Annotated in this window: 209 protein-coding genes, 4 tRNA genes and 1 pseudogene (1 of these 214 running past the window's edge); 131 read left to right on the top strand and 83 right to left on the bottom strand. The window is 57.7% G+C overall.

What is annotated here, in order from left to right; translation table 11 throughout:
• Positions 1–1,027: the 3' portion of a Si-specific NAD(P)(+) transhydrogenase gene (gene sthA, locus M504_RS10595; protein ID WP_047491017.1), read on the top strand. The gene continues 386 nt to the left of window position 1, outside the view; 1,027 of the gene's 1,413 nt are visible here — the last part of the coding sequence; the start codon falls outside the window, past its left edge; it ends in the stop codon at positions 1,025–1,027.
• A gap of 64 nt (positions 1,028–1,091) precedes the next feature.
• On the opposite strand, the gene M504_RS10590 is transcribed toward sthA, so the two are convergent.
• The 3 genes from M504_RS10590 to M504_RS10580 all read right to left on the bottom strand — a co-directional run bounded on the left by M504_RS10590 (position 1,092) and on the right by M504_RS10580 (position 6,629).
• Positions 1,092–2,573, bottom strand: a complete 1,482-nt coding sequence (locus M504_RS10590; RefSeq protein WP_047491014.1) for a hypothetical protein — start codon at positions 2,571–2,573, stop codon at positions 1,092–1,094.
• A 1-nt stretch (position 2,574) separates the two neighbouring features.
• Positions 2,575–3,783 (bottom strand): hypothetical protein, encoded by a 1,209-nt coding sequence (locus tag M504_RS10585; RefSeq protein WP_047491013.1) that lies wholly within the window; start codon positions 3,781–3,783, stop codon positions 2,575–2,577.
• A gap of 122 nt (positions 3,784–3,905) precedes the next feature.
• The gene (locus tag M504_RS10580; RefSeq protein ID WP_047491011.1) at positions 3,906–6,629 is read right to left on the bottom strand and encodes a pitrilysin family protein; all 2,724 of its coding nucleotides are present in this window, start codon (positions 6,627–6,629) and stop codon (positions 3,906–3,908) included.
• 77 nt (positions 6,630–6,706) lie between these two features.
• Between M504_RS10580 and rlmN the strand changes: the two genes are divergently transcribed.
• Positions 6,707–7,876 carry a 23S rRNA (adenine(2503)-C(2))-methyltransferase RlmN gene (gene rlmN, locus M504_RS10575; protein WP_047491008.1) on the top strand — a complete coding sequence of 390 codons (1,170 nt, stop codon included), beginning with the start codon at positions 6,707–6,709 and terminating at the stop codon, positions 7,874–7,876.
• On the opposite strand, the gene M504_RS10570 is transcribed toward rlmN, so the two are convergent.
• Positions 7,873–10,806 (bottom strand): FAD-binding and (Fe-S)-binding domain-containing protein, encoded by a 2,934-nt coding sequence (locus tag M504_RS10570; protein ID WP_047491006.1) that lies wholly within the window; start codon positions 10,804–10,806, stop codon positions 7,873–7,875. The genes rlmN and M504_RS10570 overlap by 4 nt on opposite strands.
• A 122-nt stretch (positions 10,807–10,928) precedes the next feature.
• On the opposite strand from M504_RS10570, the gene M504_RS10565 reads away from it, so the two are divergent.
• The 5 genes from M504_RS10565 to garD are packed head-to-tail and all read left to right on the top strand — an operon-like array spanning position 10,929 to position 17,669.
• Entirely contained in the window at positions 10,929–12,263 is a 1,335-nt protein-coding gene (locus M504_RS10565; protein WP_047491003.1) for an MFS transporter, read from the top strand.
• Positions 12,260–13,597, top strand: coding sequence for a glucarate dehydratase (gene gudD / locus M504_RS10560; RefSeq protein ID WP_047491000.1), 1,338 nt, complete (start codon positions 12,260–12,262; stop codon positions 13,595–13,597). Before M504_RS10565 ends, gudD begins: the two co-directional genes overlap by 4 nt.
• Before the next feature lie 27 nt (positions 13,598–13,624).
• Entirely contained in the window at positions 13,625–14,536 is a 912-nt protein-coding gene (gene kdgD, locus M504_RS10555; protein ID WP_047490998.1) for a 5-dehydro-4-deoxyglucarate dehydratase, read from the top strand.
• A gap of 20 nt (positions 14,537–14,556) precedes the next feature.
• Positions 14,557–16,137 carry an aldehyde dehydrogenase (NADP(+)) gene (locus tag M504_RS10550; RefSeq protein ID WP_047490995.1) on the top strand — a complete coding sequence of 527 codons (1,581 nt, stop codon included), beginning with the start codon at positions 14,557–14,559 and terminating at the stop codon, positions 16,135–16,137.
• Positions 16,134–17,669: a galactarate dehydratase gene (gene garD / locus M504_RS10545; RefSeq protein ID WP_047490992.1), complete on the top strand. Its 1,536-nt coding sequence runs from the start codon at positions 16,134–16,136 to the stop codon at positions 17,667–17,669. The genes M504_RS10550 and garD overlap by 4 nt, the downstream gene beginning before the upstream one ends.
• A 67-nt stretch (positions 17,670–17,736) precedes the next feature.
• On the opposite strand, the gene M504_RS10540 is transcribed toward garD, so the two are convergent.
• On the bottom strand, positions 17,737–18,432 hold the full coding sequence (locus M504_RS10540; RefSeq protein WP_047494443.1) for a hypothetical protein: 696 nt from the start codon (positions 18,430–18,432) through the stop codon (positions 17,737–17,739).
• A 111-nt stretch (positions 18,433–18,543) separates the two neighbouring features.
• Here M504_RS10540 and M504_RS10535 point away from each other — a divergent pair, with 111 nt between their 5' ends.
• From M504_RS10535 to mnmG, 4 genes are all read left to right on the top strand, one after another.
• Positions 18,544–20,742, top strand: coding sequence for a prolyl oligopeptidase family serine peptidase (locus M504_RS10535; RefSeq protein WP_052200618.1), 2,199 nt, complete (start codon positions 18,544–18,546; stop codon positions 20,740–20,742).
• Between the two features lie 249 nt (positions 20,743–20,991).
• A complete protein-coding gene (locus M504_RS10530) occupies positions 20,992–21,975 on the top strand; it encodes a VTT domain-containing protein (RefSeq protein ID WP_047490989.1) in 984 nt (327 codons plus the stop codon).
• Between the two features lie 131 nt (positions 21,976–22,106).
• On the top strand, positions 22,107–23,324 hold the full coding sequence (locus tag M504_RS10525; RefSeq protein WP_047490986.1) for a hypothetical protein: 1,218 nt from the start codon (positions 22,107–22,109) through the stop codon (positions 23,322–23,324).
• Between the two features lie 36 nt (positions 23,325–23,360).
• The gene (gene mnmG / locus M504_RS10520) at positions 23,361–25,328 is read left to right on the top strand and encodes a tRNA uridine-5-carboxymethylaminomethyl(34) synthesis enzyme MnmG (protein WP_047490983.1); all 1,968 of its coding nucleotides are present in this window, start codon (positions 23,361–23,363) and stop codon (positions 25,326–25,328) included.
• Between the two features lie 18 nt (positions 25,329–25,346).
• Here the strand turns inward: mnmG and mltG are convergent, their stop codons facing one another.
• Positions 25,347–26,342: an endolytic transglycosylase MltG gene (gene mltG / locus M504_RS10515; RefSeq protein WP_047490979.1), complete on the bottom strand. Its 996-nt coding sequence runs from the start codon at positions 26,340–26,342 to the stop codon at positions 25,347–25,349.
• 772 nt (positions 26,343–27,114) lie between these two features.
• Here mltG and M504_RS21295 point away from each other — a divergent pair.
• The 22 genes from M504_RS21295 (at position 27,115) to M504_RS10405 (ending at position 47,867) form a co-directional block, all read left to right on the top strand.
• A complete protein-coding gene (locus M504_RS21295; RefSeq protein ID WP_052200617.1) occupies positions 27,115–27,753 on the top strand; it encodes a sigma factor-like helix-turn-helix DNA-binding protein in 639 nt (212 codons plus the stop codon).
• A 351-nt stretch (positions 27,754–28,104) separates the two neighbouring features.
• Positions 28,105–28,290 (top strand): hypothetical protein, encoded by a 186-nt coding sequence (locus M504_RS22070; RefSeq protein ID WP_156993682.1) that lies wholly within the window; start codon positions 28,105–28,107, stop codon positions 28,288–28,290.
• 17 nt (positions 28,291–28,307) lie between these two features.
• The gene (locus M504_RS10500; protein ID WP_047490973.1) at positions 28,308–31,568 is read left to right on the top strand and encodes a hypothetical protein; all 3,261 of its coding nucleotides are present in this window, start codon (positions 28,308–28,310) and stop codon (positions 31,566–31,568) included.
• Complete coding sequence (locus tag M504_RS10495; RefSeq protein ID WP_047490970.1) at positions 31,561–32,607, top strand: hypothetical protein; 1,047 nt, start codon at positions 31,561–31,563, stop codon at positions 32,605–32,607. The genes M504_RS10500 and M504_RS10495 overlap by 8 nt, the downstream gene beginning before the upstream one ends.
• Before the next feature lie 21 nt (positions 32,608–32,628).
• Positions 32,629–34,065, top strand: coding sequence for a terminase (locus M504_RS10490; protein ID WP_047490967.1), 1,437 nt, complete (start codon positions 32,629–32,631; stop codon positions 34,063–34,065).
• A 43-nt stretch (positions 34,066–34,108) separates the two neighbouring features.
• Positions 34,109–34,966, top strand: a complete 858-nt coding sequence (locus tag M504_RS10485) for a HipA family kinase (protein ID WP_369792908.1) — start codon at positions 34,109–34,111, stop codon at positions 34,964–34,966.
• 20 nt (positions 34,967–34,986) lie between these two features.
• Positions 34,987–35,814, top strand: coding sequence for a DUF3037 domain-containing protein (locus M504_RS10480; protein WP_047490962.1), 828 nt, complete (start codon positions 34,987–34,989; stop codon positions 35,812–35,814).
• Complete coding sequence (locus M504_RS10475; protein WP_047490959.1) at positions 35,811–36,122, top strand: hypothetical protein; 312 nt, start codon at positions 35,811–35,813, stop codon at positions 36,120–36,122. Before M504_RS10480 ends, M504_RS10475 begins: the two co-directional genes overlap by 4 nt.
• Positions 36,123–36,197: 75 nt before the next feature.
• On the top strand, positions 36,198–37,418 hold the full coding sequence (locus M504_RS10470; protein ID WP_047490956.1) for a phage portal protein: 1,221 nt from the start codon (positions 36,198–36,200) through the stop codon (positions 37,416–37,418).
• A 48-nt stretch (positions 37,419–37,466) separates the two neighbouring features.
• Positions 37,467–38,078, top strand: a complete 612-nt coding sequence (locus M504_RS10465) for a hypothetical protein (protein WP_232296242.1) — start codon at positions 37,467–37,469, stop codon at positions 38,076–38,078.
• A gap of 11 nt (positions 38,079–38,089) precedes the next feature.
• Positions 38,090–38,398, top strand: coding sequence for a hypothetical protein (locus tag M504_RS10460; RefSeq protein ID WP_052200615.1), 309 nt, complete (start codon positions 38,090–38,092; stop codon positions 38,396–38,398).
• Positions 38,399–38,544: 146 nt separating this feature from the next.
• Positions 38,545–39,516 carry a hypothetical protein gene (locus M504_RS10455; protein WP_047490950.1) on the top strand — a complete coding sequence of 324 codons (972 nt, stop codon included), beginning with the start codon at positions 38,545–38,547 and terminating at the stop codon, positions 39,514–39,516.
• Between the two features lie 112 nt (positions 39,517–39,628).
• Positions 39,629–40,234: a hypothetical protein gene (locus tag M504_RS10450; RefSeq protein WP_047490945.1), complete on the top strand. Its 606-nt coding sequence runs from the start codon at positions 39,629–39,631 to the stop codon at positions 40,232–40,234.
• 20 nt (positions 40,235–40,254) lie between these two features.
• The gene (locus tag M504_RS10445; RefSeq protein WP_156993680.1) at positions 40,255–40,638 is read left to right on the top strand and encodes a hypothetical protein; all 384 of its coding nucleotides are present in this window, start codon (positions 40,255–40,257) and stop codon (positions 40,636–40,638) included.
• A 2-nt stretch (positions 40,639–40,640) separates the two neighbouring features.
• The gene (locus M504_RS10440; protein WP_047490940.1) at positions 40,641–41,129 is read left to right on the top strand and encodes a hypothetical protein; all 489 of its coding nucleotides are present in this window, start codon (positions 40,641–40,643) and stop codon (positions 41,127–41,129) included.
• On the top strand, positions 41,126–42,094 hold the full coding sequence (locus M504_RS10435) for a hypothetical protein (RefSeq protein WP_232296241.1): 969 nt from the start codon (positions 41,126–41,128) through the stop codon (positions 42,092–42,094). Before M504_RS10440 ends, M504_RS10435 begins: the two co-directional genes overlap by 4 nt.
• Positions 42,095–42,103: 9 nt before the next feature.
• Entirely contained in the window at positions 42,104–44,206 is a 2,103-nt protein-coding gene (locus tag M504_RS10430) for a hypothetical protein (RefSeq protein WP_047490937.1), read from the top strand.
• A 41-nt stretch (positions 44,207–44,247) separates the two neighbouring features.
• Positions 44,248–44,463 carry a hypothetical protein gene (locus tag M504_RS10425; protein WP_047490933.1) on the top strand — a complete coding sequence of 72 codons (216 nt, stop codon included), beginning with the start codon at positions 44,248–44,250 and terminating at the stop codon, positions 44,461–44,463.
• A gap of 71 nt (positions 44,464–44,534) precedes the next feature.
• Positions 44,535–44,789, top strand: a complete 255-nt coding sequence (locus M504_RS10420; RefSeq protein WP_047490930.1) for a hypothetical protein — start codon at positions 44,535–44,537, stop codon at positions 44,787–44,789.
• A 58-nt stretch (positions 44,790–44,847) separates the two neighbouring features.
• On the top strand, positions 44,848–45,351 hold the full coding sequence (purE, locus tag M504_RS10415) for a 5-(carboxyamino)imidazole ribonucleotide mutase (RefSeq protein ID WP_047490927.1): 504 nt from the start codon (positions 44,848–44,850) through the stop codon (positions 45,349–45,351).
• A complete protein-coding gene (gene purK, locus M504_RS10410) occupies positions 45,348–46,544 on the top strand; it encodes a 5-(carboxyamino)imidazole ribonucleotide synthase (protein WP_052200614.1) in 1,197 nt (398 codons plus the stop codon). The genes purE and purK overlap by 4 nt, the downstream gene beginning before the upstream one ends.
• A gap of 6 nt (positions 46,545–46,550) precedes the next feature.
• Positions 46,551–47,867, top strand: a complete 1,317-nt coding sequence (locus tag M504_RS10405; RefSeq protein WP_047490924.1) for an Hsp70 family protein — start codon at positions 46,551–46,553, stop codon at positions 47,865–47,867.
• A gap of 47 nt (positions 47,868–47,914) precedes the next feature.
• Here M504_RS10405 and M504_RS22305 read toward each other — a convergent pair whose 3' ends face one another.
• From M504_RS22305 to lipB, 3 genes are all read right to left on the bottom strand, one after another.
• Positions 47,915–48,160 carry a hypothetical protein gene (locus M504_RS22305; RefSeq protein WP_047490921.1) on the bottom strand — a complete coding sequence of 82 codons (246 nt, stop codon included), beginning with the start codon at positions 48,158–48,160 and terminating at the stop codon, positions 47,915–47,917.
• 157 nt (positions 48,161–48,317) lie between these two features.
• Entirely contained in the window at positions 48,318–50,198 is a 1,881-nt protein-coding gene (gene sucB / locus M504_RS10395; protein WP_047490918.1) for a 2-oxoglutarate dehydrogenase, E2 component, dihydrolipoamide succinyltransferase, read from the bottom strand.
• A 101-nt stretch (positions 50,199–50,299) separates the two neighbouring features.
• A complete protein-coding gene (lipB, locus tag M504_RS10390; protein WP_047490915.1) occupies positions 50,300–51,049 on the bottom strand; it encodes a lipoyl(octanoyl) transferase LipB in 750 nt (249 codons plus the stop codon).
• A 55-nt stretch (positions 51,050–51,104) separates the two neighbouring features.
• Here lipB and M504_RS21290 point away from each other — a divergent pair, with 55 nt between their 5' ends.
• The gene (locus M504_RS21290) at positions 51,105–52,046 is read left to right on the top strand and encodes a DUF1684 domain-containing protein (RefSeq protein WP_198137571.1); all 942 of its coding nucleotides are present in this window, start codon (positions 51,105–51,107) and stop codon (positions 52,044–52,046) included.
• 61 nt (positions 52,047–52,107) lie between these two features.
• Here the strand turns inward: M504_RS21290 and lpdA are convergent, their stop codons facing one another.
• A complete protein-coding gene (lpdA, locus tag M504_RS10380) occupies positions 52,108–53,526 on the bottom strand; it encodes a dihydrolipoyl dehydrogenase (RefSeq protein WP_047490912.1) in 1,419 nt (472 codons plus the stop codon).
• Between the two features lie 282 nt (positions 53,527–53,808).
• On the opposite strand from lpdA, the gene M504_RS10375 reads away from it, so the two are divergent.
• Positions 53,809–54,978 (top strand): carboxypeptidase-like regulatory domain-containing protein, encoded by a 1,170-nt coding sequence (locus tag M504_RS10375; RefSeq protein WP_198137570.1) that lies wholly within the window; start codon positions 53,809–53,811, stop codon positions 54,976–54,978.
• Positions 54,979–55,004: 26 nt separating this feature from the next.
• On the opposite strand, the gene M504_RS10370 is transcribed toward M504_RS10375, so the two are convergent.
• The 3 genes and pseudogenes from M504_RS10370 to M504_RS21795 form a co-directional block, all read right to left on the bottom strand.
• Positions 55,005–56,750, bottom strand: a complete 1,746-nt coding sequence (locus tag M504_RS10370) for a lytic transglycosylase domain-containing protein (protein ID WP_232296240.1) — start codon at positions 56,748–56,750, stop codon at positions 55,005–55,007.
• Positions 56,751–57,068: 318 nt separating this feature from the next.
• Positions 57,069–57,479, bottom strand: a complete 411-nt coding sequence (locus M504_RS10365) for a hypothetical protein (protein ID WP_047490907.1) — start codon at positions 57,477–57,479, stop codon at positions 57,069–57,071.
• Between the two features lie 30 nt (positions 57,480–57,509).
• Positions 57,510–57,698, bottom strand: a pseudogene (locus tag M504_RS21795) (hypothetical protein); the annotation flags it as partial.
• Positions 57,699–57,786: 88 nt separating this feature from the next.
• Here M504_RS21795 and M504_RS10360 point away from each other — a divergent pair.
• Both M504_RS10360 and M504_RS22065 read left to right on the top strand, forming a co-directional pair.
• A complete protein-coding gene (locus tag M504_RS10360) occupies positions 57,787–59,139 on the top strand; it encodes a DNA polymerase domain-containing protein (protein WP_047490903.1) in 1,353 nt (450 codons plus the stop codon).
• A complete protein-coding gene (locus M504_RS22065) occupies positions 59,136–59,303 on the top strand; it encodes a hypothetical protein (RefSeq protein WP_156993678.1) in 168 nt (55 codons plus the stop codon). The genes M504_RS10360 and M504_RS22065 overlap by 4 nt, the downstream gene beginning before the upstream one ends.
• Here M504_RS22065 and M504_RS10355 read toward each other — a convergent pair whose 3' ends face one another.
• Together M504_RS10355 and M504_RS10350 are read right to left on the bottom strand one after the other, a co-directional pair.
• Positions 59,304–60,386: an ATP-dependent DNA ligase gene (locus M504_RS10355; protein ID WP_047490900.1), complete on the bottom strand. Its 1,083-nt coding sequence runs from the start codon at positions 60,384–60,386 to the stop codon at positions 59,304–59,306.
• Between the two features lie 3 nt (positions 60,387–60,389).
• Positions 60,390–60,998, bottom strand: coding sequence for an HD domain-containing protein (locus M504_RS10350; protein WP_047490896.1), 609 nt, complete (start codon positions 60,996–60,998; stop codon positions 60,390–60,392).
• A gap of 91 nt (positions 60,999–61,089) precedes the next feature.
• Here M504_RS10350 and M504_RS10345 point away from each other — a divergent pair, with 91 nt between their 5' ends.
• The gene (locus tag M504_RS10345; RefSeq protein ID WP_047490893.1) at positions 61,090–62,817 is read left to right on the top strand and encodes a glycosyltransferase family 39 protein; all 1,728 of its coding nucleotides are present in this window, start codon (positions 61,090–61,092) and stop codon (positions 62,815–62,817) included.
• A gap of 9 nt (positions 62,818–62,826) precedes the next feature.
• Here M504_RS10345 and M504_RS10340 read toward each other — a convergent pair whose 3' ends face one another.
• The 9 genes from M504_RS10340 to M504_RS10300 form a co-directional block, all read right to left on the bottom strand.
• Positions 62,827–63,453, bottom strand: a complete 627-nt coding sequence (locus tag M504_RS10340) for an NTP transferase domain-containing protein (protein WP_052200611.1) — start codon at positions 63,451–63,453, stop codon at positions 62,827–62,829.
• Positions 63,450–64,031: a hypothetical protein gene (locus tag M504_RS10335; RefSeq protein WP_052200610.1), complete on the bottom strand. Its 582-nt coding sequence runs from the start codon at positions 64,029–64,031 to the stop codon at positions 63,450–63,452. Before M504_RS10335 ends, M504_RS10340 begins: the two co-directional genes overlap by 4 nt.
• Positions 64,032–64,062: 31 nt before the next feature.
• On the bottom strand, positions 64,063–65,532 hold the full coding sequence (locus M504_RS10330; protein ID WP_047490891.1) for a glycoside hydrolase family 125 protein: 1,470 nt from the start codon (positions 65,530–65,532) through the stop codon (positions 64,063–64,065).
• A gap of 35 nt (positions 65,533–65,567) precedes the next feature.
• A complete protein-coding gene (locus tag M504_RS10325; protein WP_047490888.1) occupies positions 65,568–67,112 on the bottom strand; it encodes a hypothetical protein in 1,545 nt (514 codons plus the stop codon).
• Between the two features lie 47 nt (positions 67,113–67,159).
• A complete protein-coding gene (locus M504_RS10320; RefSeq protein WP_047490885.1) occupies positions 67,160–67,537 on the bottom strand; it encodes a hypothetical protein in 378 nt (125 codons plus the stop codon).
• 113 nt (positions 67,538–67,650) lie between these two features.
• A complete protein-coding gene (locus M504_RS10315) occupies positions 67,651–68,772 on the bottom strand; it encodes a tetratricopeptide repeat protein (RefSeq protein ID WP_047490882.1) in 1,122 nt (373 codons plus the stop codon).
• 89 nt (positions 68,773–68,861) lie between these two features.
• Positions 68,862–69,566, bottom strand: a complete 705-nt coding sequence (gene queC / locus M504_RS10310) for a 7-cyano-7-deazaguanine synthase QueC (protein WP_047490877.1) — start codon at positions 69,564–69,566, stop codon at positions 68,862–68,864.
• 273 nt (positions 69,567–69,839) lie between these two features.
• Entirely contained in the window at positions 69,840–70,127 is a 288-nt protein-coding gene (locus M504_RS10305; RefSeq protein ID WP_047490874.1) for a putative signal transducing protein, read from the bottom strand.
• 402 nt (positions 70,128–70,529) lie between these two features.
• Positions 70,530–71,969: a carboxylesterase/lipase family protein gene (locus tag M504_RS10300; RefSeq protein ID WP_198137568.1), complete on the bottom strand. Its 1,440-nt coding sequence runs from the start codon at positions 71,967–71,969 to the stop codon at positions 70,530–70,532.
• A 184-nt stretch (positions 71,970–72,153) separates the two neighbouring features.
• Between M504_RS10300 and M504_RS10295 the strand changes: the two genes are divergently transcribed.
• Positions 72,154–72,843: an epimerase gene (locus M504_RS10295; RefSeq protein WP_047490871.1), complete on the top strand. Its 690-nt coding sequence runs from the start codon at positions 72,154–72,156 to the stop codon at positions 72,841–72,843.
• A 6-nt stretch (positions 72,844–72,849) separates the two neighbouring features.
• Here the strand turns inward: M504_RS10295 and M504_RS10290 are convergent, their stop codons facing one another.
• From M504_RS10290 to M504_RS10255, 8 genes are all read right to left on the bottom strand, one after another.
• Positions 72,850–73,893 (bottom strand): purine nucleoside permease, encoded by a 1,044-nt coding sequence (locus M504_RS10290; protein ID WP_047490868.1) that lies wholly within the window; start codon positions 73,891–73,893, stop codon positions 72,850–72,852.
• A gap of 20 nt (positions 73,894–73,913) precedes the next feature.
• The gene (locus M504_RS10285) at positions 73,914–74,615 is read right to left on the bottom strand and encodes a Crp/Fnr family transcriptional regulator (protein WP_047490865.1); all 702 of its coding nucleotides are present in this window, start codon (positions 74,613–74,615) and stop codon (positions 73,914–73,916) included.
• A 166-nt stretch (positions 74,616–74,781) separates the two neighbouring features.
• Positions 74,782–75,480: a Crp/Fnr family transcriptional regulator gene (locus M504_RS10280; RefSeq protein ID WP_047490862.1), complete on the bottom strand. Its 699-nt coding sequence runs from the start codon at positions 75,478–75,480 to the stop codon at positions 74,782–74,784.
• A gap of 67 nt (positions 75,481–75,547) precedes the next feature.
• Positions 75,548–76,249 (bottom strand): radical SAM protein, encoded by a 702-nt coding sequence (locus tag M504_RS10275; protein WP_047490859.1) that lies wholly within the window; start codon positions 76,247–76,249, stop codon positions 75,548–75,550.
• A 6-nt stretch (positions 76,250–76,255) separates the two neighbouring features.
• Complete coding sequence (queD, locus tag M504_RS10270) at positions 76,256–76,633, bottom strand: 6-carboxytetrahydropterin synthase QueD (protein WP_047490856.1); 378 nt, start codon at positions 76,631–76,633, stop codon at positions 76,256–76,258.
• A gap of 71 nt (positions 76,634–76,704) precedes the next feature.
• On the bottom strand, positions 76,705–77,001 hold the full coding sequence (locus M504_RS10265; RefSeq protein ID WP_198137567.1) for a hypothetical protein: 297 nt from the start codon (positions 76,999–77,001) through the stop codon (positions 76,705–76,707).
• A gap of 15 nt (positions 77,002–77,016) precedes the next feature.
• Positions 77,017–77,568, bottom strand: a complete 552-nt coding sequence (locus M504_RS10260; protein WP_047490852.1) for a DUF6580 family putative transport protein — start codon at positions 77,566–77,568, stop codon at positions 77,017–77,019.
• Positions 77,569–77,601: 33 nt separating this feature from the next.
• Positions 77,602–78,687, bottom strand: a complete 1,086-nt coding sequence (locus M504_RS10255; RefSeq protein ID WP_255347723.1) for a metal-dependent hydrolase — start codon at positions 78,685–78,687, stop codon at positions 77,602–77,604.
• A gap of 39 nt (positions 78,688–78,726) precedes the next feature.
• Here M504_RS10255 and M504_RS22300 point away from each other — a divergent pair, with 39 nt between their 5' ends.
• The 3 genes from M504_RS22300 (at position 78,727) to M504_RS22060 (ending at position 81,584) form a co-directional block, all read left to right on the top strand.
• Positions 78,727–79,179: a hypothetical protein gene (locus tag M504_RS22300; protein WP_047490849.1), complete on the top strand. Its 453-nt coding sequence runs from the start codon at positions 78,727–78,729 to the stop codon at positions 79,177–79,179.
• 21 nt (positions 79,180–79,200) lie between these two features.
• A complete protein-coding gene (ligA, locus tag M504_RS10245; protein ID WP_047490847.1) occupies positions 79,201–81,309 on the top strand; it encodes an NAD-dependent DNA ligase LigA in 2,109 nt (702 codons plus the stop codon).
• A 116-nt stretch (positions 81,310–81,425) separates the two neighbouring features.
• Positions 81,426–81,584 carry a hypothetical protein gene (locus M504_RS22060; protein WP_156993676.1) on the top strand — a complete coding sequence of 53 codons (159 nt, stop codon included), beginning with the start codon at positions 81,426–81,428 and terminating at the stop codon, positions 81,582–81,584.
• 70 nt (positions 81,585–81,654) lie between these two features.
• Here M504_RS22060 and M504_RS21285 read toward each other — a convergent pair whose 3' ends face one another.
• Entirely contained in the window at positions 81,655–82,275 is a 621-nt protein-coding gene (locus M504_RS21285) for a TetR/AcrR family transcriptional regulator (RefSeq protein ID WP_052200607.1), read from the bottom strand.
• A gap of 222 nt (positions 82,276–82,497) precedes the next feature.
• Here M504_RS21285 and M504_RS10235 point away from each other — a divergent pair, with 222 nt between their 5' ends.
• Positions 82,498–84,225 (top strand): DHA2 family efflux MFS transporter permease subunit, encoded by a 1,728-nt coding sequence (locus tag M504_RS10235; RefSeq protein WP_052200606.1) that lies wholly within the window; start codon positions 82,498–82,500, stop codon positions 84,223–84,225.
• Between the two features lie 41 nt (positions 84,226–84,266).
• On the opposite strand, the gene M504_RS10230 is transcribed toward M504_RS10235, so the two are convergent.
• A complete protein-coding gene (locus M504_RS10230) occupies positions 84,267–85,172 on the bottom strand; it encodes a transglutaminase family protein (RefSeq protein ID WP_052200605.1) in 906 nt (301 codons plus the stop codon).
• A 259-nt stretch (positions 85,173–85,431) separates the two neighbouring features.
• Between M504_RS10230 and M504_RS10225 the strand changes: the two genes are divergently transcribed.
• The 3 genes from M504_RS10225 (at position 85,432) to M504_RS10215 (ending at position 88,446) form a co-directional block, all read left to right on the top strand.
• Positions 85,432–86,610 carry a hypothetical protein gene (locus M504_RS10225; protein ID WP_047490844.1) on the top strand — a complete coding sequence of 393 codons (1,179 nt, stop codon included), beginning with the start codon at positions 85,432–85,434 and terminating at the stop codon, positions 86,608–86,610.
• A 116-nt stretch (positions 86,611–86,726) separates the two neighbouring features.
• Positions 86,727–87,527 (top strand): SGNH/GDSL hydrolase family protein, encoded by an 801-nt coding sequence (locus M504_RS10220; protein WP_047490841.1) that lies wholly within the window; start codon positions 86,727–86,729, stop codon positions 87,525–87,527.
• Between the two features lie 73 nt (positions 87,528–87,600).
• Positions 87,601–88,446 carry a sugar phosphate isomerase/epimerase family protein gene (locus M504_RS10215; protein WP_047490838.1) on the top strand — a complete coding sequence of 282 codons (846 nt, stop codon included), beginning with the start codon at positions 87,601–87,603 and terminating at the stop codon, positions 88,444–88,446.
• A gap of 79 nt (positions 88,447–88,525) precedes the next feature.
• On the opposite strand, the gene M504_RS10210 is transcribed toward M504_RS10215, so the two are convergent.
• Positions 88,526–89,398, bottom strand: a complete 873-nt coding sequence (locus tag M504_RS10210) for an SDR family oxidoreductase (RefSeq protein ID WP_047490836.1) — start codon at positions 89,396–89,398, stop codon at positions 88,526–88,528.
• 96 nt (positions 89,399–89,494) lie between these two features.
• Between M504_RS10210 and M504_RS10205 the strand changes: the two genes are divergently transcribed.
• The 5 genes from M504_RS10205 (at position 89,495) to M504_RS10185 (ending at position 94,119) form a co-directional block, all read left to right on the top strand.
• Positions 89,495–89,893: a helix-turn-helix domain-containing protein gene (locus tag M504_RS10205; protein ID WP_047490833.1), complete on the top strand. Its 399-nt coding sequence runs from the start codon at positions 89,495–89,497 to the stop codon at positions 89,891–89,893.
• Between the two features lie 367 nt (positions 89,894–90,260).
• Positions 90,261–91,610 (top strand): asparagine--tRNA ligase, encoded by a 1,350-nt coding sequence (asnS, locus tag M504_RS10200; protein WP_047490830.1) that lies wholly within the window; start codon positions 90,261–90,263, stop codon positions 91,608–91,610.
• A gap of 139 nt (positions 91,611–91,749) precedes the next feature.
• Positions 91,750–92,544 (top strand): hypothetical protein, encoded by a 795-nt coding sequence (locus M504_RS10195; RefSeq protein WP_052200604.1) that lies wholly within the window; start codon positions 91,750–91,752, stop codon positions 92,542–92,544.
• Between the two features lie 88 nt (positions 92,545–92,632).
• Positions 92,633–93,784: a D-alanine--D-alanine ligase family protein gene (locus M504_RS10190; RefSeq protein ID WP_047490827.1), complete on the top strand. Its 1,152-nt coding sequence runs from the start codon at positions 92,633–92,635 to the stop codon at positions 93,782–93,784.
• Positions 93,785–93,789: 5 nt separating this feature from the next.
• A complete protein-coding gene (locus M504_RS10185) occupies positions 93,790–94,119 on the top strand; it encodes a cupin domain-containing protein (protein WP_052200603.1) in 330 nt (109 codons plus the stop codon).
• A 59-nt stretch (positions 94,120–94,178) separates the two neighbouring features.
• Here M504_RS10185 and M504_RS10180 read toward each other — a convergent pair whose 3' ends face one another.
• The 3 genes from M504_RS10180 to xth all read right to left on the bottom strand — a co-directional run bounded on the left by M504_RS10180 (position 94,179) and on the right by xth (position 97,633).
• A complete protein-coding gene (locus M504_RS10180) occupies positions 94,179–95,213 on the bottom strand; it encodes a PmoA family protein (protein ID WP_047490823.1) in 1,035 nt (344 codons plus the stop codon).
• Entirely contained in the window at positions 95,206–96,567 is a 1,362-nt protein-coding gene (locus M504_RS10175) for a Gfo/Idh/MocA family protein (RefSeq protein ID WP_232296239.1), read from the bottom strand. The genes M504_RS10180 and M504_RS10175 overlap by 8 nt, the downstream gene beginning before the upstream one ends.
• Positions 96,568–96,853: 286 nt before the next feature.
• Positions 96,854–97,633 (bottom strand): exodeoxyribonuclease III, encoded by a 780-nt coding sequence (gene xth / locus M504_RS10170; RefSeq protein WP_047490821.1) that lies wholly within the window; start codon positions 97,631–97,633, stop codon positions 96,854–96,856.
• A 199-nt stretch (positions 97,634–97,832) separates the two neighbouring features.
• Here xth and M504_RS10165 point away from each other — a divergent pair, with 199 nt between their 5' ends.
• Positions 97,833–99,458 (top strand): EAL domain-containing protein, encoded by a 1,626-nt coding sequence (locus tag M504_RS10165; protein WP_047490818.1) that lies wholly within the window; start codon positions 97,833–97,835, stop codon positions 99,456–99,458.
• Here the strand turns inward: M504_RS10165 and M504_RS10160 are convergent.
• On the bottom strand, positions 99,455–99,781 hold the full coding sequence (locus M504_RS10160; RefSeq protein WP_047494388.1) for a TfoX/Sxy family protein: 327 nt from the start codon (positions 99,779–99,781) through the stop codon (positions 99,455–99,457). The genes M504_RS10165 and M504_RS10160 overlap by 4 nt on opposite strands.
• A gap of 75 nt (positions 99,782–99,856) precedes the next feature.
• Here M504_RS10160 and lysC point away from each other — a divergent pair, with 75 nt between their 5' ends.
• A complete protein-coding gene (gene lysC / locus M504_RS10155; RefSeq protein WP_369792896.1) occupies positions 99,857–101,302 on the top strand; it encodes a lysine-sensitive aspartokinase 3 in 1,446 nt (481 codons plus the stop codon).
• 281 nt (positions 101,303–101,583) lie between these two features.
• Positions 101,584–103,254 (top strand): M28 family peptidase, encoded by a 1,671-nt coding sequence (locus M504_RS10150; protein WP_047490815.1) that lies wholly within the window; start codon positions 101,584–101,586, stop codon positions 103,252–103,254.
• 67 nt (positions 103,255–103,321) lie between these two features.
• Here M504_RS10150 and M504_RS10145 read toward each other — a convergent pair whose 3' ends face one another.
• Positions 103,322–104,272 carry an aldo/keto reductase gene (locus tag M504_RS10145; RefSeq protein WP_047490812.1) on the bottom strand — a complete coding sequence of 317 codons (951 nt, stop codon included), beginning with the start codon at positions 104,270–104,272 and terminating at the stop codon, positions 103,322–103,324.
• Positions 104,273–104,418: 146 nt separating this feature from the next.
• Between M504_RS10145 and M504_RS10140 the strand changes: the two genes are divergently transcribed.
• Positions 104,419–105,723: an acetamidase/formamidase family protein gene (locus tag M504_RS10140; protein WP_047490809.1), complete on the top strand. Its 1,305-nt coding sequence runs from the start codon at positions 104,419–104,421 to the stop codon at positions 105,721–105,723.
• A 16-nt stretch (positions 105,724–105,739) separates the two neighbouring features.
• Here the strand turns inward: M504_RS10140 and trmFO are convergent, their stop codons facing one another.
• Positions 105,740–107,077, bottom strand: a complete 1,338-nt coding sequence (gene trmFO, locus M504_RS10135) for a methylenetetrahydrofolate--tRNA-(uracil(54)-C(5))-methyltransferase (FADH(2)-oxidizing) TrmFO (RefSeq protein ID WP_047494382.1) — start codon at positions 107,075–107,077, stop codon at positions 105,740–105,742.
• A 97-nt stretch (positions 107,078–107,174) separates the two neighbouring features.
• On the opposite strand from trmFO, the gene M504_RS21790 reads away from it, so the two are divergent.
• A complete protein-coding gene (locus M504_RS21790; RefSeq protein WP_083346597.1) occupies positions 107,175–107,375 on the top strand; it encodes a hypothetical protein in 201 nt (66 codons plus the stop codon).
• Here the strand turns inward: M504_RS21790 and M504_RS10130 are convergent.
• Entirely contained in the window at positions 107,369–107,863 is a 495-nt protein-coding gene (locus tag M504_RS10130; protein WP_047490806.1) for a GNAT family N-acetyltransferase, read from the bottom strand. The two genes, M504_RS21790 and M504_RS10130, sit on opposite strands and share 7 nt — an antisense overlap.
• 39 nt (positions 107,864–107,902) lie before the next feature.
• Entirely contained in the window at positions 107,903–108,724 is an 822-nt protein-coding gene (locus M504_RS10125; protein WP_232296238.1) for a hypothetical protein, read from the bottom strand.
• Positions 108,725–108,786: 62 nt separating this feature from the next.
• Between M504_RS10125 and M504_RS10120 the strand changes: the two genes are divergently transcribed.
• The 9 genes from M504_RS10120 to M504_RS10080 all read left to right on the top strand — a co-directional run bounded on the left by M504_RS10120 (position 108,787) and on the right by M504_RS10080 (position 117,947).
• Positions 108,787–110,067 (top strand): glycosyltransferase N-terminal domain-containing protein, encoded by a 1,281-nt coding sequence (locus M504_RS10120; protein ID WP_047494377.1) that lies wholly within the window; start codon positions 108,787–108,789, stop codon positions 110,065–110,067.
• Positions 110,064–111,071, top strand: coding sequence for a tetraacyldisaccharide 4'-kinase (gene lpxK / locus M504_RS10115; protein ID WP_052200601.1), 1,008 nt, complete (start codon positions 110,064–110,066; stop codon positions 111,069–111,071). Before M504_RS10120 ends, lpxK begins: the two co-directional genes overlap by 4 nt.
• Before the next feature lie 86 nt (positions 111,072–111,157).
• Positions 111,158–112,207: a glycosyltransferase family 9 protein gene (locus tag M504_RS10110; RefSeq protein WP_084214410.1), complete on the top strand. Its 1,050-nt coding sequence runs from the start codon at positions 111,158–111,160 to the stop codon at positions 112,205–112,207.
• A 40-nt stretch (positions 112,208–112,247) separates the two neighbouring features.
• Positions 112,248–112,829: an isoprenylcysteine carboxylmethyltransferase family protein gene (locus M504_RS10105; RefSeq protein WP_232296237.1), complete on the top strand. Its 582-nt coding sequence runs from the start codon at positions 112,248–112,250 to the stop codon at positions 112,827–112,829.
• 61 nt (positions 112,830–112,890) lie between these two features.
• Positions 112,891–113,718, top strand: a complete 828-nt coding sequence (locus M504_RS10100) for a DUF3108 domain-containing protein (RefSeq protein WP_047490801.1) — start codon at positions 112,891–112,893, stop codon at positions 113,716–113,718.
• A 69-nt stretch (positions 113,719–113,787) separates the two neighbouring features.
• Entirely contained in the window at positions 113,788–114,132 is a 345-nt protein-coding gene (locus tag M504_RS10095) for a histidine triad nucleotide-binding protein (protein WP_047490798.1), read from the top strand.
• Positions 114,133–114,205: 73 nt separating this feature from the next.
• Positions 114,206–116,584 carry an OPT family oligopeptide transporter gene (locus M504_RS10090; RefSeq protein ID WP_047490796.1) on the top strand — a complete coding sequence of 793 codons (2,379 nt, stop codon included), beginning with the start codon at positions 114,206–114,208 and terminating at the stop codon, positions 116,582–116,584.
• 8 nt (positions 116,585–116,592) lie between these two features.
• Positions 116,593–117,111, top strand: coding sequence for a DUF2059 domain-containing protein (locus M504_RS10085; protein ID WP_047490793.1), 519 nt, complete (start codon positions 116,593–116,595; stop codon positions 117,109–117,111).
• A gap of 92 nt (positions 117,112–117,203) precedes the next feature.
• Positions 117,204–117,947 carry a hypothetical protein gene (locus M504_RS10080; protein WP_156993674.1) on the top strand — a complete coding sequence of 248 codons (744 nt, stop codon included), beginning with the start codon at positions 117,204–117,206 and terminating at the stop codon, positions 117,945–117,947.
• Positions 117,948–117,955: 8 nt separating this feature from the next.
• On the opposite strand, the gene M504_RS22055 is transcribed toward M504_RS10080, so the two are convergent.
• Entirely contained in the window at positions 117,956–118,123 is a 168-nt protein-coding gene (locus tag M504_RS22055) for a hypothetical protein (protein WP_156993672.1), read from the bottom strand.
• A 92-nt stretch (positions 118,124–118,215) separates the two neighbouring features.
• Between M504_RS22055 and M504_RS10075 the strand changes: the two genes are divergently transcribed.
• The gene (locus M504_RS10075; RefSeq protein WP_232296236.1) at positions 118,216–119,607 is read left to right on the top strand and encodes an NAD(P)/FAD-dependent oxidoreductase; all 1,392 of its coding nucleotides are present in this window, start codon (positions 118,216–118,218) and stop codon (positions 119,605–119,607) included.
• Between the two features lies 1 nt (position 119,608).
• Here M504_RS10075 and M504_RS10070 read toward each other — a convergent pair whose 3' ends face one another.
• The 3 genes from M504_RS10070 to M504_RS10060 are packed head-to-tail and all read right to left on the bottom strand — an operon-like array spanning position 119,609 to position 122,444.
• On the bottom strand, positions 119,609–120,325 hold the full coding sequence (locus M504_RS10070; protein WP_047490783.1) for a DNA-3-methyladenine glycosylase: 717 nt from the start codon (positions 120,323–120,325) through the stop codon (positions 119,609–119,611).
• 36 nt (positions 120,326–120,361) lie between these two features.
• The gene (locus M504_RS10065; RefSeq protein WP_052200600.1) at positions 120,362–121,147 is read right to left on the bottom strand and encodes a sulfite exporter TauE/SafE family protein; all 786 of its coding nucleotides are present in this window, start codon (positions 121,145–121,147) and stop codon (positions 120,362–120,364) included.
• 43 nt (positions 121,148–121,190) lie between these two features.
• A complete protein-coding gene (locus tag M504_RS10060; RefSeq protein ID WP_047490780.1) occupies positions 121,191–122,444 on the bottom strand; it encodes a glycoside hydrolase family 28 protein in 1,254 nt (417 codons plus the stop codon).
• Positions 122,445–122,681: 237 nt separating this feature from the next.
• On the opposite strand from M504_RS10060, the gene M504_RS10055 reads away from it, so the two are divergent.
• A complete protein-coding gene (locus tag M504_RS10055) occupies positions 122,682–124,400 on the top strand; it encodes a DUF885 family protein (protein WP_052200599.1) in 1,719 nt (572 codons plus the stop codon).
• On the opposite strand, the gene M504_RS10050 is transcribed toward M504_RS10055, so the two are convergent.
• Together M504_RS10050 and M504_RS10045 are read right to left on the bottom strand one after the other, a co-directional pair.
• The gene (locus M504_RS10050; RefSeq protein ID WP_047490776.1) at positions 124,401–125,168 is read right to left on the bottom strand and encodes a TIGR03435 family protein; all 768 of its coding nucleotides are present in this window, start codon (positions 125,166–125,168) and stop codon (positions 124,401–124,403) included.
• A 160-nt stretch (positions 125,169–125,328) separates the two neighbouring features.
• A complete protein-coding gene (locus tag M504_RS10045) occupies positions 125,329–125,778 on the bottom strand; it encodes a DUF2251 domain-containing protein (RefSeq protein ID WP_047490772.1) in 450 nt (149 codons plus the stop codon).
• A 105-nt stretch (positions 125,779–125,883) separates the two neighbouring features.
• Between M504_RS10045 and M504_RS10040 the strand changes: the two genes are divergently transcribed.
• On the top strand, positions 125,884–127,086 hold the full coding sequence (locus M504_RS10040; RefSeq protein WP_047490770.1) for a hypothetical protein: 1,203 nt from the start codon (positions 125,884–125,886) through the stop codon (positions 127,084–127,086).
• Here the strand turns inward: M504_RS10040 and M504_RS10035 are convergent.
• From M504_RS10035 to M504_RS10025, 3 genes are all read right to left on the bottom strand, one after another.
• Entirely contained in the window at positions 127,083–128,399 is a 1,317-nt protein-coding gene (locus tag M504_RS10035) for a hypothetical protein (protein WP_047490767.1), read from the bottom strand. The two genes, M504_RS10040 and M504_RS10035, sit on opposite strands and share 4 nt — an antisense overlap.
• Positions 128,400–128,483: 84 nt before the next feature.
• Complete coding sequence (gene fabF, locus M504_RS10030) at positions 128,484–129,749, bottom strand: beta-ketoacyl-ACP synthase II (protein WP_084214254.1); 1,266 nt, start codon at positions 129,747–129,749, stop codon at positions 128,484–128,486.
• Between the two features lie 2 nt (positions 129,750–129,751).
• Complete coding sequence (locus tag M504_RS10025) at positions 129,752–129,994, bottom strand: acyl carrier protein (RefSeq protein WP_047490765.1); 243 nt, start codon at positions 129,992–129,994, stop codon at positions 129,752–129,754.
• A gap of 318 nt (positions 129,995–130,312) precedes the next feature.
• On the opposite strand from M504_RS10025, the gene M504_RS21280 reads away from it, so the two are divergent.
• Positions 130,313–131,614 (top strand): GGDEF domain-containing protein, encoded by a 1,302-nt coding sequence (locus tag M504_RS21280; protein ID WP_198137566.1) that lies wholly within the window; start codon positions 130,313–130,315, stop codon positions 131,612–131,614.
• Here the strand turns inward: M504_RS21280 and M504_RS10015 are convergent.
• The 3 genes from M504_RS10015 to M504_RS10005 form a co-directional block, all read right to left on the bottom strand.
• Positions 131,611–133,209, bottom strand: coding sequence for a DNA recombination protein RmuC (locus M504_RS10015; RefSeq protein ID WP_047490763.1), 1,599 nt, complete (start codon positions 133,207–133,209; stop codon positions 131,611–131,613). The two genes, M504_RS21280 and M504_RS10015, sit on opposite strands and share 4 nt — an antisense overlap.
• Before the next feature lie 80 nt (positions 133,210–133,289).
• Entirely contained in the window at positions 133,290–134,033 is a 744-nt protein-coding gene (locus M504_RS10010) for a DUF1080 domain-containing protein (RefSeq protein ID WP_047490761.1), read from the bottom strand.
• 22 nt (positions 134,034–134,055) lie between these two features.
• Complete coding sequence (locus M504_RS10005; protein ID WP_232296235.1) at positions 134,056–135,465, bottom strand: multicopper oxidase family protein; 1,410 nt, start codon at positions 135,463–135,465, stop codon at positions 134,056–134,058.
• Positions 135,466–135,665: 200 nt separating this feature from the next.
• Here M504_RS10005 and M504_RS10000 point away from each other — a divergent pair, with 200 nt between their 5' ends.
• Genes M504_RS10000 through M504_RS09965 form a run of 8 tightly spaced genes read left to right on the top strand, consistent with a single transcriptional unit; the run spans position 135,666 to position 149,742 of the window.
• A complete protein-coding gene (locus M504_RS10000) occupies positions 135,666–136,469 on the top strand; it encodes a DUF4159 domain-containing protein (protein ID WP_047494357.1) in 804 nt (267 codons plus the stop codon).
• Between the two features lie 15 nt (positions 136,470–136,484).
• The gene (locus M504_RS09995) at positions 136,485–138,779 is read left to right on the top strand and encodes a glutamine amidotransferase (protein ID WP_047490756.1); all 2,295 of its coding nucleotides are present in this window, start codon (positions 136,485–136,487) and stop codon (positions 138,777–138,779) included.
• Positions 138,776–139,699, top strand: coding sequence for a hypothetical protein (locus M504_RS09990; protein WP_047490754.1), 924 nt, complete (start codon positions 138,776–138,778; stop codon positions 139,697–139,699). The genes M504_RS09995 and M504_RS09990 overlap by 4 nt, the downstream gene beginning before the upstream one ends.
• Positions 139,696–141,870: a tetratricopeptide repeat protein gene (locus M504_RS09985; RefSeq protein WP_047490751.1), complete on the top strand. Its 2,175-nt coding sequence runs from the start codon at positions 139,696–139,698 to the stop codon at positions 141,868–141,870. Before M504_RS09990 ends, M504_RS09985 begins: the two co-directional genes overlap by 4 nt.
• A 17-nt stretch (positions 141,871–141,887) precedes the next feature.
• On the top strand, positions 141,888–142,910 hold the full coding sequence (locus M504_RS09980) for a MoxR family ATPase (protein ID WP_047490748.1): 1,023 nt from the start codon (positions 141,888–141,890) through the stop codon (positions 142,908–142,910).
• A gap of 3 nt (positions 142,911–142,913) precedes the next feature.
• Positions 142,914–143,804, top strand: a complete 891-nt coding sequence (locus M504_RS09975; RefSeq protein WP_047490746.1) for a DUF58 domain-containing protein — start codon at positions 142,914–142,916, stop codon at positions 143,802–143,804.
• Positions 143,805–143,842: 38 nt separating this feature from the next.
• A complete protein-coding gene (locus M504_RS09970) occupies positions 143,843–145,873 on the top strand; it encodes a BatA and WFA domain-containing protein (RefSeq protein ID WP_047490743.1) in 2,031 nt (676 codons plus the stop codon).
• A complete protein-coding gene (locus tag M504_RS09965; RefSeq protein WP_047490740.1) occupies positions 145,870–149,742 on the top strand; it encodes a DUF4175 family protein in 3,873 nt (1,290 codons plus the stop codon). The genes M504_RS09970 and M504_RS09965 overlap by 4 nt, the downstream gene beginning before the upstream one ends.
• Before the next feature lie 8 nt (positions 149,743–149,750).
• Here the strand turns inward: M504_RS09965 and folP are convergent, their stop codons facing one another.
• Positions 149,751–150,668 carry a dihydropteroate synthase gene (gene folP / locus M504_RS09960; protein WP_232296234.1) on the bottom strand — a complete coding sequence of 306 codons (918 nt, stop codon included), beginning with the start codon at positions 150,666–150,668 and terminating at the stop codon, positions 149,751–149,753.
• 61 nt (positions 150,669–150,729) lie between these two features.
• On the opposite strand from folP, the gene dacB reads away from it, so the two are divergent.
• On the top strand, positions 150,730–152,355 hold the full coding sequence (dacB, locus tag M504_RS09955; protein ID WP_047490737.1) for a D-alanyl-D-alanine carboxypeptidase/D-alanyl-D-alanine-endopeptidase: 1,626 nt from the start codon (positions 150,730–150,732) through the stop codon (positions 152,353–152,355).
• 35 nt (positions 152,356–152,390) lie between these two features.
• Positions 152,391–153,083, top strand: a complete 693-nt coding sequence (locus M504_RS09950) for an SGNH/GDSL hydrolase family protein (RefSeq protein WP_052200597.1) — start codon at positions 152,391–152,393, stop codon at positions 153,081–153,083.
• Positions 153,084–153,089: 6 nt separating this feature from the next.
• Here M504_RS09950 and M504_RS09945 read toward each other — a convergent pair whose 3' ends face one another.
• Complete coding sequence (locus tag M504_RS09945; RefSeq protein ID WP_047490733.1) at positions 153,090–153,647, bottom strand: HdeD family acid-resistance protein; 558 nt, start codon at positions 153,645–153,647, stop codon at positions 153,090–153,092.
• 76 nt (positions 153,648–153,723) lie between these two features.
• On the opposite strand from M504_RS09945, the gene M504_RS09940 reads away from it, so the two are divergent.
• The 7 genes from M504_RS09940 (at position 153,724) to M504_RS09915 (ending at position 160,173) form a co-directional block, all read left to right on the top strand.
• On the top strand, positions 153,724–154,350 hold the full coding sequence (locus tag M504_RS09940) for an HD domain-containing protein (RefSeq protein ID WP_047490730.1): 627 nt from the start codon (positions 153,724–153,726) through the stop codon (positions 154,348–154,350).
• Positions 154,351–154,508: 158 nt separating this feature from the next.
• Positions 154,509–156,449 carry a DUF5715 family protein gene (locus M504_RS09935; RefSeq protein ID WP_047490727.1) on the top strand — a complete coding sequence of 647 codons (1,941 nt, stop codon included), beginning with the start codon at positions 154,509–154,511 and terminating at the stop codon, positions 156,447–156,449.
• Between the two features lie 3 nt (positions 156,450–156,452).
• Complete coding sequence (locus M504_RS22520) at positions 156,453–156,965, top strand: acyltransferase (protein WP_232296233.1); 513 nt, start codon at positions 156,453–156,455, stop codon at positions 156,963–156,965.
• A 36-nt stretch (positions 156,966–157,001) separates the two neighbouring features.
• Positions 157,002–157,655, top strand: a complete 654-nt coding sequence (locus tag M504_RS22515; RefSeq protein WP_232296232.1) for an acyltransferase family protein — start codon at positions 157,002–157,004, stop codon at positions 157,653–157,655.
• Positions 157,656–157,696: 41 nt separating this feature from the next.
• Positions 157,697–158,467: a YIP1 family protein gene (locus tag M504_RS09925; protein WP_047490722.1), complete on the top strand. Its 771-nt coding sequence runs from the start codon at positions 157,697–157,699 to the stop codon at positions 158,465–158,467.
• A gap of 57 nt (positions 158,468–158,524) precedes the next feature.
• The gene (locus M504_RS09920; protein WP_047490719.1) at positions 158,525–159,586 is read left to right on the top strand and encodes a YheT family hydrolase; all 1,062 of its coding nucleotides are present in this window, start codon (positions 158,525–158,527) and stop codon (positions 159,584–159,586) included.
• A complete protein-coding gene (locus M504_RS09915) occupies positions 159,580–160,173 on the top strand; it encodes a hypothetical protein (protein WP_047490715.1) in 594 nt (197 codons plus the stop codon). Before M504_RS09920 ends, M504_RS09915 begins: the two co-directional genes overlap by 7 nt.
• Before the next feature lie 4 nt (positions 160,174–160,177).
• Here M504_RS09915 and M504_RS09910 read toward each other — a convergent pair whose 3' ends face one another.
• On the bottom strand, positions 160,178–160,507 hold the full coding sequence (locus M504_RS09910; RefSeq protein WP_047490712.1) for a CsbD family protein: 330 nt from the start codon (positions 160,505–160,507) through the stop codon (positions 160,178–160,180).
• 83 nt (positions 160,508–160,590) lie between these two features.
• Here M504_RS09910 and M504_RS09905 point away from each other — a divergent pair, with 83 nt between their 5' ends.
• From M504_RS09905 to M504_RS09830, 16 genes are all read left to right on the top strand, one after another.
• On the top strand, positions 160,591–161,619 hold the full coding sequence (locus M504_RS09905; protein ID WP_047490708.1) for a 4-(cytidine 5'-diphospho)-2-C-methyl-D-erythritol kinase: 1,029 nt from the start codon (positions 160,591–160,593) through the stop codon (positions 161,617–161,619).
• Positions 161,620–161,729: 110 nt separating this feature from the next.
• A tRNA-Gln gene (locus M504_RS09900) sits at positions 161,730–161,803 on the top strand.
• Between the two features lie 105 nt (positions 161,804–161,908).
• Positions 161,909–162,994 carry a ribose-phosphate pyrophosphokinase gene (locus M504_RS09895; RefSeq protein ID WP_047490704.1) on the top strand — a complete coding sequence of 362 codons (1,086 nt, stop codon included), beginning with the start codon at positions 161,909–161,911 and terminating at the stop codon, positions 162,992–162,994.
• Positions 162,995–163,111: 117 nt separating this feature from the next.
• Positions 163,112–163,762 carry a 50S ribosomal protein L25 gene (locus M504_RS09890; protein WP_047490700.1) on the top strand — a complete coding sequence of 217 codons (651 nt, stop codon included), beginning with the start codon at positions 163,112–163,114 and terminating at the stop codon, positions 163,760–163,762.
• Between the two features lie 64 nt (positions 163,763–163,826).
• A complete protein-coding gene (gene pth / locus M504_RS09885; RefSeq protein WP_047490697.1) occupies positions 163,827–164,426 on the top strand; it encodes an aminoacyl-tRNA hydrolase in 600 nt (199 codons plus the stop codon).
• 90 nt (positions 164,427–164,516) lie between these two features.
• Positions 164,517–164,990, top strand: a complete 474-nt coding sequence (rpsF, locus tag M504_RS09880; RefSeq protein ID WP_047490695.1) for a 30S ribosomal protein S6 — start codon at positions 164,517–164,519, stop codon at positions 164,988–164,990.
• A gap of 146 nt (positions 164,991–165,136) precedes the next feature.
• On the top strand, positions 165,137–165,454 hold the full coding sequence (gene rpsR, locus M504_RS09875) for a 30S ribosomal protein S18 (RefSeq protein ID WP_047494348.1): 318 nt from the start codon (positions 165,137–165,139) through the stop codon (positions 165,452–165,454).
• 78 nt (positions 165,455–165,532) lie between these two features.
• Positions 165,533–166,036: a 50S ribosomal protein L9 gene (rplI, locus tag M504_RS09870; RefSeq protein WP_047490692.1), complete on the top strand. Its 504-nt coding sequence runs from the start codon at positions 165,533–165,535 to the stop codon at positions 166,034–166,036.
• Between the two features lie 119 nt (positions 166,037–166,155).
• Positions 166,156–166,878 carry a class I SAM-dependent methyltransferase gene (locus M504_RS09865; RefSeq protein WP_047494346.1) on the top strand — a complete coding sequence of 241 codons (723 nt, stop codon included), beginning with the start codon at positions 166,156–166,158 and terminating at the stop codon, positions 166,876–166,878.
• Positions 166,879–167,051: 173 nt separating this feature from the next.
• On the top strand, positions 167,052–168,299 hold the full coding sequence (locus tag M504_RS09860) for an MFS transporter (protein WP_047490689.1): 1,248 nt from the start codon (positions 167,052–167,054) through the stop codon (positions 168,297–168,299).
• A 27-nt stretch (positions 168,300–168,326) separates the two neighbouring features.
• Positions 168,327–169,502 carry a Gfo/Idh/MocA family protein gene (locus M504_RS09855; RefSeq protein ID WP_047490685.1) on the top strand — a complete coding sequence of 392 codons (1,176 nt, stop codon included), beginning with the start codon at positions 168,327–168,329 and terminating at the stop codon, positions 169,500–169,502.
• A gap of 3 nt (positions 169,503–169,505) precedes the next feature.
• Positions 169,506–170,318 carry a sugar phosphate isomerase/epimerase gene (locus M504_RS09850; RefSeq protein WP_047490684.1) on the top strand — a complete coding sequence of 271 codons (813 nt, stop codon included), beginning with the start codon at positions 169,506–169,508 and terminating at the stop codon, positions 170,316–170,318.
• Positions 170,319–170,334: 16 nt separating this feature from the next.
• Entirely contained in the window at positions 170,335–171,711 is a 1,377-nt protein-coding gene (locus M504_RS09845; protein ID WP_047490682.1) for a glycoside hydrolase family 88 protein, read from the top strand.
• A 3-nt stretch (positions 171,712–171,714) separates the two neighbouring features.
• Positions 171,715–172,515 (top strand): 3-ketoacyl-ACP reductase, encoded by an 801-nt coding sequence (locus tag M504_RS09840; RefSeq protein ID WP_047490678.1) that lies wholly within the window; start codon positions 171,715–171,717, stop codon positions 172,513–172,515.
• A 65-nt stretch (positions 172,516–172,580) separates the two neighbouring features.
• Positions 172,581–173,354, top strand: coding sequence for an ABC transporter ATP-binding protein (locus tag M504_RS09835; RefSeq protein WP_047490675.1), 774 nt, complete (start codon positions 172,581–172,583; stop codon positions 173,352–173,354).
• Positions 173,342–174,952 carry a hypothetical protein gene (locus tag M504_RS09830; RefSeq protein ID WP_047490672.1) on the top strand — a complete coding sequence of 537 codons (1,611 nt, stop codon included), beginning with the start codon at positions 173,342–173,344 and terminating at the stop codon, positions 174,950–174,952. Before M504_RS09835 ends, M504_RS09830 begins: the two co-directional genes overlap by 13 nt.
• Positions 174,953–174,970: 18 nt before the next feature.
• Here M504_RS09830 and M504_RS09825 read toward each other — a convergent pair whose 3' ends face one another.
• The gene (locus tag M504_RS09825) at positions 174,971–177,094 is read right to left on the bottom strand and encodes a prolyl oligopeptidase family protein (protein WP_047490668.1); all 2,124 of its coding nucleotides are present in this window, start codon (positions 177,092–177,094) and stop codon (positions 174,971–174,973) included.
• A gap of 65 nt (positions 177,095–177,159) precedes the next feature.
• On the opposite strand from M504_RS09825, the gene M504_RS09820 reads away from it, so the two are divergent.
• Together M504_RS09820 and M504_RS09815 are read left to right on the top strand one after the other, a co-directional pair.
• Positions 177,160–178,170, top strand: coding sequence for a VWA domain-containing protein (locus M504_RS09820; protein WP_047490665.1), 1,011 nt, complete (start codon positions 177,160–177,162; stop codon positions 178,168–178,170).
• 100 nt (positions 178,171–178,270) lie between these two features.
• Complete coding sequence (locus M504_RS09815) at positions 178,271–178,957, top strand: Ig-like domain-containing protein (protein WP_047490663.1); 687 nt, start codon at positions 178,271–178,273, stop codon at positions 178,955–178,957.
• A gap of 5 nt (positions 178,958–178,962) precedes the next feature.
• On the opposite strand, the gene M504_RS09810 is transcribed toward M504_RS09815, so the two are convergent.
• Positions 178,963–179,256, bottom strand: coding sequence for a hypothetical protein (locus tag M504_RS09810; protein ID WP_047490659.1), 294 nt, complete (start codon positions 179,254–179,256; stop codon positions 178,963–178,965).
• Positions 179,257–179,488: 232 nt separating this feature from the next.
• Between M504_RS09810 and M504_RS09805 the strand changes: the two genes are divergently transcribed.
• Positions 179,489–179,845: a glycine zipper domain-containing protein gene (locus tag M504_RS09805; protein WP_047490656.1), complete on the top strand. Its 357-nt coding sequence runs from the start codon at positions 179,489–179,491 to the stop codon at positions 179,843–179,845.
• 80 nt (positions 179,846–179,925) lie between these two features.
• Entirely contained in the window at positions 179,926–181,005 is a 1,080-nt protein-coding gene (locus tag M504_RS09800; RefSeq protein ID WP_156993670.1) for a DUF3298 domain-containing protein, read from the top strand.
• 67 nt (positions 181,006–181,072) lie between these two features.
• Here M504_RS09800 and M504_RS09795 read toward each other — a convergent pair whose 3' ends face one another.
• Positions 181,073–181,744 carry a DUF882 domain-containing protein gene (locus M504_RS09795; protein ID WP_052200595.1) on the bottom strand — a complete coding sequence of 224 codons (672 nt, stop codon included), beginning with the start codon at positions 181,742–181,744 and terminating at the stop codon, positions 181,073–181,075.
• Between the two features lie 217 nt (positions 181,745–181,961).
• On the opposite strand from M504_RS09795, the gene M504_RS09790 reads away from it, so the two are divergent.
• The 4 genes from M504_RS09790 to M504_RS09775 all read left to right on the top strand — a co-directional run bounded on the left by M504_RS09790 (position 181,962) and on the right by M504_RS09775 (position 184,806).
• Entirely contained in the window at positions 181,962–183,002 is a 1,041-nt protein-coding gene (locus M504_RS09790; protein ID WP_047490649.1) for a Gfo/Idh/MocA family protein, read from the top strand.
• 233 nt (positions 183,003–183,235) lie between these two features.
• Entirely contained in the window at positions 183,236–183,436 is a 201-nt protein-coding gene (locus tag M504_RS09785) for a cold-shock protein (protein ID WP_047490646.1), read from the top strand.
• A gap of 217 nt (positions 183,437–183,653) precedes the next feature.
• Positions 183,654–184,139, top strand: coding sequence for a hypothetical protein (locus M504_RS09780; protein ID WP_047490643.1), 486 nt, complete (start codon positions 183,654–183,656; stop codon positions 184,137–184,139).
• Between the two features lie 112 nt (positions 184,140–184,251).
• The gene (locus M504_RS09775) at positions 184,252–184,806 is read left to right on the top strand and encodes a glutathione peroxidase (RefSeq protein ID WP_047494341.1); all 555 of its coding nucleotides are present in this window, start codon (positions 184,252–184,254) and stop codon (positions 184,804–184,806) included.
• Between the two features lie 4 nt (positions 184,807–184,810).
• On the opposite strand, the gene M504_RS09770 is transcribed toward M504_RS09775, so the two are convergent.
• The 6 genes from M504_RS09770 to M504_RS21275 all read right to left on the bottom strand — a co-directional run bounded on the left by M504_RS09770 (position 184,811) and on the right by M504_RS21275 (position 191,027).
• A complete protein-coding gene (locus tag M504_RS09770; RefSeq protein ID WP_052200594.1) occupies positions 184,811–185,146 on the bottom strand; it encodes a hypothetical protein in 336 nt (111 codons plus the stop codon).
• A complete protein-coding gene (locus M504_RS09765; protein ID WP_232296231.1) occupies positions 185,143–185,712 on the bottom strand; it encodes a hypothetical protein in 570 nt (189 codons plus the stop codon). Before M504_RS09765 ends, M504_RS09770 begins: the two co-directional genes overlap by 4 nt.
• Before the next feature lie 163 nt (positions 185,713–185,875).
• Complete coding sequence (locus tag M504_RS09760) at positions 185,876–187,156, bottom strand: hypothetical protein (RefSeq protein ID WP_156993668.1); 1,281 nt, start codon at positions 187,154–187,156, stop codon at positions 185,876–185,878.
• A gap of 418 nt (positions 187,157–187,574) precedes the next feature.
• A tRNA-Pro gene (locus M504_RS09755) sits at positions 187,575–187,651 on the bottom strand.
• Between the two features lie 109 nt (positions 187,652–187,760).
• The gene (locus tag M504_RS09750) at positions 187,761–190,340 is read right to left on the bottom strand and encodes an ATP-binding protein (RefSeq protein ID WP_232296230.1); all 2,580 of its coding nucleotides are present in this window, start codon (positions 190,338–190,340) and stop codon (positions 187,761–187,763) included.
• A 111-nt stretch (positions 190,341–190,451) separates the two neighbouring features.
• A complete protein-coding gene (locus M504_RS21275) occupies positions 190,452–191,027 on the bottom strand; it encodes a biliverdin-producing heme oxygenase (RefSeq protein ID WP_052200592.1) in 576 nt (191 codons plus the stop codon).
• Positions 191,028–191,299: 272 nt separating this feature from the next.
• On the opposite strand from M504_RS21275, the gene M504_RS09740 reads away from it, so the two are divergent.
• From M504_RS09740 to M504_RS09730, 3 genes are read left to right on the top strand one after another with little or no spacing between them, the layout of a single operon-like run.
• Positions 191,300–191,890, top strand: coding sequence for an RNA polymerase sigma factor (locus tag M504_RS09740; RefSeq protein WP_047490635.1), 591 nt, complete (start codon positions 191,300–191,302; stop codon positions 191,888–191,890).
• A complete protein-coding gene (locus tag M504_RS09735) occupies positions 191,887–192,390 on the top strand; it encodes a hypothetical protein (protein WP_047490632.1) in 504 nt (167 codons plus the stop codon). Before M504_RS09740 ends, M504_RS09735 begins: the two co-directional genes overlap by 4 nt.
• A 24-nt stretch (positions 192,391–192,414) precedes the next feature.
• Complete coding sequence (locus M504_RS09730) at positions 192,415–192,960, top strand: hypothetical protein (protein WP_047490629.1); 546 nt, start codon at positions 192,415–192,417, stop codon at positions 192,958–192,960.
• A gap of 69 nt (positions 192,961–193,029) precedes the next feature.
• Here M504_RS09730 and M504_RS09725 read toward each other — a convergent pair whose 3' ends face one another.
• The gene (locus tag M504_RS09725) at positions 193,030–194,739 is read right to left on the bottom strand and encodes a murein L,D-transpeptidase (RefSeq protein WP_052200591.1); all 1,710 of its coding nucleotides are present in this window, start codon (positions 194,737–194,739) and stop codon (positions 193,030–193,032) included.
• A 74-nt stretch (positions 194,740–194,813) separates the two neighbouring features.
• Between M504_RS09725 and M504_RS09720 the strand changes: the two genes are divergently transcribed.
• Positions 194,814–195,074 carry a hypothetical protein gene (locus M504_RS09720; protein ID WP_156993666.1) on the top strand — a complete coding sequence of 87 codons (261 nt, stop codon included), beginning with the start codon at positions 194,814–194,816 and terminating at the stop codon, positions 195,072–195,074.
• On the opposite strand, the gene M504_RS09715 is transcribed toward M504_RS09720, so the two are convergent.
• Together M504_RS09715 and M504_RS09710 are read right to left on the bottom strand one after the other, a co-directional pair.
• The gene (locus M504_RS09715) at positions 195,071–195,793 is read right to left on the bottom strand and encodes a DUF72 domain-containing protein (protein ID WP_047490621.1); all 723 of its coding nucleotides are present in this window, start codon (positions 195,791–195,793) and stop codon (positions 195,071–195,073) included. The two genes, M504_RS09720 and M504_RS09715, sit on opposite strands and share 4 nt — an antisense overlap.
• A gap of 65 nt (positions 195,794–195,858) precedes the next feature.
• Positions 195,859–195,934 (bottom strand) — tRNA-His (locus tag M504_RS09710).
• A 56-nt stretch (positions 195,935–195,990) separates the two neighbouring features.
• Between M504_RS09710 and M504_RS09705 the strand changes: the two genes are divergently transcribed.
• The 6 genes from M504_RS09705 (at position 195,991) to M504_RS09680 (ending at position 201,287) form a co-directional block, all read left to right on the top strand.
• On the top strand, positions 195,991–197,214 hold the full coding sequence (locus M504_RS09705; RefSeq protein ID WP_052200590.1) for an acyltransferase family protein: 1,224 nt from the start codon (positions 195,991–195,993) through the stop codon (positions 197,212–197,214).
• A 40-nt stretch (positions 197,215–197,254) separates the two neighbouring features.
• Positions 197,255–197,836: a DUF4112 domain-containing protein gene (locus tag M504_RS09700; RefSeq protein ID WP_047490618.1), complete on the top strand. Its 582-nt coding sequence runs from the start codon at positions 197,255–197,257 to the stop codon at positions 197,834–197,836.
• A gap of 36 nt (positions 197,837–197,872) precedes the next feature.
• Positions 197,873–197,949, top strand: a tRNA-Pro gene (locus tag M504_RS09695).
• A 119-nt stretch (positions 197,950–198,068) separates the two neighbouring features.
• Positions 198,069–198,497, top strand: a complete 429-nt coding sequence (locus M504_RS09690; protein WP_047490616.1) for a hypothetical protein — start codon at positions 198,069–198,071, stop codon at positions 198,495–198,497.
• A 162-nt stretch (positions 198,498–198,659) separates the two neighbouring features.
• Entirely contained in the window at positions 198,660–200,792 is a 2,133-nt protein-coding gene (locus M504_RS09685) for a right-handed parallel beta-helix repeat-containing protein (protein ID WP_047490613.1), read from the top strand.
• A gap of 87 nt (positions 200,793–200,879) precedes the next feature.
• A complete protein-coding gene (locus tag M504_RS09680) occupies positions 200,880–201,287 on the top strand; it encodes a DUF4440 domain-containing protein (RefSeq protein ID WP_052200589.1) in 408 nt (135 codons plus the stop codon).
• Positions 201,288–201,329: 42 nt separating this feature from the next.
• On the opposite strand, the gene M504_RS09675 is transcribed toward M504_RS09680, so the two are convergent.
• A complete protein-coding gene (locus M504_RS09675) occupies positions 201,330–202,286 on the bottom strand; it encodes a YafY family protein (RefSeq protein ID WP_047490610.1) in 957 nt (318 codons plus the stop codon).
• A gap of 90 nt (positions 202,287–202,376) precedes the next feature.
• Between M504_RS09675 and M504_RS09670 the strand changes: the two genes are divergently transcribed.
• Positions 202,377–202,856 carry a DinB family protein gene (locus tag M504_RS09670; RefSeq protein WP_047490607.1) on the top strand — a complete coding sequence of 160 codons (480 nt, stop codon included), beginning with the start codon at positions 202,377–202,379 and terminating at the stop codon, positions 202,854–202,856.
• A gap of 85 nt (positions 202,857–202,941) precedes the next feature.
• Here the strand turns inward: M504_RS09670 and M504_RS09665 are convergent, their stop codons facing one another.
• Entirely contained in the window at positions 202,942–203,952 is a 1,011-nt protein-coding gene (locus M504_RS09665) for a hypothetical protein (protein WP_052200835.1), read from the bottom strand.
• Positions 203,953–204,282: 330 nt separating this feature from the next.
• A complete protein-coding gene (locus M504_RS09660; protein ID WP_047490604.1) occupies positions 204,283–204,489 on the bottom strand; it encodes a hypothetical protein in 207 nt (68 codons plus the stop codon).
• Between the two features lie 214 nt (positions 204,490–204,703).
• Here M504_RS09660 and M504_RS09655 point away from each other — a divergent pair, with 214 nt between their 5' ends.
• Genes M504_RS09655 through M504_RS09645 form a run of 3 tightly spaced genes read left to right on the top strand, consistent with a single transcriptional unit; the run spans position 204,704 to position 206,681 of the window.
• Positions 204,704–205,912, top strand: a complete 1,209-nt coding sequence (locus tag M504_RS09655; RefSeq protein ID WP_047494314.1) for an alpha/beta hydrolase family protein — start codon at positions 204,704–204,706, stop codon at positions 205,910–205,912.
• Positions 205,909–206,253: a cytochrome c gene (locus tag M504_RS09650; protein WP_232296229.1), complete on the top strand. Its 345-nt coding sequence runs from the start codon at positions 205,909–205,911 to the stop codon at positions 206,251–206,253. The genes M504_RS09655 and M504_RS09650 overlap by 4 nt, the downstream gene beginning before the upstream one ends.
• Positions 206,254–206,267: 14 nt before the next feature.
• The gene (locus M504_RS09645; protein ID WP_047490602.1) at positions 206,268–206,681 is read left to right on the top strand and encodes a hypothetical protein; all 414 of its coding nucleotides are present in this window, start codon (positions 206,268–206,270) and stop codon (positions 206,679–206,681) included.
• Positions 206,682–206,757: 76 nt separating this feature from the next.
• On the opposite strand, the gene M504_RS09640 is transcribed toward M504_RS09645, so the two are convergent.
• The 3 genes from M504_RS09640 to M504_RS09630 all read right to left on the bottom strand — a co-directional run bounded on the left by M504_RS09640 (position 206,758) and on the right by M504_RS09630 (position 210,770).
• Complete coding sequence (locus M504_RS09640; protein ID WP_156993664.1) at positions 206,758–208,173, bottom strand: hypothetical protein; 1,416 nt, start codon at positions 208,171–208,173, stop codon at positions 206,758–206,760.
• 166 nt (positions 208,174–208,339) lie between these two features.
• Positions 208,340–209,860 (bottom strand): carboxylesterase/lipase family protein, encoded by a 1,521-nt coding sequence (locus tag M504_RS09635; protein WP_047490598.1) that lies wholly within the window; start codon positions 209,858–209,860, stop codon positions 208,340–208,342.
• Between the two features lie 133 nt (positions 209,861–209,993).
• Positions 209,994–210,770 carry a tetratricopeptide repeat protein gene (locus M504_RS09630; RefSeq protein WP_052200586.1) on the bottom strand — a complete coding sequence of 259 codons (777 nt, stop codon included), beginning with the start codon at positions 210,768–210,770 and terminating at the stop codon, positions 209,994–209,996.
• A 180-nt stretch (positions 210,771–210,950) separates the two neighbouring features.
• On the opposite strand from M504_RS09630, the gene M504_RS09625 reads away from it, so the two are divergent.
• Positions 210,951–211,607 (top strand): YdeI family protein, encoded by a 657-nt coding sequence (locus M504_RS09625; RefSeq protein WP_198137565.1) that lies wholly within the window; start codon positions 210,951–210,953, stop codon positions 211,605–211,607.
• Between the two features lie 75 nt (positions 211,608–211,682).
• Here M504_RS09625 and M504_RS09620 read toward each other — a convergent pair whose 3' ends face one another.
• The 5 genes from M504_RS09620 to M504_RS09600 all read right to left on the bottom strand — a co-directional run bounded on the left by M504_RS09620 (position 211,683) and on the right by M504_RS09600 (position 216,024).
• Positions 211,683–212,039, bottom strand: coding sequence for a hypothetical protein (locus M504_RS09620; RefSeq protein ID WP_047490595.1), 357 nt, complete (start codon positions 212,037–212,039; stop codon positions 211,683–211,685).
• A gap of 103 nt (positions 212,040–212,142) precedes the next feature.
• Complete coding sequence (locus M504_RS09615; protein ID WP_047490592.1) at positions 212,143–214,215, bottom strand: M13 family metallopeptidase; 2,073 nt, start codon at positions 214,213–214,215, stop codon at positions 212,143–212,145.
• 158 nt (positions 214,216–214,373) lie between these two features.
• The gene (locus M504_RS09610; RefSeq protein WP_047490588.1) at positions 214,374–214,928 is read right to left on the bottom strand and encodes a zinc ribbon domain-containing protein; all 555 of its coding nucleotides are present in this window, start codon (positions 214,926–214,928) and stop codon (positions 214,374–214,376) included.
• Between the two features lie 5 nt (positions 214,929–214,933).
• Positions 214,934–215,308 carry a hypothetical protein gene (locus M504_RS09605; RefSeq protein ID WP_052200584.1) on the bottom strand — a complete coding sequence of 125 codons (375 nt, stop codon included), beginning with the start codon at positions 215,306–215,308 and terminating at the stop codon, positions 214,934–214,936.
• Positions 215,309–215,310: 2 nt separating this feature from the next.
• Positions 215,311–216,024 (bottom strand): RNA polymerase sigma factor, encoded by a 714-nt coding sequence (locus tag M504_RS09600; protein ID WP_047490585.1) that lies wholly within the window; start codon positions 216,022–216,024, stop codon positions 215,311–215,313.
• Positions 216,025–216,151: 127 nt separating this feature from the next.
• Between M504_RS09600 and rlmB the strand changes: the two genes are divergently transcribed.
• The 3 genes from rlmB to M504_RS09580 all read left to right on the top strand — a co-directional run bounded on the left by rlmB (position 216,152) and on the right by M504_RS09580 (position 220,286).
• On the top strand, positions 216,152–216,943 hold the full coding sequence (rlmB, locus tag M504_RS09595) for a 23S rRNA (guanosine(2251)-2'-O)-methyltransferase RlmB (RefSeq protein ID WP_047490581.1): 792 nt from the start codon (positions 216,152–216,154) through the stop codon (positions 216,941–216,943).
• Between the two features lie 23 nt (positions 216,944–216,966).
• The gene (locus M504_RS09590; RefSeq protein WP_047490579.1) at positions 216,967–219,225 is read left to right on the top strand and encodes a hypothetical protein; all 2,259 of its coding nucleotides are present in this window, start codon (positions 216,967–216,969) and stop codon (positions 219,223–219,225) included.
• A gap of 443 nt (positions 219,226–219,668) precedes the next feature.
• A complete protein-coding gene (locus tag M504_RS09580; RefSeq protein ID WP_047490572.1) occupies positions 219,669–220,286 on the top strand; it encodes a trimeric intracellular cation channel family protein in 618 nt (205 codons plus the stop codon).
• Between the two features lie 4 nt (positions 220,287–220,290).
• On the opposite strand, the gene M504_RS09575 is transcribed toward M504_RS09580, so the two are convergent.
• A complete protein-coding gene (locus M504_RS09575; protein WP_047490569.1) occupies positions 220,291–221,169 on the bottom strand; it encodes a hypothetical protein in 879 nt (292 codons plus the stop codon).
• 335 nt (positions 221,170–221,504) lie between these two features.
• Between M504_RS09575 and M504_RS09570 the strand changes: the two genes are divergently transcribed.
• From M504_RS09570 to M504_RS09560, 3 genes are all read left to right on the top strand, one after another.
• Positions 221,505–222,575: a bifunctional heptose 7-phosphate kinase/heptose 1-phosphate adenyltransferase gene (locus M504_RS09570; RefSeq protein ID WP_156993662.1), complete on the top strand. Its 1,071-nt coding sequence runs from the start codon at positions 221,505–221,507 to the stop codon at positions 222,573–222,575.
• A 179-nt stretch (positions 222,576–222,754) separates the two neighbouring features.
• Positions 222,755–226,210 carry a TonB-dependent receptor gene (locus tag M504_RS09565; RefSeq protein ID WP_047490566.1) on the top strand — a complete coding sequence of 1,152 codons (3,456 nt, stop codon included), beginning with the start codon at positions 222,755–222,757 and terminating at the stop codon, positions 226,208–226,210.
• 186 nt (positions 226,211–226,396) lie between these two features.
• Positions 226,397–229,789: a glycoside hydrolase family 38 C-terminal domain-containing protein gene (locus tag M504_RS09560; RefSeq protein ID WP_052200582.1), complete on the top strand. Its 3,393-nt coding sequence runs from the start codon at positions 226,397–226,399 to the stop codon at positions 229,787–229,789.
• Between the two features lie 62 nt (positions 229,790–229,851).
• Here M504_RS09560 and M504_RS09555 read toward each other — a convergent pair whose 3' ends face one another.
• Positions 229,852–230,685, bottom strand: a complete 834-nt coding sequence (locus M504_RS09555) for an HpcH/HpaI aldolase/citrate lyase family protein (protein ID WP_052200581.1) — start codon at positions 230,683–230,685, stop codon at positions 229,852–229,854.
• Between the last annotated feature and the right edge of the window lies 1 nt (position 230,686).

Below are 230,686 nucleotides of genomic sequence, written 5' to 3'. Positions count from 1 at the left end.
CCGCGTGACCAATAGCCGCGGATCGAACGTCTACGAGGCGAAGAACATCATCATCGCCACCGGCACCAAGCCGGCCAGCAGCGACAAGGTGCCGATTAACGGCAACACCATCATCAACAGCGACCTGGTGCTGGACCTGAAACAGCTTCCCAAGACCATGATTGTGGTGGGCGGCGGCGTCATTGGTGTGGAATACACCTGCATGTTCGCTGCGCTGGGTGTGCGCGTCACGCTGATTGAGCGTCGTCCGCGCCTGCTGGAATTCGCCGATCAGGAAATTGTGGAAGCCCTTAGCTACCACCTGCGCGACAGTCGCGTGACCATGCGCCTGAACGAAGAGGTGGAGTCCGTCGAAGAGAACGAAGACGGCACGGTGACTGCGAACCTGGAATCGAAGAAGAAGGTGCAGGGCGATGCGCTGCTGTACGCCGTTGGCCGTCAGGGCAACGTGGACGAGTTGATGCTGCAGAACATTGGCGTGGACTCCGACGAACGTGGCCGTATCCCCGTGGACAAGGATTACCGCACGAAGTGCCCCACCGTATTTGCCGTGGGCGACGTGATCGGGTTCCCGTCACTGGCCTCGGTATCGATGGAGCAGGGCCGCATCGCAGGCGCTCGCGCCTTTGGTGACGAAACGATCCTCTCCAACCCCAGCTTCTACCCGTACGGCATCTGGACCATTCCTGAGATCAGCTTCCTCGGTAAGACCGAAGAGCAACTCACCGAAGAGGATGTGCCTTACGAAGTGGGTGTGGCGTACTACCGTGAGATCGCGCGTGGACAGATTCGCGGCGATACCACCGGACGTCTGAAGCTCATCTTCCATCGTGAGAACAAGTCGATCCTCGGCGTGCACATCATTGGCGAAGGTGCCAGCGAACTGCTGCACATTGGGCAGGCTGTGATGGCGCTGGGCGGCAACGTCGATTACTTCGTGGAGACGGTCTTCAACTATCCGACTCTGGCCGAGTGCTACAAGGTGGCAGCGTTCAATGGCCTCAACCGCCTGCGTCGCGGCGACTAGTTCGGTTTCGCAAGATACAGAAAGGGCATGGCTTGCGCCATGCCCTTTGCTTTGCTGGTGAGATTTACTGAACGTCGGCGTCGAATACGCCGGTTTCCACCGTGCTGCCATGCTTCATCTGGACGAAGATGCGATAGCGTCCGGGCTTCGGGAAGCCGTAGGGGAATTCAACGGTAGGGGCGATGTGCGTTTCCGGCATATTCATGCCGGGCATGCCTGCCATGGAATCCATGTTCTGCATGGCCATGTCGCTTTCGCCGTTGGCAATCTCCATGGACTGCATCGGTGCGGAACCTTCAGGATGCGTATGCGCGAAGGTGGAGAAGTCGTCACTCACGAAGGCAGCGTGACCAGCCATGCCGAGGTAAGGGACCACGTCTGTGGCAGGTTTGCCGCTGGCATCCTGCAAATGGAAACGGAAGGTAGTTCCTTCGCCGGACTTCAGCGAGGCGGGCTTGTCCCAGACCATGGTGTAACCGTCCGGTAGGTGGAATTGTGAACCGAGTTCGCCTGCGGATACTGGAGCAGGTGCCGCAGAGGCGTCTTCCGTGGCAAGTGCGCCGCCGTGAAAATCAGTCGGAATATCCAGCGTCGAAGTGAGCGTTTCAGGCAATCCGCTGCGGTGGACAATGTCCGCGAACAGGCGATAGTGCCCTGCGGGCATGGCTGGCAAAGCCATCTTCAGTTCACCGTCTCCTGCGGGGGCCGGATGCAGGTGAAAGACGGCATCCATGCCGGGCTCGCGGATGGCGTACAGATGCATCAGGTGGCCGTGGTCTGGTACCAGGTCGGAATTTTTGCGGTGCCAGCGGCGATCGTCCGCCGCATCCGTTCCGATGGCCAGAGCAAGATTGTCACCCTGAAGCGTGGGCGTCAGCGAAAGCGGATGGTAGACGGCCTCCGCGTAATCCGCAGCTTCCACGTTCCACCATCTCGCTCCAAGCCACACGGCGATGATCGCTATGGCAAGCGTCGCGCCACCGCCAATCCATGCGCGGCGGTTGTTGCTGGTGGATGGCTTCTCTCCCGGCGTCAGGCGCGATTCGCGGGCAGCCGCAGCAACGATGGCTGCGACACCGATCACCAGCAGAAATCCCAGAGCGCCGAGCACAATTCCAATGGAGCGGTTCATGCGCAGCATTTGCAGAGCCACGGCGGGAACAGGAACACTGGCACCACCGGAGCCAGCGTGGCCATCCGCCTGAAGCGACACCTTCCACGAGCCGGGAGCCATGAGCCAGACGGAGCCGGTGAAGAACTTCGCGTCAGCACCGGAGACCTTCAATGAGTCGGGCGTCGGTGGATGCTTGCTGGCGTCGCCGGTCATGGGAATGGGGGTTACGCGGAGCGTGTCGGGTACGGCATCGCCGGACACACGCACCTCCACCACGGCTACGCCGGGGATGACGTCAGGTGGACGCACCGTTACGTAAAGCTTGTACGGACCGGCCTGCACGTGCTCGAAGACATCCTTAGAGCCAACGTGTGCGCGTGCAGGCAGGACGAAGCCTACGCAAAAGAGAAGAAGCAGAATGATACGACGCATTTTAACGACGCACTCCACGCATCCACTTGCCGAAAGCAAGACCGCACCACGCGGAAAGCGAAGCGTAGATCGATGCCTTCAGAAGACCCATCCAAAGCGTGACGCCGCTGTCCGGCGAGAAGAACTGACGCCGGACGTCAAAGCTATTTGGGTTCTGGAAGAAGCTGAAATAGGTGGTGCCGAAGAAACGGTTGGCGGCGGCAGGTGTCATAAGGAAATTCGTGAAAGGCCACTCCACAGCGACGAGCACGGCGATGAAGAGGAAGCCCGAGGCAAGCGCAACCTGCCAACGCCTCCACGATTGCGTGCGCTGCCACAGCAGATCCAGCGCAAATGCCGGAATCAGGATCAGCACAGGAAACTTCGTGGGAACCAGGTGCGTGACGGGGAAGTAGACAGGCCCGAGCTTGGGTTCCGCCTTCACCAGCGGGAAGATCAGGATTTCTGCGATCAGCAGGACCGTGTAGATGCTGGCTGCGGTCGTGGCTGCCCACTTGAAGCGCGATGCCTGCGAAACCATGGCCAGCGCAACCGGCACAGCGATGGCCAGGGCGAGGTAAGCGAGTACCCGGTGCATCGCCACTTCTGTGGTGTATTCCTGCAGAAAGAACATTTGCCCGCAGATGGTGAGTCCGCCCACGTACAGCAGGAGTCGCTGAAGCGGCGCGAAGTTCTCCGACCCCTCGTCCGCGGCGCGGTTCATAGTGGCCAGGATGAGGAAGAAGACGCCCAGGGATACTGCGCGCATGCCCAGAATCAGCAGCGTGTGCGGTGGCGAGATGATCTTCACATCCAGGCCGTAGGCGTCGTGCCACCAGTTATCGAACGGCGCGGACGTGATCATAGCCACGCCGCCCCACGCCGCCACAAACACGCCCAGCGGCGCACGCAGTCCGAAGACACTGACGGAGGAAGCAGCAAGTTCCGATTCACGACGGAAGGTGCACTGGTAGACCAGGTACAGTCCCACCACCGCTGCGATCACGCCGCAGAGTTGGATCATCAGGTGGGCGGGCGTCCAGAAGGTGTCGCGGCCAATGGAGCGGTGCCACGAGACATCCCACTGGCCACCAATGAACGCGGAGGTGACCCCGGCGACGCATGTCCAGATGTACCAGGGAACAGTGGCGGACTCTGTGGCGCGCACCGCGGTGTGAATCTCCGTTTCCGGAAGACCAATGAGAGAAGAGGGATGTGCGGCTGAGGACATGGTTCTGTTGCCTTCGCAGGAATGTTGATTCAGCCTATAGCGACGCAATCAAACATGGAAAGCTGAAAAGCGAAGGAGGAAGCGGCAATTGCACGGTCCCATGTGCAATTGCCGCCATCGGCTTACTGCGGTGCCGGTCCGCGTACCACCTGCACCAGGTCTTCCACACGCAGATTTCTTGCGAAGGACGCCTGTACTTCTTCTGCGCTCAGGCCCAGGTAGGTCTTTGCGGCGTTGTCACTTTCGTTCAACGGTAGCCCCATTTGCGCACGTGCCAGGAGGGCACCCGCAACCGCGGCCTGACTGGATTCGCTGAGCTGAAGCTGACGCAGAATCAGGCTCTTGGCCAACGTCAGTTCACCGGGCGTAACAGGCGTGGTCTTCATCGACTGCAGATCGCGTTCCACCAGTGCGCGGGCCTTGGAGACATTCACCGGCTCACTGCCGTAGTCCACGGTGTATGTGGCGCGTGTCCGCGTAGCGCGAAGGTTCACGTCTACCGTGTAGACATAGCCTGCCACTTGGCGAAGGTCGTGATACAGACGGCTGGCGTAGAAACCTCCACCCAACACGTACGTGCCAAGCTGCATGGGATAGTAATCCGGGCTGAAGCGGTTCATCTGCAACGTGTGCGACAGCGTGACAGAATCCTGCACGGCTTCAGGGTCACCCACGATTGCGGCCGTTGGCTTGTTCGGCGGTACGGGAGGCAGGTCCACCTGTGGCTTGGGCCCGGTTGCCGTCCATGCGCCAAAGGCCTTCTCGACCTGCGCGCGAGCCTCTGCAGGTGTAATGTCACCCACCACGACGATGGTCGTCAGGTCAGGCCGCATGGTGGACTTCATGTAGCTCTTCACGTCGTCCAGCTTCAGTGCGGTGATGGTCTGCGGCGTCTGTTGGCGGAGCGAAGGATCGTTCTTCGGCAGCAGAGCTTCGCTAAGTGCGCGACGCGTGCGATAGCCGGGCGACGTCAGATTGCCGGCGGTCAACTCTGCCGTCTGCTTCTGCACCACGGGGAAGGCTTCGGCGGGCAATGCGGGATGAAGCTGGTTATCCGCCAGCAGTTCCACGCCACGGGCGAAGTTCTCTTTTAGCACCTTCAGCCCGAAGCTGAAGCCAGCATCTTCCGTTGCGCCAATGTCGTCCAGTTCTTTCTGGAACGCGATGCGATCCAGCGACGTGGTGCCGTAGCCGTAGAGCTCTTCCAGAACGTCGGCGACGCCTTCCTTACCCTTCGGCGTGTCCAGATCCTCATTGTGCTGCACAGAGCCGGTGAGCGTTACGGTGGGGCTGGTGTGATCGGTGCGGACGATCAGGCGCACGCCATTCGGCAGCTTCTCATCGCTGGGCAACGTCATGGGATGCGGCAGGCGAAGTTCTGCCAGCGGCTTTGCCGCCCATTCAGGCAGCGCCACTTCCTTGGTAGGAGTTGAGGTCAGTTTCTCGCCACCACCAAAGCCCTTGCCTTCCGTGGGCGCGCCGCTGGCAACGGGTTTCAGCGTTGCCGTCATGGTGTTCACATGAAGCAGATACTGCTTTGCCACGCGGTTCACATCGGCTACGGTTACGCGCTTAATGGCTTCCGTCGCCTCTGCCGGGGAGTTCTTGCGATCCGCACCCAGAGCCTGCGACCACTGCTGTGCCAGTCCCGGGATCGAGTTTGCGCCGAAAGCATCTTCCGTAATTTCGCTGCGTTTTGCAGCATCTACCAGGTCAGCGGGAACGCCATCCTGTGCGTAGCGGTTCAGGATCGTGCGCATCTCGTCCAGCGCGGGTTTTGCATCGGCTTCGCTGGCTACCGCCACCATGCCAAAACCGAGGCTGGCCTTGGGATAGCTGCCTGCCATGCCGAACTGCGTACCCAGGGCCTTGCCTGCGGGCACCATCGCGTACAAATCACCACGCTGGCTGCTAAGAACGTCAGCCAGCACCTGCGCCGCAGCGTAATCCTTGCTCTCAGTACCGGGTAGGCGATAGCCAATGACCGCCAGCGTGTAAGGGAGATTGCTGTCCAGCGTAAAGGTCTCCGTCTTCACGGGGCTTAACGTAAATGCGGCTTCTTTCGGCACTTCGCGACGCTTTACCGGACCGAAGAATTCGCGGACTTGCGTCATGGTCTGTGCGGGATCGACGTCGCCGACAATGACCAGCACGGCATTCGACGGTGCGTACCACTTGTCATAAAACGCACGTAGATCGGCACCGGTCGTCTTTTCAAAGCTTTCCTTGGTGCCCAGAGCATCATGCGCGTAGGGCGTTCCGGCGAACATGCCTTCATTCAACCGCGAGATCAGCTTGTACGTGGGCGAGGAAAGGTCGCGCTGCACTTCCTGTGTAATCGCGCCGCGTTCCTGCTCCCATTCATGATCCGCGTTGTCGATACCAACCATGCAGGCGGCTTCAGCACGCAGTGCTACTTCCACGTCAGTCGACGGAACGGTGGCGTAAAACTGGGTGACATTGCCCTGCGTGTCGGCGTTGTTGTCGCCACCCAGGCGCGCGTAGATGGCCGCAGTCTGGTCGGCTGTCATGCCGGTGCAGCCGCGAAACGCCATGTGTTCCAGCGCATGTGCGGTGCCGGGGAAGCCGACGGGCGTCTGGTTGCCACCGGCAAGGATGTTCAGCTCCACCGTGGCCACGGGCGCCAGCCGGTTCCTCACAATCACCACGCGCAGGCCGTTGGGCAGTGTTTCACGCGTCACATTAGGGCCGTCTGCCAGCGTTTTCGTGGAGGCGCGCTTGGCAACGGCGGGCTTCTTCTGCGCGATGGTAAACAGCGGAGAAGAAACGGCAACGGACAGAACGGCGGCTAGAACGAGCGGCGTGCGTGCTTTCAAAACGAACATGTACCTCGCTGCTTTAGACTCTACCGCTCCGAACGGGTCAACCGGCGCACTGTGCAAAGGATTTATCCTAGAAGACGATGTCTGCGCTCTTTGGTAAATCGCTTCCGGAATTGACCGAACTGGCCGCCACGCTGGGCCAGAAGCCCTACCGTGCGCGGCAGATCTTCGATGCGCTGTACAAACAGCGTGTGACGGACTTTGACGCCATCACGCCACTTTCGCAGGAATTGCGCGCCTCGCTGGCCGCGGAACACACAGTGGGCATGCCCGAGATTGTGCAGACTGCGGTTTCCGTGGACGGCACCGAGCGCTACCTGATGCGCATGGAAGACGGCGAAACGGTGGAAACCGTCTGGATGCCGGATGGCGATGGCGTGGAGAATACTGACGACTCCGAAGAGGCCGCCGACAATCGCGCCGACGCGAAATTTCTAGATAAGCGGAATTGGGGCGCACTCGCTCCGCTGGGATATCGACGTTCCACCATCTGCATTTCGTCGCAGGTAGGCTGCGCGGTGAACTGCCAATTCTGTCTGACGGCAAAGCTTGGCATCAAGCGCGATCTGACGGCAGGCGAAATTGCGGGGCAGGTGGCGGCGGTGCTCAACCGTCACAAAATTCAGATGGGCAAGGACCGTATCAACCTTGTCTTCATGGGCATGGGCGAGCCCTTCCTGAACTACGACAACTTCATGAAGTCTGTTCTGCTGCTCGTAGAGGGCATCGGCATTCCTGCGTCGCGTATGACGGTGAGCACCAGCGGCATTGAACCGGCCATTCGCCGCTTTGCGCAGGAGACGGTTCGGCCCAATCTGGCACTGTCCTTAAACGGATCAAACGACACGGTGCGTGAACAGGTAATGCCCATCACGCGCAAATGGAACATTGAAAAGCTGCTGGACGCGGTGAATACCATCCCGTTGAGCAAGCGCGACTGGGTCACGTTCGAATACGTCATGCTGGGCGGCATCAACGATCAGCTTTCAAACGCGCATGAAGTTCTTGCGTTGCTGAAAGGCATGCACGCGAAGGTAAACCTGATCGTGTGGAATCCAGGGCCGGACATGCCGTATACGCAACCCACCCCAGAAGACGTGGATGTGTTTCAGCAGACGCTGATCCAGAACGGCTTGCCCTGCTACATCCGCCGTCCACGTGGTCGCGACATCTACGCAGCCTGCGGCCAGTTGAAGCGCACTGTAGAACCAGAGAAGCCTGCGGATGCGCTGGTACAACTCAGCGCTTAGTTTCCTCCACAGCGACCAGCAAGAACCTCCGATAGATGCACAGCGCGGCGAGGGCCATTCTGCGCAACTTGTTCGCGGCAGCTGAAGCCGTTGCTGACGATGATGTCCTGTTCCGATGCGGCGCGTACCGCGGGCATCAGCACTCGTTCGGCGAGTGTCTGCGAGACTTCATACTTATCCTTCTCAAACCCAAATGGACCGGCCATGCCACAGCAGCCGGAGTCAAGCAGTTCTATCCGTGCTCCCGTTGCCTGAAGCAAGGCCATGTCGTCCTTCATGGTGAGCTGTGTCTTCTGGTGGCAGTGGCCATGCACAACGATACGGCGGTCTGGCATCTGCGGTGGCTGCCATTGTTTGCGTGCGAGTGCCTCGCTTAGCAGAATGGTTTGCTTTGCTAACTTCTTTGCACGTTCGTCATTCGGATAGAAGTTCAGCAGTTCGTCGCGAAAGACGGTGGCGCAGCTTGGTTCCAGCATGATGACGGGGATTCCAGCATCGATCTCATGGGCAAAGGTATCCAGCACGCGGCGGAGGTACTTCTTGGCTTCATCCAGAAAGCCGAAGTCGTATAGCGGGCGTCCACAGCAGATGTGGCGTTTCTGCGTGGTGATGGTGTAACCGGCATCGTTCAACAGATCGGCAGCGGCGTGTAACGCGGATGGATGGAAGTAGTTGTTCCACGTGTCGGCCCACAGAATCGCGTCGGTTTGCTGTGGCTTCCATGCGTGTGTGCGATTGAAGTCGTCGCGGAAGTTGCTCTTTGCGAACTGCGGAAGTTCACGTTGCGGTGCTATGTGAAGCACCCGCTTTGCAACCGATGCCAATGGCGCAATCTTCATCGGCAGATTCGCCAGTGTGGGTGCAATCGATGCGAGCGATGCCCACTTATCCATGTATCCGAAGCCATAGTGCGCCAGCGGATGATGCTTGCCTTCGTAGTAGTGCGCCAGGAACTCTGACTTCCACGTGGCCATGTCCACGTTCACAGGGCATTCTGTCTTGCATGCTTTGCAGGACAGGCAGAGGTCCAGCGCATCGTGAATCTCTTCGCTCTTCCAGCCCTCGCTGATGGTATTGCCGTGCAGCATCTCCCACAGCAGGTGGGCGCGGCCACGCGTGGAATGCTTCTCCTCGTGCGTGGCCATATAGCTGGGGCACATGGTGCCGTGATCGTGCCGCCGGCATGCACCCACACCAACGCAACGTTCCGTGGCTCCTGCAAAGCCTTCGTCATTCGGATAGGTGAACCATGTCTTTGTTGCAGCGGCTTCGTAGCCGGGGCCAATGCGCAGATTGTCGATGGCGTCATAGACCGCAACAGGATCAATGAGCTTGCCCGGATTCATGTGATTGGTGGGATCCCACAATCGCTTGAATTCGCGGAAAGCTTGCATCAATTCGTCGCCAAACATCTTTGGCAGCAGGCATGCGCGCGATTGCCCATCGCCGTGTTCTCCGGAGAATGAGCCGCCGTACTTCAACACAATGTCTGCAGCACGATCAATAAAGGATCGATACTTCTCCGCGCCTTCGTGCGTGCGCAGATCGAACGAGATACGAAGATGCACGCATCCCTGGCCGAAGTGGCCATACATGGGTGTGCGGTAGTCATATTCGTGCAGCAAGTGGAAGAGATCGCGCAGGTAGTTGCCAAGATGTTCTGGCGGAACGGCGGAGTCTTCCCATCCTTCCCATCCACTCTTTTCACCGGGAACAAATACACTGGCACCAAGGCCCGATTCACGCACCTTCCACACGCGCGCGGCTTCGCTTTCACTGTAGCGGCCAATGGTGGGCTTTACAGGAAACGTCTGCACATCTTCCAGGAAGCGCTCCACGATGGCGTCAACTTCTGCGTCGTCGTTGGTGCCGAATTCGCAGAGCAGGAAGCCGCGTCCTTCGGGTAGAAGCTTCACGTCATCCACCGCGAGATTCTTCCGCAGCATGAAGTCGACCAGCAGGCCATCAAAGCCCTCCAGGCCGATGGGATTGTGTTTCAGCACGTTCGGGACGTGATCGGCCGCAATGTACGGATCAGGAAATCCAAGTGCGACGAGACGACGCTTCTGCGGGCTTTGTTTCAGTTCGCACTTCGCGCCCAAAATTGTGACGCAAGTGCCCTCAGTGCCTACGAGTGCGCGCGCTACGTTGAAGCCATTTTCCGTTAGTAGCTGATCCAGGTTGTAGCCGGAGACGCGGCGCGGAATATCCGGGAAGCGTTCGCGCACCAGATTGCTGTACATGTCGCGAAGGCGCTTCAATCCTGCGTAAATCTCGCCCTTGCGGCCACCTGCAGCAATGATCTGTTCCAATTCTTCTTCGCTGGTGCGGCCAACGGTCATGCGCGTCCCGTCGTAAAGAAGAATGTCTAGCTCTTCGATGTTGTCGACGGTTTTGCCACCCATCAGCGCATGCACTCCGCAAGAGTTGTTGCCGATCATGCCCCCTAACGTGCAGCGCGAATGTGTTGCAGGATCAGGTGCGAAGGTGAGCTCGTGTTTTTCGGCTTCGTCGCGCAGTGCATCCAGCACAATGCCGGGTTGTACCTGTGCCATGCGGCCATCCGGATCGAGCGAGACGATGTGGTTCAGGTACTTGGAAAAATCCATCACCACGGCCACGTTGCAACACTGGCCTGCAAGACTGGTGCCACCGCCGCGTGACAGCACCGGCGCGCCAAAGGTTCGGCAAGCAGCAACGGTTGCAACCACATCGTCGATGGTCTTAGGAATGACGAGGCCGATGGGCACCTGGCGATAGTTCGAAGCATCGGTAGCGTAGAGTGCTCGCGAGGCGTCGTCGAATCGCACCTCACCTTGAACCGTGGCGCGCAGGCGTTGTTCCAGGCGCGCGGCATCAGAAAACCGCTCGTGGGGATGAGGGTCGGAGAGCGTTTGCTGAAGGATGGGAAATGGCGAGGTGGTGCTCATGACGTCGGCGGCGAACTCCCTGCTGCCATCCTACCGCTCCCACCGTGCATGGCCAATTGTCCGTGCCACCCGCTATAGTTCTGGTGCCTGCACGCAGTCCACCCGGAGGAACTCCAGCCAGCATGATCACATCGCGACAGACGCGGATCCGTTACCTGATTGTGTTGATGCTCTTCCTCGCCAGTTCGTTTAGTTATGGCGATCGCGTGGTGTTGTCGATTGTCGGCGTGGCATTGAGTAAGGACCTGCATCTGAATGCGCTGAAGCTTGGCTATCTCTTGTCTGCGTTCAGTTGGGCGTATGTGGTGATGCAGTTGCCCGCAGGCAGCCTGCTGGATCGCTACGGGTCGAAGCGCGTGTACGGCTACAGCATCGTGGGCTGGTCCATCTGTGCGCTCGCGGCGGGCTTTGTGGGATATCTGCCCGTTGCGATGGCGTTTGGAGCATTGTTCTTTCTTCGATTGCTATCGGGGGCTGTGCAGTCGCCCATCTTTCCGGGTAACGGACGTATCGTGGCTGCCTGGTTTCCCGCTGCGGAACGCGGTCGTGCTTCGGCAATCTTTAATTCTTCCCAGTACTTTGCACTGGTGTTCTTCGGTCCTCTGATGGGCTGGCTAGTGACCAAGCGCAACTGGGAGGCGTGCTTCTGGCTCGGCGGTGTAATGAGTCTGCTGCTGAGTGCGCTGTGGTTTCGCGCGGTCTACAGCGTGAAAGAGCATCCGCGCATCAGCCAGGCTGAGATTGAGCACATTGAGGTTGGTGGCGGTCTTGCTTCCATGGATTCCGGTACGGCAAAGCGTGCGTCCACGCTGACGTGGTCTGGCGTGAAGCTCTTGCTTAGCAACCGCATGCTCGTAGGCATTTACATAGGCCAGTACTGCATTACGGCGCTAACGTGGTTCTTCCTCACATGGTTCCCCATCTACCTGAGCCAGGCACGGCACATGTCCATGCAAAAGGTTGGCTTTCTCGCAGCACTGCCGGCGTTGTGTGGCGTGGTGGGCGGTATTCTTGGCGGCGTGGTTAGCGACATTTTGTTGCGCAAAACGAAGAGTGCAACTATTGCACGCAAGACGCCGATTGTGGCGGGCATGCTGTGTTCGCTGACGATGATCGGTTGCAATTACACGGATAGCAGCACTGTGGTGGTGGCGCTGATGGCGCTTGCATTCTTTGGCAAGGGCTTCGGTGCGCTGGGCTGGACGGTGATTTCAGACGTCTCGCCAAAGAACATGATTGGATTGAATGGTGGACTGTTCAATCTGATTGGCAATACCGCGGGCATCACGACGCCGATCATTATTGGTTACATCCGCGAAAAGACTGGATCGTTTGAGATGGCGCTGGTGTATGTGGGTTTCATGGCGCTGACAGCCATCATTAGTTATCTGCTGATTGTGGGTGAGATTCGCCGCGTGGAGTTTACGCCGGAGCAGTTGCAGGGGAGAGCGGGATGAGTGAATTGAAAGGCGCGCCGGTAATCACGGAGATGCGCGTTGTCCCTGTGGCGGGGCAGGATAGCATGTTGCTGAATTTAAGCGGCGCGCACGCTCCGTTCTTCACGCGCAATCTGGTGCTGCTGACGGATAGCGCGGGCAACACAGGTGTTGGCGAAGTGCCTGGCGGCGAGTCGATTCGTGAAGTGCTGGAGCAGTCGCGCGAAATTGTTGTTGGCAGCAGCATTGCGGCGTATCGCACCACGCTGCAACGCGTGCATACAGCTTTCGCAGATCGCGATTCAGGCGGACGCGGATTGCAGACATTCGATCTGCGTGTGGCGATCCATGCGGTCACAGCGCTGGAAGCGGCGCTGTTGGACCTGATGGGTAAGTTTGTAAACCTTCCTGTGGCGGACTTGCTGGGTGAAGGCAGGCAGCGTTCGCAGGTGGAGGTACTGGGATACCTGTTCTATATCGGCGATCGTGCGAAGACCGATCTTCCTTATCGCAATGAAGATCAGGCTGAAGAAGAATGGTTTCGCCTCCGCAATGAAGAAGCGTTGACACCCGAAAGTATCGTGCGCTTGGCTGAGGCCACATATGCGCGTTATGGCTTTCGCGATTTCAAACTGAAGGGCGGCGTGCTTGCGGGCGACGATGAAATAGAAGCAGTCACCGCGTTATCAGAACGCTTCCCAGAAGCACGCATCACGCTGGACCCGAATGGTGCGTGGTCACTGAAAGAAGCGGTGCGGCTGTGTGGTGGCAAGCATGATGTACTCGCGTATGCAGAAGACCCGTGCGGTGCGGAAGATGGTTTCAGTGGCCGCGAGATCATGGCTGAGTTCCGTAAGGAAACCGGCTTGCCCACAGCCACGAACATGATTGCAACCGACTGGCGACAGCTTCAGCACGCATTGCAATTGCATTCTGTGGACATTCCACTTGCTGATCCGCACTTCTGGACGATGGAAGGCTCTGTGCGTGTGGCGCAGACGTGCCAGATGCACGGGCTCACATGGGGTTCACACTCGAATAATCATTTTGATGTTTCGTTGGCCATGTTTACGCACGTCGCCGCGGCTGCGCCAGGAGACACTACAGCTATTGATACACACTGGATCTGGCAGGACGGGCAACGTCTGACAAAAGAGCCGTTGCGAATTCAGGATGGTTTGCTCACTGTGCCGGACAAGCCGGGGCTGGGCGTGGAAGTGGATATGGAGCAAGTGGAACAGGCTCATGCCGTGTATAACAGCTTGCCTGCAGGTGCTCGCAACGATGCGGCGGCGATGCAGTACCTGATCCCGAATTGGAAGTTTGACCCGAAGAAGGCGTGCCTTGTTCGTTGATGTTTCAACGTTATAGTGAGAATCGAAATGACCATGGATCCCAAAGCACTTGCGCAGAGGGTTGGCTCCGGCCTTCTCTCTTTTCCTGTAACGCACTTCACTGCAGATGGTGACTTCAACGAAGATTCGTACCGCAAGCATCTTGCGTGGTTGGGCGAGACGCCATTGGCTGCGTTGTTTGCGGCAGGTGGAACGGGCGAGTATTTCTCGTTGACTCTGGACGAGTACAGCCGCGTTGTGAGCGCTGCAGTCAGTGAAGTCGCAGGTCGCATGCCGATTCTGAGCGGCTGCGGCTACGGCACGCGCACAGCGATTGAGTATGCAAAGGCCGCGGAGAAAGCGGGCGCGCAGGGATTGCTACTGTTTCCTCCGTATCTTGTGAATGCGGATCAGGATGGATTGTTTCGCCACGTGAAGGCGGTGTGCGACTCCACATCGCTGGGTGTAATTGTTTACAACCGCGACAATGCAATCGCCACGGATGTAACGCTGGCGCGGATGTGCGATGCGTGCCCGAATCTGGTTGGGTTTAAGGATGGCGTGGGCGATCTTGAGTTGATGATGAAGATCTATCTGCGTATGGGCGATCGGCTTACGTACATTGGCGGCTTGCCCACGGCAGAAACGTTTGCATTGAGCTATCTGGAGATGGGCGTAACAACGTATTCATCGGCCATCTTTAACTTCCTGCCCAAGTGGGCCACAGCGTTCTATGCTGCGGTGCGTCGGCGCGACCATGCGCATGTTGCGAAGGAGATGCGCGAGTTCGTTGTGCCGTACCTTGCCATTCGTGATCGTCGCAAAGGCTACGCGGTGTCTATTGTGAAGGCGGGTGTGCGTTTGAAGGGACATGATTGTGGCCCGGTGCGTACGCCGCTGAGTGATCTGACAGAAGAAGAGATGGCAATGCTGGCGAAGCTGCTGGAAGGCCGTTCGTAACGTTGGTGCAGGAGAGAGATATGGCGATCACGGGATCCATACTGATTGGCAATGAAGAAATCGTCGGCACCGCGGGAACGCAGCGTGCGGTGAATCCAGCAACAAACGCAGAGCTGGACCCTGTGTTTGGTGGCGGAACGCTGGAAGATGTCGATCGCGCCTGCTCGCTTGCTGCGCAGGATTTCGATGCGTTCCGGAGCGCGCCGCTCGAAACGCGTGCTCTTTTGCTGGAGACCATCGCCGACAACCTGATGGCGCTTGGTGATGAGCTGATCGAACGCGCAATGGCAGAGAGTGGGTTGCCTCGCCCACGGCTGGAAGGCGAACGCGGACGCACGTGCGGACAGCTTCGTCTGTTCGCTTCATTGGTGCGTGAGGGGCGTTTCCTGAATGTCACGGTTGATACGGCGCTCCCCGATCGCAAGCCATTGCCGCGTTCCGATCTGCGCTCTCGCAAGATTCCGGTAGGTCCGGTCGCAGTGTTTGGCGCGAGTAATTTCCCGCTCGCATTCTCCGTAGCGGGTGGCGATACGGCTGCGGCGTTGGCTGCGGGATGTCCTGTAATTGCGAAGTCGCATCCATCACACTTAGGTACGTCGGAACTCGCGGGACGTGCAATTCAGTCGGCTGTGACTTCGCTGGGATTGCCAGCAGGTGTGTTCTCGTTGCTTGTCGGCGTGGGCAATGAAGTGGGTGCGGCATTGGTGCAGCATCCTGCGGTGCAGTCGGTTGCTTTCACCGGATCACGCAGAGGCGGGCAGGCGTTGATGGCGCTTGCTGCCGCGCGTCCACAGCCGGTTCCGGTGTTCGCAGAGATGAGCAGCATCAACCCTCTGTTTCTTTTGCCTGCTGCACTGGAGATACGCGGTGCTGCAATTGCTGCGGGGCTGGTGTCATCTGCAACGTTGGGCGTTGGACAATTCTGCACCAAGCCTGGCTTGATCTTCGGCATCGCTGGGCCTGCGTTTGATGCGTTCAAGGTCGCGGCGACGGATTGGATCTCTGCGGCTGCTTCCGCAACCATGCTGAACAGCGGCATTCAACAGGCGTTTGCACATGGCGTAGGTGCACTTGGCAAAGCGAATGGTGTGAAGAAGCTGGGCGAAGGTACAGAGGCGACTCATCCCACAGCGGCGCAGCCTGCTTTGTTCGCCACGACGGCTGCAGAGTTTGCGGCGAATCCGAAGTTGTCAGAAGAAGTATTCGGGCCTGCCGCTCTCGTCATTGAATGCCGCAATGCGGACGAAATGGTTAAGCTGGCGAACCAGTTTGAAGGACAGCTCACGGCGACGATGCACCTGGAAGCCGAAGACCATGCGCTGGCTGCGCAGTTGCTGCCGGTGTTGGAACGCAAAGCGGGACGCATCGTTATCAATGGCTTCCCCACGGGCGTTGAGGTGAGTTACGCCATGGTGCATGGTGGCCCGTTTCCATCGACATCAGACGCGCGTGCCACCAGCGTCGGAGCGATGGCGATTGAGCGCTTTCTGCGGCCTGTCTGCTATCAGGATTTTCCGGCAGAGTTGTTGCCGGCGGAGTTGCAGGATGAGCATCTTTCGGAACATGCGCGCCTTGTCGATGGAAAGTTGTACACCGCATGAAACCGTTACGCATACAGCTTCAGCCGGAAGACAACGTAGCCATCGTGGTGAACGAAGGCGGCTTGCCTGCAGGCACAGTCTTTGACGATGGATTGATGCTGGTGGAGCATGTGCCGGAGGCGCACAAGGTTGCACTTGTGAATCTGCCGAAGGGCTCGCCGGTGACGCGCTATGGTGTCACCATCGGCACCACGAATGCGGATGTGCCGCGCGGTGCGTGGGTGCATGAGGGATTGATGGAAGAACCTGCCGCGCCTTCGTTGCACGATGCTCCGTTTGGTGGCGCGCCGATTCCGGATATGTCTCCGCTGGAAGGCATTACGTTTCAGGGCTATCGCAATGCCGATGGCACGGTGGGAACACGAAACATTCTTGCCATCAGCACCACGGTGCAGTGTGTTTCGGCCACGGTGGACTATGCGGTAAAACGCATCAAGCAGGACCTGCTGCCGAAGTATCCCAATGTGGACGACGTCATTGCCATCACTCATAACTATGGTTGCGGCATTGCGTTTTACGCACCGGGTTCTGAGATTCCTATTCGCACGTTGCGGAACCTTGCGTTGAATCCGAATCTTGGTGGCGCGCCGATGGTGGTTAGCCTTGGCTGCGAGAAGATGCAGCCTTCGTCCATGCTGCCTGCGTCGACGTTGCCTGTGCTGCAACAAGCGCCCTATGTTGTGACATTGCAGGATGAAGAACATCACGGATTCATGGAGATTGTCGCTGCCATTCTGGAGATGGCAGAGAAGCGTTTGGAAGAGCTGAATCGGCGCACACGTGTGACGTGCCCTGCAAGCGATCTTGTCGTGGGTATGCAGTGTGGCGGAAGCGATGCGTTCAGCGGAGTCACGGCGAATCCTGCAGTGGGTTACGCCAGCGATCTGCTGGTGCGTGCGGGCGCTACGGTGATGTTCAGTGAAGTCACTGAAGTGCGCGATGGCATCCACATGCTGACAGCACGCGCGGCGAACGACGATGTAGCGCGTGCATTAGTTCGCGAGATGCAGTGGTACGACGATTATCTTGCGCATGGCGGCATGGATCGTAGCGCGAATCCAACTCCCGGAAACAAGGCGGGTGGGTTGAACAACATTGTGGAGAAGGCGATGGGTTCCATTGCCAAGAGTGGGCGTTCGCAGATTCATGGTGTGCTTGGGCCAGGGGAGCGTGCATCGACAAAAGGATTGCTCTTTGCCGCAACGCCTGCGAGTGATTTTGTGTGCGGCACGCTGCAGCTTGCTGCTGGGATGAACATGCACGTGTTCACCACTGGTCGTGGCACGCCCTATGGTTTGGCGATGGCGCCGGTGATCAAATTGAGCACACGGACGCCGCTGGCGCGGCGTTGGCATGACCTGATTGATATCGACGCGGGCACGATTGCCACGGGTGAAGAGACGATTGCGCAGGTGGGCGAGCGCATCTTCCAGATGATCCTGGATACGGCGAGCGGGAAACATACAACGTGGGCGGACCATTACGGTTTGCACAATGAGTTCGCTTTGTTTAATCCCGCACCCATCACTTAGAGAGATCGCTTTCGAGCAATGAAAAAGGGCGCAGCCTTGGCTGCGCCCTTTCCTTATGACTAGATCGTTACTTCGAAACCTTGAAGTCCTTCACGGTTACGTCGGTATTGTGTGCCATGCGGATGCCAGCGAAGCCGTCAGTCGACTTCAGCTTGCCATCGCCTACGACCTCTGACTTGTTGTAGGTGGCGACGGTTGCGCCATTGATCATGCAGGAAACGGAGTCGCCCTTCACCTGCATGGCGATCATCTGGGTTACCGGCTCGCCGGGGCCTGCAGCCTTATGCACGGCATCGTTTGCTGTGGGGCGGCGTCCACCCAGTTGGAAGGCATCGGGCGAGAATCCGCGCACGATGAAGGTGCCGTTGCCATATGCGGCGCAATACAGGCCGTTGCCGCCTTCACCTGCGATAGCGATGCCGTAGGGATGCGGATGGTCGTTGCGGTTCATGTACTGCGCTTCCGTGAACGTTGCGGAAACGGTGTAGTCACCTTTGAGGGCCTTCTTGCTGTCCCAGTAGGTGAGCGCGGGGCCGGTCATAATGTGGAAGCCACCGGCTTCGGCCTTGAAGCTGGAGTCCTTTTCGCTTTGGCCCTGCTTGATGGCGCCAGCGTCCACGGTTGCCTTCCATCCGGAAACGAAGACGCCGCCGTCCTTGATGGGAGTCGCTTTTTCTTCGTGCTGCATAGCGCCCGCGGGAGCCTGTGCGTAAAGCATCACGGGGGCGAGTGCTAGGAGGGTGCTACAGAGTACCTTATGCATGACGTGTGTATCCTGTGCCGCTGAGATGGTGGCGGAGGGGCCGCCGACGTTCGGCACTCATTCTACTGCGGTTCGTGTGCATGCTGCGCAAAATCCGCTGGAAATCGCGTTATGCTCACAGCACCGACCATGCGAATTCTCCCCGCCGTAGTTGCGTTGTGTGTCTCCGTCTCTGTTGCTATCGCGCAGAAGCCGTTCAGCGTGGCGGATGCGCTGTCTGCTCCGTTTATGAATCAACTGACTGCTGCGCCGTCGAAAAGCCGCGTGGCGTGGTTTGTCGATGACGAGGGGAAGCGCAACGTGTGGGCTGCGTCGCCCTCAGAGAAGGCACGTTCGCTGACCCATTACACGCAGGATGATGGACAAGATATTGACGACATCATTTGGTCGCCGGACGGTGAGCGCGTGGCTTACACGCATGGCACCGGTCCGGACGGCAGTGAGCATCCGGTGGCGGCGAATCCGGCGCATCTGCAGGAGGACGTGCAACAGCGGGTGGATATTGCTACGTGGGATGGTGCTGTGCGCGTTGTGGGCGCGGGGCATAAGCCTGTGTTTTCTGTGGATGGCAGGCGGATGTTTTATCTGCATGAAGGAAAGATTTATGCCGCAGATGTTACGGATGCCGCAAAGCAGCCGGAGCAGCTTGTGATTGCGGAGGGTCATGCGTCGCAACTTCGGCCTTCTCTGGATGGCGCGAAGCTGGCGTTTGTTTCAGAGCGCGGCGACCACAGTTTCATCGGCGTGTTTACGTTTGCAACGAAGACGTTGGAGTATGTCGATCCAGGCACCGGAAAAGATCATGATCCGGTGTGGTCCGCAGATTCGCGGCGGATCGCGTTCATCCGTGAGTCGCCTGTGTTGACGGAACTTGATCTGCGCTGGATGCGAAGTGTGCCGGTGCCGTGGTCGATCCGGATGGCGGATGTTGCGAGCGGTGAAGGCAGGCAGATTTGGCAGGCGGACAAGGGTACGGGTTCGCTGTTTCACGAGATGGTGGCGACGAACCAGTTGCTGGGCATGAAGGATGGCCGGATTGTTTTTGCGTGGGAGAAGACGGGATGGCTACACCTTTACTCACTGCTGCCTGGGGAGAAGCAGGCAAAGGAACTGACACCCGGTGAGTTTGAGATCGATGACGTTGTCACGGATGGCGAACGGATCGTTTACAGCAGTAATCAAGTAGCAGAAAAGTCCGACGACATCGACCGAAAACACATCTGGTCTGTGGAACAGAATCGCCCTGCTCCTGAGCCAGCCACATGGGGGACGGGACTGGAGACGAATCCGACAATCCTTGCGAACGGGCAGATGGCTGCGATGCAGGCAAACTGGCGTGTGTCATTCGCGCCTGTCCTCCTCATGCCACGCCCTTTTCAAAAAGGACCTCTGTTCCACACTTGTGCGATCAATGGACTTCAACGTGACATCAATCGATGTGAAGCAGGAGCAGGGTTAACCCCACTCGTGCCCTACCACGCGAGCCCTGCTCATTTGCAACGATCCACGGTATTTGTTGAACCGAAGATGGTCGTGTTTCCTGCAAGTGATGGGCTTTCGATTCATGGACAGTGGTTTTTGCCCACGAACGCGAAGCCGGGCGACAAGCTACCGACGATTGTTTTCTTTCATGGTGGATCGCGGAGGCAGATGCTGCTGGGTTACAACGCCATGCAGTATTACGCGCAGGCTTATGAACTGAATCAATACTTCGTGTCGCGTGGGTATGCGGTGTTGAGTGTGAACTATCGCAGTGGCACTGGCTATGGCATGGAGTTTCGGCAGGCTAAGGATTATGGCGTCTTCGGCGGCTCGGAGTATCGCGATATTGAAGGTGCGGTGAAGTGGTTGAAGGCGCAGCCGAATGTGGATGCGAAACGCATCGGCGCATGGGGCGGCAGTTATGGCGGGTACATGACGGCTCTTGCACTTGCGCGTGATTCTGCGGATTTTGTAGCCGGTGTCGATCTGCATGGTGTCCATGACTGGTCGTTTGAGATGGATTCGTGGAAGCAGACCAGCGATCCGAATTACGATGCGGCGGCGCGGGCGAAGATTGCGTTTGCTGCTTCGCCCATGGCAGATGTGGCGAAGTGGAAGTCGCCCGTGTTGTTGATGCAGGGCGATGACGATCGCAATGTGTTGTTCGGGCAGACAGTGCGGCTGGCCGCGGCTTTGCGTGCCGAAGGCGTTGATGTAGAAGAGAAGATCTTTCCGGATGAGGTACACGATTTTCTGCTGCACCGGAACTGGGTGGCGGCGTATCAGGCTGCGGCTGATTTCTTTGACCGGAAGTTGAAGGGGAAGTAGCGAAACACGCCTTCCTTTGCAAGTCTTGGGAAAGAAAGCGATTTCGTTTCGAGCGAAGCTCTGGCGACGGGTGTTTCCGGTTACGCGGTCCCTCCGCATGGCCTGTTTTCCCACTTTGGAACGACGTGTTGATGAGGTGATTGTTTCTCAAGCCGGGCTTGGCTGCGTCAAACTCTCCAGCTGATTCTTTCCCGATCCCTGCATCCAAGCAAAGGCACATTGCAAGATTTCCCGGAGGCAGGGCAGTAGATGAGTTTGGCGGCGTGGATTGCGGCGCACGGATACGTGACGGTGCTGGGGCTGCTGATGCTGTCCTCTTTGGGATTGCCGCTACCGGCGGGGCTCGCGCTGATTCTGGCCGGTGCTTCCGCGCATGGTGGGTTGTTGCGCGCTGGGGTACTGATCCCACTGGCGATACTCGCTGACAATCTTGGCGCAAGCATTCTTTACACCGGCGGCCGGCTGACGGGGTGGTGGCTGTTGGGGCGGCTGTGTCGGCTGACGATGGACCCAGAAAACTGCATCTTCCGGTCCGCGGATTTCTTTTATGAACGCGGGCCCCGGGTGCTGTTGATTGCGCGGTTTTTGCCCGGATTGAATAGCATGGCGCCGCCGCTTGCAGGCAGTTTGAACATGCGTTTTTGGAAGTTCTGGCAGTTGGACGTGTTGGGCGCGGCACTGCATGTGTGTGTGTGGACGGGGGTTGGATATTTCGCCAGCCGCTACATCAAAGTGGTGACGAATGCCCTAGCTGTGGTGGGCCATGTTGCCGTCGGCTTTGTGTTGTTGATCTTGGCAGGTTATGCAGCGCTTTGGGTCTTTGTTTCGTTGCGCGACCGCCGCTACCGTAATGTGCATCGTATCTCTGCGGATGAGGTGGTGCGGCGGCTGGAAAATCCTGATCCGTGCCATCCGATTGTGATTGCGGATGTGCGTTCCCACGGTTATTACGACCCCGGGATGCTGCGGATCAAGAACAGCATTCGGGTGGAACCGAATCGGCTGGGGGTGGAGCTGGACGCTTTGCGCGAGACGCTGGCGCCGGAATGCGATATCTACGTGTACTGTTCGTGTGTGCGGGATGCCACAAGCATTCGGATTGCATACGCAATGGAATCGCGTGGCACAAAGGTACACGTAATTGAAGGTGGGCTGCGCGCGTGGCTGAAGGCTGGCTGGCCGACAGAGTTAGTGCCTGCCGGAGAGCTCCGGCATTTGCCCCGCTTCGATTAGAGCGCGTGCATATCGTCCATGCAGCGTGCTAGTTTGTCTCCACGGTCATGCTGCGATGGATTGCCAGAACGGCGGCGGTATGCGCTGCGGGATTCCTGTCAGCCCAGATTTGCTGTGCTCAAACTGCAAAAATGGACGATGACAAATCCACATTGCATGTCTATGTGAACCTGGTGCAGATTCCTGTGCTGATTCTGAACGGTTCGCTGCACCAGATTCCACGTATTCCAGACGGCAGTTTCCGAGTCACCATTGACGGGCTTGGGCAGATACATCCTGCACGGATTCGCCTGGAGGGGGAAGACCCTATCAACCTCACGCTGCTTGTGGACCGCGGCAGCGTGAAAGATGACCCACTGTGGAATGACCTTCCGAAATCGGTAGAGCCGTTGATCGAGTCGTTGCGCCCGCGTGACCATATCTCCTTTCTGGCGATGGACGGATGCACGGCGCGGCGATACGGACCGGACATGGCGCCGTTTGATGCAGACTGGATACGCCAGACGGCGAAGACGGTCACGGACATGGTGCCGTTTAGCGGAAAGAAGCAGACCTGTCCGAGGCCGCTTACCTACTGGGAGATGGTGACCTATGCGGCCAAGAAGCTTTCGCAATTTCCGGGAAGAAAGATTCTGGTGACGCTTGGCCCGGGCGCCAAGCTGGATCAGCGACTGGCGCAGGACATCCATGGGCTGCTTACACAAAACAGCATTACGATGTTTCCCATCGTCCACTCTTCCGCGATGACCATCAACATTCCTTATAGCGTGGGACGGCAAGGCCGTGGACAGACCCAGATTGTGCCGTCGATGAATCCGGGTGTCGATACAGACGCAGTGCAGGCGATGACGACGCAGGCTGAATTAAGTGGTGGCATCCTGCTGGGAACTTCAACCCAAGGGTTCGGGAAGTCTTTGGCGCAGCCAGTGGATTTTGCGCGCGGCCGGTACATCATCGAATTTCCGCGGCCGGACAAGCTGCCACCCGGGATTCATTACATCCAGGTGGAGGACGGGCATCCGCGCGATCTCATTCGGATTGCGGGAATTTCCGTCCCGATTGCAGCGCCGAATGAAATGCAGGATCCCACTGTGGAGCATGGCACGCTGATGGCAACGAAAGAGGCTGCCGCGGATAGCGGTGCGGCTTCGCATGGGTCGGCACAGGATTTTGACGAGGAGAAGCCGCCGACGGCTGCGACACCGCCAGCACCCGTGGCCCCGGCTGCTTTGCCAGCGCCTGCCGCTGCTCCGCCAAGTACTGGTCCAGATGTAGCGAGGCCGGTCGCGCCGAAATCTCCACAGCCGGATCCCACAGATATTACAGGCGATCTGCAGGCCCCGCGGTAATGCGCGAAACCCTCGTAGAATAAGGGTGTGGGCGTGATGGGACAGTTCGATGTGCTGGTGGTGGGTGCTGGGCATGCCGGTTGTGAGGCTGCTGCTGCCTCGGCACGCATGGGCCTGAGCACCGCGCTGTTCACGTTGAGCGTGGAGATGGTTGCGCAGATGAGCTGCAACCCCGCGATCGGCGGCATTGCAAAGGGACATCTTGTACGCGAAGTGGATGCGCTCGGTGGCGTGATGGGCGAAGTGGCTGACGCCTGTGGCATTCAGTTCCGTCTGTTGAACACATCGCGCGGCCCTGCTGTGTGGTCGCCGCGTGCGCAGTGCGATAAGGCGATGTATCGCGTGAAGATGCGCGAGGTGCTGGCGCGTGTGCCGAATCTTTCCGTGGTGGAAGCGGAAGTTGTTGACGTGGTTCTGGAGGACGGTGGCGAATCAGCGCCGCGGCGCTGTGTTGGATTGAAGCTGCGCGATGGGTCTGAGGTCCGAGCTAAGGCTGTTGTTATTACTACTGGTACGTTCCTTAACGGCCTGATTCATTGCGGTGAAGAACGCACCAGCGCGGGACGTACTCCAACAGAAGCTGCGAGTGTTTTTCTTGGCGAGAACCTGAAGAAGCTGGGGTTGCGTGGATGCCGTTTGAAGACAGGAACGCCGCCTCGGCTGGATGGCCGCACCATTGACTGGTCGAAGTTTGAAGAGCAGCCGGGCGATGACGATCCCACGCCGTTTTCGTTCCGCTCGAAGCAGGTTCCGCAGTTGCGGCAGGTGTCCTGCCACATTGCTTACACCACGCCTGCGTTGTTGCAGTTGATTCGCGATAACGTGCATCGGTCAGCGATGTACTCGGGACGGATTGAAGGCATTGGACCGCGCTACTGTCCTTCCATTGAAGACAAGATTGTTCGCTTTCCGGATAAGGAGCAGCATCAGTTCTTCCTGGAGCCGGAAGGACTGAACACCGATGAGGTGTACATCAACGGCATGAGCACGTCGCTGCCCCGCGATGTGCAGTTGCAGATGGTGCGTTCGATTCCGGGTCTTGAGAATGTGACGATGCTGCGACCGGGTTATGCGATTGAGTATGACTCGATTGATCCCACGGAGCTGGATCGTGCGTTGAAGGTGAAGTCGATTGATGGGCTTTATCTTGCTGGGCAGATCAATGGCACCAGCGGCTATGAAGAGGCTGCGTGTCAGGGTTTGATGGCGGGTATTAATGCGGCGCTTGCAGTGAAGGATGAACCTGCGTTCACGCTGGATCGCACAGAGGGTTACACCGGCATTCTGGTTGACGACCTGATCAGCAAGGGAACGAATGAGCCTTACCGCATGTTCACCTCGCGGGCGGAGTTTCGTTTGCATTTGCGCATTGATAATGCTGATCGTCGTCTGACTCCGCATGGGCGTCGGCTTGGATTGATTGAGGATGACGCGTGGGCGGATTATGAAGCGCGTCAGGCTCGCATGGCTGCGATGACGGTTTTGTTGGAGACGCAGCGCGTTAGCGAATCAGCGAGTCAGCCGGTTAGCTTGATGCTGACTGAGTTGGTGGATGGTTCTGAGGTTGTGTCCACTGCTTCGGTCCGGGGTCAGACTTACGCTCAGTTGTTGAAGCGGCCTGAAGTCCGTGTGGAGATGCTGGTTCCGTTTCTGCGCGAGGAGATCGAGAAGATTGCTGACTTGCGCGAGTATGCGGATGAGGCGATGACTTCGCGTGTGCGTAATGAACTTCGTGCAGTAGAGACGGAGATCAAGTTTGCGGGCTATCTGGAGCAGCAGCGGCGGTCGATTGAAAAGCTGAAGAAGGCCGAGGGGCACGTGATCCCGGCTTCGTTTGTGTATCGCGGTATCAGTGGGCTTTCGCGCGAGATGCAGGAGAAGCTGGAGCGTGTGCGTCCGCAGACGATTGGGCAGGCGAGCCGCATTCCCGGCGTTACGCCTGCAGCGGTTACGCTGATCCACCTGTTGATTGAGGTGGAAGGGCGGAAGACTGCTAAGGTCTAGCAGCCCTATCCCTACAACTTATTGTTGGCCTTTGCGGTAGTCGGCTACGTTGGCGTTGTGTTCGCTGATGTTGCTGGAGAAGCGAGTGTGGCCAGTGTTGTCCGCTACGAAGTAGAGGGCTTCGGTGTCGACCGGATGCAATGCGGCTTTAAGCGCTGCGGCTCCTGGTGAGCAGATCGGCGCGGGCGGCAGGCCTGGGTGTTTGTAGGTGTTGTATGGGGAGTCGCGGTCGAGGTCACTGCGATGAATGACGCCAGTCCAATGTCCTGCGAGTATCGCGGCGTAGATAACCGTTGGATCTGTCTGCAATGGCATGTTGCGGTTTAGACGATTGATGAAGACGCCTGCCGCTTGCGTGCGTTCGTCGTCGAAGTGAACTTCTTTTTCTACAAGTGATGCGAGCGTTACGGTCTGTGCGAGCGAGGTGCAGAGGCCGGCGCATGCCTGTGGCTGTTGAAGATCGAGCAGCGCTGTTTCTTTACGGAAACGGCGGACCATCGTGTCGAGCATGGTGCGCATCGTGGTGTGTCGGCTGAAGCGATAGGTATCAGGGTAGAGAAAACCTTCGAGCGTCTGCGCGTTCGGTGACAGATCAGCGATGAGGTCTGTGTTCTTTTGCGTGGCTTCCAGGAAAGCGGCGTGGGTGCCGAGACCTGCAGCTTCAATGGCTGTGGCGATGTCGTAGACGTTGAAGCCTTCAGGGATGGTGACGGCGCGTGTGTAGACGTCTCCGCGTGCGATGCGCTGATAGACCGTGAGTGCGGAGGCGGGATCGGCGAAGCGGTATTCGCCTGCTTTGAGGTTGCCACCTTTCCAAACACGAAGAATCAGGAAGGCATAACGCGTACGGATGACGTGCGCGTCCTGAAGCTTTTGCGCCATGGCTTGCGTGCCGGTGCCGACGGGAAGATCGACGAAGGTTTCCTGCGACGGCGTAATCGGCGCGTAGACAAGGTAAGCGGCACCGCCTAAGGCGATGAGGACGAGCAGGAGAAGGAAGCCAAGGAACTTCACGTGGTTAGGTTCGCAGTTTGATGACGGCGGAGCAAGTGGCTATGTAACGTCTTTGCCATACTTCGTTGCTTGAATCCATTGTGAGTTGGTTCGATATGTTGCTTCCGTTTCAGATGGTTGGGAGTTGTAAGTCCTTCGAGCAGATACCAGATTGGGAAATCCACTGATTTACGAAAGAAAAAGCTTGCCAACGTCTTGAGCTGGGGCGAATATAAGGCGAAGAAAAAGTCGTTAGGATAGTGGGTATACCCCTGCCACTTCTTTCAATACAGACTTACGACTTTCGATTTTTTCTCTATTGAATTCGCGTTGACTTGGTTTTTTGCGAGAACTTACTTTCTCAAAACCAACATGACGCCATGAGACGCCGCACACGATGTGCGGAGAACCTGCGGGTTTCGCGCGGGCATAAGCCCCCTTATGCCTTCTCCCGGGAGACGCGAAATCTGTATGACGACAACCCGTTGCGAAGGTGGCCGACTGGCCGGAGAGCCAGCCACATTCGCGGCACAACAGACCGGAGATCGACCTTGGAGAAACGAGGCGGGTACCGGTGATGAAGGTGAGACAGAAGCATGAATTACTTGCGCAGGGACTTGAAGGTGTGTGAGGGGTGCGGAGGACTTTGGGTCCGCACTGGAGTGGCTGCAGGCGTCTACTGCCGGCATTGCACCCCCCGAATGGCCGAACTTCCAGCGCGGCGAAAGCTGCGTCCGGGACGGCCGTGCCGGGCCTCGCGAATGGTGCAGACAAACAAACAAGGGGGTGCAGCATGAAGCTTCTGCAGATGCCAAGCAAGAGGCAGTCGATGGGTGTTGGCGCGGACGAACAGCAGAACGTTCTCACGCATGTTTGGGCGACGGACGGGGCTCTTGCGCATGCGGTGGCTCCGGCTCCAGTGGCGCAGCAGACGGAGGAGGAGCGCGCAGCTCCTGTGTTCCGCAAACTGTTGGCACCGGGCACGGCTTTCTACCGGTCGTACACCGAGGCGATGCTTCGACGCTACGGTGTGCTGTCGATGGAGAGCGGGCGTGTGCCTTCGTTGCTGGGTCGCGAGATGTTTCGTGGCAAGGTGACGAGCTATCGGGTGCATGCGTTCGACGACGTGGTGATCTTTGTCCATGACGTGGATCGCTGCATTGCAGAGCTGGAGCCGGAACAGCAGCGGTTGATCCTTCGAATCGGCGTGCAGGAGTACACGTTGGAAGAAGCGGCGTCGATGTTCCGTTTGAGTCTTCGTTCGGTGCAGCGGCGTTACTTCCAGGCGCTGGATGAACTGACCTCAATCTTCCTGCGGAAAAAGCTGTTGGAAAGAATTGCCTCTGATCCTTGTCAAGAGGGCGAGGCTACGGTGAAGCTGGTAAGTCACTCTCCTGACGAGAGTTGCGAGCCAAAATTTGTTGGCATGTAATTTCCGTGCCAATTGTTATTCTGAATAGGCGAGAAAGAAAGCGGGGGCCGAGCCACTGCGAGACACTCGTCAAAATCTGGCGGTAATGGACACGGAGAACGCTTGCGTTCTCCGTGTTTTGTTTTGTGGTGGCTCCCCGATGTTGGTGAGAGCGTGGCGAAGGTAAAGAGAGCAAACGGCAAGAGTGTGCGACCGGTGTGCAGTCGTGTCCGCAGAAAAACAGAAGCAGCCGAGTCGGACTCTGTGACGTCGGTGAAGGAAATCGTTGCAGTGCGGCGAGCGCCGAGACCAAGTGGTTGTCAAAAATTTGTTCGGCGCGAGATAGCGGATGCGCTTCCACAGATTTGCACGATGCTGCTGACACGGACGATTCAAGATGGCGATCTGGCGTCGTTGAAGCTGCTGATGCAGATGGCCCTGGAGACGGGTGGGGCGGAACAGTCCGGGAGTAAGCGGACGACAGGGTTTGCGCGAAAGATGTTGGCGGGCTTCCGAGCGTGGGAGGCCCGCGAGACGGAATTGAAGCGGGATTGTTGAGGAGACTAAGAGTGAGAATGCGCGAGAGATCAAGCGGAAGCCTGTGGCGGGCCGGATGGCCGCCTACGTGGGTACTGCTGTGGCTGGTGTTGGCGCTGGGAGTTGAGCATCGAGCGTTGGCGCAGGTGGCTACGACGACGGTGAGCGACACGGTGTATCAGGCAGATGGAACTCCGGCTTCGGGAACGGTGCTGGTGAGTTGGCCCGCGTTCACAACTGCCTCAGGGCAGAGTGTGCCGAAGGGAAGCACGTCCGTGACGTTGAGTGCGGGTGGTGTGTTGACTGTGTCGCTGGCACCGAACGTATCGGCGACTCCGGCAGGCACCTATTACACCGTGGTGTATCACCTGAACGATGGCTCGACGAGCCGTGAGTACTGGGTGGTGCCGGTGAATAGTTCGCCGGTTAAGTTGACTGCTGTGCGCAACACAGTGCTGCCGACCAGCGTGGCGATGCAGACGGTGTCAAGGCAATATGTGGACCAGGCGATTGCGCGTGCAGCGCTTACTGGCGCTGTGCCAGAGGATGCTTCGCCCTACGTCCAGAAGACCGGCGATACGATGACCGGTGCTTTGGTGCTGCCGGGCGATCCGACTTCAGGATTGCAGGCCGCGACGAAGAGTTATGTGGACGCGACAACAACTGGCCTGCAGGCGGGGATGGCACAGAAAGTGTCGCTTATACCGCAGGCGACGCAGACGGTGACACAGCCTGCGGGAACCCAACTGCGAGTGAATCTGCTCAATGGAAGCGTCTATGCGAAGTCGTACCAGACGCAGGGTGCTTCTGATGGTATTGCAAACGCGTTTGCAAGCAGCGATTGCTCAACATCATGCACCGTGGTGGCTGATCCGTCGTATAGCGGCACTGAGCCAGCGACGGTGACACGTGACGGCGGTCGCGTCATCGATCAACGTTTGAATAACAACGACGAGTACACACTGAATGCCCGCGGTGGCTATGGACATAGCCTGAACACCACGTGGACGATGGGCGCGTCTGCTCGAAAGGTAAACGGTTTCAACCTGGCGAATCAGTTCGCTCTTTCGATCACGGCGAATGCTCTCGCCGGTGGCAACAATACCTTTCTGCAAGGTTCTACCGTTACGCCGTATTTCAAGACGACATACGGTGCGGTGAGCATCCAGGGAAGGAACAATACGCAGGGGCAGCATGTGCTGGAGAGCCGCGAACAACGCTGCTACGGCGTGGGCGACTGCCTTATGGGTTCACAGTATCTCTACAACTCCGGTGGCGTTCGTGATGATGGTGATGAAGGATCGCATCCTTACGACGTCCAGATTTCGGAAGACACGAGCGTGTTTACAGGCACGTGTGCCACTGGATGCACAAGCGGTTCGACGCAGTTGACGACAACGGCTACTACGGGCGGCGGGACACAGGGTGACGGACGATATCTGATTGATAAGGCGCCATCGAAGACACTGTCTGCAGGACTGATTGTGGGACAGGGTTCGAATACCGTACATTCCTCAGTGCAGTTCAGTGGGACATCGTTTGCACTGAGCACCTTCTTCACGACAGCATCGGCGGCGCTTTCGCAGAGCAATAACATGGCTCCTGGGACGGTGACGCTTCCTATCGTTACGAGCGGTGTGAGCACAGGATATTCGACCAACACTGCAAATGCGCCTGCGGGGTCAGGCATTGCCTGCGTTGTGGATCCTCTTGGGACGGCAAGTGCCGACGGCTTTGAGATGGCGCCGTATACGGTGATGGATGGTAGCCACATCCAGCTCACGCTGAATAAGCCGAAGTTTGCCGGAGCGACGATTGCAATCGGTGGCCTTTGTGGTTACGGCATCGAGCAGACTGCAGATACGGCGGGCACGATACGACAGTTGTTCCCGGTGATTGGTTCGATCACACCGACGATGCTTCTCTATTCGTCGCTTGCGACCCCCAACCTGGGCAAGCAACAGGGGCCAAGCGCTTTTGCAAATATCACTTCGACAATCACATCGTTGCAGAGAAGTGGCAATGTCGTGACCGCGACCATTGCATCGGCTTTTCCCGCTGACTTGAACAGTCTGAAGCTCACCATTGCGGGCGCGACCGATGCGAGTTTCAATGGCACGTTTGCGATTACGTCGACAGCAGCGAATCAGTTTACTTATGCACAGACGGGACCCAACGCGACGAGTTCCGGAGGTACTGCGAGCTACCAGAATGGTGGCTATGTTCTTTATCCGATGGCGGAAGTGCTGAGCGTGATGAACGCGTCGACGAACACGGTGGATGGGACGTTTGTTCTTGCACCGAATACGGTAGCGTGGGCGGCGGGCGATCCCGTGGAGCAACCGCACTTTTTCCAGTTGCGTGAGAATAGCGACGTCTCTTTCGTCACACAGTACATGCCGCGTGGCATGTTGGAACAGCACGCTGGTATTCAGTTCGATGGAGTCGTGGGCGCGGGTGTTACCGGATGGATGGTAAATAACAGTGCGAATGCAAACCAGTACTACGGCAGTGGAGGAACACACATACCTCCGCAGGCTGCGTTGCAGGTGAAAGGCGTTTGGACTGATGCATTAGACATGCAGGCGGGCGAGACATCCGCTATTCATGTGCGTTGCAATTCGCATGGATGTGCGAACTGGAACTCCACCTTTAGTTTGCTGAACCTGCAGAGCAGCGCTGGTGCGGATACGGTGAACTATTCACCGTCGACTTCGACGCTAACGTTCTCGATGCGTGGGACACCGTATGTCATCTCCCCGACGGGTCTGACTGCAGGAACGATTAACGCGACGACACTGAATGTTTCGCGCATCAATGGCATGCAAACAGCGACCGCTTCTGATGTGGGTGGCGTGACCTTGGGACCAATGGCCTCCAGCTCGGTGCTGGCGAATGTGGCGACGAGTGGTAGCGCAAGTGATTTGACGAGTGGAACGCTGGATCCTGCACGTTTGCCGGCAAATGCGGGTATTTGTGCGAGCAACGTGTCCTATAGTGCAAATCCGACCTTCGCTGTGACTTGCGCTAATGCAACGTTTCACATGCCGTTGACAGGAAACGTGACGAACGAGACGTTCACTGGTTTAACGGCGGGGCAACGCATAACGCTGATCTTCCAAGTGGGTAGTACCCCGGGATATACGGTGGCGTGGTCATCGCAAGTGCATGGAGGGTTTGTGACCAACGGCACGAGCGGCGCAGCAGGTTATACCCAGGCAGGTAAGTATCTTGTGCAACAACTGGTAGTGGATACCGATGGGGTCACGCTTTTGAATCCTGGAGCGATTAATGAGTAAACGAAATATCGATACACGCAACACGGTGAGAGGGGCAGCCAAATGGCTGCCTCTTTTATTTGCGGGACTGTTCGCCGCCGGAGTCCATGGACAGACAACTGGTGTGGCGCCGCTGATGAGTGGCGATTGCAGCGTAGCAAGCAATGGTGTGGCGACCTGCACCAAGACCAATGGAGTCGCGTTTGCTGCTTCTGCTACGACTGACACTACCAATGCTGCAAACATCTCGAGTGGGACATTGCCAGCAGCACGCATGTCCGCAATTACAGGAGATGTGACGAAGGCGGCAGGCGTTGCAACTTCCACTGTCACGGGAGTGAATGGAGCAAGTGTTCCGACGACCGCTGGAATCGCTGCGACGAATGCGTTGGGCCAGATTGTGGCGGCGACAGCGACGCAGGGACGTGCGCTGGTTTGCTCGGGCACCCAATCTCAGTACTACTATTGCGATCCTTCCACGGGCGCGTGGTCTGCGGTGGCTTCCGTTCCTGCGGTAAGTTCTGCCGTGGCGATTACAGGGGGTTCGATCAACGGAACGTCGATTGGTGCTACGGCGCAAAGCACCGGATCGTTCACAACAATCCAGGCATCTGGCAAGGCCGGTTTGAGTGGGGGATCCGTGTTGTGCGCAGGATTGCAGCTCGGAGCGTCTGTGACCTGTCCGACGACCTTTCAGTTTCTTGCGTCTGCTGCTGGCGGTGGACAGATTGGGTGGGAGACATCGGGTGGCGCAGCGAATGCCAAATTGTGGGATGCGCTCGCAGGCACCAACACGCTGATGTTCCGCATGGTGAACGATGCGAACAGTAGTGCGAATTCGTGGCTGACCGTTACACGTAACGGCATTGCGCCTGTTTCAGCGATGTTTAACGAAGTCGTGAACAGCAGTGCAACGTCGGGCGGATTCAACGCACCTCTGTACACGCCGGCGTCGTCCAGTGCGACTTGTACAACGGGCACCGTGGCGTGGGACGCGAGCTATCTGTATGTGTGCCGCGCGGCGAATACGTGGTCGCGCGCTGCATTGAGCGCTTTCTGAGTCGGTTCCGGAGATCGAAGCATGGATCAGTGGAGTGAATTTGCTTCGTTGCTGCAACAGCCAAAGGGCACGCTCTTCCTTGCAGAGCACATGCTGTGCGTGCGGGATCGTTCTGGTCTGCTGAAACCACTACGAGCCAATGTTGCGCAACGTAGATATGAAGCGCGGCGTGATGCGGAAAACATTGTGCTGAAGGCGCGGCAGATGGGGATGAGTACCTGGATCGCAGGACGGTTTCTGCTGAAAACGTTGTTCATTCCGGGGACAACGACGTTGATGGTGGCGAATACGCAGGAGAGTGCGGAAGCCCTCTTTGCGATGGTGCAGCGGATGTGGGAGAACCTGCCCACTCCGTTGCAGTCGGGTATTGGAAAACGTGGTCGTGCGAATGCGCGACAGATGACGTTCCCCGCGATGGATTCTGAGTTTCGTGTGGCGAGTGCAGGGGAGCCGAATGCGGGACGCGGGTTGAGTGTGACCAATCTGCACTGTAGCGAGATGGCGCGATGGCAGGGCGATTCGTCGGAAACATTGGCGGGGCTGCGTGCGGCGTTGGCGCCGGGCGGTGAGCTGGTGTTAGAGAGTACTCCGAATGGTGCGTATGGCTGCTTCTATGAGCAGTGGCAGCAGGCGGAGACGAGCGGGATGGTGCGGCACTTCTTTCCGTGGTGGTATGAGCCGGCGTATGTGGGTGCGCGGGTTGCGGACTTCACGGAGGAGGAAGAGGTGCTGGTGCAGCGCGAAGGGCTCACGGCGGAGCAGGTTGGGTTTCGCCGTGAGCTCGCGCGTCGATTTGGTGCGATGCGTGTGCAGGAGTTCGCAGAGGACGCTGTTAGCTGCTTCCGCGAGAGTGGTGATTGCTTCTTCGATCGGGATGCATTGGCTGCTTGCGCGAAGGATATGAATGCGCCGATGGATGTGCGCCGCAACGGAGCACTGCAGGTATGGCTGCCTGCGGTGCCTGGTCGCAGGTATATTGCTGCGGTGGATGTCGCAGGCGGTGGCAGTGGAGGCGACTATAGCGCAGTGCAGGTAGTGGATATTGCCACAGGAATGCAGTGCGCGGAGTTGCAGATGAAGATGTCTCCGCGTGATCTGGCCAAGGCGGCAGCGGAGATTGCGCATGAGTATAACGGCGCGATGCTCGTAGTGGAACGGAACAATCATGGGGCTGCGGTGCTGGCTTATCTGGAGCAGGAACGTGGCGCGAATGTGTTTGTGGATCGCGATGGGTTGCCGGGGTGGTTGACGGATGTTGCTTCGCGACCGCGGATGTTGAGCGCGTTGGCGGTGTTGTTGTCTTCTTCTCGGTCGTTGTTCCAAGGTGAGCGGCTGTTGGCGGAGATGCGGAGCTTTGTTGTGGATGAACGCGGGCGGCCTGCGGCTGCGGTCGGCTGTCATGATGACCTGGTGATGAGTATGGCAATTGCGCAGGCTGTACGCGCGAGGATAGCTTAGGCGTTGGCTCTAGTATGCTTCCGGTTGAGGTGATTCGTTGGCGGTGCAGGCAGTACAGGCGATTCGCAGGATGCGAGGCGGTGCGCAGAGCCAGTTGATGCTGGGTGCAGACGGCAACCTGTGGGTGGTGAAGTTTCGCAATAATCCGCAGGGCGAGCGCGTGTTGGCGAATGAGTTGATTGCGACGCGCATGGCTGAGGCGGTCGGATTGACGGTCCCTCTGTCAGACGCGGTGGATGTGAGTGGATGGCTGATTCGGAACTCGCCCGAGATGTGGGTGGATGCTGGCCGCGGTGAGCGTACGGCATGTTCGGAGGGGTTGGCGTTCGGTTCGCAGTTTGTGGGTGGATTGATGCCGGGGCAGGTGGTGGACTACCTGCCGGAAGAGTTATTGCCGGAACTTCGGAATCTTTCCGAGTTCGCGGGGATGCTGTGCATTGATAAATGGACTGGCAATAGCAACGGGCGTCAGGCGGTATTTACGCGGAAGCCTAGAGAGCGAAAGTATCGCGCGGTGTTTATTGACCAGGGGTATTGCTTCCATGCGACGGAGTGGAAATTTCCTGACTCGCCGTTGCGCGGTGTGTACATGCGTAACTGTGTGTATGAGTGGGTGACAGGTTGGGATAGTTTTGAGCCCTGGATCACGCGTGTGGAAGAGATGCAGGCGGAGACGCTGTGGGCCATTGCAGAGGTGGTGCCACCGGAGTGGTACGGCGATCCATCAGAGTTGGAATCGCTGATGGAGGCCATGCTGAAGCGACGTTCGCGTGTGCGGGAGTTGATTACCTCGTTTCGTGAGAGCTCGCGAAATCCTTTCCCGAATTGGGGAAAGGTAGGAAGAATTGTGGTGCCGGGGGCTTTTGCGGAAGTTGAAGCGGCGTCTAAGTTTGTTATGTAAGAGTACGGTAAGGAGAGCGGTTGCCTGAACGGATACAGTGCGAGTTCTTTCTGCTGCGGTATGTGCCGGATGCGGTGAAGAACGAGTTCGTGAACATTGGTGTAATGCTGCGCGAGGCGGGTCGCATCGAGACGACACGGGTGCGATTTACGCGCGACTGGAGCCGTGTTCGCTGCATGGATCCGGATGCGGATACCGCTTTGCTGGAAGCGATGGAAGGCGAGATTGCGGGCCGCGTTCGTGATGGTGGGTATGCGTCGAAGCCTGCGATGCAGTTGTTGGAGGAGTCGCTTTCAACCTCAGTGCAGATTACGGAAGTGCGTGGTGCGCTGGCCGAAAGTATGCCCGCTGAGTTGGAACAGCTGATGCGGCTGTATGTGGAGCCGATGCGCGAGAAGGTCTCGCGGAAGAAGAGTGGGCGTGCGTCGATTGCGGCTTCGATGCGAAGTGAGTTTGAGCGTGCGGGTGCCTGGGATTTGATGCGTAAGAGAATTGCTGCTTCGCAGTACACGCGCGCGGGTGATCCGTTGAAGTTGGATTGTGGCTATCGTTCGGCTGCACTGGTGAGGATGTTCCAGGCGGTGTCGTTGGAAGGCGATTTGGAAGCCGCGAAAGTGCTGGCATTTTCTGTGGATCGTTTGCGGGTTGGAGTGCGCAAGGTGGAAGCTGCGGAGCTTGATCTTGCGGCGATCGTGGAGCCTTTGAAGTTGGTTGCGGGTGATGGTGGTGAGGCAGAGGATCGGTATCGCTTTGGCGTGGAGACTATGGAAGAGCAAGGGCTTCGCGTACTGACGGTGAATGATCTTTCGCGTGTTGCGGAGACAGCACGTCGGGAGTTGCTGGTGTGATCAGCCTCAAGAGACTTTTCGGAAGGTTCGATAAGCGTAAGCCCATCGACTTCGCGGTCGACACACATACAGAGATAGACCGACCGGCGATTGATGCGTTTTTGACGAAGACACTCCCCGAGGAGGAACACGAGTTTATTGAGAGCTACTGGATATCAGACGAAGCTTCAATCCTCGATTGCTCAATGGCTGATCCTGAGGTGCTGATCGAAAACATCAACAATGTGTATGGCATCCGGCTTAGTCTCCAGGAACTTAAGATGTCGTTGCATGTGCTTGTGGATCACGTGAAGGTGTTGAGCCAGTAGCTAGAAATAGAAGATTTATACGAGGGCGCGGCCATTTGGCTGCGCCTTTTTGTTTTGGGTGACGAGGAGGTGGGCGTGGGAGTTGTGGAGCGGGTGCGTGGGGCGATGCGTGGTTGGAAGGGTGATGTGGATGCGACAGGCGAGGGCCAGCGTAAGACTCAGATGTTGCCAGCGGTGCTGAGTCCGTGGCGGCCAGGTGCAAGTGTGAATGCGTTGCCGAAACCTACGCCTGCAAATCTGCGTCGGTTTGCTGAGATGCCGATGGCGCGGCGCGCGATCAATGTGGTGAAGGATCGCATTGCGAGCATGGATTGGCAGGTGAGAGCGAAGTCGGATGCGGTTGTGAGTGAGGAGCTACAGCAGCGATTGCAGGCCCTTCGCAATGTGTTTGCTGCGCCGAATCCGCATGATAGTTTTCGTACGCTGTTGGAGCCGCTACTGGAAGATGTGATCGTTGGTGGCTTTGGTGCTGCCGAGATTGAGACTACCGGCGATGCGGATTCTCCCGTGCGGTTGTGGTCAGTGGATGGCGCGACGATTGCCATGGATGGTTCGTGGAATGGGGATGCGGAACAGCCGCGCTATTTGCAGACTGTGATTGGTGCGGCGAAGAGTGTTCCGTTGCTGGATCGCGAATTGATGTACGTGCGGTTGAATGCGCGATCGTACACGCCTTTCGGTCTTGGAAGACTGGAAGTTGCGTTCGAGACGATCAATCACTTCCTCTCTGCGCATCGCTATGCGGCGAAGCTGGCGAGCAATGGTGTGGCGCAGTATGCATTGTGGTTGGACGAGGTGACGCCGCAGCAGCAGGAACGATTGACGCGTTGGTGGCAGGACGAAGTGGAGGGTTCGGCGCAGGTGCCGATTCTTTCTACTAAGACAAAGCCTGAGGTGTTGCGGTTCGCAGGTGGAACGGATGCGGATTTGCGATTGCAGTGGCAGGAATTTCTGCTTCGCGTGATGGCGAATGCGTTTGATCTGCCTCCGATGTTGCTGGGTTTAGAGCATGATGTGAATCGCTCGACTGCTGGCGAGTTGGCAGAGCAGGCGTTTCAGAGTGCCATTGTGCCGGTTGCAAAGTTGGTTGCGGAGCATCTGACGCGCGACGTGATTGCGAAGGCACTGGGATGGACGGATGTTGAGTTTGTCTTTAATGACTTGCTTTCACGAGATTCGGCGGATGAGGCAGACCTGCAGATCAAGCTGTTGAACGCTGGTGTGCTTTCCGTGGGCGAAGTACGGGCGCTGCGTGGATTGCCGATGTTGGAAGCAGCGAGCCAGCAGGTCAGCTAGTGAGCCTGGTTGTTGAGGTTATGTGAGTGGTTGCTGAAAGGAGGGAAGGTGCAGCTTCAGGGAATGGCTGTGGAGTTTCCGGCGGTAATGGGGCATCCGAACCGTGTGCCGTTTGAAGGTGTGCTAACGCGGGTGGACGCGCCGAGTGATAAGGCTCCGAGCGGTGCGCGTGGGCATCGTGTGGTGTTAACGCGCGATGCTGCGGAGGCGGCATTGCCAAGTCTGTTGGGGATGGCGGTGGATTTCAAGGCGGGTTGGGATGGACATGATGCGAAACAGAAGTGCGGCATCATCACGTCGGCCGTAATTGAAGGTGATGCCGTGCGTGTGAGCGGATATCTGTTTGCGCGTGATTTTGCCGAGATGATGCAGGAGATGCACGCGCATGGTGATGATGCGCTGGGCATGAGTTACGAATTGGCCGACGCGCATGTGGAAGATATGCGTGCGGAGACGTGGCGATTGACGAAAGCCACGTTTACGGGCGCGGCGATTCTGCTGCGGACGAAGGCAGCTTATCGCAATACCAGCTTTCGCGTGGTCCGAGAGAAGATGGCGGCGTGTTCGGCGAGGACGGGAGCACGTAAGAGTGTTCGCCGTGCGCCTGCGATGGAGCCGATGCCGGTGCGGCGTTGTGCTGTGAAGGAAGGAACTCGATGAGGGAGAGTGAAATGGAAGAGGCAAACTTGGCGATTGAGCAAGTTGGCGAGTCAGCAAGTCAGCCGGATGTGATTGAGGCTACTGCGGAGGAGTCGCAGGAGGTAGCGATTGCGGAGTTGGATCGACGCATTCGTGAGCTGGAGTCTGCGATGGGGGAGATGCACAGTGTGAAGGCTTCTGCTGCGACGGGCCGTAAGACTTCGGCTTCGATGATGGCGAAAGGTGCAGATAGTCCAGATATGGATGCGGCGTTTCGTTCGCTCAGTGTGGAACAGCGCATTGCGGTGAAGAGCGGCCTGATTAGGGCTGGCTTGCTTTAGAACGGCCACTTTGATTGTGGACGAGTTGCATCGTCTTGTTATGTGAGGGAGCGCTGAATACGCTTCGCTCGATGATGGCGATGTCCGATGTATCTAAATGCGCGTGGCGATTCGAGCCACGCGCTTTGCTTTTGGAAAGGGAAAAGATGATCGCACAGTTTAAGGACATTCATGCAGCAGCGGATTTTATCGGACCTGGTGCTGTTGAAGTTCCACACTATCAGCAGGAGATTACCGATATTGTTCGCCGTCGCGGCGTGTTCGGCCAGCGCATGAAGCAGGTGCCTGCGACGGGCCATCCTTCGCGTTTCTTTGAGGAAACGGGTATCCCCTCTCCTTCGGCTGCGGCGGGGTTCGTTGATCCGCGCAACATTGTGGCACCGGTGGTTTCGCCCACGCGTGTGGAGCGCAGTGTTCCTCTGAAGGCTCTGGTGGCACAGCTGAATTACAACCTGTTTGATATGGAGATTGGCCAGCAGCAGAGCCAGTTTGCGTATCTGCAGGCGAAGGATCTGGCGGACACTGTTGAGGGCGTGATACGCACGCATGATGTTGCGCTGTGGAATGGTGCTGATACCAGTCTGAGTACTCCGACCAGCACGCAGTATTACGGTGCTGCTGCGCAGATTGTTGCGGGCGGTAATACTACGACGATTGGCACGACGGCCTCGATCGTGGATGGTTTGAAGTCGACCGTCGCCCAGATGGTTGCGAACAGCAACTATGCCGTGCGTCCCACGGCGATCTATGCCAATCCTGTTCTGCTGGACCTGATTGATCGCGAGATGAAGAGCGAGTTCAACGTTGTGCTGAACACGAAGGAGATCTCTGCAGGTGTGACGGTGAAGACGCTGTCGACGCAGGCGGGTGAGATTCCGCTGATTCCGGAGTGGACGCTGGGTTATACCGGCACACCTGGTTCGGGTTCGGCAGTGCTGCCGGCATACATCGTGACGGAAGATCTAATTGAGTATCACTGGTTGACCGATCCGAATCCGCGTGTGTTCCAGCTTGGCACGCCGGGTTCGTTGGCTTCGCAGTATGTCGTTGTGAAGTTTGGCGGCGTGGTGGTGAAGGGCGCGAGCTATGCGCATTACCAGGTGTTGGTGGATCGCTAGGAAGCGCCTGAGTCTTGCTCAGGATGATGGCGATCGGTTCGAGGGCGGGATGGTCGATGACCATCCCGCCCTTTTGTTCTCGATGTTTTGAATGTGGAAAGGACAGAGACAGATGCAGTATCTGAGCGCAGCTGAGTATGTGACGTTTGGGCTGGGAGAGGATACCGCGGATGAGCTGGTGGTGGCCGCGTCGGCGATGATCGATGCGTTCTGTCGCCGGACCTCACTTGCGGTGATGCAGTATGTGGAGCGCATGCGGTTGCGCCGAGGGTGCGAGGCGCAGTTGAGCTTCTTGCCGATTGCACCATTGAATGGTGCTGCGAGCGCACTGGTGAGTGTGCGTGTTCGGTTGGGGCGTGCGGTTGCAGGTGTTCCGATGGCTGAAGCGCTGTGTGCCTTTGGTCTTGCGGGGCAATGGGTGGATGTGGATGTAAGCACTGTCACTGTAAGTGAGGATGGTGTATTCACACTGCTGCCTCATCTGCTGGGTGTGCCTTATTTAGAAGCTGAAGTGACTTATACGTCTGGCTATGTTGATGTGCCGGTGCCGGTGAAGATTGCGTGTGCGCAGATTGTGAAGAATGCGCAAGCAATGCCTGCTCTGAATGTGAAACGTCAGGCTCTGGATGGCATGCAGATGGAGTATTTCCAGGGCGCGTTGCTGGACGCAGAGGTGCAGCGGCTGCTGCAGCCGTACGTTGCCGAGAGAGTAGGGTAGCCGCGATGCAGGGAATGTATGTGGCAGAGCGCAGAGCTGTGTGCGCGATGGTGCAGTTTGTTGGTGGTGATACAGCGCGATTGGAGATGCCGGCTCCGCCTGTTGCAGGCGATGACGGTGAGCAGCTTGGATTGCGCGCTCCAGAGTTCATGGCGAAGTCGTTAGCGCCTGTTGCGGTCCGCAATACAAAGAATGCCACGGAAGTGCTGGTGGCTGCGGATGTGCTGGAGGATCGGCTGGGTGTACGTGGATATGGCGCCGTCGCGGCTGCGATGACAGCGGTGTATGGCGTGGTGATTGGTGATGTGCGTTATCGCATGACAGCGACGGAGTGTGTAAAGGCTAAGAGCGAGGCTTGCCTATATCGATTGCTGCTGACTGCGAATGGTACGGAGGTGGTGTAGCGATGCAGAGTGTGAAGGATACGTTTCTGTTGGCGTTGCGCGATCGTCTTGCTGTAGTGAATGCCGCGAGGATTGTGAGCATTCGCGGTGCGATGCGGCCCGCGGTGATTGCGGATGATGTGGAGCTTGTGCCAGCGCAAAGCGATCCGATGGATTGTTTTGTGCTGCAGTGGTTGGATGAGGTAGTTGATCTCAGCGAGCCGTTGCCTCTCCATGCATTGCAGTGCGAGGTGCGTTATGCAACGCGTGGCACACAGGAGTTGGCGGGCATGGATCGCGGACGTGTGCTGGCTGCTCTGGATGCGGAGTTCTCGCAGATGTTGCAGCCACGGTCTACGGTGTTGCAGGACTTTTCTGGAAGCTCCGTTGTGACGTGTACGACGCGTGTCTGGTGGTCAGAGATGGAGTCGTCGCCGGCTGCGGTGGATGGTGATACGTTGCAGCGCGTGGCGAAGTTGACTGTGTTTGCGTTGGAGGAGACAGAGCAATGAATTCGACGAGTGTGTTGGAGGCGGGTTCTCTGTTTGCCGGAGATATTCGTGCGTACTTTGCGCCTGTAGATCGGGCGACGGGTACTCCGATGGCGTTTGACGCGGCTTCCATGGGGCGATTCAACCTGGATACGCCTCCTGCGGGATGGATCGACGCAGGTGTTGTCTCCGGCGTGAAGCGTGACACGGGCGAGAGTTGGAAGGCTGTTTGGAGTGGTGCGCCTGCGATGGTGAAGTCGCAAGGGCGATCGAAGGTAGAAGAGGTCGTTGAGGTGTTGCTGCCTGGATGGACGCGGTTGGCAGTGGCGTTATCGGCAGGCACGCAGGCGATGAACCTGCTGAAAACTACAGTGGGTGCTGGTGCGAATCCCTCAGGTGGCGCGGGTGCCGGGGCAGACGTTGTTGGCAGTGGGTCGACGGCTACTGTCTTGCGACTTGGTTCGACGACGGCGGTGCAGCCTGGGGATGTTGTTGTGGTGGACGTCGATTATGCCGGTGCGACGGGATATGTGGGGAGCGGCGTTGCGGGCGCTTATGTTGCGACTGTTCCGGAGATACCGGATGTGGATTTTATCCGCCGAGTGAGCTTCAACGTCGCGCGTGTGCTGAGTGTGGACGCAGGTGTGGTCACACTGGCTTCGGCGCTGCCTGATGGAGTACCCGATCCAGGCACGAAGGTTTCTATTGTTGTGGGATTTGTCGATCGCAACGGCGGTAGTTTCGCGCAGGAATGGTCGGCGCTGTTTGTTGTGGATGGATTTCAAGGCGATCGTTTGATTCTGCATTATCCGAGGTTGCAACCCGCTGGTGAAGGCGCTGCGGAAAATGCGTTGGAGATTGCGAAGGGCGTTGCGCGATGGCGACCCGTGGCACGTATGCGTGCGTTGCCGGTGGTCGATGCAGTGGATGGTGTGGGCGCGGTTAGTTTTCGAAGTTATCTACCTGCGGCGATGCGACGCGTGTAAAGGAGAGGCATGATTCTGCGGATTGATAACAACGATGGTGCGGGTGAAGTGGATTACACACCGGCGGTGCGTACAGATATGCCGTTGGAAATTACTCGAAATCGCGGGAAATGGACGGTGTGTTCGGCCGGGTTGGATTTGGCGGGGAGTGGCCTGGTGATGCCGCAGAGTCGCTCGCAGATGCGAGTTCTCGATTCTTCAGGGGCCGTGTTATTTCATGGAATTTTGGAAGCCACATCGAGAGCATCTTGCGCGATGGCAGGAACGAACGGTTCTGATGATTGCGTGGTGCTTCGGGCAGTGGAGATGGCGTGGCTCACACAGGGTTCCCCTTCTGATGCGTTGCAGCCTGCAACGTCGATGCAACACGCAATGGCCCTGCACGACGTGACATTGAAGATGGACGCGACGTCTTCCTTATTCTCAGACCTGGCGCAGGACGTGATGGTGAGCGGTGAGTATGAACCGACGCAGTATGTCACCGAGCTGTTTCGCGGTGATGGTGCGACAGCTAGTTTCGCTCTGCAACACGCGCCGTTCCGCGAGAGTGGGAACGACACACTGCTGGATGATGCATTCGATGGTAGCGTGTTCGATTCGAATGTCTGGTCGCGGGTGGATGTGGCGAGCTATCTGTCTCTGGGCAGTGGCGGTCTTCGCATGAACGGTGGGACAGGGGCGGACGGAGCTACGCTGCTAAGCAGTAAAACCCCGGTTGAGCTTGGGGGCGGTCTCGTTGCAGAGGCAAGCGATGTAATGCTGACGGCTGGCAGCGATGGTGTTTTGCTGGGCTTCTATGACGGCACGACAACGCGCAACCATTGCACCGCCGGTGTGCGGGTGCGTGGGACGGCGGGTTCGCATTCACTGGTTGCGATTGTGAATGGTGTGGAGCAGACGTCGAGTTATGACTTTGCGAATGGTCATCGTTATGTTCTGCGTGTGCGTTTGCATTGTGCGGAGATGCAAAGGATTCGTAGCCGTTACGGCGTGTTGGTGGATGGTGTCCTGCAGCAGTTTGGTGGCGATTCGGTGGGCGCGCCGATGCATGTAGTGATTGAAGTTGCTGACCTGGGATTGGCTTCGAGCACGCTGCCGACCGTTTTGTATGACGGGGCCATGGCGATTTCGCCGTATCAGTGTGTCTTTGCGCCGGTGAACAGTGTTGCGTTGAACGGCAGTGTAGGGCGTGTGACGTTAACGCGCACTGGATCATGCCTTGTGGTGTCGACGGCGGCGGATGGAACGCAGCGGACGCGCAGGCAGGGTGTTTCCACGAGCGGAGCTGACTATGTTGTGGGTGCTGCGGGTGTGGTGACTTTTGCTGCGGGACTTCTGCCACAACCGGGCGAGTTGGTGACGGTGCGTTATCGTCGCCGTGGTCGCGCTGTTGCGAGAGTGATCGATGACACGGCGGAGTTCGTGAGAGAGTCGCTTGGCTTGCCGGGTATGCCTGCGTGGTCAGGCGAAGTTCGATCACCATTGGCGCGTAGTTCGGCGGATTGCGAATCTGCGGCGAAGGCACTCCTGGCGCTTTCCGCTGGATCTGCAACGGGGATTTCGGGATCGGTGACCTGGTTGCGGAATGCCGCATTGGCTGCGGATGTGGCGCCGGGCGACACGTTGCTGATTGCAAGTGATGAAGGCACACAGACACTGCCTGTGCAGAGTGTGCGCATGGTGGATGGCAACTGCGATCCAGAGCAGGTGACGTATACGGCTGCATTTCGACAGGGGCGCGATGTGAGTTTGGATTTCCATGTGGGAGACGGACTTGCTGCGGATGTTCCGGGGAATGTGGCTGTGGTGAGAGATGTTGCGTTGCCTGTGAGCCTCGCTGGTCTGCAGGTGACAGCGGCAACCACCGCTGCGTTGCAAGTGGATAGCGGCGTGGATGCTCCGGATGGTTGTGGCTTTGAGGTGCGGCGGAGTGATGCGAACTTTGGTTTGACGACGACGTCGGACCTTGTGTTGCGCAGTGCGGCGCGCGGTTTTTCGATTCCGCGTGCGGCTTTTGCCGAGCGCTTTTTTGTACGGATGTATGACAACTCGGTGCCTGCGAAATACTCCGCTGTATCGAGTGTTGTGTTGACGAGCCTGCCGGTGAGTTAGGCGATGTGCCGGATATTCCGCGTGGGCGAAGGAGGATTGCAATGACGGACTTTGAAGCGCAGGTCCTGGGTGATCTTAGCGCGCTGAAAAGCCAGATGCATGCGCTGCTAGGTGTGGGGCAGCCGGGACGGCTGAGCTTACTGGAGGAGCGTGTGGAGCGGCATGAACGAACAGTGCAACGGATGAAGGGTGTGGGCGGCGCGCTAAGTGTGTTGATGACGCTGTTTCACGTGGCACTGGATGTGATGCGACGTTAGTTGGCAACAACCAGGTTTGGATGACAAGGGCTGCTCCGGATGGGGCGGCTCATATTTTTTAGGAGAAGAGGATGAATTTCTTGAAATTGTTTCTGCGCGGGATTGCTGTGCTGCCGAGTCTGATTCAGGGCATTGAGTCGGTCTATGGGGCGAAGACTGGTGATGAGAAGAAGAGTGCCGCGTTGGAGATTGTGAGTGCCGCGGTGAAGATGACGGATGCCGTTGCGAACAAGACGATTGTCAATGCGGATGGCTTTTCCAGTGGTCTAGGACTGGTGATTGACGGTGTTGTGGCGTGCCTGAATGCGAGCATCTGGGCTAAGTAACGCATGATCCAGCAAACTCATCGCCGCCACCAGTAGTGTCGCCAATATAATCAATGGTATGGCTGATAGTCCGCTGATTGGCGTGGTGATGGGATCGAAGAGCGACTACGCGTGCATGGGCGCGGCGGTCCGCATTCTGAAGGAATTTGGTGTGGCGCACGAGGCGCGTGTGGTTTCCGCGCATCGTACGCCGGACCTGCTGTTTGAGTATGCAGAGCAGGCCCGGCCTCGTGGTCTGCGGGCGATCATTGCTGGTGCGGGCGGAGCAGCGCATTTGCCTGGCATGTTGGCGGCGAAGACGATCGTGCCGGTGTTTGGTGTGCCGGTGAATGCGACGTCATTGAATGGTATGGATTCGCTGCTGTCGATTGTGCAGATGCCGAAGGGCATTCCTGTTGGGACACTGGCGATTGGTGAAGCGGGTGCGGTGAATGCCGCGCTGTTAGCGATTGCAGTGCTGGCTACGACGGATGCTGCGCTGGGTGATCGGTTGGAGAAATGGCGCAAGGAGCGCGAGACAGTTGTTCGCGCAGAGACGCTGGAAGATGGAGCGACTGCATGAACACTACTCCTGCTGACCTGTTGGAAAAGCTACGCGGACCGGTTTTGCCGGGAGCGACGATTGGCATCTTTGGTGGCGGCCAGCTTGGCCGCATGATGGGCATCGCAGCGCGTTCGATGGGCTATAAGGTTCACGTGCTGGATCCTGATCCCGCTTGCCCGGCGGGCTATATCGCTGACAAGGTGATTGAGGCTTCGTGGAATGATCGCTGGGCTGCTGCGAATCTTGCTCGTGAATCTTCGACGGTAACGTTGGAGATTGAGCAAGTTTCGATTACGAGTCTGGACGAGGCTTCGCGATGGGCGCCGATGCGGCCCGGAGCGGCGATGATGGCAGTGATTCAGGATCGCGTGGAGCAGAAGGACTGGCTGCAGAAACATGGTTTCCCTGTGGGGCCGTATCGTTCGGTGCGTTCGCCTGAGCAGTTGGCCGAGGCAGTGAAGGCACTGAATGGGCCAGTGTTTGTGAAGTCTGCTCGTGGTGGTTATGACGGCCGCGGACAGGCGAAACTGGGATTTGGCGGCGCTGCTGTGGATGATGCTGCACTGCGTCAGGCCTGGGAAGGTGTTGGCGGCACAGATTGCGTTGCGGAGCGTGCGCTTGATCTGGCGAAAGAGATTAGCGTGATGGTGGCCCGTGCTCCGAATGGTGAGGTGAAGGTCTATCCTGCGGCGGAGAATTTCCATGAGAACCAGATTCTTATCTGGAGCGTGATTCCGGCGAGCATTTCTGATGAGTTGATGACGAAGGCGCAGGCGGTGGCGAGCGAGATTGCCGATACGTTTGGGCTGGAAGGTCTGCTTGCGGTGGAGATGTTCCTGACCACCGATGGTCAGTTGTTGGTGAATGAACTGGCACCGCGTCCGCACAACAGCTATCACGGCAGCGAACGCGCATGCACGACGGGACAGTTTGAACAGGCCATTCGAACTGCGTGTAACCTGCCGCTCGGCGATGTGTCGTTGGTGCAGCCTACGGCGATTGCGAATCTGCTGGGCGATGTTTGGCTGGACGATGAGGGCAAGGAAAAGCAGCCCGCGTTTGATAAAGCCCTGGCTGTTCCCGGTGTGCGGCTGACTCTGTATGAGAAGTTGAAGCCGCGCAAGGGGCGCAAGATGGGGCATCTAAGCGCGGTGGGCGAGACTGCGGACGAGGCCCGCGAGCGTGTGCTGGCGGCAAAGGCTGCGTTGTAACGAATCGTGGCTTCAGTGAATACATCGCCCGTTGTGGGCATTGATTTTGGCACGACGAATAGTTCGGTAGCGCTAGCGTTGCCGGATGGTTTGGTGCGTTTTGTCGAGTTTCCGTTTGCTGGTGCGCTGACGAGGTCTTCGCGATCGGTGCTGTATCTGCAGAAGAAGATGGGTGCTCCGCGAGCTGCTTCTGTTTGGAGTGGGCCAGAGGCGATTGAGCGTTATCTTGCTACCGACAATTTTGAGGATGAGGTTCATGGGCGGCTGATTCAGTCGTTGAAGAGCTACCTGGCTGCGCGATCGTTCAACGGAACGGAGATCTTTGGGCGGCATTATCGCGTAGAAGATTTAGTTGCGAAGATGGTGGGAGATCTACGTCTTCGTGCGAGTGCCGCGCTTGGATTCGATGTGACGCGGGCGGTTGTTGGACGGCCAGTTGCATTTGTTAACGCAGATAACGAGAGCGATAACGAGTTTGCCGAACAACGGCTACGGGCTTCCTTCTTGCAAGCCGGGTTTACCGATGTGCGATTTGCAATGGAGCCGATCGCTGCGGCGCATACATACGCGGAAGGTATCCAGCGGGAAGAAACTGTCCTGATTGGCGACTTTGGCGGTGGTACTACGGACTTCTCGTTGTTGCGTGTTTCGCCTACTGAACGCACAGTACTTGGCACGACTGGTGTGGGTCTTGCGGGCGATGCGTTTGATGCAAAGATCGTGCATTATCTTGTTTCACCCGCGCTGGGTTCAGACTCGATGGCGCGGTCGTTGAACAAGGTGTTGCCTGCATTGCCAGCGTGGGTTTATGCGAATTTGGAACGCTGGCATACGCTGTCGTTTCTACGGACGCGTCAGGTGATGGAGTTGCTGCGCACCACGCGGAAGCGCGCGCTGGAACCGGAAAAGATCGACGCGTTGATTGCCGTGGTGGAGCATGATCTCGGCTATCGCCTGCATCAGGCTGTGCAGCGCGTGAAGATTGATTTGTCTTCACACGACACGACAGAGTTTGTTTTGGAGACAGACGCAGTCTCACTGCGCGAGTCGGTTACCCGCGCAGCATTCGAAGGATGGATTGCTCCTGAGTTGGAGCGGATGGAACGTTCGCTGGACGATGTTTTGCAGAAGACTGGTATTGCGGCTGCGCAGGTGGATCGCGTCTTTCTTACGGGCGGAACTTCGCTGGTGCCAGCGGTGCGGAGGGTGTTTGCTTCGCGATTTGGTGAAGAGCGGGTGGTGAGCGGCGAGGCGTTTACGTCTGTAGCGCAGGGCTTGGCGCTGATGGCGGCGAATGAACAGGCCACGCAGGAAAGGCTGTAAACCCAGGCGTTCGCAGCTTTCCTCGCAGCGGTTGAAGTAAGCGAAGTCTATTCCTGTTCCGCGCCGTCTACTTCGTCTTCATCTTCGTCATCTTCCTCGTCTTCGTCTGCCTCAGCCTCTTCTTCGTCTTCCAGCTCGTCCTCGTCATCCTCTTCGTCGTCTTCGACTTCTTCTTCGTCTTCCAACTCGTCCTCGTCATCTTCGCTGGCGAACGCGAGAGAGTTGTCGATTTCATCCTGCAGGCTTCCCATTGGGAAAAACTCAGTTGTGTTCTGCATTTCCTCTGTCATCATGGCAAATCTCTCTTTCGGGTTGAAACTGAAGGTTTGATGCGGTGCAGCGCTTACAGTGTGGAGGAGAGCGGTTATTTCTCGATGAATGCGGGGTAGGAAAGAGAAACGGCTGCCACGTTAAGTGTGGCAGCCGTTGTGTTTGTCGTGAAGATCAGGGTTAGCCGATGTCTTCGGACCAGTTCTCCAGAAAGTTCTTGAAGTCGGTCATGAACTTGCCCGCATCTGCGCCGTCAACGATGCGGTGATCGAAGCCGAGCGTGAAGCGCTGGACGCTGCGGACGGCGATGACGTCGCCGCCATCCTTGTCCTGGACCACGAGTGCTTCCTTGTTCAGACCGCCGATGCCGAGGATGGCCACCTGCGGCTGATTGATGATGGGCGTGCCGAACTGTTCGCCGAAGATGCCGGAGTTGGTGACGGTGAAGGTGCCGCCTGCCACTTCGTCCGGAGCCAGTTTCTTGTTGCGGGCGCGATCAGCGATGTCGACGATGCCGCGTGCGATGCCCAGGAAGTTCTTCTCTTCAAGCTGCTTGATGACAGGGACGATCAGGCCCCAATCGAGCGCGACGGCAATACCGATGTTGATGTTCTTGTTGTACTTGATGGCGTCGCCCTGGACGGCAGCGTTCAGGATGGGGTGCTTGCGCAGAGCTTCCGTAACGGCGCGGGTGATGAAGGGCATGAAGGTGAGCTTCACGCCGTTGCGCTGTTCGTACTTGTTCTTTTCTTTTTCGCGCAGCTTCACGATGCGTGTCATGTCCACCTTGAAGACGGTGTGGACGTGCGGCGAAGTGGCCTTGGATTCCACCATGCGCTTGGCGATGATGGAACGCATCTTGGACATGGGGACCAGATCGCCCGGCATGGGAGCGGGCGGTGCAGCGGGAGCTGCGGCCTTCGCCGGTGCAGCGACAGGTGCCGGGGCTGCAGCGGGCTTTGCGCCACCCTGGATGTAGCCGACGATGTCGTTCTTGGTGATGCGGCCCGCGGAACCCGAGCCGGCGATACCGGTTGCGGCGAGGTCGATGTTGTTGTCCTTCGCAATCTTGCGGACAAGCGGCGAGGAGCGTGGTGTTTCACCCGAGGTTGCAACTGCGGCTGGAGCGGCAGCGGGAGCAGGTGCAGCCGCAGGAGTTGCGGCCGGTTCTGCAGCAGCTGGAGCCGATGCGCCTGCCGCGCCGCCGATGAGGGCGACGACGGTGTTGATGGCAACCGTTGTTCCTTCCGCAGCCTTGATCTCAGTGAGAACGCCAGCGGCGGGCGATGGGATTTCCGCGTCGACCTTGTCGGTGGAGATTTCAAAGATCGGCTCATCGCGCTCGATCTTGTCGCCGACCTTCTTCAGCCACTTGGTGATGGTGCCCTCGGTGATGGATTCACCCATCTGCGGCATCAGGACTTCGGTAGCTGCACCAGCGGGCGCTGCGGCTGGAGCCGATGCAGTGGGTGCCGCTGCGGGAGCGGCTGAGCCTCCGCCGATGACGGCAACTACCGTGTTGATACCGACTGTGGTGCCTTCTGCGGATTTGATCTCAGTCAGGACGCCATCAGCGGGCGACGGGATCTCTGCGTCGACCTTATCGGTGGAGATTTCGAAGATGGGCTCGTCACGCTTGACGGTATCGCCGACCTTCTTCAGCCACTTGGTGATGGTGCCTTCGGTGATTGACTCGCCCATCTGCGGCATCAGAACGTCCGTGCTCGCACCGGTCGTTGCGGCAGGCGCAGCAGCGGCTGCTGGCTTGGGCGCTTCGGCTGCAGGAGCAGGTGTGGCAGCAGGTGCCGGAGCGGCGGCGGAACCTTCCGCGTCCAGAATCGCCACGATCGTGTTGATAGCGACGGTATCGCCTTCCTTCACCTTGATTTCTTTCAGCACACCGGCTGCGGGCGAGGGGATTTCCGCGTCGACTTTGTCCGTCGAAATCTCAAAAAGAGGTTCGTCGCGCGCGACCGTGTCGCCCGGTTGCTTCAGCCACTTGGTAAGGGTGCCTTCGGTGATGGACTCGCCCATCTGGGGCATGACGACTTCGGTTGCCATGAGATTCCTTTGTAAAAGTGATCGTTATGGCCACTGATGGGCCTTTATTCCAGACCAGAAGATTATAGAGCGACAGCAAGGGGCCGCGCATGTTTGAGCGGTTATCGCACGTTTGGTTCGAGTATCGGTTGTTGGAATAATGACTCGAGTGATTCGACTGCGAGCATCTGCCGTTCGAAGACGGTGCCAAAGTTACGGGAGACCATGTTGCGCGCGTTCTCCATCGTGGGCGCGAGCAAGGCCGGATCGTCCACTTCGTTTTCGAGTGAGGTGGGCATGCGGTCGGTGATGCCGCAGGGGACAATCCACTGGAAGTCGCGCAGGTCTGTCGTGACGTTGAGGGCGAAGCCGTGCGAGGTGACTCCCTGCGAGACGTGAACGCCGATGGCTGCGAGTTTGCCTTCGAGCACAGAGCCTCCGCCTACTGTCCATACGCCAGTGCGACCCTTGATGCGTTGTGCTTGTACGCCGAAGTTGCGGCAGGTGCGGATGAGCACTTCTTCGAGTAAGCGGACGAAGTCGACCGGGCCGAGGTGCGGGCCTTTCTTACCGGGAAGGTCGCCGCGGAGATCAACGATGGGATAGCCGACGAGTTGACCGGGACCGTGATACGTCACGTCGCCGCCTCGGTTGATCTCGTGGATTTCTACGCCTTTGTTCTTCAGAACTTCGTCGGACGCAAGGATGTTTTCGCGATGGGCGTTGCGGCCGAGAGTGAGGACGGGCGGGTGCTCCAGCAGAAGAAGCGTATCTGCGATGCTGCCTGCCTTGCGCGCGGCTACGAGCTCCAGTTGCACGCGCAGGCCTTCTTCGTATGAAACACGGCCGAGTTGAACCAGATGGACAATCACAACGTAGATACCAGTACAGCCTGATACATTTTCTCAAACTATGGGGTCTGAAGCGATGGAAGACGCTCTTCGACGGTATGCCGCGAATTGTTTCCTTATCTCAATGGCGCTGTTTGCTGTGGGGTGCCGTCACGATGGGCTTGCTCCGTACAGTGAAGCCGATGAGGTTCGGATTCGCGCGGATGAAAGTAAGAATCTGGCGGACCCGCGCGGCGATCTTGCCTTTATGCGGAACATTGAGATTACTGGCAATACTGTCATCGGAGACTCTGAGAGCAAGGGGATTGCGCTGGATCACTGGCAAGGCAAACCATTCAGCATAGATCGCAAAGGTGCCCAAGTCGTTGCAGTCAGTAGTGGGTCAGAGACCTTGCAGGACGGCAAACCAATCTCGGTCGGGCAGACGCTGCCGGATTCGGGTGCAACCTGGATCACAAATGGAAGTTTGAGTCTTCATCTATTGAAAAACGGCGAGCGCGTGCGTTTCCAGGCGTTTGATGGCAAGTCGCAGCCGCTCCAAGCGATTCATGCGCCCAACTTCTATGCGCCAACTGCGGCGTACCGGATATCTGCGGACTGGGTTCCTGCTGTACGAGAGATGCAGTATCACCGCACAAACGGAGGTAGTGATATTCCGGCGCATATGGACGGCTATGTGCAGTTCTCGTTAGATGGCAAACCGTTTCGTCTGTATGGCGAAACGCTGCCTGCTGACGGCAAAGATCCAGCTATGCTTTTCATCGTCTTTCGCGATCAGACATCCACCACCGAGACATATCCCGCCAGCCGGTTCTTGTACGTGCGCGATGGTTCACTGGAGTTTCCGAAGGGCTATAAATTTGATTCCGCGAAGCCAACGAAGCTGATGCTGGATTTCAATCAAGCGGTGAATCCGGTCTGCGCTTATAACCCCAACACGCATTGTCCGATTGCACCGCCGGAGAATCGTCTGCCTGTGGCGATTCCTGCGGGTGAGAAGCGCTACAGCGCCGAATAGAAATAGTGAAACCCGCACCATTGCGATGCGGGCTTCACTGTTTCTGTCGATGCGTTATGCGTTATGCGTTTAGCGACATGCCGTACACAGCCGAGTAGCCGTCGAGCAGGCTCTCGCTCAGCGTGGGATGCGCGTGGACGGTGTACATCAGTTCTTCCACTGTCATCTCAGCGTCCATGGCAACGACTGCTTCCGCGATGAGTTCCGTGGCGAAGGGGCCGATGATGTGTACGCCGAGGATTTCGCCGTACTTGGCATCCGCGACGACCTTCACGAAACCGTCATGAGCGTTGAGGATTGTAGCCTTGGAGTTGCCCGCGAGCGGGAACTTGCCTACCTTCACTTCGTGTCCAGCGGCCTTGGCGGCTGCTTCCGTCAGGCCAACGCTGCCAATCTGCGGTTCGCAGTAAGTGCAGCCGGGGATGCGCAGACGGTTGACCGGACGGGCATACTTGCCAGCGATGTGTGCTGCGGCAACTGCGCCACTCATGCTACCGGAGTGGGCCAGCAGAGGCAGACCTGAGACGATGTCGCCGATCGCGTAGATGCCCGGTTCAGCGGTCTGCTGATACTGGTCAACCTTGATGGCGGTGCGGTCCAGTTCGACTTTCGTCGATTCCAGGTTCAGAGCGGCGGTACGAGGTGCGCGTCCAATGGCGACGAGAACCTTTTCGGCTTCCTTGATGTTGTCCTTGCCGTCGCTGGTGGTGAAGTGGACCTTCACGCCGGTTTTGGTCTCTTCAATTTTGTTAACCTTCGCGGATACGTGGCAGTCCATGCCGCGCTTCTTGTACTGGCGCAGAAACTCCTTCGAGATATCGGCATCTTCCACGGGAACCAGGCGTTCCGCCATTTCGATGATGGTCACTTCTGAGTTGAAGCTCTTGAAGACCGAAGCGAACTCAACGCCTACAGCGCCTGAGCCGATGACGACGAGCGACTTCGGCAGCTTGTCGAGCGAGAGGATTTCGATGTTCGTCAGAATCTTGTCGCTGGCGGTATAGCCGGGGATCATGCGAGCGTCGCTGCCGGTGGCCAGAACGATCTTCTTCGTCTGTACCTGCTGCTTCTTACCTTCAAACTCCACATCAACGGTGTGCACGCCGTTCTTCGCTGGGCCGGTCAGTTTGCCGGTGCCGCGGACGAGCGTGACCTTGTTCTTCTTGACCAGGTACTGCAGGCCACCCACATGCTTGTCGATAATGGCCTGCTTGCGCTTCAGCACCTGCGGCCAGTTCACGGTGCCATTGCCAATGCCGTCGATGCCGTACACGGTGGCTTCGTTGGCGTGGTCGAAGATTTCTGCGGAATGCAACATTGCCTTTGTTGGGACACAGCCCACGTGGAGGCAAGTACCGCCCAGCTTGTCGCTTAGCTCAATCAGAGCAACTTTCAATCCATACTGTGCCGCGCGAAATGCGCACGAATAACCTGCAGGGCCGCCGCCGATCACGGCCACATCAAAGATGGTCTCTGCCACGAATCTTTCTCCAGATCGCAGACCCGATGCCACGAGTTCTCCCGGGTGGCCCGGCTGCCGCGTAGACCTTGGTCCACGCCCTGATATTAGAGTACGCCTTCCCCTTTTTGACTCGTTCGACACCGAAACCTCTGTTCCTGCGCCTTATTTGAACGTTGGTAGTGCCCAAACAAATCTCTGGTGAAAACTTGGATGATGTGACGTCAAAAAACGCCAAAATACGACGCAGTACGTCAAAATAAAGGAGCGGTCTATCTGAATCGGCCCAGCGGGAGAAGTAGTTTGCAGACAAAGATGCGGCACATTAACGCAGTGAAGAAGCAGTCGAAACTGGCTGCGTACCGTACGCTTCGAATGCTGATTCTGTTGGCTTTGGTTCCCACTGGAACGGCCGTCTTGCAGGTACACGCACAGACGCAAATCGCCGGAGCCGTCGTTAAGGGGCTGCCTGATGCGCCTGCACCACAGAACGCCTCGAGAGCTGACCAAAGCCGCCGGCCGGCTCCCGTACCTCTTGCACAAGGCAATGCGACCCTTGCCGGGACGGTTACGGATAGCGATATGGCTGGAATCCCGGGTGCTACGGTCGAACTACTGGGAGAGGGAGGCGAGCTCTACAAGAGTGGGACGACGGATGAAGGTGGCGTTTTCCAGTTTCACGGCATCCCAGGAGGAAACTATCGACTTTTCGTGGAACGAAAGGGCTTCTCCCAGACTGTTACCGAGCGCCTCACCGTGGCGGAGGGGGAGGCTCTGGAGGCTCCGCCGGTCCGGCTGACAGTGGCATCCGACGCAACCGAGATTACTGTGCGGCCGACAGAAGTTATTGCCGAAGAACAGATCCGCGCGCAGGAACAACAGCGCGTGTTCGGTCTTTTTCCTAACTTCTACGTCAGTTTTGTGTGGGATGCGGCGCCCATGAACGCAAAGCAGAAGTACAAGCTGGCGTTGCATAAGATGTTCGATCCCATGACTTTTGTCGAAGTCAGCATTGCCGCGGGGATTCAGCAGGCGGCAGATACCCACTCCGATTTTGGTCAAGGCGCAGAGGGATACGCCAAACGCTGGGGAGCGCAGTTTGCAAACGGGCGTACCGGCGAATTGTTAGGCCGGGCGGTTTTTGCCTCAATGTTTCGTCAGGATCCCCGCTATTTCTATCAGGGTTCCGGATCAACACGGTCGCGCGCATTTCATGCGATAGGCTCTGCGTTCATTGCGAGAAGCGACAAAGGCACGACGATGCCGAACTACGCCTATCTGCTGGGCAATCTCAGTTCGGGCGCTCTATCGAACCTGTACTATCCCGCGAACGATCGGGGAGCTGGCCTGATCTTCCAGAATGCTGCCATCGGCATTGGTGGACGTGCGATGCAGAACTTGATCCGGGAATTTGTCACCAAACAACTTACATCGCACGTGCCGGGCAACGGCAAGCCTGAGGGAACTCCGTAAACGACACGGATTCCTAACTGTGGCGTTTATTTCGTTTTCTTGCGGCTGCTTGTCTTCTTCGCTGTTGAATGGGATGCCGTAGATTTTCCCTTTGCAGGCGCGGCTTTTGCCTTATGTCCGCGAGCGCCCGGCGCCAGGCGCACAGGCTCTGCCACATAAATCTTGCGCCCCACAGGCAATGTGCTGGAACCCAGGTGATTCCACTGGCGGAGATTTTCCGTTGTCACGTTGAACCGATCGGCCACGGTCACCAGCGTGTCTCCGCGGCGCGTGGTGTACTGCAGCGGATGCAGATTGCTGGAGGTGGCGGAGACCACAGGAATCACCAGATCATCGCCTTCTTCCACAGCGGAGTTCGCTGGTAGGTCGTTCGCTGCCAGAATGTCCGCGCCGTTCACCTTGTAAAGCTGCGCTACCTTGTCCAGCGACTCCCCGGCGACGACTTCGTGGAAGCGCCACGAGGTACGTTTTTCCACGGGAATGGCGGCGATGCGCTCGTTGAAGTTGTCCTTTGCACCCTTCGGAATGTGCAGGTCAAACGGAATCCCGTCGGGAGTGCTCAGCCGCAGTAGCGCAGGGTTCAGGCCAACTAGGTCTGTCATGCTGGCACCGGTGATATCAGCCGCCAGGTGCAGATCCATGGCGTAATCCACGGTGACTGTGTCGTAGAGGACCGGAGCCGCCGGATGCAGATCGGTCAGGCCATACTTCTCCGGGTTCTTCGCCATCAGGATTGCCGCCAGAATCTGCGGAACGTAGTTTTTCGTCTCGCGCGGCATGGCGTTGCGGCGATAGAGCTCCCAGTAGTCGGCATAGCCGGTGCGTTGCACGGCGCGTTGCATGTTGCCTGGGCCCCAGTCGTACCCGCCCATGGCCAGATACCAGTCGCCAAACTGATCGTAGAGACCCTTCATGTACTTGGCGTATGCGCGCGTGCTCTTTTCCGGATCAAAACGCTCGTCGAAGTAGCCGTTGCGCTCCAGGCCGTAAGCGCCTTTGAAGGGCATGAACTGCCACATGCCGCCCGCTCCGCTGGAAGCATTCATGGCCTGCGGCTGGAAGCCGGATTCCGCGACGGCCAGATAGATCATGTCCTGCGGGACGCCCTGTTCGCGCAGCACTCCCTGCATCATGTCCTTGTACTTGCCCAGGCGCTCCAGCGAGGCGCGCATATGAGCCGTGAAAGAGCGGGAATTGGCAAAGGCGTTGATGTAGCCCGCGACTTCGGGATTGATGACCAGCGGCAAATCCGATGTCGTGTTCAGCGTGCTTTTCAGGCTGGCGGTTTGTTCCGGTGTGGCGTCTGAGAAGGTCAGGTCGTTGGCGGCTTCCAACGGAGTCTCTTCCTGCTTGGGTGAGAAGCCGTTGCCTTGCTTCAACGCGTCCATTTCCAGGGAGTTGACCGCGTCTACTGTGCGCTCAAATTCGTCGCTCAGCGTGGAGTCAGATTTGATATCAAGGCCGCTGGTCAACATCAGGTCGACGGCGTGATCGAAATCACTACGTGCCCCGTCCAGATTGCCCGCACGATAGTTCTGCACACCGCTGCGATACGAGCGATCTACCTGCTGGATAAGGCTTGCGATGCGAGGATTCGTCTGCTCGGCCGTTTGCGCATTGTTGCCTCCCACAGTTTTTGGAAGCGCCGGCGCGGTGGAGTTCGCGGGAGGTTTTGCCGCTGTCTGCTGTTGCGGACATCCCAGCAGGAATACGGTGCATGCCGAAGCCGCTATGGCCACGAGGGGTCGGATTCGGGACGAAAGCTGGATCATCGGCACTCCCGCCATTGTATCGGCGGCTACAGGATTGGCGCATCTTCGGTCTTTCACAGAATGTGGTGCCCCGAAGGTGTTAGCAGTTGATTACGGATGGTGTATCGCGGTAGGCTTTTGTGCGATTCCGCATCGTGTGAATCCGACGCGATGCTGTTGGCTGTTCTGGCGTACAGCCAGGCAGATGACTTTAAAGGGGTGGATGGCTCCTATGGATGCTTTGCTTCTGCTTTTCTCAGGTGTTGCAGTTACGGTGATCCTTCCTTGTCTCATCGCCAGTGTGTTGCGCGATGCAGCCAAGCGAGGCGCTCACTCCGTCTAATCGACGTTTTTCTGCAACTTAATTTCGTGGTCGGTGCCACACTGCCTCCAGAGCATTCTGAAGGTTTCGATGGGATGCACCAGTAGCCAGAACCAGTGACACCGTCCGCATAACGCGTAGACGGCGGCCGGAAGATAGCTGAAAAACAGCGCACAGACTGCCCACACTACGGCTGCCATCCCAACTCGGATGGGCGGCCCCAGGAACGGGATGATGTAGTAGGTTCTTTTCCATGCAAGCCACAGCAGAATGGGCGGAAGCACCTGCCCTGGGATCACAAGCAGAGTTAGCAGCCACAACTTCGCAATGGACAGCTTCCCGCTGCTGCGCAGGACAGACGGAGTCAACAGAATCGCTGCCATCGCCGCCGCACAAACTGTTGTCGCGATGCACCACGCCAGTATCATCGGCCGCTCCGTTCGGTGGTGAACCTCGTTCTACTCCGGTTGCAAGATGAGTAACGCGCCGCCACCTGCAGCAAGATGCAGCGATCCGTTATTGCCGTTGCCAACCCGCAGATCCTTCGGTGTGTTGCCGTCGGTATATGCCTGCACATTTTTCGCGTTAAGCGCAGACATATCCAGTGTTACGTCGCGTGCTGTGTCGTCGTTCATTACACCTAGGTACCAAGTTTTACCAGTTGTGTCGGAATCTTATGCCAACCAAACCCCATTGTGCCCCCTGCGCATCCCATGAATCACAAGAGGAATACACATGGCTAAGTCGGAAGAGGAGTGGATTGAGGTCGCGGGCCGAAGTGTACGCATCTCCAATCCGCAGAAGCCATACTTCACAAGCGGTGTGCAGCTTTCCAAGATTGATATTGTCCGCTACTACCTGAGCGTCGCAGATGGTGCGCTGAACGGTATCCGCAACCGCCCTATTGTGCTGAAGCGGTTTGTGGATGGTGCGGAGAAGGAGCCCTTCTATCAGAAGCGTGCGCCGTCGGATACACCGGATTGGTTGCGCACGGTGACTCTCAGTTTTCCTTCCGGTCGCACAGCAGAGGAAGTAGTGGTGGACGATGCTGCGGGCCTTGCATGGATCGTCAACCTTGGGTGCATTGAGCTGCATCCCCACGCCGTGACTGCGGACGATCTGGATCATCCCAATGAACTCCGCATTGATCTCGATCCGCAGCCCGGCGTCGTGTGGAATGATGTGTGTTCCGTTGCCATGCAGGTGAAATCGCTTCTGGATGAAACAGGTTTGGTGGGATGGCCCAAGACCAGCGGCTCACGTGGCATTCATATCAACGTGCGCATCCACCCGCAATGGAGCTTTACAGATGTTCGTTGTGCTGCGCCTGCACTGGCTCGCGAGGTGGAACGGCGACATCCCATGGCCAGCAGCAAATGGTGGAAGGAAGAGCGCCACGGTGTGTTCCTGGACTACAACCAGAACGCGAAGGATCGCACTACATGCAGTGCGTACAGCGTGCGTCCGCTGCCCGATGCGCGTGTGAGCACGCCGCTTGCATGGGATGAGGTCATGCAATGTGACCCGGCAAAGTTCACTGTGTTGACGGTGCCTGAGCGCTTCGCGAAAATCGGCGATCTGCAGGCGGCAATGGATCAAAATGCGGGTTCACTAAATGCCTTGCTTGAGATGGCTTCGCGCGATGAAGCGAACGGTATCGGTGACGCACCTTGGCCTCCGCACTTTAAGAAGCAGTGGAATGAAGGCAAGCGGGTTCAACCATCCAAAGCGAAGAAGCCTGACACAAAAGAAGGAGAAGATGTTGACCCTGCCGCGTCTGCAAAGAAGCCACGTGCCACGGGACGAAGAAAGTCGACCATGCCGCTGCTGGTGATTGCGCAGTCGACGGATAAAGCAGCAGCACAGGCTGGGCTGGATCGTTGGAAACAAAAATACCCGGAAGCCGCGAAGCATCTGGCGGAGGACGACGTACTTGTCGACCGCATGCGCGGATCAGCTTACGTCTGGTATCGCATTCGGGTGAATCTGCGAAACGTGCCAGAGGAGATGCGGCCAACGCAGGAAGCGCCCGACCCCGATGACGATCCAACGCGCGAGTGGCGTACAGAAGCGGAGGGTAAGCAATGAAGCCGATTGCCGTCCTGTCAGCGTTGTTCCTCGGATGTATGTCGCTTACGGGCTGTGTTGTTGTGGGCTATTCCACACGCACGGGTTTCTTTTTCTGGCAGCGGGGTGCCCTCATTACGCTGGTGGTAGTGCTTGTGCTTTGGATCCTGCTTCGCAACCGTTGATCACGTGCGTTCGGGAAAGATCTGCATGAGCTCGGCCGGTGGTACCGTTTCGAGTTGTGCGTAGGTGCAGTCCTTCGGCGCCTTGTCTGGCCGCCATCTGCGAAAGTGTGCAAGATGGCGAAAGCGATCCCCCTGCATATGTTCGTACGCGACTTCTACTACCAACTCAGTTCGTAGCGGCACCCACGAAAGATCTTTGCCGCCACTCCATCGCGATTGTCCACCGGGCATGCGGCCACCCGCTTGCGCTGCGGCATCGGCCCAGTTTTTCCAGGGATGATGAGCTAACGCATCCTCACGATACGGTGCGAGGAACTCTGTCAGCTCCTTACGCTTGGTCGCAGTGAAGCTTGCACATACACCCACGTGTTGCAGCGCCACCGCATCGTCATACAGACCCAGCAACAGCGATCCAACAGCTACGTTCTCTCCATCTTTATGCCATCGGAAACCTGCTACGACGCAATCGCAATCGCGTTCATGCTTCACCTTGAGCATGGTGCGCTTGTCTGGCGTGTACGCGCCTTCCAGTGGTTTCGCAATGACTCCATCCAGCCCGGCACCTTCAAAGCGGGTGAACCAGTCTTCTGCTATTGAACGATCCTGTGTGGCGGGTGTCAGGTGGATCGGAGGCTTAGCATCCGCAAGCACTTGCTCCAGCCTCGCGCGCCGCTCCCGAAATGGAACATCGTGGAGTTGGTGATCTCCATTCTGGAGTATGTCAAAGAAAACGATGGACGCAGGTGTCTGCTGGGCGAGCATCTTCACCCGCGACGCGGCAGGGTGAATGCGCAGTGATAACAGATCGAAGTCCAGACCATGTTTTATTGCGATGACGACTTCGCCATCCAGAACGCATTGCTGCGGCAACTGTTGCAAGAGCGGTTCGCGAAGTTCCGGGAAGTAGCGATCAAGTGGCTTGCCATCTCTGCTCTGAATCAACAGTTCGTCGCCATCGCGAAAGACTAGCGCCCGAAATCCATCCCACTTCGGTTCAAAGCTCCAGTGCTGAGTATCCTCAGGAATGGAGTCCACGCGTTTGGCCAACATGGGAAGAACGGGCGCTTGTGCAAGCAGGCTCATGCCTTAGTTGGATGCAGTTACGCCCTCCAGCGCAAGCTCGGCCGCGTTTGCCTGCATCGCGCGCAGGCAGTTTTCAATGTGCTCCTCCATCGGAATGCCAAGTAGCACTGCACCTTCGACAATGTCTTCGCGATTCACCCCACGCGCAAAGGCCTTGTCCTTCATTTTTTTCTTCACGCTGGCCACTTCCACATCGTGAATACTCTTCGTGGGTTTCACCAGGGCGCAGGCGGTAAGAAATCCAGCCAGCTCGTCACAGGCAAAGAGTGCGCGGTCAAGATGGCTTGCACGCGCGGCGCCCGTATAAGAGGCGTGTGCCAGGATGGCATGCCGGATCTCTTCAGGCCATCCCTGCTCGGTTAGCACCCGATTGCCCACGAAAGGATGCTCCTCCAACGATGGATGACGGTCGTAATCAAAATCATGCAGCAGGGCGGCCATACTGTATTTCGCAATAAATTCTGTGGCGGTTTCGCCATTCAGTCCCAACCGTTTCGCCTCGCGTTCTCCATAGCTACGGGTACATATTTCCACTGCAAGTGCGTGTTTGATCAGGCTGGGTGAGGTCGTCCATTCATTCAGCAATTCCCAGGCGCGTTCGCGTGTGTACATGCGGCTGAGTCTAACGCACTCGCCATTGTCACGAGGGTTTGGTAACGTCACCCACAGGATGTCTGTGCACTCCGCTAGAACAGAAAATGGATTGGAACGATGGGACGGGCTGTTTTGCGCCCTGCTCTGGCTGATTGCCGCGCTGTTAACGCGGCCCTTTGTTGAGTCCGGCCTTATTGACGACTTTTCGTATGTGAAGTCCGCGTTCGTCTTCGCAGATACGCATCGGCTTGCCTACAATGGATGGGCCACGGCTACGATCGGCTGGCAGATTGCATGGGGTGGCATCTTTGCGCATCTCTTTGGCCACACGTACACTGCTGTGCGCCTCGCCAATTTTGTGACATCGTTCGCAACGGTGTGGATTGCGCAAGCTGCCCTTCGCCGCAGCGGACTCTCGCGGCGCAACGCCGCAATCGGAGCACTCGCGCTGGCCCTGTGCCCGCTGTTTCTTCCCATGTCCGTGTCATTCATGTCGGACATCAGCGGCCTGTTCAGCATTTTGGTTTGCTACTACTGCTGCTTGCGTGCCCTGCAATCGGACGAAGACAGGCATGTGTTGGGCTGGCTGATTGCAGCGAGCCTGTTGAGCATCGTCGGGTCTACGGCGCGACAGATTGCATGGATGTCGCCTCTAGTCATGGCGCCTTCCGCAGCGTGGCTGCTGCGTCGCAAGCGAGGTGTTGTTCCCACCGCTGTTGCTCTTTGGCTGCTCTCCGCAGCCGTCATGCTCGGCAGCATGCGATGGTTTGCCCACCAGCCTCTTTCCGTTCCGGAAGGAATCATTCAGGGCGCTGTCAGCGGCAAATCATTCCGTGAGCTCTTGGGCAACATGACGGCGGCGATTTTCTGTCTGTTATTCATGCTCGTTCCATTGCTCGCAGCATGGACCGCGAAGCGATTACGTGCAGCGCAGGTCGCCATCGTTGCGGTCTGTACGGTAGTAGTGACACTTGTTGTTCGCTTCCTTGCTGCGCATGCCGTGGAGGGGGGCTGGGCACCGTGGACAGGAGACATTCTCGACAAGATTGGGATGCTCGGCTATCGCAATGCATGGACTCTCGGCATCGAGCCATCGCCACTTGCGCCATGGGGACGCGTACTCCTATCGTTCACCGTTGTTGCGTTTGCACTGTGGTTTGCGTTTGCTGTGGCGAGCAACAGGCCTAAGGAGCCGAAACAGAATGAAGTCATTGCATGGCATCCGCTTCTCATTCTGATCGTGCCATTCCTTGCGACTTATTTCGTGCTTCTGTGTCCGCGCGCCATGTGGGGCATTGTCATTGATCGTTACCTGTTGCCGCCCATCGCGTTTGGAATCCTGTTTCTATTGCGCCTAACGCAGGAGCGCATTGGACCTCGTCTTCCTGCAATCAGTTATGTTCTGCTCGGCCTGTTTGCATTCTTTGCGATTACAGGAACACACGATTGGATCGCCATGCATCGTGCACGTGTGGAGGTGGTGCAGCGATTGCAGTCGCAGGGCGTTGATCGTTTGCAGATTGAAGCGGGCTATCAGATGGACGGCATGGCGCAGATCGATCGCGCAGGTGCGGTGATTGATCCGCGTGTGCATTACCCCGCGGAGGTCGATACTCGCCCGTGGTCGTTGCCCGATCTGCCGCACGGATGCCGCGAAATTCTGAATCCGCATACACCTGCATTGCACCCGCATTATTTCTTGTCTGCAAGCGAAACGGAGGGATCACTCACGCCGGGTGAGCCCGCATGCCTTGTGCTTTCTGATGAACAGCCACAGGACTATACAGCCTGGTTACCGCCGTTCCAGCGCAGAATATATATTCTGCAAAGACCATAGATCGCTGGATTACTCCAGCGACATGATTGTGCTGGGAACGTGTGAGTGGTCTGCTTCCATTGCCTGCAGACGTTCAAGATCTGCTGGTGTATCCACGTCGAATTCACCACCACGCAGCGGGACGGTTAAAACGGCGTCATCCTGCAATAACTCGCGCGCTCCCGTGTCGCCAGTCAGTTCCTGCAATGCGTGAAAGCTGAACTCGGGGAAGAGCGCAGGAATGCCACGTCGTTCGTAATAATGTGAAGCGACCACGTGTTCGCGATGTGAAGCTTCCATCAACCGTCGCAGATGTTCTGCGGTTACCGTCACCTGGTCGCAGGTCAGCACCAGCAGATCGTCCGCGTCCACACGTTCCGCTGCAGCGGCACCCAGCGCAATGGAAGTGGACATACCGCGTTTCCACGCCTTGTTAATCAGAATGCGTGGCTCATAAGGATTGCTCTGCAACCCTTCCAGAAACGCCTCATAACCCGCGCCGAGCACGACGAAGACAGGCGAGGCGCCCGCTTCATGCGCCATGCGAATCGCGCGGTCCATCAGGCATTCGCCTTGATACTGCACAAGCTGCTTCGGTTGTCCCAATCGTTCGGATGCGCCTGCCGCCAGCACCAGCGCTGCAACTCTCCGGCTCATCGCGCCTCCGTGTGCAGTGTGTCGTCTGTCATGTCACGTTCCGAAATTGCTGGTTCCATGTGCTCCACAAATATGCGTCCCTGTGTAAGTACGTGCAGCGTGCCATGAGCAGAACTCCGTGCGACACGACGCATGGGCACAATGTCCTCTGTCTCTAACAGTTCGCTGGCGAACAGTACGTCTCCGCGTGCATCCATGACAAATCGCAGCAGGGCAACGCCCGTGTCAGGAAGGGCGGTGACCACCGAACGCGCTTCGCCTTGTAGCGTTGCTTTGAAGGCTTCGATTAAAGCCGCAGCCTCGGGCGTTTCAGAAGACTCTTTCAAGAGATATGCTTCTGTGCCTTCGGCAGCGCTGACGATATGCATCTGCGCATCCGCATTCGCAAATAAATCAGCGCGTTGCAGCAATTCTGCTTCGACCAATGCAGAGCCCGCTCTTCGGCCATCTTCCACGGTGTAAACACGCGCCCCTGCAGCATGAGACGAACTACCGCGCATCTCCACGAGCGTGAAGAGAACGCCACGCGGCGTGTGTCCATGCAGATGGGCAATGTCGCGGCGCTCTTTCAGGTTCATACCAAAGTGTATGCTGCGGCCACACAGCTTCTCAAGCGGCTGTGGTCTTTTGGGCGAAGCTTTGCCGTAGAAGCGCAGGCCGTTCCGTATGAATCTTCAACACTAATTCACCGAACAGTGTGTTCGCCCATGCAAACCACGGTCGCGTGAACTTGGCGGGATCATCCTTGTGAAACGCCTCGTGCATGAAGTTGGTGCCGGCAGTGCTGTTGCGCAGCATCTTCAGGCAGCTGAGGATTTCCGCATCCTCTGTGCTCGTCAATGCACGCATCGTGATGCTCATGGGCCAGATGTAATCCATGCCCACATGCGGTCCACCGACGCCTTCTGCAGCAGATCCCTTGAAGAAATAGGGATTACTGTTGCTCAGCGAAAAAGCCCGCGTGTTGCGATACTCCGGCTGCTTCACCGAAATGCCGGTCAGGTACGCAATGCTCAGCAGCCCAGGTGCATTGGCATCATCCATCCAGTTCACGTTGCCAAATCCATCCACTTCATAGGCATACATCTCACCAAAGCGAGCATGCTTCAATTGCCCATACGCCTTCGTTGCGACGGCAACTTCACCTGATAGCGAGGCAGCATCGTTTGCAAGTTGTGTATTGCCAATTGCCTTTGCGATCTCTGCCAGCATGTTCAACGCGGTCACCGCAAACAGATTTGCAGGAACAAAGAGCGGATAGGTGCACGCGTCGTCTGAGGGCCGGAAGATGGAGTGCAACATGCCATTCGGCTTCGTCGGTGCGCCATAGCCGCTCAGGATCACGGAGTCCGTCGGATTTTCTGCACGACGTTGAAAGTGATACGGTCCACGATCATGCAGGCGTTGCTGCTCGCGGAAAGTCTTCACCACAAGCTGCATCGCTGCAATCCATTCGGTATCGAATGCTGCTGTGCTGCCTGTGGACTTCCAATACCCATGTGCCAGGCGGATGGGGTAGCACAACGAATCCACTTCCCACTTACGTTCGCCCACGCCGGGCTTATGATCGGTTGCATCTTGCACGGCCCAATCCAGCGGCTTATCCGTCGGATTGCGACGAAACGCATTCGCGTATGGATCGAGCAAGATGCACATCGCATGGCGATGGATCAGGCCTTCAATAACCGTCGCCAGCTTCGCATCGCTCTTTGCAAACTGCAGATACGGATGCATCTGTGCGGAAGAATCGCGCAGCCACAGCGCGTCAATGTCGCCAGTGATCACGAATGTATCCGGCTTGCCGTCGCGTGTGCCGGGAAACACTGTAGTGTCCAGGGTATTGGGAAGGCAGTTCGCAAAGATGGTGCGTAACTGCGGATCGGCGATACCGCGGCTTACGGATACGATCGCATCTTCCACGGCCTGCGAACGAAACAGCCGTTCACTCTCTGCAGGGCGCTGAGTCAGATCGCGCTTCGTGTACTGCGCAAGGAGATCTGTCTTTGCAATAAAAGGTGCTCCTGCGGCAAGCGTGGCGGAATTACGTAGAAAGCTGCGGCGATCGACATGCGAAACCATGCAGTCAGCTTACCTGCTTCCCTCAACGCTTGGCATCAATGCAGCACGATCAATGTCGCCATGTGCGGCGGCAGGGTAAACACCTGGCCTTCTGTTGTTCTTCGGCTGCTGGTCTCGCTTACTACGGTATTCACATGCGCCTCGTGCGCATCCAGCGCGGGCGCAACGAGTATCTGAATCGTGTCGAAGTAGGGCGCGGTAATGCGAACCGGTGTCGCGGCTTCCTTGTTCAGAATGGCTACGATCGTCTTGCCATCCGTGCGTTTGCCGGCGTACGCGGTGATATTTATTTTGCCTGCATCTAGCGTTACCGGCAGCATGGTGACGCCTTGAAATGCGGCGGCAAACTTCATACCGTATCCCACGGGCTCCAGCAGGAACTTGTTGCTCAGCTTGCCATCCACACCTGCGCCAGCCAGCGTGCCTTCGTTGGCGATGGGAGTATAGAAAGGCTTGGGGTGAGGCACCGTGGAATCTTTCATGAGCGCCTCGCCGTGAAACACTCCGCCGACACTGACTGCCTGCGCATGGCCAGAACCACCGTGCAGATTGACACCGCAATAACCCGCCTGCATCAGTAGGAAGAGGTACTCGGCACCCCAGAGCGCCGCGGCGAACACATCACTTACGCCGGGCTTGCCGCCGCGATAGACTGTGTTGCCTTCGGTCATTCGGTACGTCACAGACGCGCCGATCTTCGTGGCTGCTGCCTTTGCTGCTGTAGCATCTTCAGCGACCTTCGCATCGGGCTTCAGCAGATTCTCTATCGTTGCGTCCGGGTTCGATGGCGGCCCGCTCCAGTAGTAGTGGTGGCTGAGCGTTACTACGTTGGGCTTGTCTTCGATAGCTCCCCAACGATCGGCGATCTGCGCCAGCCATGTCATGTCCGCAGCCACATCCGGCATACCGAACTTCGCCTCGGGCAGAGCCTTCTGCACAGCACGAGCAATCTTCAGCCACTCGTCCAGGTATGCACCGACATTCCACGTTTGCGGATCACGTAGATGTCCTTTGAACTGGTCGACCTCGTTGCCAAGCTGGAAGTATTGCAAACGCGGTCCGAGACGCTTCATCACATACGTTGCTTCGGCCACATCCGCTTCGGACGTTCCATAGCCAAGGTTCAGGCCGTAGATGCAGTTCCAGCCAGTGGCCTTCAGGAAACCATCCAGGTTGTCGACGGCCTTGGGTGTAATCGCGAACACGGTTGCTGTTGAAGGTTCGCTTTCCGCCTTCCAAGGCGATTCCGATCGTGCAGGTGCGGTTGCGCTGTCCGTCGCTTTCCACCAGCTGAACTCGCTTGTATTGCCACCAAGCCGAAGCACTCCCTTACTGGCGAGATTGCGGAATTGCTGTACCAGGCTGATGTTCTCAGGCGAGAAGAACGATGGATCCTCCAACTGCATGCTCTCGTACGAGAGGCCGATGAAGTCTGAGGGAACCTTCGCGCCAACTTCGGTGCCAACCCTCAGTGTCGCGGTTGGGATCGCATCTGGAGTTTGTGCGCGCAGGAGTGTCGGCAGAAAAGCAGCAGTCGCGGAGCCAGTCAGAACAAAGTCACGCCGGGAAAACAAACGCATGCCGACAGCCTACCAAGTTGGTCACGCAGTGAGGAATGCCGGTGATATCAGTTGCGCGCTGCGGCTCTATGCTCACAGAGACGGCCAAAGAAAAATGCGACTGGCGCCATCACCAACAGCGCTACCATCTGCGCGTAGTGGTGTTGTCCGGGGGTATGGGTTTCGGCGAACAGCGCCGCCAACGCCATGAATCCTGCCGCACCCTCTGCCGACCCGCGTGAGGTTTCCGGGGAGATGCGTGCTGCTACCCATCCGCCCAGTAATCCGAAGACTGCTGCGACAACAGACGTGAGGGTGATGAAGCTGGCCGGCGCACCGTCCCACGGCGTGTCGTGATGTGTGATCTGGAAGAACCAGGCAAGGTAAAGCGCAAGTGCCAGAAAGGCACCTGCGAAAGCGGCGAAGGTGGCGCGGAACAAGCGCATGATAGTCGCTTAGATTATCGCAGCCTCGAGAACGATGCCGCGATAACTAACCTTATCCCGCAAAAGAAAACGGCCCCGGATGTACCGAGGCCGCTTCCTGCTTGTTCTGGCAGTTACTTCTTCTTGCCCTTGTTGGCCTTGAAGTCCGCGACCTGCTTCTGGTCGAAAGCGGCGACAATGCCCTGCACGTCGGCGGCGTGGGGACCGCTTGGAGCCAGTTCCAGATACTTCAGGTAAGCATCCAGGCAGCCGTCCGGAGCTTCCATCTTCTGCGTCTTCGCGTTCAGCGTTGCCTTGTCGATCAGGCTCTGACCCTTGATGTAGTAGGCCTCAGCCTTGGTCGGGTCAGCAGCGATTGCCTTGTCGGCAGCCTGTGCGGACTGTTCGTGGTTGCCACTGTTGTAGAGCACGGCGGCTTCGTTGTAGTAGTACACGCCAGCCTTGGCCGGTTCAGCAGCAGCAGCCTTGTCGTAGGCGGCAAGTGCGTCGTTCGGCTTCTTGGCGCCAACCAGGGCCTGGCCCAGGTTGTTGTAGGCGCTGCCGGAAATGGATGGGTTCGGCTTCTTGGATGCCGCGTTGGTGTCTGCTGCTTTCTGCAGGCTGGTTGCGGCATCGTCGAACTTCTTGGCACCGAGCTGAGCATTGCCAAGTTCCAGCCACAGGATGGCTTCGTCCGGTTTCTGCTGGGTGGCCTGGGTCATCTTGGCGATGGCGTCGTCGTACTTGCCAGCCTTCTCGTCGTCACGCGCGCCAGTCAGCAGGGTGTTCAGGTTGGCGACGGTCTTGTTGGCAGCAACGGTTGCGGCGTTGGCCTTCTTGAACTCCTCGAGCTGCTTCTTCTGCTCCGGCGTCATGGCCTTCAGGAACTCTTCGCGGGTCATGTCGTCGTTCTGTGCGGTGTCCTGGCCGGCCTTGATCTCCACGTCGGCGATGTAGTCCACCGTGGCGCCCTTCACGATGTAGAAGAGGACGTACTTGCCCGGCTTGATGCCCGAGCCCTTGTAGTCGCCGTTCGCATCGAGGGGGAAGCTGTACTCGTACTTGCGGGTCTTGTCGTCGGTGCTGGTGCGGTCGGTCGTCAGCTTCACGTCACCAGTGTTCTGGGCCGAGCCTGCGGCGTTCTGCACGTGGCCGTGGATGCTACCGGGCTGGTCCTGGGGCTGCTGAGCGAATGCCAGGCTTGCCGGCGAAAGAACCGCTACCATCGCGGCTACGGAAAGAATGCGAGACTTCATGGTCGTCCTGCTCCTTGCTTGTCACCGGCGGTTAGACCGGTATCTCTGAATGCAAACGTAAATGGGTTGCCGAAGTTGCGAATCACTGCCTAGCGCTTGGATGCGTAGGGAATCGGGTCTGTGCTGCCAGCCTCCTGAAAAGCCCGCAGCCGTAGAACGCAGCTTTCACACACTCCGCAGGCAAACTCCTCGCCTGAGTAGCACGACCAACTTACATGTAACGGAGCACCCAATTCAACACCCAGACGCACGATCTCGCGCTTGCGGAGTTGGATGAGTGGTGTTTCAACCCGAATATCGCCCACAGCAGTGCCTTGGCGGATTAATTCGTTGAAGGCGTCATAATACGCCGGGCGGCAGTCGGGGTATCCGGAGCTGTCCTGTTCGACCGCTCCGATGAAGATGGTCTTCGCTCCGATGACCTCTGCCCAGCTCACGGCGGCGGAGAGGAAGTGGGCGTTGCGGAAGGGAACGTAGGTGACGGGAACGGCGTCGCCGATCTTGCCTTCGTCTTCCGGAGCGTCCGGAACGGCGATAGAAGTATCCGTCAGCGCCGATCCGCCGATCTGGCGAAAGAGGTCCATGCGTAACTGGAGGAACTGTTTGAATCCAAGTGCTTCTGCTACGCCTTGCGCGCTCTTTAACTCGCGGGTTTCGGTCCGCTGGCCGTAGGAGAAGTGCAGGGCGTAGGCGTCGTAGTCGCGTGCCGCCAGCGCAGCGCATACGGTGGAATCCATGCCGCCGCTCAGGCAAACCACTGCTTTCTGGCGTGTTTCGTTGCTCATGGATTTCATTCTAAGTTGCTTGTATGAACGCCTATCCAGGCAGGGGTACCCCCTCCCCCTGTTTTTCTAAAATCGTCTTTCTACTGAGTTTACGGCCTAGGTATCGCTAAAATCGTCTGCCCATTGGGGTTAGGGGCAAAATCCTCTTTCTAAACGAGTTAGGGCCGCGCGACGGCGGCCGCTTTCTCTTCTATTTTTATTTTAGAGGTTTGACGGAAATACCATGCCAACGATATTTGCTTTTGTTTGTTACAGATGCCTTGTTCAGGGGCTTGACAGGTTTTAGAGGTCGTCGCCGTTGTCGGCGAGGGAGGCACCCTTTGCGGTTTCGCCCACGGCCACTCCGTCTTCTACGAAAACCGGGACGTTGTTCAGAAGTTCGCGGGCGGTTTCGGCGTCTTCCGCGCGTACCTGGAGGCGGGCGCCGCTCACGGGGAGCAGGATGTTGGCTTCTTCACCGCTGAGGAAGGAGTCGATGCCGGCTCCGTCGAGTACGCTTTGCGCTACGGATGCTTCGCCTACTTCGGAGTAGCTGGCCACGGTTACAAAATCTTCGTTCTGCTCTGCCATTGGTCTTTGACCTTTCTTCTATATGGGATAGGACGCTGTTCGGGGTTGCAGAGATGGATCGGTTCCGTTGGGCATCGTAGTGGTGCGAGAAGAATGCAGGTCTTTCGACTTCGCTCAGGATGACGGTCTTCGACCGTATGAGCTTCGCTGATGACGGCGTTTCGTCGTAGGATCGCGGGTTGCGCTGGAGAGCTATAGAGCTATAGAGCGGGCCTTTGGCCCTTTTGTTCTTGATTTGCGGTCGTACCTAGGCCTTCGGCCTAGGCTAATATCTCGTCGGGCCTTTGGCCCTTGCTGTAGTTTGCGATGAGCTGCATTAACGGCATTCGCAAATCTGGTTCTTGATCTCAGGCCTTTGCTGCAGTTTCTGCTGAAGGCTTACTGCTTGAGCGGGGTTAGTGCTCAGTGCTTAAGCAGGATGCTTTTCCAGAGGGCGGCTCGGGCTGCGTCTAGTTGTGATTGGGGTTTTGGTGCGGTGTCGATGACGTAGAAGGGGCCGCCGCCGTGCTGTGCGGCAACCCATGTGGATGAGGGTTTGCCGGTGGAGGCGAATTTCAGCCATTCGCCGCCTGCGATTTTGCTTACGGCGTAGTCGGCGTCTTCGTAGTCGCGGTCTTTTACCTGATCGAGTGTTTCGAAGAAGTATGGGACTTCTGCTGTGTGGTGTGCTCCGAACTCGGGATGCGCCTTCCACGGTGGTGTTCGTGCGAACCAGTAGAGGTAGACGGAGGATTGGCGGCGGCGCTGGTAGGCGTCTGCGTAGAGCGTGGCGATGGCGATGTTTCGGTCGCGACCTGCCTGCATCTGGCTCTTGGATGCCTGTGCGTCGTCATCGGCGGGATAGAGCTTGAGGAAGCGTTCGGCGTTGTCGCCGTACTTCTTTGCGACGTCGGCACGGAAGGCTTCAGCGGAGAGCTTTGTTGTGGGGAAGCCTTCGTCTTTTACCCAGCCGATCATCACGGGAACGTCGCTGCCTACGGGGTGTGTGAGGTCGTCGCCGGGCTGTTCTGTGAGCCAGTAGCCATCGACGACAGGACGCTTGGGTGGTGCGTCGGTTGCGTTGAGCAGTGTCTCTGCGGGGACCGCGCGCAGAGCGTCCAGCGTGCCGCCGTACTTGGCGGTGAAGGCATCGCCGAGCTTCGCTGCTTCGTCGAGCGAGCTAACGGTTGTGGCGGGCCACAGCATCGGATCACTGTTGAGGATGGCGCGTTGGAACAGGCCCTTTGCTTTCGGTGATGCGAGTAGTGCCGCGACAGATTCCGCGCCTGCGCTCTGGCCTGCGACTGTTACTCGTTGCGGGTCGCCACCGAAGGCTGCGATGTTTTTCTTTACCCAGTCGAGTGCCGCGATCTGATCGGCGAGAGCGTAGTTGCCTGCGCTGTCGTGTCCGCTGTCAGTGCGTAGAGCGGAGCTGGCGAAGTAACCGAAGATGCCAAGGCGGAAGTTCACCGTGACGACGATGAGGCCGCTCTTGGAGAGTTGTGTGCCGTCATAGCTGGAGATGCCGCCGCTGCCTTCCACGAAGCCGCCACCGTGCAGATAGACGAGCACAGGTCGATGGCCGCTGAACGAACCGGCGGTCCATACGTTGAGCGTGAGGCAGTCTTCGCTGATATCGTTCTGCACCATGAAGGCTTCGGTCCAGGGCAGATGGCTGCGCGAAAGTTTCTGCATGCAGGCTGGGCCGATCTTGTCGGCCGCCAGAGCTGAGGTGCTGCGCTTTACCGACTCCGGAGCCTTCCAACGCAGGGGGCCGAGAGGCGGCGCGGCATAGGGCACACCGAGGAATGCGCGTACGTTGCCTTCGGATTTACCGATGAGGTCGCCGCTTTCCGTGGACACGGTTTTTTGCGCGAAGACGAAGGGGCTGATTGAGAGAGCAAGGGCCGCAGCCGCGATCTTCCGAGTTGAACTGCAGGTTAGCCAGCGCATAGGCGCGATGATAGAACGCCGGGGAAGTCTGCGCCAATCGCCATGTTGCTGAATTTGGGGAATCTTCACTGGATTTCTCGGCATCGCATTTCATATGCGAGTAATTGTGTTCGGCGGCAGCGGCATGGTGGGGCAGGGCGTGTTGCGCGAATGCCTTGTGGATCCGGGTGTTTCTGAGGTGTTGTCGGTGAGCCGACGTGCGCTGGATGCATCTGTGGATAGCGCTGTGGATCGCAAGAGTCCGAAGTTGCGCGAGCTGGTTTGTCCGAAGGAGTTTGCTTCGCTTGATTTCACTTCGTTAGCCGAAGCGCTGACGGGCTACGACGCTTGTTTCTTTCCGCTGGGCGTGTCGTCGGTGGGCATGAAGGAAGAGGAATACACGCGCATTACACGCGACCTGACGTTGGCGGTGGCCAATGTGCTGGTGGTGCGCAATTCTTCGATGGTGTTTGTGTATGTGTCCGGCGAAGGCACGGACGCGAACAGCAAGACGATGTGGGCGCATGTGAAGGGTGGCGTGGAGAATGCGCTGTTTGCCATGCCGTTTCGTGCGGCGTATGCGTTTCGTCCGGGGCTGATCCTGGCCAGGAATGGCATTCGATCGAAGGTTGCGATTTACAACTTCTTCTATCGCGCGCTGTATCCGTTGGTGTGGTTGTTAGGTAAGTTTCCTAAGTTGTCTACGGATACGGAGACGGTGGGACGCGCGATGTTGCGTGCAGCAAGAGAAACGCCGCAGCAACGCGTTTGGAATACTGCGGCGATTAATTTTCTTGGGCGCTAGCCGTGATTACGGCTTGGACTGCGGCATGCGCTCGCGAAGTGTGGGCCAGTTGGTGACGATGTTGCGCACGACGACGTCGCCTACGCGGTATGCAGAGTCGAGCGATGGCAGGAAGGCCGAGTACTTGGTGATCTTGGTTTCGGCCAATGATTCCGCGGCGGTGATGCCTTCGCGCTGCTGATCATAGTTGCTGGCGGTGCGGAGGACGAGGACGCGCTTTGAGTCGACTTTGCCTGCGCGATCAAGCCATGTGAGTGATTGCAGGGTGCCGGTGTCTTCCATGCCGCAGATGGCGTAGGTGCCGTGGCCGTCGGTCTGGTAGCTGACCCAATCGCGCGCCCATTGGTTAAGTAACTTACCGTGCCAGAAGGTGCTGGCACTGAGGTTGTCGCCGCGCAGGACGAAGGGTGGCTTCTTCGCTGCGGCGTCTGCGAAGCTTTGGCGGCGCTCGCGGATCTCTGCGTTGTCAGGCAGTTTGACGTCGCGCGTGAGACCGTATGCCCAGTCGACGAGGCCGGTGTTCAGGTGGAAGACGATGCCGTTCTCGTCGGTGCGCGGCTTCTCGTAGGGTGTGGATTTACGCAGAGGGACGTAGCCGGTGGGCCAGTCTTTGGGAACTTCGCGGACGTCGATTTCGTGGGCGATGTCACCGTCGACGATCCAGTCAGACCATACGGCGGATGCGAGCGAACCCTGTTTGGGATCGATGCCGCCGATGCCTGCGATGACCCAGTAGGCGTGTGTAAGATCGAAGCGCGGATCGGTGCCGAGCGCCATGATGGTGGCCGATGCGCGTGCGGTGCCGACGCCGGTGACGATGCCGAGTACGCCGTCGTCGTTCATGAGCGCGTCGTGATACGCGGCGGGCATGGCGTAGCGATGGGTGAGGTGTTCGCCTTCGACCCAGTGTTGGAATTCGCCGGGAGTGTCGCCGGTGTCGTTGCCGACCTCAAACATGGTGACGACTACGACTTTAACGGGAATCCTTGCCTGTGCGGCTGCAACACCGCTGAAGAGCGATGCCGCGAGAAGTGCATGAATAGCGCGCATACCTGATGGTAGCGCGAATGCTATGCGCGTTCGCGGTGCAGGCCCTGCAGCAGGCGCCGGGTCACGCTGTAGCAGTCGCATGCGATGGATGCGAGTGCGCTGCGATTGGCGATTTGCACCATGCCACGGCGATATTTCAGGAGACCGTTGCGCTGCATTTCACCAGCGACAAGGGCGACGGTGGTGCGGCGCGTTCCGAGCAGTTGGGAGAGCGATTCCTGCGTGAGGGAGAGGGTGTCGCTGCCGGTGCAGTCTGCGGCGGTGAGTATCCAGCGTGCGAGGCGTTCGGTGCTTTGGTGCAGCTTGTTGCAGGCGGCCAACTGCGATGTGAGGAGCGTTTCCATCTGCACGTATTCGAGGATGCGTGTGCGGAACTCTTCGGATTCGGTGAAGAGCTTGCGGGCATCGGCTATTGCGACGCGCAGAGCGTGCCCCTGGATCTGCATAAAACATTGCGCTACAGCGGCCTGTGGTCCAAGCAGGTATACAGCGCCGGTGACGCCATCGGGGCCCGCTACTCCGACTTCTGCGGTGCTGCCGTCGGCGACGGAGACGACCGTGGTGGCGACTCCGGAGGTGAGGAAATACACGCCGGATGGCGCTTCTCCCGGAGTGAAGAGAATGCTTCCCCGGGGGAGTTCCACGGGGCGCGTCATGGATGAGAGTGTACGTTGCAACTCAGGCGAAAAAGTATCCAGCAGACGGTTGGTGCGCGGGGGCATGGTGCAGGTTCCTTACTGTCCTGCAATCGGGGCGTTGGCCCTCGGGAAAAGGACACGAAAACGCTCACGTCACAGTGACGGGTCTGCACGCGACTGTAACCGTGATGCGGTGGTGGACTCTGCCTTGTATCCGACACACCCTTATCGGTTTGTGTTCGAAGCAGTATCAGGCGTGATACAGGTGAGCCATGCCTTTACGCGCAACTTCATAACATTCGCATGCTGTATCCATGAGACCGGAGCGATCGAGGATTGTCACATTGCCTCTGACATATTCGATCAGGCCCTTGCGTTTGAGGCAGCTGGCAACGGTTGCGACGGTGGTGCGCTGTGTTCCGAGCATCTCGGCGAGGAACTCCTGCGTGAGATAGAGATTATTGCTTTCGGCGCGGTCGGCGCACATTAAAAGCCATCGCGCGAGGCGGGATTCGGCGTCGTGCAGCAGACCGCAGGCGCTGGTCTGCAATGAGACATTCCACGCCATCTGCGCCCATGCCAGGACGTAGCAGCGAAACTCAGTGGATTGTGCGAACCATCTTTCCGCTTCGCGGCGTGGGACGCGCAGAGCGCCTCCTCCGATCTGTATGACCGTTGCGGCGGAGCAACATTGCGGACCCAGTAGCGAAAGCGAACCGGCCATGCCGTCCCTGCCGCACATGGCGACCTCGGCGGTTCTGCCGTCCTGCATGGAGATGACCATGGAACACAAGCCACTGTTGATGAAGTAGACGTAGGGCTGCAGTTCTTCAACTGAGGCGATGTGTTGGGACTGCACCAGCGAGACATGTTCTCCCGCCTTCATAATGGACGCACGTAATGCGGGTGAGAACGCATTGAGCATGTGGTTTCCAATGGAGGATGGCATGAGCGCACCTTTCCAATCCCATCTGAACCTTGAGTGCAATCACCGACAAATGGTTATCCGGGTGTCGCTAAACTCCCTTTTTTTGCGGTTCCCACACGAATTTATGCACCTGCAGGGAGAGGCGCGCGGGGAGGAGGTCGTCGAGCATCCACTGCACCAGGTCGCGTGCGTCCAATTCCATGTTGTCTGCGGTGCGTAGCGGGGAAGGGTGCTGGATAAATGCCGGTGAAAGCAGGATATGGCCCAGCGTTCCGTCTGCGATTTTTGCTGCGAGATGTTCGCGGATGAAGTCGCGTGCAAATTCGTAGTCGCGGCGGTCGCGGAGGACGAACTTTACTTCGTCGCGAGCGGTGAGCGTGTTGAGGTTGCTCATGCGGAATGAGCCGAAGGCGCTGCCGCTGCCGGGGCATTTCACATCGACGATTTTATGTACTGCCGTAGGGACTTCTTCCAACGGGCGTTCGCCGCTGGTTTCGATCATCAGCGTGTATTTCGTTTTTTCGTCATTCAGCAGTCGCTGCATCAGCGGCAGAAGATCTTTTGCGTGCAGCATGGGCTCACCGCCGGTGAACTCAACCAGCGGGCACGCGAGTGCTTCAATCTGCGCGACAACTTCATCTTCAGTGAACGGCTTGCCACCGGTGAAGGTGTATTCGCTGTCGCACCAGGCGCAGCGCAGGTTGCATCCGGCAAAGCGCACGAAGATGCATGGCACGCCGGTGAACGACGATTCGCCCTGAACGGATTTGTAAAGCTCGATGAGGCGCACTGGTCGTTACTCCGCGTACGTGGCCTGCGATGTGTTCGTTTCGAAGATGGTGCTGCTCTTCACGCGCACGCGGCCCTTGGTTACATCAGAGAGGCGTGTGTTCGTCTCGTCGAAGAAGTATTTGGCCAGGTTTTCTGCAGAGGGATTCACAGTGGTGAACGGCTCCAGATCGTTAATCATCTGGTGGTCCAGGTAGTTCACCACGGGCTTCAGAATGTCCTTCAGGATTTTGAAGTCCAGCAGCAATCCGTTCGGTTCCAGCTCTTCACCGGCAAGCGTCACCAGCACGCGATAGTTGTGGCCGTGCGGGTTCTCGCACTTGCCGTGATAGTCGCGCAGGTAGTGTCCGGATGAGAAGTGAGATTCGACGGTTACTTCGTACATAGCAGTTCCTTCAAGAGATGCACCGCGGTGGTGTGCAGGTGCAGGATTCCGTTTCGTTTGTTGCAGCGGCTTTAGCCGCGGCGCTTGCGCTCGTTCTTTCCGCTATCGCGCTGGCGCAGATGTTCACGATGGATGTTTGCCTGTCCGCCGGGCGTGCGACGTTCCGCCTGCTCGAACATGCCCTGCAAGACTCCTAACAGAGCTACGAACAGGCCCAGCAGCAGCAGAACAATGCCGATGGTGCGCCACAGGCTGCTATCGGATGGAGCACCCACCTCATGCGTGATGCCGGTGAACCCAAGCACATAACAGAGCAAGGAGAACACAATAAGTGTTGCCGCCAGAATGTACAGATTGCGGCTCAGCATAACAACGACCCCTGTTTACGCCGCATTCTTGCGGAAGGACGTGCCAGCCAATCCCGGAATGCTTTCGGTGGTGGGCAGCAGGAAGAACAGGCCCGAGAACAGCAGCGTGGAGATCAAGTCGTTCTGGTAGAACGGCACCGCTGCTGTGTAGCAGGTGATGAGACCTTCCAAAGTATGCGGATACATGCCGCTGCGCAGGAAGACCACATAATTGCTCAACAGGAAAAAGCTTGTGGCAGATGCCAGCGCGGCCATGCCCACGCCAAGCCACGAGTGCTTACGATGCAGCGTTACGGAAGCTGCAAGGATCACAGCGGCATACCAGAGCCATGTGACGATGTAGCCGCTGAGATGGAAGGCGTAGCCGTACCCAAATACAGTAAGCCACCAGTCCGTGGCTGCAAGGGCCACTACAGCTAAGGCTGCGTGCCAACGCTTTCCGCTGGCCAGGCATGCGCCGAAGAACAACAGCGACGCGCCCACGGTGGTCACATTGCCGCCAGTGACGTGCAGCAACCGCGGCAGCACACGACTCAGGATAGCGATCAGGAGCACCAGGTAGGCCATGTCTCTATTCTCCCACAGTGGCGATGGCGCGATCTACGGAAGTTTCTGTTCGGTTCGGCCCAGAAATACACGCTGGACGTGCTGCGTGGCATCGACCCAGGCTTCCGCGCCCAGTGGGGCGGTGCTGCCGCTCATGCCCAGTACCGGGTAGCCAAAACGCAGATCGGTGAACCCCACCACGTGCCAGGTACGTTCCTGCGGATCGAGATCCATCTCAGGATGCACCTGCTCTGCGGTGCCGCGATCTTCGACCATGGGGAAACGTGCCCAGTCGAGATACACGCGGCCCAGCCAGCTTTGCTTTGCGGCTGCAACGGCTGGCGTTACGGGCGGTTTGGATAGCGCGTGCATGGTGTCGGTGTCATAGGTGTTGGTGCGATTGTCGAAACGGCCCATCTCCATTGCGGATGCGGTTTCGGCCACCACGAACCAACGGAAGGGATTGATAGGGTATGGGTTCACGCCGATGCGCCGCACCGGCCCGCTGCGGTAGTCCTGGTGGCGCGCCTGCGTTTTGGCATCGCTGTGTTGCATGTAGCGGTAGCCCCAGAGCGCAGCCATGAGGATGAGCGCCGTTGCGGCCAACCCTCGGCCTGCGGAACGCGGTTTGTTTGCGCCGATCTCACCATTGATTAAGGAGAGGAGCAGTGGCAGGATCAACGCCCCGCCGAGGAACAGGAGCAGCAGCGGTTCGACGATGAAGATGAGGTCGCCGTAATACCAGCGCGGATTCCACGGTGCGAAGGGACGTATGCCGTAGTTGTTGGTCCAGTCGAGAAGCAGATGACTGAGCAGGGCCAGGAGGCATAGGCCGAACAGCAATGGCCAGTTCGTGGGGACATCGTTGGCATGGCGTTGCGGGCGCTGCTTCTGCATTCGATGGACGAAGTAAAAAGCAGCAGTGATGACTGCGGCTTGCAGAGGCAGTGACCAGAGCGCGTGTGTCCATCCGCGATGGTGCTGGAAGTAAGTGAGTGGGCCGCCGAGGCGATAGACGTAGTCGGCATCCGGTATCTCTGCGGCGATGACGCAGGCGACGGTTGCGTAGCGGACCTTTGCAGGTAAACCCAGCGCACGCGAGAGGCATGCGCCCGTCAGCATGTGGGTAACGGGCTCCATTGAGCGCAAGGATACACGTTGCCGCGAGATAATGGCTGCATGGCCAGCAGCTTGCCGGTAATCGATACGCAGAATGATTTGCATTTGTTGGTGCAGGCATTTGAGGCGGGAAGTCTGCCGAAGCCTGCGTGGACGCATGCCGCGCATGTGGCTGTGGGCGCGAATTACGTTTGTTTGCACGGTGAACAGATTGCGCTGGAGACGATGCGTCGGCGTGTTCGCGCTTACAACGAGTCGGTTGGTACTGTGAACTCCGATACGAGCGGATACCACGAGACGCTGACGCGTTTCTGGATTGCGGTGCTGGCACGACTGCATGACGAGGAGCAGGCAGCGTCGCATCTGATGTTTGTGCAGCGAGCTGTGACTCTGTATGGCGGCAGGCGAGATCTGCATCAACGGTTTTATAACTTTGACGTGGTGAAGAACGCCGAAGCGCGGCAGGCATGGGTGGCACCAGATCATTGGCCCGACTGCGGCATCATTTCTTAGTCAGAATTTTTCAAGGCATCCATGAGCGAACAAACGACAGTAAAAGAAATTGACGCGCTGCGACGTGAGATTGAACACCACGAACACCTGTACTACGTGATGGACGCGCCGGAGATCACGGATGCGCAGTATGACCGGTTGATCAATCGGTTGAAGGCGTTGGAGACGGAGCATCCGGAGTTGATTACGCCGGACAGTCCTACGCAGCGTGTTGGTGGCAAGCCGAAGGAAGGCTTTGTGAAGGTCGCGCATTCGCGACCCATGTTGTCGCTGGATAACGCATACAACGAGGCCGAACTGCGCGCGTGGGCGGATCGTGTTGTGGCTTCGATTCATCGCAACGAGACGTTGGAATACGTTTGCGAATACAAGCTGGATGGTTTGTCGCTGGCGATGCACTACGAAGGTGCGGAGCATGGTGCGGCGCATCTTTCGCGCGGGCTTACGCGTGGTGATGGGACCGTGGGAGAAGACGTCACAAGCAATGTAAGGACGATTCGCAGTGTGCCCTTGTCTGTGAGCGCGGACAAGTTGAAGAAGGCGCATATGCCGCAGACGTTTGAAGTGCGTGGCGAAGTGGTGATGCCGCAGGCCGCGTTCATCAAAATGAATGAGGAACGCGAGCGTGCGGGGCAGGCGCCTGCTGCGAATCCTCGCAATGCGGCCGCGGGAACGATTCGTACTGTTGAGCCGAGCATCGTCGCGCAGCGTCGGTTGGATTACTACGCTTACTTTCTGCTGGTGAATGGTGAGTTCCTGTTGCCAACGCAGAGTGAGACGCTGGAGGCGTTGCGTACTGCGGGATTCAAGACGAATCCGTATGCGCGCACGGTGGCCACGATTGATGATGTGTTGGCGTTCATTGCAGAAGCTGAGACTCGGCGCGACAACCTTGGTTATGAGATTGACGGCATTGTGATCAAGGTGAACTCCATAGCGCAGCAGAAGCGTCTTGGGTTCACAGGCAAGGCACCGCGATGGGCTATTGCGTACAAGTTTCCTGCGCGTGGTGCGGTGACGAAGCTGTTGGGTGTGAAGTTCCAGGTGGGACGCACAGGTAAGTTGACACCGGTTGCAGTGCTTGCACCTGTTGGGATCGGTGGTATTACCGTTGCTCGAGCTACGCTGCATAACCCGGATGAGATTGCGCGGCTGGGCGTGAAGATTGGGGATTCTGTTGCCGTGGAGCGTGGCGGCGATGTGATCCCGAAGATCACCGAAGTGGTACATGATGCGCAGCATCCGCGCGGTGATGTGGAGATTGTCTTTCCTTCGCGTTGTCCGCGTTGCGATCAGCCGGTGCTGCGTGAAGAGGGCGAGGTGGACTATCGCTGCGTGAACGCGAGTTGTCCTGCGCGGCTGCACGAGGAGTTGGTTCACTTTGCTTCGCGCGGTGTGATGAATATTGAAGGCCTGGGCGATGTGATGGTGGGGCAGTTGCTTGGTCACTCGTTGGTGGAGGCGGCAGAGGACGTTGCTGAAAGCATTTCTGCTTCTGCTGAAGAAGAAGAGCCTACTCGTGCTGCGTTGGTGCATACGGTTGCGGATCTGTATCGCTTGAAAGCGGAAGACTTGCTGACGCTGGAGCGCGTTGGGCAGAAGACCGCGGATGCGTTGATTGAGCAGATTGATCGTTCGCGCAAGGCGCCGCTTTATCGCGTGTTGTTGGGGCTGGGCATACGGCATGTGGGCGAGCGCACGGCGCAGGATCTGGCGAATACGTTCGGCAGTATGGATGCGATCATGCAGGCTTCCGTGGATGAGTTGAAGGCTGCGGAGGGGATTGGGCCGGTGGTTGCGCAGACGATCTACGACTTCTTCCAGGTGAAGAAGAATCGCGATCTGGTGGAGGATCTGCGTGGGCAGGGATTGCAGTTTACTGCTGAAAAGAAAGTGGTTGGCACTGCGCTGGCGGGAATGACGTTTGTTTTGACGGGCACTTTGCCTACGTTGACGCGTGATGATGCCAAGCAACGGATTGAGGCTGCGGGTGGGAAGGTGTCTGGAAGTGTCTCGAAGAAAACGAGTTATGTGGTGGCCGGCGAAGAGGCGGGAAGTAAGTTGGAGAAAGCACGGGAGTTAGGTCTTGCTGTGCTGGATGAGGCGGGATTGCTGCAGCTTTTGGGCTAAATTGGGCAGTTTTGGAACCGTAAAAGGCACTTTTTGCTCGGTTTGGGGAGATTTTGGGAATGGTTCCGGAGGCATCTTACTTCTAGTCTGCTTATGAAGACGGAAGGAGGAAGACGATGAATCTTTTCAAATGGATGCTGGCCACGGTTCTTGTTCTGGATGCGGCGCTTGTGATGACGGCGCGTGTGGTTCCCACGACTTCTCCGGTGCAGAGTGTTGGCATGGCTACCGATCAGGAATCGAACCTTGCCGTGAGTAGCGCTTCGCTTCGTTAAGTTTCTTCAGTAAATCTCCAAGACGAACGGCCCGCTTTGCGCGGGCCGTTTTGTTTGTATCTATGTCGAGCTATGCGAAGTAGCGCATGACGGTGTCGACGATGATGGCGGTGTCGCGGGAGATGTCGCGTTCGCAGAGATTGAGGATGCGGCGTTCGTTGGAGCCTCGGATGGCGTCCATTACGAGCCAGCCGATGGCGCTGAGATCGCGCGGCGGAAGGTCGCCTGCATCGACTGCCTGCTGAAGGATGTCGACGAAGCTGCGTTGTGCGGAGCGAAGGAGCGTTGCGGTCTGTTTGCGGTGCCGGGTTTCGCGGCCGACGGTGAGGATCATATGGTACATGTCGCCGCGGGAGCACCAGAAATCGAGGCGTGTGTGGATCCAGGCTTCGACGCGACTGCGTGTGTCTTTCGCGGCTGCGACGCGCTCGTCGGAAAGCTCGGAGAGGCTGTCGATGGCGTGCTGCAAGGCAGCGTCGTAGATGGCGTCTTTCGAATCGAAGTAGAGGTAGAGCGTCCCCTTGGCGATGTGGGCCTGGGTGGCGACGTCTTCCGTGCGCGAGTGATGGAAGCCTTTGCGGGCAAAGACTTTGAGCGCGGCCTCGATGATTTCGCTGCGGCGCAGGTCGGTGAGGACCTGTTTGCGCGAGGCGAGGCGGGTGGATTTTTTCGTCGATTCTGAGACGGCCATTCCTGCCCCAAACTAACACGGTTGTTGGGGCTTAGATTCTTTGTTTGGTGACGATCTTCGATCGTAGGAGCTTCGCTGGGTACGCATTTCGTGCGTATGAGCTTCGCTGATGACCTTTGATCGTAAGGGATTCGCTTGTAAGGGCTTGCACGTTTTCACGAGTTCGTTGCATCCGATGAACCTTTTGCGGTCTCTAATGACCGGAGAGTCATTGCACTGACTATGCAGTCATTACAGGATGAAGAAAACGCTTTGCCGCCTGCGGAAGAGTCGCACGGGGCGTCATCGTTGCATCATGCGGAAGAGGTGATGGACCGCGCTGAGACGGCGCTTGCTCCCTCTGCTGCAGAGTTTGAACCGGGAGTGCCGCTGGCGCGTGCGCCCGAACCGCGGGTGTTTAATCCGTGGATTATTGCGCTGGTGGTGACGATGGGCACGTTCATGGAGGTACTGGATACCTCGATTGCGAACGTGGCGTTGCCACATATTGCGGGCAGCCTTTCTGCTTCGCAGGATGAGAGCACTTGGGTGCTGACCAGCTACCTGGTTGCGAATGCGATCATTCTGCCGATCAGCGGATGGATTTCAAGTGTTCTTGGTCGGCGCAATTTTTATCTTGGATCGGTAATTCTCTTCACTATCTTTTCTGCGGCGTGCGGCATTGCTCCGACGCTTGGCGCGCTGGTGGTGTTCCGCGTATTGCAGGGATTGTCGGGCGGTGGTTTGCAACCGAGTGTGCAGGCGATTCTCGCGGATGCGTTTCCTGGTGAGAAGCGCGGCATGGCTATGGCTGTGTATACCGTGGCGATCCTATGTGCGCCGGTGCTTGGGCCAACGCTGGGCGGATGGATTACGGATAACTATTCTTGGCGCTGGATCTTCTACATCAACATTCCTGTGGGTATTTTGTGTGCGTTCTTCACGCGCATGGTGTTGCATGATCCGCCGCACCTGACGAAGGCTCGCGAAGCTCGCAAGGGTAAGCCAATACAGATCGATGGCACGGGTCTGGCGCTGGTGAGCATTGGTCTTGCGGCGACGGAGATTGTGCTGGATCGCGGACAAGAGCTGGACTGGTTTGGTAACAGCTTCATCCTGTGGAGCACGATCGTCGCCGTGGTGGCAGTGGTGGGCGCCATCGTCTGGGAACTGCATGTGAAGAACCCGGTGGTGAATCTGCGGTTGTTGAAGGAACGCAACTTCCTGTTCTGCTGCGTGATTGTGCTGGGCATGTACACGGCGCTGTATGCGACGACGTTTCTACTGCCGCAGTTCATGCAGGAGTTGATGGGCTATGACGCAACGACTGCGGGTATTGCTGTGTCGCCTGCCGGTTTGGTGACGATGCTGGAAGTTCCACTGGTGGGTTGGTTGCTAAGCAAAGGCACGGATGCGCGACGGTTGATTGCGTGCGGCATTATCACCATGACTGCGGGAACTTACTGGCTGTCGCTGGGCAATCTGAATGCGGCGGAGAGCAATTTCATCTGGCCGCGTGTGTTGCAGGTGATGGGGCTGGGTATGACGACGGTGCCGTTGTCGACGATCATGTTCCGCTTTCTGCCTGCGGATCAGAGCAGCAATGCCGCGGGCATTTATGCGCTGGTGCGTAATGAGGGTGGATCGATCGGTATTGCGCTGTCGAGTACGTTTCTGCAACGCATGACGCAGGCGCACCAGACGTACTTGAGTGCGGACATTACTTCGTCTTCGCCGGGTGTGATGCAGCAGATCAAGTCTGCGGGCGCTGCGATTGGCGGCGCTGCGATGGATAAGACGTATGACGGTATGGCGTTGCTGTACCACCAGGTGCAGCAGCAGGCGCTGTTACTGGCGTATATGGATCAGTACCGTTTGTTCGCTTATATTCTGGCGTGTTTGTTGCCCATGGTGCTGTTGTTAAAGCGGCCGCCGAAGGTGGTTGGGAAGATTACGCTGGACGCGCACTAGCGAGACGGTTTGGATGGCGCCATGCCGATCCGTGCCCGCACTCACTGCGGAGCGATTGGAGAGGTGGCATTTGCATCCGCGCCGGTTGGCAGAGGCACAGGACGTCCATCAGAATCGACCTCGTTCGATTCAACATGGAAGTGAGTCAATTCCGCTAAGCCGAAGCTCGTGGTGATAGCCACGTCCGCAGCGTCCCTGCCGAAAGCCATCGGGATGCGGCCGAGCCGAGGCGTGTGGTGCCGTGCGTCCATGTTCCACCACTGGCCATCGAGCCAAACCTGATACCACGCCGAAAAATCGCCGGGGCCGGCATAGGGGACGCGAATATCTCCCAGATAACCCGTGACATAGCGGGCTGGAATGTTTAGCGCTCGAGTGAGCGTGATCGCAAGATGTTGAAAATCGCGACAGACCCCAACGCGCTCCGTGAACACGTCCATCGCTGTTTTGGTCGATCGCGCCGCGTTGTAGTTGAAAGTGACCTTGCTATGTACCCAGTCGCGGATTGTGGCTGCGCGCTCCCAACCGGGCCTGGTGCTACCAAAAAGTTCGGCGGCAATGGCGCCGAATTCGTCGACCTGACAATAGCGGCTGGCGAGCAGGAACTGCAGCGCTTCGTCGGGAAGGTCTTCGATGGGTGTCTGGCCAAGTCCCTCTCCCTGCGGATCAGGTGTGTCTGAGAGTTCCATTAGATGGGACCCGGAAAGACGGACTGCTCCTTCTGGAGCGACGAAACGTGAACAGCGATTTCCGAAACTGTCAATGTACGGTGATACCTGCAGCGGGATTGGTTCCAGCCGTTCATCCGCTGCAACAATGTGTTCGACCCTGAGGGTGTCAGCGGATAGAAGTTTGCTCTCCACGGAAGGGTGGACGTGTAATACGGCAACGACCGGGGTCTGTCTTGGAATGTGAAACTGGATATCAAATTCGGACTTGATCTTCATATGGATTCTTCGGGGAAGGGACGGTCTCCCTCGCCTCTCAAGAGATTTCATCGGCGCACATCAGCGGTGGTTTGATGCGCTGTTGGACGATCGCGGTTTCCCTTTGAGGAGATCGCCCTCAGTCCGTCGCGCCGCGGTGTAGGTGGTTGGAAAAATTACGCTGGACGCGCATTTAAGGTTAAGGCTGATGGACTTTGCCCGCGCGAGGTGTTATCACTTGCGGTATTCGGGCTTAGAACACCATTACGGAGTCACCGCTATGCCTCTCCTGGTTGAAAAGCGGGAAGATTGGCAATCCATCGCCGCCATCGGCGGACCGGTCGTTGATCCCATGATTCTTCGCTGCGGAGAGGTCTTTCTTCGCGGCTCCGCCAATACTTACGATCAGAACTCCGCCTGGGACCTACTCACCAAGAACATCCATGCGCTGGGTACGTTCTTTGATCGCCTGATCCTTGAAAACCAGATTCCTGTTTTCGATTACTCCACTACGTTCGACGTGGACATGCCGTTTGAGAGACGCACACTTGCTGCGATCAATGAGAACGAGGAAGTGTTGGTGAACGTCAACGTGGGCCATGACGCCTACATGGACGTGAAGAATGCAGCGCTCGCGGAACTGACCACGTTCTATAAGGGCGGGGTGGCCGGAGTGAGCGGAGAGCAGGCTCATGAGGTTTTAACGGATCTGGCTTCCATTGTGGGCGAACTCACCACTTCGGGTTACGCCTGGTATCCCAACTTGGGCGACCTCCACTTTGAAAACCCCGATGAGCAGCGGCTGGCTGCATACATTCTGGGAGGATTGATCTTCGGAGGCTATGCGCAATTGGCTGGTACTGACCACCTGATGCAGCCCAAGCGTTCGCGCCTGTTCCTGGCGCTCACGCTCAAGCAAGACACGGCGCGCGGCGCTGAAGACTACTTGTTCACCAAACTTGGTGAGCTCACAGGCAGACCTGCCGCGGAGATTCCGTACACGCCCACATTCTTTCCACTGCTGCTGAGCGAAAGCAATAATCCTGCCGAGCTGTTGACGAACGCGATGAAGTATCGCAAGAGCCCCGAGGTCAGCGATTATCGTGCGTGGCTCGGCGAGGCGCTGGAAGACTTCAAGCGCAACGGACGTATCGCTACGGAACGCACTCGCGAAGTGGAGCGTATCGCAGCTGCGATCCAAGGTAAACTCGCAGGCATTCCTTTTCCGAAGGTCGAAATCAAAACTACAGTGGCTGATGTCGTTGGACTGAAACTGCCAGGAGTGGGCATCGATCTTACCGAGCCCGCGAAGGCCGCATGGGGCTGGATGATCTCCCAACTGCCGGGCAAGCGGCATCGCAAACTGCTCACACGCGCAATCATTGCGGACCGCGAATACATCGATCTGAGCATACGCATCTCCACGGTGTGGAGCGGGGGCGGCGTTCCCGCACGTTAAATTTCGCCATAAACGGCTTCCATCACCGCAATTTCACTGTGCCTGATTTCTGATGGATTGCGCTGGCGTGGTTCGGCTTCGTACACTGGCCTGCACACAGGAGAAGCACGCGAATCATGTCGTTCATGCGCAATGTTGCACTCGTTACCGCGACCACTTTGGTGGTTAGTACGGCTTTGCTGGCTCAGGTTGCGGCTGCACCTGCCGAGGCTCCGAAGCCGATTGATGCGGTGTTGGTGAAGGATCCTTCGACGCTGACGCCGAATGAGATTCTGGGCCTGCAGAAGAAGCTGGCGGACTATGCGAACCTGGCTCGCTATGCGAGTGCGAATGCCGCGTTGCCGCCTGCGCCGAAGGATCGCGTGGTGTTTTTTGGCGACAGCATTACCGATGCTTGGGGCAACGGCGCTCTTAATAAGCCGACGTTCTTTCCGGGCAAGCCGTATCTGGACCGCGGTATCAGTGGGCAGACGACGCCGCAGATGCTGGTGCGTTTTCAGCAGGATGTGGTCGCTCTGAAGCCTGCAGCGGTGTTGATCCTGGCGGGAACGAATGACATTGCAGGCAATACGGGCATTGAGTCGCTGGAGCACATTCAGGACAATTTCCGTTCGATGGCGGCGATTGCGGATGCGAACCACATCAAGCTGATCCTGGCGAGCGTGCTGCCGGTGGACGATTACCCGTGGCGTCGGGGTTTGCAGCCGGCGGACAAAATCCGCACGATGAATACGTGGATGCAGCAGTTCTGTAAGGACCACGGGTACACGTATCTGGACTACTACTCGGCGCTTACGTCGCCGACGGGTGGCATGAAGCCCGATTTGGCGAAGGATGGTGTGCACCCCACGCCGGCGGGATATGCGATTATGCAGCCGCTGGCGCAGGCGGCCATCGACAAGACGATCGGCAAGTAAATCGAACAAGGTGAGGCGGGGGAACCTTCAATGGTTCCCCCGTATGCTTTGCGGCCTGCTATGGTCAGGGGTGATGAAGCGGTCAATTAGTACGCATGTTTTTCTGCAACAACGGCTGCACGCTGGCCTGCTGGATGCAATGGTGGCGGCGGGTGCGCAGTCGATTGAGCTGTTTGCTGCTCGGCACCATTTTGATTACACCGATCGCGCGGAAGTGAAGGAACTGGCGAAGTGGTTCCGCAGCAATGACTGCCGCGCGACGCTGCACCAGCCCATCTTTGAGTCGCGAGCTTCCGACTGGAGCCGCCATGTTCCAGCGACCATCAACCTGATTGATGTGGAGAAGTCACGCCGCATTGATGCGATGGATGAGGTGAAGCGCGCTCTGGAAGCAGCGGAGCAGATCGATATCGACAGCATTGTGCTGCACCTGGGCACGGCGAATGATACGTGGAGCGAGCGCTCGCTGGATTTGTCGATGACGGCGGTGGAACACATTAAGGCATTTGCACATCCGCTGGGAGTGAAGACGCTGGTGGAGACGTTGCACAACGATGTGACCACCCCGGAACACCTGAAGGAGATGCTGCGCATTGCGCATCTGGATACCGTGCACGTGTGCCTGGATATTGGGCATGTGAATCTGCACGACATGGGCGGCGTGGAGAGTGCGTTTGCCGTGTTGGGCGATCGGATTCGTGAACTGCATCTGCATGACAACCAAGGTGAGAAGGATGAGCACCTGTGGCCGGGCGAGGGCACCGTGGACTGGGATGCTGTGCGCAAGGGCGTTGCAGGGTTGAAGCATGAGCCGGTGGGGACGCTGGAGATTGCGTACGAGCCGGAGATCGATGCGAAGGCGATGAGCGCGAAGGCTGCAAAGGCGTTTGCGATGTTGGAAGAGCCTGTCCGCAATTAAAAGTTCTTGGAAAAAGTAAAAGGCCAGCAGATGCCGGCCTTTTACTTTCTTTTTTTCATTTTGAACGCTACCCGCTGGCTTAGTGGGTGCTGTTGGCGACAGGTGCTTTTAGTGCAGCGGCGATCGTGTCCGCGAGTGGCTCTGTGGGGCGGCCGATGAGACGGCTTAGCGTGTGCGAGTTGTCATCGAGCGCGCCGTTTGCGGCTTTTGCTTCAGCGTCTGCCAGGATTGTTGCGAGGGCGGGCGGCAGGAAGGTGGCGAGGATCTTCTCGTATTCCTGCTCCGGCAGGTCGTGATAGCCAATGGCCTTGCCGGTTTGTTTGCTGACTTCTGCGGCGAACTCTGCGCGGGTGAATGCTGTGTCGCCTGCGAGTTCATACACCTTGTTTTCATGACTCTCGCCGGTGAGTACGGCCACCGCTGCTGCAGCGTATTCTGCGCGGGTTGCAGCGGCTAGACGGCCGTTTTTTGTGGCGCCGATGAAGGCTCCCTGCTGCAGTGCGGGGCCTATGCCGGGCGTGAGATTTTCTGTGTACCAACCGTTGCGCAGGAAGGCGAAGGGGATGCCGCTGGCCTGAAGGTATTTCTCCGTGGCCAGATGTTCTTCCGCGAGCAGGAGTCCACCGGTGTCAGCGTGCAGGAGGCTGGTGTAGGCGATGAGGCGAACTCCGGCGCGCTTTGCTGCGTCGATCACAGCTTGATGCTGCGCTATGCGCTGGCCGAGTTCATTGCCGGAGATGAGCAGGAGTTTCGTTACACCAGCAAAGGCCGCGTCGAGCGTTTCCGGGCGTCCGTAGTCGGCTTCACGGACCTGCACGCCCTTGTCTGCGAATGCTTTCGCTTTGGATGGTGTGCGAACGGCCGCGACGATCTGGTTTGCAGGGACTTTCTGAAGCAGGCCCTCTACGACAAGTGTTCCAAGGTGGCCGTTGGCTCCGGTGACAGCAATCATTATGTCTCTCCCTTCCGCCGTAGCGGAGTGTATGAGGCAAGCGTATCCCTAGTGGCTTACTTGTAGTAAGTACATACCTATAGGTAAGCTGTATGCATGGCGTGGCCGAAGAGTACCAAGACAATTCGCATCCGGAAGGGCAACCTGTTTTCTTCCGATTGCCCGACGCGCATCATCCTTGACGATGTGACGTCGCGCTGGGGATCGCTGGTGTTGGTGCTGCTGCACAAGGATGGCAGCTATCGCTTCAGCGAACTGGCGTACCTGATTGGCGGCGTGAGTGAGAAGATGCTGGCGCAGACGCTGCGCGCGTTGGAGCAGGATGGGTTTGTGTTGCGCACGGTGCATGCAACGAAGCCGCCGAAGGTGGAGTACAGCCTGACGGAGATGGGCAGCGAAGTGGCGGAGAGAATGTTGTCGCTGGCGGCGTACATCGAGAGCAATGTTGGCCGCGTGATGGCGCACCGGGCGAAGGTGGCACAGAAGACGGCTTAACTGTGCAGGGTTTCAGGGCAAAGCAAAAGGCCGGCTTGATGCCGGCCTTTTGCTTTGGGGGCTTGTGAGTCGCTTATGCCTCGGTGGTGCTGCCGGCGAAGGACGCTACGGCGCAGGGGGCGAGGATCATACCAAGGAAGGCGACTGCTACGAGAAGATCATGCATCGGGGGCGTTTCTCCTGATTCTGTGGAGAGCGTCTGGCCCTCCTGACAGAACCAGAATCGCGCGATTCGGGTGGCGTCACCATTGCCTGAAAGCTTTGATATCAGGATCGTTCAGGGTATGTGCGGATACCACCCGGAAACGCAGGGATAACACCTTTGGGGAGGCTGGCGAGCGAGCGGGCGCATACACTGGGAGATGTTATGGCGACAGAAACATCCGCACCCCTCACGTCGATTGCGAACATTGGCCAGCACGAAGGCGCAACGGTAACGCTGCGCGGCTGGCTGTATAACCTTCGTTCCAGCGGCAAGCTGCTCTTTCCCACCTTCCGTGACGGCACGGGTACGATTCAGGGCATTGTTCCCAAGGCGGCTGTGCCTGAGGAACTGTTCAACACGCTGAAGGAATTGCAGTTAGAGAGCAGCGTGGTGGTTACGGGCAAGGTGCGTGCGGACTCGCGTGCGCCTTCTGGCTATGAGCTGGACGTGGAGAATGTGCAGGTGCAGCAGGCGGTGAGCGCCGATGAGCCGTTCCCGATCACGCTGAAGGAGCATGGGCCGGACTTCCTGATGGAGCGTCGGCATTTGTGGATGCGGACGCCTCGGCAGAGTGCGATTCTCCGTGTGCGTGCCACGATTATGCGGGCAGCTCAGGAGTTCTTTGATACGCAGGACTTTACGCGTACCGATCCGCCCATCCTGACGCCTGCTGCGTGCGAAGGCACCAGTGAGCTCTTCGAGATGAAGTATTTCGACGAGGGCAATGCGTACCTGACGCAGAGCGGCCAGCTTTACATTGAGGCCACGGCACTGGCGCTGGGCAAGGTGTACAGCTTTGGGCCGACGTTCCGCGCGGAGAAGTCGAAGACGCGTCGCCATCTGACTGAGTTCTGGATGATTGAGCCGGAAGTGGCGTATGCCGATCTGGACGATCTGATGAAGCTGGCGGAGGACTTCCTTTCGCACGTTGTGATGCGCGTGTTGGAGAAGCATCGCATTGACCTGAAGACGATTACGGGTGGCGATGAGAAGGCGGCGAAGCTGGAGAAGATTCAGGCTCCGTTCCCGAAGATCAGCTACGACGAAGCGCACGCCATGTTGGAGAAGGCGTTTGCCGAGGGCGCGATTGAGAAGCCGCATGTGTATGGCGACGACTTTGGCGCGCCGGACGAGACGTACATCAGCAACCAGTTTGACCGGCCAGTGATGGTGCATCGTTATCCGGCGGTGGTGAAGGCGTTTTATATGCAGCCTGATCCTGCGGATCCGACGAAGGCACTTTGCGTGGATGTGTTGGCACCGGAGGGATATGGCGAGATCATTGGCGGGTCGCAGCGTATTGATAGCTATGACCTGTTGAAGGAGCGCATCCTGTCGCACGATCTGCCGCTGGAGGCTTTCGAGTGGTACCTGGATCTGCGCAAGTATGGTTCGGTTCCGCACAGTGGCTTTGGTATGGGTATTGAGCGGTGTGTGGCGTGGGTGTGCGGGCTGGAGCATGTGCGCGAGACGATTCCGTTTGCTCGTACGCTGAACCGGATTTATCCGTAAGTACATATGCAACTGTTAATTTATGAGGCCGCGACGAACTTCGTTGCGGCCTTTCTGCTTCGGTATGCAACGCACGGTTCGGCATCGGAATCCGTCTCACTACCAGCGTGAAGTGACTTGCGGCGCCAACGGGAGAGTGATGACGGCACTTCGGAATGCAGTGTTGCTAGGCGTCGCTGCTTTAGGAACGGTCGCGTGGGCGCAGGGCTCGCCGGTTGCGCGGATGGCAGAGAACGAGCGTCAGGCTCGGATTGATCTGAAGGAACACTTCTCGTTCCTGCTGCTGGAGCGCTCACCGCGTACGGGCGGCCACCTGTGGATGGAACGCGTTGTGGAAGTGGATGAGGGTAAGGTTGCCCGTCTTCTGCAGGTGGATGGCGTTCCGCTGTCAGCCGACGCCGCCACAGCGGAACAACGGCGTCTTACCTCGCTTGCCAATGATCCTGAGGCATTCCGAAGATTGAATGCGTCGGTGCAGGGTGATGAAAAGCATCTGATCAGCCTGCTTGGTGCGCTGCCGTCGCAGTTTGTGTTGACGCCTGCCGGCAGCGTGAATGGTTGTTCGCAGTACAGTTTCAAGCCCAATCCCGCCTATCAGCCCGCAAGCATGGAAGAGAAGGTGCTGCATGCGATGGAGGGCACGGTCTCCGTCAAAGAGCCGGAGGATCGGCTGTGTGAGTTGCAGAGCCGTATCGTGACCCCAGTTTCCTTCGGATTTGGCTTGCTGGGCAAGGTGAATCAGGGTGGCAGCGTTCATTTGGAGCGCCGCCAGGTTTCGCCCGATACGTGGAAGAGTGTTCGCATGGTCGTCCACATGGACGGAAAGATTCTGATGATGAAGAGTCTTACTCGCGATCAGGATGCAGTTCGCAGCGAGATTAAGCTTGTGCCGCCGCACATTTCGTTGCAGCAGGCCGTGGATCTGACTCGCTGACACATCGCAGGTATCTACGAAGATGCATGATTGTCCCTCAACAGGCGGTGGGACCGTACCATCAACATGGGTAGGTGCGAGGGAACTGATGGCGAAGAAGCTGCGTGTGGGTGTTTTGTTTGGTGGGAAGTCGGGCGAGCATGAGGTGTCGCTGCGCTCGGGCGCTTCCATTCTGAATGCCATTGATCGCAGCAAATATGAAGTGGTTCCCATCGGTATTGCCAAGAGCGGGCAGTGGCTGGGCGCGGGGGATTCGAAGGCGTTGTTGGATGGAGTTACCGTTCCTGCGCTGGCTGGGAAGAAGTCTGCCACTTCGAAGAAAAAGATCGAGAGTACCGGACTTACGCTGCAGGCCTCTGCCGCGACGTCGACCTCTGCTTTGGATGTTGTGTTTCCTGTACTGCATGGCACGTTTGGTGAAGACGGCACGATCCAGGGCATGTTGGAACTCGCCGATGTGGCGTATGTGGGTTCGGGTGTGCTGGGTTCGTCTGTGGGCATGGACAAGGACGCCATGAAGAAGATGTTTGCCGCGGCGGGACTGCCCATTGTGAAGCATGTGACGCTGTTGCGGAGCGAGTGGAAGGCGAGTCCACGCAAGTGCGCGAAGTTGATTGAGGACAAGCTGAAGTATCCGGTGTTTGTGAAGCCGGCGAATCTTGGTTCGTCTGTCGGCATCAGCAAGGTGCGCGAACGCAAGGAGCTTGCGAAGGCGATGGATGAAGCTGCGCAGTTCGATCGCAAGATTGTGATTGAAGAGGGCGTGAGCGGCAACGGCAAGCTGAGAGGCAAAGGCAAGGCGCGCGAGCTTGAGATTGCAGTGCTGGGAAATGATGATCCCATTGCCAGTGTTGTTGGTGAGATTGTGCCGGATCGTGAGTTCTACGATTACGAGAGCAAGTACGACTCGACCAGCACGAGTGAGCCGGTGATTCCAGCGAACATCACGAAGGCTCAGGCGAAGCAGCTGCGGCAGATGGCGATTGATGCGTTCAAATCGTGCGATTGCAGCGGGCTTGCGCGTGTGGATTTCCTGTTGGAAGCGGCTGATCCTGCCAGCAAAAAAGAGCCGAAGATTTATCTCAATGAAGTAAATACGATGCCGGGCTTTACGTCGATCAGCATGTATCCGAAGCTGTGGGAGGCAACGGGTATTTCGTATGTTGAGTTGATTGATCGGCTGATTGCGCTGGGTGTGGAGCGACACGACGAACGCAAGGCTACGAGCTTTACCAAGTGAGCGCCATGTTGAAAGTGATTCGTGCAGATGATTCGACGATGACTGCGCCTGAGCCGGGACTGCGTCGGCAGGTGATGGCGACCACCGAGCCGATGATGCTGGTGCGGCATCGCATGGAAGCTGGTTGGGTTGGGGCTGCGCACTCGCATCCGCATGAGCAGTTGATCTACATCCTCAGTGGTGAGATTGCTCTTGTTGTTGATGGCGAGACGTATCTGCTGGGTGCAGGCGATAGCGTGATGGTGCCCGGTGGTGTGGTGCACCAGGCTTCGGCTGCAGTGGAGAGCGAAGTGCTGGATGTGTTCACGCCTGCGCGAGAAGACTATCGCTTGTAAGCGAAAGAAAGGGCCTCGCCTCCGGACCGAGGCGAAGCCCTAAGAATTAAGGAACAAAACTAACGAGTTGCTTTTCCGAAGGTATCCGCGGCTGCATTCACTTGCGCCGCGGTCATCGTATGCGGCGACAGCAGGACGCGATAGCGGAAGGTTGTTGTTTGGCCCTTCTCCACGGTGTAGTTCATGGGGGCGGCCTTGGTGTCGAAGATGTGCGCGCCTAGCGGATTCGCAGCGAACAGGCCATAGCCGCGAGCGTGCCAGTAGGTGGGGTAGCCCGGATTGCCTGGGTGATCGAGAATGGCAATCGCAGCCTGATGGCCTTCTGGGTCGTGTCCGTTTAGAACACACCAGCGACCACGCGTGCTCCATACGGCATCGCCTTCTTTGCCTTCGCTGGTCAGGTAGACACCGGTGGCTCCAGCGCCTGTGGCGCCTTCCACCTTTGTCTCTTTACCGGAGGCATCCACGAACACGCCGCCCTTTTCATTGGGGGACTCAAGCCAGCGCGCTACGCGGATTCCGAGCACGCCTTCCTTGTCGTCAGTGAACACAACCTTTTGGAGCGCCGTCAGCTTCGTCGTGCGATCAATCGTGCGCACATCGCCGTTCTGGCGGAAGACAAACGTTGTGGTTTCGCGCAGCAGAGACTGACCGTTTGCAGCAATCCATGTGGACTCTGTGGTGAGGTCGCCTGAGTCCTTGCCGGAGTGCGAGGAGACGATCTTCTCCTGCCGGATGGAGCCCATGTGCGGCACGCGATCGCCGGTGATGGCGTCAGAGTTGTTCCAGAAATCGAAGCCGTTTACGTTGCCGTAGTTGAACCAGAGGCCCGCGTGGTGCGGATGATCCTGTCGTTCACCGGCACGCGGCTCCAGCGGAAAACCGCGCGTGACGGTGATGCCGTCGCTCAAGACCAGCGGGTAGAGCACCGGCTTCTTCAGCGATGTGGGCCAGATGTACGACGTGAACGGTTTGCCATCGACGGTGACGTCCACGCGGCGCTGGGCCTCGTGAACGTCTACCTTTACTTCTGCTGCTGCAACGCCGGACGCGACCATAGTGGAGAGCATAGCCAACGCGACGAGCTTATACATAGGGCTGACCGCCTGCCAGCACCTGCTGCTTTGCGTCGTCAAACGTGACCTTCTTGCCGGTGCGCATGGCAGCGATGCACATGCACAGCGCGATGGAGTGCGAATAACCCGCTTCAATGCTGGCGTTCGGCGTCTTGCGCGAACGGACACACTCCATCCAGTTGCGCATGTTGGCGACAGTCATGGGATCGCTGCCGGTGTTGGCTTCGTTCGAGACTGCTTCTACCGCGCCCAGCGAGAAGTCTTCCAGCAGATTCGCTTTCATCTTCATCTCGGCTGCTGACTTCGCTGTCAGGCCACCCTCCGCAGTAACCTTCTGCGTATCCATGTTCAGAGCGCCGCCGTTGGAATAGTAGATTTCCTTCACGCCGCCTGCAGAGTTCGTCTGACGCGACGAGTACAGCACCTGGAATCCCTTCTTCGGGTCATCCAGCGGGCCGTAATCAAACACGGCCGTCAACGTGTCCCAATTCGTGCGGCCATCCTGCCACTGGTAGATGCCACCATTCGCTACTACGGAGCGCGGATGCGGATAGCCCGTGAACCAGTGAACGGTATCAATCTGGTGCACTAGCCACTGGTCAGGAATGCCCGATGAGAACGGATAGAACAAGCGGAACTCAAGGTACTTGCGCGCATTAAATGGCTCGTAGGGACGGTTCAATAGGTAGCGCTTCCAGTCCGTGTCTTCTTCCTTCAATAGCGGCACCACATCCGGCCTGCGCCAGCGACCGGGTTGATTCACATTCCACGTCATCTCCACCATGTTGATTTCGCCGAACTTGCCGCTGCGGATGTAGTCATAGGCGCGCATGTAGCTGGGCGTGGAGCGACGCTGCGTACCTACCTGGACAATCTTTCCGGTCTTGTGGACGGCGTTACGGAACAAGACAGCATCTTCCATGCGGTCGGCCGTGGGCTTTTCGACATACGCGTCGCGACCGGCGTTCACAGCCGCCGCACCCATGATCGCGTGTTGAAAATCAGCCGTCGCAATCAGGACCGCATCCACGTCCTTGCGGGCATACAGTTCGTCGGTATTGCGGCAGGTCTCAATCTTTGCGCCAGCCTTTTTCTCTACATACGCCACAGCCTCTTCTCTGCGACGGCTCCACAGGTCAGCGACAGCGACAAACTCGAAGTTCATCGCTTTCTGATTGGCGGCAAACGCAGGAATCAGGGCACCCTTCATGCGGTCGCCTGCGCCGACGATGGCTGTGCGGACACGGTCATTGGCGCCCGGAATGGCGGCGTAGCTCTTTGCGCTCCACGCTGCAACCGCAGCCGCAGCCGCGCCACCGGCGATAAAATCGCGGCGGCTGGGCGTCATCTTCTTCGTTTCCGTCTGGCTCATTCGAAACGTCTCCATGCGTGCAAATCGTAACTATGGAACTGCGCCTGGCATTGTGATTGCTGGTTGCGCGTGCATTTCCATCCGCCGATCTTGAGGCGTAATCAAAACGTTTCACAGGCGCAAAACAGGAGTCTCGTCAGGCGAGAGGACTATAAGGACGCCACCGCCCCAGAGTCAAGGTCAGAGGTCCTAAGTCTGTCATGACAGAAAAACGTACACGCGCGCTAAAGGCCGTCATCCTGAGCGGAATCAACGGGGAGCGCGACGTTCCTTCGGATTCTGGTGCCTACTTTAGGGTCACAAGGATTGGCGTGTGGTCGCTTGGCTTTTCCTGTCCACGCGGGGTCTTATCGATGACGCACGACTCCAGCCGTGGTCGCAGCGAAGGCGATAGCAGGAAGTGGTCGATGCGGATGCCACGGTTGCGCTCAAACGCCTGGCGGAAGTAATCCCAATAGGTATAGGCGCCGGCTTCCTCAGGATGCAGTGCACGAAACGCATCGACCCAGCCCATGGTCTGCATGGCGCGGTACCGTTCGCGTGGCTCTGGTTGGAAGAGGGCATCGCGAACCCAATTCGCAGGCTTGTCGCAATCAATGTCTTCGGGGATGACGTTGAAGTCGCCGCCAATGATCGTGGGGATTGGATCATCCTTCCAACGCATCATCTGGTGAATGAGTCGGTCCATCCATCCGAGCTTGTAGATAAATTTCTCTGTGCCGATGGGGTTGCCGTTTGGCAGATAGATGCAGACTACGCGCAGGCGCTTGCCATCGGGCTCATCGAGAATGGCTTCGATGAAACGTGCATGCGTATCTTCGTCGTCGCCGTCGAGCTTTGTGGTCACGGCTTCAATAGGGAGCTTCGAGAGGATGGCCACGCCGTTGTAACTCTTCTGGCCGATTGCCACAGACTCATAGCCGAGTGCTTTGAAGTCCATCGCCGGAAACTCCAGCGTCTTCAGTTCCTGCATTAGCAACACATCTGGCTGCTGTGCCTGAAGAAAGTCATGCGCATGCGTCATTCGCGCACGAATCGAATTCACATTCCAGCTTGCAATCAGCACTGTTTCGTATCCTCACCTTTGTCTTAACGATTCTCGCAAAAAGCGAACGCAACACCAATGTAGTACCAGCGTCCAGATAGGTTTGAGTTGATTTCCTGTATCGTTTCGCAAATCAACAAGTCATAACCAAACGAATTGGCCATGCTGAAAAAGGAATCGAGTTGATTGTCACACTATTGGCAGATACGATTTTCTTCTAGTGGCGGACTCCCAACGAACTATTTCGAGCGGCATTGAAGCAGATTCGCTACGCACTCTGTCCGGAATTGCAACCGCACTCACGGTAGGTCTGGTGGCGATCATGGCGCCAATCCTGCTTGCTATTGTTTTTTCACGTCACGAAGGCCTTGCCGACGAGAGCAAGTTAACCCTCAGATACGCACAAGAAGTTTTGCATCGCACCGATGACATTGCGGGCCAGATGGTCAGAGGGAATGCCCTTATGCTGCAATCGGGGCTTGCTCCATGCTCACCTGCCGGGCTGGACCTCATGCGTCGGATAGACATCTCGTCTTCCTATGTTCAGGGTGTCGGCTACGTGCAGGATGACCAGATCATCTGCACGTCGCAGGGCAGCACGAAGCCCATGCCTATTGGCCCTCCGCATCTTGTTACTGCCAGTGGGGCATCGGAATGGTTGAACGTTGTGCCGCCCTTTGCCGATCATGGTCTCCTTATCTTTGCCAAAGACAAGATCGCCTATTTCCTGGATATGAGTCTGGCTGTGGACATACCGGCTGAAGGTCCAAACATTGCCACCGCGATCTTTGTGCCCTCATTGCCGGAGCATCCTCTTCTTATCGCGCAAAACGGTACGATTCCGGCCGAGTGGTTTCATACTCCTGCACCTGGCGGCAGCACGACCTTTCGTACTTCAGACCATGTCGTCGCGATCACGCGTTCCAAGAACACCGACGTGGCCGTCATAGCCGCGGCTCCTGTCTTTTACGCCAACGCGCATGCCCGGAAGTTCGCCCTGATCTTTGTTCCAATCGGCCTTGTATGCGCGGGCCTGCTCACCTGGGCAGTTCTGAATATCGCGCAGAGTCGGTTCTCGCTGCCCTCGGTTTTGCGAACGGGTGCGAAACGAAAAGAGTTCTTTCTCCAATACCAACCCGTCGTTGAGCTCAATACGCGACGCGTGATTGGTGCCGAGGCCCTGGTGCGCTGGAAAAAAAGCCGCAGGGTGATTCGGCCGGAGCATTTCATGGCTGTTGCGGAGGAATCTGAGGTCATTACTCAGATGACTGCATGTATCTTTGAAATCGTCGCCGCTGACATCGCTGACATACTCCGGATACAGCCCGACTTTTTCATCGCCATCAACCTTTCCACTCCAGACCTGCGCGCCGCGCAGACGGCGCAGTTCTTTAGGAAGATTCTTGGGACTGGTAAGGTGCAGCCACACAATCTTGTCGTGGAAGCCACCGAGCGCGGATTTCTGCAGAGCGACGAGACGAAGCACACCCTCGAATCTCTTCGGCAACTCGGCGTTGCCATTGCTATCGACGATTTCGGCACAGGCTACTCCAGCCTGTCCTGTCTGCAAAACCTTCGCCTCAACATTCTGAAAATCGACAAGTCGTTCGTCGAAACAATTGGCACTGACGCAGCCACGAATCAGATCGTTCCGCACATCATCGACATGGCACACTCACTCGAAATATGCATCACCGCAGAAGGTGTGGAAACAGAAGAGCAAGCGAAGTTTCTTCGTGACCGTGGCGTGCAGCACGCTCAAGGCTGGCTTTTCGGCCAACCTCTTTACTACATCGGGCTCAAGGAATTGCTGAGACGACAGAGGACTGCGGCGGAACGGCATTAATCCTTCGCGGGCAGCGTTGCCACGAACGTCTTCGCTGCATCCAGTAGCCGTTTACGCACTGTGTCATCCGCATACACGGCTGTGGGCACACGCACCCATCCATTCATTGGCTTGCCTGACATCATTTGCGTTACGCCCGGCAACGCCAGCGCCCATGCGTCATTGCCTTTGCCCAACCGCACCAGCAGATGTCCTACACGCGCGCCACAGACCAAGTTGCCGCGATACATCCACGCCATTCCGCCGAACATGGCCTTGCGAGTTACGCGGAGATCTTCCAGCGCTTCTTCCACCATCGCTTCCAGTCCTGCGTCGCGTGCCATGCCAACCATGATGGCACAAGAAAAATAACTGCGGCCTTTATGCCTTTTTTATGGACAAAGCGAAATACTTTGGTTGTGGGCAAGGAACCGGACAGTCCGATCGTTGTCATGAAGTTTGGCGGTACATCGGTACAGGATGCGGCGGCGATCGGTCGCACTATCGAAATCGTCAATGGTCGTCGCAATCAGAAGATGCGTCCCGTGGTTGTTGTATCGGCCATGGCGCGTGTCACCGATCAATTGCTTGCAGCCGCGCAGGCTGCAGTTGAAAACGATTTGCCCAAGGCAATTCTTATTTCCAATGTCTTGCGGAATCGTCATATTGAAACAGCGGCAACTCTAGTTGGCAGGAAGCTTGCTCTCCTTATCGAAGCATTGGACAAGCTCTTCGATCAACTGGACAACGTGCTTACCGGTATTGCTGCTGTTGGCGAACTTACGCCACGTACGAGTGATCTTGTAGTGAGTTTTGGCGAGCGGCTCTCCAGCCTTATCGTGGCGCAGGCGTTTGAGCATCGCGGCATCAGTAGCGTGCATGTCGATGCGCGAAACTGCATCATTACGGACGCGCATTTCGGCAAGGCGGCACCGTTGGTTGAAGAGACCGATGCTGCGGTTAGCGAGCATATTCTGTCTGTGGTGAATGCCAATGCTGTCGCTGTTCTTGGCGGCTTTATTGCGTCTACACGTAACGGCATCACCACAACGCTGGGGCGCGGTGGCAGCGACTATAGCGCGGCACTTATCGGTGGCGCGCTACATGCACATGCCATTGAGATATGGACGGACGTGAACGGTGTTATGACGACCGATCCGCGCATCTGTCCTGATGCGCTTCGTCTTCGGGCGATCAGCTTTGAGGAAGCTTCTGAACTCGCTTATTTCGGCGCGAAGGTTCTTCATCCGGCAACGATTCTTCCGGCGGTGAAAAAGAACATTCCGGTATGGGTACTTAACTCGCACAATCCCGGTAATGAAGGCACCGTTATCACTGCGACTGCAACAGCGTCTTCCAGTCCGCTGAAGAGCATTGCGGTGAAGCGGCACCTGGTGATCCTGCACATCATTTCTCGCAGGCTTCTCGTGTCCCATCGGTTTCTTCGTGCGGTCTTTGAGGTGTTTGACCGCTACGATTGCCCGGTCAACATGGTTGCTACGAGCGAGATCAGTCTCTCCGTGACTCTTGATGCGGTGGAACATCTGGGAGCCATCCGCGAAGACCTGGCCAAGATTGCCATCGTGGAGGAGGAAGCCGATAAATCTCTCATTTGTCTTGTTGGCGAGAAGATGCGGGAGCAACCGGGCATTGCGGCGCGTGCTTTTTCGGCGATCCGCGGCACCAACCTGCAGATGATTTCGCAAGGAGCGAACGGCATCAGCATGAGTTTCGTTGTAGAAGACAGCGTCGTGGAGCAGACGGTTCGCTCACTTCATGCGGAGTTCTTTGCGGATGCCGATCCTATCCTCTTCGATGTGTCGTCGCGGACGGCTGAACAGGAAGCCGTTCTGGTGTCTGCCTGACCGGCGTCGTGAACGGGAATCCTCGCATGATTAAGAACGTTTCCTAACTTCCCAGCCCGGTGGGGCGTGCGTGGCGCATTTCTGCGAAATCCATTTCACAAATCTCCGCACTTTCGATTGCGCCACGGCCACCCATTCGATTAGCTTTGTGCCATCACAACATTTCTGAACGCCCGTGCACCAGCGCCCGGCTGTCTGCGTGCGGTTCTTCTTCCAGCGTCTGTGGGCCAGATGTTTTTGGCTCCCGTAACCTGCATTTCCGTTGAAAGCGAGACTTCTTCATGAATCTGCACCGTTTCAAGCAGGCCGCCGTTGCAACGGCCGCCGTGCTGCTCCTCTCTCCTGCCTTTGCGCAGCAGCAGGGCGACAAAGTGGATCTGGACGCGCTGGCGCAGATCAAGCACGAAGCCTTTGAAAACTCGCACGTTATGGAAAACCTCTTCTGGATGTCAGAGGTTTACGGTCCGCGCGTGAACAACAGCCCCAACCACATGGCTGCCGCCGAGTGGGCGATGAAGCAGATGAAGGAGTGGGGACTGCAGAACGTTCACCTGGAGTACTGGCCCTTCGGCTACGGCTGGCAGATCAAGAAGTTCTACGGCGCGATGGAAAGCCCGGCTTACGCCGCGTTTACCGGCTTCCCGCTTGCCTGGACGCCCGGAACCCCCGGCGTTATCAATGTTGAGCCGATCTTCGCGCCTATCCACTCAGAGGAAGACTTTGCCAAGTGGCACGGCAAGCTGAAGGGTAAGGCTGTGTTGATCTTCGATCCGGCCAAGCTCACACTGCATACCCGCGCCGATGCTCAGCCATCGCCCACCGACGAAGAGATCCTGGCCCGTGCAGGCCAGCCCCGTGGTCGCGGACCGGGTGGACCCGGTGGTCCTGGTGGCGCGGCTGATCGTGATCCGAGCGGTCGCGGACGTCCCGGCGAAGGCACGCAGGAGTTCTCGCCCACGTCGTTGGCGCTGGCGAATGGCAAGAACCATGACCTGCGCAACAAGATGAACAAGTTCCTGCACGATGAGCAGCCTGCCATTGTGCTGACGCCCGGCTACAACGGCGATGGCGGCACCATCTTCTCGACCTATGGTGGCTCTGAGAATCCGAACGATCCCGTCCCGCCGCCGATGGTTGCCATTGGAGCGGAGCAGTACAACCGACTCGTGCGCCTGACGCAGCACAACATCGCTCCAAAGCTCACGTTTGACGTGCAGGTGGAGTACCAGAAGAAGAACCAGAACGCGTTCAACGTGATCGGCGAAATCCCCGGCACGACGAAGAAGGACGAAGTGGTGATGGTTGGCGGCCACTTTGATAGCTGGCAGGGTGGCACCGGCGCAACGGACAATGGCACCGGTTCGTCTGTTGCGATGGAAGCCGTGCGTATTCTGGCAACCATGCACAAGCCGATGGCTCGCACTGTGCGCGTCGCCCTCTGGGGCGGTGAAGAAGAAGGCGTGTACGGCTCGACGGCATACGTGCAGAAGCACTTCGCACCTCGTACAACGATGGTGAAAACGCCTGAGTACGACAAGTTCGATGTCTACTTCAACGACGATGGCGGTTCGGGACGCTTCCGTGGCGTTTCTGCTGGTGGCAGCAAGGAGATGGGCACGATCTTCCAGTCATGGATTGAGCCCATCAAGGACCAGCACATCGTCGCCGTTTCGGGAACAGAGTTCCGTCCCACCGCCGCGCCCGGCGGCACCGACTCCACTCCGTTCTCGTGGATCGGCCTGAACGGCATCAGCTTCATGCAGGACGGCCTGGAGTACGGCACCCGCACGCACCACTCGAACGCGGACACCTACGACCGCGTACAGGTGCCGGATGTGCAGCAGGGCTCCATGATCGAAGCATGGTTCGCGTACAACGCAGCTACCCGTCCGGATATGCTGCCCCGCATCCCAACTCCGGCTCCGGACCCCAACGCTACGGGCCACGAGTAATTCAGCAAGCGCGAAACAGAAACGGGTGAGGCGCAAGCCTCACCCGTTTCTTTGTTGCCATCATCCGCTAGTAAGCCGAAGCTTCGCTCAGTTCCTTCAACTGCGCCGCCGTTAGTTCCAATTCGGGCGCGGCGAACAGATCTTCCAGTTGCTCGGTCGAGGTGGCGCTGGCAATGGGCGCCAGGATGTTTGGGCGGGAGAGTAACCAGGCCAAGGCAATCGATGCTTGTTTCGCGCCTGTCTCCTTGCTGACCTTTGCGAGCGCCGCGAGAATCTTCATGCCGCGATCGTCGAAGTACTTGCCCAGCATGCCTGCGCGCTTGGCCTTCTCCGCATCGGCTGCGGTCTTGTACTTGCCGCTTAGGAAGCCCGAGGCAAGCGCAAAGTACGGGACCACGCCAAGACTGAACTCTGCCACCACCGGTGCGAGATCGTGTTCATACTCCGCGCGGTGATACAGGTTGTAATGCGGTTGCAGCGTCTGGTAGCGCGCGATGCCCTCGCGCCGTGACATCTCCTCGGCCTGACGCAGGCGATCACCGGAATAGTTCGATGCGCCAATCGCGCGGACTTTGCCTTCCTTCACGAGGTCATCGAAGGCACGCAGCGTCTCCTGCAAGGATGTCTCCGCGTCATCAATGTGGGCTTGATACAGGTCGATGTAGTCGGTCTGCAACCGCGTCAAGGAAGCCTCGACGGCTTCCTTCATGTACGCGGCGCTGAGTCCCTTTTTGCCTTCACCCATAGGGTTGCCGAGTTTTGTTGCGAGCACGACGCTCTCGCGCTTGCCTGTCTTCTTGAACCAGTTGCCAATGATGGTTTCGCTCTCACCGCCCTTGTTGCCCGGAATCCAGTTCGAGTACATGTCCGCCGTATCCACGAAGTTGTACCCGCGTTCCACAAAGCGATCCAGCACCGCAAACGATTGCTTCTCATCGATGGTCCAGCCGAAGACATTCCCGCCCAGCATGATAGGCGAGACCTCTATTCCAGTGCTTCCAAGGGTGCGTTTGGTCATGATGTTGTGTTGGATGCAGCCGCACCGCTCCGCGACAGATGCCGCTCTCCGCATTCTTCGTGATCGCACGGTAAATTTGCGTTCACGGGCTATCCTCTCTGCGTAACCCTCTTTGCCCGATCTGAATTTTCCTAGAGGATCCCTGAATGAAGCGTCTGCTGCCGTTGTTCCTGCTTACCGCCACGCTTTTGCCCGCCCAGCAACAGGCAGATACCGCCAACGAACGCTGGCAACTCACCGCGGACTTCTACGGTGCCACGCGCTACTACCGGATTGATCTTGACCAGCACGATACCGCGCACGTCTCAGGTACTTTTAACGGCACGCATCTCACTGGCACCAACACGGACGGCCACCTCAAAATCGAGGGTACGGAAAACGGGAACCACGTCATCGTGGACGCGCACCAGGACCATGACGCCCTCACCGGCACGGTCACCTTTGGTGAAATTGCATCGCCCTTGATCTGCCCCTTCACCGCGGTGCTGGTGAAGCCTTTGGCCAAGACCACGCCGCAAACGCACGAGTTCAAACCCACCACGTACTATCGCCAATACTCAGCGCTGAACAAACCGGTACTGCACATCAACTCCGGCGACACCATTCACACCACTACCGTTGACGCGGGCGGCAACGATGAAAACGACATCAAGCGCATTGCAGGTGGCAATCCGCAAACGGGGCCGTTCTACATTGACGGCGCACAGCCCGGTGACACGATCGCCGTACACATTCAGAAGCTTCGCCTCACGCGCGACACGGCGGGTTCCAACGATCCCTTCGTGCAGTCTGCGCTTAATCCATCGCTCGCTATTCGCACGCGCGACAACCACAGCAGCATCAAGTGGAGGCTTGACCGCGTACACATGACGGCATCACCGGACTCCGGAAGCGCCGCATTGAAAGACCTGAATGTCCCGTTGCATCCCATGCTCGGCTGCGTGGCTGTAGCCGTAGGTCCCGGCGACGCACCGCCGCCCACCGGCGACTCTGGATACTACGGCGGCAACATGGACTTCAATGAAATCGGCGAGGGCGCTACCGTGTACCTGCCCGTCATCAATCCTGGTGCGCTGCTGTACTTCGGCGACGGCCACGCACTGCAAGGAGATGGGGAACTCAATGGCAATGCGCTGGAAACATCCATGGATGTGACCGTCACCGTCGACCTGATCCAGAATCAACGAACCGGCTTCCCGCGCATTGAAACTCCGACGCAGTTCATCGCGCTGGGCTACTCCGGCTATCTTGACGATGCCATCAAAGACGCCAATGACAACATGGCTTCCTGGCTGGCGAAGAACTACAAGCTGAACCCCAGCGAGCTGGGCCAGTTCCTCGGTGTTGCGGCGCACTACCGCGTTACAGAGGTGGCTGACCGCAACTCAGGGATTGCCTTGAAGATCGACAAGTCCTTACTAAACAACCTGCATGTTCAACAAGCTCCGTAGAGGGAGTTCGTTTCGCTCATGCAGGCAGTGTTGAGTTGTCCAACCATTCGCGCCAGGCGTTGAGGCCGCGTTCGCACTGGAGGCGATGGCGCTCTTTCTTGTCGCGGATCTTCTTGCGGAGTTCTTCTTCGAGCGGCAGCAGGAGGTCAAACGTGACGTTGGCTGGCTGGAAGCGCTTGGCCTCAGTGTGGGTAATGTAGTGAACTAACGATCCGTGGGCGCTGAGGCGTGGTGCGGGTTCTGGCATTTCGCCGCGTGCGATGGAAGCGGCGAATCGGCCTGCGAGCATGCCTCCCGCAATGGATTCGGTGTAGCCCTCGACGCCGCTGAGTTGGCCTGCGATGAAGATGTTGGGGTGCTGGCGCAGCTGTAACTGCTCGTTCAGCAGCGTGGGCGAGTTGATGTAGGTGTTGCGGTGGATCTGGCCGTAGCGCAGGAACGCTGCGTTTTCCAGGCCGGGGATGAGGCGCAGGATTCGTTGCTGGTCGCCGAATTTGATGTGGTTCTGGAAGCCGACGAGGTTGTAGCTGTCGGCGCGCAGGTTTTCCTGGCGAAGCTGGACGACAGCGTAGGGTGTGATTTCGGTGCCGGGGTAGCGCAGGCCTACGGGCTTCATGCAGCCGAAGCGGAGGGTGTCGCGGCCGCGGCGGGCGATCTCTTCAATGGGCAGGCAGCCTTCGAAGTAGTCGAGCTTTTCCCATTCCTTGGCCTCGACTTCGTTCGCAGCGATGAGTGCGTCGTAGAAGACGTCGTACTCCTCCTTGGTGAAGGGGCAGTTGATGTAGTCTGCGGAGCCTTTGTCCCACCGGGCTTTGAAGTAGACGCGGTCCATGTTGATGGTGCTGGCGTCGACCACGGGCGCGATGGAGTCGTAGAAGGCGAGCTGGTCTGCGCCGGTGAGTCGCTGCAGTTCTGCCGCGAGCGCAGGCGAGGTGAGCGGGCCGGTGGCGAGGATGGTCAACGTGTCTTCGCTGTTTTCATCGAGCGTGGTGACTTCTTCGCGGACGACGGTGATGCGTGGCTCGGCGGCGATGCGTTCGGCGACGCGGCGGGAGAACTCGACACGGTCCACGGCGAGAGCGTGTCCCGCGGGGACGGCGCAGGCGTCGGCTTCTTTGAGCAGTGCAGAGCCGGCGATGCGCATCTCCTGCTTGAGGAGCCAGGGCGCGGTGTTTTCGCTTTCGCTCTTGAGTGAGTTGGAGCAGACGAGTTCCGCGAAGTCGCTGGTCTGGTGCGCTTCGGTGGAGCGGTGGGGGCGCATCTCGTGGAGGGTGACTTCGCAGCCGAAACGTGCGGCCTGCAGGGCGGCTTCCGGGCCGGCGAGGCCTCCGCCGATAACTTTGATTTTCTTCACAACTTCTATTTTCTCGCGAGCGGAACTTTTCCGGAGGAGGGTGCGTAGCAATACCCACGCGGACGTAGGCTTCTGAAAACCCGCACCGAGGCGCTTCATGCTTTGCCTGATCCTGTTAATCCTGTTCTTCAGCCGCCGCTGCTGGTACTGGTCGGGATATTCACCCTATGGTTATGGCTATTACGGCTGGCCCTATCGCGGATATGCCTATGGAGCGTATCCGTACGGGGCTTACAGCTACTACAACCCGTATTGGCGCGGGTATTACCCGTATTACCGCCCTTACGGCTGCTACTGAGCGGATGTACCGGCGAGCCTTTTGAGCTCCTCGCCGGTCACGCGCAGGTTTAGCCATTCGCGCAGGACTTTGGCGCCGCTGGCTTCGTAGAAGTCGAGTGCGGGCTGGTTCCAGTCGAGACATTCCCATTGGAAGCGGGTGCAGTTTCGTTCCAGCGCAATTTGTGCGAGGCGCTGAAACAGTGCTGCGCCAATGCCGCGTTTGCGGAAGGATTCGCGGACGAAGAGGTCTTCCAGGTAGAGCGCCGGGCGGCCCTCCCATGTGGAGTATTGGAAGAAATAGAGCGCGAAGCCTGCGGTCTGGCCCTGCCATTCGGCCATGAGGCAACGGAAGTATGGTTCGGGGCCGAAGCCGTCGCGGAGAATGTCCTCTTCCGTGGCGATGACGGCGTGTGGTTCTTTTTCGTAGATGGCCAGGTCGCGGATGAGGGCGAGGATGGCGGGTGCGTCGGTGGGGACGGCGTCGCGGAGGATCAGGTCGTTTGGCATGTGTCTCTTGCGATTGTTACGCAGGAGGCTGGCCTTTAGTTATTGCGGCTTGCTGTTCGTCGTATCGACCTTGAAGTCCTTGTCGTCTTTGTCCTTGGAATCCTTGGAGTCTTTAGCCTCTGCGGCCTTGGCTGCTGCAGCTTTTGCGGCGTCGCGCTTGGTCTTTTCCTGGTCGAGATATTTGTCGAAGTTCACGGAGAAGGCGAAGAGTTCGGCGTCTTTGCCGTCCTGCTTGGTGTGCATCATCTTCACGTAGAGTTCGGTGCCGCGGAGTGGCGGGTCGTCGAGGTCGCGGATGTCGTAGAAGAGGAAGCCGTTGGCGCTGGAGTGCGCGGGGATGGTGGTCTGGGTGAAGGAGAAGTCCTTGTCGTCATCGAGGATTTTCTTATCGACCGGCGTGGGGCGGTAGGTGATGGGCGTTCCGGGAATGCGCTTCTGCTTGATGTCGTTGAAGCGAAAGAGGCGGCGGTTCAGCTCTTCGGGCGTGGCGGCGGGGAGCTTGGTGCCGTCGGAGGCGATGAGCTGGATGCGGACCTGGTTCAGGTCCAGCGGCGAGTCGCTGTCGTTGGCGATGATGAGGCGGATGGGCAGGATGCTGTGGCCGCTGTAGTCGACGCGGAAGAAATTGCCCTTTTCGCGGGTGTCGAACGGTTCGGCGGCGACGGTGACGTGCTCTTTCTCGTGCGTTTCGTGAGAGACGTAAGCCGTGGCGGCCTGCACCGGCGGGGCCTCTTTTTTGGCGGCGAAAGCGGGTGCGGCCATGGCCAGCGAGAGCGCGGCGGCGAACCATTTTTGTGGGACTTGCGGCATATAGGTGTAGACGCGCGGTTTACGGCTCAGTTGCGCCGGGCACTTCGTCATTATGAGACGCGATGGGGGACGGGGTAAAGTTGGCTTTGGCTTTCTGTTGATTGCCTGACGCCATGATGATGCTTCTTTACAGCCTGGGATTGACGCTGGCGCTGGTGCTGACTGCGCCGGTGTGGGGCTGGCGCATGTTGCGGCAGGGGCGGTATCGCGAGGGTTTGCGTGCGCGGTTGGGTGATGTGCCTGCGCGGCTGACGGCTTTCGTTGCGGGCAGGCCGGTGGTTTGGGTGCACTGCGTATCCGTGGGCGAGACGCTGGCGGCGGTACGGTTGATTGCGGAGTTGGAAGCGGCGCTGCCGGAGTATGCGGTGGTTGTTTCCACGACGACGCCGACGGGGCAGCGGGTGGCTCGTGAGCGGTTTGGTGCGGACCGCGTGTTCTTCTTTCCGCTGGATTTTGCGTTTGCGGTGCGGCCGTATCTGCGGGTTCTGCAGCCGAAGCTGCTGGTGCTGATGGAGAGTGAGTTGTGGCCGCGTGTGCTGGTGGAGTGTGAGCGCGCGCAGGTGCCGGTGGCGGTGGTGAATGCTCGGGTGAGCGATCGTTCGTTGCCACGGTATATGAGGCTGCGGATGTTGTGGAAGCCGTTGCTGGAGAAGGTATCGCTGTTGCTGGCACAGAGCGATGAGGATGTTCGGCGATGGAGGCTGATTGGTGCGCCGGAGTCGGTTGTTCGCAGTTCGGGCAATCTGAAGTTTGATATCCGTGTAGCGGAGGAGACGCCGTTGACGCGGTTGGTGCGCCAGCATTTGCCTGCGGCTGCGAAGGTGCTGGTTTGCGGATCGACGCATGACGGCGAGGAATCGCTGCTGCTGGATTGCTGGAAGACGCTGACGGTGGCGGAACGTGTGATGGTTCTTGCGCCTCGGCATCCGGAACGTTCGGGCGCTGTGGAGCAGTTGATTGTGGAGCATGGGCTGCAGGCGATTCGTCTCACGGCCTGGCGGATGGAGCCTTCGCCCATTCTGGGTGGCGCTGTGCTGCTGGTGGATACGGTGGGCGAGCTTTCGTCCTTGTATGCGCTGGCTTCTGTGGCGTTTGTGGGTGGGTCGCTGATTCCACATGGTGGGCAGAATCCGTTGGAGCCTGCACGGCTGGGCGTGCCGGTGGTGATGGGCGGCAGCTACGCGAACTTTCGCGGCATGGTCGATGCCATGCAACGTGACAACGCGATCCGCATGGTCACACGCGAGTCGTTGTGCGGTGCGATCGATGAGTTGATGACGCATGGCGATGATGGCCTGGGCGAACGCGGTCGTTTGTTTGCGGCTTCGATGATTGGTGCGACGGAGCGGACGGTGGCAGCTTTGCTGTCGCTGGTGCAGGAGCGTGCTTCGTGAAGCGGCCCTGGTTGTTGCCTCTTGTGCCGCTTTGGGCTGTGGGTGCGGCGTGGAAGAATCGCGCGTTTGATCGTGGCTCGGTGAAGGTGGAGCAGCTTGAGTTGCCGGTGATCAGCGTGGGTAGTTTGTCCGCTGGTGGCGCGGGTAAGACGCCGTTTGTGATCGCGTTGGGTGAGGCGCTGCGTCGTAGCGGGATTGGGTTTGATGTGCTGTCGCGCGGCTACGGGCGCACGGTGGACGCGCAGGCAGCGAAGCGTGTGGTGGGGACTGGTTCAGCGGAAGAGTTTGGCGATGAGCCGCTAATGATCGCTCGCAGGCTGGGGCGCCGTGTATATGTGGCTGCGGAACGTGCTGCGGCTGGGCGCATGGCGGAACGTGAACATCGTGCGCAACGGGAGACGGGGCCGTGGGTGCATCTCCTGGACGATGGATTTCAACATCGGCGGTTGGCGCGTGCGGTGGATATTGTTTTGCTGACGCAGGTGGATGTGCAGGATGCGTTGTTGCCTGCTGGCGATTTGCGTGAGTCTTTGAAGTCATTGCGACGCGCGGATGTGATTGTGCTGCGCAAAGAGGAAGCTGCGAGGCTGCGGCCTGTTGTGGAACGTGTTGTGGCGTCCGCAAAGAAGAAGCCGCTGGTGTGGGAGATGGAGCGCGGCTTTCATTTTGTTGAGGGTGCGCCTGCTTCTTCGCCGTTAGCCTTTTGTGGCATTGCCCGGCCAGATGCGTTTCTGGAATCGTTGCGGCTTAGCGGCGTGGAGCCTGCGTCGTTCGTGGCTTTGAAAGACCATCAACGTTATGACGATGGAGTGATGCAGCGGTTGGTGGAGACAGCGGAGCGCATGAAGGCGAATGGCTTTGTGACGACGGTGAAGGATGCGGTGAAGTTGTCACCAGCGATGCGTGCCACGTTGCAGCGTGTTGGGCCAATTGCGGTGGCGGATATTGAAGTGACGATCTGCGATGAGGCGCGTTTCATTCCGGAACTGATGAAGTTGCTTTGAATGATTCTTCACGTGGACCACATATCGTTTCGCCGTATGCTCGTCGATGATTGCAGCGATGCGCGTTGCTGCGAATGGGAAACAGATTGAGCGATGCTCCGAACATTCTGATTGTGCGCGTGGGCGCGATGGGCGATGTGCTGCATGCCATGCCTGCGGTTGCGGCGCTGCGTGCGGCGCTGCCGGAAGCGTGCATCGGATGGGCGATTGAGCCGCACTGGTCGCCACTGTTGCGTGCGTATCCCGGTGTGGCGACGCGGGGGCCGGAGATGCCGTTGGTGGATCGGGTGCATGCTGTTCCGGCGAAGGAGTGGTCGCGACATCCGTTTTCATTTGCCACGTTGAACAGCATTCGCAATCTGCGGCGGGAGTTGCGATGGCAGCGGTATGACATTGCGATTGATCTGCAAGGTTCGATTCGGTCGTCGGTGATTGCGCGGATGAGTGGTGCGCGGCAGATTGTGGGCAGTGCCGAACCGCGAGAGAAACAGGCGGGATGGCTGTATCGGCAACGCGTGCAGACGCGGAAGACGAATGTGGTGGACCAGGCGGCGGAGATTGTCTCTGCGGCCATAAAGTTGTCCTTACAGCCAGTGAGGGCTCCTCTGCCGGTGTCGCAGCCTTCGGAGCAGTGGTGCGAGGCATTGTTTCGCGAGTTGCCACAGCACCCGGTTGTTCTGTTGGCGCCGACGGCGGGATGGGGCGCGAAAGAGTGGCCTGCGGTGCGCTTTGGGCATCTGGCGCGTGCGTTGGATGAGCGTGGCTACACGGTGCTGGTGAATGCGTCGCCGTTTGGACCGGATGGAGCGGCGGGTATGGTGGTGGCTGCTTCGCAGGGGCATTGCAAAGCGGTGCCTTGCACCATTCCGCAGTTGGTGGCGCTGGTGCAGCGTGTGGCATTGGTGGTCGCAGGCGATACCGGGCCATTGCACCTGGCGGCGACTTGCGGCGTACCGGCATTGGGATTATTTGGGCCTACGGACCCGCTGCGCACCGGCCCGTGGGGCATGCGTTCGAAGACGCTGCGGCATCGGTTGAGCCAGACGGATCATCGTCGGCATGCGACGGTGGAGCGCGGGCTGGCAGAGATTACGGTGCACGAAGTGCTGGAGGCTGCGCTGCAACTGATGCCGTGATCTGTCCGTGGATGACACGGCAAGGCATAATGACAGAGGCATGGCAGTGGAGATGGGCAAGGGCGAGCGGTTGGTGCGGAGGATTCGAGTTCCTCTGGGATTTGTCTTTGCAGCGTTGTTTTTGTGGTTGGCGCGGCCTTCGTTTTTGTCGCTGGTGCTGAGTTTGTTGCTGGTGGTTCCGGGGCTGTGGCTGCGCGGTTATGCCGCCGGTTACGTCAAAAAGAATGCAGAGCTGACGCAGACCGGGCCGTATGCGTACACGCGCAATCCGCTGTACCTTGGTTCGGTGATGGCGGCGTTTGGATTTGCGTTTGCTTCGCGGCGATGGGAGTTGGTCGTTCTGCTGGCGCTGCTGTTCCTGGTGATCTATGGGCCTGTGATTTTGTCAGAGGAACGCTTTCTGCGCGGCCACTTTGCGGACTTTGACGCATATGCCGCGCGGGTACCTCGCTTGTTGCCGCGATTCACGGCCGCACCTGCTCCCGCGGGGCAGACTTCGGCGGGCTTCGATGTGGAGCGTTACAAGAAACATCGCGAGTACAATTCGGTGATGGGCGCGGCGGGTATCTACGCCACGCTGTTGGTATTGATGTGGGTTCGCGCGCACTGGGGCGTGCAGTAGGGTCTGAGTTCACGAGAGGGGCTACTTCGGGTTGAATCGGTTTCGGAATGCCCTTCTGGCGATGGCATGCTTGCCAGCCCTGATTTCGCTGCCTGCGGTGGCGCAGAAGTTCTCATTGCCGTTTACGGGCGACAAGGAAGGCGTGCCGCCAGCGCAGGCTCCGCTGATGACGCCTCCCGTGCAGGGCTATGTGTTTCCGCAACATCAGACGCTGACATTTACCGTGGACTGGCGCGTGTTTACCGCTGGACGCGCGGTGTTTCAACTGGATCAGGCAGGGCCGCTGATGAAGGTGCAGGCCAGCGCTGATACGGTTGGCGCGACCAACATGATCTACCAGGTGATTGATCGTTTCCAGTCGAGCTTCAACATGGCGACGGGTTGCTCTGCGGGGTTCAGCAAGCAGACGCAGGAAGGCCGCCGCAAGGTGAACAGCGACCTGGTGTTCACGCCGGGAGCCACTGCTCCTGCGCCCGTTGAGGGTGGGCAGCCGGTGTTGGGAACGCAGGTGCTGACCGAACGCAATGTGGTGAGGAACACCACGAAGACGCAGCAGGGACAGATTCCCGCGTGCGTGACAGATGCGTTGTCGGGCATTTTTTATGTGGGATCGCAGAAGCTGACGGTGGGGCAAGACTTCAAGCTGCCGTTGGCGGATGCAGTGCGCACAGTTGCCGTGACGATTAAGGTGGAGGCTCGCGAGGATGTGAAGACGCCCGCGGGTACGTTCACCACGATTCGTGTGCAGCCCACGGCGGATGCCGGCGTGGTGAAGAATCGCGGGACGATTACGATCTGGTATTCGGATGATGCGCGGCACTTGCCTGTGCAGATTCGCGCGAAGATGCTGTGGGGAACGATCACGTTCCATCTGCAATCCGTTCAGTAGTGCTTCGTATCGTTCTCGACTCCTTCGCGCCGTAGAGCCGTCCTAGTTGTTTCCTCTACACTGTTGCGTATGGCTGCTGACTGCATCTTCTGCCGCATTGCCGCGGGGACCATTCCTTCCACGAAAGTGTTTGAGGACGATCGCGTTTTTGCGTTTCGTGATCTGCATCCCGTTGCGCCGACGCATGTGCTGGTGATTCCGAAGGAGCATATTGCCTCTACCGCGCATGCCGTGGAGACGCATGAGGCGCTGCTGGGGCATCTTCTGCTGGTTGCCGCGAAGGTGGCGGAGCAGGAGGGGCTGGCGAAGGGATTTCGCGTGGTGACAAACACCGGCGCAGATGGCGGCCAGACGGTGGACCATTTGCATCTGCATGTTCTGGGTGGCCGTTCCATGACGTGGCCTCCGGGCTAAACTGCCGCCTCCCGAAAGAGCGTTCTCCTTGCTACACTCGCAGCACTCTGTCCTGTGACGGAGAGGGAGATTCATGGCCACTATCAGCACGCCCCCGCCTGCCTTCAAACCGTTTGTTCCTGCTGAGGAGTCGCGTCCGGAATTGACCGTTCGCGCCATTGTGATTGGCGCGTTGTTCGGCATTCTGTTTGGCGCGGTGACGGTTTATGTGGGGTTGAAGGCCGGACTGACGGTTGCGGCTTCGATTCCGATTTCGGTGCTGTCGATTTCGATCCTGCGGGTGCTGGGGCGAGCGTCGATTTTGGAAAACAACATTGTTCAGACGACGGGCAATGCTGGGCAGTCGATTGCTTCGGGCGTGATTTTCACGCTGCCCGCGCTGATCTTCCTGGGTTTTGATCTGGAGTATGCCCGCATCTTTGCGCTGGCGCTGTTCGGCGGATGGATCGGCGTCCTGTTCATGATTCCGCTGCGACGACAGTTGATTGTGGAAGAGCATGGCACGCTGTTGTATCCGGAAGGCACGGCATGCGCAGATGTGTTGATTGCGGGTGAGCGCGGCGGATCATTTGCGTCGCGCATTTTTCTGGGCATGGGGCTGGGTTCGCTCTACACGCTGTTCCAGAACGAAAACCTGTTCCGTCTTTGGCCCGGCACGCCGACTTACGACTTTGATATGGGACCGCAGCATCTGCTGAAGGGCGGGTCGATTCGCGCGGATGCCACTTCGGAATATCTCGGCGTTGGCTACATCATTGGGCCGCGCGTTGCGGGCATCATGCTGGCGGGTGGTGTTTTCAGTTGGCTTGTGTTGATGCCGGCGATTTACTTCTTTGGATCGCACCTGACGGGGCCGCTGTATCCGGGCACTGTGCCCATTCATGACATGAGTCCCAGCGATCTGTGGCGCACTTATATCCGTCCGATGGGCGCGGGCGCGGTGGCTGCTGCGGGATGCCTCACGTTGCTGCGTACGCTGCCGACGATTGCGAGCGCACTGATGGGGTCGCTGAAGGCGAAGAAGTCAGCCGGCGCAGAGGTGAAGGCACGCACTTCGCGCGATCTGCCGAACAGTTTCGTCTACGGCGGTTCGGTACTGTTGGTGCTCATCATGTGGGCGTTCCTGTACTTCAAGCCGGTGCCGGGTGCGCAGGTGGGGCTGTGGGCGAACCTTGCGGCTGCGTTGCTGATTGTGGTCTTTGGATTTTTGTTTGTTACGGTGAGCGCGCGCATTGTGGGCATTGTGGGTTCGTCTGCGTCGCCGGTGAGCGGCATGACGATTGCCACGCTGATGGCAACAGCGGCGATCTTCCTGGTGCAGGGATGGACAGCGCCAGCGTTCGGTGCGCTGGCGATTACGGTGGGTGGTGTGGTGTGTATTGCCGCGAGCAATGCGGGCGATACGGCGCAGGATTTGAAGACGGGTTACATCATCGGCGCAACACCGTGGAAGACACAGCTTGCCGTGATGATTGGCGTGGTGGTGAGCACGTTTGTCATTGGCATTACGCTGAGTGCGATGAACAAGGCGTTTGAAAGTTTCCGCCCCATGGCGACGCCGATGGCGGTGACTCTGTCGTCGCTGCCGGAAGGTTTGCAGGACAAGGGGACGTTTCCGCGTCCGCACATCAGCGTGGTCGATCCGAAGAACAGCGGTGCGAAGCAGGAGATTAACGATGCTACGCGCTATGAACTGATCAACGCGATTGGTTCGGCGCAGTTGGAGGACGGCAAGTATCTGCTGAATCGCGATACGGGCAAGCTTGAGATTCAGTGGGTGCAGGGTATTGGCAGCGAGAAGGTGGCCGCGCCGCAGGGCCGGTTGATGGCGACTGTGATCAACGGCATTCTGAGCCGCAAGCTGCCTTGGTCGCTGGTTTTGTTGGGTGTTGCGTTGGTGTTGGCGGTGGAGTTGTTGGGGGTACGATCGCTGACACTTGCGGTGGGTGCGTACCTTTCGATTGCGACGACGCTGGCGATTTTCGTCGGCAGTATGGTGCGCTGGATGGCCGATGCTGCGATTGCAAAGGCGCGTGCGCGGGATCGAGCTATCCGTATGCAGCTTGCGGCTGAGGCCTTGGCCGCTGCTCCTGAAGGCGCTGTCGTTGCTGTGCTGACAGAAGACGAATTGTTGCGCGGCGAGGTGCGTCTGACCGATGCCGAGCAGGCGGAACTGACGGGCAATGAGCCGTTGACTGACCTTGATAACGAGGAGATCAGTCCGGGTTCGCTGTTTGCTTCGGGGCTGATTGCCGCTGGTGGAATCACTGGTTTGATCGGCGTAGCTGTCGCTGCGATGGAGAGCTTCTCAGAGGAGCGTGGTGGGCACTGGCAGTTGTGGCGCTTTTCGCATGGGAACCCGTTGGATCATGATCCGGTGGCGATCGTGATGTTTGGGCTGTTGGCGTTTTCGCTTTATTACTTTGCACGTAAGCCGCTGGATACGAAGTGAGGTTGAGGATGAAGAAGATTGTTTGTGTTGCAGCGTTAGTGCTGTGCATGTGCCGTGTGTCGTTTGCGGATGATGCTTCGAAGCGCGCCAAGATTGACGAAATGTTTACGCTGATGAACATGGAGCAGACTCTGAGTCGGCTTGCGGATCAGCAGACGGGGCAGATGAAGCAGATCATGCCGCAGCTTCTGGCCGGGCAGACAATTGGTCCGGATGATCAGAAGCAGATTGATGCGTTCATGGATCAGCTCACTGCCATGGTGCGTGATGCTATTCAGTGGAACAAGCTGAAGCCGCAATATCTAGATCTATACGCGGCTACCTATGACGAGACGACGATCGATGGCATGCTGGCCTTCTATCGCACGGATGCCGGGCGCGCGATGGTGGCGAAGCAGCCGGAGTTGGTTTCGAAGTCGCAGGCCATTGCGCAGGCACAACTGACGGCTGTGCAACCGAAGATGCAGGCCGCGTTTGAGGACTTTGCCGCAAAGATGGCGAAGAGCGCTGCTGCAAAACAGAAGTAGCGCGCACTGACGCGAGATGACGAATGCAACCACAGCGATTGTTGTGGCGCTTTTGCTGGGGCCGTCTTAGACTTCGCCTGCGAGGTGTGGAGATGCGGCGTTTATCGTGGCTGTGTTCGGTGAGTTTTGCAGTGCTGGCGGTGGGAGCCGGGGCGCAGATGCAACATGCTCCCGACGGCGGTACGCGCGAGATGATTCAGAGCATTGATGTGCCCACGAAGGCTGGTGCGCCGTTTCGTGCGCAGGTGGCGACTTCGTGGAAGCGGCGGTTGGAAGACGGCACCGAGACGACTATCTACAATCGCCGCACCATTGCACGCGATAGCACGGGACGTGTCTTTCAGGAGCGTCGTCTGTTTACACCGGATGGCAACACGCGCGCCACGATGGTGAACGAGATGGATTACTACGATCCTTCGATGAAGACCGTTACGGTGTGTCGCACGCAAACGCGGCAGTGCATGGTGTATCACGAGAATTTAAGTCAGACCGCTAATGAGCCGCAGTTGCCCGCGACGCAGACGTTGCCGAATGGCACGAAGATTACGCGTGAGTCACTGGGAACCAACACGATGGACGATCTGCAGGTGACGGGTATGCGCGAGATTCGCACGTCTGGATGGCTGGGTGGCGCGGAACCCACGGTGAAGGAGTTCTGGTATTCGCCATGGTTGGGGATCAACCTGGTGGTGAAGCGGTTTGAGCCGCGCGGCGGTGCGGAGAATTTTAATGTGGAGAAGATTGATCAGACGGAGCCGGATGCTTCGCTATTCAACCTGCCGCGCGCGTACCAGGTGATTGATATTCCGGCGCCACAGAACGTAGCGCAGCACTGAACGAGGCCTTAACCGCGCAGCTTAAGGAATCCAGCGAGCGCAATGATCATGCCCACCACGATGAGTGCCAGCAGCCCGCCAATAAAGTAAGCGGCGCGGCGTTCGCCTTCGGGGCCGGGCTGGGTGATTCCGAAAGTGTTGATGAACGAGCGTGCGATCAGCAGAAGGAATCCCATGGCGTTTGTGTTCTTAGTGTGCGCCTTTTAACCGTGTGTCGTCGAGTCTCCAATAGTCTTGGTCATAATTTCATGGGTCTGAGGTGCCGGCTTTGATTGAAGAGTTTGATGTTGTTGTGCTGGGTAGTGGCGAGGCTGGTAAATACCTTGCATGGACGTTGGCGGAGAGTGGGATGCGCACTGCAATGGTGGAGCGCCGATGGATTGGCGGATCGTGCCCAAACATTGCCTGCCTGCCCACGAAGAATGTGATTCACAGTGCGAAGGTCGCATCGCTGATGCGACGCTCCGCAGAGTTTGGTTTGTCTGCGGGTGAAGTACGTGTGGATATGGAGGGTGTGCGAGCGCGCAAGCGTCGCATGGTGGATGCGCTGGTGCAGGTTCACGAGAAGCGCTACGCCGCCAGCGGAACGGAACTGGTGCTGGGGCAGGGCACGTTTGTGGCACCACGTACGTTGCAGGTTGCGATGAACGATGGTGGCAGCCGTACGCTGCGTGGCGCGAAAGTGATCATCAGCACCGGAAGTCGTGCAACGATTCCCGATCTGCCTGGCATGAAGGAAGCTGCGCCGATGACCCACATTGAAGCGTTGGAGCTGGACGTGGTGCCGGATCATCTGCTGGTTTTGGGTGGCGGATACATCGGGTTGGAGATGGCGCAGGCGATGCGTCGATTTGGAGCGCGCGTCACGATCGTGGAGCGGAATCATCGTGTGTTGCCGCGTGAAGATGACGATGCGGTGGCGGAATTGACGGCGATGTGTCAGCGCGAAGGCATCGATGTGCTGACAGGCGTGGAATTGCAGCGTGTGGAAGGCCGAAGTGGTGGGGAAGTATCGCTCTATGGGCTGCGTGATGGTATTCCGTTTTTGATTACGGGATCGCACCTGTTAGCGTCTGCGGGCAGGACGCCGAACAATGCCGGTATTGGCCTGGAGGCTGCAGGTGTTGAGCTAACGGAGCGCGGGTTTATCCGCGTGAACGATCGGTTGGAAACCACTGCGGAGAACACATGGGCTGTGGGTGATTGTGCGGGAAGCCCGCAGTTTACGCATGCTGCGTTTGATGATTTCCGCATTGTTCGCGATAACCTTCGTGGCGGAAGCCGCAGCACGCGTGCTCGACTGATGCCTTTTGCGTTGTTTACTGACCCTGAGTTTGCACGCGTTGGATTGAGTGAAAGCGAGGCCCGGCAGCAGGGCATTCCGTATCGGCTGGTGAAGATTCCCATGGCGGCGGTGTTGCGCACGCGCACGTTGAGCGAGGAGACGGGATTCCTGAAGGCTCTGCTGCACGCGGAGAATGACAGCATTCTTGGGTTCACCGCGGTGGGTGTGGAAGCCGGCGAGATTCTTGGCGTGGTGGAGCTTGCGATGCGGACCGGTGCGCCGTACACGGCGATTCGAGATGCTGTGTTGCCGCATCCCACTATGGCCGAAGGACTGACGGTTCTGTTTGGGCAAAAGCCCGTGTTGCACGCATAGGTTATTCGGGTTGTTTGGATGCTGCGTCCGGCTTGGCCAGGTCGCAGGCACGGTACAGGTACCAGGTTGCGATGGAGCGCCACGGACGCCAGCGTTCGCCGCGCTTGATCATCTCGGCGGGCTTGGGCAGGTCTGCGTTCGTGACTTTGTCGGTGGGCTTCAGTTTACCGAACGTGAGCGCGAAGCCCTTGCGTACGCCGTAGTCGTCGACGGGGAGAACGTCCGGTCGTCCGAGGCGGAAGATGAGCATCATCTCCACGGTCCATTTGCCGATGCCGCGCACCTGTGTGAGGTGTTCGATGATGTCTTCGTCGGACATGCGGCGGATCTTCGCCAGGGTGGGCACGGTGCCGTCGAGTGTCTTCGCCGCGAGGTCGCGCAGGGCGAGCGTTTTGTTTGCTGAGAGGCCTGCCGAACGAAGTTGAATCGTGGGGCATTCAAGCAGGTGTTCCGGTGAAGGATGCACGCCGAGTCCACAGACGTCTTCAAAGCTGGCGATCATGCGCGCGTGGATGCTGGCCGCGGCTTTGCCGTGGAGCTGCTGATAGATGATGGCTTCCGTTAGCGCTTCAAAAGGACTCTGCGAACCTGCGATGCGCAGCCGCGGAGGCCCAGCCTTGGCGATGACCTTCGCCAGCTTGGGATCGGCAGCGGAGAGAGCGGCGGCGGCCTCGTCTACATCATAGGGCGGCTTGCGTGTGCGGGCAGTGTGGGCCATGGCCAACAGTGTCCCACAAAGTCTGCTGCCGCCGTCTTATATGCGGTGAGTGATTGTTCCCACAAAGAGGATTGCTCCGATGAGGATCAGTCCGACGTAGACGTACTTCAGGAATCCTGTGCCGGAGAAGCGGCGATTGAGCGCTCGGCCTGCGAAGACTGCGGGGAGCATTGCTGGTAGTGAGAAGAGGAATTCGTTGGTGACAGTGCGTGTCCACAGGCCTGCGCTCCAGTAGCCGACCATTCCCAAAATGCTGGCAGGCAGAAAATACGCATGGATGGTTGCGCGGAAGTGCTGTGGTGACCATCTGCGGAGAGAGCCGTACACGACCAGCGGTGGGCCGTTCATGCCGTAGGCGCCGCCGAGAATGCCTGCGAGAAATCCTGAGAGCAGAAGCAATGGTCGATTCTCATGTTTGAGATGAAATGTGCCAGAGTTCCACAGCGAATAGGCCGAGAACAGCATGATCAGAATGCCGAGACATGCTTTCACCATTTGCTGGTGAGGATTGGTCAGCAGCCACAGGCCGATAGGAATGCCGAAGACAGTGGCTGCGAGTAATCCGACAGCACTTTTCAGATGAATGTGTTTCCAATCCTGAACGACGACAACAGCTGCGGCTGCGATGGAGAGCAGTACTGCCAGCGGTGCAGCTACCTGCAACGGCATCACAAACGACAGCAGAGGAACTGCGATCAGAGCTTCGCCAAATCCAAAGGTGGACCGAACCAGCGTGGCCACAAAAACGATGGCCAGGACGAATGCAAGAGAGGCGTGAATGGGGACTCCGAAACAGAGTTCTCCACGCCGTTTGTGCAGCATGGAGAACGCTGTTTCAAGGATATCGGGCTATGCGCGGACGAGGTTAGCGACGGGTTATATTGGCGCCTTCTTCTTTGGTGATGGGGTCGCCTGACTTGGGTGTGATGGTGACGTTCTTCATCGTGACGTCGGCGTTGCGGATCTGAAGGCCCTTTTCGCTTTCGATCTTTACGTTGGTCAGAGTGAGGTTGCGGATAGGCATTTCAGGGATGCCGATGATGATGGCGTCCTTCGCTCCGGTGGCGGTGATGCCTTCGAGCGAGATGTCGTGGAAGCGCGGCGTGTGTGCGTCGACGGGCTTTGCCGTGTCGGTGCCTGCGGCGGGCCACTTGGGGTAGTACTCGGTGATCTGGATGGGCTGGCCTACGCCGGTCATGGTGATGTTCTTGTAGTGCAGGTCGTGGATGTCATTGCCGCGGGTGCGATTGCTCTTGATGCGGACGCCTGCTTCGGTGTGTTCCATGGTGACGTTTTCCACGCGCACGTCGTTGATGCCACCGGCGAGTTCGCTGCCCACGCTGAGGCCGTGGCCGTGGCGGAAGATGCTGTCGTGGATGTAGACGTGTTCCACGGGGCCGATCTTGGGATCGCGCTCGACGAGGCCGCTTTTGAGAGCGATGTCGTCGTCGCCGGTGTCGATGTCGACGTTGCTGATCTCGATGTTCTTTGAGCTGAACGGGTCGATGCCGTCGGTGTTTGGCGCGCCGGTGGCGGGGTTGCGAATGATGGCGTGGTCGATCTTGATGCCGTCGCAGAAGAAGAAGGTGAAGTTGTACATGGGCGAGTTCTGCAGTGTGATGTGGTCAAAGGTCAGATGCTGCGACTCTGTGATGTCGAGGAGCATGGGGCGCGGGAAGCCGCCGCTACCGCTGGTGTCGCCTGCGATGCGATGGGTGTGGGCGAGTTCCCAGAACATGTCGCCGCTGCCGTCGATGACGCCGCCGCCGGTGATGCGGAGGTTGGAGACGTGGTCGGCGTGCAGGAGTGCGACGCGACGCCACTTGGCATCTTCGCGGATGGGGTAGTCGTCCAGATTGCGGGAGCCGAGGAGCTCGCTGCCTTCCGCGATGGAGAGTGTCAGGTCGCTCTTGAGTGTGAGCGGTGCGGAGACGAAGGTGCCGCCCTTCAGGACGACGGTGCCGTGCTTGGGCGCGCAGGTATTGATGGCCTTCTGGATGGCGGCGGTATCGTTGGTCTTGCCGTCGCCCTTTGCGCCGTAGGTGTGCGCGTCGCAGGTGGTCTGTGCGGCGGCGGTTGTGGCGGCGAGGGCGATGAGGACGGCTGGAAGGAAGCGCATGGGTGTGTCTCCTGACGGAGTACAGTGTCGCCGAAACGTTTTTATTTTGTCGAGGGGTGGAATCAATATTCGTTTATTGGACCCGGATTCGGTTGTGTTTTCCCGCTGGCATCGCAGTGCGGGTTAAGAAAGAAGATCCTTCGGCTTCGCAGGATGACGGTCTACGTGGCTTTGGTGGGCTTGGTTAAGTAGATGAACTGCTTTCCACTTGGGCCGGGATGCGTTAGTGTTTTGTGCATGCCTACATCCAAGCTGCTTTGCCGCGTTGCTGCCGCGTCCTTTGCTGTTGTTTCCTGCGTATTTGCACATGCTTCCACACAAGCCGATGTGGAACGCCTGAGCACGAAGTTCTGGGAATGGCGTGCGACGGAGCAGCCGTTTACGAATGACGATATTCCGCGTCTGGATCGTGCGCCGGGGTTTGTGGCGCATTGGTCGGCGGCGGATGTGGCGGGATACCGGAAACAGATTGCGGCGTTTGAGAAGGAATGGCGCGCGCTGGATGTGAGCAAGCAGCCCGTGAGTACGCAGGTGGATTATCGCCTCGTTGGATCGGCGATTGCCCGCGTGTATTGGGAGCTGGATGTGATTCCGGTGTGGCAGCGGAGCCCGTTCTTCTATGTCGATCAAGGACTGACAGCGACGTATACATTGCTACTGCAGCACCGGAAGTTCACGCCGCAGATGCAGCACGATGTGGTGGTGCGGCTGGCGAGTTTGCCGCGTCTGCTGGATGAGGGCAAGGCGAACCTGACGGATATGCGGCAGCCGTATGCCGTGATCGCCATGGAGAACTTGTCGAAGATTGAAGATCGCATGGGGCGCTTTAAGGACGGCATCCATGCGGAGGCTGGCTTTGATGCGAAGGAGCTTGCCGAGTTCGATAAGGCTGAAGATGCGGCGGTGAAGGCGATGGTGGGGTATCGCGAATGGCTGCGTCCGCAGGTGTCGGGCATGAAACAGCAGACGGCGGTGGGGCGCGATGGCTACATCTGGTTTCTGAAGAACGTTGCGCTGATGAGCTACACACCCGAGCAGATTGTGCAGGTCGGCAAGCTGGAGTTCGATCGGGCCGTGACGTTTGAGGCCTTGGCGCAGGCCGCGAATACAGGACTGCCGGACCTGCCGGTGTTTCCGGATGTGGCATCGCAGATAGCCGATGAAGAGAAGCAGGAAGTGGCGATGCGAAAGACCATGCAGGCACATGGTGTGTTGAGTGATCCGGCGGAGGTGCGGCATTACCACTACGTGGCGGTTCCGGCTTACATTGCGCCGCTGGGTTTTCTGGGTGTTGAGGACGACCTTACCGGGCCTGATCGTTTGAACGAAGAGGGTTCCAGCTACAAGGGCAAGCCGCGTACGGATGGCGGATTCTTTGGCAACATTACGGCGCGCGATACGCGGCCGTTGACCATTCACGAAGGCGCGCCGGGACATTACGAGCAGATGGCGTGGGCGTGGCACAACCCCGATCCGGTGCGGCGGCATTACTACGATTCGGAGACGCAGGAAGGCATCGGTTTCTATGCGGAAGAGATGATGCTGGTGGCGGGCGAGTTCGACAAGACGCCTAAGGTGAAGGAAGCCATTTACAGCATGATGCGTCTGCGTGCGTTGCGTGTATTGGTGGATGTGAGGCTGGCTATGGGTGAGTACACGCTGCAACAGGCGGCGGATTATCTGAAGACGACCGTGCCAATGGATGAAGGAACTGCTCGCAGCGAGGCGGCGATGTTCTCGTCCACGCCGGGGCAGGCCATCACGTATCAGATTGGCAAGAGCGACATCATGAAGGGGCTAGCCGAAGCGAAGCTGAAGCAGGGGGCCGCGTTCTCATTGCAGAAGTATCAGGACTATGTGTGGAGCAACGGCAGCGTGCCGTTCAGCCTGCAGCGGTGGGAACTGCTGGGCGATGTGAGCGACGTGCCACCGATTCCTGCGAGCTTCGTGAAGTAGTTAGTTCTCGGGTTTGTCAGCTTTGTCGATGACGAGTGTGTCGATGGGGCCGCGGGTGGCCTTCATCTCCAGGCCGAGCTGTTCGCGCATGGCGACGAGCAGCGGTGGGCTCTTGGAATCCTGCGGTACGGGGATGGCACCGCCGAATTGAGTTTCGTCGGGCACCCAATCCAGATCGAAGTCATAGCGGCCGGTGAGGCCGGTCTTGTTCACGACGGGGCGATCGAGGATGGCTCGCTGCATCACGCGTGCGAAGTCGTCCATGCTGGCGTTGCGCGCGGGCATTTCGAGGTGGTCGGGGTAAACGACGCTGGTGACCATCGGCTCGCGGTCGGGTGCGCCCGCTGTGTCGAACTGTATGCCGCCCTTGGCCACGGTGATTTCGTAAATAGAGAAGACTTTCGGTACGCGGTGAAAAGCCAGATGGAAGCGGTCATGCAGAAGTGTGCGCAGCATCAGCATCTGCTGGTCGTGGTCCGGGCGCTTCTCGCCGGGTGTTAGCGCTTCAATGGTGAACTTGTCAGAGTCGGTCCAACCGGGGCCACCCGTGATGGTGCGCGGGTTCAGATCATAGGCCGCGGCGATAAGCAGCTTGAGCGTGAAGTTAGTGGCGAGGAAGCGGTGGTCATTCTCCATACGGAGGAACCGGCCTGCCTGCGGGCCTGGATCCACTGGTTTGATGGTGGCGACTTCAAAGCTGACCGCGGGGGATTGCGCCGCGGCGACTCCTGCCGCCATGACGATACCCAATGCCACAGCCCTGAACATGATGCTTCTACCTCCGGCCGCTTCTTACAGAGAAGGACGCCGGTCGGGGCGTTTTGGCTCCAGGAACCTCTGTAAAGGGCTATGGAAGACAGCATAGCTGCCGCAGGACTGCACTTTCGAGGCCCGGAAGACCCAAGCCCCGTGCGTGGCGCGATACGGCCTATTGTGCCGCGAGGGCAGCTTCTTCGAAGCGAGTCATCGCGGCGTCGTCCCAGGCGTGCGTGGTGGTGCGCCAGCGGTGGCTGCCGTCGTCCATGAAGTTGGGGAAGTCGCTGCGGCAGAAGCTCTCACGGCGCTCAAAGTCGACCAGTACCTGCGGTACACCGTCGAGGCGAAGGGCGGCCTGCTGGCCGTCGCGGCTCCATTCCACGGTAAGCAGGCGTTCGCGATCACCTTCCGGCTCGCGGCGCATGGCGGCAACGTTGTAAACCAGCATGGAGTCGAGCACTGTGATGTCGAACTCGTCTTCTACGGTGGCCAGGCGGCCATCGCAGGCGTAGCAGTAGGCAGCGACGCCCTCATCCTCGAACACCACGCGCCACGGAAGTTCGCGGGTGGGGGAGTAGCTGACGAGACGGCCGGAGCCTACGCGGAAGGTGAGGGAGTCCATGTCTTTAAGGGTACGCGAGGATTGGCTTCGGATACGCGCCCTGTTCATAGCGGCTGACTTGCTGAGTTTGGCTCAAGCTGCAACACTCGAAGATGCGTATCGACCATGAAATTTCGTATCCACTTCGGCAGGCCGCAACGGGTTGCGGCGCTGATCCTCCTGTTCTTTTTTGCTGAATGTCTCTACCTGATTGGGCGGACAGAACTTACTGACCGCGATTATCGGTATGCGCTGTGTGGGCGCGAGATGTGGGAGAAGCCTGTTCCAACCGCCGGGTATTTCACCACTTGCGGGAATATGCAGGGCGATGGGACGCTGGCGTATCGCGCGGCTGCTCTGCCGCTGACGGTGTACGTGAAGGCTCTGCAGGTTGCCGACTGGGTGGATGCGAAGCGGCATGGCGCGGAGGCGCAGGGCGATCCCACGGGTGGCTCGATCTATGATCTGCGACACCAGATTGTGGGAACGCGCTTCCTGCTGCGTGTGCCGTTTGCTCTGGCCGCGGCGTTGCTGGGGGCAGGGCTGTGGTGGGTGAGTCGCAGGCTGTTTGGCAACATCCCCGGAGCGTTTGCGCTGGGGCTGTATTGTCTGTCGCCCACGGTACTGCGATACGCGACGACACCGAATAACGAGATTCTGGCCGCGTGGGGCTTGTTTGCCGTTGTGTATACGGCCATTGGTATTGCGCATGCGATGTACGGGCCGCCGCGGAAGTGGCGGCCACGCATTGTGCTGTACACCGTGGCGCTGGGGCTTACCGCTTGCTCGCATATTCTGGCCGCGTTGGTTGGACTGATTGCATCCGCCGTATTCATGATTTGGATTGCAGAGCGCCGCAGGACGTTAGTGTTTCCGCTGCTGCTGGTGTCATCGTTCGGCGCCATGCTGATGGTGCTGGCGTCGTATGTGTTTCACATGAGCCTGTTCCTGTACGTGTTCACGGCTGGCGCTGCGCGGTTCACCCTGGACTATCATCCAGCGTTGGAACTGCTGCGTGATCCGATGCAGATAGCAGTGACGGGAATTCTTGCAATCGCAGTGGCGCTGTTTGTGCTGATGAAGCGAGCGCGCTACTTTGGCAACGTGGTGCCACTGCTAGTGGCGTTGGCGATTCTGCCGCTAGTGACAACGCAGGTGACCACGGTGCCGGTGTTGTGGGCGTATCCGTTTCTGCTGACGTTTGCGGCGGGTGTGCTGGCCGATGCGAGCGAAACTCCGCAGCGCAAACTGTTCCTGGCGACGATGCTCACGGCGCTTGTGTCGCAGGCTATTTGCTGCGGCACATGGATTTTCTTTCGTATGGCTTAAGCCAGATCCCGTTGCGTGGACAGATCGCGCAGGATCGTCACAAGCAGATACAGGTAGCACGCAGCCGGCAGTGCCATCACGAGAAATTCAAAGGCTGCTAAGGGGCTGCCTCCCATCAGGTCGGCGTGGAGGCTGGTGGCGCTCTCCAGTGCCATCTGGCCGTACCAGAGGGAAGTCTGGATCATGGAGAACACCAGAAGCAACGCGTAGACGACGGGAGTGATATGCCGACCGCGGTGGGACGATTGCAGAGTGTAAGCCGCCAGCGGGACGGCAGCAGGCAGCAGGTATACGGGATAGGACTTCTTCGAAAAGAAGAGCAAGACGAGTTGGAGTGCGAGAATCCCGCACATAAGGACACTCATCTTTTCACGATCATTGGTCGCGCGGAGTGAACTTCGCGTGAGCCAGCACAGCGCGAACAAATACGCCGCTACAAGGATGATGCTCGACACCATTGGAGAAACCGCGAGTCCTGTAAGCGCCGTAAATGCGTACGGCGCGCCCCCTGCGGTCGCAATCGCTCCTTCTGTTTTGAGCGATTGAAGAATGTCCGCGTGCATCGCCAATAACGCGCCATAGCCTATGACAGGTAGTAGAAGGCCGCCGCAGATCCATAGCCAGCGCCGACGAGCTGCGGCAAAGATGTGCGGAATCAGGATGATGGGCAGGAACTTGACGACGACCAGCGGCGCGGTGGCAGCCATGCCTGAAAAGAAGTCGCTACGCGCCACGAGCGCTACCGCTGTTCCCAGAAGCAGAAAGATGATTGCGTCGTTGCGGCCGTCGGCAGCGATGTTCCAGAGCAGCAACGGCTGCGTCATGACCATGAGAGCCACGCAGCGCGTGCGGTCTTCTGGAAACCAGCGGCGCAGCGCTGTCAACCAGATCGGAAACGCTGCTACATCGCAGAGGATGACCAGTAGCAGGAGCGCGTATCCGTTGTTCCAGATGCGGAGGGCCGCCGCATCAAGATACGAATGCAGTGGGCCGTAGCTGGAATGAAAATCCACGTAGGGAATCTTGCCGTTCAGAACTTCACGAGCCTGCGGAAGATAGAACGACGGAACGTCCGCATGCAATGGCACGTGTGCCACGACCAAAGGCAGGAAGATTGCCAGGTGCAGCAGAGCGAATCCTGCAGTTGTGGAGATGTCGAACGAACGCCTGGTCAGGCGTTTAAGGCTTGCGGGAAGGCCTCGGAAACAGACGAATATCGCGACGCATGCACCCAATAGCCCAAGCGTGGCGCGGCTGCTGAGGGTAAGGAAATCATGAGAATGTCGTAGGGCGCCAAGCGTGGCAAAAAGCATGATTGTGCCTTCACACTAACCGGGTGGCAATCTCAAGGCAAATGAAACGGGGCCTTTACAGCCCCGTTTCCATTTGGATGTTTTTTACTCTGTCCAGCGCTTGAAGATGAGCGAACCATTGGTGCCGCCGAAGCCGAAGGAGTTTGAGAGAGCATAAGTCATCTCTTTTTCCACGGGCTTGTTGGGCACGTAGTTCAAGCGGCATTCGGGATCCACGTCGTCCAGATTGATGGTCGGTGGAGCGATGCCCTTTTGTAGCGCCATGAGTGTGATGCCTGCTTCCAGTCCGCCTGCGCCGCCCAGAAGGTGGCCGGTCATGGACTTGGTGGAGCTGACAAGCAGTTTGTGGCTCAGAGCGTGCTCGCCGAAGATCGTCTCCATGCCCTTGCTCTCCATTGCGTCGCCAAGCGGCGTGGAGGTGGCGTGAGCGTTCACGTAGTCGATCTGTTCCGGCTGCAGGTCTGCGGTCTTCAGCGCGTTCCGCATGGCACGTGCGCAGCCCTCGCCTTCGGGGGCCATGCCGGTCATGTGGAATGCGTCGGAGCTCATGCCGTAGCCGACAACTTCACCCAGGATCTTTGCGCCGCGTGCCTTGGCAAATTCCAGCTCTTCCAGGATGAGGATGCCCGCGCCTTCGCCAATGACGAAGCCGTCGCGATCCTTGTCCCACGGACGCGAAGCCTTTGTGGGGGCGTCGTTGCGTGTGGAGAGTGCCTTCATGTTCGCGAAGCCGCTGACGCCCAGGGGCGTGATGGCAGCCTCTGCACCGCCCGCGATCATGGCGTCGGCATCGCCGCGCTGGATGGTGCGGTAGGCGTCGCCAATGGCGTGCGCCGAGGTGGTGCAGGCGGTTGCCGTGGCTTCGTTGGGGCCCTTTGCTCCGTACTTGATGGAGACGTGGCCCGCGGCAAGGTTCACGATGGACGCCGGGATGAAGAAGGGCGATACCTTGCGGGGGCCACCGTTCATCAGGTTGGTGTGTTCGCGCTCAATGATGTCGAACCCGCCGATGCCCGAGCCGATGTGGACGCCGACCATTTCTTCGTTTTCCGGCGTGACCTGCAGACCGGAGTGGGCCATGGCCTCTGCCGCCGCAGCCATTGCGAAGTGGATGAAGCGGCCCATCTTGCGGGCCTCCTTCTTGTCCACGAACGTGTGCGGGTCAAAGTCCTTGACTTCCGCGGCAAACAGCACGGAATGGCCTTCGAGATCGAAGGCCGTAATCCCTGCCATGCCGCTCTTGCCAGCCATCAGCGAATCCCACACCGCCGGAGCCGTGTTGCCGATGCCGCAGATCAGTCCGATGCCCGTTACGACAACGCGTCGTGCGGGAATTGTTGCTTGTGCCACGATTACTTCGCCTTTGCGTGCGCTTCGATGTAGTCCGTTGCGTCCTTGACGGTCTTGATCTTCTCAGCGTCTTCGTCAGGGATCTGAATGTCGAAGGCTTCTTCAAACTGCATCACCAGCTCTACCACGTCGAGCGAGTCCGCGCCCAGGTCTTCCTGGAAGCTGGCGCCGGGGGTTACCTCGGCCTCGTCCACCTGGAGCTGCTCCACGATGATGCTTTTCACCTTCTCGTCAACCGATGCCATTGCTTTCTCCTAAACAGAACCTATTAAAAATGATTGTTGCAAACCCTTTGGATGCGGAATCCGGACAACCAACGCCCGACCTCCGGATGCCCTTTTCGGCATGCTGAACCGCTAACCAGTGTACAGAGCGCGGGGCCTCGTTACCAGAGACGAGCCATTTTCCGAACGGCTTTTTACCACGGAGGTACTGTAAATACATTTTTACAAAGCGTCATCTTACGGCATCTAAATTAATCTGCAAGTGGTTTTCTAGGCGTTCCGGAGCGGTTGCGAAACCGTTGTCGGTGGATGAATGATGAAAAGCCGAAACGAGATGGGATGAATTACCTCTTGCTGCCAGATTTTTTTGCGATGTCGCTGCTAGTGGGCGTCCTGCTGGCGGTGCGCCAGCGCCATCGTGACCGCGAGGGGCTGCGGCTGTGGATTGGCGGGTTGATGCTGATCCTGACGGAATGCGCTGCCCACATCATCTACATGTTGCGGGACATCACTCTTCTGGTGCACCGGCTATCGCATGTGGTGGCGTTGGACGCCTACCTGGTGGCGGGGATCCTGTTTTTGTTTTCCGCGTCCAGCAGCTTGCGCAGAATGGATCACCGCGCGCTGCTGCTGTGCAGCAACGCGCTTCCCCTGCTGGCGATGCTGACCGTGTATGGGTGGGACGTGCGTACGCCGTCACCGTATTGGATTTGTATCGGAGCGGGCGTAGCCGTCTCGCTGATTTCCTCTGCATTGCGGAGAAGCTGGTGGCAACTGGTGGTGATGGTCGCGCTTTGGGGACCGGCTGCCTTTTCCGTGGCAACATCGCAGTATCGGAGCGCCGCTTACTTTGGCCTGGCACTGGTGTACCTGATGTGCGCCGTTGCTTTCGCGCGGTCGCTGCCCAAGGGAAGCCGTGGAAGCCTGGCGGTTGTGGCAGGGTTTGCCATGTGGTCGCTTTGTTTTGCCACACATTCCTGGATGGTCAGCCAACATCCAAAGTGGATCGACTTCGCCAGCGAAGTATGGGATATGCAGAAGTTCATCATCACGGTGGGTCTTCTGGTGGTGATGCTGGAAGAGCAGTTATCCAGCAGCGAGCGGCTCGCACTGCACGATGAACTGACAGGACTGCCCAATCGCAGACACTTTGATGACCGGCTGCATGCATTGCTGCTCCATGCGCAACAGGAGCAGCACAGCGTGAGCGTCTTCACGCTGGATCTGAACGGGTTCAAGCAGGTGAATGACACGCTGGGCCATGATGCGGGCGACATTCTGCTGAAGAGTGTTGCGATGAACCTGGCCACAACGGCAAAGCCGCTTGGTTTAGTGGCGCGACAGGGCGGTGATGAATTCTCGGTGATTGTGGCCGGTTCGGATGAGTTGGAGAACCTGCAGATCCGCAAGCTATTGCTGGAGGCAGTGGAAGAGCCGGTGAACCTGGGGCCGCGCTATGCCGAACGCGTGGTGCGAGTCTCGGCAAGCATTGGGGTGGCGACGTTCCCGCAGGATGCCGAGGAGCAGGGCGCACTGATGCGCTTGGCGGATCAGCGCATGTATGAACAGAAGACGCTACGAGATGCACTGCGCCGCGACCGCGGGTCGTCAGAGCGCGCCGTGTATTTGCAGTCGGCTTAGGATTCGTCTTCTTCGGTTGCGAAAAGCGCTGGCGCAACGCTGGCGGTTTCAAAAGAAAGCAGGCCGCTCTTTGGTGCAGTCTCCAGTGCGGGCAACTCGCTGACGTCATGGAGTTTGCGGTTGATCTGGCGTGTGCGGGTGCCAATGTCGCCGAGCGTGTTCTGGACTGTTTTCACGTTGTTCTGAACCTTGTCCATGAGGAGTTCAAACTTGCCGAACTCCTTCTTCACGTTGGCAAGTACGTTCCAGACCTCGCTGCCCTTTTGCTGGATCGCAAGCGTGCGGAAGCCCATCTGGAAGCTGGTCAGAATCGCCATGAAGCTGGATGGGCCCGCTACGGTGACGCGGCACTGGGACTGCAGTTCGGCCTGTAAGCCGGGGCGACGCATCACTTCTGCGTAAAGTGCTTCCGTGGGAAGGAACATGATGCCCACCGGGAGGGTCTTCGGCGGATCGATGTACTTGTCGCAGATACGCTTTCCTTCTGTGCGGATGGCGCGTTCAAATGCGTTACCTGCCTTGTCCTGCTCTTCCTTTGTGCCATGTTCGTAGGCCCATTCCAGGCGCTCCCAGTCTTCGCGCGGGAACTTGGCGTCGATCGGGAGGAGCACGTGGTTGTTATCGCCCTCGGGGATTTTCAGAGCGAATTCCACGGCTTCGCCGGAGCCTTCTTTGATCTTCGCGTTCACCAGGTATTGGTCGCGGCTGAACATCTGTTCGAGCTGCATGCCGAGCTGGAATTCGCCCACAACACCGCGGGATTTCACGTTGGAGAAGACACGCTTCAGATCGCTGACGCCGGTTGCCAGTTCCTTCATTTCGCCCAGGCCGGTGTGGACCTTGGTGAGCTGATCGCTGACTGTTCCGAAGCTGGCGGTGAGGCGCTCGTTCAATGTGGATTGCAGCTTTTCGTCGACGATGACGCGCATTTCATCCAGCTTGGCGGCGTTGTCGGTGTTCAGGGTGCGCAGGCCGGACTCGACGGTCGTCTTGAGTGCTTCGCCTGCCTCGCGCTGCTCCGACCGGATGCTTGAGAAGGCCTGCTGCAACGATTCGCGCAGGTTCTCGTTGTTTTTCGTGTTGTTGGCAGTGAGTTCGGTGAGGGCGCTGTTGAGCGCAACGCGAGATTCGCGTTCCTGCTTTGCCGCTTCGGCGAAGAAGGTTTCGAGGCGCTGACCGATGCGGTTGAGTTCGCCGGTCACGGCTTCACGGAGCTTGTTGGCGGCTTCGGCGTTGTCAGCGCGGAAGTTGCCGAAGGCATTGGCATTTTCGGTGCGGGAGGCGGTGATGCCTTCGTTGATAGCCTTCGACAGCGTCGTGATGGAGTTGCTGACTTCTTCGCGCAGGTTGCGGCTGGTCTGTTCGGCGGCGTGGCGTGCCTGCGTGGCGTTTTCTGCTTGTTCGCGGCGCAACTCAATGACGTGGCTGCGCATGGCCGCGTCGCTGGCGTCGAGCTTGGCGGCAAGCTGAATCATTGCGTCCGGCAGGGTGGAAAGACGCGGGTCGGCGGTGGTGTTCGCGCCGGATTTACGCGCCAGCAGAACGACCAGAAGAACCAGAAGGATGAGTTGTAGCGCTAGGACGGCCAGCAGCATGTTTTCGCTTTCCCTTCACTTTCAGCATACGCTGTGGCCGGGTTTATTGCTGCCGTTCCGGTTGCGGAAAACTCGTCTTATTAGGGCAGTTCGCGCAGCTTGATGTTGCGGAACTGAACGGGGAAACCATGGTCCTGCAACAGGATGTAGCCGCGGTCCGCTTCGCCGAAGCCGGGGTAAACGTGGTACTTGCTGCCTGCGACGAGGGCACGGAAGGCGGGGGTCTTGCGGTCATATTCGACGACCTTGACGCCGTTCAACCAGTGCTCGCCGTGCGTGCCGCGGATGACGATGCGGGCGGTGTTCCATTCGCCAATGGGATGTGTGGGCTTGTTTGCGGCGGCGGGGATCATGTCATACAGCGAGGCGATGGTGCGGTCGCCGTCTTTGCCCAGCTTGGCGTCGGGGTGTCGGGCGTCGTCGAGAATCTGGTACTCGAAGCCGATGTTGGAGCCGTGACCCTCGTGGCCGGGTGTGTCGTTCAGGTTGACGAAGTACTTGATGCCGGAGTTCGCGCCGGGCGTGATGCGGAAGTCAACGGTGAGTTCGAAGTTGGTGTATTCGCGGGTGGTGATGATGTCGCCTGCGTTGCCGCCCTCTTCGCCGCCCGACTCAGTCACGGCAAGCAGGCCATCCTTCACTTCCCAACCTGAAGCAGGGAAAGCGTTGGAGCGTGTGCTGCGCCAGCCTGTGCTGTCGTGGCCGTTGAACAGCAACTTCCAGCCCGCGGACTTTTCTGCGGGAGTGAGCGTGTTGGGTGCCTGAGCGGGAGCGGTTTGCACGCTGAGAATCGCGACCAACGCGAAAAGGCTGAAGATGCGCATGGCAGGAACGATACGCCTGCAACTATGTGGTGCGGAAGAGGGCCTTGAAGCCGTAGTCCATGTGTTGCTGGATGTGGCAGTGGAAGAGCGAAAGTCCGGACTGGTCCGCCGTGAAGTCGACGACGGCGCGACCGTAGTAGGGGACGACAACCGTGTCTTTCATGAGGCCTCCCATTTTTTTGCCGTTCATCTCGACGACTTCCCACAGGTGTCGGTGCAGGTGCATGGGGTGCGCGTCGTCGGTCCAGTTGCGCATGATGAGACGGTAGCGCTCGCCACGTTGCTGTACGTATTCGTTTTCGTGTGGGTAGGGCTTGCCGTTGATGGTCCACACGTTGAATTTGCCCATGCCGCGCGGCAGCTTCTCAAAGTGCATGTCGATGACGTTCTTCGGCGCGGGTTGCGTGGATTGCGGCAGGGCAAAAGGGGTGTAATCCCAAAGCTCTTTCTTAGGATCAATCCATTTAGGCTGGCCCTTTTGCCCGGCGTACTCGATGATGCAACCGAGGCCACCTTCACGGACCATCTTTTCCGTGCCGCCCAGAATCCAGACGCCGGGGTTGTTCATGATGACTTCCACGTCGGCGCGTTCACCTGCGCCGAGAAAGACGCTGGCGCGTTCAGCAGGACGGGGCACCGGGTTGCCGTCGAGGCCGATGACACGCATGGTGTGACCCGCGAGCGCCACGCGACGATTCTCAATGGGGCTGGCATTACAGAAGTGAATCAGCAGCTTCTGCCCCTGTTTCACTCGGATGGGATCGCCTGCGCCTAACGCTTTGTCGTTGATGCTGTAGGCGACGGAAACAACTTCCAGCCCGTTGGGATCGGTGTTAATCTTCGGCGGCTTTTCGAGCATGGGGGCGTCGTGGGTGTCGTCGTCATCGTCCTCCATGCTGCCGGAGAAGAATGGCTCCCAGTCGCGCAGGGTAAGGAACAGTTCCTGGTCGTAACTGCCTTTGTCGTTGCCGTCTTCCACGTAGACGAGGCCGAACTGACCGGTGTAGCCGCCTTTGTGCAGGTCGTCCATGGCCATGGCGTGCGAGTGGTACCAGCGCAGGCCGGATGGGCCGGGCGTAAACGTGACGCGGCGATGTCCATGTGGCGGAACGAAGGGCGATTGTTCTTCCTCGGTGCCGTCGGCCTCCGCAGGGATGATCATGCCGTGCCAATGGACCAGCTCAGGTGTGTCAGTTTCGTTAAAGATGTCGACCGTGACAGGCTTGCCTGCCTTCATCCGAAGCAAAGGGCCGGGCGCTGAGCCGTTGTAGCCGATGGTGGAGATGGACCGTTGCTGATCCAGGTCAACCTGCACGGGCGCGATATGGAGTTCGAAGTCGGCTTTGGGCTGCTGTGCGAACAGGGGTACCGGCCGCGCCAGATGGCCGAGTGCGGCGAGCGAGCCCATCTTCAGAAGGTGGCGCCGGTCCAAGGCTTCCTCACATTTCTTTAGAAATGCCGCTCACGTGCCGGGTGGCTGCATCGTCTCATGCGCCAGATAGTCGCTGCAACTGTCTGATATGTTGCAACAACTGTGCCGCGTCGTCCGTCTGTATGGGTAAGACGCAAGCGATTTCTGTTAGTCTCAGCCGCACACGCACGCACACCGCTTTTGTTGGAGGACGCCTCCCGATGAAGCTTTCGCGCATTGCATTGATAGCCGCCCTGTGCGGAGCCGTGTGTGCTGTTGGAGTGCGTGCGTGGCAGCGCGTGGGCAACTTTGGCTTTGGTAGCGATGACTCACCTTCCAATGTAAAGTCAGAGTTTTACTGGTCGCGGCTGTCGTATGCGTCGTCCCTGTCCAGCTACGGCGGTTATGGTGGCGGCTACTTCGGGCGCTACTCCTGGGCGCGCGATTATCCCAAGGCAGACCGGCAGTTTCTGATCGCAATGCATCGGCTGACGCGCATTGATGGGCGTCCGTATGAGCAGGTGGTCAACCTGGATTCCGACGAGATTTTCAACTATCCGTGGATTTATGCAGTGCAGGTGCAGACGTGGAGCCTCACAGATGATGAGGCGAAGCGGCTGCACGACTATCTGCTGAAGGGTGGCTTCCTGATGGTGGATGACTTCCACGGCACCGACGATTGGGACAACTTCATGCGCGGCATGCGGCAGGTGCTGCCGGATAGTCCCGTGGAAGATCTGCAATCGAACGATGAAATCTTTCACACGCTGTACGACGTGGATGACAAGATGCAGATTCCCGGCGAGCACTATATCCGCACGCATCGCACGTATGAAAAGGATGGCTATCAGCCGAAGTGGCGAGCCATTCGCGATAAGGATGGCCGCATTATGGTGGCCATTTGCCACAACATGCATCTGGGTGATGCTTGGGAGTGGGCCGACGATCCTTACTATCCTGAACCGTTTGCCTCCATGGCATTTCGCGTGGGGTTGGACTACATCCTGTATGGCATGACGCACTGAGGCGCTCTCCCAAACATGTTTCCGCTGCTCTTCAAGTATCCGAGTACGGTGTTTGCGAAGGGACACCTTGTGTTCCTGTCGCGGTGGCCTGTGTGGCTGCTGCCGTTGCTTGTGGTGTTGGTGGTGCTTGGTCTTGGCGTGTTGATTCGGTATCGTCTGCAACAGATCAAGCCGTATAGGAACCAAACTCCGGCCATGACGCATCGTCGTGCATGGAGTGTGTGGGCGTTGCAGTCGGCTTTGGTAACGCTGATTCTTCTGTTGCTATGGCAACCTGCGCTGTCCGTTGCGGAACTGAGTTCGCAGCAGAACATCATTGCGGTGGTCGTCGATGATTCGCGTTCCATGGCGACAGCGGATGCGGATGGAAAGCCGCGTATCGATGTTGCGCTGAATGCGTTGCGCGGCGGTGTGCTGGACGGTTTGAACAAACGTTTTCACACACGGCTTTACACGCTAGATAGCAAGTTGACGAAGATCGATTCGTTGAACGGCATGGCTGCTGCGGGAAGTGCAACGCATCTGGGCGATGGATTGCAGCAACTTGCCACGGAGACTGCGGATTTGCCGGTGGGTGCCGTTGTTCTGCTAACGGATGGCAGTGAGAACGCTGCAGGGCTTGGCGGTAGCGGGATATCGCTGGCGGCGATGCAGGCTTTGCGCAATCGCAGATTGCCGGTGCATACCGTTGCGTTTGGCTCTGACAAGCCGCTGCACGATCTTGAGATGGAAGATGTCAGTGTTGCACCGAATGCAGTGGTGAATGCGCGCACCACCGCCTCGCTGACTTTTGTGCAGCACGGCTATGCGAATCAACAGGCGACGTTGACGATTCGTGACGGCGATCGAACACTTGCGGCGAAGAGCATTACGCTGCAACGCGATGGTGTGATGCAGACAGAGCCACTATTCTTCTCCGCTGGCGATGCGGGGGCCCGAACACTGGTGTTTTCCGTGGAGCCATTCGCGGATGAAAGCAACGCGAAGAATAATGCGTTGACGCGGCCCGTCCTGGTGCGTGATGCGAAGCGCCGCATCTTGTATGTGGAAGGCGAGCCGCGATGGCAGTTCCGCTTTCTGCGTCGTGCTGAAGAAGATGACCCTTCTGTGCAGATTGTCTCGATGCTACGCACCAGCGAGAACAAGATCTATCGGCAGGGCATCAGTGGTCCAGATGAGCTTGCCGACGGATTTCCCACAAAGGCGGAAGACCTGTTTGCCTATAGCGGCATCATCATTGGTTCGGTTGCCGCAGACTACTTCACGCCTGCGCAGCAGGAGTTGATTCGTGAGTATGTGGATCGACGCGGTGGGGGCGTTCTGTTTCTTGGCGGACGGCAGTCATTGAGTGATGGCGGATGGACCGCGTCGAGTCTGAATGAGTTGATGCCCACGTTTCTTCCTGCCGGAACGAATCATTTCAAACGCAATGCGGCTTTGGTCAACCTGACGGATGCGGGTGTAGCGTCACCGACGACGCGGCTGTTGGAAGATCCGCAGAAAAATGCAGAGCGTTGGAGAAAGTTGACGTACCTCGCGGATTTTGAAGATCCCGGCAGTGCGAAGCCGGGGGCAACTGTGCTTGCGGAGATGAGCAGCGGCGGAAAGCGTATGCCGTTTCTCATCACGCAGAACTATGGCAATGGGCGCACCGCGATTCTGGCCAGCGGTGGCACATGGCGATGGCAGATGAGTGAAGCACTGGGTGATCCGTCGCACAATCTGTTCTTTCAGCAGTTGCTACGTTGGTTGGTGGCGGATACGCCCGGTGCGGTGAGCGTGAACACATCGGCGCGCACGTTGTCCGATACAGGGCGCATCGACATTACGGCAACGGTGCATGACAAGCAGTTTCAACCGGCGCGCGATGCGCACGTGATGGCGCATGTGACGGGACCTGCAGGTGTGGATGCCGCGTTGGAGATGAAGCCTTCGCAGGAGACGCCGGGCTTGTACACCGCAAGTTATACGGCGGAGAAGGCTGGGCCCTATCTCACGGAAGTTACGGCAACCTCTGACAAGGATGAGCTTGGGCGCGATACCGCAACGTTTCAGCGTGAGGACGGTGTTGCGGAGGCGTTTCACACTGAGGCAAATCCGAAGCTGTTGGAGCAGCTTGCGCGCGATACTGGCGGCAGTGCTTGGGCAGGGAATGACCTGAAGAATCTGCCGCAGGATATTTCGTATTCCGAAGCGGGCATCTCTGTTCGTTCGATCAAAGAGCTTTGGAATATGCCGATTGTGTTTGTGCTGCTGCTGGCGCTTCCGTTGGCGGAATGGTTGATGCGCAGGAAATGGGGTGTCGTATGAAGCGACTCCTCTTATTATTTGTGAGTTTACTCTTCACGTTGCACGCAGCGGCTGCAACGTATTACGTCACCGTTGCGGGGCTGGGTGGTGAACCGGATTACGAGCAACGCTTCACGGCGAATGCAAAAGATTTAGATAAGGTGTTCCGCGGAATAACAGGAGCGCACGTTGTTACTTTGACTGGAGCGCAGGCCACTGCAGCCCAGCTGCGTGCGGCGTTGTTGAATGTAGCCCAGCAAGCAACGGCGACTGATGACTTTGTACTGGTGCTCATTGGGCACGGATCATTCGATGGAACGGAATACAAGTTCAACATGGTGGGGCCCGATTTAACGGCTGCGGAGATTGCTGCGATGTGCGATCGAATTCCATCGAAGCGACAGCTGGTGGTGGACACCACAAGTTCCAGCGGTGGCGCGGTTGCTGCGTTGGAACGCAGTGGCCGTGTTGTTATCGCGGCGACGAAGTCGGGCACGGAGAAAAATGCGACGGTGTTTGCGCGGTATTTTGTCGAGTCGTTACAGGATGCCTCTGCGGATGTCGACAAGAATGAATCACTGACAGCAGCAGAGGCCTACACGTATGCTTCGCGCAAAACCACTGCGTTTTATGAGTCGCAGAAGCGATTGGCGACGGAACATGCGATGTTTAACGACACCGGCCACGGCGAAGCCGTACGCGAAGTGGGCAATGGCCAAGGACAGTTGATGGCCAGCTTCACGCTGCTGCGTTATGGTGCTGCGCAGAAGGCCGCGAGTGATCCGGCGAAGCAATCACTCCTGGCAAAGAAGGAAGAGTTGGAGCAGAAGATCGATGTGCTGAAGTACAACAAGGCCGCGATGGACCCTGCTGAATATAAGCAGCAGTTGACCGCAGCGTTGTTGGAACTGGCGCGGGTGCAGGGGGAGTTGGATAAATGAAAACCTTGCTTGCCTTCGCTTTGTTCGTTTCCGCTGCGCACGCCGTAACACCGGCGGATTGCTGGAAGTTGGTGCATAACGGACAACCTGCGCGGGCTTGCTTTACCCAATTGACGGAGAGCAGCAGCGCCTATGACCGTGCAGAGGGTGCATGGGGACTGGAGGACTGGCAGAGCGCGAATGAGAATTTCCGCGATGCAACCGCGAGTGCGAATAGTCCTGCAATGTACAAAGTCCGCTGGGGCATGCTGCTGCATGAGCGATTCAACAATGCAGACGCCGCCGGCTTGTTCCGCGAGGCGTCGCAGAAAGACCCGAACAACGCGCAAGCGTATCTCGGGCTCGCAACTGTGGAGGCAGAGGATTACAGCGGCAATCCGAATGTTTCCATTGCAAAGGCGTTGGAGCATGATCCGAAGTTGGCCGCGGCGCATGAGCTTGCAGCAAAGATCGCGCTGGATAACGACAATCGTGAACTGGCCGAGAAAGAAGCAGACGCAGCGCTGGCACTTGACTCAGAAGCGACAAGCGCCATGGCGACACATGCTGCGCTGGAGTTGATTGCGGATCGTCCTGCAGATGCGTGGATCGCGAAGATTCTAGCAGTGAACCCGCACGATGGCGACGCGTACATGCAGATGGCGCATCATCTGGAGCTGCATTACCGGTTCAACGATGCCGCTGCGTACTACCGCAAGGCGACCGAGAAGCAGCCGGAATTATGGGCGGCACATTCGGCTTTGGGTGTGGAGGAGATGCGATTGGGGCGTGCGGAGGCGCCGCAGAAAGAACTGGAGCTTGCCTACAACAATAGCTATCGTGACCCCGCGACTGTAAATAGTTTGCGGCTGCTGGACTCGCTGGCGAAGTTCAAGACAGTGAAGGATGCGAGCACGGTGCTGATCCTTGATCCCAAGGAGAGTGATCTCTTGGCGCCGTATGTGCAGGCCGAGCTGCACACCATTCTCGCGACGTATTCGAAAAAGTACGCGATGGAGTTGCACGGGCCAGTGCAGGTGGAGATGTATCCCAACCATGAAGACTTTGCTGTGCGCACCATGGGCATGCCGGGATTGGGTGCGTTGGGCGTGACGTTTGGGCAGGTGATTGCGATGGATTCGCCATCGGGACGCAAGCCGGGTGAATTTAACTGGGGCGCAACGTTATGGCATGAGATGAGCCACGCGTACATCATCACTGCAACGAATCAACGTGTACCGAGATGGTTCACCGAAGGACTTGCGGTGCATGAAGAAGGGCAGCGTTCGGCGGAGTGGAGAGACCGCGTGACGCCGGATATTCTGCTGGCGATTCGCGATAAGAAGTTGATGCCGGTGGACAAGCTGGATCGTGGATTTGTGCACCAGGAATATCCGGGGCAAGTCCTGGTGAGCTATTTCCAGGCGGGCGCTATCTGCGATTACATCAGCAATACAGCAGGTGAGGCGAAGCTATTAGACATAGTGCATGCGTACGCCGCTGGGGAGGACACGAAGCAGGCGCTGCAGTCGGTGCTGCATCTTTCGACGGAAGAGTTTGACAAGCAGTTTTTTGCTTCGATCGATAAACAATATGGAAACGAAGCTCAGGGCTTTGATGCATGGCGCGCGAAGTTGAAGGCGCTGGTCGCCTCCGCTGAAGCAAAGCAGTATGACGATGTAATCGCAAATGCACCCGCGGCGATTGCGCTGTATCCCGAATATACCGGCGATGCGAATGCGTATGAATTGCTTGCAGATGCGCAGCATGCAAAAGGGAGTGCCGCGGAAGAAGCGAAGGCTTTGAATGCTTATATGCATGCAGGTGGCCAGCAACCGGAGCTGTTGAAGCGACTGGCGGCGTTCCAGGAGAAAGCAGGTGATTCGCCTGCTGCCATCGCAACCTTGACGCGCATCCTCTATATCTATCCGGTGCGCGATACGGAGTTGCACAAGCATCTTGGATCGCTGTTGCTTGCGGCGAAGCAGTATGACGGTGCGGTGCGTGAATATGCCGCAGCCGTCGCAACGCGTCCCCTCGATATGGCGGGCGCGCAGTATGACTTGGCATCTGCGTACATGGCTGCGGGACAACGGGATAAGGCGCAGGAGACTGTGTTGCTGGCTCTTGAAGCAGTTCCGGATTTTCGTCCTGCGCAGAAGCTCTTACTTGAATTGCAACAAACGAAGTGAAAGGAACGCGAGACCAGATGGCCTTCACCGATCTTCCACCGGATGCAGCACAACTTCAGCAGCGCATTGAACGATTTCATGCCGTGCGTGAGAGCATTGTCCAGCAGGTTCGCCAGGTCATCGTCGGGCAGGACGATGTGATCGAGCAGGTGCTCATTGCACTGTTTGTTGGCGGCCATTGTCTGTTGACAGGCATGCCCGGAACCGCGAAGACATTGATGGTGCGCACCGTCGCGGAGGCACTTGGGCTGGAGTTTCGACGCATTCAATTCACGCCTGACTTGATGCCGTCAGACATCACGGGCACGGACATTATTGAAGAGGATGCATCGACGGGGCATCGTCGTTGGACGTTTGTGCAGGGCCCAATTTTTGGCAATGTAATTCTTGCTGACGAAATCAACCGCACACCGCCGAAGACGCAGGCTGCGTTGCTAGAAGCGATGCAGGAACGTTCTTGCACGGTGCGCGGACATATCTACAAGCTGCCTTCGCCCTTCTTTGTATTGGCTACGCAAAACCCAATTGAACTGGAAGGAACGTATCCACTGCCCGAGGCACAGTTGGATCGTTTTCTCTTCAATGCGGTTTTGGATTATCTGAGTCCTGAAGATGAATTGAAAGTGGTAGACCTTACTACTGCGACGCGCATACCGAAGATCAGCGCAGTGACGACGGCCGAGGAGTTGCTTGATTTTCAGAAGCTGGTGCGTGAAGTTCCGATATCGGAAACTCTCGCGCGCTATGTGGTTGATCTCGTCCGTGCCACACGGCATAAGAGCGACAACGCGCCCGAGTTTGTGAAGAAGTATGTGAGTTATGGCGGAAGTATTCGTGCGGCGCAGTTTATTGTGCTTGCCGCGAAGGCGCGTGCATTGTCGCGCAAGCGGTATCACGTGTCACAAGAGGATCTTACGGCGGTGACGATTCCAGTACTGCGACATCGCATTCTGCTGAATTTTCATGCGGAATCGGAACGTATGGATGCGGACAACATTCTGACGCGATTGATTGCCACCGTGCCAAGGCCGAAGGAGTAGAGGTTGCAACGATTCCTACAACCCGCGGTGTTATCGGCTATCTCTTCGCTGGATTTGTTGGCGAAGACGGTGGTGGATGGTTTTGTGGCTGGACTGCACCGGTCACCGGACTTCGGCTTCTCGCAGGAGTTTGCGGAGTATCGCGCGTATGCGCCGGGCGATGATCTGCGGCATGTGGACTGGAACCTGTATGGGCGCACGGATCGCACGTACATCAAGCGTTATCGCGGCGAGACGAATTCGCAGTTAACCGTGCTGCTGGATGCGAGCAACAGTATGCAACTGGCGAACGCAGATGTTTCCAAGATGGATTATGCGCGATATCTCGCAGCGTCGTTGTTTTATTTGGCAATCAAACGGCAGCGCGACGCCGCGGGACTGATCGTCTTCGATGATGAGGTGCGCGAATACGTGCGGCCTTCCGCGCGAGCAGGGCAGATGGCGCGATTGCTGGCTGGATTGGAGCATGCGGAGCCACGTGCGCGCACCGACTTTGGCAAGCCGCTGCATCACTTTCAGCAGTTGCTGCATCGGCGAGGTATTGCGGTGGTGGTTTCGGACTTTTATGAAGAACCGGAACTAATTGTGAAGATGATTGAACCGCTGCGCTTTCACGGAAATGAGGTGGTGCTGTTTCACGTGTTGGATCCACAGGAAGTGCGGATGGAGTTGAAGTCGGCTTCGGTGCTTGTTGATCTTGAGACGGATCAGCGCATTGAAGTGATCCCGGAATATGCGAAGACGACTTATCGGCAGAAGATGCAGACGCATATCGAAGCGCTGCAGTCGAAGGCGCGCGCTGCGGGATTGGGCTATCGACTGTTGTTGACGGATCAGCCCCTGGATCATGCGTTGCGAGAGTACCTAACGTTGCGCCAGATGGGGAACGTATGACGAACCGACAGCTGCGTGGAAAGGAGATGCGTTAAGCCGTGGGATTTCTTGCGCCGTGGTTTCTGGGTGGATTGCTTGCGCTGGGTGTGCCTGTCTTTGTGCACCTGCTGCGGCGTCATGTCACGGTGCCGCGTCCTGTCGGATCGCTGATGTTCTTTGAGCGCGGTACGCAGAGTTCTACGAAGCATCGGCGCTTGAAGTATCTGTTGCTATTTGCGTTGCGTGCGGCATTGGTGCTGCTGGTGGTGCTGGCGTTTGCGAATCCATTTATGAAGCGGCCTGCAGCTGATCCCGCGGGGCGACTGCTGATGATTGTGCTGGATAACTCGTACAGCATGCGCGCCGGGACACGCTTTGATGATGCGAAGCACGAAGCGTTGGAGACGTTGGCGAAACGCAGTGGATCGCAGCGGGCGCAGGTGATTGCAGTGGGCGGACAGGTACAAGTGCTGACACAAGTGACAGACGATGGCACTCAGTTGCGATCGGCGCTGGAGAGTGTTCAACCGGGCGATGGTCATGCGAGTTATGGCGAGCTAGCGCGCACGTTGCGTTCGTTGCGAGAGGGTAGCAGGCAGCCTGCGGACTTACATCTATTCAGCGACGTGCAGAAGTCCGCAATGCCTGCGAGTTTTGCGGATATGGTGATGCCGCCGGATGTAGCGCTGACATTGCACCAGGTGGCGAAGGGAAGTCCTACAGAAAACTGGACGGTGGCGAGCGTGGATGCGCCTGCGGAGATTGCCGATGTGAAGGATCCGAAGCAGTCGCGTGCGCGTGTAACGGTCACGGGATTTCATGCACGTGCGGCGAAGAAGAGCGTGTCACTGCTGGTGAATGGACACATTGTCGCCACGAAGCAAGTGGATGTGCCAGAGAATGGCAGCGCCACAGTCGAGTTTGCGCCGCTGGATGTGGCATATGGATTCAACCGTTGCGAAGCGCATATCGATGGCCGTGATTCGTTTGCCGCGGATGACGTGAGCTACTTTGCAATTAGGCGCTCTGATCCGGAGAAGGTGCTGTTTCTGCATGGCATTGGCGACACGCGTTCGGAGGTGTATTACGGCTCGGCGCTGGCTGCTGCGGCGCGTGCTTCGTTCACACTGCAAAGTACCAGTGCGGCGGCCGCGAATGATCTTGATCCTTCACGGTTTGCGTTTGTTGTGTTGTCTGATGCCGTTTCGTTGCCTTCCATCTTTGAACACAACCTGCAGGATTATGTGCAGAAGGGTGGCAATGTGTTGATCGCCTTGGGTACGGCTGCGGGACATCACGCGCGTGTTCCGTTGTGGGGCAGCGACGTGAAGGATACGCGTAGCTACAACGCGAATGCGCCTGCAACGGTAGGACAGGTGGACTTTACGCATCCCGCGCTGCAGGATGCGCAACCGGGGCGTGACAACGGCGGATGGGCCGAAGCGAAGGTCTTTTACGCCGCACAGGTGGATGCGGCAAATGCTCGGGTATTGGCGCGATTGAATGATGGCACGCCGCTGCTGCTGGACCGTGCGATAGGCGAAGGTCATGTGTTGTTGCTGACCACCGGGTTCGACAACTTAACGAACGATCTACCGCTGCATCCTGTGTTTGTGGCGTTCGTGGATCGGAGTGCGCGCTATCTTGCGGGTGCAGAACGGTTAGCTGGTTCTCGCGTGGTGGATAGTTTTGTAACGTTGCGCTCCGGGAATGCGTCGACAGCGAATGTTGAGGTAATTGATCCGGACGCGAAACGAGCACTGTCGTTAGAGGAAGCGCGCACGGCGCAGACGTTCCGCCTGGAGCGCACAGGCTTTTACAGCGTGCATTTTGCCAGCGGCCGGGATGCGGTGATTGGTGTGAATGCGAATCGGCTCGAGAGCGATCTGGAGCCGATGCCGCAGGATCTACAGCAGTTGTGGGCGGGAAGCAATAGCGGCGAGGCGCAGGAAAAAACTGCGGTCGCCGGCGACGCGAAATTTCAGCGCGTGAGCTTGTGGTGGTGGGTTATGCTGCTGGCACTCCTCGTAGCGATTGCGGAGACGGTTCTCTCCGGCAGCTACATGGCCACGCAGCGGGAGGATGCATGAGTTATCAGGGCGAACTCCGCAGTTATATTGCACACATCCGGCAACGGTTGCAGTTGCGCGAAGGTGTGCGTGGCGTGGCGATCTTCTTTGCAACTGCATTGGTGATGACGCTGGTGCTGGTGTTGTTGCTGAACCATTATGCATTTCCTCATACGGGCACAATGCAGGCGCGTGTTCTATTGTTCGCTCTGCTTGTTGTGGTCGCGTGTGCAGGTATTGCCTGGCCGCTGTGGCGAATGACAGCGTCACGAGCGATTGCAAACGTTGAGGCTTCGCATCCTGAACTTGAAGATCGTTTGACGACGTTTCATCAGCGCGAGGAAAAGACGAATCCGTTTGTCGAGTTGCTCGCTGCGGACACGTTGGCGAAGACGGAATATGTGAAGCCGCAAACGGTTGTGCCTGTATCAACGTTGGCAATGTTTGCTGGCGCGGGCGCTGCGTGCGTTGTGGCGTTGTTGTGGATGATTTTTGCAGCGCCTGGCTACATGGGCTACGGTGCTTCGCTGCTGTGGCGTGGTGAGCGGAAAGCTGTGCAGCCTCTCTATGGAATAGCGGTGCAGCCCGGTGATGTGACTGTGCGGCGCAACAGTGATCAGCTCATCACGGCCCAGATAACGAATCTGCATCCAGAGCGTGTGGAGCTATTTGCGCGCTTTCACAGTAGCAATGGATGGGAACCCGTAGCGATGCAGGCGATTCCGTCTGCAACGGGCAATGCGAGTTATCAATTCACGTTTACCGGATTGCCGGAGGATGTGGAGTATTACGTTACAGCGGGCCCGCTGACCTCTGAACATCACACGGTGCGTGTGGCCGATCTGGCAGCGGTGAAGTCTGTGAAGGTGACCTATCACTATCCCGCGTGGACAGGGCTGAAGACGGAGAGCCAGGAACACGCAGGTGATCTACGCGCGATTGAAGGCACGCAGGCAGAGTTGCAGATTGAGATGGACCGCCCGCTGAAGGATGGCAATCTTTCGCTGGACGATGGCCGAACGATTCATCTGGAGTCCGTCGAAGGCAATCGTTACAAGGGAACGATTGCCATGGCGAAGGATGGTGCATATCACGTTGCGGGCACTGCCGATGGCAAGCCGGTGCGGTTGAGTGAGGACTACTTCATTGCAACGGATAAAGCGGAGCCACCGCAGATTGCGATTGAGAAGCCGGGGCGGGATTACCGCGCCAGTCCGATTGAAGAAGTGACAGTTGGCGTGAAGGGCGGCGCGCAATTTGGGCTGCGCGATATGCATCTGCATTACAGCGTGAATGGCGGCCCGGATAAAGACATTGCCATGTTGAACAAGCCGGGTGCGCGCGACGCGGATGGGAAGTACACATTGCGGCTGGAAGATTTCAAGTTGCAGCCGGGTGATCTTGTCAGTCTTTACGCAACGGCGCGCGATGGTCATGCGGAGTCGCGTACGGATATCTCGTTCATCCAGGCGGATCCGTTTGAGCGTGAGTTTTCGCAGTCGCAGCAGGGGGGTGGTGGCGGCGGTGGTGGAGGCGGGCAGCAAGGCGGCAACCAGACTGACATTTCGCGGCGACAGAAAGAATTAATTGAACAGACGTGGAAGCAGATCAACGACAAAACTGCGACAGAAAAGAGCGCGAAGGCACAGGGCGATTTCCTTTCCGGAGCGCAGATCAAGCTGCGTGACCAAGTGAACGCGTTGAGTGTTCGTGTGAACAGCCGCGATCTTTCTGAGGCGAATGAAGAGTTCACCACCTTCGACAAGGCCATGCAAGAGGCGGCGAAGAACATGTTGCCTGCGAGCGAGAAGCTTTCGGTTACGAAGTGGCAGGAAGCGTTGACGTCAGAGCAGAAGGCGCTGCAGGCGTTGCTGCGTGCGGAGGCGACGTTCCGGCAGATCCAGGTAGCGTTTGGACAGCAGGGCGGTGGTGGCGGTGGTGGAGGGAACAGCACAGGGCGGGATCTGGCTTCGTTGTTTGATCTGGAGATGGACACCGAGAAGAACCAGTATGAGACCGCGCGCACTTCGTCTCCGCAGGAGGAGCACCAGAAGCAAGTCGAAGATGCGCTGGCCAAGCTGGATGCGTTGGCGAAGCGACAGGAAGAGTTAGCGCAGCAGCAGAAGAATCCGCAGCAGGCATTTCAAGAGCGCTGGCAACAGGAGATGTTGCGTCGCGAGGCGGAACAGCTGCAGCGGCAGATGGAACAGCTTGCGCAGAACAATCAGAACGGCCAACAGGGACAGTCGCAGAGCGGACAGCAGGGCCAATCTTCTTCGCAGGGCGGACAGCCGTCTTCACAAAACGGACAGCAAGGTAACCAGCAGAATGGTCAGAGCTCTTCCTCTTCTGGTAGCAGCGGCCAACAGCAGGCTCGCGGTGGTAGCAGCGGTTCGCAAGGGAGTGCAGATCAGCGCATTGAGCAGGCTTTGAATCGCGTGCGTTCGGCCAGCGATGCGATGAAGCGCGCAGGGACTCCGGGCGCAAATGGCCAGAGCGCAGAGGCGCAGCGGCAGGCGGCGGAGCGTCTGCGTGAAGCGACGAGTCTGATGGGAGGTGCGCAACAGAGTCTTGCGGGTAATCGTATGGGGCAGCTCTCGCGTGAGGCCGATCGTATCCAGCAGGAAGAGAAGGCGCAGGCGCAGCGTATTGATGACTTCACCAAGCAGACGCAGAATCGCGACTTCAACACGCAGGATTACCAGAATCTCATGCGGCAGCGGAACCAGCTTGCTGGGGATCGGCAGCAGTTGTCTGATAGCTTGTCGAAGCTGCAGAAGAACATGCGCGATGCCGCGTCGGGCATGGCAGCGAATCAGCCGGACGCCGCGAAGAAGGTGCGTGATGCGTTGTCGGAGATGGATAACAGCGATCTCGACAACCGTATGCAGCGGAGTGCGGACTGGCTGAGGACCGGCGTTAATCCCAACAGCAATGGTACGGAGAAGGGCATCGCGGATGGCTTGTCGAAGCTGTCGTCGCAACTGCATGCCGCTTCCGGTGCAGTTGGCAATGGCAATGGACAACGTCCACAAGATGCAGGAAAGCCGGATCAGGATGCGGCATTGGGGCAAGTGGCGCGTTTGCGTTCGGAGTTGCAGGCAATGCAGGCTTCGCGGCAGGACAATGGTTTGAATCGCGGCGGCAGCGGACAGCAGGGGAATGGTCAGCAGAATCGCAACGGTCAGCTAGGTCAAGGACAGCAACAAGGACAGCAACAACAGGGGCAGGGATCACAGCAGGGCAATGGATCGCAGCAGGGGCGCGGGGGCCAGCAATCGGGAGGCTCTCAGCAAGGTGGTGGTACGCAGTCTGCGCAAAATGGTGGCGGCCAAGGCAGCAATGGGCAGATGGCAGGTAATCGCAATGGTGGCGCTTTGACGCGGGGCAATGGACGCGATGGCGCCACGGATGATCGCGGTGGTCAGCTTGGTGATTTGGGCAATCGCGTGAACGGCGGCGGAGGCGGGCGCGGGACGGTCTTTGGCGGTGCCAATACCGGCAACAATACGTATGCGGCGGGCGGCACGCCGTTCGGCGCAAAGGATACGTCTGACAACCCTGCGGATACGGAACGAAACTACCAGCAGAGTCTTCGCCAGTTACTCGTACTTCGCGGCACGGTCAAGGGTGATCCGCAGGCGCAGAAGGATCTTGAAGAGCTAACGCGGCAAATGCAGAATCTGGATCCGAAGCGGTTCCCGGGAAATCCTGCGATGGTGGAACAGATGCACAGCGAAGTCTTGCGCACCGTGGATCGCCTGGAGTTGGAGCTACAACGCAGTGGCGATACGACGGCGCACACAGGAACGCCGCAGACAATCCCTGCGGGATACAGCGATTCCGTTGCGGACTACTATCGCCGGCTGAGCAAGAACAGTACTCGCTAAATCACAGTTCAGAACGCAGCTTCGCGGACGGCGTCTGTAACGACCATGGCTTCGCGTGTGCGTCGAATATCGTGAACACGAACGATGTGTGCTCCGGCAAGCGCGGCAATCACATTTGCCGCAGCAGTAGCTTTGTCGCGCAGATGCGGTGCCGGTGCCTCGCCGCCATTGGTCTTTCGCAGTACGTCGCCAAGGAACCCTTTGCGTGAAAGCCCTGCCAGTAGAGGAAAACCTAGCTCCTGAAGTCGATCCATCTCGTGCAGCAGGGTCCAGTTTTCATTCCCGACCTTGCCGAAGCCGAATCCCGGATCAAGAACGATGCTGGAGCGTTCGCATCCCGCAAGCATCAGGCGCGACGCTGTTTCGCGAAGCTCTGCCAATACCATAGGGGCAATCTGGTGCGGCTCGAGTGGCGCTTGTTTCGCCCATTCAGAGGGTAGACCGCGTGTGTGCATGGCGACGACGCCGCAGCGTAACTCTGCGCACATGGCAGCCATCTCGCGATCCCAGAGCATCCCGCTGACGTCGTTCACAATTTCTGCACCCGCTTCCATGGCAAGCCGCGCTGTGGATGCGCGGTAGGTGTCCACGGAGATGATCGTGCCGGGCCGGGCGTGCATAAGATGGCGAATCAGCGGCAGGACGCGTTCCTGCTCCACGCCTGCGTTTACGGCATCAGGTGTGCCTGCTGCCGTGCCGGGGCGAGTGGATTCGCCGCCAATGTCGATGATGTCGGCGCCGTGATCCAACATGTGGAAAGCATGTTGCAGTGCGGAACTGAGAGAGACATACTCACCGCCATCCGAGAAGGAATCAGGCGTGACATTGAGGATGCCCATAACCAGCGTGCGTTTGCCCAGTTGCAAGGTGCGCGTGCGCAGTTTCCACTCGTATTGAATGCGGGGTGCGATCTGCATCGTTGCCATTGTAGAAAATGCTTCAGCCTTCTGCCCGCGGAAACCCGCCATAGGCTGTACACTCAGCCGCATGAGATCCCGGTTTCTGCCTGTACTGTTGCTTTCTGTGTCGATTGCGTCAGCCTGCGCGCAGACGCAGGCGTTGTCCACGTATGACGGTCTTCCGCTGGCGGAACGCGTGCAGCGCATCACGAGCGAGCCGAATGTGGTGCGCGCGCACTGGGGTGTGCGTGTGACGAAGATGGATGGCACGCCTGTGTTCACGATGAACGATGTGCAATTGTTTCAGCCAGCGTCGAATGCGAAGCTATTCACCACTGCTACGGCGATGGCGTTGCTTGGTGCAGATACCACCTTTGAAACGCGCGTGATTGCGAGTCCTCTCAAGCCGATCCACGAGGGCAACCTGGATGGTGATCTAGAACTCGTCGGTGATGGCGATCCGAATCTCTCAGGGACCACGCTGCCGCATCTTCCGCCCGCACAGAGGCCGAAGGTTGATCCTAATGCTCCGCCGGTTGATCCGTTGCGATACCTTGCGCAGCTTGCGGACAAAATTGCTGCGACGGGGTTGAAACATATCGCGGGCAATATTGTGGGTGATGACACGTTGTTTCCCTACGAGCCGTATCCCGAGGATTGGAGCATTGATGATGCAGTCTGGGGCTATGGTGCTCCGGTCTCTGCGCTGACCATCAATGACAACCTGATCAACATCAAGCTGAAGCCGGGTGCAAAGGTTGGCGACGCTGTCGCGTATGAGCTTTCGCCTGCGATGCCCTGGTACTCCATCGACACGGTAGATGCGAAGACAGGTGATGCGAAGAGCGGATCGCACCTGGCGATTGAGCGCATGCCGGATTCACGTAGTGTCCGAATCTACGGCACGATTGCGGTAGATAGCGAGCCGGACAACGAAGAGTTGGCAATCAACGATCCTGCGGATTATGCGGCGACTGCATTCAAGATGTTGTTGGAACAACGCGGCGTTAAGGTGGACGGCAAGCCGGTGAGCAAGCATCGGCTGCCGCAGAATGAAGGCAGTTTTACAGTGGAGGTGCGTAAGCCAGTAACGCTGCCTGCTGCGGGTGAACTGGCACATCGGCCAACAGGGCTGGTGCCTTCCGGAGCCGATCCGGCGATTCACGCCACGTTAGCATCTGTGACCTCGCAAACCATTGCGACAGACATGATGTTGACGAACAAGATTTCGCAGAACTTGCATGCGGAGATCTTCCTGCATCAACTGGGTGCGGCAATTGGCAATGGTTCCACCTTGAGCGGCGCGCGTGTGGTGCGGACGTTTATGACGCAGCGTGCGGGCGTGGACCCGGAAGACTTTATCTTCTTCGACGGCTCGGGGTTGAGCGGGCATGATCTTGTCACCCCGCGTGCCATCACTACGCTGCTTCAATACTCGGCCACACAGCCCTGGTTTGCGACATGGAAAGCCACGCTGCCTGTCGGCGGTGAAGATGGAACGTTGCGCGCTCGTTTTCCCGGTGCGCCCATGAAAGACCATGTGTTCGCGAAGACGGGAACGCTGAGCGAGGCGCGTGCGTTGTCAGGCTATATTGATTGCGCCAGTGGGCAGACACTCATCTTTTCTGTGATGGTGAATGCGCATACGCCTCGTACTAGCGACGACATGAAAGCGATGGACAGGATCGTGTCTGCGATTGCTGCCACGAATTGACGAGTCAATGCAGTTGCCAGCAGTGACGTAGGAATGTGACCATCATCCGCATGAAGTTGACGCCGCATGTTCTTGCTCTGTGTCTTACCTTTCCTGTCGCCGTGAACGCGCAGGCAAAACATACGCCTGATCTGCGCACGGAGAAGATTGAGTGGACGTGGGCCGATCGCCCTGAATCGCCAAATCCCGCGCTACCGAATGTTCTGCTGCTGGGCGATTCCATTACGCGTGCCTACTATCCTGCAACCGCGAAGGCGCTGGACGGAGTTGCGAATGTGTATCTGTTCGCTACTTCTGCGTGCAGCGCTGACCCTCGTTATGCCGGGCAGTTGAAGGACTACGTGGCACTTGCTGCGGTGCCGTTCGCGGTGGTGCATTTCAATAACGGCATGCACGGATGGCGATTTACTGAGGCTGAGTATGCGGCATCGCTGCCGGGTGTCGTCAGCACGTTGAAGAAGCTACAGCCGCAGGCGCATCTCGTATGGACGAACACCACGCCTGTTCGCAAAGACTCGGATACTGGTGCAACAAATGCTCGCATTGACCAGCGCAATCGTGATGCGGCGCAGGCGATGCAGCGGCTTGCCATTGCCACCGATGATCAACATACGTTGATGCTGTCGCACACAGACATGCATGCAGACGATGTTCACTGGAATACGGCAGGCAGCGACCTGCAGGCAGAACAGGTCGCTGTGTCGATACGAAAACAGCTAGGCCACTGAGGCTGGTTAGACCGTTGCAGTCCTGTAGGCGCGTTTCACGCTCAGCAGCAACAGCAGACGTGAGAATCCGGTAAACAGAATCGAGAAGCCCAACAGCGTGCCGATGACCCACGTGGCGGCTGCAAGAACATGCGCCCAGATGATGCCGGCAAGCACCAACGAGATGATGCCATCGAGCAGCAACCATCCGGAGCCGGGTATGCGTCGAGCCGCAAGTCCGCCCACCAGTTCCGTTGCGCCTTTAATGAGGAGGTATGCACCCAGAATGGCCGTAAGCCCCACCAGTCCGGCCAGCGGATGCATCAGCGTGTAGACGCCGCAGAAGAGATAGATGAGAGCGACGAAGAATTCCCAGATGTGTGCACCCAAACCGCGCACCTGCCATCCGAGCACCAGGTGAAGGAATCCCACCAGGATCAAGCCCCACCCGAAAATGGCTGCCACCGCCACGCCTGCGAGCAGAGGCATGGCTAGGGCCAGAAGTCCCACCACAATCATCAGCACGCTGATGACGATGGAGACACCATGAGAACGTTCCGTTGCGACAACACCCGTTTCAGCCATATCAAAACTCCTCCCCGCCCTCATGGTGTCCCTTCCGGCGGCACAAGTCCACCGGAAAAACATGTAGTCTGCAGCGATGGAAACCTTTGAGACATACCAGGGCTGGCGCGGTGCGCTGGTGAAGCGCATTCGCACGGAGGCCCTGCCCCCGGAAAAGTTCTCGCACCAGGCGCGGCTCTATGCGCTGACTCAGGAGATTGCTGCCAGCTTTACCGAGCCGGTGGATGATGACGTCTTGTTTGGCGCAACGTGGGTACATGACCTCGGGGTATTTCTTGGCCACAGGCCTTCGGAGCCGGAGGCGTTGAAGCGGTGGAACTCCACGGCCTATACCGTGGCGCACGCAGGCGAAGTTCTGCGCGAATGTGGATTTCCGGAAGAGAAGATCGCGGCTGTGATTGAGTGCATTCGCACGCATGAGGCGTATGGCGAACCCACCACGGTGGAGGGGACGATTCTTCGGGATGCCGACCTGTTGGAGCAACTGGGCGCAGTGGCGGTAATGCGGACGACGGCAAAGATAGAGCAGGACACGCGCTTCATCACGTTTGCCGATGCGGCACGCTCGCTGGATAAGGCTCTGGCTACGGTTCCCCCGCAGATCCGGTTAGGGAAAACGAAGGAGCTTGCCGAGCCACGCATCGCTGCGTTGCGAAGCTTCCTGGATTCACTCCAACAGGAGTCGGGCGGCTTGCTGGACTAACGGCGTTAGGTCCTTCACAGAAACAGCACAGGCTCAACGGTCTGACGGTTGCACCTTTCGGAATGGATGCGCCAATTTCCTCCCCGTAACAAACTGGTAACGACTCACGACAGTCACTTATGGGAATCGCGGGACGCGCCTAGTCTGAAGGGGCTCTGATGTTTGATTCTCCGCGGCCAGCCAACGGCATGCCCGCGACCCCCAACGGAACCGTCTCCCGCTCTCTTTCGGTGCGCACGGTGGCGCTTGCCCTTGCGGCAACGCTGCTGCCCACCCTGAGTTATGCTGCCACCCGCCACACCGCCGCTCATCCTGCTGCAAAGCAGGTAAAGGTTGCGCCTGCCCATGCGACAACTGCCAAGTCTGTAAAGCCCCATCGCACTACGGAGCTTGAGCGTGCGGCAGCAACTTCGCGTAAACCCGCGAAGGGCCGTGCTGCGAAGCCTGAAGCTGCTGCGAAACCTGAAGTGGCTGTAAAGCGTCCCGTCGGACGTGAAGCCATTGAGGCTGCGCGTGCCGAAGTGCGAGGTGCACATACAGCGGTGCAGAAGAAGTCTGCCCCGGTAGTCGAGCCCCCCACCCACAAGGCGATAGCACCGGTAGAAGAGGCGAGCGCCGACCGGGCGACGCAGGACCGCGTGCATGCCTGGTACAAATCGCATTCCGCAGCATCCTCTGACGAAACAGTAGATGCTGCACCTGCGAAGCCAGCAATGGCGAAGGCAAAGCCGGTGAAGGCTGTTGTCGCACCTGATCTCGCAACTACGGCACACAAGGCCACGGTCGAGGACTTTGATCGCGCGCTGGAACAGCAGCGGCAGGCCATCCGTACGGCGCAGGCGCAGAACATGGCGCGCACTACGGATGACGATGATGCTGCCGAGGCCGCCACGCAGATTCCGCGTACAGCTCCTACAGCGCGTGTTGCTGCGCCATTTGTTCATGGTGATTTGCTGGCTCAGGCTGCGGACGATCAGCCCGGTTCGTTGCCGGTGCAGGCGTCGCTTCCCGCCTCCAAACTGGACCGCCATCTGGAGAAGCATCCCGATACCAAGCCCGATGCGGAAGTGCTGGCAAAGACAGCAGACGCGCTGGACTTGGCGTCGCCGTCGCGCGTTCGTGTGATTGCAGCGGAGACGGCGTCGGCCGATGTGCCGAAGGTGAATCTGCCGAAACCGATTTCCATTCGTAAGGATGCTGCTCCTGCAGTCGCCGCGGTGAAGGCAGCGGCGAAGAAGCCAGACCTGGATCCGCAAACGGCGCAGGCGCTTACTGATGCCACGTTTGACGACGACAACGATACTCCAGCGGAAACCACTCGTAGCGCCAAGGCTGCGCCAGTTGTGCGTCGCGCTGTCGTTGCCAGTGATGAGGATGCGGCAGATGCAGCCGTGATCCCTGCGGTCAAAGTTGATCTTTACGACACCAACGGACGCATCAAGATGTTGCCCGCGATGAAGGGCAGCCACGAAATCTTGGTGCACCAGAACCAAATGGCCGTTGCTGATGGTCTGGATCGCATTGAAGATGACGATCAGCTTCAGCAGATGCGGCATTACAAACTGTTGGTGTCGCTGCCGAACAACGAATCCATCATGGTGAATGACACCATGCCCACGAACCGCCGCTATGCGCGTCCGTGGACGGTTCGTTTTCTGAACGATCTTTCGCGTGCGCACTATGCACGCTTCCATACGCCGCTGGTCATCACGTCTGCCGTGCGTACTGTTGAGTTTCAGAAGCACCTGGTCCGCATCAACGGCAATGCCGCGCCGCCTACCGGCGATGTTGCTTCGCCACATCTTTACGGACAGGCCATTGACCTGGGCAAGCGCGGCATGAGCATGACGGAAATTGCATGGATGCGCGCATACCTGACGCCGGTGGAGTCCACTGGAAAGGTGGATGTGGAGGAGGAGTTCCAGCAGGCCTGCTTCCACATCAGCGTGTATCGCCGCTACCTGGGCTTGCCGCAGAAGAAGAACGCGCCCGCGCCGGATGCATTGCCGCAGCGCAAGATGGAACTGGTAAAGGCTTCACCGGCACCGTCCAGGCGTCGTCGTCATATCTCTGCGTTGCTCGCTGCAGGAGTTCGCTAGAGCTTGCCACAAGCTGAGGCGCCGTCCGCAACTCAACGCTTTGACGGCGTGGACGTTCTGCGCGGTATCTCCATCGCGGCGGTAGTGCTGCACCACTTTTACCTGCGTATGTTGTTCTCGGGGCACGCCCTCAGATCGGTGATGCCAGCGACGCTGTTCCGACTCCTGTACGTAAACGGTGGCAATGCTGTCACCGTCTTCTTCGCCGTCTCTGGTTTCTTGATCACGTACATTTCGCTGCGCCGCTTCGGATCGCTCGCGGACCTGAAGCCGCGCATCTTTTACCGCATCCGATTTGCTCGCATTGCGCCGCTGTTGCTGGCGCTCCTTGTTGTTTTGAGCGTCCTTCACCTGCTGCATGTGGACGGTTTCGTTATCTCGCCGAAGCGTGGAACGCTGTTGCGCGCTCTCACTGCGGCGCTGACGTTTCATCTGAACTGGTTTGAGGCAAGTCACGGCTACCTGCCAGCGAACTGGGACGTGCTGTGGTCACTCTCGATCGAGGAGATGTTCTAACTCTTCTTTCCCATCGCCTGCGTGATGGTGTGGCACATGCGCCGCGGCGGTATGGCGTTACTGTGTTTCTTGTTGGCTGTACTCGTCGTGCTCGGACCCATGGGCCGCACTATCTGGGCTGCGACAGAACTTGAGGCTGAAAAATCTTATCTCGGCGGTATGGGGTCCATTGCAATGGGCTGCCTTACCGCCCTTCTGCTGAGGCGCTTGCAGACGTGCAACATGATGCCCTCACCCAGCCGGTTGTTGGCGTTGGCATGGAGTGGTGTGGTCGTTATGCTCGTCGCGATGCCGCCGTTTCCGCTGGGCCAGTGGCATCGCTTTCTTGCCATGACAGATCTGGATAACTCGCTGCTCACGTTGGGCACCTGTATGGTCATCCTTGGATTGGTGGGCCGCAATCGTGCGGGTTGGCGATGGGTAGTGCCGATCCGATGGCTGGGCCAACTGAGCTATGAGGTCTACCTGACGCACGAATTTATCGTCATCGGCATCGCTCTGCTGGCGTTGCGTGTTGGAAGGCAGACCGGCAAAGGCCTGGGGTTCGGTATGTTCGCGTGGAGCCTGGTCGCGTTACTGCTCAGCTCCGCCCTCGGATGGCTCGTTGCTACCTATTTTTCTGAGCCCATGAATCGTCGTCTTCGCGGCGCTCCACATCCTGTGGAACTTAGGGCTCTCCCCGAGCGTTGATAGAGGGTACAATCCTCCCCACCGCATACCGGAGACGATTCATGTCCGCTTATCCTGAAGCACTGCCGCCGGGCCCCATCGATCAGTACGACAACCAGCCGCCACTCACCGCTGTTCAGCGTGTTCTGAATATTTTCTATACGCCCTCGAAGACGTTTGCGGATTTACGCCGTAATCGCTCGTGGTGGCTTGCATTTGTGGTCATGGCCCTCGTCGGTTATCTCTTCACCACGACGGCGCTGACGAAGGTAGGTCCGCGTCGTTTGGCGGAATCTTCTATTCGCAACAATCCCGCGCAGGCACAGCGGATGCAGAACGCGACGCCGGAAGGCCGGGCGCAGATGATCTCCATCACGGCCTCCATCATGCAGGTTTCGCTGTGGGCATGGCCGGTTTTCATCCTGCTCTCGGCAGCCATCGGTGCGTTGCTGTTGTGGGTTGGCTTTAACTTCATCCTTGGCGGGTCGGGCACGTATCCCGGCATGTTTGCCGTGATGATCTTCGCGTATTTACCGGGCATCTTCCGATCTCTGCTGAGTGCGGCGGTACTGCTCTTTGGCGAGACGGAAAACTTCAACCTGAATGACCCCATCGGCACCAATCCGGGTTTCTATCTTGGCTCAGACGCTTCTGTCTTCCTGAAGACTTTTCTGAGCTCGGTAGACGTCTTCTCGCTGTGGATACTGGTCCTTATGGGTATTGGCGGGGCCATTGTGGCTCGCGTAAAGGTGAAGAACGGCGTGGCGATGGTCCTGATTACATGGCTGATTTACGCGCTGGGCAAGGCCGCCATCAGCGCCGCCACGAGTTAAGACGCCCCGAAGCACACGCTCTTTGCGCAAATGTGATGCAATAAAAAAAATCGCATTTTGAACGCAACGAGTCCATTTCAACCGCGCCGCTGGCTCCGCAACGGCCACCTGCAGACGATCGCTGGCAACTTTTTGCCGCGTACGGATCGCCTGCCCGTGGCCACGACGGAACTGATTCCCGTGCCGTTGCCGCAGGAGATGCAGTTGCTGCCGGAGGCGGTGGCTCTGGATCAACGTTTGCCGAGCCGCATCCTTTGCCATTGCCATTGGCAACCAGAGCCGGAGAACCGTGTCACGGTTGTTCTGGTGCATGGTCTTGAGGGATCGTCGTATTCGCAGTATGTGGTGGGCAATGCAAACCGGCTCTTCGCTGCAGGATGCAACGTTGTCCGCATGAACATGCGTAACTGCGGCGGTACCGATGCGCTTTCGCCCACGCTGTATCACTCTGGTATGTCGGGCGATGTGAAGGCCGTGCTGGCGTGGCTCATTGCGCGTGGATGTGACCGCGTTGTTTTGGCGGGCTACAGCATGGGCGGAAACATGGTGTTGAAGGCCGTAGGAGAGCTTGCAGACGAAGCTCCGGCGCCACTGATCGGATGCGTTGCGATTTCGCCCGTGATGGATCTGGGTGAGAGCGCTGACGCTCTGCACGAGCCACAGAATCGACTTTACGAACGGCGCTTTCTGCGTGCGTTGCTGAAACGCTATCGTCTGAAGTGCCGTTTGTATCCTGCTGTATATGTGCCGGAGCTTGCGGCGCGGGTGCAATCGATTCGCGACTTCGACGAATACATCACCGGCCCGGCATGCGGTTTCACTGGCGCAAGTGACTACTATCACCGTGCTGCGTCGGCGCGTGTTTTGGACCGCATTGCTGTTCCTACACTGGTGCTGCACGCTTGCGATGATCCCTTCATCCGGTTAACTGCGGATACGCGGCAGAAGCTGCATGACAATCCGCACATCACATTGTTAGAGCCGCAGAACGGTGGCCACTGTGCCTTCCTCGAGCAACCAACGCAGGACTACGACGGCTACTACGCCGAGCGCCTGTTACTGAATTTTGTGAAAGACCGCGCTGCTGATTCGATGCGTGAGCAGGTGCCCCTATGCTGACCGACTGGAACGCCGCATGTGGCCCCGATGATCCTGTTCTGGTGGTGCCGTGGGCATCGCCGGACGGCTTGTTGCAGTGGGTGGATCTGCGCGAAGACCCATACGCCGTGAACGAGATTCCCGAGGGAGAGGATTATCCTGCCCTGCTCGCAGCTCTGCGCGCACTGAACGGTTCGCGTTCGCCGGTGTTCACCGCAAAGTGCGATGTGTGGACGATGGATGCGGAAGAGCTGGAATCTATGCGTGACGAGCTTCTGCTGGATGAAGAAGTCGCCACCGCGGGATTGGCTTCTTACATTGATCTTCTGTGGCGCGACCGAGCTATCTTTGCCTCGCGTCACCGCATGGAACAGATGCTCCATCGCCTGGATCGCATGCTCACGGAGTTGCCGTACTCGCTGGCAGCGGCGGAATTAACGATGCGTCCTGCCGTGGTGGATCTGGAAGGAACCGTCGCGGAGGGATTTGCCATAACGCTGTATGCGAAGGCCGTCGGCGTGGACGAAGCCGAAGCGGCGCAGCGGTGGGATGAGGCGTTGCGCGCCATCACCGCCACCTTCCGCAGCCGCGAGCTTGCCGGAAGCTGACACCCTACGGGCGGTTCAGGTCCTTGATGGCGTCGCTGACCACGTCCGCAGCTTTACCGGCGGCATCCTTGATGTGGCCGATCGTCTGTTTGCCGGCTCCTTCGTCGGCCAGGTCATAATTGCCGGTGATTTCGCCAAACTTCTGCTTGGCGACACCATAGATGTTCTCGCCGCTGCCCGTAACGCGCTGCTTTGCGCCCCACGCGCCGATGCGGTTTGCGGCATGTTCCACGTCGGGATCGCTGTAGCCGGTCTCAGGCTCGTTCAAAACGGCAATGACCACGGCCGCAGCGCCAACAGCCAGTCCAGCAATCAACCACGGAAAAGCTTTCATCGTAAGAATCTCCCGATTTGCTGTGATGCAGATTTTTCAACCCGCGGCAGTCGGCAGTTGCTCCCCGGTACACTCAAGAAGCAATGTCGACCACTGTCCGCTCTTACGCAAAGATCAATCTCGGCCTGCGGATCGGGCCACCGCGAGCGGACGGCTTCCACGAACTGCACACGTTGTACCAGAGCATTGGCCTTCACGACGAGGTAACGGTTACCGCGAAGGCTTCCGCAGTGACGCGTATCACCATGGATTGTAGTGACTTGCGCGTTCCTACGGATGCTCGCAACACGGCCTTTCGCACGGTGGAGATGGCTCTAGCGGCGATGGGGATCACGGCGGAAGTCCACCTGTCGCTGACAAAGAATTTGCCGGTGCAGGGTGGTTTAGGGGCCGGATCGGCCAATGCAGCAGCGGCGCTGCTAGGGCTGGAGAGGGAATTGGGCACCGCTCTGCCGGGACCGCAACGCATGTCTCTGGCTGAGCGTATCGGTTCCGATGTCCCGCTATTTCTTTTAGGTGGAACAGTTTACGGACACAATCGGGGACAGATTGTGGTTCCCTACCCCGACCTTCCAGCGATGCATTGCGTGGTTTTCGCACCGACCGTCGGATCCAGCACTCCGCTGGCGTTTAAGGCTTGGGACGAGCAGGTTTCTCGATTGACCCCCGAAGCCGCGCAGGATAGACTTGATGAGTTGAGCCGCGTCTACGCGTCCGCATTCGCCTGTACGGGAGCAGACAGTCAGACCGGCGCCTCCGGTGCTTTCGGGGCACTCGATGGAGCAGATGGCTCCATTCGATCCGGAAGCCTGGCCGGGAATCCTCTTCCTGCGCTTGTCCGTACCGGGATTGCGAACGACTTCGAAGAGGTCGTGTTTCAGCAACATCCCTTCCTGCGCGACATTCTGCATGCCCTCAAGGGCGATGAGACTCTCGGGGAATCGTCTGCCGTGATGGCGGCGCTTTCCGGCTCCGGTTCGTCTTTGTTTGGTCTTTACCGGACGGAAGCAGACGCGGAAGCGGCACAGGCACGCACCACGGAGTATGCAGGACGGTCTTTTCGGACCATCACCCTGACTCGCAATGCGTATTGGAGTTCCATGTTCGTCTGAAGCAGACAGCTTCCGGCGGATTGCGGCAAATCGCCGGGGTTGCCGGGCCCATGTCTTTAGTACACTGGATCTGGCAGAGTTCCCAACGCCAAACGGCGGGACGGACTTTTTGGGCGATCGACTAATGGTAGGTCAAGTGCCTTTGACGCACTTTGTCTAGGTTCGAATCCTAGTCGCCCAGCCATCAAGCGTCGATGCTCCCCAGCGGCAGAGTTCTACGAGAGGGGGCAGAGGCAGGACAATCCGGCAGAACCAACCAACGCTAAACGGCTTGGAGGCTCGTACCGCAGTGACCGCACCCGAATCCATGTCAATCGCCGCAACCGCTACCCCCGCAACCACAGAACCCATCACCGACCGCGCAACATTGATTGCTGCAGGCGGTGCCGCAAAGCAGCCGGCTCCGGAGAAGAAGCGTTCCAGCCGCCTGGCGGATGATCGCCGCTTCAAGATTTTTTGTGGCTCCGCGAACAAGGCTCTGTGCGAAGAAGTCTGCCAGTTCCTGGGAGTGCCCATGGGACAGACCAAGCTCATCAGTTTTTCGGATGGCGAAATCCATTTCCAGTTGCTGGAAAACGTGCGTGGCGCGGATGTATTCCTCGTGCAGCCGACCTGCGCTCCCGTTGAACGCCACATCCTGGAACTGCTGATCATGATTGACGCGCTGAAGCGCGCATCGGCAGGCCGCATCACCGTGGTGATTCCGTACTACGGCTACGCTCGCCAGGATCGTAAGGATCGTCCGCGTGTTGCCATCACATCGAAGCTGGTGGCTGACCTGTTGCAGACGGCGGGTGCGAACCGTGCATTGCTGGTCGACCTGCACGCGGCGCAGATTCAGGGTTTCTTCAACATCCCGGTGGATCATCTGTTCGCATCGCCGGTTCTGGTTGGCTACTTCCGCGATCTGAACCTGCCGAACCTGACCGTGGTTTCGCCGGACGCTGGCGGTGTGGAACGCGCACGCTTCTTCGCTACGAAGCTGGGCGTGCCGCTGGCCATTGTGGACAAACGTCGTACGGATATCAACGTGACCGAAGTGATGAATGTGATCGGCGATGTGAAAGGTCGCACCTGCATCATTCTGGATGACATTGTGGATACCGCTGGAACGCTCACCAAGACGGTGGATGCTCTGCTGGCGAATGGTGCAACAGACGTTTATGCCTGCGCATCGCACGCAGTGTTGTCTGGCCCCGCGGTGGAACGCATTAAGAACAGCAACCTGAAGGAACTGGTTGTGACCAACACCATTCCGCTCTCAGAAGAGGCGGCGCAGGTGGACAAGATTAAGGTGCTTTCAGTGGCAGGCCTGTTGGGTCGTGCCATTGAGAGCATTCACATGGAGACGAGCGTTTCAACACTCTTCTCATAAGTTTGCTACTTAGCTTTTTGCTGAGTGGTGCAACACAAACGAAGTAACTACAGACAAGCTGCACTTCAAGTGTGGCGAAGGGATTAGCTGGAAGACAGCGCGGCCCGAAAGGAAAACATGGCAAACACAGAAGCAGTAAAGGCAACACTTCGCTCAGGTAAGTTCAACAAGAATGCAGCGCGTCGCGTACGCGTGGCCGGTCAGATTCCCGCCGTTGTGTACGGTGCGGGACAGGAGTCGGTTGCAATTGCTCTGGACCCCAAGGTGATCACGAAGATTCTGCACTCGGAATCGGGCCACAACACGATTTTCGACCTGGATGTCGAAGGCGGCTCTGCTGCAAAGGCGATGATCGTGGATTGGCAGTACGAGCCGATCAAGGGCAAGCTGCTGCACGTTGACCTGAAGCGTATTGCGATGGATAAGGCTATGCGCGTTAGCGTTCCGGTCATGCTGGAAGGCGTACCGACGGGCGTGAAGAACAGCGGCGGCATCCTGGATCAGTTGCTGCGCGAAGTGGAACTGGAGTGCCTGCCGGGCGATATCCCGTCGCACATCGACGTGGACGTCAGCGGTCTGGAGCTGCATGCTTCGATCCACGTGTCGGATCTGCCGCACGCTGGTAAGTACAAGTTCCTGGTTCCGGAAGACACGATGGTTGCTCACGTGACGATCATCAAGGAAGTTGCACCGGCTGAGCCCACTCCTGCTGCAGAGCCGGAAGTGACGAAGGGCGCAACGAAGGCTGCCGAACCGGCAAAGAAGTAACTGCCTCAGTCTTAGTACTAAGTCTTAGTACTAAGACTCTGTACTAAGACTGGAGCTAGCGACCGTGAAGCTGATTGTGGGACTTGGGAATCCTGGCCCGGAGTATGCTTTCACGCCGCACAATGCGGGATTTCTCGCCATCGATCGCATCGCAGAAGATCGCGGTGCGATGGTGGTGAACCGGCGCAGTAAGGCACTTACCGGCAAGGCAATCATCGCCGGAGAAGAGTGCTTGCTGATAAAGCCGGAAACCTTCATGAATCTGAGTGGCCTTGCAGTCGCTCCGCTGGTGAAGGAATACGAGCTGGACCCGGCGAAAGACGTGATCGTGCTGTATGACGAACTGGCCTTTCCACTGGGCGAGCTTCGGCTGCGACCTAACGGCAGCAGTAACGGGCACAATGGTGTGAAGTCCATCACCGGAACGCTCGGAACAGAAGATTGGATTCGCATCCGGATTGGAGTGGGGAAACCCACACTGGCGGATGGCCGCGAGATCAAGGCAGGGGGCAGGGATTACCTACTAACCCCCATGCGCAAGACAGAACTCGCGGTGATGGATGAAGTACTCGATTGTGCAGCACGGGCAGTCGAGATGGTGGTTGGAGAGGGCATCGCAGCGGCGATGAACCGCTTCAACCAGAAAGACAGTTGTAAGTCTTAGTTGTAAGTAACTAAGAGCCTGCATACCACTTACTTTCCATACCTTCCGTTGCGAAGGTGCGGAGTTTACTCCGCAGAAAGAGAAGCAAAAATGAACCGTACGTATGAAGTGATGTACATCGTTCGCCCCGACCTGGAAGAGGCTGACCTCGACAAGTTGATCGAAGGCTTCACCGCTGTTGTAACCAATGGCGGCGGCGAAGTTTCGCAGACCGAGAAGCTCGGACGTCGCCGTCTGGCTTACATCGTCCGTAAGTTCCAGGACGGCCTGTATGTGCTGATGCACATCTCTGCTGATGGTCCGCTGGTGGCTGAGTTGGAGCGTCGTCTCCGTGTGACGGAACAGGTGATCAAGTTCATCACCGTCCGCACCGACGAAGAGAACAAGCGCCTTGCCAAGATCAAGACTCACCGCGATAGCCGCGTGAAGGTTTCCGATCAGCAGGCTGCCGCTGCTGCTGCCGCCAACGCTGCTGCTAATGCTGCGGCTGCTACTGCCGCTGCTGAAGAAGCCCCGGCTGCAGCTGTGGAAGCTCCGGTTGAGACCGAGACTGCTGCTGTCTAAGTCAGCCTGTTAAGTTTCTGGTTCCGGTAACTACGGAACTTAGAAGTTTGGTTAAGTACCTGCGACGATCTGCTTCCGCATGACCATGGGATTCAATGCAATCCCGGAGCATGACGTCGCCGAACCCGATGAAAGGATTGGCAACAATGGCTGACGAAACCAGCACCCCTAGCACTCCGACTTCCTCCGCTCCGGCGCAGGGTGGATCGCGTCCTCCCCGTCCGGCGGGCGGCCCCGGTGGCCGCAAGTTCTTCCGTCGCAAGAAGGTTTGCAAGTTCTGCGTAGAGAAGATTGACAACATCAGCTACCGCGACGTTCGCCTGCTGCAGGGCTTCGTGGCAGAGCGTGGCAAGATCACGCCGCGTCGTCTGACCGGTGTCTGCACCACGCACCAGCGCCAGCTCTCGCAGGCCATCAAGCAGTCGCGTAACATCGCCCTGCTGCCGTTTGCCGCGAAGTACTAAGTCGAACTTACTCAGCGTGACTTAGAGTAAGTCGCGCTCCACCGGATAGCGCTCGGCGCATCCGCAAGGAGAAAGAACATGGAAGTCATTCTGAAAGAAGACGTCGAAAGCCTCGGTCATCGTGGCGACGTCGTAAAGGTTGCAAACGGCTACGGCCGCAACTACTTGCTGCCGCAGCACCTGGCAATTGAAGCCACCGCTGGCAACAAGGCAGTCATCAAGCAGATGCAGGAATCCGCTGCACGCAAGGCAGCCAAGGACAAGGCTGTTGCGCTGGAGCAGGCAGAGAAGCTGAACGCTGTCGAAATCACGTTCGAGCGCAAGGTTGGCGCGAACGATGTATTGTTCGGTTCCGTCACCTCGGCTGACATTGCTGCTGAGCTTGCAAAGCAGGGCTACGAGATCGATCGCCGCAAGGTGCACCTGGAAGAGCCGCTGAAGCAGATTGGCGAGTTCCACGTGTCGGTGAAGATCTTCCGTGAGGTTTCGGCCCACGTGAAGGTCACCGTCAAGAGCGACGATCCCAACTACGTCCCCAGCGCTGCTGTTGTCGCTGAGGAAGAGACTGTAACCGAAGAGTAGTTTTCCAACTTCGCTAAATACAAAGGGCAATGCCGCATTGGCATTGCCCTTTTGTGTTGGCAGAAGATCTTGCCGCACGGGTTAACTTCCGCTATGCGGGATTGCTACACTCGCCAAGAATGATTCCCGTGAAACGCAAACGCCGCAAGGGTCCCACGCCACGTCATCCGTTTGATCTTGAGCACGGAACGGATACGGGCAACCTCATCCCCGGCGAGGATCTGGAAACCGGCCACGCGCATGACCGGCACATCACGGCGTATCACGCTGTGGCGCCGTCGTTGTTTCGCAAGCTGATGACGCGCTGGCAGACATTCACACAGCATCCCGTGGAACGAACCGCTTTCGTCGATATTGGCGCGGGCAAAGGGCGCGCGATGTTGCTGGCCGCAGAAATGCCGTTTCGCCGCATCGTCGGTGTGGAGTTGCATCCGGCGCTTGCCGCGGCAGCGCGCAGCAATATGGAGACGTGGCAGTCCGCACATGACACGCCGCCGATGCGGTTGGAAGAGGCAGATGTCATGCGGCTTCGTATGCCCGCTGGTCCATGCCTGTTGTTTCTGTTCAATCCGTTTGACATGGTGCTGATGGATCGCCTGTTGGATCGGCTACAGAAGATCTTCCGCGATCGTCCCGGCGAGTTAGATCTGCTGTACGTAAACGACGAGCAGCGCGAACTAATGTTGGACTATCACAAGGATTTTCGAGAGTTGTGGCACGGCCGCATCCATCATTCGCGGGAGGACCGCGTCGCGGATAAGGCGATCATCGAGCACGATGCGGGCGATATGTACGTCACCACGGGCTACGAGGACTGTGGCATCTGGCGGCTGGAAACTTAGAATTCTGCCGGAAAAAGAAAATCCGCAGGGCTAGCCTGTCCTACAGGTTTTTGGCTAGTATGGGAGCGCCGATTGGAAGCGCTTCCACCCCACAGCGAATTTTCAAGGCCAATGTCGAATTCTGAGCGTCAGCACAGCCGTCGCAAAAGGTTCAAAACCGGGAGAGCAGCAGAGTGGCCACAGAGCGCGAATCGAAGATTTTTTACGGCTGGTGGATTGTGGTGGCCGCCTTCCTGAACCTGTTCTTTGCCGTGGGCATCATCTTCTACGGCTTCCCTGTGTTCTACCCGTCGTTTGTATCCGCGCTTGGTTTCAATCGCACACAAGTGACGCAAGGCTTCTTCCTGGGCTTCCTGACGATCGGCCTGCCAACGGGGCTTGTCACGGGCATTCTTATCGACAAGATCGGTGCACGCTGGGTCATCTTCGCAGGCGCATTGCTGACAGGCGGATCTCTCATCCTGATGGGCTTTATGCATCAGTTCTGGGAATACCAGGTGCTGTGCGTTCTCGAAGTCATCGGCTATGTGCTGGCTGGCCCCATCTCCAATCAGGTGTTGATTGCACAGTGGTTTCGCGAACGGCGCGGACGCGCCATGGGGCTTGCGTATCTCGGCTTGGGACTCGGTGGAACTGTCGCGCCTCCAGTGATCAACATGCTGATTCGCGATTACGGTTGGCGCAACTCCATCATCGCCGTTGGCGCGTCCATCATCGTAGTGCTCTTTCCGGTGGCCATCTTTCTTACGCGTTCCATGCCGCATGAAATGGGCCTGAATCCAGATGGAGCACCCGGTCCATTGGTAAGGCATACAGCTGCTAGTAACTCTGTGTTCGGCATCATCGGCGCAGCATTGCGTGATCGCAATTTCTGGCTGATTGTCATCGGTTCATCGCTGGTGATTGGCGCGATGAATGCGGTAATTCAGCACTTCATCCTGTTCCTTAAGAGCATCGGTTACGACGCCGCAACTGCGTCGCGTTTCCTCTCGTTGCTGCTGGCGGCAAGCCTGGGCGGGCGCGTCATTGTTGGCTACATCGCGGACCGCTTCCGCAAGAAGAACATCATGGCCATCTTCTACTTCCTGCTTGGAGCGGCGATTCCGTTGTTGTTCCTTGCAAAGCAGCCTGTCGCAGCAGCAGTGTTTGCGATTCTCTTTGGCTTCGCCATGGGCGCGGATTACATGCTGATCCCGCTGGTTACAGCAGAATGTTTTGGCTTGGCTTCGTTGGGCAAGCTGCTCGCGCTGATCATCGTTGCGTATTCGATTGGTCAGTGGGCAGGACCCTATATCGCAGGTCGCATCTATGATGCGCACCACAGTTATGATTTGGCGTGGCAAGTGATGGCTTCCGCAGGCGTGCTTGGTTCGCTGGCAATCTATGCAATCGTAAAACGGCCTGACCACGCTCAGGCTTAATCCGAAATTCAACTGTAAGAGGACCACATGGCAGAGAAGCGCGTAGGCATCATCATGAACGGCGTCACCGGACGCATGGGTTTGAATCAGCATCTGATCCGCTCCATCCTCGCCATTCGGCAACAGGGTGGTGTGGCCATCGGCAAGGGCGACACGATCATGCCCGATCCCATCCTTGTTGGCCGCAATGAAGCAAAGCTGAAACAGATTGCGGACGCACATGGCCTCACGCGCTACACCACCGATCTTGCGCGCGCGCTCGGTGACAAGAACGACACGGTCTACTTCGATGCTGGTACCACGGGCCTGCGTGAGCAGTTTGTCTCGCAGGCCATTGATGCAGGCAAGGATGTGTATTGCGAAAAGCCGCTGTCCACCAGCGTGGAATCATCGTTGCGCCTCGCGAAGAAGGCAGCGCAGGCAGGTGTAAAGCAGGGCATTGTGCAGGACAAACTCTTTCTGCCCGGCATTCGCAAGCTCAAGCGTTTGATTGATTCGGGCTTCTTCGGCCGCATTCTTTCGGTTCGTGGCGAGTTCGGCTACTGGGTATTTGAAGGCGATTGGGGCGGCCAGCCTGCGCAGCGTCCTTCGTGGAATTACCGCAAGGAAGACGATGGCGGCATCATCCTGGATATGTTCTGCCACTGGCGTTACGTGCTTGATCACACCTTCGGCAATGTGGAATCCGTTTCCTGCACAGGCAAAACGCATATCCCGACGCGCGTGGACGAAGATGGCAAAACCTACGATGCAACCGCAGATGACGCCGCATACGGTTCGTTTGAACTTGCAGGTGACATCTTCGCGCAGATCAATTCGTCGTGGACCACGCGTGTCTATCGTGATGAGTTGTTCAACCTGCACGTCGATGGAACGGAAGGAAGCGCTATTGCAGGTCTCCGCGATTGCAAGACACAGCACCGAGTGAACACACCGCGTCCCACGTGGAATCCTGATCTTCCCAATCCGTTCCAGTTCCGCGAACACTGGCAGGAAGTTCCCGACAACACCGTGTACGAGAATGCGTTCAAGGTGCAGTGGGAGATGTTCCTGAAGCACGTCGTTATCGACACGCCTTTCCCGCATACGTTTGTGGATGGCGCACGCGGCGTGCAGCTTGCGGAACTTGGACTGCAGTCGTGGGCAGAGCGTCGTTGGCTGGACGTTCCCGTGATCAACGACGCAGAAGTGCTGAAGGCATAGGCCATGGCAGACCTGCAGAGACTAAGCCTGAATCAGGCGACGGTGCAGAACTGGAGTGTGCAACAGGCGGTAGAAGGATGTGTGCGTCACGGCATCCCTTCCATCGCACTGTGGCGACACAAGATTGCAGAGACTGGTCTGGACGCATCTGTGAAGCATGTGCGCGATGCCGGTCTGCATGTATCCAGCGTGTGTCGCGGCGGCATGTTTGTTGCGCCCACAGCAGAAGAGCGCCGCGAACGTATCGCCGACAACTTCCGTGCTGTCGATGAAGCCGCGGCGCTCCAGGCTGATTCACTGGTGATGGTGGTCGGTGCATCACAGCAGGTCGCAATCGCAGATGCGCGCAAGATGGTGAGCGATGGTCTCGCAGAGCTCGTTCCGTATGCGCGCAAACACGGCGTCAAAATTGGTCTGGAACCGCTGCATCCCATGTACGCGGGCGATCGCTCTGTGTTGAACACAATCGATCAGTCGCTCGCAATGGCGTCTCCGTATTCTGCAGATGAAGTTGGTTTGATTCTGGACACATTCCACTTCTGGTGGGACCCATATGCGTACGACCAAATCAAACGCGCCGCAGGACGCATCTTCGGTTTCCATGTGTGCGATTGGATTGTGCCCATGCCAGACATGCTGCTGGGCCGCGGCATGATGGGTGATGGCGCCATTGATAATCACGGCTTCCGCATGGCAGTGGAAGCTGCAGGATACAACGGCCCCATTGAAGTAGAAATTTTTAACCAGGCGCTATGGGATAGCGATGGTGACCACGTGCTGGCAACCGTGGTGGAACGATTTACGAAACTCGTGTAGCTGAAGGATCACGACGATGAAAGTTGAACGTCAGAGAACACCGCAGGAACTTGCCCCTGCAGTCACGCGGCTATTTGAGCTTGCTTCAGATAAGACAAAGCGCATCGCAGCGCGCTGGCAGGTAAGCATGGGCGCGCCTGTCGTGACGCGCGCCGGTGAGTATGCGGGTCGTAACTGGACACAGTGGACGCAGGGTTTTGCATATGGCAACGCCATCCTCTGCTACGACATCACCCGCGATGCGAAGCTACTGCAGATTGGCCGCGACAACACGCTGCAACACATGGCGGAACACATCACGCACATCGGCGTGCATGACCACGGCTTTAACAATCTTTCCACGTATGGCCAACTCCGTCGCCTGATGCAGGAAGGCATCATCCCACAGAACGAATGGGAGATGAACTTCTACGAGCTCGCATTGAAGAGCAGTGGCGCAGTGCAGGCTGCACGTTGGACAGATCTTCCAGATGGCGAAGGTTTCATCCATTCATTCAATGGATCGCACTCGCTATTCATTGACACCATGCGCACCATCCGCATCTGCGGCGTGGCCCACACGCTGGGACATACTTTGCTCGGTGAGCAGGATCGCAGCATCTCCCTGCTGGAGCGTTTGCTCACACACGCGAAGACATCCTCGCGCTTCAATATCTATTACGGTGAAGGACGCGATAGTTACGACACACCGGAACTGCGCGGGCGCACCGTGCATGAAGCGGTATTCAACCCCAAGAGCGGAACCTTCCGTTGCCCATCAACACAGCAAGGCTACTCCGCATTCACCACATGGACGCGTGGTCTTGCATGGGCCATGCTTGGATATACGGAAGAGCTTGAGTTTCTCGCAACTCTCCCTGAGAGTGACTTCACTGCTATCGGTGAAAGCAAAGCCGATGCACTTGCATTGATGAAGAAAGCTGCGCGAGCCACTTGTGACTTCTACATACACCAAGGCACTGCAAGCGACGGCATCTGCTATTGGGACACTGGCGCAGTACAGATGCACAAGCTCGGCGATTGGATGAGCCGTCCTGCAGATCCGTTCAATGACTACGAACCCGTGGATTCTTCTGCAAGCGCGATCGCTGCGCAAGGTTTGCTCCGTTTGGGACGTGCATTGGGTAAGGGCGGAGAGACATACTTCCAGGCTGGTCTGGCTGTTGCAGATGCGTTGCTGCAGGAGCCTTATCTTTCCACCAGCCCCGCGCATGAAGGTATCTTGTTGCACAGTATCTATCACCGGCCGAATGGTTGGGATTACACGCCGCCCGGCGCGAAAATCCCGCAAGGCGAATCGAGCATGTGGGGCGACTATCACATGCTGGAACTGGGCCTGCTGTTGCATCGCCTGGGCCAGGGCAAGTACTACACCTTCTTCGACGCGGAGTAAGCGATGACAGATCCAGCAGAAAACAGGGGGCGCGTTGCACTGGTAACGGGTGGCGGACGCGGCATCGGCTTTGGTATCGCGAAGCAACTCGCAGTCAGTGGATTCGATATCGTGATCACCGGACGCCGCGACAAGAGCGACGTTGCGGATGCCATTACTGCATTGGAAGAATCGCGTGCAAATGCTTCTCAGAAGATCGAATACACAGCTGCCGATGTAAGCAGTGCAGAAGCTCGTGAAGCTTTAGTCCGTTTTGTAAAAGACCATTTCGGCCGCATCGATGTGCTGGTGAACAACGCGGGAATCGCACCGCGTGTCCGCGCCGATCTTCTGGAAGCAACGGAAGAAAGCTTTGATGAACTGATCTCCACCAATCTAAAAGGCCCGTATTTCCTGACACAGGCCATTGCGAAGTGGATGGTGCAGTTACAGGAAAACAGGCGTGAGCGGCGCACGATTGTGAATGTCAGTTCTGTCTCTGCCTTTGTCGCCAGCATCAATCGCGGCGACTACTGCATTAGCAAAGCGGGCATCGCCATGGCCACAAAGCTGTGGGCATCACGGCTCACACAGCACGGCATCGGCGTCTTTGAAGTACAGCCGGGCGTTATTGCAACGGACATGACCGCTGGCGTTAAGGGCAAGTACGACGCTCTGATGGAAACCGACCTGCTGTTGGACAAGCGGTGGGGCACGCCGGAAGATGTCGGCACCGCCGTAGCCATGTTGGCAAACGGTAGTCTCCCATACGCACCTGGCGCGACGCTCGTTCTGGATGGCGGCATGACCTTGCCCAGGTTGTAATTTGTCGTACTGAAATCGCTAGAAAAATCTGTGCGAATGGCCCGCTCATCGCTATCATCAGGCGCATGCCTGACATTGCGGTGCAGACGTTTGGACTGACTCGTCGCTTTGACGAGACGGTTGCCGTGCGCGACGTGAACCTTTCGGTGGAAGCGGGACGCTTCTTCGGCTTTCTGGGCCCAAACGGTGCAGGGAAGTCCACCACTATCAAGATGCTAACCGGCCTCCTCGCTCCTTCCGAAGGTCGAGTAGTGATCGCCGGGATGGACATGGCATCACATTCTTTGGAAGCGAAGCGGCTCATCGGCGTAGTGCCGGAAGGCATGGCACTGATGGGACGCCTTACCGGCTTTGAGTATCTGCGCTTCGTCGGTCGTATGTATGGCCTGACACGTGGGCAGGCGGAAGAACGTGCTCAGGAGTTGCTCCAGTTCATGGACCTTGCCTCTGCACCACGCAAACTGGTAGCAGATTATTCGCATGGCATGCAGCGTAAACTCGCGCTCGCCGCAGCGGTCATTCACACTCCACGCATTCTCTTTCTCGACGAGCCATTCGAAGGCGTGGATGCTATCGCCGCGGGAACGCTGAAAAGAATGCTGCAACGCATGACGGAGCGTGGTGTCACCATCTTTCTTACAACGCATGTGTTGGAGATCGTGGAGGCACTTTGCTCACACGTTGCCATCATTGATAAAGGTTCGCTAGTAGCCCAGGGATCTCTTGAGGAATTGCGCGCCGGTGTGGCGCATGAAGGCGAACGTCTGACGTTGGAGCAGATCTTTCTGCGTGTGGTGGGCGAGCGCGAAAATATGCAGGAGCTGTCATGGCTGGCCTGAACGATCTTTCGTTGCCACGCGAGCGTGATCAGCTTGCAGCTTTGTTTGAGATGCGGTGGCGTCTCTTCGTTCGCAACATGACGCGCGACGAAGCCAAGGTCTCCTTCGTCTTGTGGCTCACCGGTCGTCTGATGGTTTTTCTGTTTTCAGTTGGATTGGGTGTTATCGCATCCTTTGTTCTGTACTTCATGCAGTCGCGTGGACAGGTACTTTCACCTGCATTCCATGTCGTGTTTGTCGGGTGGCAGTTGATGAACCTCTTTCGCGGCTCGCTGCCACAGGGAGCAGAGGCAGAACTCTACCGTTTTCCTCTGCGCTTCCGTACATATGTTCTTCTGTGGCTCTCGGCGGGCGCGTTTGAAGGGCTCACACTCATGGGCTCATGGATCTGCCTGGGGATGTTTGTTGGCATCCTCGCGGGGGGTGGTAATGTGCTGCGCAGCATCATTGTGATGCTGCTGTTTTATGCACTGAATCTATTCATGACGCGAGCTGTCTTTCTGTGGCTCGGTCGTATGCTTGCCAGCCGTCGCGCCCGCGACATCGTTCTCATCCTGTCGTCGCTGCTGAGTATTGGACCGCAGCTTATGCGCATGCAACACGAACGCGTCGCCGGATGGATGCGAAAGATCGCGTTGCCGCCATGGTTTACGCAAGCACTGCACGTAACTCCCGGATATCTTGCAGCTAAAGCCTTGCAGCCTGCGTATGGCATGTCCCTGTTGCTGCTGTTGGGGTGGACTGCCGCTACTGCAGGTGTGCTCTTGTTCGGACTTCATCGTGCATTCCTAGGTGAAGAATCCCACGAGTTTCGCGCGGCAGCATCGGATTCCATTGCTACACGCAAGCAGAGAGGTGATCAACGCGATGGGCCGTTGGTCAGTGCTATTGCAGCCTGCGAATGGGACAAGCTGCGCCATGGTGGCGCTGCCATCTATGCTTCTCTTTCGCCACTGCTGTATCTCGTATTCTTCGGCTTACGACTGGCGCGCGGCCCTCTGGGTACATGGATTGTGCCGATTGCAGCAGGTTATCTCGCTCTGTCCTTACGATCTGTAAATGTATTTGGACAAGACGGACCGGGAGTACAGACCTATCTATTAGCGCCTGTTCCACTGCGTACCATCCTGCTTGGTAAGAACCTGTTTGCGGCGATGGTCTACATCGCGCAGGTCTTACTTGGGTCAGCTATATTGATGTTGGTAACGCATAGCACCGGCATTGCGCCTTTGGTGTTTACTGCACTGTGGATGGTGGCCTATGCCTGTGCCGCGTTCACTCTAGGAAATCAGCGTTCACTGAAGCGACCGATGCTTGTCCCAACAGGCAAGGTTACGCTGCGTGACGTGCGTCAAGCACGTCGCAGCGGCGGCGGTGGAGGCTGGATGAACCTGTTGCTGATCTTTGGCGGTGCCGCTGTTGGAGGCGCTGCTATCGCGCTGAGTTTCTGGTTGCACATGCCAGTGTTGGCGCCCCTCATCATGCTGCCCTGTGCCATTGCCAGCGTGATCGTCTACAGTAAGAGCCTTCGAAGTTCGGCATATAACGGCGACATTCTTGAGGCAGAAGCACTGATGAATGTCGCACGCACTGCATGAACCTGGCGTCGAACGCGATTATTCGACACCAAGCTCGCGCAGGAAGAATGCCTGGATATCTGCTTCCACATCCAGTCGTTTTGAAAGGGGCATACCGCCACCGTGGCCTGCTCGCGTTTCAATGCGGATGAGTACAGGTGCGGGCCCTGCTTGGTCCTTCTGCATCTGCGCTGCGAATTTGAAGCTGTGTGCAGGAAACACGCGATCATCATGATCAGCAGTGAAGATGAGCGTGGACGGATACTTCGTCCCAGCCTTCAGGTTATGCAGCGGCGAGTACTTGTAGATTGCGTGAAACTCTGCTGCGTTCTCGCTGGGAGAACCATAGTCGGCTTTCCATCCCCAGCCTACGGTGAACTTATCGAAACGAAGCATATCCATCACGCCAACTCCTGCCGCAACTGCGCCAAATAGATCTGGACGTTGTGTAATCATCGCGCCCATCAGCAGGCCGCCATTTGATTCACCGCGAATGGCAAGCTTCTTCGATGATGTGTATTTGTTGGCGATCAGCCATTCCGCGCTGGCAATGAAGTCGTCAAATACGTTCTGCTTGTTCAACTTCATGCCTGCCTTATGCCAGGCTTCTCCGTATTCACCGCCTCCACGCAGGCATGCCAACGCATACACGCCACCGTGTTCCAGCCATGGAATTAGGGTGGCAGAGAAGTAGGGCGATAAGGAAACATTGAAGCCGCCATAGGCATAAAGCAGCGTCGGATTATTGCCGTCCAGTTTCAGGCCTTTCTTATAGGTCAGAAAGACAGGAACCTTTGTGCCGTCTTTGGATGTAACAAATATTTCCTTCGATTCGTACTGTGTGCGATCGAACGCAACCTTCGGTTCGCGATACACCGTGGACTGCAATGTCTTCATGTCGAGCCGGAAGATTACATTCGGCGTGGTGAAGTTTGCGAAGCTGTAGAAGGTTTCTTCATCGTCACGCTCGCCACCGAATCCCGAAGCGGTTCCAATACCCGGCAAAGCAAGTGCGTGTAAGTGCTTGCCTTTCTCGTCGAACAACTCGACCTGCGTGTGTGCATCCTGCAGATACTCCGCAATCAGCGTGCGATGCACAAGCGACACGCTATCCAGCTTGCTCTTCGCTTCAGGGATGACAGTGGTCCAGTGCTCGCGTTCCGGCTGCTTCAAATCAATGGCAATCACCTTGCCGTTGCTTGCATTCAGTGTCGTGTACAGCCACAGATGCGATCCATCATTGCCAATCGGTGAGTAAGTCGCATCGGCGTTCGAAATCAGGCGTTGAACCTTCGCATGCGGATCGGTCAGGTCAAGCACTGCAAGTTCATTGTTCGGACTGGTGCCTTGTTGCTGCGTAATGAGGAGATACTTCCCATCATCCGTAATACCGCCGAAGATATAGATTTCTTTGTTATCCGGACGTTCGAAGATCACAGGGTCGCTCTTCTGCGGCGTGCCCAGCTTATGAAAAAAGACCTTCATGCTGAAGTTCGCAGCTTTCAGTACATCGCCATCCGGAGGCGCATCGTAGCCGCTGTAATAGAAACCACTGCCATCCAGCAGCCACGCTGCGCCGCCAAACTTTGTCCACTGGATCACATCGGGAAGGTCTTTGCCTGTCGTCACATCGCGGACAATGATCTTCTGCCAATCGCTCCCAGCTTCACTCAGTGCAATGGCAGCAAACCGGCCATCATGGGTAACGGAGAGTGAGCCAATCGCCATGGTGCCATCGGCAAGATAGGTGTTGGGATCGATTAATTCACGCGGTTCGCCGCTCAGGCCCTCCGTCCAGTAGACGACCGCCTGGTTCTGCAATCCGCTGTTACGCGAATAGAAATAACGACTGCCCCGCTTCTGCGGCATGGAGAAGCGCTCGTAGTTCGCCAGATCCATCATCCGTTTGTGAATGCCGTCACGGAACGTTAGCGGCTTGAAGTAAGCAGCGGTGACTTCGTTCTCTGCATCGACCCACGCCTTAGTCTCTGGCGAATCCAGATCTTCCATCCAGCGATACGGGTCGCTGACCTTGGTGCCAAAATAATCGTCAACCTGCGGAACGGTATGCGGTGTGGGATAGTGCAAGGCGGTGGTGCTCCTGGGTGTCTGTGCGGTGGACATGCTGGCGGCCAGCAGAATTGCAGCAAAGTGCCGATACATGTACAACTCCGTCACGTGAAAATTTACGGCTCGCCAACTGAGTGTAACGCCGTCACAATAGCAACATGAGTTTGCGAGGATGGGTCTGCGGTCTTCTGGTAGCGATTGGTGGCGTTCTGCATGCACAGCAGCAGGCTACGCCGCCCGCAACCCCAGATCAGCCGTACACCCTGCAGACCAGCGCCAAGATCGTGCTGGTGCCCACCACCGTCAGCCTGAAGAGTCAGATTATCTATGGCCTGAAGGCAAACCAGTTTCACATTACAGACAACGGAGTGGATCAGCCCGTAACGCTGGATGAAGATGCGGATTCGCTAGGGCTATCCCTCGTCGTCGCGGTGCAGTGTTCGCGCATGGCCATCATGGAGTATGAGAAGCTTCAAGGTCTTCCAGAATTGCTGGAGAACCTTGTAGGCGGTGGCAAGCGGGAAGTTGCACTGGTCCGATACGGGAGCCATCCGGAATTGGTACAGCCCTTCACGCGTTCCTGGGCAAAGATCGACGCGGCCATGCAAAAGCTAGGTCCATGCGAAGACGACAAGAACGCCACACGCGATGCCGTCAGCTACGCAAGTTCGATTCTTGAGAATCGTGACAGCCACAACCGGCATGCGGTGCTGTTGATTGGTGAAGAACGCGACCACGGCTCCACCGTGAAAGAGGCGGAGCTCATCGCACAGCTTGGACGCAGCAACACCGTGGTGGACTCGGTCGCATACTCGCCTGGCACAAACGAATTGCGTGATGAAGCAACGCGCTTTCGCGGTGGCTCCGGCCCGATTGGTCTGTTGCTAATGGCCGTTCAGGCGATGAAGAAGAACACGGCCAAATGGCTCACGGTACAGTCTGGCGGCGACTACTTCGGCTTTCACAACCGTAATGGTTTCGATGAGAGCCTGACCCGGCTTAGCAATCGTGTACACAACTACTACCTGTTAAGTTTCCCGGTTCCCAAAGGCGCGGAAGACGGACTGCATGAGATTCGAGTCAGCGTCCCCGAGTATCCGAAGGCTGATATCCGCGCGCGTCGGAACTACTATGCGGGTTCCACACCTCCGCCGGATGTAGAAAAATAATGGAGTGCGATCTGGTGCTTCAACAAGTAGCCGAATACGGTATCGATCGCGTCCAATGAGCACGAGGCCACTTTTGTTCCCTGCGGATGCCTCTGGAGAAATGCTTTTGCAATCGTGGATTCGTGCCATTGCGGCGCTGGCTGTGACTGTGGGCTGTTTTTCGCTCACGGGTTGCAGTGGTTTTTTCTTTGGCACCGGCGTCACCGTCACGTTGACGCCTTCTGCAACCAACGCCGTCTCTGGCACTAGCATCACGCTCACGTCTACTGTGGCGGCTGCTGACCCGGCAGCGCAGAAATCGCAGGGAACTCCTGCGGGAAGCGTCGACTTCTATGACGGCAGCACGGACCTGGGAACAGGAACACTTAACAGCGGAACCGCTACCCTTGCGGTAACTACGTTGGCCGTGGGTACTCACACGGTATACGCAATGTTTGATGGTTCGTCGTCTTATAACCAAGGCACATCGCCGAGCAAGACCATCACCATCACCTCCAGCGGCAGCAGCCTTACGGCTACGTCGACGACTCTTAGCCTTTCCGCAAGCAGCATCGCAACCGGAGGCTCAGTGACCATGTCGGCAACCGTGTCTCCCACCGCGGCTTCGGGCAGCGTTAATTTTTACAACGGCTCCACGCTGTTGGGTTCTGGCACGTTGGCCAGCGGAACGGCAAGTTTCACAACAACGGCATTGCCCACAGGAAGCGACTCGATCACGGCCACCTATGAAGGTGACACGACGTACGCTTCCAGCACTTCAAGCGCCGTCACCGTAACGGTGAACTAAGTGAACTAAATGCGTTTTACGATCTTGGTGTGTCTGCGGAGATACCAGCAGGGTGGCAGCCATCCGTTGGATGTGAGCGGAGGCAAGACGCTGCGTGCGCATGTGATGGTGATGTCGCCGTCAAAGTAATACTCTTCCTTGTTGCGCTTCAACTGCGCAGCACTTACCTGCGTGACAGTGACTTCATCCATGCCATTGCCGCTCGCCACACGGATGCGCCATACGATCCAATCCGCACCGGCCACGACGCACACAATCAATAATGCCAACGCCGCAACGCGAAGAATTAAGCGGGCCACGCAAACCGTCCTTTCTCTGCATGTGTAGTCATACATCACGCAGTGGTCGCGATGCTATGTGCGTGTGTGGGGATGCATGGTGATACGTGCCAACAAAGACGCTTTATGACAGTACGAAAACCCTCAGCCCATGGAACTTACGACACAGAGAAAACCTAAAAAAGACTACCGCATCTATTCGTCTGGTAAATAACGAGGCTGCCCACAGAGAACGGCGGCGGAGGATACGAAGATGAATACTTTCGGAAAGAAAGTCTCGGGTCTGGTTCTGGGCGGTGTAATGGTGCTGGGTACGGCGGCTCCTTTAGTGGTGTCGCAGAATGCAAATGCACAACATCACGATTCGCGTTATTACTATCGCGACAGCCACGGAAACTGGCATAAACGTCACAGCGGCATTGGCACCGGCAAAGGTGCATTGATCGGCGGTGGCGCCGGTGCGGGCATTGGCGCATTGGCAGGTGGCGGTAAGGGCGCGCTGATCGGTGGTGCTCTGGGTGCGGGCGGCGGTGCCCTGCTGGGGCACGCAAATGAAGAAAAGCGCCATAGAGATGAAGCGCGTTACGATTCTTACGGCCGTCGCTACTAAACAAGCGTTTGTCGAACGGACGCCGTCCTGATTGTCGGGACGGCGTTTTCGTTTTTTCGTAGACTTGCATCTCAAACGATATGCGGAGAAACGTCTGGACAGCGCTGCTCCTGTGCAGCGCAATCGGTTGTGTCACAGCACACGCAGCCAGCTTTGATTGCACAAAAGCAAAGCGCCCCGTGGAGCGCGCCATCTGCAGCGATCCCAAATTGAGTGCTGCAGATTCGGCAATGGGCATTTCCTATCGCGATGATCTTTCGCGCTTGTCTTCCAACAGTGTTGGCTTGCTGCGTGTGGATCAGGTGCAATGGCTTGCCTATGTGCAAGAAGTCTGTCGCGTAAATGAACCTGCGATAACGCGAGCTAACGCGGTTTCCTGTTTGAAGCCGTTGTATGACGCGCGCATAAAACAGTTGCGCGGTGCCGTGGGTGTGCGCGATGGTGTCGCATTTCTCACCCGCACCCAATTCCTTGCAGAAGCGGATGTGGAAGGCAGCAACCCGAACATGCCAGGAGGGGAACATCCCGGCTACGGTACGCTGCAAGCGACATGGCCCGCAGCAGACACGGACGCAGAAGAGTGGATTGCGTGGAGCGCTGCTGTCGAGGCTCACATGCTGAAGACGGCAGGCGCAGGTCACGTACAAGAACTGGTCAACGGGACAAAACGAACGTTGCCGAAGACATGGGATGACGCGATGGCCGCGGGCGCGGATTCGCAGATCAAAGGCGTATTGCGCAGCGTGGAACATGATCGCGTGACAACCGTTGTTACGGCCTTTGGTATGGGCCATGGCGCAGCGCATCCTTACGAAACTTCCGAGACTCTGACCTGGTTGTTAAAGGAAAAACGAGCGTTGCGCGCAGAGGATGTATTTGGCAACTCGGCATGGAAGCGTCAGCTGGGAGAAATGGCCTGGACTGATCTCAGTGCACGGAACAAGAAGGAGAAGTTTCTTTACGAGAACATTGATGGTCCTCAGGTGAAAGCGTTACAGGACGTGCTGAGCGATGTGACCAACTGGACGCTCGAAGCCGATGGCTTGCACATCAGCTATCCCGACTACACCATTGCGCCAAGACTGTTTCATCCTGAAGATACGGTGTTGTCGTGGACGCAGTTGAAGCCGCTGCTGGCAAAGGGATTCGTTACGCCTTAAGACCCTTGCCTTCACAAACAGCAGAGGCGGCCATCTGGCCGCCTCTGCTACGTGATGCGAAGTGTCGTTAAGCGCGACGGCTGCGATGCGAACCCTTACGCGAAGCGGTCTGTAGCGAGCGGCCACCAAATTGCCATTGGCGTACCGGACCCACATCTACGTGGACGAACTGGCTGGTGGGGTAATAACCCACGCCGCCCATGCCAAGTGACAGAGCTGCATTGCGCAGGGCCAGCGTGCTGACGCCGGGAATCCGAATATCAATCGCCTTGGACAGCATGTGCTGCGAATGCTCTGCCACGCCCGTTGAAGCCGAACGCGTACGCAGGAAGTTGTTAGACCACGGTGTGCGGTACCCGCAGACAATGTCGATCGTTGCCTCTGGCTTGCCCAGCTTCACCAGAAGTGCGTGCAGTAGATCAAACTCGCGCGGGTCGTAGTCAGCGGTGTCCTGCGTACGGTGGTCGCGAAGAAAGTGGTTCAGCTTCGCAATGCCGCCCAGGTCATACTCTCCGTCGGTCTTGTATTCCACGTCGATGTTCTCTCCTGTGTGCAGGTGGTGCATCCGCAGGTGGAACGCTTCAGCCAGTGTGGGCTTTGCCGTAGCCGTCTTGGTGACGGGCGTTACAGGAACTTCTTCCGCGGCGCTAACTGCACGTGCGCCTGCGGCAATTCCAAGTGTCGAGAGAGTTGTGAAGGCAATAGCAAGCGTACGACTGGTGCGCGAAGAAAGGTTCAAGCGAAAGGGCTCCGGTCCGGAAATTGATAAAGCGTCGTGCCTGAGCGGGGACTTCCATTTCGCGACCTGCAAATGGCATTCTCCGATGCCGATTTGTCCGCTCCAGATGCGCTACTTATTTATTTTACCCGATTCGAAGGGCAACGTTGCGGGGCGCCCCAGCATCGACGCGTCACACGCTGCCAGATCCGCGGTATGGCGCATTTAGGCTAGGGGCATGGGTCTGCTGGATCGTTTTCGTTCCTCAAAAGCTGCTTCTGAAGGGAAATTCGGCTTTGCCGTGGTTGGGTTGGGTCATATTGCCAAGCCTTTTCTGGAAGAACTCCGTGGTTCACTCACATGCCGTGTGTCGGCGGTGGTCAGTGGCGACCCCGCAAAAGCGAGCGCCATCGCGAAGAAATATAGTGCCGATGCCACCTATTCTTATGCTGACTTTGACCGGATCGCTGACAATCCGTCGATAGATGCCGTGTACCTGGCGCTGCCCGTCAGCCTGCACCGCGAATACACAGAGCGCGCCGCAGCAGCAGGGAAGCATGTGTTGTGCGAGAAGCCCATGGCTTCCACCTCCGCCGACGCGGAAGCGATGATCGCCGCGTGCCGCAACGCAGGCGTACGACTGGGCATTGCCTATCGCTGCCCGCACACCATGCCGCACCAGCATCTGCGCGAACTGATCAGGCAGGGCACCTTTGGCCCGCAGTCATCGTTGCGTATCGAAAGCGGATTTGGATTCAAGCTTAAATCCGGCTGGCGTGACAAGGGCTCTCTCGCCGGCGGTGGATCTCTCTGGGATGTAGGGATTTATCCCCTGAACGCGGCGCGCTTTCTGTTGGGTGAAGAACCCATCGCCGTGGAAGAGGCGTCCGCCACCTGCGACGCAAATGGCATGGAGCGTGAGGTGCGGTGGACAAGCGTGTTTCCGTCGGGCGCGCGCGCAGTCTGCGTCTCTTCGTATGAGCGGGACATCTCCGACACCCTGCGGATCACCGGGGAGTTCGGCAGCGCGTTCATGGCGCCTGCCTTCCGCTGGCAGGAACCGTATCGCATTCGGGGTAAGGTCCATAACCCGTCTTACGGCCGTCCCATGGAAATTAAGGTTCGTGAGTTGGATTTCCCGGAGTTCCGGCTGGAAGCTGAAGAGCTAGCCGCTGCCGTGCGTGAGAACCGGGACACCATTGCGCCAGGGGAAGATGGATTAAAGGATTTGCGTATTATGGAAATGATTTATCATGCAGTGAATGTCCCCGGTTTCTAAGAAGAGGGAATCCCTGATTTGCAACAGGAATGGTGCAAATATCAGGCGGCATTATGTTTAGACGGAATGAGCTGCGAAAAAGTCGCTGCCATTCCGAGGGTTTGTGCTACGCTATTCGCAATCGTTTGACCCTCAGTTTTGGTTCTTTGCTCGCCCTGCCCAAACGCACTTGCAAAACCTGTATTGAGAGATTCAGCGAAACACCAACGAAGTATTAGGACAGGGACAAGGCAATGGAACAGGGTAATGTGAAGTGGTTCAACGACGCTAAGGGTTTTGGATTCATCTCGCGCGACAACGGCGAGGATGTATTCGTTCACCACACCGCAATTCAGGCTCAGGGTTTCCGCTCGCTGCAGGAAGGCCAGCGCGTGAGCTTCAACGTGGTGAAGGGACCGAAGGGCTGGCAGGCTGAGAACGTACAGCCCGTCTAACTCTAAGAGTTTCTGATGGAAAGAGGGCGACCTTCGGGTCGCCCTCTTCGCGTTTGCAACAGAAAATTCACGTCGACTGACGCGTACGACGAAATGCGCATCTTACCAACTGTGTGCATGCAGGAGGACTGCCCTCCCCCACTCAGAACCTTCCGGGTTCCTCTGCATGTTCGGAGACACAAATTTCATCGGGCCGTTGGGGCCAGGAGCACATCGGATGCGCGTAGTTGTGCAGGATAAGTACTACCTTCGTGATCTACATCGCGAAATTGATCTTTACGATCGTAAGCTGATCCACCTGCAGAAGCATGAGGTCTTCGCGACCGAAACTCTGCGAGAGGCTGCCGTAAAGAAGATGGCAACCAAGCGCGAAACGCTGGTAGCAACAGCAAAGTCGCTGGCGGCTTCCGGCATCGAGTATCAGGAGAGCGAGCTTCCACGTTCATTCCGTCCCGAAGGCTGGACGGACAACCTCTGCCAGCACGATGAGACGGCTGCATCGGTTGAGGAAGTAGAAGCTGCGGCCTCCGCGCTTCGTTCCACCGAAGGCATGTCAGTCTTCGGAAAAAAGGTGAACTATCTCCAGCAGCAGGCGTTGCGCGAAGAGGAATCTCCGCTGGCGATTGCATTGGGTTCGTGGCAGGACGATCTGGCCGCATACAAGAAGCGCCGCCAAAAGACTGCTCTGGCAGCTGCGATCTAAATTCAACTGCGGCGGGCGGATGGTCCATTCAGGATCCATTCGCCCGCCGTTTTATTTCACTGTTTTCCAAGCTGGTCGGTGTTTTCGCGGCACCGGCTTTATGCTGGATGCCATGGCTTTCGATCTGTATTCCATTCCTCTGACACGCATGGATGGCACCGTCACCACGCTGGGTGAATATCGCGGCAAGGTGCTGCTGATTGTGAATGTCGCCTCAAAGTGCGGCCTGACGCCCCAGTACGATGCGTTGGAAAAGACCTACAAGCGTTATCACGATGCCGGATTTGAGGTTCTGGGCTTTCCTGCGAACGACTTCGCAGGCCAGGAGCCAGGTTCTAACGACGACATTCAACAATTCTGTCGCAGCACCTTTGGTGTGGACTTCCCCATGTTCTCGAAGATCACCGTCGTGGGGCCTTCGAAGCATCCGCTCTATGCAGCCATGATCGAAGCTCAGCCCAGCTCAGAAGGCGCAGGCAAACAAGCGATGGTGGATGGTCTGGTCAAATTCGGCGTAAAGCCAAATGAGGAGCCCGAGCTCCTCTGGAACTTTGAGAAGTTCCTGTTGAGCCGTGAAGGCGCGCCAGTGGCACGCTTCTCGCCCGACACTCTGCCCGATTCGCCTGTTCTTACACAGGCCATCGAACGTGAACTAGCGAAGCGTTAAGGCGTTAGAACGCATCGAGAAACGGTGGGAACGTCAGCAGCAAGCTTGCGGCAAGCAATACAAAAGCTACCGTCACAATCTTCCTGACGTTCACGTCTTTCTTTGACCACAGGCGATGCAGCGCCAGCCAGGTTGCCAGCCACACGGCAATCGTCACCGTGGTGACACCGGACAGGGCACCGGTCGGCCGGTAGAAGATCAGCGCATTCTTGATGGCTGGGCTTTTATCACCGGCAAGCGTCAGCACGCCGAGGACGGCAGAGCCAACTCCGGCAGCAAGTGTTGCGGCGGCGCCTGCGCCATTCGGCAAGGAACGGGTCTCGGTTGTAGAAGAGTTCATTTCGCCTCCCCTTGCGAAAACGAGTAGACGTTCCCACCGACTGTTGGTGCGTACTTGTTGATCATGGCGCCCCATGTTCCCGCCACTGCTGCCGAAGCGAACGCCACAATGGTGAACCACAACACAGCGCTGCGAAGATAGCGTTGGTTTCTTAGATCGCGACCGTAATAGAAAAACGTCACGGCGGCCATAGTCATGGCAATGGGACTCAGCCACGCGACATGTTCTTTCCATTCCATGCCAAGCGTGTGCCAACTAATCGTCGTGGGACTCGACTTCAGTAGAAGCTGCGGATACAGCGTCAGATCATGTGTGCCAGCCGGGGCAACGGCGCGATACCAGGGATAGACAACATACGTCCCGCTCAGAACAGAGAGCCACGCCAGCAGAGCCATGGCCAGCAGATACCACTTCAGTACAGCGTCCGTATGGTCGTCAGACGTTCCGTTGTTGCGGCAGATCGTCCACAGCTGATAGATGGCAGCAGAACACGCCAGAAGAAACAGCGCGCCAAAGCCCATGCCATGAATCAGTGTCCAAAGACCGCGAGATGTAATCTCCATCATCCTGCCTTCCGCACAAGACTCCTGCTGTCCCCATGAAGAGGTAGCCGACAGCTTCGCTTGTGTTGATACGACAACAGCTTAACCAACGAAGATGAAAGCAAGCTGAAGGGAAGAGTTCAAAAGGCAAATGGCCCGGTCAGCAATCGGGAATTGGAGATTAGGCTCAGCGCCAGGAATGCGTTGCGATGATGTGAGGTGGCCCTGGTACTGTGTCAATCACGTCGGTTGCCAGTACTAATTCCACGTTTTGCCCCATGCGAGCGGGACTGAGTTGCTGCAGATATTTCGCGTCCGTCACAAACTCTGCAGCAGCAACGGTGCCAGCACTACCAAGCCCTGCAACGATGATCACGTTCTCGCCTGTCGTCGTGTCTTTCTCGCGAACAACGATCGCGTAGTCCATGTGTTCAGCAGCTTCCACCACTCCGAATTGCGGACCAATCCAGCTTCGTCCCGTTGTCGTATCCAAGACGGAGCTTCGTGCACTCTTGCTGTCGAATTGCATGCGATACCGGGCATGATCGAGCAGCCGCAGTACCCAGGCATTGTTCAAGCCACCAATCAGAACGCTGGGGTGTTCGCGAAGTATTGCGTATTGCGTTTCCAGTGCGGGATGAATCTCGTAGTTCTCTCCGTGGGTGCTAAGGAATACGGTGATTCGACTCAGAGCAGCGGCGCTATCGATCGATACGGTGGGCGGGCTCGCGGCACTTGGCGTTACGGAATGATCATTCGTATTTGAGGCTGCCTGACGGGCACCGCGGGTGCCAATGACCAGGACAACAGGAGAACCTGAATGGAACATCTGCATCCAGAACTGATCCAGAACGGTTTGTCTTGTTGCATTGCGGCCGTTCCGCCAGGAACGCACTCCTAAGATTGAACCCAGCACCACGAGTACGACGAGCACGGCGACAGTAGCCAGCAGCCAGCGATCATGGCGCATTGGTTGGGCAGGCGTTTCTGAGCGAATCGCCTCTGCCTCTGTTGTATGGGTGGAATCCTCGATCACCTCATCTGGCACGATCTCTGTCGGCGTCACGATCTCTGTCGATGTCTGCGCAAGCCCATGGAACAGAGGGATGTATGACCCCGCCGGCAGTTCAACGCGTACCTGATGTTCGGGATTGTTCTGGTAGTAGAGACTAAGACGCTTGCGAACTTCGGATGCGATATTTCTTACTTCGGGATCAGCGGCGTTGTCATAGTCGCCCTTCTTGCCCAGAAGTTCGATTCCAATGACCCGCTCCTTCAGACTTGCGAGGTCTTGCGCAAGTCTTTTCTCAACAATGAATCGAAGGAATTTGGGGTACCGCTTGCTCTTTGCAAATAGCGGATGTTTGAGGAGAGATGCAAGCTCCTGGCGAATCAGGAGTTCGTTCGCACGAGCGAGAGAATGGGAAGCGTCAACATCTTCCGATTCCCGCATACGTGTTTGAGACATGACCCCAAAATGATACATGCCGCTCAAGACGCGACGATACCTGCTCCGCGGTCGATATCGCGCCAACCGAACATCGCCTAAAGCGATATCGCGTTAGCGACTCCCTTTGGAATCTGGTTTTTACATCGGGGGTTAGTACATGTATCGAACTATCTCGCTTCGTGAACAGGCTTGCATCGGTCTTTCAGTAGAGGGAAGGTGCATCTGTCACATTCCTCCGGGGCGGCTCTTTGAGCTGCCCCCTCTTTCTTTGTTGGAGGCATGATGAGAGTCATCCTCGGAGATCACAAGACAACGTTGCGCATTGCCGTCGTACGAACACAACCAGCATGAAACGAAGAAGCAAATGGCGAATGGCCCTATCAGCCACAAGAGGCAGATAGAGCCATTGCGAAGATCGCTAAGCCACAGAAATTGATGGTCGGGACGACTAGATTCGAACTAGCGACCTCACCCACCCCAAGGGTGCGCTCTACCAGGCTGAGCCACGTCCCGACGGAGATCACAGGAGGCGCCACCGGTGAGGCAGCGCAGGGTTTATCTCCCATGCGTCAGGTTAGATTGTACACGGTGCGGCACGAAATCAGCCATCCAGGCAAAAGCCTCATGCTTCCGCCGAGGCGCGATTCGTTGTGGCCCCAGCTGGAGCCGACGGCAACGAGACACAAAACACTGACCCTTCGCCAGGAGCGCTCGTGCAGCGAATGGCTCCCCCATGCCGTTCCACAATCTCTTCAGAGATGTACAGTCCCAGGCCGTTGCCAAGGTCGCCCTTCGTGGAGAAGAACGGTTCGAAGAGTTGGCGCTGCTGTTCTTCCGTCATACCCACGCCGTCATCACCCACAATGAGTTCTACACCGCCATTGTTGAGTGAACGCGCTTCAAGCCAAACGTTACCGCCAAGTCGGGCTGCGTCCACAGCATTTGAAACAAGATTGGCGATCACCTGGCGGATCTGCCCCACAATGCCGAATACGGACATGTCCTGTCCCTCACGGACGGTCGCGGTCACATTGCGGTTCAGTATCTTTCCCCGGAACAGTCTCAGTACCTCAGAGAACAGAACCCCAGCTACGAAGATCTCTGCTCCCTGCGAATTTTCACGGCTCCAGCGGAGCGTCTGGCGAGTGATGCCCGAGATGCGTTCCAGTTCGCCTTCTGCCTGTGCCAGGTACTGCTGGGACTGCGCGTTCTGCGGAAGGTCGTGTCTCACCAGGAACAGCAGATTCGTAATGGATTCCAACGGATTGTTGATCTCATGCGCAATCACAGAGGTCATGCGGCCGGTCAGGGCCAGCTTCTCTGTCATGCGCAGTGCGGCCTCGCGTTCGCGACGTTCTGTAAGGTCGATCACAGAGCCAATCCAGCCAGCGCGTTCGCCACTCTTACGGCGAAAGGGAACCACGCGGACCATGTTCCACCGCAGCGTCCTTGGTTCGCCGCTACGGATGCGTACCTCTTCTTCAAATGGCTCGCCAGTGTGTACAGCATTCTGCCAAACCCGCTCCACACGCGTCTGATCCTCGGGTTCCAGGCGTCCTTCGCCGTACCAGACACCCTGCTTGCCAAGCCCCTGCTCCAACCAACGGCCATTCACGTAGATCAGTCGCCCGCTGTCATCCGCAGTGAAGATCTTCTCCGGCAGAGCGTGCGTCAACTGTTCAAAACGCGCATTGGAAAGCTCTGCCTCTTCTTCCGCGCGCCGCAACGAGATGGTCGTAATGGCGGCAAGAAATTCGCGAGCAGATTCTATCTCCGCCTCTGTCCACACAATGCTTTGGCCATGAAAAATCTCGCGCCATTTCTCGAACGATTTGCGAGGAGTCAAGTGTTCGGGACCAGCGGGCTTACCGGGCTCGCCCGCCCACGTCACAGTGCGCACGACCTGTGGCCGAAACCAAACGATGTAACGTTGGCGCACATCCGAGATGCGAATCGCCATCAGGCCACTCGCTGTATCGGCAAGGTCAACCGCCCAGGGCAAATCCTTGCTCAACTCACGTGTGACATAGATTTCATTCTTTGCGTGTCTATCCAGCCAGTGCGTAATGCGATTGATGTCCGCGTCTGCTGGAACAGTTCCAGCCGCATGAGTCTTTCCATCAATTGACAGCGCTACGCCTGCAGCAGCAGTGATCTGTTGCAGCGACTCCATCTGCGTTGAAAGCACATCCAGATAGTCATACTGCGCAGCAATGTCAGTCAGTAGTTGTCGCTGCACCGCATGAAAGCCCGTCAGAGTGTTTAGCCGCGCCCTCGTACGGAAGGTTGTAAGCTGCGTTCCAACCAGCTTCGAAAGCATGTCGCAGGCCGATCGAACCAGATAGGGCACGGAACGTCGTTCGGAATGGTGTCCGCTGATAAGACCCCACAACCGCCCTTCACTCACAATGGAAATGGACATGGAAGATACCGTGCCCATGTTCTTCATGTATTGGATATGCACTGGCGATACCGAGCGCAGCACAGCCAACGAAAGGTCAAGAATGTGCGGCGCTACTTCGCTCACTGCGCGCAGGAGCGATGGTGTTGCGTAAGCATCCGGGATGATACGCACGGTGTTCTGCAGGTAAAGCTCACGCGCCTGCCGCGGAATGTCAGCAGCAGGAAAACGAAGGTCAAGGTAACTGGGCAGGCGTCCATTGTTCTGCTCCGAGAGCACTGTGCCGTGGCCTTCTTCATCAAAGCTGTAAAGGAGAATGCGGTCGTAGCCCGTGAGCTGCGCCACCTGCGCAGTAATTGCATCGCACAGCTCTTGCTGCGTCTCCAGCTTGGACAGCGTTCCTACAAAGTTCGTGATGATGGAGTTCATCATCTCCGAACTCACCAGGCGATCCTGACGCTCAAACTCCAGGATGCGTTTGCCTTCCACGCAATGCGAGATCACGGCATACAGCTCATCGCGCACACGGAACGAGCCAACGTAGGTGACCATGCCTTCCGGTTCCACGGCGCACTTCTGTTGACGAATCGCACTCAGCAATTCGCGGTCGAACAGCAGTTCAATGGAAGCATTCAGAATCAGCTTGAAAGGCGTGCGTAGCGAATCCGCTGCATTCTCGCTTGCCACCACGATGTGTTCCTGATCTTCATCCAATCCCAGCAGAAACCCGTGTGGCTGGATCGAGCCAGGAATGCGAATCGGTTCATTGGCGCAATCATCCGTGTCAATTGCAAGCGGCATGGAGGGGGAGTGCTTCGGCATGTCTTTCATAGGATGGCGATTACGTGTGGCGCGTAAAGAAGATAGACGGAAGGAGTGCCGCTGCATTTTGATATGCGCAAATCAAGATACTTAGATTGTTTGCGACATCGCTTCCCCAAAGAGCGCAAACATGTTTTTAGCGCTAGCCACTACTGTATCTGCCTGCTCATCCGGCAACTCTTCCAAAAATGATTTGAACTGCCGCCAGCGTTCGCCCGTAGCTTCGCCATAGCCGCGGAAGTAGCTGTCACCCGCGCCTTCGGAAAGGCCCAATTGCTCTTCCACGTGCCGAGCCAGAAGCTGACCACCCAGCGTGGAGCCTTCCATCACGTACATCCGCCCAAGGAAAACAGCGCGAGCCTCGCCTGCCACCGCGGTCGATTCCATGCGTTGATGCGGCACTTCCTCGTCCGAAGGTGTGGGAAACCCAAGCGTTGTCAGGTCGTCCGCCAGCAAGCTGGCCCGGCGGCGCGTGTGCAGAATAGGGCGGAGATCACCGGGGGCATGGGCATCCGCCCAGCTATCCCACGCACGAACAATCCGATACATGCGCCTCAGGGCGTCGCCGTATCGGGGCAGCGTCAGCGACGGATCCATCAACGGTACGGTGCCTTCTGTAGCGTTGTGCTCATCTCGGGTCTGATTGCGGAGGAAAACGGTATCCATCGTGTTCTTCCATGGTACTTGGCGCTCCCACCTCGAAGGAAAGCCCACGGGGCATCCTTTTCGGCCACAGAAACGCGGCAATCCCGCCACCCGCGCGACGGGCAGGGAAGCAAAGTGTGAGCCGGTTTCCTGCCCCGAATCCTCAAAATTCGACCGAAATGTACTCCCACACCCGAAAAGCCTCGTCGGACGTTGTGCGATCACTATGCCTGCACCCCGGCAATTTTCGGGACAGGAAAGTTTTCTTATTTGCCCCTACAGGACATAGCGCTATGGCGGTTACACTTCATGCCGACGTGTTGAAATTTGCAATCCGGGAACAGGTTTCTGTCGTCACCGAGCTGGACGACATCGACACGCTGGCGCGGAACTACCGTCCTCGGCTCCTGCGCTTCGTTATGGCCAGCGTGCGGGACGAGGATCTGGCAGACACGATCGTGCAGGACGCTCTGCTGAAGGCTTACCGCAATCGTGCCGGTTTCCGCGGCGATTGCAGCCTGAACACCTGGCTCACGGGCATCGCGGTGAATCTGATCCGGGACCACGCGCGTACGCAGAAGTTCAAGTTCTGGAAGAAGGCTGGCGCGTCCTCGGTGGACGCCAGCGAAATGGCAAACCACCTGCGCAGCAGCGGCTCTTCCCCGGAAGGCACGCTGCTGGCACGCGAGCAGGCCCTGCAGGTGCATCAGGCGATGGAGGGACTTTCGCCAAATCAGCGCACCGTCTTCCTCCTTCGTTTCATCGAAGAGATGGACCTTGCTGAAATTGCCGAAGTAATGAATATGCCGGTAAATACGGTGAAAACACACCTGCATCGCGCGGTAAAATCCGTTCGGGCACGTGTAGGAGGGCAACGGGTATGAGACAAGACGAACAGAACCCGATGGATTCCTCGGAACACCTCAGCGACGAGCTTTTCTGCGAAATGCTCGTCTCGCACCACCATGCCTCGGACGAAACGGCGGAGCTTTCTGAGATGAAGGACGCTCTGGACACCTACCGTTCAGAAACGCTGGCCTGGGCAGAGCGTCGCAGCGCCGCGCAGCCTTCGCTGGCCACGGCTGCCCGTCGACGTCAGTTTTGGGTTGTCGCCCCGCAGTGGGCCATGGCCGCTGTCGCCATCATGTCGGTCACGGTCGGCGTCCTGCACTTTACGGGTGTTCCCGGCGACGAGACGGCCATGGATCAGCAAACAATTCCTGCCGTGGCGCAGGCCAGTCCGCAGCAGCAGCTTGCTGACGATAACGCTCTGCTGGAATCGATTGATTCCGCACTGAATACAGGAAGTGCTCTGCCGGTGGATGCGCTCGGTTTAGGGCGTGCACAGAATGCCGAGACACGGCATCATGGAAGTGCAGAGTAATAGCAAGCTCGATTGAAGGGACCAATGACGCTGGGACGCAATAGCCGGATACTGCTGATTGGCTGCCTGATAATGGCGGCAACAGTGGCGTACGCGCAGGGTCCCGGTGGCCCAGGCGGTGGCGGACCTGGCGGCGGCATGGGCATGCCCGGCGGCGGTGGCCGCATGGGTGGCATGCGCGGTGGCGGTATGCCCCACGGTGATGGTTCCGGTGGCGGTATGCGCGGCGGCAACTCGCACGGCAACGGCGTCGCTGGTCGCTGGTGGGACAACAAAGGTGTTGCGAAATCTCTGGGCCTGAACGGCGACCAGCAGAAGCGCATGGATCAGGTCTTCTCGCAGAACCGCGATACGCTCCAGCAGCGTTACGACGCGTTTGTAAAACAGCAGTCCAAGCTGGATGCACTGAAGCGCAGCAACAACGCATCAGAGAACGACCTCTTCACTGAGATTCAACGCACAGCACAGGCGCGCGCCGAACTGGAGCAGGCATACACACACATGCAGTTGCAGATTCGCGGCGAACTCACGCCGGACCAGATCAACAAGCTGGAAGAAGCGCAGCACTAATAGATTGCTTCCCGCATAAAGTACGAAGGCCCGGCAAGCAGCCGGGCCTTCCTCGTTTTGTGTGGATGCTTATGCGTCCTTCTCTGTCACTGCCTTCATCGGCTTCTGTGGATAAGGCCGTCCACCGTTCAGCGTCTTCTCCAGGTCATCGTCATAGCCGTACATATCGCGGAAGAAGTGCATCTCGCCATCGTCGCTCCATGCCGTGCCGTAGAAAACCACAACCGGAATGGGCTTGGGCAACAACACCGTCTTGTTGTCCTGACCATCGTTCATAGCGTCAGCAATCGAATCTTCATCCCATTTCGAGTTATCGCGCAGCAACCAGTTCGCCATCTTCGGCGGGTCCTGCAAACGAACGCAACCATGTGAGTAGTCGCGACGCGTGCGTGTGAACAACGCCTTCTCATTCGTGTCATGCAGATACACGTTGAACTGGTTCGGGAACATAAACTTCACCAATCCCAGTGAGTTCGAAGTGCCTGCCTTTTGCCGCACCATCTGCGTACCCTTATCGATCGCAGCAATGTTCGGTGAAACTACGTTGCCCTTCAGATCCACCGTCTCGTAGTTCTTCGCGCTCAGATATCCCGGCTGCTTCTGCATATGCGGAATGATCTCTTTGCGCGCAATCGACGGCGGCACATTCCAGTAGGGACGGAAGACCAGATACTTCATCTGGTCAGCAATCACAGGCGTGTGGTGCGTGTCGTCATCGCTCTTTCCGTCCACCACATTCATGCGGAACACTTCGTGATGATCGTTGCCTGTGCCTTCAAACGCGCGCAACTCAAACTCTGGCAGGTTCACGATGATCGCGGCATTCTGATAGTCATCATTCAGCCAGCGCCAACGCTCCATCGAGTCCACGATCTGCGTAACCCGCGCAGTAACCGGCGTATTCAACGCATCAATCGTGGCGCTGCCAAGCTTGCCATCTTCATTCAAACCATGACGATGCTGAAAGTGCTTCAGCGCTTCCGTCAGATCCGCCGACGAAGCGGTGGCATTCGCATCGCCGCTGTAGTCGCCCAGCAAAGTCAGCTTCTGCTGCAACGACTGTAGAGCAGGATAGCCCGCTGTAATCGCAATGGACTTCGCGTTCGGATTCATCTCAGGCAGAGGATCTGAGTGATCCTGCGGAACCAGATCAAGGTACTTCTTCAACCCCGTCTTCAACGCCTTGTATTGCAGCGACTGCGGCTCCGCAGCATCCACTGCAGCGGTGACATCGGAAGCGTCAATGATCTGCGTGTTCAGGATCGTGACCGCATCGATCTTCTTCTCGTTGTAACCCTTCACGCCAAAGGTGAAGTGCGCAGGATTCGTGCGGCCCTCGTGCAGGTCGTTGAGATACCGAATTGCATTGACGGTGAGCGCTACATCAAACAGCGCAGCGCCCTCGGGCGATTTCAAATTCGCCACACGCTCATCCCATCGGCTGGCGTCATAGTCTTCCGGACGCAGACCGCGCTGCATCGCGTTCGAAAACTCCTGCAGCATCGTATCTGCCTGAGCGGTGGGCTTTCCACTCTTCACCCACAGAGCATCCACATCACGCATGTCATACAGGTTGTTCACCTGCGCCTGAATGTCGGTGAAGTCTGGATACTTCATCCCGTCGATGTGCCCCGGCGTAATATCCGCAAGAATTTGCGGCGTGTAATCCGGTTCACTGCTGGTGGCGTGATGAATGATCTGGTGCGTGCGTTTGCAGCCGGAAAGGGGAAGAAGAGTGAAGGCAAGTACAAGAGCAAGTCGACGAGCGTAAGTCTGCATAGAGTCCTGCACGCTTGGATGCGTAAAGTGGCGTGTGTGGCATTAGCGTACCGGATGCGTTACGTTAGAGCCGGATGGACCAACATTTCTTTCATTTGCAACTACGCATGCTCGGCATGGGCCTGTGGCTGTACGCGGAACTCGTCGGAGACTCACCCGGTCCGGACCACGCTTTGCGTCACCTGCGTCCGGTGCGCTTCCGCAACGAGGCCGAAGCACTCCGAGCCCTCACCGCGGCCGAAGTCGGCACATGGTCCAGCTTCCCGCACGACGGCATTCATGCCACGCTGAACCGCACCAAACTTCGCACACTCGGGTTTCGCGGCAACTTCTAGAGCTCGGCAGCCTGCAAGCGCATCGCTTCCGCTGCCAGCGGTCCCGCTGGATCGTCCTCGTGTTTGTAATACACAAACACATCCCGATCCGCCGCCAGCGCGTGAAACTTCGCAGCCTGGTCGGCGAGGATGACATCGTCATAGCCACCTGCCATACGCAGTCGATAGCAGGCGAAGTCCGTGGCGGTCTGAACCTCAGGGGTCTTCAGGTCTTCACTTTCCGCAATGCACACAGCAGCGTTAAATCGACGCAGCACACTCCACGTCGCCTCGTCGAACCACGAAACATTGCGGAACTCGAAACACACCCGACCGGCATGCGCCATCTGGGGCAGGGAAAGGAAGTCTTCCAGCCTGGCCACGTCTGCTTTGAAGTTGGGTGGCAACTGAAACAGCAAAGCACCCATCCTGCCCGCGTTCCGAACCGGCGTAAGCGCAGTTACAAAGCGGTCAACCGAGTCGCCGCACTCCTTCAACCGTTTGCGATGCGTAATGACCTCAGGCGCTTTGAACGAGAACCGAAAATCCGGCCCCGCAGCCTCCATCCATCCGGCAAGCTGTGTCTCCGTGGGCAGCGCGCGAAAGGTGTAATTCACCTCAACGGAGTTCAGCCGAGTGGCGTAATGTTCCAGAAACCGTTTCTGCGGCAGCTTGTCCGGGTAGAACCCCGGTTTCCACGTTGCATACGCCCAGCCAGAGGTGCCTGCGAAGAGAGCCATGCCCAACAGCGTCTCACACTGCAAAGAAGAACGGACACCTTGTAGGGTGTCCGTTGCTTAATTCTTGGGGCGGCTAGAGGGATTTGAACCCTCGACATCGGGTGCCACAGCCCCGCGTTCTACCCCCTGAACTATAGCCGCCATTACAGGTTCGATTGTACCATCCAAAAGCCCTTCTCAGGCCTTATGCTTCCTCCATGCCCGTGAATGCCGCCACTGCTGATCCGGATTTTGCCCGGACGCCTGATTCCGATATTGTTCGCACCGCCACGGTAGAAGCACCGCGTACAGAGCGGTTATTAAGCGTCGATCTACTCCGTGGACTCACGATTGCGGTCATGATTCTGGTCAACAATCAGCCTGGAAACAAGGGCTTCTTCGAACTGCGTCATGCACAGTGGAACGGCTTCACCCTGACCGACCTTGTCTTCCCCACATTCCTGTTTCTTGTGGGACTGTCAGTCGTCTTATCCATGGCCGCGCGTCTCGCCAAGGGCGCCTCACGACGCACGTTGTTCCTGCACACGCTCCGTCGTTCCGCCATCCTGGTTTTATTCGGGCTCATCGTAAACACCTTTCCCTTCCAGCATCTGGACAGCATCCGTTTCTACGGCGTGCTGCAGCGCACAGCCATCTGCTACCTGATCGTTGGAACGCTCTGCCTCCTGCACTCCGGATGGAAAGACAAGGCTGTCATCGCCATCGCCTGCCTTATCAGCTACTGGTTCCTGATGCGTTACGTTCCGGTCCCCGGCTGCGGCATCCCAACGCACGAAATCCCCATCAACGATCCCAACTGCAACCTGACCTCGTACATTGACCGCGCCATCTTCGCGCCGCAGCATCTCTACCAGCGCGTCCGCGACCCCGAGGGCCTGCTCTCCACGCTCCCGGCCATCAGCACCGCCCTTTACGGCGTGCTGGCGGGCATGTGGCTCCGCACCAGGCGCTCCAACGCCTGCAAGGCCGCAGGAATCGCCGTCGCTGGCATCGTGCTGGTTTCCTCAGGCCTGCTGTGGAGCATCGTCTTCCCGTTGAACAAAAAGCTGTGGACCAGCTCGTTCTCGCTCCTCGCAGGCGGACTCAGCCTGCTCCTGCTGGCCGCCTCGGTCTACATCATCGATGCCAAGCGCTGGGGCCGCTCCGGCCTCGCCGCCAACGAAGCACCGGCTATCTATAAGCCGCTCATGGTCTTCGGCACGAACTCCATCCTGGCGTACATGGTGTCGGAACTGCTGCCGCCCATCTTTTCGCAGGTCAAAAGCGCAGACGGAAACATACTGCGCACCCTGCATTACAAGCTGGATTGGCTCATCCCGGGGCACGGCTGGCCGGAGCTTTGCTATGGCATGATCGCCGTCTTGGTCACATGGCTCATCGTGCTGCCGTTCTATCGCAAACGCATCTTCCTGCGGGTGTGACTTTCCCTGTGGCGGGAAAGCGAGTTGAATAGACAAAGCGATGCCGCCACGTCCCACCTCCGAGCCCGAAATCCTGCGCCCACGCTTCGGCGGTGGCGGCGACTTCTTCAGCGACCGCAACCTCGACGTACTCTCGCACCTGCTGGATGACTACCTGCGCATCCCCGGCACGCAGATTCGTTTCGGTCTTGACGGCATCATCGGCCTGATCCCCGGCATCGGCGACGTGTTGGGCGCCATGGCCTCGTGGATCATCATTCTGGCCGCATGGCTGCGCGGAGTGCCCCGCGTCACGCTGGCACGCATGTTCGCTAACGTGGCCATTGAAACCATCGTGGGCACGGTACCCATCCTGGGCGACGCCTTCGACATTGCATGGAAGGCAAACCGTAAGAACTTCATGTTGTTAGAGCGGTCGGTCGGCACCATCCCCGTCTACAAAGAGGGTGCCCCATCCATCCCAGTGAGGGGAGCCACCCCACAGCAACGCCGCCGCCATCAACTCTCTGACTGGCTTTTCCTCGGTGCCCTTTTCATGGGCATGATGCTCCTGTTGGCCATTCCCATCGTGTTGCTGGCCTACATTGCAGGACGTTTCTTCGCAATGGGCGCGCACCATTGATGTGGAAGCCCCCAATGAAGGTAAAATAGCGACAGTCGGGGCGTAGCGCAGCCTGGTAGCGCATCTGCTTTGGGAGCAGAGGGTCGGGAGTTCGAATCTCTCCGCCCCGACCATCAAACCCTTTCCCCATCGAACATCATGCATCCGCGTTTGCCGTATTCGTTGCGGTACGTCTGCGTCGTGTTGCTTTTTGACTGGACTCCGAACTATGTGTCTGTGAGACGATCACGGCATGATCGGACGCCCTCTGCGCATTCTGATCCTCGTCTATCTTTGGGGCGCGTTGATTGAGGACACGCTGCTCTTCGTGATCTCCTGGATCGCGCCCGACCTCTGGTTTCGCCTCTTCCATCACGCTCTTCCCATGGGTTTCGACGTGGCATTCCTGCGTCGCTCCGCCGGACAGTGGATTGCTTTCGCGCTTGCCCAGGCCATCACGCTCTGGCGCTGGAAAAGACAACCTGTCTGGCTGGCTGTCGAGGCCGGAGTTCGCTTTTCCGATCTCTTTACCGACATCTCCTACGTCATCGTCACCGCACATTCGCTCACGACGTTGGGTTGGTTTCTTCTGCTGCCGCCACCACTGCTCAATCTCATCGGCGTCGTCATCATGCTGCGCGCTTACAAGCAGATGTCGAGCGCCGGATGCATTTCCGCCTGATCAAACACTGCAACGCTTGCCGATACTGACCTACCGGACAGCATGACAGAATTGCTGGGTTATCCCATGGCCGTCGCGTAGGGTGTGAAGCTTTGCGCAGGTGTCAACGCGGGGATGTCATCTGGGGGCGTTGCTTTGATCTTGAGATACCTACGACCTGTTTTGGTTCTTGTTCTTCTGGCGCTTTGTTCTGCGGTACAGGTTTGCGGTGAAGAGTTTTATGTTTCACCGAAAGGTGCAGACACGAACCCCGGCACGAAGGCACGGCCCTTTGCTTCATTGGAACGCGCACGCGATGCAGCGCGTGCCGCGAAGCATGATGCTCCCATCACGATCTGGCTGCGCGACGGGTACTACCGCAGGACATCGGCATTTACGCTGACCTCCATCGATAGTGGGACTTCGAGTGCACCTGTGGTCTATCGTGCAGTGGCGGGAGAGAAGGTGCGGATTGTTGGTGGCGCGCCGGTACGGAAATTCAAGAAGTGGCGGGGAGAGATTCTGCGTGCTGATTTACGCGCGCAGGGGATCACCAGCTATGGCCAGATTCTTTCGCGCGGCATGGGAAGGCCGAACATTGCGGCGCTGGAGTTGTTCTTTAACAACAGGCCGATGACGCTGGCACGTTGGCCGAACGTTGGTTGGGCTTACACAGATGCAGCCACCAAAGACAAAGCGCAGAACCAGTTTGCGTATGAGGGTGAACGCGCTGCGCGATGGGTGAACGCCCCTGATGCGTGGGTTCACGGTTACTGGTACTACGATTGGGCCGATCATTACGAGCGCATCACGCATATCGACACGACGCATCATCTCATCGATACCGCAGCGCCGAATCCTAACTACAACTACAGGAGCGGACAGCGCTGGCAGGTTGTGAATGTTCTGGAGGAGTTGGACGAACCGGGCGAATGGTACCTGGATCGACAGGCTGGTGTGTTGTACTTCTGGCCGCCGTCTCCCATCGCTTCTGGAGTCACTGAGGTTTCGCTGCTGGATACGCCGCTTGTGAGTATCGAAGGCGCATCGTATGTAGAGTTTCGTGATCTTGATTTTGCTCTGACGCGGGCTGATGGGATTGTGATTCGTGACGGTAGTCATGACCGCGTTACGCATTGCAGTATTGCCAACGTTGGCAACGCAGGCGTGGTTATCCACGGTGGAGTTGCGGATGCGGTAGAAGATTCGGAGATTCGCGATATAGGCGATGGAGGCATCGTTCTGGACGGTGGAGACCGCAAGACTCTCACCGCTGCCGGGCACGTTGCGGCACGCAATCATATTCATGACTATGCGCGCTGGTCGCGCACGTATACGCCGGGAATCAATGTGTCGGGTGTTGGGAATCGCGTTGTGGGCAACACGATTGATCATGCTCCGCACTTCGCCATATGGGTGCATGGCAATGACCACGTGATTGAAGGCAACGACATTCATACCGTGGCGATGGAGACCGCCGATGCGAGCGCGTACTACATTGGCGCGGACACGACGGAACGTGGCAACACGGTGCGCGGCAATTACTTTCACAACCTCGGGCTGGGAGACATCAACGCCGTTTATTTGGATGACGAATCCAGTGGGTCCTATGTGGTTGGCAATGTAATTCGTGGAGCTGCTCGCGGCGCAAAGATTGGTGGCGGCAGCGACAACATTTTTGAGGAGAACAAGTTTGTGGATGACGACATGGGCATCCACTTTGACGCGCGCGGTATGGGGTGGCAGAAGGCTTACTTTGACGGCACCAATCCGGCACTGCTGAACCGACTGAAGGCGATGCCTTACAAGGAAGAGCCGTGGCGCAGCCGCTATCCGCAACTGGTGGGTTTTCTGGAACAGCCGCCGGGGCTGCCGATGCGCAATGTCATCCACAACAACGAGTGTTGGTGTAGGGTGTGGGTCGCGTACTACGACAAGCTGACCGAGGAGAAGAACATGGACTCGGCGGGGAACCAGGTTCATCCGGAAAATGCGGTGTGGAATCCGGATTGGGTGAAGGGCATGGGTCTCGATATCGATACGCCGGTAATTGCGCGTCGCCTCACGGAGGTGAGCCCGACGCAGGCGAAGTTGGTTATCGAAAACCAGGGACGAAGCGCGCGAAGTGGAGTGTTTGACTTGTGGATGGAGCCGGGCGTGAGTGGCAGGATTGTGACGCCGAAGGAGATTTCGTTTTCGCTCAAGCCGGGGGAAAAGATGGAGCGGGTGATCACGGTAGAGCACACCGGCCCGATTCGTCTGGGTACGTATCTGAAGGGTGAGAACTTTGCTCCGTCGGGCATCAAGATGAAGTAACTCTGCTGCGTGTCGTTTCACGCTTGTTACGTACGCGCTTCGCTATTTGCGATACGGTGTTATTTGCTTCACAGGGATCAGAGCAACATGCATGAGACAGGTTTGGACAGAGAGTCGGATGAAGCGGAGATTCGACGCGCCCGAGAGAACTCCAATCGTGCGATTGCGAGGCGGAATCTGGTTGGCGTTGGAGCCTCGCTTGGTGAGGACTACGTGGGCGTCATTGGTGATGGAACGTTCGTCGCATCGCGTGCCGAATATCTGCGGTTGTTCAAAATAGGCTTCGACCGTCCGAAAGAGGGCATGACGTATGTGCGCACGCCTGAGGCTATCCATGTCGCAGACGATCAGGCTTTGGCTGCCGAGCATGGCAGTTGGGTCGCAACGCTGCCGTCTGGTTCCGTCGCGTATACCGGCAGCTATGCTGCGATGTGGCGGCGAACATCCGCTGGCTGGAAGATTCGATCAGAGATTTTTGTCACTCTTCAGGGATAACGATCTTCGTCCGTGGCTATCATTCGATAGGTTGGATTGTTATTACGCGTTGTCTTGTGCGGCGGCTTCGCCGCGCTGGGCGAGTTGTCGGAAAGTCTCGCGTAGTTCGTTTGGGCTGTGGACTACGATGCGGCGATTCAGTGTGAGCAATATGGCTGCGAACATGTCCAGGGTGTCGCGACCGCATCGCATGCGTACACCGTTGTCTTCCGGTTCGAGGTTCACGCGCCATAGTGCGAAGTGTTGTCGCGCTTCTTCGGCGGACATCTCGACCCAAACGTCGACCTGATAACGCGACTGCACGAACGGCATGTTTTGGGCCATGTAGGCTCGTGCGTCGAAGTCTTGCGGACGCACGAAAGTCTGGTTGACGGAACGTAAGTCGGTGACGCGGTCCAGGCGAAAGGTTCGCATCGCCTTGCGTGTGAGGCAATGGCCGATGAGGTACCAGCGATCGTCGACATGGAGAACTGCGTAGGGTTCTATTTCGCGGTTGGACTCTTCCTTGGCATGCGACTCATAGCGGAAGTGGATGCGCTTGCTTGCACGGATGGCGGTCGCGGCTGCGATGAGGCAGGAGACGGAGGTTGGAACCGTCCACATGCTTGGCTCAAGTGCGACGGTGTCTTCGACAACGCGTACGCTCTCGCGCAGGGCGTGGGGAAGCACGCGTTCCAGCTTGGCGAGTGCGCCTTCCGTCGCAGGTGCGAAGGCTTCGAGACCGATCTGACGGAGTGCGCGCAGGCCGAGCGACAGCGCAAACGCCTCTTCGTTGGTAAGCAGCAGCGGAGGCAAGCGGAAGCCCGGACGCAGGCGGTAGGCTCCGCCGACTCCCGGTGTGGAGTCGATGGGAATGCTGAGGTCTTTGAGACGCACGATGTATCGCTGCACCGTGCGCAGGTCGACCTCAAGGCGCCGCGCGAGTTCCGCGCCCGAGACACTGTCGCGTGCCTGAAGAATTTCAAGCACCGTGCGCACGCGCATGACGGGATCTTGCATAGGGAAAGTGTGTTCCCAATTTACGACAGGGACTGTCGTGAATGCCGAATATGTTGGTGTTCGTGCCCATCGATGGGCGGGAGGAGCACCATGACAACCGAATTGACCACCGTAGTGACACCCGAGGAGTTTCTGACGCATTGGCAGGGGCATCGCCGGCTTACACGCAAAATGTTTGAGGCATTTCCCGAGGACAAGCTGTTCACGTACAGCCTTGGCGGCATGCGTACGTTTGGAGAGATGGGCAACGAGTTTCTTGGCATGGCTTTGCCCACGGTGCGTGGGATGACGACGCTGAAGTGGGAGCATTTTGAGCATGCCAAGCCGACCACCAAGCAGGGGTTGCTGACTGAGTGGGACGCCCAGACAGCGCAACTTGATAAGGAGTTTCCTTTAATCCCACTGGGACGCTTCAGCGAAACGATGAAGGCCTTTGGGCAGTGGGAGATGAAGGGCTTTCAGTTGTTGTTCTATGTGCTGGAGAACGAGGTGCATCATCGCGGACAGGGGTATGTGTACCTGCGTTCGCTGGGGATTGAGCCACCGGCGTTCTACGACCGCGAGATGTAATGCAGGTGACAAAATAAGGGGCCTCGTTTTGAGGCCCCTTTGAGGGAAGCACTACTTTTTCCTTCTGGGGGAGGGAATTGTTCTTCTAGTTCGTGACGGGGCGATTATCCGCGACCGTTGCCGTTTCCGGTGTGGAGCTGACCGTCAGGTCGTCTTCCAGGCGGAAGCGAACGAGCGATTCCGCAGGGATGACGATGTCGCGGTTGCCCGTGGTGCCTGCGATGACGGTGCCGAGGCCGCCCCCAGCAAGTCCACCTGCGAGCAGGCCGACGCCTCCGCTGGCGATGCCGCCGATGAGCATGCCTGCTCCAGCGGTGCCGCCGATCCAGCCTGCGGTGCGCTTGCCCTTACCCTTTTTGCTGGCGACGAAGTCTGCGGTCTGTACCGGGTAGGCTTTGCCGTCGTGCACGATCGAGGTCAGGCGCAGTTCAAGTACCGAACGGCCTTTGAAGTGGCCGCGACGGTGGGCTGCGTCGACCACACCACGCACGTCGGTGCCACGCGGCAGGATGACCTTGCCGTCACGCGTGACGCTCTCCGATAGGTCGCCGGTGAAGCGGTCGCCGATGCGTGCGTGCTTCACGTCGATTCGCTGGTTGATGCGGATGGCCAGCGAAGTTCCTGCGGGGATTGTGATGTCGGCAGGGACGAACACCGGTGCTGGTGTGGTGGTTGCCGTTGTCATTGGCGCTGTCGGCGTTGCGCTGCTATACGCCGGGGCCGCTGCGGGAGCCGTGGCTGTCTGCGTGATTGTGCCTTCGACCATCACACCCGGTGCTTTGAATCGCGCCGCATGGCGCGGTGCCGGGTGGATGCCTTGGCTCCAGTCTGGCAGGCCCTGCGTGGGAGTGGTGCCGGCTGGGACTGTGGACTGGACCGTGGTAGGAACGCTGGCGCCAGGTGCTGGCGGTGTGACCATCGTCAGGGTGGTGCTGCCGTCTGGTTCCGCGTAGACCACTTCCTGTGGTTGCCCAGTGGCGGTAACGTCCTTCTTGGCCGCGTCGATCGCGCTCTGCTGATGTGAACATCCTGTGGTCATGCAGGCGACCAGGGAAAGCGCAGCCATGGGCTGTACAAAACTCTTCAGGGAAATCATTGGTACTTCCTCCGTCGCGGGAGCACTCATCTGCTGCTCTTTTTCACCGCGCAATGTCTGGGATGCAGCTTGGATTTTGCTCCGATGCCTCGGAACGAGCGAAATAGCCTTTATTTACAGGGGTTTCAACGAGTTGCCTGAAAAGAAGAGAAAATCTTGCCTGATTTCGGGAAGCGGAACAAACTCGGTAACGCTATGAGTTCGGTGGTTTTGCAGAAAATACCGCGCAATAGGATGCCCCGGAAGTGTGCCGGGGCTTGGGCAATGCAGAATGTGGGAGCAGGGGCTAGACGACCGAACGGCAGAGAAAAGCTAGTTAAGAAGAGGACATTACAGCCCCAGGATGGATTTGTACGATTTTGGCGGAGCGCCTGCTTCGGGGCCAAATTGCAGTTCACCAAACGGAGAGCCGCGTTTTTCTTTAGGAGTTGTTTCCGTTGCCTTGGCAGTAGGCGTGACGGTGTGAATTCCGCTATGGCGCTTGTTCGCGCCGGACAAGTGGATGTGCGTATCAGACTTTTTCCAGGAAAGACCCATTTAGACATCTCCTCACGAAACAACGTTACGAAAGGCGTCTGGAGTTGCCGCGGAGCATCCCACGGAAACTGAAGGCGAAGAAGCAGATTCTTTTGTTGGTGGGAAGCATACCCCTTCTGTGCGAATCGGCACGGAATTTTTCAAGTGCGATTGGCTCATCAACAAGTTGTGTGCGCTGCTGCAACGTCCCGGGTGGTCAGATATCCTAAAAGAGATGCTTGGAAAGTGGTATGCGGATTGGATGATCCGCTGGGAGACGGCACTGACAACACGCGATACCAATCGCGTGGTTCGGCCGCTGGAGTGGGGTTTTGACTGGCTTGCGGATTTTAGCGAGCTGGCCGCGGAGTCGCATCGGTTGGACATGGCCGGACAGTTGACCACGGCGGATGCGCTGGACCGCATGATGCGCGTGAATGAAGAGATCGTCGCGCGCAATGCGGAGTTCTACGGCTACGCCGTGCCGACGGACTTTCGGTTGGAACATCGACACCCGGAGTTATTCCCGACGAATGTCAGGCCGGAGACGCTGGCGCAGGACCAGCAGCTTAAGGACGATGCTGCGAGCGGGAAGTTGAACAAGGCGGAGTTTCTGCGGTTCACATCGCCTGTGCACTCGAAGTATCCCGAGAATGATGCGGTGAATGCGCGGTGGTATCCGGAGCCTGCACACAAAGATCCGAAGCGTAAGAAACAGGCCATCGTGGTGATGCCGCAGTGGAATGCAGATGCGTTCAGCCATAACGCGTTGTGTGCCATCTTCAACAAGTTCGGCATCGCAGGACTGCGGTTGTCGAAACCGTATCACGATATCCGTCGGCCTGCTGAGTTGGAACGCAGCGACTATGCGGTGAGCAGCAACATTGGTCGTACGATTGCCGCTTGCCGTCAGGCTGTGGTGGATATTCGCGCTTGCGTGGACTGGTTGCAGGCGCAGGGCTATGAGCAGTTCGGTGTGTTAGGTACGTCGCTTGGCTCCTGCTACAGCTTCATGGCTGCGGCTTTTGACCCGCGTATTCAGGTGTGTGCGTTCAATCATGCGTCGACGTGGTTTGGTGATGTGGTTTGGACAGGGCAGAGCACAAGGCATATTCGTGCAGCGTTTGAACGCGAAGGGCTGACTCAGGAACAGGTGCGCGCCCTCTTTACGTCGATCAGTCCGATGAGTGTGATGGATCGCTTTGCTGCGGAGAAGACGCGGCAGACGCTGGTGATTTATGCGCCGTGGGACCTGACATTCCTGCGCGAGTTTTCGCTGGATGTACTCAGCAACTTCCGCAAGCGTGGTGTGAACTTTGTGAGCCGTGTGTTGCCGTGTGGGCATTACACGACGGGCGAGACGCCGTACAAGTACATTGACGGCTGGTACATGGGATCGTTCATTCACAAGGCCTATAAGCAGATGCGGGAGCGTGCGGTGTGAAGCGACTGCTGCTGATGTCGGTAGTTTGCGTGGCGTTGATGGGTTGCAAGACTGTGCCGCCGCCGAAGCCGCTGAACCAACTGACACCGCAGGAACATGCGGGCTACGTTGCCTATCAGCAGAATTGCGCGCAGTGTCATTACGATCGCGAAACGGGATCGCTGCATGGTCCTTCGTTGTTGGGCGTCTACAAGAACCCATATCTGCAAAGCGGTGCGCCTGCAAACGATGAACGTATTACATGGACCATTCAGCATGGGCGGGGCATGATGCCGCCGCTGGGTGGGCAGGTTTCGCCGGATGACATTGCATCGATCCTGGCTTACCTGAAGACGCTGTAACTGGAAAAGAGACGATGAGCGAGAAGGAAGTAAAACGCATCAAGCTGCCGCCGGGTTCGGTGCGGCCTGACATTGAAGGATCGAAGGGCCCACGCATGTTGCCGGGCATGGCGATGATCGCCATCTTCATGCTGTTTGTGTCGATGGCGAATGCGATCAATGTCATTGCGCATCGCGACCAGTTCCGCACCAGTGCGCTGTACGCCATCCTTACTGTGGCGACCATGATTCTGATTGGTGTGTTCGGATTTTTGCGTTTGAAGCGCTGGGGATGGGCGTTGTTGCTGGGCGGATGCTTCTTCTATTCGCTGGGTAATGCGACGCTGTTTTTTCAAACTCGTCAGCCGGGGTATCTGTTACCTGCGGCGTTTTCGATGGTGTTCTTTCTGTATCTGGTGCGCACGGAGATTCGCGAGCGCGTGAAGTAAGCGCTCGTTAAAAAACAAGAACGCAGCGTTCGTAGTGAACGCTGCGTTTTTTTATTCCAGAGTTGCATACAGAGATTTAGGTGAACATGAACTCTGCGGTCATCTTTGCGGAGACGCCAGGGACGAGGCGTGTCCACTGTGCGCTGAAGCCTTCGGGGAAGATGACGGGGTGATATTCGCCTGCGGCCAGCTTCACTGTTTCGTACTTCACCCAAGTGCCGTCGCCGAGGAAGTCAATCTGGATTTCAACGGTGCCTGCCTTGTCGCTGATGAGGTGAAGCATCTTGTGTTCGAAGCTGGTGAACAGGAACGGGTCTGATGGTTCGCCCGCTTTGACCATGTCTTTGCGCCATGGACCGCCCCATCCTTTTGGCTTGCCCCATGACCATAGGTCATCTGTTTTGCCAAACCAGATGCCGCTTTGCGGTTGGCCAACGACAGCGTTGTTGTCGTTGTTGGGTGTGGTTTCGTTTCCACCGAGTGCGAGCATGCCGCGGAAGCTGCAGTAGTCAGGGATGATGCGCAGATGTTGGCAGACGGGCTTCACGCCCCAGATGCGATCTTCAAATGCGATGGGCTGCAGCTCATAGAACATGCCCTGGATGTCCATCATGTAATGCTCGGTTTCCACTTCGCGGATGCGCATCCATTCGGTCTGCCAACCTTGCTCGAACGCGTGTGAGGGCTTGGGCAGGCGGTAGAGTTGCCACTCGCCTTTGACGAGCGCGCGGAAAAGTACAGACTTCTCATCCCATCCGCTGGCGAACATCACGTTGCCCATGTTTTCGCGTGCAGCCACGTCCATGTGCGGCTTGTCGCTGATGCGTCTCCATGGGCCTTTGCCGTCCCACTCGAAGAGACCTGCTTGAGTTTCGCCGTAAGCGAAGAAGCCGTTGTTGGAGACGACAACGCGACCCTGCGCAGTGTAGCCACCTTTGAAGTGTGGCTGTGCCTTGATGCTCATATCCTTTGTGAGATCGGTCAGCAGGCGTGGCTTGAGGTCGTTCACATCCATCTCGAACATGAGGCCTTCCATCGTCATGAAGTAGACGCGGTTCTTCGGATCAGTGAGATGCGGCATTGTAGAAGTGAGGCGATGTTCCACGAGGCCTTCGATGCGCCGCCACTTACCGGTGGAATCAATGATGTATGGGCCGATGATGCACTGGTTGCTGGCGTGATGAATGAAGCGATTGGCGTACACACCGTTGGGCATGTCGAGCGCCTCAATCTTCAGATCGTCTTCGAGTCGATAAAGGCCGAGGCCAGTGCCGGTGCGTTTGCCGGAGGAGTTGTAGGTGACGGCATAGAGGCCGTCGGCCCAGGGCATCAACGCGCCCACGCCACATTCAGTGCGCGCAGCGTTGTTGTCTGAGCGGATGCCAACGTTTGGGATTCCGGGAATCACTTTCTGCGCTACGGCGTAGCCCGTGGTGGCGGCAAGCGAAGCAAGGAGGGAACGGCGAGTAACGGAACGCGGCAGGTACGTCATGAACAGCATCTCCCTAGTGTGCCGAACAGTCGTCGCATGTTTGCGCACAGGCAGTGGCGACTGTTTTGTGGCAGCGAAAGCATACCGCATTAGTCAAACGATTAACTAGCTGGAAAATGAGAATTTGTGAAGATTATGTATTTCCGAAACCCGAGGCTTACAGCTTTTAAGAAAAGGAGAAGCCATTCCACAGGCGCAGTTCTGCCTCTGCGGGTTGTTGCTGTACCTGGCTTGTTGCGTTGAAGAGCATGGTGGCGCGCTGCTTTGCATCCCACTGTGGCCATGTGGGCAGGCCAGTTGCCGCGGGGGCGTTGCCCTTGATGAAGTTCACCCATGCCGTGTGCATTTCTTTGGAGAGTGTCTGCGCTGCAGGTGGTTCGCCGGTGGCGAGATGCTCAAAGACGTAACCGATGTCGTACGCGTGGTAGCTGGTGCCTTTGTGCGGGCCGGTGGCTGCGGTCTCGTCAAGACGATAGAAGTAGGTTGCGCTGCCACCGCCTTTCTTGTGTGCGTCTGCTACACGGATGCTTGGCACCCAGTACTCTTCGGCGGTGAGAGCGCGGATGTTACGGTCTGCAACAGACATTTGCGGATAGATTGCGGCGTACTTCGCGAGGATAGCCTGGAACTGCGCTTCCGTGGAGTTACCGAGACGCTTTTGCGTGCTGGGCTCTGCGGCGTGCTCGCCGAGATAGAAGGCGCTTTCATCACGGCACGTGCCGATGAGCAGTCGTTTGCCGCGTGAGGTACCTGCCGCGATGGCGGGTATGGCGCGATGCGGTAGCAGTTGGCCGCCGCCTTGTACGCGCAGAGGAAAGTTGCCTGGCGCGGCCTGGATCATGCGTTCCTGCAGTGCGATGAGTTGTTGCGAGGGCAACGCAAGAATCGCAGCGGGGCTACGCTCGGTCAGCTGCGATGCGAAGGCTTCTGTGACGTGATGGGCGCCTGCGGTATCGAGGATGCGTTCGCCGCCACCGCTCTCAGAGATTGCCGCGGAGAAGTAGGGGCGCGCTTCTTCTACAGCCAACAGGAATGCTGTCAGCTTTGCACCTGCGGATTGTCCGCCGATAGTGACGCGTGTGGGATCGCCGCCGAAGGCAGCGATGTTTTCATGCACCCAACGCAGCGACATCACGAGATCGCGCAGGCCATTGTTTGCGCTATCCGCATAGTCCGCACCGAGCAAGGGCGACCAGTCGAGAAAGCCGAAGACGCCCAGACGATACGGAACGGTGACCATGATGACGTCGTCCTTGGCGAAGACGGCGCCGTCGACATCGACGGGGCTGCCACCGGTGAATCCGCCACCGTGAATCCACACGAAGACAGGGAGTGGCTTGTCTACCTTTGAGGGCGCATAGACGTTCAGGTAGAGGCAGTCTTCGTTTTGGTTGGGGTGGCTGGGCTGCATGGCGCTGGCGGCAAACTTTGTGGCGTCGCGCACGCCGCTCCATGGCTTCGCGGGTTGGGGTGCGCGAAAGCGTAGTGCGCCGATGGGCGGTCGTGCGAAGGGAATGCCGAGAAAACGCCGGATGCCGTCGGTTTCTTCTCCAGCCAGTGTTCCGAGCTTTGTCTTCACCTGTGGGCGGTTGTTCGATGTCTGCGCGAGAAGCGGGCGGAAGACCACTCCAGCCGCGGTTATCGCTGTGTATTGCAACATCTGTCGCCGTGTCCACACTGTGCTCATCTCTTCTCCCTACTTGCGATGTCCTTTGTATCAAAGGCTGGCTGCTGCGTGGATTTGTAGCTCGTTTTGGCCCAAGCAAAAGCGGCTTCACGCAATGGTGAAGCCGCTCGCCCTCGAGGACGTGAGGGAGGGGCTAGTTCTTCTGCATGTCTTCGACCATAGCCAGGAAGGCGTCGTTGGTTCTCATGTCTGCGAATTCCTTGTCGTGCATGAGACGGTTGCGATCGCGGAAGCCTTCCAGAATGGCTTTGCGAAGGTAGTCGAGTGCCATCTTCTGGCTGCCTGCCTGCGCGTAAGTTGCGGCCAGGTGATAGTGGATTTCGCTGGCGCTCTTCACTTTTGAATTTGAGGGAATGCCGCGATTCGCACTGCGTTCAAGGATTCCCGGATCAATCGCGAGTGCCTTGCGATACTCCGCGTCGCCTTTGCGGAAGTTTCGCTTCGCGTAATACAGCGTGCCCAGATTCTGGTGCGTGTTGGGATCGTCAGGCTTCAGCTTCAGCGACTTGCGATACATTTTCTCCGCGCGTGGCAGGTCGCCCTGGCTGTGCGAAAGCGTCCCGAGGTTGTTGTAAGCCTCGGCGTACTTTGGATTGAGCTTGATGGCGCCTTCGAAGCTGGTACGTGCGCGATCCCACATGAACATGTGTTCGCAGGCGATGCCCATTTTGTTCAGGACGGGTGCGGTGGGGGGAAGCTGCTCATAAACATGAATTGCGGCGAGATAACGTCCGCGCACCGCCAGCGTGTCTGCCAGACCTTCCGTGGGTGGCAGGGTGGATGCGGTGTCGACGGGTTTATCGGTCAGGACTGCCGGAACGACGGGCGTTTCTGTTGCAGGAGGAACAACCTGCTGCGCCCACAGCAGGAACGGCGTGAAAAGCAGAGGAAGCCAAATGGAGCGAACCATGGAAACCCTCCTTCCCAGGGGAGCCACAGCCACAGGGGTGACAAGGATAGTGCTCCTGCGAGCAGGCCGTATGCAAGGGGAATTTTCATGGAACTGAAATGATGTGCGCGGTGACGATGTCGCCGGATTTCAGTGGTTTCCGTTAGCAGACGAATGTGTTGCGGATATACTGCCGCCATCATGGCAACGGCGAAGAAATCTCCCACGAAAAAGCCCTCGGCGCAAAGCTTCGATTCGCGCATCGACGCGCAGATTGCGAAGGCTCCTGAGTATGCGAAACCGATCCTGGAACATCTACGACAGATGGTGCACACGGCCGTTCCTGAAGCCGTGGAAGAGGTGAAGTGGAGTCGCCCGTTCTTCACGCTGAACGGCGAGAATCTTTGTTTCATGGCGGCGTTCAAGAATTACTGCGGCTTCGGTTTCTGGTCCCCCAAGATGCCGGAGTACCTGCAGTCGCAGGGGATGCCGAAGGTGGAGGGTGCGGGCAGCATCGGGCAGATTGCTTCCGTGAAGGATCTTCCGAAGGAGCTATCGAAGTATGTGAAGTATGCAGCCGAGTTAATTCGCAAAGGCGAAGCTGGTTCGGCGATGGAAGGCCGCACGCGCAAAGGTACACGGCAAGAGATTGAACTGCCGGATGCGTTCGCCGCTCTGCTGAAGAAATCGAAGAGCGCAAAGACAAACTTTGAGGCGCTGCCGCCCAGTTGCAAACGCGAATATCTCGAATGGATCACTACGGCGAAGAAGGAAGAGACGCGCGACAAGCGTATGGGCGAAACCATCGTCATGCTGGAGGCAGGCCGCCGTTTCAACGACAAGTATCGTTCGTGCTAAGAGTGGTCGCATCGGATAGCGACCAGAAATAAGAAAGCCCGCATCCTGTGCGGGCTTTCTCATGTTCACGAGTTTTTAGTAAGGGCGAGGTCCACCTGGTCCACGCTGGTGGCCCCACCAAGCGTTGTAGCCGCGCTGGAAAGCAGACTGGTAGCCACGGCGATCTGGTCCGCGATAGTTGCGATACTCATCGCGGTTCATCACTGTGGGGCGGCGATGATTTTCAAAATCCTTCTGCGCACCGTACAAGCCATCACGATAACCCTGGCGCTGGATATCGCGGGTATATTCGCGAGGGGGTGCATCCCAACGTCCGGGTCCCTGGCCGTAGCCTGGCGGCGGTGGCGGTGGGCCCTGAGCGAAAAGTGCTGCAGGCGCGGCGATCATGCCGGCGCCAAGTACGAGTGTTGCGATACGTGTCTTTGTGTTCATTCGTGCTCCCTCACTTCCGAACTGCATTGAAGTGGACACACACTTGGAGCAAAGGTCGCGGTCCTCTCGTTGCCTGTTGTGCAAAAAAGAGAACCGCGTCCGATTACCAGACTCTACAGACGTTGGCTTTCACCATGGGCGCTGTCTTTGCACATTGAAATGCTTTCGCAAATTCCGGCATGTTCACCACAATGCCATTGATGCGTGCATAGCCCGGCGAGTGTTCGTTGGTAAGCGCATTCATACGAAGCTGTTCCGGTCGCTGGCTCTCACACGCCCACTGCGCAAATCCGACGAAGAAGCGCTGATCTGGTGTGAAGCCGTCAACGGGCTTTAACGATTCGCCTTCGGTTGCTTTCTTCCACGCCATGTAAGCAATCAACGTGCCGCCGAGGTCGGCTACATCTTCACCGCTTGTCAGCTTGCTGTTGATGTGAATGTCATCGACAACGGTGTATGCGGCGAACTGATCGCGCAGGCAGTTGATGTGGTCTTCAAAGCCCTTTGCGTCTTCCTTTGTCCACCAGTCGCGCAGGTTTCCTTCTGCATCGAACTGGCGTCCTTGATCGTCGAAACCATGCGTTAATTCATGGCCAATCGTTGATCCGGTGTTGCCGTAGTTCGGCGCGTCGTCGGCCTTTGCTTCATACAGCGGTGGCTGCAGAACGCCCGCTGGAAAGTTGATGTCATTCATCTGCGGATCGTAGTAAGCGTTTACCGTCGGCGGTGACATCATCCATTCATTGCGATCTACGGGCTTGCCGATCTTGCCAAAGTCGCGTTCACTTTCGAACATCACTGCGTTGTGATAATCGGCGAAGTAATCGTTGCTTGTAACGGTCAGCTTCGAATAGTCGCGCCAATGATCGGGATAACCAATCTTGTTGCGAATGGTCTTCAGCTTCTTCAGCGCCTCGGCCTTTGTTGCAGGACTCATCCAGTCGAGGTGCTCAATCTCCTGCTTCATAGAGTCTTCAATGAGATTGGTCATCAACTGCGTCTTTGCGCGTGTGTCCGCGGAGAAGGTGCGGCGCACAAACTCCTGCCCCAGTGCCTCACCCATGTAGTCATCCACCTGGCGTGTGCATGTACGCCAGCGTGGTGACATGGAGGGAACGCCGCGCAGGTAGTGGCTGAAGAAGTCGAACTGCGCTTCGCGCCAGGGCTTGCTCATCTGTGGTGCGGCCGAGGTCAGAGCGTGGAAGCGTAGATAAGCCTTCAACGTATTCAGCGGTGCCGTTGTGAGTTGTTGTTGCAGAGCCTTGTTGAACTCTGGCTGCGAGATGTTCAGCGTGGTGAAGCTCTGCGCTCCGGCGAGTTGATAGAAGTGTGCCCAATCCACCGCAGGGACCTGCTTCTGCAGGTCGGCAAGCGTGAGGCGATGAAAGATCTTGTAGGGATCGCGGCGATCCACGCGCGAAAGCGACGCTGTTGCCAGCGCAGTCTCAAGCTTCATCACCGCGTCTGCATCGGTCTTTGCCTGTGTTGCGGATTCACCGCTCATGGTGAGCAGCTTCTCGATGTAGGCGACGTACTTCTGTCGAATCTCTACGCTCTTCGGGTCGGTCTTCAGGTAGTAGTCACGGTCGGGCAGGCCGAGCCCACCCGCGTCTTCGCCGGCGATGACGTCGTTTGCGTTTTGCGGGTCTTGTGTAGAACCGGCGTTGAAGAAGAACGAACCATCCACATCGACTGCGAAGGCGGGCAGATCTTTCAGCAGGGCTTCACGTGACTTGTAATCTGCAATGCGGGTGAGTGCGGGCTTTACTGGATCGAAACCACGCTTATCAATTGCAGGTTCGTCGGTGCAGCCTGCGAAGTAGTCGCCAATCTTCTGCTGGGTGGCATTGCGATCTTTCATGGCTGCGGCATCGCGCAGAATGCCCCAAAGAAACTGCTGGTTCTCGTAAGTCAGTTTGCCGTAGACGCTCCATGCGGACTGATCGGCAGGGATGGGATTGTTCTTCTGCCAGCCGCCACATGCAAATTTGTAAAAGTCGTCGCAGGGATTCACGCTGCGGTCCAGGCTGGTGAGGTTCAGCACTGGTGAGTACGGCAATGTCTCCAGCGGTACCAATGGCTTCTGTGCGCCGGTGGGTGCAGGTTGCGAGGTCAGATTTTGTGCGGAAACACTCGCGGCAAACAGGACAAACGGCGCAACGGTCAGAAAGCGCATAGGGGGCTCCAAAGAAAGACTTCCATCCTTTGTAGCAAGTACGCGCAACGTATGCCGAATCGCTGCGGAAGTTTCCGGCAGGTACGTTTGGGGACAACTATGGGTGACAACTATGACTGTTATGGGTATCCGCTGGGGCGGCGATGCGAGACTGATCGTTAGTCGCTGTAGGAGCGCAGCCGTGCGGGCATGGCGTCTTCTGCAAGGTCATGGCCACAGTTGGTGCAGTACACATCGGTGATGTGCACGCCGCGGAAGCACTGACCGCAGACCGGCTTCATCTGGAACTGGCACTGCGGGCAGAAGTGGAAGTCGCTGGCGACTTCTGTGCGGCATGAGGGGCAGCGGCTCAGAATGGGCTGGCGCAACAGGAAGTAAACGATGGCGCCGATGCCGCCGGGCATGACCAGCACAATCAGCATCCACAATGCGGGACGCATATTGCGACGCTTCACATCGCGGCTGATGTAACCAATCAGCAGAACATAGCTGGCCAGAGCGGCTCCCCAGCTATAGCTGCCAATGGCATGCATGATGGGATTGCCATGGCGGGGTCCACCGGGAGGGGGGCCACCAAAATATCCATAGCTGAGCATCTGGATACCGGCGAACACCATGACGGACAGGATGACCGACCAGAGCGGAATCATTTTCAGCTCGTCGTCGCTCTGTTCCACGTCCGGTCGCTGGCTACGTTCCGTCTTCCACACCATGGGCCTTACCTTACCTTGTCATTGCGGTCCGACGGACGACGATTGCGGCGGAGCAGTACTACTGCAGCAGTGATAACCGAAAGAGGCAGAAACCAAAGCAACAGCAGACTTACTTCGCTGCCCGCATCCGCGCCCAGATCCACAATGCGTTTCCAGATACCGGCGATGTCGGAGATGCTTTCATCCGTTACGTGCAGCACGGCGGCTGCAATGAAAAGCAGAAGAGCCGAGCAGACAACGAACGGAACAATCAGATCGCGGGTAGTACGCTTGCGCTCCCGCATGGCATTGGCACGCTGGCGGATAACGCGGTGGGTACGGTTAACCACCGCCGCGCGTGCATCAAAACCTGGGGTGCGCGGGTCCTCCGAAATTGCCATGCTCAAGAGAGCCCTCCCTGAGCGGCCGTCCTTGGGACGAGGTTCCGCTCACGACGGAGCTTCTCAATCTGCGGCTTTAACGCAGCAAGGCCGCGATACAAACGCGACTTCACCGTGGAAAGCGGGGACTTCGTGACAGCTGCAATCTCTTCCAGCGCCATTTCCTCATGGAAGCGCAGAACCAGCACTTCGCGGTAGGACGCGTGCAGGTCCAGCAGCACGGCGCTTACTTCTGCGGCATCTTCACGGGAGCAAAACTGCTCAAACGGCGAAGGTCCGTCAATCGCAATCTCAAAGGGGCGCTCGTCATTGCCCGGGTCCTGCAGTTCATCCAGCGATGCCATTGTGCGTTTACGCGAAAGGTCAATGGCAAGGTTGCGGGCGATGGTGAACAACCACGTATCAAAGCGGGCCTTGCCGTTGTACTGTGCGCCGCGCATTAGCACGCGCATCCAGGTCTCCTGGAACAGGTCTTCAGCGGTTTCACGCTTGCCGGTGAGGAAGGTCAGGTAACGCATCAGGCGGTGCTGATAGGTGTCGATCAGGCGATCCAGCAACTCAGGATCCTGCTGCTTCAGGCCGTACGCAATCGCAGCGTTTTCCTGCTCGCTGGCTTCCAGCATTGCCGCCGTAATGGACAAAGCACCCTGCACATCATTGTTGACGCGGGGTTGCTCGGAAAAGACGCGGCTCCCGAAAGAATTTTCTTTCAGCATGTGGAAAAGTTGTCCCTGAAGTACACGAAGTGTGCAATGCGGTCCGGCCCATCCATTTTAGGGTGGATGAACGGCGGATGAAAAGCTCTATTTTCCGGGGAGGATTGCCTCCGCGTAGACTGGGAGTATGGAGATTCTCTTCGGGCTCCATCCCGTCACCGAAGCCGTCCGTGTACGGCCCAAAGACCTGGACCATATCACCGTCCTTTCCGGCCCCGCCAATCCGCGTGTGGCCGCCCTGCTCGACCTGTGCCGTGCGGCGCGCGTCCGCGTGAGCCATGGCAGCCGGGAAGAGCTGCAGCGCATGAGCCGGAGTGAAAACCACGGTGGTGCGGTGGCATTCCTTAAAGAACGCAAGTTGCTGACGATTGAAGACTTAATTTATTCGGGTAGCGAAGCGAAGCGGTTCTTTCTGGCCCTGGATGGAGTGGAAGACCCTCACAACATGGGTGCCCTTCTGCGTACGGCGGATGGTGCTGGCGTGGACGGCGTATTGCTGCCCGAGCGCCGGTCGGCTCCCCTGAGTGGGGCTGCGGCGAAGGCGTCTGCCGGGGCAACCGAGCATGTTCGCGTGGCTAAAGTTACGAATCTGGTGCGATCGCTCGAGGACCTGAAGAAGCAGAACATCTGGATTGTCGGGCTCGACGAGCGCGGCACCATGGACTACGACCAGTTCGACTTCAACGCCGACATCTGCCTGGTGATGGGGCGCGAGGGTGCGGGCCTGCACGACCTTACGAAGCGCACTTGCGATTTCCTCCTGCGTATCCCGATGGCGGGTGCTGTGCCGTCGCTGAATGTGTCGGTTGCGGGGGCGGTCGTGATGTATGAGGCCGCGCGGCAGCGTCGGGTCAAGCAGCGTCCTGCTGCCGAACCGCCCGCGAAGGCGTCCAAGCCACGGAAGGGTCTCGGCTCGTAGCCGCCCATTTTCTGAAGATTTTCATGTCGCATTCCCATCCACACCGGCTCGTTCCGTATCTGCTTGCAGCGGCATCGCTGCTGCCTGTTGCGTCTTTCGCTCAGCAAACTGAACCGCAACCGCAGACGGAACAACAACAGCAGCCTGCGTCGAAGGGCACCGTGCTGTTTGAGCGCCACGAAGAGCCTGTTGCGCCGGAAGCGGAGCAGCCTGCCGTTACCCCGGCGAAACCCGGAGTTTCTTCCAGTGCGCATCCGCCACGTTTGCGCAGACGTTCGCCCGATGATGCGGCAGATGACGATGCCTCACCGGTAGAGCCGTCACAGACAGTATCTGCGGAGTCGTCTTCCAGTAGCTCTGAGGACGCGGTGGCGTCTGTGTCGCCTCTGGTTGTTACGGAAGCGGATCTTGCTGCTGCGGCGCAGGTGCCAGCGGAGGCGCGTCGCGCACCTCTTGTTGCTGCGCGCGATTTGGATTTTCATCTCAATACACACACCGGGCTTGCCGAAGTTCGTGCGCAGGTCACGGTGAAGAACACTGGAACGCAGCCGCTTTCTACGATTGCGTTGCAGGTTTCTGGCGCGTTGAAATGGGAGAGCGCGCGGATTGCCCAGGGTGGTCCGCTCAAGTTGGAGCAGCATCATCTCCGCGACGATCTGGATCATACGGGTGTTGCTTCCGAGGGTGTGTTCACTCTGCCGGAAGCTCTTGCACCGGGTGCTGTCGCAAAGCTGGATCTCTATTACGGTGGCACGATCGCGGCAAGCGGGGCGCGCCTGCTGGAGCTGGGAGCACCCTCGGCAGTTGCCGTTCGCACGGATTGGGACACGGTTACGGACGCCTTTACCGGCCTGCGCGGTTTGGGGAATGTGCTGTGGTATCCCGTTACCGGCGATCCTGCGCTTCTGAAAGATGGAGCGGCCGTGCCGAAAACTGTGGAGGCGAGCCGCGCGCGCGAAGTGGAGAGCGCCTTTGCGCTTCATCTCACGCTGGAATATGAGGGTGCGCAGCCGGATGCAGCATTCTTCTGTGGCAATCGTCAGCACCTGACCGCTGCTGCAGAGGGAGTTGCCACGGCGACATGGTCGATGGCCAAGCTGGGGCCTCGCACGCCTTCGTTGTTCGTGACGCTGGCTGCGCCTCAGGAAGTGGCAGGCGGCCTGGTGCGTGTCGTCACGGATGCGGCAGATCGTGCTGCTTCGATTGGCGAAACTGCTGCGCGAGTACGCCCGATGCTGGAACAGTGGCTGGGTCCCAAGCCGTCGCGTCCGCTGGATGTGATTGATCTGCCGATTCCCGATGCTGCCGGGTATGCGGATGGCGCGCTCCTGGTGGCTCCGTTGCGCACGGCGCAGCCTGCGGCGATTGCGCCTTCGCTGGTGGTGCCGCTGACGTCGGCGTGGCTCCCGGATGGTCTTGATGCTGCATGGCTTCGTGATGGCATTCCGGAGTTTATGCAGGCTCTGTGGGCCGAACGCGGCAATGACCGCAGCACGGCGCTCGCTGGACTGGCGGCGGAATCGAAGCGCTTGCGGCAGATGGATGCGGATGCCGCGCCGCAGATGAGTTCTTCTTCGTCGGACGCGCCGGTTGTGGATGGCCCTGTTACGTCGCTATCGACTTGCACACAACTTTCATGTGCGCGTGTGCGTTCTGCTTACGTGCTGCAGATGCTGCGAAACATTGTTGGCGAGGAATCTCTGCAGGGAGCGTTGTCCGGCTGGCGATTGAAGCAGGAAAATACGCCCGGGTCTGCTGCACAGGAGACCGCGAGTTTCGAACAGATGGTGCAGCAGGTTGCCGGAACGAAAAAGCTGGATTGGTTCTTCCAGAACTGGATTCAGGGCACCGGCACGCTGCCGCAACTGGAGATTGCGGCGATTGCGCCGCGCAAAATTGAGCGCGCCACAGCACCTGCAAACCTGCTGCCGCAGCATCAGCAAGCCTACGGCGGTCCCATTGGCAGAGAAGTGCAGGCACCAACGGATGATCCTCGCGCCCGCTGGGGCGGTGATAAGGAAGTGGCACAGGCAGGTTCATGGCTTGTTGCGGTCGAGGTGCAGAACACCGGCGGAACTGATGCTGAGGTCCCTGTGACTGTGCGCGCCGGAACGCTGACCAACACACTTCCGCTACGCGTTCCCGCACACGGCAAGGCCACGATTCGTATTCCGTTTGAAGCAGAGCCGGCAGAGGTTTTGGTGAATGATGGCAGCGTGCCGGAGGCAGGAACGTCGCTTCATCGTCGCTCCATCACGATCGCTCCGACACCGCTGCGTTAACGGAAGGGCGGCCTTTCAGGCAGCGTCTACTGAAGAGGAAATCATTCGTCCGGCGGACATGTATGTGTCTTTATGCATCAGCGTCCGGGCCTGGGCCATCGCTCCACACTCATGCTGCTGTTCGTGTTTTGCGAGGGCACTCTCGTTGCTCTCCGTCGCCACTGTGGAGAAGCAGCGGTGGCAGATGGAGTCGTACGTTTGATTTGGGTTTTTTCGATGAGAGTACGCAAGCGCTTGGGTGCTGACGGCTTCCACGGGAACCCCCTCCTTGCCAACGGTTGAAGTGCGTGTAAATGCACGGGCCGGACAGGCGTAGCCAATGTCTGAGCGACTCGGAAGTCTGTATTAGCGAGTAGACGCTCGCCGAAATTTGTTTGGCAAATGAATATGTCCGATAGATTGCATTGCGTCGTAAAGTGGCACGGCACTTTATAGTGGGGCACATGCGTGTGCGCGACCACCTTTTGCTGTTTCTTGACCTGATCGGCACCGCTCTTTTCGCCGCCGAAGGAGCCACCACTGGCGTACATGTTCGGCTGGATCTCCTTGGGGTTCTGGTGGTTGCGTTTCTTACGGCATTGGGCGGCGGTATTGTGCGCGACCTTTTGCTGGGCGCGACGCCTCCGAATGCCATGCGCGACTGGCGCTATGTGGCCACCGCTCTGGTTGCGGGATTGATCGTCTTCACATTGCGCACATCCATAGCCGCCAGCGGCGAGGGCTGGGTGCAGGTTCTGGATGCGGCGGGTCTAAGTCTTTTTGCGGTAGCCGGTGCCACCAAGGCGATTGAATACGGTATTCATCCACTGATGGCAACGATGCTGGGTGGACTGACGGCGGTTGGTGGTGGCACTCTTCGCGACGTCTTGATCAATCAGATTCCGAATGTGTTGAAGGCGGATGTTTATGCGGCTGCGGCTCTTCTTGGAGCTGCCGTTACCGTCACTCTGCGGAAGTCTGGCATTAAGCCGCCGATGGCGGATTTGGCAGGGATTGTCTGCTGCTTTGTGACGCGCATGGCGGCGGTGCATTTCCACTGGAACCTGCCCATCGCCGGTTGAACGTCTATCGGCAGATGGCGGTCAGATGTCCGAAGGTATTCTCCAGCGGTGCATCAAGAAAGCTGACTCTGCCGCAGAGCATATCGTGATCGCTGCCGGGAGTTGGGTCCAGGTGAATATCTTCGACGGCATAGTGATACTGCCCTTCGCTGTCGGGCCAGACCATCATGCAATCGGAGCGAATGCCAAAGCGGTACGCAGGATGATGCGTAGCCAGGGTTGTCTGTATTTCGAGCGGGACACAATCCACGCCGCCGAATTGCTCATACGTGCGTAGTACGTTGCCCTCTTTGTCCGGGTTGTAATCGGCTGCGTAGAGCAAACCGCCATAACGCTTTCCTTGTTCTTCGAGGAAGCGGCAGACGGAAACGGTACTGTCCATCTGGTTTGCAGTGGGGATGCCGTCACGTACCCAGAAGCCATGATGCGTGGCAACGCGAAAGGGCTTTTCATCACCGGGACGATGCACACTGCAGGCAACCGCGATGCGGTTCTGCGTCTTGAGGATGAGTGCGTCGGATTCATCGAGCGGCTTCGTGCGTTGGTTGTCTTCGCCTACGCCCTCCAGGTCGCGTACAACGCCGTCGCCCCATGTGTGATGGATTTCAATTTCATCGATGGGCCAACGTGATGCGATGCAGATGCCGAGAGATTCTCGTTTGCCCCAGAAGCTCTGAATGGTCATAGGAACAAATGAGAAGTAAGGCAGTGGGCTGAGATACGCAACCATACTGGCGCGAAAGTCCTGCAGGCAAAGAACGTCAGGAACCACGGCATCGGGATCTGATAAGCCCTTGAGCCAGTTAACTGTCGATGGTATCTCCTCGGGAGTATCACCTATAAAACGTTCCCCGTTGAGAGACCATACTTGCAGCGGTTCCATTGCACTCCTCTTGTTTGTTGGTTTAAGCAGACAAATTCCAAAGTAATGTGTGAGCGTCCTGCATGTGTTCTCACTTACCCCTTTTCCTGTACTTACAGGCGTACTGGCAGCAGTTGGTATTGGCTCAAATATTCAAGACAAATACCGTACTCACTTTTAATGCACTAAGAATAACCAAGGTGCTGTATCTGGGGCTGTTCAGCGCATGAACCCGCGCGATTCCTCTTATTTCAGACGGGTCCGGAGTTCGCCGTCACATCCTCCATAGCACGTAAGTACAGCTTTTCCGGTCGCGTGCTTGCCAGTCATGTTTACGTCCTCATAGTTTGCTTTACGTGCAAAAACAACACCAACAAGAGGCCGCCAAGCCGGTCACGAAAGAGGGGCTACGCGCCTCCGAAGATGTTCATCAATGGTTCTCGTCTGTTCTGACTCGTATGGAGTCAAGCTCATTGGCGGTCTTTGGTGATTTTTGTATTGATGCCTATTGGGACCTGCATGAAGGCGAAGAGGAGTATTCGCTGGAGACAGGCCTGAAGGTGCGGCGCGTACAACGGCAGAGGTACTCACTCGGCGGCGCTGGCAATGTGGTTGCGAATCTGGCAGCGCTGAATGTAGGGCATGTTCAGGCTATCGGCATCAGTGGTACCGATCCATTCGGAGCAGTGATGCATAGCATGCTGACGGATTATCGCAATTGCAGTTGCGATGTCATCGAGGATGCCGCATGGCAAACCATGGTTTATGCCAAGCCATGCATCGGAAATCTGGAAGAAGGCCGGATCGACTTCGGTGGATTTAATGAATCGAGCGAATCCGTTACGGAACGTTTGCTGGAGCGATTGGAGAGCGCTGCAGCGAAGCACGATGTGGTGATTCTCAATCAGCAGGTAGAGACCGGTGTGTCCTCGCCAAAGCTGATTGAACGTTTGAACGACATCATTGCAAGTTCGAAGAAGGCTGTGTTCCTTGTGGACGCACGCCACCACCTGGAGAAATTCTCCGGTGCTCTTCTGAAGGTGAACATGGGCGAAGCAGCAAAGCTTCTCAATGAAGCTCCTGAATCGCTGCATGAAGATGAACGAGCCATCGAGTTTGCAACACGTATCTACGAACGCACTTCCAAGCCGACCTTTATTACACGCGGTGACAAGGGAATCGCCGTGGCGGCCGATGGAAGAGTTTCGTTGATCGCAGGATGGCCTATTGAAAGCCCGATCGACACAGTAGGCGCAGGAGACACCGTGGTTGCAACGATTGCTGCCGCCCTGGCGACAGGGGCAACACCGTTGCAGGCTGCCACGCTGGCAAACCTTGCGGCTACCGTGACCGTGAAAAAGCTTCAAACGACCGGCACCGCGTCGCCGGCCGAAATTCTGGCAGCAGCGGGAGTGCGATACCCGTAAAGCGACCACTCAACATCGAGTACTGAGCAGCCTGGTCAAACGGCGCAAGCAACTTTCGCCCGACCGGCCCGGGTGAGCAGTGCCCAAAATTCGTAGACGAAGCTCCTGATTGTGTTATTTGCCGCAGTTTTCTTTGCAGAAACACTTCGTCCGCGACCAACTTAACTGGAGGCAACACAATGTACTTTCGTTCTACACGGTCCCTCCCAGGGCTGGCATCTCTCGTATTTTTGTGCTCCGCTCCGCTGTTCGCGCAGGGCACACAGGCGACGCTGGATGGTCAGGTAACAGACAGCGGTGGCGCTGCGTTGCCGGGCGCCAAGGTCGTCGTCCTGAATGTCCAGACAGGTGTATCCTCGACGACGGTTACTGGTGAAGACGGCTACTATCACGTGGTCGCGTTGAACCCGGGACAATATTCCATCACCGTTCAGCAGCCCTCGTTCACCACGAGCATCCGCAATGGTGTGCAGCTTGCAATTGCTGAGCGTGCTGCCATCGATTTCACCCTTACTCCCGGTAACGTGAGCGAAAACGTCACCGTGACAGCGTCCGCTGCACAGCTTGAGACAGAGACTGCTACACAGTCCACAGCGCTGGGGCAGGAGAAGTTGATGGCTCTGCCAACGCAGGGTCGCAATCCTATTTCGGCGATCTTCTCCGTACCTGGCGTTCTGGTCACGTCATCCGATACACGTCTTCGTGCATTTGATATTGCAGGTACGTCGGGCATCTCCGTTAACGGATCACCCAATAGCACGAACGAAATTCTGGTGGATGGCATGAGCGCCCTCCAGAACGGTGCATCAGCCTCCTACATTCCAACGCAGGAAGCCACAAGCGAAGTGCGTGTGCACACCACGAACTACGACGCTGCATACGGATGGTCGCTTGGTGGTATTACCAACATCCTGACCAAGAGTGGTACGAACCAGTTCCATGGGTCTGCGTGGGAGTTCCTCCAGAACACGGTTCTCAACGCGAATACCTTCAATAGCAACTACACCGGACAACCGCGTTCTTCTTCGCACATCAACATCTTCGGCTTCAACATTACCGGGCCCATCCTGAAGAACAAGCTCTTTGCCGCGTATACGTTTGAAGATCTTCGGCAGAGCATCCCGGATCCGTTTGTTGTTTCCGTGCCGACCGATCTGCAGAAGGTCGGCGACTTCTCGCAGACGGTTGATGCAAACGGAAAATTGATAACGATCTATGATCCTTTCTCGACGACAACCGTAAATGGTGTGTTGACGCGTACTCCGGTTCCGGGAAACAACCTGAAGAACCTCAGCCGTCCGATGAATCCCGTTGCTCTGAAGGTCCTGTCGATGGTTCCTTCTGGCAATGTTAAAAATGCTCCTATTACCGGGCTGAATAACCTGACGAATGGCCCTGGCAGCCGTAAGTTTACTGACTACTTTCCGGAAAATACGGTGCGCGTGGACTACACCATGAGCGATGCGACGCGTATCTTCGGGCGCTATTCTCGTAACTCGCTCACGGAAGCACGTGGTTTCCGTTACTCGACAACTTCCGCTCTGAACATTGCGGATACGAGCACGAATAATCCGTTTACACGTGAAAACCACAACGGAACGGTACAGCTTACTCGGATCGTGAATCCAACGACCGTGGCTACCGTACGTGTCGGTCTTGAGCGTTTCAAGTCGGCAAGTGGTGGATCTCAAGGTGTGGGAACGGGACCCAGCGCACTCGGATTCTCGTCCGGCTTCGCTGGTCAAGCAGCAAACATCTTCCCGCAATTTACCTGGGCTAACTACAACGGTGCAGGCGCAACTCCGCCGAACATCACCACGAGCTACAACTACACGATTGGCGCTTCGGTAGCTAAGACCGCTGGCAATAACAATATGACAGCCGGCATTGATATGCGACTGCTGCGTAACAACGTGCAAAGCCCTGGTAATAGCTCTGGCAAGTTCGTTTTTGACCAGCAGTTCACTGGTTCGAATCCTAACGCTGTAAATTCCACATCGGGCAATGCGATTGCTTCGTTCCTGATGGGCACACCACAATCGGGCTCTATCGACGTGAACAGCTTCCCAACACGCCAGGTAAAGATGTTCTCGCTGTATTTCCAGGACGATGTGCGCGTCCGGAAGAATCTGACCCTGAATGTGGGACTGCGCTGGGATTATCAAGGACCACTTACCGACCGGTTCAACGGATTGGCAACCTTCAATCCGTCGACCCCAAATCCGTTGGCTGTTCCGGGACAATCGCTTTACGGCGGCCTGGTATTTGCCGGTGTCAATGGGCAACCGCGCAACGTTACGAATCAGAAGTGGGGTAACCTGGGACCGCGCTTCGGCGCTACCTATCAGGTTGATAAAAATACCGTGCTGCGTGGCGGCTATGGATTGCTTTATGGACAGGTTGTGAATGATCCAGGCGAAGCACCTGGCTTCAGCTACACGACCAACATGGTCACGTCGGTTTCGGCAGGTGTTCCGGCGAACACGCTGACCGATCCGTTCCCAAACAGCAGCGTTCAGGCACCTTCCTACGCATCCAACGGTCTGAAGACCTACTTGGGACAGAGCTTCTCGTATGCAAGCCAGAATGCGAAACCGGCCACGGTACAGCAGTTCTCCTTTGGCGTTCAACATCAGTTCCCCAAGGACTTTCTGTTCACCGCGTCGTATGTGGGAACGCGCTTCGGACGTCTGCCCGTTAACCATCAGATCAACGCAGTTCCTCTGAGCGCAATCGGTTATGGCAATGCTTACCTGACGGCAAGCGTCGCAAATCCATTTGCTGGTCTGCTTCCTGGAACGGCATTGAACGGTGCAACGGTTCAGCGGCAGCAGCTGTTGGCACCGTACCCGCAGTTCCTCGTGGGCACAATTACAGGCACCAGCGGTATCACAGAGCAGTACATTCCCATCGGAACTTCCAGCTACAACGCCGCTCAGTTTGTGCTGCAGAAGCGCCTGTCCTATGGCCTGGATTTCTCGGTGCAATACACCATGTCCAAGCAGCTGGATCAGAAGCTCTATTCGAACCCTCAGGACACGCAACTGCAGAAGGTGATTGCAGCGTGGGACATTCCGCGTAACATGCAGATCAGCCTTCTGTGGCAGTTACCCTTTGGCTCTAATCGCGCCTATGGATCGCATCTGGTAGCTCCGGTACGCTGGGCAATCAGCGGATGGGATATGGGATCGCTAGTACGTCTGCAGGCAGGTATGCCGCTTGATCTGACGAACAGCACGAACTCTGTGCCAATTGGCAATCCCGCTCTGGCGAATCCGACCCTGGCTCGTTGGTTCAATAATTGCGGGTCTGTAAACGGTACCTGCCAAAGCGGTGAAACGGCTGTGTGGCGCGTTCGTCAGGCGAATGAGTTGCAAACCTGGAAAACGCGTCTCTCCAGCGTTCGCCTGCCGGGCGTGCACAACATCGATATCTCACTCACGAAGAACAACAAAATCACCGAGCATGTGAATGCAGCCTTCCGTGCTGACTTCATCAACGCTTTCAACTCTCCACAGTTCTTTAACGGCCCAATCTCTGACGTGAACAACGGAAACTTTGGCAAGATTGCAGGTGCAATGGACCAGAGCAATCTGCCGCGGTTCATCCAGTTCTCGATGAAGGTCGAGTTCTAACATCGAACTAGAAAACCCCGCAGTTACCTTTACATTTCGGTGCTGCGGGTTCTATTAAGGAGGGGCGGTGATGGCCTTTGGGCATCTCCGCCCTTTCCCGTACGAAGGATGCTGAGTCTATCGAATCGATCGGGAACGCAGTCCGACGGTTGAGCTTCAGCCCAACACAATAGGTGGACCCAAGATATGTATTCCACGCCGCGTTTCCTTGCCGTGCTCGCCTCCGTTGCGACTCTCGCTGTGCCGCTGATGGCGCAGTCCAACGTTGCGCCTTCTTACAAGTTCTCTCCACAGGGGCAAGCTGTTGTGCAGCGGCTGTCCTCGTTTGCATCGCTCGACGCGCGCGAATGGCAGTATCACGAAGGGCCGATTGAACATGGTGAAAACCCAGCCCTCGATACTTCTAACTGGAAGACGATCAAGCTTCCGTTTGTTGCGCCGAAGGAAGAGATTTGGATTCGTCGGTGGATCGAGGTGCCGAAGACACTGAATGGCTACGATCTAACGGGCGCGCGCATTACGTTCAAAGTGGACGTCGGTGGTTATGGCCCGGGCCGCGGGTACCTGTATGAAGTGATCTATTACAACGGCCGTAAGGACACAGAAGGAACATACATTGGACCACGCACTGTCATTGATAGCGCGAAGCCTGGCGACAAGATTCTGATCGCGGTGAAGATGCCGCCGAGCACGGACATCAAGCATTTTGAAGGTGCTTATGTTGATGTGAACTTTGTGCCGAATCGTCCGGATCCGACTGCGCTTGCTACGGAGCTTGCTTCAGCGGCAGAGCTTCTGCCAGCTCTTATCTCAGATAAGGATCAGCTCGCAGCTCAGGAGAAGCTTCTGGATGCAGCAGCATCTTCTGTTAATTTGAGCGCGCTGGATCACAACGATCAGGCTGCTTTTGATGCTTCCATGGTTAAGGCACAAGCTGCGCTGGAGCCGTTGCAACCGGTGCTCAAGAAATTCTTCATCCAACTTACCGGCGACGCACACATTGATGCGGCCTGGTTGTGGACTGCCTCTGAAGGTGTTGATCAGGTCCACTTCACGTTCGCCAGCGCGATTGAGATGATGCACGAATATCCGCAGTACATCTTCTCGCAGTCCAGCGCGCAGTACTACGAGTGGATCGAAGAGAAGTTTCCTGCACTGTTCAGCGAGATTCAGAAGCGTGTGAAGGAAGGGCGTTGGGAGCCGGTGGGCGGCATGTGGATTGAGCCCGACCTCAACATGACCGATGGCGAATCGCAGGTGCGCCAGTTGTTGCTGGGCAAGCGGTACTTCCAGAAAAAGTTCAACTATGACGTCAAGATTGGATGGAACGTTGATTCCTTCGGTTACGACTGGCAGCTTCCGCAGATTTATAAAAAGTCCGGTATCGATTACTTCGTTACGCAGAAGCTCCGTTATAACGACACGAATCAATTGCCGCTAAAACTTTTCTGGTGGCAGTCACCGGATGGCAGCCGTGTGCTTTCGTACTTCCCGCACGACATCGTGAAAGACACGGAAGCGTCTGAGATTGCGCATGACGCGGCTGTTGCGATAGAACTGAACCCAGGCCAGAAGCAACTGATGCACGTCTACGGACCCAGCCTTGGCCGTCTCAATATCTACGATGCACGCACGGCCATTCAGAACGGCATCAACTGGTCAAACCCGAAGCGTGTCTATCCGCGTGTGGAGTTCCGTACGTCGCAGGCATTCTTTGATGACATGAATGCGCAGGTAGCTACGACTGGCATGCCCGTCTGGAACTACAAAACGCTTGCCGCAGGAAACACGCGGTTGCCAGCATCTGCTGCGGGCAAGATCAGCCTGCCTGTGTGGAACGATGAAATCTATCTCGAGCATCATCGCGGCACTTACACCACACACAGCGACCAGAAGGCCCATATGCGTCGCAGTGATCAGTGGCTGTTGGATGCGGAGAAGTTTTCGTCGCTCGCATGGCTGAGTGGACTGAACTATCCCGGTGAATCCTTCACGCAGGCATGGAAGAAGAAGGCGTTCAACGAGTTTCATGATGTCGCATCGGGGACTGCGATTGCTGCAGCATATGTCGATGCAAAGCATGACTACGACGAAGCGCATCGCATCGCCAATGAAGCTGAGGAGAATGCTATCAGCGAGTTGCAGCACCACATCAACACGGCAGCGCAGCCGGGCGTTCCTGTCATTGTGTGGAACAGCCTGAGCTGGGATCGTTCAGATGCGGTCACCGCCACGGTGCAGATGCCACATGCAACACCGGCCGGCATCAGCGTGCTTGACGCGAATAATCAACCCGTACCCATGCAGGTGTTGTCGCAGGACAAGGTGACCAACACATATCAGCTATTGCTGAAGCCGAAGAGTGTACCCGCGATTGGATACACCGTGCTGCATGCCGTTCCCGGTCAGCGCGCGGTCCCAAGCGATCTTTCTGTACATGGCACAACGCTGGAAAACAACTTGCTGCGCGTCACGCTTGATCCGAAGACTGGATGCATTACGAGCCTGTATCGCAAGGACACAAAGTTTGAGAGCATCGCTCCCGACCAATGTGGCAACAAGCTTGAGACATTTGTTGACTTGGGCCGCGGCCTGACGGAAGTAAATCTCGACAGCATCCGTGTTGAAGACGCGTGGAATATCGACAAGGGATACGACAAGAACGAAACCGATATCACACAACTCGACAGCATCCAAACAATCGAGCACGGCCCACTGCGTTCCGTCATTCAGATCAAGCGGCATTGGAGCAAGTCCACCTTTGTGCAGGACATTACCCTGTATGCCAACTCGCCTCGTGTCGACGTGGTGAATGACATTGATTGGCATGAGACTCACGTGCTGCTGAAAGCGAGTTTCCCGCTCACTGCAACCAGCGCGAATGCAACGTATGAAATTCCGTACGGCAGCATCGAGCGTCCTACTACGCGTGACAATGCCATTGATGCCGCGCGCTTTGAGGTCTCAGCACAGAAGTGGGCGGACCTGGGCAATAGCGAGCATGGCTTGAGCCTTATCAACGATTCGAAGTACGGATACGATGCGCTTGGCAATACGCTTCGCCTGTCATTGTTGCGTGCACCGCTCTATCCCGATCCAACGGCTGACCGTGGTCATCACCACTTCGGCTACTCGCTCTATCCGCATGCTGCTACGTGGAAGCAGGCCGATACAGTTCTGCGTGGATACGAATTTAACTATCCGATGCAGGCTGTGCAGGCGATTGCGCATGGCGGCGACCTCCCGTCGAATCACTCTCTTGTTCATGCTGCACAGCACAACATCGTTGTGACAGCGATCAAGAAGAGCGAGGATGATGACAGCCTCACAGTCCGCTTTTATGAATGGGCGGGCGAAAAGACGCGGGCGAAGATCACTATTCCCGCGGGCGCAACACAGGCAACGGAGACCAACCTGATGGAGCAGCCTGTAAAGGACTCCAGTGCGCAGGTCGCTCTGCACGGAAATGAAGTTGAATTCAACGCCGAGCCTTACTCCATCAACACTGTGCGTCTGGTTTATCCATCACGCGGCAACAGTATGTGGCATACGCAAAGCACGCAACCAGCAGCTAAGTAGGAACAACAAGAAGGCGGATGCAAATTGCATCCGCCTTCTTGTTTGTGATGGGTTGGCACGGACTAGTAGAAGGTTGTTTGTTCCTGCGGCTTGTCTTTGATTCCCAGCGGTTCCAGAAGGGCTTTGGCGCCAAGCTTCATCAGTCCCAATTCCGTTAAGGATTGGAAGAACTGGAAACCCTGCTGGTGAAAGCGGCGCACATCTTCTGCGCTGCCTGCGGGGCGCCCAAGCCATTTGTCGTTGCGCTGTGCTGCTGCAACGATTTTCGTAATAGCTTCTTCCAGTAGAGGCTCATCCTGACGGCCACGCAGGCCCAGAGAGAAGGACAGATCGCTGACGCCGATGAAGATGACGTCGATGCCGGGCATGGCGGCAATCTCTTCAATCCTCTCCACAGCTTCTGCTTCTTCGATTACGCATACCACCAGCACGTTGGCGTCTGCGGAGTCGTAATAGCTGCCCGGTGCGGGCCATGTGGCGACTGCGAGACCTGCACCTGAACCGCGGCGTCCGAACGGAGGATAGTGGCAGCCCTGCACAGCCTTCCGTGCGCGCTCTACATCGGAGACGAAGGGGAAGATGACACCTTGCACACCTTGATCGAGAACGCGCTTGGCGAGCCACACCTCAGGCCATGGAACGCGTGCGAACACGGGTGCCGGCAAACCACGCGTAGCGAGTACCATCGTGCGCAACGATTCCAGCGAGAGGGAAGAGTGCTCCATCTCGCACCAGAGGAAGTGGAAGCCGAGCGTGGCAGCGTGCGCTGCTGTCTCCACGTTGTTCGAGGTGACGGTCATGCCCAGGACAAACTCGCCCGCATTCAGTCTTTCGCGCACGACACTCCACGTGTCGCTAGAGGATGGGTGCCGATCTGCGGCATATTCATTGGACATT

The sequence above is a fragment of the Terriglobus sp. TAA 43 genome (assembly GCF_000800015.1).
In the GTDB taxonomy this organism is placed as follows: Bacteria; Acidobacteriota; Terriglobia; order Terriglobales; family Acidobacteriaceae; genus Terriglobus.
The sequence above is the reverse complement of the archived record's forward strand: the minus strand, read 5'-3'. Positions and strand labels throughout refer to the sequence as shown.

Bases quoted from the DNA above. Each gene is read 5' to 3' on its own strand.
- M504_RS10285 (WP_047490865.1), bottom strand. From the start codon at position 74,615: ATGCCCCCGCGCACCAACCGTCTGCTGGATACTTTTTCGCCTGAGTTG.
- M504_RS10130 (WP_047490806.1), bottom strand. From the start codon at position 107,863: ATGCCAAACGACCTGATCCTCCGCGACGCCGTCCCCACCGACGCACCC.
- M504_RS09965 (WP_047490740.1), top strand. From the start codon at position 145,870: ATGAGTTATCAGGGCGAACTCCGCAGTTATATTGCACACATCCGGCAA.
- rpsF (WP_047490695.1), top strand. From the start codon at position 164,517: ATGAACCGTACGTATGAAGTGATGTACATCGTTCGCCCCGACCTGGAA.
- M504_RS09825 (WP_047490668.1), bottom strand. From the start codon at position 177,094: ATGTATCGGCACTTTGCTGCAATTCTGCTGGCCGCCAGCATGTCCACC.
- M504_RS10205 (WP_047490833.1), top strand. From the start codon at position 89,495: ATGGCGTGGCCGAAGAGTACCAAGACAATTCGCATCCGGAAGGGCAAC.
- M504_RS09855 (WP_047490685.1), top strand. From the start codon at position 168,327: ATGGCAGAGAAGCGCGTAGGCATCATCATGAACGGCGTCACCGGACGC.
- M504_RS09830 (WP_047490672.1), top strand. From the start codon at position 173,342: ATGGCTGGCCTGAACGATCTTTCGTTGCCACGCGAGCGTGATCAGCTT.
- M504_RS09805 (WP_047490656.1), top strand. From the start codon at position 179,489: ATGAATACTTTCGGAAAGAAAGTCTCGGGTCTGGTTCTGGGCGGTGTA.
- M504_RS09735 (WP_047490632.1), top strand. From the start codon at position 191,887: ATGAGACAAGACGAACAGAACCCGATGGATTCCTCGGAACACCTCAGC.
- M504_RS21290 (WP_198137571.1), top strand. From the start codon at position 51,105: ATGGAAGACGCTCTTCGACGGTATGCCGCGAATTGTTTCCTTATCTCA.
- M504_RS09770 (WP_052200594.1), bottom strand. From the start codon at position 185,146: ATGAACTCTTCTACAACCGAGACCCGTTCCTTGCCGAATGGCGCAGGC.
- M504_RS09840 (WP_047490678.1), top strand. From the start codon at position 171,715: ATGACAGATCCAGCAGAAAACAGGGGGCGCGTTGCACTGGTAACGGGT.
- M504_RS10565 (WP_047491003.1), top strand. From the start codon at position 10,929: ATGATCACATCGCGACAGACGCGGATCCGTTACCTGATTGTGTTGATG.
- M504_RS10085 (WP_047490793.1), top strand. From the start codon at position 116,593: ATGAAGAAGATTGTTTGTGTTGCAGCGTTAGTGCTGTGCATGTGCCGT.
- M504_RS09660 (WP_047490604.1), bottom strand. From the start codon at position 204,489: ATGGGTCTTTCCTGGAAAAAGTCTGATACGCACATCCACTTGTCCGGC.
- M504_RS10460 (WP_052200615.1), top strand. From the start codon at position 38,090: ATGGAAGAGGCAAACTTGGCGATTGAGCAAGTTGGCGAGTCAGCAAGT.
- M504_RS10055 (WP_052200599.1), top strand. From the start codon at position 122,682: ATGCCTACATCCAAGCTGCTTTGCCGCGTTGCTGCCGCGTCCTTTGCT.
- M504_RS21295 (WP_052200617.1), top strand. From the start codon at position 27,115: ATGAAGCTTCTGCAGATGCCAAGCAAGAGGCAGTCGATGGGTGTTGGC.
- M504_RS09690 (WP_047490616.1), top strand. From the start codon at position 198,069: ATGATCGGACGCCCTCTGCGCATTCTGATCCTCGTCTATCTTTGGGGC.
- M504_RS10160 (WP_047494388.1), bottom strand. From the start codon at position 99,781: ATGGCACGCGACGCAGGACTGGAAGCGATGGTGGAAGAAGCGCTGGAA.
- M504_RS10350 (WP_047490896.1), bottom strand. From the start codon at position 60,998: ATGTACACACGCGAACGCGCCTGGGAATTGCTGAATGAATGGACGACC.
- M504_RS09565 (WP_047490566.1), top strand. From the start codon at position 222,755: ATGTACTTTCGTTCTACACGGTCCCTCCCAGGGCTGGCATCTCTCGTA.
- M504_RS10455 (WP_047490950.1), top strand. From the start codon at position 38,545: ATGATCGCACAGTTTAAGGACATTCATGCAGCAGCGGATTTTATCGGA.
- M504_RS10305 (WP_047490874.1), bottom strand. From the start codon at position 70,127: ATGGCAGAGCAGAACGAAGATTTTGTAACCGTGGCCAGCTACTCCGAA.
- M504_RS09995 (WP_047490756.1), top strand. From the start codon at position 136,485: ATGTTTCCGCTGCTCTTCAAGTATCCGAGTACGGTGTTTGCGAAGGGA.
- M504_RS10140 (WP_047490809.1), top strand. From the start codon at position 104,419: ATGAAGCGTCTGCTGCCGTTGTTCCTGCTTACCGCCACGCTTTTGCCC.
- M504_RS10100 (WP_047490801.1), top strand. From the start codon at position 112,891: ATGGCATGCTTGCCAGCCCTGATTTCGCTGCCTGCGGTGGCGCAGAAG.
- asnS (WP_047490830.1), top strand. From the start codon at position 90,261: ATGGCGACAGAAACATCCGCACCCCTCACGTCGATTGCGAACATTGGC.
- M504_RS09765 (WP_232296231.1), bottom strand. From the start codon at position 185,712: ATGATGGAGATTACATCTCGCGGTCTTTGGACACTGATTCATGGCATG.
- M504_RS10365 (WP_047490907.1), bottom strand. From the start codon at position 57,479: ATGATACTGGCGTGGTGCATCGCGACAACAGTTTGTGCGGCGGCGATG.
- M504_RS10060 (WP_047490780.1), bottom strand. From the start codon at position 122,444: ATGCGCTTCCTTCCAGCCGTCCTCATCGCCCTCGCCGCCACAACCGCC.
- M504_RS09760 (WP_156993668.1), bottom strand. From the start codon at position 187,156: ATGTCTCAAACACGTATGCGGGAATCGGAAGATGTTGACGCTTCCCAT.
- M504_RS09640 (WP_156993664.1), bottom strand. From the start codon at position 208,173: ATGACGTACCTGCCGCGTTCCGTTACTCGCCGTTCCCTCCTTGCTTCG.
- rlmN (WP_047491008.1), top strand. From the start codon at position 6,707: ATGTCTGCGCTCTTTGGTAAATCGCTTCCGGAATTGACCGAACTGGCC.
- M504_RS10335 (WP_052200610.1), bottom strand. From the start codon at position 64,031: ATGAACCTGAAAGAGCGCCGCGACATTGCCCATCTGCATGGACACACG.
- M504_RS21280 (WP_198137566.1), top strand. From the start codon at position 130,313: ATGAATTACCTCTTGCTGCCAGATTTTTTTGCGATGTCGCTGCTAGTG.
- M504_RS09610 (WP_047490588.1), bottom strand. From the start codon at position 214,928: ATGGTGTGGAAGACGGAACGTAGCCAGCGACCGGACGTGGAACAGAGC.
- M504_RS09890 (WP_047490700.1), top strand. From the start codon at position 163,112: ATGGCAAACACAGAAGCAGTAAAGGCAACACTTCGCTCAGGTAAGTTC.
- M504_RS10080 (WP_156993674.1), top strand. From the start codon at position 117,204: ATGCGGCGTTTATCGTGGCTGTGTTCGGTGAGTTTTGCAGTGCTGGCG.
- sucB (WP_047490918.1), bottom strand. From the start codon at position 50,198: ATGGCAACCGAAGTCGTCATGCCCCAGATGGGCGAGTCCATCACCGAA.
- folP (WP_232296234.1), bottom strand. From the start codon at position 150,668: ATGGCAACGATGCAGATCGCACCCCGCATTCAATACGAGTGGAAACTG.
- M504_RS10220 (WP_047490841.1), top strand. From the start codon at position 86,727: ATGTCGTTCATGCGCAATGTTGCACTCGTTACCGCGACCACTTTGGTG.
- M504_RS21275 (WP_052200592.1), bottom strand. From the start codon at position 191,027: ATGGATACCGTTTTCCTCCGCAATCAGACCCGAGATGAGCACAACGCT.
- M504_RS09780 (WP_047490643.1), top strand. From the start codon at position 183,654: ATGCGCGTAGTTGTGCAGGATAAGTACTACCTTCGTGATCTACATCGC.
- M504_RS10000 (WP_047494357.1), top strand. From the start codon at position 135,666: ATGAAGCTTTCGCGCATTGCATTGATAGCCGCCCTGTGCGGAGCCGTG.
- M504_RS09935 (WP_047490727.1), top strand. From the start codon at position 154,509: ATGTTTGATTCTCCGCGGCCAGCCAACGGCATGCCCGCGACCCCCAAC.
- M504_RS22055 (WP_156993672.1), bottom strand. From the start codon at position 118,123: ATGGGATTCCTTCTGCTGATCGCACGCTCGTTCATCAACACTTTCGGA.
- M504_RS09815 (WP_047490663.1), top strand. From the start codon at position 178,271: ATGCTTTTGCAATCGTGGATTCGTGCCATTGCGGCGCTGGCTGTGACT.
- M504_RS09600 (WP_047490585.1), bottom strand. From the start codon at position 216,024: ATGCTGAAAGAAAATTCTTTCGGGAGCCGCGTCTTTTCCGAGCAACCC.
- M504_RS10495 (WP_047490970.1), top strand. From the start codon at position 31,561: ATGAGTAAACGAAATATCGATACACGCAACACGGTGAGAGGGGCAGCC.
- M504_RS10500 (WP_047490973.1), top strand. From the start codon at position 28,308: ATGCGCGAGAGATCAAGCGGAAGCCTGTGGCGGGCCGGATGGCCGCCT.
- M504_RS10540 (WP_047494443.1), bottom strand. From the start codon at position 18,432: ATGCATAAGGTACTCTGTAGCACCCTCCTAGCACTCGCCCCCGTGATG.
- M504_RS09940 (WP_047490730.1), top strand. From the start codon at position 153,724: ATGGAAACCTTTGAGACATACCAGGGCTGGCGCGGTGCGCTGGTGAAG.
- M504_RS10230 (WP_052200605.1), bottom strand. From the start codon at position 85,172: ATGAAGATCAAGTCCGAATTTGATATCCAGTTTCACATTCCAAGACAG.
- M504_RS09555 (WP_052200581.1), bottom strand. From the start codon at position 230,685: ATGTCCAATGAATATGCCGCAGATCGGCACCCATCCTCTAGCGACACG.
- M504_RS09590 (WP_047490579.1), top strand. From the start codon at position 216,967: ATGTCGCATTCCCATCCACACCGGCTCGTTCCGTATCTGCTTGCAGCG.
- M504_RS22065 (WP_156993678.1), top strand. From the start codon at position 59,136: ATGAAGCCGATTGCCGTCCTGTCAGCGTTGTTCCTCGGATGTATGTCG.
- kdgD (WP_047490998.1), top strand. From the start codon at position 13,625: ATGACCATGGATCCCAAAGCACTTGCGCAGAGGGTTGGCTCCGGCCTT.
- M504_RS09785 (WP_047490646.1), top strand. From the start codon at position 183,236: ATGGAACAGGGTAATGTGAAGTGGTTCAACGACGCTAAGGGTTTTGGA.
- M504_RS09635 (WP_047490598.1), bottom strand. From the start codon at position 209,860: ATGAGCACAGTGTGGACACGGCGACAGATGTTGCAATACACAGCGATA.
- garD (WP_047490992.1), top strand. From the start codon at position 16,134: ATGAAACCGTTACGCATACAGCTTCAGCCGGAAGACAACGTAGCCATC.
- M504_RS21790 (WP_083346597.1), top strand. From the start codon at position 107,175: ATGCTTTGCCTGATCCTGTTAATCCTGTTCTTCAGCCGCCGCTGCTGG.
- gudD (WP_047491000.1), top strand. From the start codon at position 12,260: ATGAGTGAATTGAAAGGCGCGCCGGTAATCACGGAGATGCGCGTTGTC.
- M504_RS09670 (WP_047490607.1), top strand. From the start codon at position 202,377: ATGACAACCGAATTGACCACCGTAGTGACACCCGAGGAGTTTCTGACG.
- M504_RS09705 (WP_052200590.1), top strand. From the start codon at position 195,991: ATGCCCGTGAATGCCGCCACTGCTGATCCGGATTTTGCCCGGACGCCT.
- M504_RS09985 (WP_047490751.1), top strand. From the start codon at position 139,696: ATGAAAACCTTGCTTGCCTTCGCTTTGTTCGTTTCCGCTGCGCACGCC.
- M504_RS21285 (WP_052200607.1), bottom strand. From the start codon at position 82,275: ATGGCCGTCTCAGAATCGACGAAAAAATCCACCCGCCTCGCCTCGCGC.
- M504_RS10015 (WP_047490763.1), bottom strand. From the start codon at position 133,209: ATGCTGCTGGCCGTCCTAGCGCTACAACTCATCCTTCTGGTTCTTCTG.
- M504_RS10210 (WP_047490836.1), bottom strand. From the start codon at position 89,398: ATGATTGCTGTCACCGGAGCCAACGGCCACCTTGGAACACTTGTCGTA.
- M504_RS10360 (WP_047490903.1), top strand. From the start codon at position 57,787: ATGGCTAAGTCGGAAGAGGAGTGGATTGAGGTCGCGGGCCGAAGTGTA.
- M504_RS09945 (WP_047490733.1), bottom strand. From the start codon at position 153,647: ATGGCTGAAACGGGTGTTGTCGCAACGGAACGTTCTCATGGTGTCTCC.
- M504_RS10125 (WP_232296238.1), bottom strand. From the start codon at position 108,724: ATGACGAAGTGCCCGGCGCAACTGAGCCGTAAACCGCGCGTCTACACC.
- M504_RS10050 (WP_047490776.1), bottom strand. From the start codon at position 125,168: ATGTTCAGGGCTGTGGCATTGGGTATCGTCATGGCGGCAGGAGTCGCC.
- M504_RS10025 (WP_047490765.1), bottom strand. From the start codon at position 129,994: ATGGCATCGGTTGACGAGAAGGTGAAAAGCATCATCGTGGAGCAGCTC.
- M504_RS09665 (WP_052200835.1), bottom strand. From the start codon at position 203,952: ATGATTTCCCTGAAGAGTTTTGTACAGCCCATGGCTGCGCTTTCCCTG.
- M504_RS10320 (WP_047490885.1), bottom strand. From the start codon at position 67,537: ATGCGCTTGTTCCGCGCCACCTTCGCCGCTTTCGCAGGTGCCTTTCTG.
- M504_RS10535 (WP_052200618.1), top strand. From the start codon at position 18,544: ATGCTCACAGCACCGACCATGCGAATTCTCCCCGCCGTAGTTGCGTTG.
- rpsR (WP_047494348.1), top strand. From the start codon at position 165,137: ATGGCTGACGAAACCAGCACCCCTAGCACTCCGACTTCCTCCGCTCCG.
- M504_RS10185 (WP_052200603.1), top strand. From the start codon at position 93,790: ATGTTGAAAGTGATTCGTGCAGATGATTCGACGATGACTGCGCCTGAG.
- M504_RS10045 (WP_047490772.1), bottom strand. From the start codon at position 125,778: ATGGACTCCCTCACCTTCCGCGTAGGCTCCGGCCGTCTCGTCAGCTAC.
- M504_RS10525 (WP_047490986.1), top strand. From the start codon at position 22,107: ATGGACGATGACAAATCCACATTGCATGTCTATGTGAACCTGGTGCAG.
- M504_RS10195 (WP_052200604.1), top strand. From the start codon at position 91,750: ATGACGGCACTTCGGAATGCAGTGTTGCTAGGCGTCGCTGCTTTAGGA.
- M504_RS10065 (WP_052200600.1), bottom strand. From the start codon at position 121,147: ATGCTGCACAAACGGCGTGGAGAACTCTGTTTCGGAGTCCCCATTCAC.
- M504_RS09910 (WP_047490712.1), bottom strand. From the start codon at position 160,507: ATGAAAGCTTTTCCGTGGTTGATTGCTGGACTGGCTGTTGGCGCTGCG.
- M504_RS09625 (WP_198137565.1), top strand. From the start codon at position 210,951: ATGGCAACGGCGAAGAAATCTCCCACGAAAAAGCCCTCGGCGCAAAGC.
- M504_RS09865 (WP_047494346.1), top strand. From the start codon at position 166,156: ATGATTCCCGTGAAACGCAAACGCCGCAAGGGTCCCACGCCACGTCAT.
- M504_RS09790 (WP_047490649.1), top strand. From the start codon at position 181,962: ATGGGTCTGCTGGATCGTTTTCGTTCCTCAAAAGCTGCTTCTGAAGGG.
- rplI (WP_047490692.1), top strand. From the start codon at position 165,533: ATGGAAGTCATTCTGAAAGAAGACGTCGAAAGCCTCGGTCATCGTGGC.
- M504_RS10280 (WP_047490862.1), bottom strand. From the start codon at position 75,480: ATGCCATCCTCCATTGGAAACCACATGCTCAATGCGTTCTCACCCGCA.
- M504_RS09725 (WP_052200591.1), bottom strand. From the start codon at position 194,739: ATGCAGACTTACGCTCGTCGACTTGCTCTTGTACTTGCCTTCACTCTT.
- M504_RS09800 (WP_156993670.1), top strand. From the start codon at position 179,926: ATGCGGAGAAACGTCTGGACAGCGCTGCTCCTGTGCAGCGCAATCGGT.
- M504_RS10290 (WP_047490868.1), bottom strand. From the start codon at position 73,893: ATGCGCGCTATTCATGCACTTCTCGCGGCATCGCTCTTCAGCGGTGTT.
- M504_RS10180 (WP_047490823.1), bottom strand. From the start codon at position 95,213: ATGTATAAGCTCGTCGCGTTGGCTATGCTCTCCACTATGGTCGCGTCC.
- M504_RS10150 (WP_047490815.1), top strand. From the start codon at position 101,584: ATGAATCTGCACCGTTTCAAGCAGGCCGCCGTTGCAACGGCCGCCGTG.
- M504_RS10585 (WP_047491013.1), bottom strand. From the start codon at position 3,783: ATGTCCTCAGCCGCACATCCCTCTTCTCTCATTGGTCTTCCGGAAACG.
- M504_RS22070 (WP_156993682.1), top strand. From the start codon at position 28,105: ATGCTGCTGACACGGACGATTCAAGATGGCGATCTGGCGTCGTTGAAG.
- M504_RS10355 (WP_047490900.1), bottom strand. From the start codon at position 60,386: ATGAGCCTGCTTGCACAAGCGCCCGTTCTTCCCATGTTGGCCAAACGC.
- M504_RS10095 (WP_047490798.1), top strand. From the start codon at position 113,788: ATGGCTGCTGACTGCATCTTCTGCCGCATTGCCGCGGGGACCATTCCT.
- M504_RS09750 (WP_232296230.1), bottom strand. From the start codon at position 190,340: ATGCCGCTTGCAATTGACACGGATGATTGCGCCAATGAACCGATTCGC.
- M504_RS09740 (WP_047490635.1), top strand. From the start codon at position 191,300: ATGGCGGTTACACTTCATGCCGACGTGTTGAAATTTGCAATCCGGGAA.
- M504_RS09905 (WP_047490708.1), top strand. From the start codon at position 160,591: ATGTCGACCACTGTCCGCTCTTACGCAAAGATCAATCTCGGCCTGCGG.
- ligA (WP_047490847.1), top strand. From the start codon at position 79,201: ATGAGCGAACAAACGACAGTAAAAGAAATTGACGCGCTGCGACGTGAG.
- M504_RS10105 (WP_232296237.1), top strand. From the start codon at position 112,248: ATGGCAGTGGAGATGGGCAAGGGCGAGCGGTTGGTGCGGAGGATTCGA.
- M504_RS09655 (WP_047494314.1), top strand. From the start codon at position 204,704: ATGCTTGGAAAGTGGTATGCGGATTGGATGATCCGCTGGGAGACGGCA.
- mnmG (WP_047490983.1), top strand. From the start codon at position 23,361: ATGGGACAGTTCGATGTGCTGGTGGTGGGTGCTGGGCATGCCGGTTGT.
- M504_RS10490 (WP_047490967.1), top strand. From the start codon at position 32,629: ATGGATCAGTGGAGTGAATTTGCTTCGTTGCTGCAACAGCCAAAGGGC.
- M504_RS10235 (WP_052200606.1), top strand. From the start codon at position 82,498: ATGCAGTCATTACAGGATGAAGAAAACGCTTTGCCGCCTGCGGAAGAG.
- M504_RS10010 (WP_047490761.1), bottom strand. From the start codon at position 134,033: ATGCGCATCTTCAGCCTTTTCGCGTTGGTCGCGATTCTCAGCGTGCAA.
- M504_RS10340 (WP_052200611.1), bottom strand. From the start codon at position 63,453: ATGAGCCGGAGAGTTGCAGCGCTGGTGCTGGCGGCAGGCGCATCCGAA.
- M504_RS10330 (WP_047490891.1), bottom strand. From the start codon at position 65,532: ATGGTTTCGCATGTCGATCGCCGCAGCTTTCTACGTAATTCCGCCACG.
- M504_RS10260 (WP_047490852.1), bottom strand. From the start codon at position 77,568: ATGGCCTACCTGGTGCTCCTGATCGCTATCCTGAGTCGTGTGCTGCCG.
- M504_RS10315 (WP_047490882.1), bottom strand. From the start codon at position 68,772: ATGAAGTCTCGCATTCTTTCCGTAGCCGCGATGGTAGCGGTTCTTTCG.
- M504_RS09850 (WP_047490684.1), top strand. From the start codon at position 169,506: ATGGCAGACCTGCAGAGACTAAGCCTGAATCAGGCGACGGTGCAGAAC.
- queD (WP_047490856.1), bottom strand. From the start codon at position 76,633: ATGTACGAAGTAACCGTCGAATCTCACTTCTCATCCGGACACTACCTG.
- M504_RS10590 (WP_047491014.1), bottom strand. From the start codon at position 2,573: ATGCGTCGTATCATTCTGCTTCTTCTCTTTTGCGTAGGCTTCGTCCTG.
- M504_RS10420 (WP_047490930.1), top strand. From the start codon at position 44,535: ATGAATTTCTTGAAATTGTTTCTGCGCGGGATTGCTGTGCTGCCGAGT.
- queC (WP_047490877.1), bottom strand. From the start codon at position 69,566: ATGAAATCCATGAGCAACGAAACACGCCAGAAAGCAGTGGTTTGCCTG.
- M504_RS10435 (WP_232296241.1), top strand. From the start codon at position 41,126: ATGAATTCGACGAGTGTGTTGGAGGCGGGTTCTCTGTTTGCCGGAGAT.
- M504_RS10145 (WP_047490812.1), bottom strand. From the start codon at position 104,272: ATGACCAAACGCACCCTTGGAAGCACTGGAATAGAGGTCTCGCCTATC.
- M504_RS09630 (WP_052200586.1), bottom strand. From the start codon at position 210,770: ATGGTTCGCTCCATTTGGCTTCCTCTGCTTTTCACGCCGTTCCTGCTG.
- M504_RS22515 (WP_232296232.1), top strand. From the start codon at position 157,002: ATGCGCCGCGGCGGTATGGCGTTACTGTGTTTCTTGTTGGCTGTACTC.
- M504_RS10175 (WP_232296239.1), bottom strand. From the start codon at position 96,567: ATGAGCCAGACGGAAACGAAGAAGATGACGCCCAGCCGCCGCGATTTT.
- M504_RS09645 (WP_047490602.1), top strand. From the start codon at position 206,268: ATGAGCGAGAAGGAAGTAAAACGCATCAAGCTGCCGCCGGGTTCGGTG.
- M504_RS10090 (WP_047490796.1), top strand. From the start codon at position 114,206: ATGGCCACTATCAGCACGCCCCCGCCTGCCTTCAAACCGTTTGTTCCT.
- M504_RS09700 (WP_047490618.1), top strand. From the start codon at position 197,255: ATGCCGCCACGTCCCACCTCCGAGCCCGAAATCCTGCGCCCACGCTTC.
- purE (WP_047490927.1), top strand. From the start codon at position 44,848: ATGGCTGATAGTCCGCTGATTGGCGTGGTGATGGGATCGAAGAGCGAC.
- M504_RS10255 (WP_255347723.1), bottom strand. From the start codon at position 78,687: ATGGAGCCCGTTACCCACATGCTGACGGGCGCATGCCTCTCGCGTGCG.
- M504_RS10550 (WP_047490995.1), top strand. From the start codon at position 14,557: ATGGCGATCACGGGATCCATACTGATTGGCAATGAAGAAATCGTCGGC.
- rlmB (WP_047490581.1), top strand. From the start codon at position 216,152: ATGGAGATTCTCTTCGGGCTCCATCCCGTCACCGAAGCCGTCCGTGTA.
- M504_RS10370 (WP_232296240.1), bottom strand. From the start codon at position 56,750: ATGATCCAGCTTTCGTCCCGAATCCGACCCCTCGTGGCCATAGCGGCT.
- M504_RS09560 (WP_052200582.1), top strand. From the start codon at position 226,397: ATGTATTCCACGCCGCGTTTCCTTGCCGTGCTCGCCTCCGTTGCGACT.
- M504_RS22305 (WP_047490921.1), bottom strand. From the start codon at position 48,160: ATGATGACAGAGGAAATGCAGAACACAACTGAGTTTTTCCCAATGGGA.
- M504_RS09720 (WP_156993666.1), top strand. From the start codon at position 194,814: ATGGACCAACATTTCTTTCATTTGCAACTACGCATGCTCGGCATGGGC.
- M504_RS10265 (WP_198137567.1), bottom strand. From the start codon at position 77,001: ATGCTGAGCCGCAATCTGTACATTCTGGCGGCAACACTTATTGTGTTC.
- M504_RS09980 (WP_047490748.1), top strand. From the start codon at position 141,888: ATGGCCTTCACCGATCTTCCACCGGATGCAGCACAACTTCAGCAGCGC.
- M504_RS09615 (WP_047490592.1), bottom strand. From the start codon at position 214,215: ATGCGCTTTCTGACCGTTGCGCCGTTTGTCCTGTTTGCCGCGAGTGTT.
- dacB (WP_047490737.1), top strand. From the start codon at position 150,730: ATGAGATCCCGGTTTCTGCCTGTACTGTTGCTTTCTGTGTCGATTGCG.
- M504_RS09845 (WP_047490682.1), top strand. From the start codon at position 170,335: ATGAAAGTTGAACGTCAGAGAACACCGCAGGAACTTGCCCCTGCAGTC.
- M504_RS10570 (WP_047491006.1), bottom strand. From the start codon at position 10,806: ATGAGCACCACCTCGCCATTTCCCATCCTTCAGCAAACGCTCTCCGAC.
- M504_RS09925 (WP_047490722.1), top strand. From the start codon at position 157,697: ATGTCCGCTTATCCTGAAGCACTGCCGCCGGGCCCCATCGATCAGTAC.
- M504_RS10040 (WP_047490770.1), top strand. From the start codon at position 125,884: ATGAAATTTCGTATCCACTTCGGCAGGCCGCAACGGGTTGCGGCGCTG.
- M504_RS10530 (WP_047490989.1), top strand. From the start codon at position 20,992: ATGAGTTTGGCGGCGTGGATTGCGGCGCACGGATACGTGACGGTGCTG.
- purK (WP_052200614.1), top strand. From the start codon at position 45,348: ATGAACACTACTCCTGCTGACCTGTTGGAAAAGCTACGCGGACCGGTT.
- M504_RS10325 (WP_047490888.1), bottom strand. From the start codon at position 67,112: ATGCGTTTGTTTTCCCGGCGTGACTTTGTTCTGACTGGCTCCGCGACT.
- M504_RS09575 (WP_047490569.1), bottom strand. From the start codon at position 221,169: ATGGAACCGCTGCAAGTATGGTCTCTCAACGGGGAACGTTTTATAGGT.
- M504_RS10225 (WP_047490844.1), top strand. From the start codon at position 85,432: ATGCCTCTCCTGGTTGAAAAGCGGGAAGATTGGCAATCCATCGCCGCC.
- M504_RS10440 (WP_047490940.1), top strand. From the start codon at position 40,641: ATGCAGAGTGTGAAGGATACGTTTCTGTTGGCGTTGCGCGATCGTCTT.
- M504_RS09605 (WP_052200584.1), bottom strand. From the start codon at position 215,308: ATGGCAATTTCGGAGGACCCGCGCACCCCAGGTTTTGATGCACGCGCG.
- M504_RS22300 (WP_047490849.1), top strand. From the start codon at position 78,727: ATGGCCAGCAGCTTGCCGGTAATCGATACGCAGAATGATTTGCATTTG.
- M504_RS09730 (WP_047490629.1), top strand. From the start codon at position 192,415: ATGACGCTGGGACGCAATAGCCGGATACTGCTGATTGGCTGCCTGATA.
- M504_RS10215 (WP_047490838.1), top strand. From the start codon at position 87,601: ATGAAGCGGTCAATTAGTACGCATGTTTTTCTGCAACAACGGCTGCAC.
- M504_RS09835 (WP_047490675.1), top strand. From the start codon at position 172,581: ATGCCTGACATTGCGGTGCAGACGTTTGGACTGACTCGTCGCTTTGAC.
- M504_RS09580 (WP_047490572.1), top strand. From the start codon at position 219,669: ATGCGTGTGCGCGACCACCTTTTGCTGTTTCTTGACCTGATCGGCACC.
- M504_RS10070 (WP_047490783.1), bottom strand. From the start codon at position 120,325: ATGGCCCACACTGCCCGCACACGCAAGCCGCCCTATGATGTAGACGAG.
- M504_RS10190 (WP_047490827.1), top strand. From the start codon at position 92,633: ATGGCGAAGAAGCTGCGTGTGGGTGTTTTGTTTGGTGGGAAGTCGGGC.
- M504_RS09990 (WP_047490754.1), top strand. From the start codon at position 138,776: ATGAAGCGACTCCTCTTATTATTTGTGAGTTTACTCTTCACGTTGCAC.
- M504_RS09820 (WP_047490665.1), top strand. From the start codon at position 177,160: ATGAGTTTGCGAGGATGGGTCTGCGGTCTTCTGGTAGCGATTGGTGGC.
- M504_RS10580 (WP_047491011.1), bottom strand. From the start codon at position 6,629: ATGTTCGTTTTGAAAGCACGCACGCCGCTCGTTCTAGCCGCCGTTCTG.
- M504_RS10120 (WP_047494377.1), top strand. From the start codon at position 108,787: ATGATGATGCTTCTTTACAGCCTGGGATTGACGCTGGCGCTGGTGCTG.
- M504_RS10450 (WP_047490945.1), top strand. From the start codon at position 39,629: ATGCAGTATCTGAGCGCAGCTGAGTATGTGACGTTTGGGCTGGGAGAG.
- M504_RS09775 (WP_047494341.1), top strand. From the start codon at position 184,252: ATGGCTTTCGATCTGTATTCCATTCCTCTGACACGCATGGATGGCACC.
- M504_RS09680 (WP_052200589.1), top strand. From the start codon at position 200,880: ATGCATGAGACAGGTTTGGACAGAGAGTCGGATGAAGCGGAGATTCGA.
- M504_RS09715 (WP_047490621.1), bottom strand. From the start codon at position 195,793: ATGGCTCTCTTCGCAGGCACCTCTGGCTGGGCGTATGCAACGTGGAAA.
- M504_RS10430 (WP_047490937.1), top strand. From the start codon at position 42,104: ATGATTCTGCGGATTGATAACAACGATGGTGCGGGTGAAGTGGATTAC.
- M504_RS09915 (WP_047490715.1), top strand. From the start codon at position 159,580: ATGCTGACCGACTGGAACGCCGCATGTGGCCCCGATGATCCTGTTCTG.
- M504_RS10295 (WP_047490871.1), top strand. From the start codon at position 72,154: ATGCGAGTAATTGTGTTCGGCGGCAGCGGCATGGTGGGGCAGGGCGTG.
- M504_RS10425 (WP_047490933.1), top strand. From the start codon at position 44,248: ATGACGGACTTTGAAGCGCAGGTCCTGGGTGATCTTAGCGCGCTGAAA.
- M504_RS22060 (WP_156993676.1), top strand. From the start codon at position 81,426: ATGAATCTTTTCAAATGGATGCTGGCCACGGTTCTTGTTCTGGATGCG.
- M504_RS09675 (WP_047490610.1), bottom strand. From the start codon at position 202,286: ATGCAAGATCCCGTCATGCGCGTGCGCACGGTGCTTGAAATTCTTCAG.
- M504_RS09620 (WP_047490595.1), bottom strand. From the start codon at position 212,039: ATGAACACAAAGACACGTATCGCAACACTCGTACTTGGCGCCGGCATG.
- M504_RS10035 (WP_047490767.1), bottom strand. From the start codon at position 128,399: ATGCTTTTTGCCACGCTTGGCGCCCTACGACATTCTCATGATTTCCTT.